This is a genomic window from Labilithrix sp., from assembly GCA_019637155.1.
Taxonomy (GTDB): Bacteria; Myxococcota_A; Polyangia; order Polyangiales; family Polyangiaceae; genus Labilithrix.
Window position 1 is genome coordinate 1 of the sequence record JAHBWE010000022.1, and the last position, 178,435, is coordinate 178,435.

145 protein-coding genes and 1 pseudogene are annotated in these 178,435 nt (G+C 71.0%); 97 read left to right on the top strand and 49 right to left on the bottom strand.

Annotated elements, in window-relative coordinates; all coding sequences use genetic code 11:
* From KF837_37010 to KF837_37020, 3 genes are all read right to left on the bottom strand, one after another.
* On the bottom strand, positions 1-1,055 hold a 1,055-nt coding region (locus KF837_37010; protein MBX3232983.1), incomplete at its 3' end, for a serine/threonine protein kinase.
* The gene (locus tag KF837_37015) at positions 1,052-2,770 is read right to left on the bottom strand and encodes a HAMP domain-containing protein (protein ID MBX3232984.1); all 1,719 of its coding nucleotides are present in this window, start codon (positions 2,768-2,770) and stop codon (positions 1,052-1,054) included. The genes KF837_37015 and KF837_37010, both read right to left, overlap by 4 nt.
* A gap of 6 nt (positions 2,771-2,776) precedes the next feature.
* Positions 2,777-4,066, bottom strand: coding sequence for a sigma 54-dependent Fis family transcriptional regulator (locus tag KF837_37020; GenBank protein ID MBX3232985.1), 1,290 nt, complete (start codon positions 4,064-4,066; stop codon positions 2,777-2,779).
* 275 nt (positions 4,067-4,341) lie between these two features.
* Between KF837_37020 and KF837_37025 the strand changes: the two genes are divergently transcribed.
* From KF837_37025 to KF837_37040, 4 genes are read left to right on the top strand one after another with little or no spacing between them, the layout of a single operon-like run.
* Entirely contained in the window at positions 4,342-6,162 is a 1,821-nt protein-coding gene (locus KF837_37025) for an OmpA family protein (protein ID MBX3232986.1), read from the top strand.
* The gene (locus KF837_37030) at positions 6,159-7,082 is read left to right on the top strand and encodes a DUF481 domain-containing protein (GenBank protein MBX3232987.1); all 924 of its coding nucleotides are present in this window, start codon (positions 6,159-6,161) and stop codon (positions 7,080-7,082) included. The genes KF837_37025 and KF837_37030 overlap by 4 nt, the downstream gene beginning before the upstream one ends.
* A 16-nt stretch (positions 7,083-7,098) precedes the next feature.
* On the top strand, positions 7,099-7,503 hold the full coding sequence (mscL, locus tag KF837_37035; protein ID MBX3232988.1) for a large-conductance mechanosensitive channel protein MscL: 405 nt from the start codon (positions 7,099-7,101) through the stop codon (positions 7,501-7,503).
* Between the two features lie 25 nt (positions 7,504-7,528).
* Positions 7,529-8,824, top strand: a complete 1,296-nt coding sequence (locus KF837_37040) for an ATP-binding cassette domain-containing protein (protein ID MBX3232989.1) — start codon at positions 7,529-7,531, stop codon at positions 8,822-8,824.
* Here KF837_37040 and KF837_37045 read toward each other — a convergent pair.
* Positions 8,806-10,080 carry a protein kinase gene (locus KF837_37045; protein MBX3232990.1) on the bottom strand — a complete coding sequence of 425 codons (1,275 nt, stop codon included), beginning with the start codon at positions 10,078-10,080 and terminating at the stop codon, positions 8,806-8,808. The two genes, KF837_37040 and KF837_37045, sit on opposite strands and share 19 nt — an antisense overlap.
* Before the next feature lie 286 nt (positions 10,081-10,366).
* Here KF837_37045 and KF837_37050 point away from each other — a divergent pair, with 286 nt between their 5' ends.
* Genes KF837_37050 through KF837_37065 form a run of 4 tightly spaced genes read left to right on the top strand, consistent with a single transcriptional unit; the run spans position 10,367 to position 12,838 of the window.
* Complete coding sequence (locus KF837_37050; GenBank protein ID MBX3232991.1) at positions 10,367-10,816, top strand: VOC family protein; 450 nt, start codon at positions 10,367-10,369, stop codon at positions 10,814-10,816.
* A gap of 3 nt (positions 10,817-10,819) precedes the next feature.
* On the top strand, positions 10,820-11,170 hold the full coding sequence (locus KF837_37055) for a winged helix-turn-helix transcriptional regulator (protein MBX3232992.1): 351 nt from the start codon (positions 10,820-10,822) through the stop codon (positions 11,168-11,170).
* A complete protein-coding gene (locus KF837_37060; GenBank protein ID MBX3232993.1) occupies positions 11,167-11,664 on the top strand; it encodes an SRPBCC domain-containing protein in 498 nt (165 codons plus the stop codon). The genes KF837_37055 and KF837_37060 overlap by 4 nt, the downstream gene beginning before the upstream one ends.
* Positions 11,665-11,692: 28 nt before the next feature.
* Positions 11,693-12,838, top strand: coding sequence for a PEGA domain-containing protein (locus KF837_37065; protein ID MBX3232994.1), 1,146 nt, complete (start codon positions 11,693-11,695; stop codon positions 12,836-12,838).
* An 88-nt stretch (positions 12,839-12,926) separates the two neighbouring features.
* Here the strand turns inward: KF837_37065 and KF837_37070 are convergent, their stop codons facing one another.
* From KF837_37070 to KF837_37085, 4 genes are all read right to left on the bottom strand, one after another.
* Positions 12,927-13,262 carry a BolA family transcriptional regulator gene (locus tag KF837_37070; GenBank protein ID MBX3232995.1) on the bottom strand — a complete coding sequence of 112 codons (336 nt, stop codon included), beginning with the start codon at positions 13,260-13,262 and terminating at the stop codon, positions 12,927-12,929.
* Between the two features lie 32 nt (positions 13,263-13,294).
* On the bottom strand, positions 13,295-14,569 hold the full coding sequence (rpoD, locus tag KF837_37075) for an RNA polymerase sigma factor RpoD (GenBank protein ID MBX3232996.1): 1,275 nt from the start codon (positions 14,567-14,569) through the stop codon (positions 13,295-13,297).
* Positions 14,570-15,231: 662 nt separating this feature from the next.
* Entirely contained in the window at positions 15,232-15,948 is a 717-nt protein-coding gene (aat, locus tag KF837_37080; GenBank protein ID MBX3232997.1) for a leucyl/phenylalanyl-tRNA--protein transferase, read from the bottom strand.
* 17 nt (positions 15,949-15,965) lie between these two features.
* On the bottom strand, positions 15,966-18,011 hold the full coding sequence (locus KF837_37085) for a hypothetical protein (protein MBX3232998.1): 2,046 nt from the start codon (positions 18,009-18,011) through the stop codon (positions 15,966-15,968).
* A gap of 179 nt (positions 18,012-18,190) precedes the next feature.
* On the opposite strand from KF837_37085, the gene KF837_37090 reads away from it, so the two are divergent.
* From KF837_37090 to KF837_37100, 3 genes are all read left to right on the top strand, one after another.
* Positions 18,191-18,907 carry a 1-acyl-sn-glycerol-3-phosphate acyltransferase gene (locus KF837_37090; protein MBX3232999.1) on the top strand — a complete coding sequence of 239 codons (717 nt, stop codon included), beginning with the start codon at positions 18,191-18,193 and terminating at the stop codon, positions 18,905-18,907.
* Positions 18,904-19,836, top strand: coding sequence for an NAD-dependent epimerase/dehydratase family protein (locus tag KF837_37095; protein ID MBX3233000.1), 933 nt, complete (start codon positions 18,904-18,906; stop codon positions 19,834-19,836). Before KF837_37090 ends, KF837_37095 begins: the two co-directional genes overlap by 4 nt.
* A 222-nt stretch (positions 19,837-20,058) precedes the next feature.
* Complete coding sequence (locus tag KF837_37100) at positions 20,059-20,895, top strand: hypothetical protein (GenBank protein MBX3233001.1); 837 nt, start codon at positions 20,059-20,061, stop codon at positions 20,893-20,895.
* An 86-nt stretch (positions 20,896-20,981) separates the two neighbouring features.
* Here the strand turns inward: KF837_37100 and KF837_37105 are convergent, their stop codons facing one another.
* The 4 genes from KF837_37105 to KF837_37120 all read right to left on the bottom strand — a co-directional run bounded on the left by KF837_37105 (position 20,982) and on the right by KF837_37120 (position 24,591).
* Positions 20,982-21,704: a hypothetical protein gene (locus KF837_37105; protein MBX3233002.1), complete on the bottom strand. Its 723-nt coding sequence runs from the start codon at positions 21,702-21,704 to the stop codon at positions 20,982-20,984.
* An 84-nt stretch (positions 21,705-21,788) separates the two neighbouring features.
* Positions 21,789-22,787: a hypothetical protein gene (locus KF837_37110; GenBank protein MBX3233003.1), complete on the bottom strand. Its 999-nt coding sequence runs from the start codon at positions 22,785-22,787 to the stop codon at positions 21,789-21,791.
* Positions 22,788-23,693 carry a hypothetical protein gene (locus KF837_37115; GenBank protein ID MBX3233004.1) on the bottom strand — a complete coding sequence of 302 codons (906 nt, stop codon included), beginning with the start codon at positions 23,691-23,693 and terminating at the stop codon, positions 22,788-22,790.
* A gap of 19 nt (positions 23,694-23,712) precedes the next feature.
* Positions 23,713-24,591 (bottom strand): LysR family transcriptional regulator, encoded by an 879-nt coding sequence (locus tag KF837_37120; protein MBX3233005.1) that lies wholly within the window; start codon positions 24,589-24,591, stop codon positions 23,713-23,715.
* Between the two features lie 103 nt (positions 24,592-24,694).
* Between KF837_37120 and KF837_37125 the strand changes: the two genes are divergently transcribed.
* Positions 24,695-25,441: a TSUP family transporter gene (locus KF837_37125; protein MBX3233006.1), complete on the top strand. Its 747-nt coding sequence runs from the start codon at positions 24,695-24,697 to the stop codon at positions 25,439-25,441.
* A gap of 12 nt (positions 25,442-25,453) precedes the next feature.
* A complete protein-coding gene (locus KF837_37130; protein ID MBX3233007.1) occupies positions 25,454-26,491 on the top strand; it encodes a serine/threonine protein kinase in 1,038 nt (345 codons plus the stop codon).
* On the opposite strand, the gene KF837_37135 is transcribed toward KF837_37130, so the two are convergent.
* On the bottom strand, positions 26,454-28,784 hold the full coding sequence (locus KF837_37135) for a hypothetical protein (protein MBX3233008.1): 2,331 nt from the start codon (positions 28,782-28,784) through the stop codon (positions 26,454-26,456). The genes KF837_37130 and KF837_37135 overlap by 38 nt on opposite strands.
* A 97-nt stretch (positions 28,785-28,881) precedes the next feature.
* On the opposite strand from KF837_37135, the gene KF837_37140 reads away from it, so the two are divergent.
* On the top strand, positions 28,882-30,879 hold the full coding sequence (locus tag KF837_37140) for an alpha-1,4-glucan--maltose-1-phosphate maltosyltransferase (GenBank protein ID MBX3233009.1): 1,998 nt from the start codon (positions 28,882-28,884) through the stop codon (positions 30,877-30,879).
* Positions 30,876-32,222 (top strand): phosphotransferase, encoded by a 1,347-nt coding sequence (locus KF837_37145; protein MBX3233010.1) that lies wholly within the window; start codon positions 30,876-30,878, stop codon positions 32,220-32,222. The genes KF837_37140 and KF837_37145 overlap by 4 nt, the downstream gene beginning before the upstream one ends.
* On the opposite strand, the gene KF837_37150 is transcribed toward KF837_37145, so the two are convergent.
* Positions 32,208-33,944 carry a 4-alpha-glucanotransferase gene (locus tag KF837_37150; GenBank protein ID MBX3233011.1) on the bottom strand — a complete coding sequence of 579 codons (1,737 nt, stop codon included), beginning with the start codon at positions 33,942-33,944 and terminating at the stop codon, positions 32,208-32,210. The two genes, KF837_37145 and KF837_37150, sit on opposite strands and share 15 nt — an antisense overlap.
* Before the next feature lie 250 nt (positions 33,945-34,194).
* Here KF837_37150 and KF837_37155 point away from each other — a divergent pair, with 250 nt between their 5' ends.
* The 3 genes from KF837_37155 (at position 34,195) to KF837_37165 (ending at position 36,676) form a co-directional block, all read left to right on the top strand.
* A complete protein-coding gene (locus tag KF837_37155; protein ID MBX3233012.1) occupies positions 34,195-34,977 on the top strand; it encodes a hypothetical protein in 783 nt (260 codons plus the stop codon).
* Positions 34,974-36,014, top strand: a complete 1,041-nt coding sequence (locus KF837_37160; protein ID MBX3233013.1) for an ATP-binding cassette domain-containing protein — start codon at positions 34,974-34,976, stop codon at positions 36,012-36,014. The genes KF837_37155 and KF837_37160 overlap by 4 nt, the downstream gene beginning before the upstream one ends.
* Positions 36,015-36,091: 77 nt before the next feature.
* A complete protein-coding gene (locus tag KF837_37165; GenBank protein ID MBX3233014.1) occupies positions 36,092-36,676 on the top strand; it encodes a hypothetical protein in 585 nt (194 codons plus the stop codon).
* 76 nt (positions 36,677-36,752) lie between these two features.
* Here the strand turns inward: KF837_37165 and KF837_37170 are convergent, their stop codons facing one another.
* Positions 36,753-39,035: a M4 family metallopeptidase gene (locus KF837_37170; protein MBX3233015.1), complete on the bottom strand. Its 2,283-nt coding sequence runs from the start codon at positions 39,033-39,035 to the stop codon at positions 36,753-36,755.
* A 196-nt stretch (positions 39,036-39,231) separates the two neighbouring features.
* Between KF837_37170 and KF837_37175 the strand changes: the two genes are divergently transcribed.
* Together KF837_37175 and KF837_37180 are read left to right on the top strand one after the other, a co-directional pair.
* Positions 39,232-43,590, top strand: a complete 4,359-nt coding sequence (locus tag KF837_37175; protein MBX3233016.1) for a hypothetical protein — start codon at positions 39,232-39,234, stop codon at positions 43,588-43,590.
* Positions 43,587-43,997 (top strand): hypothetical protein, encoded by a 411-nt coding sequence (locus KF837_37180; GenBank protein ID MBX3233017.1) that lies wholly within the window; start codon positions 43,587-43,589, stop codon positions 43,995-43,997. Before KF837_37175 ends, KF837_37180 begins: the two co-directional genes overlap by 4 nt.
* 3 nt (positions 43,998-44,000) lie before the next feature.
* Here the strand turns inward: KF837_37180 and KF837_37185 are convergent, their stop codons facing one another.
* The 3 genes from KF837_37185 to KF837_37195 all read right to left on the bottom strand — a co-directional run bounded on the left by KF837_37185 (position 44,001) and on the right by KF837_37195 (position 46,925).
* Entirely contained in the window at positions 44,001-44,681 is a 681-nt protein-coding gene (locus KF837_37185; GenBank protein MBX3233018.1) for a TetR/AcrR family transcriptional regulator, read from the bottom strand.
* A gap of 19 nt (positions 44,682-44,700) precedes the next feature.
* Positions 44,701-45,825 (bottom strand): SUMF1/EgtB/PvdO family nonheme iron enzyme, encoded by a 1,125-nt coding sequence (locus KF837_37190; GenBank protein MBX3233019.1) that lies wholly within the window; start codon positions 45,823-45,825, stop codon positions 44,701-44,703.
* Between the two features lie 86 nt (positions 45,826-45,911).
* Entirely contained in the window at positions 45,912-46,925 is a 1,014-nt protein-coding gene (locus tag KF837_37195; GenBank protein MBX3233020.1) for an ADP-ribosylglycohydrolase family protein, read from the bottom strand.
* Positions 46,926-47,098: 173 nt separating this feature from the next.
* Between KF837_37195 and KF837_37200 the strand changes: the two genes are divergently transcribed.
* The 5 genes from KF837_37200 to KF837_37220 all read left to right on the top strand — a co-directional run bounded on the left by KF837_37200 (position 47,099) and on the right by KF837_37220 (position 55,809).
* Positions 47,099-49,024: an outer membrane protein transport protein gene (locus KF837_37200; GenBank protein ID MBX3233021.1), complete on the top strand. Its 1,926-nt coding sequence runs from the start codon at positions 47,099-47,101 to the stop codon at positions 49,022-49,024.
* Between the two features lie 353 nt (positions 49,025-49,377).
* Positions 49,378-50,613 (top strand): hypothetical protein, encoded by a 1,236-nt coding sequence (locus KF837_37205; GenBank protein MBX3233022.1) that lies wholly within the window; start codon positions 49,378-49,380, stop codon positions 50,611-50,613.
* Positions 50,614-50,644: 31 nt separating this feature from the next.
* On the top strand, positions 50,645-52,240 hold the full coding sequence (locus tag KF837_37210) for a hypothetical protein (GenBank protein ID MBX3233023.1): 1,596 nt from the start codon (positions 50,645-50,647) through the stop codon (positions 52,238-52,240).
* Positions 52,241-52,267: 27 nt separating this feature from the next.
* Complete coding sequence (locus tag KF837_37215; protein ID MBX3233024.1) at positions 52,268-53,764, top strand: aldehyde dehydrogenase family protein; 1,497 nt, start codon at positions 52,268-52,270, stop codon at positions 53,762-53,764.
* A complete protein-coding gene (locus KF837_37220) occupies positions 53,761-55,809 on the top strand; it encodes a PQQ-dependent sugar dehydrogenase (protein ID MBX3233025.1) in 2,049 nt (682 codons plus the stop codon). Before KF837_37215 ends, KF837_37220 begins: the two co-directional genes overlap by 4 nt.
* On the opposite strand, the gene KF837_37225 is transcribed toward KF837_37220, so the two are convergent.
* Positions 55,806-56,930 carry a hypothetical protein gene (locus KF837_37225; GenBank protein ID MBX3233026.1) on the bottom strand — a complete coding sequence of 375 codons (1,125 nt, stop codon included), beginning with the start codon at positions 56,928-56,930 and terminating at the stop codon, positions 55,806-55,808. The two genes, KF837_37220 and KF837_37225, sit on opposite strands and share 4 nt — an antisense overlap.
* A 35-nt stretch (positions 56,931-56,965) precedes the next feature.
* On the opposite strand from KF837_37225, the gene KF837_37230 reads away from it, so the two are divergent.
* Entirely contained in the window at positions 56,966-57,781 is an 816-nt protein-coding gene (locus KF837_37230; protein ID MBX3233027.1) for a hypothetical protein, read from the top strand.
* A gap of 72 nt (positions 57,782-57,853) precedes the next feature.
* On the opposite strand, the gene KF837_37235 is transcribed toward KF837_37230, so the two are convergent.
* Positions 57,854-58,651, bottom strand: a complete 798-nt coding sequence (locus KF837_37235) for a prepilin peptidase (GenBank protein MBX3233028.1) — start codon at positions 58,649-58,651, stop codon at positions 57,854-57,856.
* Between the two features lie 15 nt (positions 58,652-58,666).
* Positions 58,667-59,113, bottom strand: a complete 447-nt coding sequence (locus KF837_37240; GenBank protein ID MBX3233029.1) for a hypothetical protein — start codon at positions 59,111-59,113, stop codon at positions 58,667-58,669.
* An 85-nt stretch (positions 59,114-59,198) separates the two neighbouring features.
* Between KF837_37240 and KF837_37245 the strand changes: the two genes are divergently transcribed.
* Positions 59,199-59,414: a hypothetical protein gene (locus KF837_37245; protein MBX3233030.1), complete on the top strand. Its 216-nt coding sequence runs from the start codon at positions 59,199-59,201 to the stop codon at positions 59,412-59,414.
* Here the strand turns inward: KF837_37245 and KF837_37250 are convergent.
* From KF837_37250 to KF837_37270, 5 genes are read right to left on the bottom strand one after another with little or no spacing between them, the layout of a single operon-like run.
* Positions 59,411-60,667 (bottom strand): PrsW family intramembrane metalloprotease, encoded by a 1,257-nt coding sequence (locus KF837_37250; GenBank protein MBX3233031.1) that lies wholly within the window; start codon positions 60,665-60,667, stop codon positions 59,411-59,413. The genes KF837_37245 and KF837_37250 overlap by 4 nt on opposite strands.
* Positions 60,668-60,695: 28 nt before the next feature.
* A complete protein-coding gene (gene manA / locus KF837_37255; protein ID MBX3233032.1) occupies positions 60,696-61,883 on the bottom strand; it encodes a mannose-6-phosphate isomerase, class I in 1,188 nt (395 codons plus the stop codon).
* The gene (locus tag KF837_37260) at positions 61,880-63,106 is read right to left on the bottom strand and encodes a TIGR04013 family B12-binding domain/radical SAM domain-containing protein (protein ID MBX3233033.1); all 1,227 of its coding nucleotides are present in this window, start codon (positions 63,104-63,106) and stop codon (positions 61,880-61,882) included. Before KF837_37260 ends, manA begins: the two co-directional genes overlap by 4 nt.
* Before the next feature lie 54 nt (positions 63,107-63,160).
* Positions 63,161-63,373: a hypothetical protein gene (locus tag KF837_37265; GenBank protein ID MBX3233034.1), complete on the bottom strand. Its 213-nt coding sequence runs from the start codon at positions 63,371-63,373 to the stop codon at positions 63,161-63,163.
* A 39-nt stretch (positions 63,374-63,412) separates the two neighbouring features.
* The gene (locus KF837_37270; protein ID MBX3233035.1) at positions 63,413-63,757 is read right to left on the bottom strand and encodes a hypothetical protein; all 345 of its coding nucleotides are present in this window, start codon (positions 63,755-63,757) and stop codon (positions 63,413-63,415) included.
* A gap of 619 nt (positions 63,758-64,376) precedes the next feature.
* Between KF837_37270 and KF837_37275 the strand changes: the two genes are divergently transcribed.
* Complete coding sequence (locus KF837_37275; GenBank protein MBX3233036.1) at positions 64,377-65,951, top strand: hypothetical protein; 1,575 nt, start codon at positions 64,377-64,379, stop codon at positions 65,949-65,951.
* Between the two features lie 45 nt (positions 65,952-65,996).
* On the opposite strand, the gene KF837_37280 is transcribed toward KF837_37275, so the two are convergent.
* On the bottom strand, positions 65,997-66,476 hold the full coding sequence (locus KF837_37280) for a hemerythrin domain-containing protein (protein ID MBX3233037.1): 480 nt from the start codon (positions 66,474-66,476) through the stop codon (positions 65,997-65,999).
* A 47-nt stretch (positions 66,477-66,523) separates the two neighbouring features.
* Between KF837_37280 and KF837_37285 the strand changes: the two genes are divergently transcribed.
* From KF837_37285 to KF837_37300, 4 genes are read left to right on the top strand one after another with little or no spacing between them, the layout of a single operon-like run.
* On the top strand, positions 66,524-69,211 hold the full coding sequence (locus tag KF837_37285; GenBank protein ID MBX3233038.1) for an MMPL family transporter: 2,688 nt from the start codon (positions 66,524-66,526) through the stop codon (positions 69,209-69,211).
* A complete protein-coding gene (locus tag KF837_37290; protein MBX3233039.1) occupies positions 69,208-70,653 on the top strand; it encodes a hypothetical protein in 1,446 nt (481 codons plus the stop codon). The genes KF837_37285 and KF837_37290 overlap by 4 nt, the downstream gene beginning before the upstream one ends.
* A gap of 23 nt (positions 70,654-70,676) precedes the next feature.
* Positions 70,677-71,201, top strand: coding sequence for a GAF domain-containing protein (locus KF837_37295; protein ID MBX3233040.1), 525 nt, complete (start codon positions 70,677-70,679; stop codon positions 71,199-71,201).
* A complete protein-coding gene (locus tag KF837_37300; protein MBX3233041.1) occupies positions 71,198-71,512 on the top strand; it encodes a hypothetical protein in 315 nt (104 codons plus the stop codon). The genes KF837_37295 and KF837_37300 overlap by 4 nt, the downstream gene beginning before the upstream one ends.
* Here KF837_37300 and KF837_37305 read toward each other — a convergent pair.
* On the bottom strand, positions 71,493-73,058 hold the full coding sequence (locus tag KF837_37305) for an FHA domain-containing protein (protein MBX3233042.1): 1,566 nt from the start codon (positions 73,056-73,058) through the stop codon (positions 71,493-71,495). The genes KF837_37300 and KF837_37305 overlap by 20 nt on opposite strands.
* A 368-nt stretch (positions 73,059-73,426) precedes the next feature.
* The gene (locus KF837_37310) at positions 73,427-74,188 is read right to left on the bottom strand and encodes a competence/damage-inducible protein A (GenBank protein MBX3233043.1); all 762 of its coding nucleotides are present in this window, start codon (positions 74,186-74,188) and stop codon (positions 73,427-73,429) included.
* A 194-nt stretch (positions 74,189-74,382) separates the two neighbouring features.
* Here KF837_37310 and KF837_37315 point away from each other — a divergent pair, with 194 nt between their 5' ends.
* From KF837_37315 to cheB, 8 genes and pseudogenes are all read left to right on the top strand, one after another.
* Positions 74,383-74,820 (top strand): response regulator, encoded by a 438-nt coding sequence (locus tag KF837_37315; protein ID MBX3233044.1) that lies wholly within the window; start codon positions 74,383-74,385, stop codon positions 74,818-74,820.
* Positions 74,820-75,596: pseudogene (locus KF837_37320) on the top strand (Hpt domain-containing protein). Before KF837_37315 ends, KF837_37320 begins: the two are co-directional and overlap by 1 nt.
* Positions 75,597-75,608: 12 nt before the next feature.
* On the top strand, positions 75,609-77,246 hold the full coding sequence (locus tag KF837_37325; protein MBX3233045.1) for a chemotaxis protein CheA: 1,638 nt from the start codon (positions 75,609-75,611) through the stop codon (positions 77,244-77,246).
* A complete protein-coding gene (locus KF837_37330) occupies positions 77,243-77,743 on the top strand; it encodes a purine-binding chemotaxis protein CheW (protein ID MBX3233046.1) in 501 nt (166 codons plus the stop codon). Before KF837_37325 ends, KF837_37330 begins: the two co-directional genes overlap by 4 nt.
* Before the next feature lie 3 nt (positions 77,744-77,746).
* Positions 77,747-78,274 carry a purine-binding chemotaxis protein CheW gene (locus KF837_37335; protein MBX3233047.1) on the top strand — a complete coding sequence of 176 codons (528 nt, stop codon included), beginning with the start codon at positions 77,747-77,749 and terminating at the stop codon, positions 78,272-78,274.
* Complete coding sequence (locus tag KF837_37340) at positions 78,271-80,397, top strand: HEAT repeat domain-containing protein (GenBank protein ID MBX3233048.1); 2,127 nt, start codon at positions 78,271-78,273, stop codon at positions 80,395-80,397. The genes KF837_37335 and KF837_37340 overlap by 4 nt, the downstream gene beginning before the upstream one ends.
* Positions 80,394-81,284 (top strand): protein-glutamate O-methyltransferase CheR, encoded by an 891-nt coding sequence (locus KF837_37345; protein MBX3233049.1) that lies wholly within the window; start codon positions 80,394-80,396, stop codon positions 81,282-81,284. Before KF837_37340 ends, KF837_37345 begins: the two co-directional genes overlap by 4 nt.
* A complete protein-coding gene (cheB, locus tag KF837_37350) occupies positions 81,281-82,372 on the top strand; it encodes a chemotaxis-specific protein-glutamate methyltransferase CheB (GenBank protein ID MBX3233050.1) in 1,092 nt (363 codons plus the stop codon). Before KF837_37345 ends, cheB begins: the two co-directional genes overlap by 4 nt.
* Positions 82,373-82,435: 63 nt before the next feature.
* Here cheB and KF837_37355 read toward each other — a convergent pair whose 3' ends face one another.
* Positions 82,436-82,642: a hypothetical protein gene (locus KF837_37355; GenBank protein ID MBX3233051.1), complete on the bottom strand. Its 207-nt coding sequence runs from the start codon at positions 82,640-82,642 to the stop codon at positions 82,436-82,438.
* A 43-nt stretch (positions 82,643-82,685) separates the two neighbouring features.
* Between KF837_37355 and KF837_37360 the strand changes: the two genes are divergently transcribed.
* From KF837_37360 to KF837_37370, 3 genes are read left to right on the top strand one after another with little or no spacing between them, the layout of a single operon-like run.
* Complete coding sequence (locus tag KF837_37360) at positions 82,686-83,927, top strand: FAD-dependent oxidoreductase (GenBank protein ID MBX3233052.1); 1,242 nt, start codon at positions 82,686-82,688, stop codon at positions 83,925-83,927.
* Positions 83,896-84,813 (top strand): sigma-70 family RNA polymerase sigma factor, encoded by a 918-nt coding sequence (locus KF837_37365; GenBank protein ID MBX3233053.1) that lies wholly within the window; start codon positions 83,896-83,898, stop codon positions 84,811-84,813. Before KF837_37360 ends, KF837_37365 begins: the two co-directional genes overlap by 32 nt.
* A 23-nt stretch (positions 84,814-84,836) precedes the next feature.
* A complete protein-coding gene (locus KF837_37370) occupies positions 84,837-86,216 on the top strand; it encodes a TldD/PmbA family protein (GenBank protein ID MBX3233054.1) in 1,380 nt (459 codons plus the stop codon).
* Here the strand turns inward: KF837_37370 and KF837_37375 are convergent.
* A complete protein-coding gene (locus KF837_37375) occupies positions 86,213-87,265 on the bottom strand; it encodes a DUF4397 domain-containing protein (GenBank protein ID MBX3233055.1) in 1,053 nt (350 codons plus the stop codon). The two genes, KF837_37370 and KF837_37375, sit on opposite strands and share 4 nt — an antisense overlap.
* Positions 87,266-87,354: 89 nt before the next feature.
* Between KF837_37375 and KF837_37380 the strand changes: the two genes are divergently transcribed.
* Complete coding sequence (locus KF837_37380) at positions 87,355-87,681, top strand: XRE family transcriptional regulator (protein MBX3233056.1); 327 nt, start codon at positions 87,355-87,357, stop codon at positions 87,679-87,681.
* Here KF837_37380 and scpB read toward each other — a convergent pair whose 3' ends face one another.
* Complete coding sequence (scpB, locus tag KF837_37385; protein MBX3233057.1) at positions 87,682-88,824, bottom strand: SMC-Scp complex subunit ScpB; 1,143 nt, start codon at positions 88,822-88,824, stop codon at positions 87,682-87,684.
* Between the two features lie 371 nt (positions 88,825-89,195).
* Positions 89,196-90,353, bottom strand: a complete 1,158-nt coding sequence (locus tag KF837_37390; protein MBX3233058.1) for a segregation/condensation protein A — start codon at positions 90,351-90,353, stop codon at positions 89,196-89,198.
* 212 nt (positions 90,354-90,565) lie between these two features.
* Here KF837_37390 and KF837_37395 point away from each other — a divergent pair, with 212 nt between their 5' ends.
* Both KF837_37395 and KF837_37400 read left to right on the top strand, forming a co-directional pair.
* On the top strand, positions 90,566-92,920 hold the full coding sequence (locus KF837_37395) for a protein kinase (protein ID MBX3233059.1): 2,355 nt from the start codon (positions 90,566-90,568) through the stop codon (positions 92,918-92,920).
* On the top strand, positions 92,911-93,735 hold the full coding sequence (locus KF837_37400; protein MBX3233060.1) for a hypothetical protein: 825 nt from the start codon (positions 92,911-92,913) through the stop codon (positions 93,733-93,735). Before KF837_37395 ends, KF837_37400 begins: the two co-directional genes overlap by 10 nt.
* Here KF837_37400 and KF837_37405 read toward each other — a convergent pair whose 3' ends face one another.
* Positions 93,736-94,212: a hypothetical protein gene (locus KF837_37405; GenBank protein MBX3233061.1), complete on the bottom strand. Its 477-nt coding sequence runs from the start codon at positions 94,210-94,212 to the stop codon at positions 93,736-93,738.
* Entirely contained in the window at positions 94,209-94,910 is a 702-nt protein-coding gene (locus KF837_37410) for a flagellar biosynthetic protein FliR (GenBank protein ID MBX3233062.1), read from the bottom strand. Before KF837_37410 ends, KF837_37405 begins: the two co-directional genes overlap by 4 nt.
* A 48-nt stretch (positions 94,911-94,958) precedes the next feature.
* Here KF837_37410 and KF837_37415 point away from each other — a divergent pair, with 48 nt between their 5' ends.
* Complete coding sequence (locus KF837_37415; protein MBX3233063.1) at positions 94,959-95,804, top strand: MaoC family dehydratase N-terminal domain-containing protein; 846 nt, start codon at positions 94,959-94,961, stop codon at positions 95,802-95,804.
* Here the strand turns inward: KF837_37415 and KF837_37420 are convergent.
* Positions 95,794-96,234 carry a hypothetical protein gene (locus KF837_37420; GenBank protein MBX3233064.1) on the bottom strand — a complete coding sequence of 147 codons (441 nt, stop codon included), beginning with the start codon at positions 96,232-96,234 and terminating at the stop codon, positions 95,794-95,796. The two genes, KF837_37415 and KF837_37420, sit on opposite strands and share 11 nt — an antisense overlap.
* A 65-nt stretch (positions 96,235-96,299) precedes the next feature.
* On the opposite strand from KF837_37420, the gene KF837_37425 reads away from it, so the two are divergent.
* Positions 96,300-97,493 (top strand): acetyl-CoA C-acetyltransferase, encoded by a 1,194-nt coding sequence (locus tag KF837_37425; GenBank protein ID MBX3233065.1) that lies wholly within the window; start codon positions 96,300-96,302, stop codon positions 97,491-97,493.
* Between the two features lie 193 nt (positions 97,494-97,686).
* On the opposite strand, the gene KF837_37430 is transcribed toward KF837_37425, so the two are convergent.
* A complete protein-coding gene (locus tag KF837_37430; protein MBX3233066.1) occupies positions 97,687-98,121 on the bottom strand; it encodes a hypothetical protein in 435 nt (144 codons plus the stop codon).
* A gap of 1,707 nt (positions 98,122-99,828) precedes the next feature.
* Here KF837_37430 and KF837_37435 point away from each other — a divergent pair.
* The 3 genes from KF837_37435 to KF837_37445 all read left to right on the top strand — a co-directional run bounded on the left by KF837_37435 (position 99,829) and on the right by KF837_37445 (position 103,903).
* Positions 99,829-101,469 carry a HAMP domain-containing histidine kinase gene (locus tag KF837_37435; GenBank protein ID MBX3233067.1) on the top strand — a complete coding sequence of 547 codons (1,641 nt, stop codon included), beginning with the start codon at positions 99,829-99,831 and terminating at the stop codon, positions 101,467-101,469.
* Positions 101,466-103,400: a hypothetical protein gene (locus KF837_37440; GenBank protein ID MBX3233068.1), complete on the top strand. Its 1,935-nt coding sequence runs from the start codon at positions 101,466-101,468 to the stop codon at positions 103,398-103,400. Before KF837_37435 ends, KF837_37440 begins: the two co-directional genes overlap by 4 nt.
* Positions 103,401-103,513: 113 nt before the next feature.
* A complete protein-coding gene (locus tag KF837_37445) occupies positions 103,514-103,903 on the top strand; it encodes a hypothetical protein (protein MBX3233069.1) in 390 nt (129 codons plus the stop codon).
* 15 nt (positions 103,904-103,918) lie between these two features.
* Here KF837_37445 and KF837_37450 read toward each other — a convergent pair whose 3' ends face one another.
* Positions 103,919-104,866 (bottom strand): LysR family transcriptional regulator, encoded by a 948-nt coding sequence (locus tag KF837_37450; protein ID MBX3233070.1) that lies wholly within the window; start codon positions 104,864-104,866, stop codon positions 103,919-103,921.
* Positions 104,867-104,924: 58 nt separating this feature from the next.
* Between KF837_37450 and KF837_37455 the strand changes: the two genes are divergently transcribed.
* Entirely contained in the window at positions 104,925-105,896 is a 972-nt protein-coding gene (locus KF837_37455) for an aldo/keto reductase (protein ID MBX3233071.1), read from the top strand.
* 16 nt (positions 105,897-105,912) lie between these two features.
* On the opposite strand, the gene KF837_37460 is transcribed toward KF837_37455, so the two are convergent.
* Positions 105,913-107,355 (bottom strand): anthranilate synthase component I family protein, encoded by a 1,443-nt coding sequence (locus tag KF837_37460; protein ID MBX3233072.1) that lies wholly within the window; start codon positions 107,353-107,355, stop codon positions 105,913-105,915.
* A gap of 47 nt (positions 107,356-107,402) precedes the next feature.
* On the opposite strand from KF837_37460, the gene KF837_37465 reads away from it, so the two are divergent.
* The 11 genes from KF837_37465 to KF837_37515 all read left to right on the top strand — a co-directional run bounded on the left by KF837_37465 (position 107,403) and on the right by KF837_37515 (position 119,940).
* Complete coding sequence (locus KF837_37465) at positions 107,403-108,005, top strand: Uma2 family endonuclease (GenBank protein ID MBX3233073.1); 603 nt, start codon at positions 107,403-107,405, stop codon at positions 108,003-108,005.
* Positions 108,006-108,112: 107 nt separating this feature from the next.
* Positions 108,113-108,883, top strand: a complete 771-nt coding sequence (gene uppS, locus KF837_37470) for a di-trans,poly-cis-decaprenylcistransferase (protein MBX3233074.1) — start codon at positions 108,113-108,115, stop codon at positions 108,881-108,883.
* Positions 108,884-109,741 (top strand): phosphatidate cytidylyltransferase, encoded by an 858-nt coding sequence (locus KF837_37475; GenBank protein ID MBX3233075.1) that lies wholly within the window; start codon positions 108,884-108,886, stop codon positions 109,739-109,741. It abuts the gene before it with no gap.
* A gap of 69 nt (positions 109,742-109,810) precedes the next feature.
* Entirely contained in the window at positions 109,811-111,151 is a 1,341-nt protein-coding gene (locus KF837_37480; protein ID MBX3233076.1) for a Glu/Leu/Phe/Val dehydrogenase, read from the top strand.
* 87 nt (positions 111,152-111,238) lie between these two features.
* Complete coding sequence (locus KF837_37485) at positions 111,239-112,651, top strand: serine/threonine-protein phosphatase (GenBank protein ID MBX3233077.1); 1,413 nt, start codon at positions 111,239-111,241, stop codon at positions 112,649-112,651.
* A 9-nt stretch (positions 112,652-112,660) separates the two neighbouring features.
* A complete protein-coding gene (locus KF837_37490; protein MBX3233078.1) occupies positions 112,661-114,001 on the top strand; it encodes a serine/threonine protein kinase in 1,341 nt (446 codons plus the stop codon).
* A 23-nt stretch (positions 114,002-114,024) separates the two neighbouring features.
* The gene (locus KF837_37495) at positions 114,025-114,843 is read left to right on the top strand and encodes an alpha/beta fold hydrolase (protein MBX3233079.1); all 819 of its coding nucleotides are present in this window, start codon (positions 114,025-114,027) and stop codon (positions 114,841-114,843) included.
* A 72-nt stretch (positions 114,844-114,915) separates the two neighbouring features.
* Complete coding sequence (locus KF837_37500; GenBank protein MBX3233080.1) at positions 114,916-116,307, top strand: sigma 54-interacting transcriptional regulator; 1,392 nt, start codon at positions 114,916-114,918, stop codon at positions 116,305-116,307.
* Positions 116,308-116,438: 131 nt separating this feature from the next.
* Complete coding sequence (locus tag KF837_37505) at positions 116,439-118,034, top strand: protein kinase (protein ID MBX3233081.1); 1,596 nt, start codon at positions 116,439-116,441, stop codon at positions 118,032-118,034.
* Positions 118,025-118,858 carry a hypothetical protein gene (locus KF837_37510; GenBank protein MBX3233082.1) on the top strand — a complete coding sequence of 278 codons (834 nt, stop codon included), beginning with the start codon at positions 118,025-118,027 and terminating at the stop codon, positions 118,856-118,858. The genes KF837_37505 and KF837_37510 overlap by 10 nt, the downstream gene beginning before the upstream one ends.
* A complete protein-coding gene (locus KF837_37515) occupies positions 118,855-119,940 on the top strand; it encodes a hypothetical protein (GenBank protein ID MBX3233083.1) in 1,086 nt (361 codons plus the stop codon). Before KF837_37510 ends, KF837_37515 begins: the two co-directional genes overlap by 4 nt.
* A gap of 100 nt (positions 119,941-120,040) precedes the next feature.
* Here the strand turns inward: KF837_37515 and KF837_37520 are convergent, their stop codons facing one another.
* Genes KF837_37520 through KF837_37530 form a run of 3 tightly spaced genes read right to left on the bottom strand, consistent with a single transcriptional unit; the run spans position 120,041 to position 124,298 of the window.
* A complete protein-coding gene (locus tag KF837_37520) occupies positions 120,041-121,495 on the bottom strand; it encodes a hypothetical protein (protein MBX3233084.1) in 1,455 nt (484 codons plus the stop codon).
* A 6-nt stretch (positions 121,496-121,501) separates the two neighbouring features.
* Positions 121,502-122,935 carry a hypothetical protein gene (locus tag KF837_37525; protein MBX3233085.1) on the bottom strand — a complete coding sequence of 478 codons (1,434 nt, stop codon included), beginning with the start codon at positions 122,933-122,935 and terminating at the stop codon, positions 121,502-121,504.
* A 34-nt stretch (positions 122,936-122,969) separates the two neighbouring features.
* Positions 122,970-124,298, bottom strand: a complete 1,329-nt coding sequence (locus KF837_37530) for a Stp1/IreP family PP2C-type Ser/Thr phosphatase (GenBank protein ID MBX3233086.1) — start codon at positions 124,296-124,298, stop codon at positions 122,970-122,972.
* Positions 124,299-124,750: 452 nt separating this feature from the next.
* On the opposite strand from KF837_37530, the gene KF837_37535 reads away from it, so the two are divergent.
* From KF837_37535 to KF837_37545, 3 genes are all read left to right on the top strand, one after another.
* Positions 124,751-126,151 carry a type IV pilus twitching motility protein PilT gene (locus KF837_37535; GenBank protein ID MBX3233087.1) on the top strand — a complete coding sequence of 467 codons (1,401 nt, stop codon included), beginning with the start codon at positions 124,751-124,753 and terminating at the stop codon, positions 126,149-126,151.
* 477 nt (positions 126,152-126,628) lie between these two features.
* Positions 126,629-127,309: a hypothetical protein gene (locus KF837_37540; protein ID MBX3233088.1), complete on the top strand. Its 681-nt coding sequence runs from the start codon at positions 126,629-126,631 to the stop codon at positions 127,307-127,309.
* Positions 127,310-127,825: 516 nt separating this feature from the next.
* Positions 127,826-128,497 (top strand): hypothetical protein, encoded by a 672-nt coding sequence (locus KF837_37545; protein ID MBX3233089.1) that lies wholly within the window; start codon positions 127,826-127,828, stop codon positions 128,495-128,497.
* Between the two features lie 29 nt (positions 128,498-128,526).
* Here KF837_37545 and KF837_37550 read toward each other — a convergent pair whose 3' ends face one another.
* Positions 128,527-129,909 (bottom strand): sigma-54-dependent Fis family transcriptional regulator, encoded by a 1,383-nt coding sequence (locus KF837_37550; protein ID MBX3233090.1) that lies wholly within the window; start codon positions 129,907-129,909, stop codon positions 128,527-128,529.
* Between the two features lie 99 nt (positions 129,910-130,008).
* Here KF837_37550 and KF837_37555 point away from each other — a divergent pair, with 99 nt between their 5' ends.
* Genes KF837_37555 through KF837_37575 form a run of 5 tightly spaced genes read left to right on the top strand, consistent with a single transcriptional unit; the run spans position 130,009 to position 136,834 of the window.
* The gene (locus KF837_37555) at positions 130,009-132,240 is read left to right on the top strand and encodes a hypothetical protein (GenBank protein MBX3233091.1); all 2,232 of its coding nucleotides are present in this window, start codon (positions 130,009-130,011) and stop codon (positions 132,238-132,240) included.
* A 4-nt stretch (positions 132,241-132,244) separates the two neighbouring features.
* Positions 132,245-133,156 (top strand): DUF58 domain-containing protein, encoded by a 912-nt coding sequence (locus KF837_37560; GenBank protein MBX3233092.1) that lies wholly within the window; start codon positions 132,245-132,247, stop codon positions 133,154-133,156.
* A complete protein-coding gene (locus KF837_37565) occupies positions 133,153-135,105 on the top strand; it encodes a BatA and WFA domain-containing protein (protein MBX3233093.1) in 1,953 nt (650 codons plus the stop codon). The genes KF837_37560 and KF837_37565 overlap by 4 nt, the downstream gene beginning before the upstream one ends.
* Before the next feature lie 29 nt (positions 135,106-135,134).
* A complete protein-coding gene (locus tag KF837_37570) occupies positions 135,135-135,683 on the top strand; it encodes a hypothetical protein (GenBank protein MBX3233094.1) in 549 nt (182 codons plus the stop codon).
* A gap of 5 nt (positions 135,684-135,688) precedes the next feature.
* Positions 135,689-136,834 (top strand): formimidoylglutamate deiminase, encoded by a 1,146-nt coding sequence (locus KF837_37575; GenBank protein MBX3233095.1) that lies wholly within the window; start codon positions 135,689-135,691, stop codon positions 136,832-136,834.
* On the opposite strand, the gene KF837_37580 is transcribed toward KF837_37575, so the two are convergent.
* The 3 genes from KF837_37580 to KF837_37590 all read right to left on the bottom strand — a co-directional run bounded on the left by KF837_37580 (position 136,818) and on the right by KF837_37590 (position 141,860).
* Positions 136,818-139,448, bottom strand: coding sequence for a hypothetical protein (locus KF837_37580; protein MBX3233096.1), 2,631 nt, complete (start codon positions 139,446-139,448; stop codon positions 136,818-136,820). The two genes, KF837_37575 and KF837_37580, sit on opposite strands and share 17 nt — an antisense overlap.
* Positions 139,449-139,463: 15 nt before the next feature.
* The gene (locus KF837_37585) at positions 139,464-140,678 is read right to left on the bottom strand and encodes a hypothetical protein (GenBank protein MBX3233097.1); all 1,215 of its coding nucleotides are present in this window, start codon (positions 140,676-140,678) and stop codon (positions 139,464-139,466) included.
* A 168-nt stretch (positions 140,679-140,846) separates the two neighbouring features.
* Positions 140,847-141,860: an NAD(P)-dependent oxidoreductase gene (locus KF837_37590; protein ID MBX3233098.1), complete on the bottom strand. Its 1,014-nt coding sequence runs from the start codon at positions 141,858-141,860 to the stop codon at positions 140,847-140,849.
* Between the two features lie 116 nt (positions 141,861-141,976).
* On the opposite strand from KF837_37590, the gene uvrB reads away from it, so the two are divergent.
* The 6 genes from uvrB (at position 141,977) to KF837_37620 (ending at position 151,514) form a co-directional block, all read left to right on the top strand.
* Positions 141,977-144,121 (top strand): excinuclease ABC subunit UvrB, encoded by a 2,145-nt coding sequence (gene uvrB / locus KF837_37595; protein ID MBX3233099.1) that lies wholly within the window; start codon positions 141,977-141,979, stop codon positions 144,119-144,121.
* Entirely contained in the window at positions 144,118-144,630 is a 513-nt protein-coding gene (locus KF837_37600; GenBank protein MBX3233100.1) for a hypothetical protein, read from the top strand. Before uvrB ends, KF837_37600 begins: the two co-directional genes overlap by 4 nt.
* A gap of 54 nt (positions 144,631-144,684) precedes the next feature.
* Entirely contained in the window at positions 144,685-146,238 is a 1,554-nt protein-coding gene (locus KF837_37605) for a hypothetical protein (GenBank protein ID MBX3233101.1), read from the top strand.
* Positions 146,239-146,523: 285 nt separating this feature from the next.
* A complete protein-coding gene (locus KF837_37610; GenBank protein ID MBX3233102.1) occupies positions 146,524-147,741 on the top strand; it encodes a hypothetical protein in 1,218 nt (405 codons plus the stop codon).
* A gap of 15 nt (positions 147,742-147,756) precedes the next feature.
* Positions 147,757-149,664 carry a hypothetical protein gene (locus KF837_37615; GenBank protein ID MBX3233103.1) on the top strand — a complete coding sequence of 636 codons (1,908 nt, stop codon included), beginning with the start codon at positions 147,757-147,759 and terminating at the stop codon, positions 149,662-149,664.
* A 167-nt stretch (positions 149,665-149,831) separates the two neighbouring features.
* A complete protein-coding gene (locus KF837_37620; GenBank protein MBX3233104.1) occupies positions 149,832-151,514 on the top strand; it encodes a hypothetical protein in 1,683 nt (560 codons plus the stop codon).
* A 9-nt stretch (positions 151,515-151,523) separates the two neighbouring features.
* Here the strand turns inward: KF837_37620 and KF837_37625 are convergent, their stop codons facing one another.
* Entirely contained in the window at positions 151,524-152,357 is an 834-nt protein-coding gene (locus KF837_37625) for a LamG domain-containing protein (GenBank protein MBX3233105.1), read from the bottom strand.
* Positions 152,358-152,710: 353 nt separating this feature from the next.
* Here KF837_37625 and mraZ point away from each other — a divergent pair, with 353 nt between their 5' ends.
* The 7 genes from mraZ (at position 152,711) to KF837_37660 (ending at position 160,628) form a co-directional block, all read left to right on the top strand.
* Positions 152,711-153,154: a division/cell wall cluster transcriptional repressor MraZ gene (mraZ, locus tag KF837_37630; GenBank protein ID MBX3233106.1), complete on the top strand. Its 444-nt coding sequence runs from the start codon at positions 152,711-152,713 to the stop codon at positions 153,152-153,154.
* 101 nt (positions 153,155-153,255) lie between these two features.
* Positions 153,256-154,248: a 16S rRNA (cytosine(1402)-N(4))-methyltransferase RsmH gene (gene rsmH, locus KF837_37635; GenBank protein MBX3233107.1), complete on the top strand. Its 993-nt coding sequence runs from the start codon at positions 153,256-153,258 to the stop codon at positions 154,246-154,248.
* On the top strand, positions 154,245-154,541 hold the full coding sequence (locus KF837_37640) for a cell division protein FtsL (GenBank protein ID MBX3233108.1): 297 nt from the start codon (positions 154,245-154,247) through the stop codon (positions 154,539-154,541). Before rsmH ends, KF837_37640 begins: the two co-directional genes overlap by 4 nt.
* A 4-nt stretch (positions 154,542-154,545) precedes the next feature.
* Positions 154,546-156,615, top strand: a complete 2,070-nt coding sequence (locus tag KF837_37645; protein ID MBX3233109.1) for a transpeptidase family protein — start codon at positions 154,546-154,548, stop codon at positions 156,613-156,615.
* A gap of 49 nt (positions 156,616-156,664) precedes the next feature.
* Entirely contained in the window at positions 156,665-158,203 is a 1,539-nt protein-coding gene (locus tag KF837_37650) for a UDP-N-acetylmuramoyl-L-alanyl-D-glutamate--2,6-diaminopimelate ligase (GenBank protein MBX3233110.1), read from the top strand.
* Positions 158,204-159,895, top strand: coding sequence for a hypothetical protein (locus KF837_37655; protein MBX3233111.1), 1,692 nt, complete (start codon positions 158,204-158,206; stop codon positions 159,893-159,895). It abuts the gene before it with no gap.
* A 16-nt stretch (positions 159,896-159,911) separates the two neighbouring features.
* A complete protein-coding gene (locus KF837_37660) occupies positions 159,912-160,628 on the top strand; it encodes a hypothetical protein (protein MBX3233112.1) in 717 nt (238 codons plus the stop codon).
* On the opposite strand, the gene KF837_37665 is transcribed toward KF837_37660, so the two are convergent.
* The gene (locus KF837_37665) at positions 160,557-160,988 is read right to left on the bottom strand and encodes a hypothetical protein (GenBank protein ID MBX3233113.1); all 432 of its coding nucleotides are present in this window, start codon (positions 160,986-160,988) and stop codon (positions 160,557-160,559) included. The two genes, KF837_37660 and KF837_37665, sit on opposite strands and share 72 nt — an antisense overlap.
* A gap of 318 nt (positions 160,989-161,306) precedes the next feature.
* Here KF837_37665 and KF837_37670 point away from each other — a divergent pair, with 318 nt between their 5' ends.
* The 12 genes from KF837_37670 to KF837_37725 all read left to right on the top strand — a co-directional run bounded on the left by KF837_37670 (position 161,307) and on the right by KF837_37725 (position 175,308).
* Positions 161,307-162,185 (top strand): matrixin family metalloprotease, encoded by an 879-nt coding sequence (locus KF837_37670; GenBank protein MBX3233114.1) that lies wholly within the window; start codon positions 161,307-161,309, stop codon positions 162,183-162,185.
* A gap of 65 nt (positions 162,186-162,250) precedes the next feature.
* Positions 162,251-163,405: a phospho-N-acetylmuramoyl-pentapeptide-transferase gene (gene mraY, locus KF837_37675; protein ID MBX3233115.1), complete on the top strand. Its 1,155-nt coding sequence runs from the start codon at positions 162,251-162,253 to the stop codon at positions 163,403-163,405.
* On the top strand, positions 163,402-164,700 hold the full coding sequence (gene murD / locus KF837_37680; GenBank protein ID MBX3233116.1) for a UDP-N-acetylmuramoyl-L-alanine--D-glutamate ligase: 1,299 nt from the start codon (positions 163,402-163,404) through the stop codon (positions 164,698-164,700). Before mraY ends, murD begins: the two co-directional genes overlap by 4 nt.
* Before the next feature lie 26 nt (positions 164,701-164,726).
* Positions 164,727-165,959: a putative lipid II flippase FtsW gene (gene ftsW / locus KF837_37685; protein MBX3233117.1), complete on the top strand. Its 1,233-nt coding sequence runs from the start codon at positions 164,727-164,729 to the stop codon at positions 165,957-165,959.
* On the top strand, positions 165,960-167,066 hold the full coding sequence (murG, locus tag KF837_37690) for an undecaprenyldiphospho-muramoylpentapeptide beta-N-acetylglucosaminyltransferase (protein ID MBX3233118.1): 1,107 nt from the start codon (positions 165,960-165,962) through the stop codon (positions 167,064-167,066).
* On the top strand, positions 167,067-168,461 hold the full coding sequence (locus tag KF837_37695) for a UDP-N-acetylmuramate--L-alanine ligase (protein ID MBX3233119.1): 1,395 nt from the start codon (positions 167,067-167,069) through the stop codon (positions 168,459-168,461).
* The gene (locus KF837_37700) at positions 168,458-169,501 is read left to right on the top strand and encodes an FtsQ-type POTRA domain-containing protein (GenBank protein ID MBX3233120.1); all 1,044 of its coding nucleotides are present in this window, start codon (positions 168,458-168,460) and stop codon (positions 169,499-169,501) included. Before KF837_37695 ends, KF837_37700 begins: the two co-directional genes overlap by 4 nt.
* Complete coding sequence (locus KF837_37705; GenBank protein ID MBX3233121.1) at positions 169,498-171,261, top strand: DUF2330 domain-containing protein; 1,764 nt, start codon at positions 169,498-169,500, stop codon at positions 171,259-171,261. The genes KF837_37700 and KF837_37705 overlap by 4 nt, the downstream gene beginning before the upstream one ends.
* Before the next feature lie 55 nt (positions 171,262-171,316).
* Positions 171,317-172,630, top strand: a complete 1,314-nt coding sequence (ftsA, locus tag KF837_37710; GenBank protein ID MBX3233122.1) for a cell division protein FtsA — start codon at positions 171,317-171,319, stop codon at positions 172,628-172,630.
* 306 nt (positions 172,631-172,936) lie between these two features.
* The gene (locus tag KF837_37715) at positions 172,937-173,428 is read left to right on the top strand and encodes a hypothetical protein (protein MBX3233123.1); all 492 of its coding nucleotides are present in this window, start codon (positions 172,937-172,939) and stop codon (positions 173,426-173,428) included.
* Between the two features lie 205 nt (positions 173,429-173,633).
* A complete protein-coding gene (gene ftsZ, locus KF837_37720) occupies positions 173,634-174,956 on the top strand; it encodes a cell division protein FtsZ (protein MBX3233124.1) in 1,323 nt (440 codons plus the stop codon).
* Positions 174,957-175,167: 211 nt separating this feature from the next.
* Entirely contained in the window at positions 175,168-175,308 is a 141-nt protein-coding gene (locus tag KF837_37725) for a hypothetical protein (GenBank protein MBX3233125.1), read from the top strand.
* Between the two features lie 22 nt (positions 175,309-175,330).
* On the opposite strand, the gene KF837_37730 is transcribed toward KF837_37725, so the two are convergent.
* Positions 175,331-175,867, bottom strand: coding sequence for a hypothetical protein (locus KF837_37730; protein MBX3233126.1), 537 nt, complete (start codon positions 175,865-175,867; stop codon positions 175,331-175,333).
* Between the two features lie 265 nt (positions 175,868-176,132).
* Here KF837_37730 and KF837_37735 point away from each other — a divergent pair, with 265 nt between their 5' ends.
* Positions 176,133-178,262 (top strand): S8 family serine peptidase, encoded by a 2,130-nt coding sequence (locus KF837_37735; protein ID MBX3233127.1) that lies wholly within the window; start codon positions 176,133-176,135, stop codon positions 178,260-178,262.
* Positions 178,263-178,435: the final 173 nt, after the last annotated feature.

Sequence of the window (178,435 nt, forward strand, 5' to 3'; positions counted from 1 at the left end):
GCGACCGCGAGCGCGGTCTGTAGCTCCGTGGCGCGTCCTGCGTCCGTGATGCGGATGTGGACGCGGGAGCTTGCGGGCGTCGTCGCTCCGTCGGCGCGGGGAGCTCCGTCCGCGGCGGTGACGCCCGTCACCGCGCGCTCGGAGCGGCTGAGCGCGGCGCCGCGGGCTCGCTCGCGCGCCGCGCCCTCCGCGAGCGAGCGCGGATCGGTCCCGCGGAAGATCGCGGCGAGCTCGCGCCGGAACGCGCCGGCGCGCGGTCGTGCGTCGGGCAGCTTCGACAGCGCGCGGTGGACGAGGTCCTCGAGCGCGCGTGGGAGCTCCGCCTGCGCGCCGCGCGACTCCATCGACGGAGGCTCGAGGAACAGGTGCGCCGCCATGAGCTGCGCCGCGCCCCTCCCGTCGAACGGCGTCTTCCCCGCGAGGCACTCGTAGAGCATCACCCCGACCGAGTAGATGTCGGTCGCCGGCGTCGTCTCCTTTCCTTCGCACTGCTCGGGGGCCATGTAATCGGGGGTTCCGTGGACGACGCCGACGTCGGTCAGCTTCTCCAGCGACGCGATCGGGAGTTGGACGAGCCCGAAGTCGAGGAGCTTCACGTGGTCGGCGCCGACGATCATCACGTTGCTGGGCTTGATGTCACGATGCACGATGTCCGCCTCGTGCGCGACCTCGAGCACCTCGAGGAGCTGATCGAACACCGCCGTCACGAACGGCAGCGACAAGGGCCCGTCACCGAGGACGTCCGAGAGCGGGCGCCCGCTCACGAGCTCGAGCACCATGTAGTGCTCGCCCGCGTCCTCGCCGTAGTCGAGGAGCGACACGATGCAGCGGTGGCGCAGGCGCGCGAGCGCGACGGCCTCGCGGCGGAAGCGCTCGCGGAGCTCCGCCGTCGACGCGAACATCGGGTGCAAGAACTTGATCGCCACCGGCTCGCCGAGCTCGCGGTGCGTCGCGCGGTACACCGCCCCCATCCCGCCGCGGCCGACGAGGCTCGTGATCTCGTATTTCCCGTGGACGGTCGAGCCGAGCCGCGGATCGTCGCGGTCCACGGTCATGGAACGAGCTCGAAGATCTCCATCGGCTCCTTCTTGCCGCGGATGGGGTGCTGGCCGAGCGAGCGCATCTCGAAGGGAGCGCCGGCCTTGGCGGCGACCTCCGCCGTCACGAGGGTCTGCCCCGGGCGCGCGAGGTTCTCGAGCCGCGCCGCCACGTTCACGGAGTCGCCGACCGCGGTGAACTCCACGCGCAGATCGCTGCCGAGGTTCCCGACGAGCGCCTCGCCCGTCCCGACCCCGATGCCGAGCTCGACGTCGACCGCGAAGCGCTCGCGCCACCGCGCCGCGCTCGCGGAGGCGAAGCGCTGCATGTCCTCCGCCGCCGAGAGCGCGCGCGTGACGTGGTCGCCGTCCTCGTCCGCGCGCGCTCCGAAAATCGCCATGATGGAGTCTCCCATGAATTTATCGACAATGCCGTTGTGACGGAAGACCACCGCCGAGAGGACGGTGAACAGCTCGTTGAGGAGAAGGACCACGTCCTCCGGGCTCGCGCGCTCCACGAACGGCGTGAACGCGGCCACGTCGGCGAAGAGCACGCTGACCTCGGCGCGGCGCCCGCCGAGCGAGAGCGCGCCGTCCTCGGCCGCCACCTTCGCCGCGACGCCGGCTGGGAGGTAGCGCGCCAGCCCCGCCTCGATCGCGGCGTGGCGCACGAGCGAGCGCTCGCTCTCGGCGAGCTCCTGCGCCATGTCCTCGAGCGAGGTCGCGAGCGTGCCGAGCTCGTCGTTCGACGTCACCCCGCTCTTCGCGTCGAACTGCCGCTTCGCGTAGCGGCCGGTGAGCGCGACGAGATCGCCGATCGGCCGCGTCGTCCGGCGCGCGACGACGCTGCCGACCGCGACGGCGAGGAGGGCGAGGAGCGCGGCGGAGACGGCGAACGCGCGGCGCGACGCGGCGAGGGTGCGGAACGCGTCGCTCTCCGGCCGCTGCACCACGACCGCCCACCTTTGCGCGGGGAGCGTGCGCACGGTGCCGATCATCTCCTCTCCGGCCGCGTTCCAGCTCCCGCGGAGCACGAGCGGGCGCGAGAAGGCCTCCGGCGTGAGGCCGAGCGCGCGGAAGACGCCGGAGTGCGCGAGCGACTGGCCGTGCGTCCACGGCGGCTCCGCCCCCGCGACGACGCGGAGCTCGTCGTCGACGACGGTGAGGAGGTCCTTCCGCCCGAAGCGCGCGACGCCGAGCTCCTCGACGATGCCGTCGAGCCGCCCCGGCCGCGCGCCGCCGAGGAGCGCGCCCGTCACCGCGCCGTCCGCGAGGAGCGGCTCGAAGAACCGGGACCCGATCCGCGCGTCGTGGATCCAGCGCGGCCTTTCGCCGGCGGCGAGCTTCAGCGGGAGCGTCGTCGCCCCCTCGATCGATCCCTTGACGATGCTCCCGATGAAGCCGCCCTCCTTGTCGAAGACGGAGACCCACTCGATGAGGTCGCACGTGGCGATCGCCTCGCGCGCGAGATCGAGGCGCAGGTCCTCGTCGACGACGCGCGGGCTCGCGAGGATCGTCGCGGCGCGGTGCATCGCGCGCTCTCCGTCGTCGAGCGCGGCGGCGACCTCGTGGCTCGACTGATCGGCGAGCGCGAGCTCGAGGTCACCCTCGACGTCGGCGAGGGCCTGCCGTTGTTGCCGCACGACGACGACGGCGACGATCGCGAGCGGGGCGAGCGCGACGAACAACATCGCCGCGGTCCACTTGATCCTGAGAGAGCTCCGTCCTGCCACGGTTCATCAGTCGTCGAACGTGCGGAGGCCGCTCCGCTGGAGGATGCGGTAGAGGTTCATCCGGTCCATGTTCGCGCGACGTGCGGCTCGTGAGACGTTGCCGCCCGCCCAATCCATCAACGCTTCGACGTATCGGCGCTCGAAGGTGAAGATCGCGCGCTCCTTCGCCTCGCGGAACGTCACGTCGAGATCGACCCGCGCCGGCGCGGGGCCCTCGTCGTCGCGCCCGCCCGCGGCCGTCGACACCGGATCGGGACGATCGTCGTTGGGGACGGTGGTGCGGAGGACGACGCAGCGCTCGACGTAGTTGCGGAGCTCGCGGACGTTGCCCGGCCACTCGTAGCGTTGCAGGCGATCCATCGTCGCGTCGTCGAAGAGCGCGGCCTCCTCGCGCGTCGCCCCGAGCGAGCGCAAGAAGGCGCGGATGAGGAGCGGCACGTCGTCGCGCCGCGCGCGGAGGGGAGGCACCGAGATCGTGACGACGGAGAGGCGATAGAAGAGGTCCTCGCGGAAGCGTCCCTGGTTCACCTCGCGGCTGAGCTGGCGGTTCGTCGCCGCGAGCACACGCACGTCGACCCGGCGCGGCGTGCTCTCGCCGACGCGGCGGACGGTCCGCGTCTCGAGCACGCGGAGCAGCTTCGGCTGCATCTCGAGCGGCAGCTCGCCGATCTCGTCGAGGAAGATCGTGCCGCCGTGCGCGGTCTCGAACGCGCCCGCGCGATCGCGATCGGCGCCGGTGAAGGAGCCCTTCACGTGCCCGAAGAGCTCCGACTCGATGAGGTTCGGGGCGATCGCCCCGCAGTCGAAGACGACGAAGGGCTTCCGCGCGCGCGGACCGCGCCCGACGATCTCGCCCGCGACGAGCTCCTTGCCGGTCCCGCTCTCCCCCTCGATGAGGACGTTCGCGTCGCTCGACGACACCTTCTCCATCAAGGCGAAGAGCCGCTGCATCGCCCTCGATTGGCCGAACATCTCGCCGAAGGAGGCCTGATCGAGGAGCTCGATCTCCTGCGCGGCGGGGAGCTCGCGGATCTGGAAGGACGAGTCGCCGAGCTCGATCTGCGCCTCCGCGGGCAGGTCCGCGTCGCGGACGGAGATGCCTCCTAGGCGCGTGCCGTTGAGGGAGCCGGAGTCGACGATCTTCCAGGCGGAGTCTCCGCGCTCGAGGACGCAGTGGAAGCGCGAGACCATCGGGTCGGCGAGGACGAGGTCGTTCTTCGGATGCGAGCCGACGCTCAGCCGCTCGCCGTCGAGGACGACCAGGCGCGAGGTGGACTGCCCCCCTTCGCGCAGCACCGTCAGCTCCACTCGCGGTGCAGCTACTCGGGTTCGCGCGCTGGGGACCGTCGCATCTTGGTTCCGCAGCGGGATCGTCATTGGCCGGATATTTGCTAAAAGAGTCTCGGCCAGCTTCGAGGCCGGCGCAAGGGCGGGTTGACGCGCCGAGACGACGTTACGGTGTAGCGGCGACGCAGCATATCGGCCGTAGCTACGCGGATCTACGGTCGATCGGCTTGGTACGGCGAATGCTGAGGGGCGCCCGACCCTGACTTGCTCAGCGAGAGGTGACCATGGCCCCCCGGCGTTTCTTCGCCTTGATGTTCGTCACGAGCGGCGTGCTCGCGGCGACTCCTGCCATCGCGCAGGAGCAACCCGGTTACGCGTCGAACCACTTCAACCCGTCGGAGCGCGGCAGCCGTTGGTTCGCCCTCGACTCGCTCGATCTCAAAGGTGACGGGCGGCTCGCGCTCGGCCTCGTGAACGACTACTCGTACCGCTCCGTCGCCGGCTACGAGCCCGACGGCGACGTCGCCGGGTCCGTCGTCCGCAACCAGTACTACGCGCACCTCGGCGCGGCGGTGAACCTCGCCGACCGCTTCCGCCTCGCGCTCAACGTGCCGCTCCAGGTCTTCGCCGACGGACACACCGCGACGATCGGCGGCCGCGTCCACCGCCCCGCGCGGGACGTCGCTGTCGGCGATATTCGCTTTAGTGGCGACGTTCGCATCTTTGGCGAGCACAACGACGCCGCGACGCTCGCCCTCGGCGCCGAGTTCTACTTCCCGTCCGGCTCGGAGAGCGCGTACACGGGCGACGGCAAGCCGCGCTTCTCCCCGCGCGTGCTCTTCGCCGGCAGGACGTCGGCGATCGCCTACGCCGCGCGCGCCGGCTTCCAGTTCCGCGGGCGCGACGAGGCGTGGGGCGACGGCTACATCGGCAACAACGTCTTCTACGGCGCGAGCGTGGGCGCCCTCCTCGCCGACGACAAGCTGGTCGTCGGCCCCGAGCTCTTCGGCTCCACCGTCGTCGTCAACGACCGCGCGTTCGAGAAGCGGACGACGCCGCTCGAGCTCCTCCTCGGCGTGCACTACGAGGTCGGCGAGAACATCCGGCTCGGCGCGGGCGTCGGCACCGCGCTCGTCCGCGGCTACGGCGCCCCCGTCGCGCGCGGCCTCCTCTCGCTCGAGTGGGTCCCCGGCAACGCGAAGCCCGACGCCCCGGCGAAGCCGACCGACGACCGCGACGGCGACGGGATCCCCGACTGCGAAGACGCATGCGGCTTCACGCCGGGCAACAAGACGGACGATCCGAACACGAACGGCTGCCCGCCCGCCGACGCCGATCGCGACGGCATCCCCGACGCCGCGGACGCGTGCCCGCTCGTGCCCGGACAGGCCAGCCCCGACGCGAAGGCCAACGGCTGCCCCGCCGACTCCGATCATGACGGCGTCCCCGACGCCGAGGACGCGTGCCCGACCGAGGCAGGCAAGCGCTCGAGCGATCCGAAGCGGAACGGCTGCCCCGATCGCGACAGCGACGGCGACGGCGTGCTCGACGCCGAGGACGCGTGTCCGACCGCCGCCGGCGTGAAGACGACCGATCCGAAGACGAACGGCTGCCCCGATCCCGATCGGGACAAGGACGGCATCCCGAACGACGCCGACGCGTGCCCCGATCAGCCGGGCAAGGCGGATCCGGACCCGAAGAAGAACGGCTGCCCGAAGGCGTTCCTCGACCACGGCGTCATCAAGATCACCGAGCAGGTCCGCTTCAAGACCGGCAGCGCGGAGATCCTCGGCAAGGAGAGCGACGAGGTGCTCGGCGCCGTGCTCGACGTGCTCAAGCAGAACACGAAGATCACGAAGGTCCGCGTCGAGGGTCACACCGACAACAAGGGCGACGCGCAGCAGAACAAGAACCTCAGCAAGGCGCGCGCGGGCTCGGTCGTGGCCTGGCTCGCGGCGCACGGGATCGACAAGGGCCGGCTCGCGGCCGACGGGTTCGGCGCCGAGAAGCCGATCGCGACGAACGACACCGACGAGGGCCGCACCGCGAACCGGCGCGTCGAGTTTCACGTGGAAGAGGAACAGGCTGGAGGAAGCGGACGATGAAGACGAACTTCATTCTTGGACTTCCCGTCGCGATCGCGGCGGTGCTCGTGCCGCAGGTCGCCGCTGCGCAGGATAAACCGACGATACCGGGAGAGACGGTGAAGGCGTCGACCGCCACGAGCGGCTCCACCGACGTCGCGACCGGCGGCTTCGTCACCGGCGGGACACCGAAGGAGGACGACCCGCGCGAGGCGACGGAGGCCGCGATCGCGGCGGGCGGCCTCTTCTCGTCCGGCAACGCGCGCACGGTGGCGCTCACCACCTCGGGCAAGTTCCGGCTCCGGCGCGACGAGCATCAGTTCACCGCGCAGGCGGCGGGCAACTTCGCCCGCGCCGGGAAGCGGGGCGAGAGCGTCGACACCACGGTCGAGAACTACCAAGGCCTCCTCCGGTACGACTACTTCTTCACGAACGAGATCTCGGCGTTCCTCCAGTCGACCGGCCGCCGCGACCGGTTCCAGGGCCTCGACCTCCGACTCAACATCGACCCCGGCGCCGCGTACTACTTCATCAACACGAAGAAGCAGCAGCTCCGCGGCGAGCTCGGCTACGACCTCCAGCACGACGTCCGCCGCGACGCGTCGCGCCGCGTCGACGCCGAGGCGCCCGCGGACGGGAGCCCGCCGCCGCCGCCCACGTTCGTGCCGAAGACGCAGACGCTCCACAACGTGCGCGCGTTCATCGGCTACGACAACAAGCTGTACAAGGAGGTCGGGTTCCTCGCGAGCTTCGAGTACCTCCAGAACGTCTCCGACCTCGGCACGTACCGTCTCATCTTCGACGTCGGCCTGAAGTCGAACATCTCGGACAACTTCGCCATCGCGACGACGTACACGATGCGCTTCGAGAACAAGCCGCTCCCCAACGTCGACAAAGCCGACTCGATCGCGTCGGTCAACCTCGTCTATACGCTCTTCTGAGAGGTTGATCATGGGGATTTTGCAAGAGTTCAAAGAGTTCGCAGTAAAGGGAAATTTCGTCGATCTCGCCATCGCCGTCGTCCTCGGCGGCGCGTCAGGGAAGGTCGTCTCCGCGATCGTCGAGAAGGTCATCACGCCGCCGCTAGGCATCTTGCTCGGCAAGGTGAACTTCTCGGAGCTGAAGATCGTGCTCCAGCCCGGCACGACCGGGCCCGACGGCAAGGAGCTCGTGAAGGAGGTCGCGATCGGCTACGGCGTGATGATCCAGTCGCTCATCGACTTCATCATCGTGGCGTTCATCGTCTTCCTCATCGTGAAGGCGATGAACCGGTTCAAGAAGGAGGCGCCGGCCGCTCCGGCCGAGCCGCCGGCGCAAGAGAAGCTCCTGACGGAGATCCGCGATCTCTTGAAGGCGAAGTGATCTCGGTGGTCGAGCGGTGAGGGCCTTGTCCTTGGTCGCCAAGACCGAAGCTACGCCGCTCGACCTCCGTGGCTTCGGCGTCGCGTTCCGCGAACGTGTCGTCCTCGCGGACGTGACGCTGGAGGTCTCGCGCACGGGCCTCACGACGATCGTAGGCCCGGCCGGGACCGGCAAGTCGACGCTGCTCCGCACGCTCGCGGGGCTCAACGACATGCACCCCTCCCTCGTGACGTGGGGCACCGCGCTCGTCGGCGGCGAGCCGCTCGACGCGTGGCGCCCGGTGCGCCCCGGCGAGCTCCGCCCCGCGGTCGGCATGGTCGTGCAGCATGCACGCTTCTTCGTCGACAGCGTGCGCGACAACCTCGTCTCGAGCCTCGCGGAGCAGAGCACCCGCGGCGGGCGCACGCAGACCGAGCTCGTGCGCTCGCTCCTCGCGCGGTACGGCCTCGCGGAGCTCCTCCCGCGCCTCGACGACGCGGTGACGAGCCTCTCGCCGTCGCTCCAGCGCCGGCTCGCGATCGCGTGCGCCCTCGTCGCCGATCCGCCGATCCTGCTCGTGGACGAGCCGACGATGGGCCTCGACGACGAGGACGCGATCGACGTCTTCGCGTTGCTCCGCGTGCAGTCGCGTGAGCGCGCGGTCGTGGTCGTCACGCGCGAGCAGCGGCTCGCGCGCGTCCTCGGCGGCACGATCCTCCTCCTCGAGGACGGGCGCGTCCGAGAGCTCTCGCCGGCGGAGGAGCTCTCCGAGTCGATGAACACGCTCCCGCCGCCGCCGCCGTTTCCCACCGCCGTGGTCCGGAGCCGCGCGAGCGGTCCGCGCGGCTTCTTCTGGGTCCGGCCCGGCCGGCTCGGCGCGCTCCCGCGTCCCGGCGTCGTCGATCCGCTCGAGCGCGACGTCGAGGGCCTGAAGCGCCTCGGCGTGACGACGCTCGTCTCGCTCGAGGAGACCTTCACCGTGGACGCGGCGCTCCTCGCGCAGCACGGGATCTCGTCGGTTCACTTCCCGATCGCGGACATGAGCGTGCCGAGCAAAGAGGCGGCGGTGATGATCGCGGGCGGGATCGGGCGCCTGCTCCGCGCGGGCGGCGTCGTCGCCGTTCACTGCCGCGCGGGGCTCGGGCGGACGGGGACCATCCTCGCGGCGCAGCTCATTCACGACGGCGAGCCCGCGCGCTCGGCGGTGGAGCGCATCCGGCGCATCCACCCGCACTGCATCCAGTCCTCCGCGCAGCTCGAGTTCCTGTCGTCCTTCGAGGCCTTCCTCTGGCGCAACGGCAAGCCCACCGTGACGCTGCCCGCTTATCGAAGGCGCTCCTGAGGGCGGCAGAGCTCGTCCAGCGTGTCCTCGAGCGCGCGCGGGTTGAGCGGCTTCGCGAGGCGGCGGACGCCGAGCGCTCGCCACGCGTCGCGGTCGGCGAACATGTCGCGGGTCACGACCGCGATCCGAGCGGCGTCGCCGTCGGGCATCGCGCGGAGGAGGCGCACGAGCTCCATCGCCACGCCGCCGGCGGCGTCGTCGTCCATTACGACGAGGTCGAACGGCGCGCGCTCGAACGCCGCGAGGAGCTCTTGCGGCTCCGTCGCTCGTGCCACGTGCCCGCGCGCGACCCGCCGCGCGACGGCGCGCTCGAGGCGGTCGTCGACGAGCACCAGCGCGCGGAACGGCGCCGTTCCTCCGCTCGTCACGGCGCTGGTCGGAGGCGCGGAGACGTGCTGTCCGGCGCGGACGAGCTCGGCGAGCTCGTTGAGCTCGGCGGCGAAGGCGTCGCACGACTCCTGGCGATCGCCTGGCCGCTTCGCGAGCGCGCGCGCGAACGGAGCGTCGAAGGCGGCGAGCTCGGGGCGCAGCGACGAGACCGACGGCGGGTCTTGCGAGACGTGCGCGTGCATCAGCCCGTAGGTGTCCTCGCTCAGGAAGACCGGGCTCCCGGTGAGGAGCTCGAACGCCATGCAGGCGAGGGCGTAGAGGTCGACCGCCTTGCCGATCTCCGCCCGATCGTTTCGGACCTGCTCCGGCGCCATGTACGAAGGCGTCCCCGCGACGAGGAACGAGTCGCGCGTCGACGGCGCCCCGCCGACCTCGCGCGCGATGCCGAAGTCGATGAGGACCGGCCGTCCGGTGGCGCGCTCGATGACGACGTTGCTCGGCTTCACGTCGCGGTGGATGAGGTTGATCGCGTGGGCGGCGGAGAGCCCGCTCGCGATCCGCGTCACGATGTCGAGCACGGTCTCGACCGGCAGCGTCTCGCCCGTCTCCTCCATTCGGACGAGCAGCTCTTCGACGCTCTCGCCTTCGACGTACTCCATCGCGAAGTACCGCTGCCCGTGGACGGAGCCGAACGAGTACACCTGAACGACGTTCTCGTGCCGGAGCCGAGCGACGGCGCGCGCTTCGCGGAGCAGCGTCCGCTCGGCGCGGGTCGTCGCCGCGGCGCCGATGACCTTGATCGCCGCGGGCCGCGCGAGGAGCACGTCCTCGGCGCGATAGACGACGCCCATGCCGCCCGCGCCGAGCCGCTCGAGGACCCGGTAGCGCCCCTCGATCAGGTCGTTCGGAGCGAATGCGTCGGACACGTCATCTCTCCACGGGGCCGTCCGTTCACCGGAGAGCTCGGTCTCGGCTCCGGCCGCCACGGCCTCGTACGTCGCCATGAGCTCGAGCACCCTCAATTCGCGCCGCCGCGCCACGCGCCCGCAACTGCACGCCGCGTACCGCGCGGATCGCGGGCATTTCGTGCGGTCCGGCGCGGGGTTGCTGCGCCGGCGCTACACCACCCTGCCGTCGCGACGCGACGCGTCTGCCGCGTCATGGCGTGCGGCGGGGCTTGCGAAATGATTAATCATATGATTAAATATTGCCATGAAACCGACGCCCAAAGGCTGGCCGCGCATCTCCGTCTCGCTCTACTACGACGACCCGAGAGCGGCGATCGACTGGCTGTGCAAGGCGTTCGGCTTCGAGGTGCGGCTCCTCGTGGAAGGGGAGGGCGGCGGCGTCGAGCACTCGGAGCTCACGATCGGAGGGGAGGGGACGGTGATGGTCAGCGGTGGGCCGAAGGCGGGGAAGTTCGCGTATCGGCGGACGCCGTCGCAGGTCGGCGGCGGCAACACGCAGAACATGATGGTGTACGTCGACGACGTCGACGCGCACTGCGAGCGGGCCGCGGCCGCGGGCGCGAAGGTGACGCTGCCGCTCGAGACGCACGACTACGGCGAGGACTACTGGTCCGATCGCGGCTACGAGTGCGCCGACGTCGGCGGCCATCACTGGTACTTCGCGGAGCGCCTGCAGAGCGGGAAGTCGGCATAGTCGATGGCGGCGCGCGACCTCGATCGAACGCTGAGCGCCCTCGCCGAGCCGACGCGGCGCGCGGTCGTCGACCTCCTTCGCCGCCGGCCGCGCCGCGCGGGCGAGCTCGCGGAGGCGCTCTCGATGAGCCCGCCGGCGATGAGCCGCCATCTCCGCGTGCTGCGGAAGACCGGCCTCGTCGAGGAGGAGCACGCCGGCGAGGACGCGCGCGTCCGCGTGTATCGCCTCCGCCCCGCGCCGTTCCGCCAGCTGCGCGCGTGGATCGAGGACGTCGAGCGCCTCTGGACGCTCGAGCTCGCCGCGTTCAAGGAGCACGTCGAGCGCACGCGAACCCCCGACGGCAAACGACGATGAGCGGCGACGGCGCGACGGTCACGACCTTCGTCCGCGTGACGCCCGAGGTCGCGTTCGCGGTCTTCACCGAGGAGATCGACGCGTGGTGGCGGACCGGCCCGCAGTACCGCGTCGCGGGCCGGCGGCGCGGGCGGCTCTTCTTCGAGCCGAAGCTCGGCGGACGGCTCTTCGAGACGTTCGAGGCGTCGAGCGGCGCGCGCACGGTGGAGCTCGGGACCGTGCTCGCGTGGGATCCGCCGCGCCGCTTCGAGCTCGAATGGCGCGGCGTGAATTTCGCGCCGGGCGAGAAGACGTTCGTCGAGGTCGCGTTCGAGCCGCTGAACGACGGCACGAAGGTCACCGTTCGTCATCGCGGCTTCTCCGCGCTGCGCGACGGCCACCCCGTCCGGCACGGCAAGACCGGCGCCGACTTCAGCCGCATGATCGGGCTCTGGTGGGGCGGCCTCGCGACCGCGTTCCGCGAGCACGCGGAGGCGGCCCGCGGCCCGAGCTGACGCTCGCCCATGGTAGTCTGCGCTCGCCTTGCGGCTGCTTCGCTCGCTCTTCGTCCTCGCCGCCGTCGTGCTCCTCGCGCGCGCCGCGCACGCGGGCGACGTCGAGAAGGCGCGGAGGCTCTTCGCCGACGGGGTGCGCCTCTACCAGACCGGCGACTACGAAGGAGCGAAGCGCCTCTTCAAGGAGGCGGACGCGGAGCATCACGCGCCGGCCATCATCTACAACGTCGGCCTCGCGGAGGAGAAGCTCGGTCATCGTCAGGCCGCGCTCGACGCGTACGAGGCCTACGTCGCCGAAGTGGGCGATCGCGGCGAGCTCTCCGCTGCCGCCGTCGCCGCCGTCGCGCAGATCCGTTCGACGTCGACGAAGCTGCGCATCGAGTCGAAGCCGCCCGGCGCGCGCGTCTTCCTCGACGGCATGCCGCTCCCGGAGGCGACGCCGACGACGTACCTCGTCGGCGCGGGCCATCACGTCATCGTCGCGCAGGGTGAGGGCTGGCGCGCCGAGCGCGATCTCGAGGCGAAGGGCGGCGGCGAGAGCCTCACCGTCGCGCTCGAGGAGCCGCCGCGCGTGACGGCGGCGCCGGCGACGGGCGAGCCTCCGCCCTCTCCGCCCGCGATCGCTCCGGCGCCGATCGACGACGTGTCGCCGCCGAAGCGCCCCGCGCCCGTCGAGATCGGCGCGCCCGACGCGCTCGTCTGGGGCGCCGCGTTCGCGATCGCGCCGGCGTTGATGCTCGGTGTCCCGCAGGACGCCGGGGGGACGAAGACCAACACGCGCGACATCGTGACGGTGCTCGCGGGCCCGCTCCTCGAGATCGGCTACGCGATCACGGAGGACATCGAGTTCCTCGGCCGCGGCCTCGCCGGCATCGGCCCGGACGCGAAGCCGTCGGCGATGTACATGGGCGGGCCCGGCCTCTCGTTCCGCCTCGCCGACCGCCTCTGGCTCGGCGCGACGTTCATCGGCGGCCGCATCGACAGCGCGCGCAAGGGCGTCCCCTACGGGACGAACCTCGTCTTCGGCGTCATCGCGGAGGCGAACCTCGCGGTCATCAAGAAGCCGCACGGCGAGTGGATCGTCGGCGTGCAGCCGTCCTTCCTCCTCACCGAGATGAGGAACGACAACACGACCCTCTTCGTCCCGCTGTCGTTCGGCTATCGCGGCTACTGATAGCCTGCTCTGACTTATCCGAAATTCTGAGCAAGCTCGCCGGCGCGTTGGGACCGAGCATCGGCGAGCAGCGGAGGATGCGCGCGTCCTACGGCTGCGAGCGGGGCGAAGCCCCCTGCGATGAAGCGCAGAGCGGCGACTGGTTCGCCTCCGGCGACGCCGCCCACTCCGCGGGGGTGCGCGACGTGATCGCGAGCGCGTGGACGCCGGGCTTCGACGTCATCTCCTCCGCCAGCGCGCCGTAGACGAGCTGGTGTCGCTTCACGGCGGAGAGGCCGTCGAAGCGATCGGTCACGATGACGACCTTGAAGTGCGTCTCGGCGCCCTTCGGCACCTTGTGCATGTGGCTCTCGTTGATGACCTCGAGGTGCGCGGGGGCGAGCGCGGCCTGGAGCTTCGACTCGATGCGCTGCTGGAGGACCATGCGCTCTTCTTACCTCACGAACGACGTGCGCGTCAGCCGCCGCCGCCGATGTACGTCTTGAGCTTGCGGTGCTGCGAGGGGAGCCGCAGCTTGCGGAGCGCCTTCGTCTCGATCTGGCGGATGCGCTCGCGCGTGAGGGAGAAGCTCTCGCCGACCTCCTCGAGGGTGTGGTCGCGCGGCTCGTCGATGCCGAAGCGCATGCGGAGGATCTTCTCCTCGCGCGGCGTGAGCGTCTTCAGGAGCTGGCGCGTCTGGTCGTTGAAGCGCATCTGCGCGTAAGCCTCGTCGGGCGGCATCGCCGCGTCGTCGGGGATGAACTCGCCGACGTGGGACTCGCCGTCGTTGCCGACCGGCGTCTCGAGGCTGATCGGCTCGCGCGCGATCTTCATCACCGCGCGGACCTTCTCGACCGGAATGCCGGTCGACTCCGAGAGCTCCTCGGGCGTCGGCTCGCGCCCGTACTCCTGGAGGAGCGAGCGGCTCATGCGCGTCAGCTTCTGGAGCGACTCGTACATGTGCACGGGCACGCGGATGGTCCGACCTTGATCGGCGATCGCGCGCGAGATCGACTGGCGGACCCACCACGTCGCGTAGGTGCTGAACTTGTAGCCGCGCTTGTAGTCGAACTTGTCGACCGCGCGCATGAGGCCGATGTTGCCTTCCTGGATCAGGTCGAGGAGCTGCAACCCGCGGTTGACGTGCTTCTTCGCGAGCGACACGACGAGACGGAGGTTCGCCTCGACGAGCTCCGCCTTCGCGCGGTCCGCGATCCGCCGGCCGCGCGCGATCGTCTCGAGCGACGCCGCCGCCTGCCGCTTCGCGGAGGGCATCTCGCGCGAGACGATGCGGAGCTTCTTCTCGACCCGTTCGATGACCTGGCGATCGAGGCGCAGCGCCTCGAGCTCCGCGATGATGCCGTCGCGCGCGATCTCGTACTTCGTCTTCTTGGCGTTCTTGCCCTTCGCCTTCGGCTCCGGCTTCTTCGCCTTGGGGCCGTGGAGCTCCTTGAGCGGACGCTCGAGCAGGCGCGCGATCTTCAGCATCGTCGCTTCGTCGAACGCGTCTTCGTCGTCGACGTTCCGGACGACGTCGCGGACCTTCAGCTTGCCTTTGTAGAGGTGCTGCGAGATGTGATCGAGCTCGGCGGCGGCGAAGGCGGAGTCGACGATCGCGCCGATGATGTTACGCTCCCCTTCCTCGATGCGTTGCGCGAGCTCCACCTCCCCTTCGCGGGTCAGCAGCGCGACCTGCGCCATCTTGCGGAAGTACATGTCGACCGCTTCTTCGGCCTCGGCCGGCGGCGTCATGTTCGCGATGGGCGCTTTGGAGAGGTTGGACTCGGGCTTCTTCAAGGCTAATGACTCCGCATGGCCGTTCGGTCTTTCACTTCGCATCCCGAGGGCCACGCTCCTCGAGACAGACCGGCACTGACTTCCATAAGCACGTTCGACGAGGTCACTCGATCTTCGATGCGTTGAAGGCCGTGATCATTAACGACCCAACGCAGGGCAGAATTCGGGCGCCCTATCAAGAGTCTGGCACGTAGATCGTGATCGGGCCAAAGTCGGAGCTTTCCGCACATCCATTCGGCCTCAATGTCGCGCCATTCCATGGTCGCGCTTGCCGCACCGAGCGAGGAATACACCTCGAATACGCGCGATATTCCCATCCGGTTCCGCAACGGCGCTCACGAAGGAGAGGACGCGATGGACCTACGAGGTCTGACAGACCTCCGCGAGCGCGACCGCGCAGATCGCTCCCACCTCTCGCACGTGACCGACGAAACGAGCACGCGCCTCGCGTCGTCGGCTTCCACGCGAATGGGGCTCTCGCGGGCGCGCGAGAGTTAATCGAAGAGCGTGTCGGTCGTCGTGATGGATGCGGCGCGCGAGAGCCAGCGATCGAGCTCCGGGTCGCGCTTCGCCGCCTCCTTGTCGCGGACGGCCTGCGGCGGCGGTGGTTGCGTCTTTCAGCGCAGCGGCTCTGGTTGCACCGTGAGCGCGGTGTCCAGCTGGGTGAGGTAGTCGCGGCGGGGGATCTCGATGCAGCCGAGGCTCTTCAGGTGGGGGTTCTGCACCTGGACGTCGAAGGTCGTGTAGCCGGCGGCGCGGAGCTTCGCGACGAGGGTCGCGAACGCGATCTTCGAGCAGTCCGTGCGTGTGTGGAACATCGACTCGCCTGCGAACACGCCGCCCACCGTCACGCCGTAGATGCCGCCGACAAGCTCGCGCGCGCCGTCCTCCTCGGACCACACCTCGACCGAGTGCGCCCAGCCGAGGCGATGCAGCTCGTTGTAACCCGCGATCAGCTCCGGGATGATCCACGTGCCCTCCGGACGCGTCAGGCCGCACATCCGCATCACGCCGTTGAAGTCCTCGTCGACGGTGACCTCGTAAGGATGGATCCGGAGCGTGCGGCGGAGCGAGCGGGACCAACGCGGCTCGGCCTCGAGCGGGAAGACGCAGCGCGGATCGGGCGAGAACCAGAGCACCAGCGGCGAGCCGGCCTCCTCTTCGTCCTCGCCGTGCGGCCACGGGAAGATGCCGCTGCGGTACGCCTTGAGGAGCGTGCCCGCGCTGAAGTCGACGCCGATCGCGACCACGCCGTGCTTCGGCGCCGTCCGCGCCGGCGGGAACACGACGCGCGACGGCGGCGGCGGGGCCGGCGGGAAAGGAGGCGGCGGCACGACGAAGCGAACGTCCGCTAATCGAGCTTCACCGAGTACACGAAGGTCTGCTTCGGCGCGCGGGTCATGCGCTCGGTGATGACCTCGTGCACCTTCTTGCGATCGCCGGTGACGTCGACCCACTCCTTGATGAGGACCTCCGCCCGCGCCTTGTCGCCCTTGCCCTTGATCTGCGCGACCTCCTTCATCAGCGAGGTGACCGCGGCCGGCACCTTCGGGAGATCGACCTCGAAGCAGCCCTTGTCCTTCTCGTTCGCGGCGGTAGCGTCGGCCTTCCAGCTCATCGCGCCGTTCTTCATCAGCCAGCCGACCTGGATCGCGGCGAGCTGGCTGTAGTTCTTCGGATGATGGTTGTCCTCGTACATGCCGCGCGAGACGTGGCCGAACGCCCAGAAGACGTCGCGCACGAACGTCTTGTCCGCCGCCTCCTTGTCGAGCTGCTTCTTCCCCACGAGCCAGTCCGTGTAATAGAGCGCCGCCGTCTGCGCCTTGAGCTCCTCGAGCGTGGAGGCGAGGGGACCGCCGAAGGCCTCGCGATCGATCTTGCCGTTCGCCTTGTACTGGTGCGCGGGGCCGAGGTTGTGCGCGGCCTCGTGAAGGACGGTCGACATCAGGAGCGCCTCCGGATCGTCCGTCCACTTCGTCATCGTGTCCTTGCAGAAGAGCGAGTCGGCCTGGCCCTTCGCCGCCGCGACGCTGTCGGGGTCGGAGTAGAAGTTCGTCATCGCGACGGTGCGGCCGCGGCCCTGGTTCGCGACCGGGCCGAAGTTCGGGAGCGACTGGCCGATCGTGGCGCCGGACGGCGGCCGCGAGTCGCCGGCGTTGAGGACGACGTCGATGAAGTCCGGGATCTTGAAGCTCACCTTGCGCGCGGTGTACGGCGGGCCCGCGAGCTTCGCGATCGCGTTCTCCATCTCCGTCTTGAGCGGGTCGAGCTTCGCTTGCCACTTCGCCGCGCCCTGGTTCACGAGCGCGAAGCTCACGTGGAAGAGCGCCTTCGTGCTGCAAGGCTCGTGGTAGACCTCGTCCGGGCCGATGCGGAGATAGAACTTCGAGCTCTTCGTATCCATATTCGCCCACGCCTCGTCGGCGGGCCACCAGTCGTCGTCGAGGAACGCCTTCGCCGCGGCGTCGAGGTACGCGCGCAGCGCGGGCTCGGTCCCGCCGAGCGCGGCGGACGCCTCCTTGATGTCGGCCGCGATCGCCGCGACGTCGGCCTTCCACGTCTCGTGGTACGGCCTCGACTTGAGCTCGCCCTTCTCGTCGGCGACGACGGTCGTGAACGGATCGGCGAGCGTCTTGTCCTTGCTCTTGCCGAGGCCCTCGCAGAATTTCGGATCGTCGGCGAGGAGCTTCGCCGGGTAGAGCCCCGAGATCTTCGTCTTCGGCATGTCCTCGGGGAGGAGCGCGCCGCAGTTGGGATCGGCCTCCGTCGCCGGCGCCTTGCACTTCGGCTCCTGGTTCCGGAAAAAGAGCGTCTTGCTCGCGGGATCGTTGGGCGGCAGCTTCGCCATCAGATCGAGCGTGCCCTCCTGCTTCGCGTAGAGGACCTCGATCTTCTCCGCCGCCTTGAGGATCGCGGCGACGAACTTCTTCTCCTCCGGCGTCGCCTTCGAGAAGTCGCTCGCGACGAGCGTGGTGCGGCCCTGCGCGAGCTCCTTCCGCACCGCCGCGTTGCGCGGGCTGGACGGCGGCGCCTCGCTCTGACGCACCATCGCCTCGTAGGCGGCGAGGAGCTTCGGCGTGAAGGTGCCGTCCGCGGCGACGTAGTCGGCGAGCTTCGCGCCGCGCTCGAGGCCCCAGTAGATCGCGAGCTCGTTCGGGTCGAGCGTCTTGTTGCCGTTGTCGTCGCTCGTCCAGAAGATCGGCAGCGCGAGCTCCGGCGCGACGCGGTTGAAGTCCGTCCGCGAGAGGCGGTCGAGCGTCTTCGGCGCGGGCGGCGGCGGCGGAGGAGGCGGCGGCGTCACGACCGGCGGCGGCGCGGTGGGCACCTGCGGCGGAGGCTCTTCCCCGCAGGCGAGGAGCAGCACCGGAGCGACGAGGCCGAGCAGACGTAGCTTCATGGGCCGCGTTTCTCTCGCCGTCGCGCCGCGCCGTCAACGTGTAGCCTACCGGCAACGTGCGAATCCCGACCGACAGCGAGGTCCGTAGGAGGGTCGATCGACTCGAGCTGCCGTGGAACGACTTCGGCATCGATCCGTTCGGGGTCTCGAAGGACGCGCTCGCGATCTGGTTCAGCGCGATGAAGTTCTTCTATCGCCACTACTTCTCGGTCGAGTCGCACGGCATCGAGCACGTGCCGCGGAGGGGCCGCGTCATGCTGATCGGCAATCACTCCGGCGGCTTCGCGCTCGACGGCATGATGACGATCTGCTCCCAGTTCTTCGATCGCGAGCCCCCGCGCCTCGCGCAGGCGATGGTCGAGAAGTTCGTGAACACGGTCCCCTTCGGCTCCCAGATCTCGAGCCGCCTCGGCCACCTCACCGGCCTCCCCGCGCACGCGGAGCGCCTCCTCGCCGACGAGCGCATGCTCATGGTCTTCCCCGAGGGCGTGAAGGGCACCGCGAAGCTCTTCAAGGAGCGCTACTCGCTCGTGCACTTCGGGACCGGCTTCATGCGCCTCGCGATGAAGATGAAGACCCCGATCGTGCCGTTCGCGTTCATGGGCGGCGGAGAGGCGGTGCCGACGATCTCGAACGCGCGCGCGCTCGGGAAGATCCTCGGCGTGCCGTACGTCCCGATCACGCCGTGGGGGCTCGCGATCCCGATCCCGGCGAAGCTCGAGGTCTACTACTCGGAGCCGATGACCTTCGAAGGCACCGGCACGGAGGAGGACGAGGTCGTGCTCGCGAACGTCGACGAGGTGAAGGACCGCATCGCGAGCCTCATCGACGTCGGACGGCGGCGGCGCAAGGGCGAGGTCCTCGCGCTCCCCGCCTACGCGCGGAGCAAGTCGTGAAGGTCCTCGTCCCCGGCATCTCCGGCCGCCTCGGGCGCATGCTCGCCGAGGAGCTCATCGAGAAGGGGCACGACGTCATCGGCATCGATCGGCGCCCGTTCCACGACGCGCCGCGAGGCGTCGAGATGCACGAGCTCGACATCCGCAAGCGCGCGGCGGAGGAGGTGTTCCGCCGCGTGCGCCCGAACGCCGTCATCCACATGGCGACGGTCACGCACCTCGTCCACCAGAGCGAAGACCGCTACCGCATCAACCTCGGCGGCACGCGCGCCGTGTTCGAGCACTCCTCCGCGTACGGCGCCGAGCACGTCGTCTTCGTCGGCCGCCACACGTACTACGGCGCGGCCGCGGACTCGCCGCTCTTCCACGTCGAGGACGAGCCGCCGATGGGCCTCGCGCACTTCCCTCAGCTCGCGGACCTCGTCGCGGCCGACCTCTACGCCGGCTCCGCGCTCTGGCGCTACCCGACCTTCACGACGAGCGTGCTCCGGATGGTCTACACGCTCGGCCCCACCGGTCACGGCACGCTCGCGACGTTCCTGCGCGGCGCGCGCGTCCCGACCATCATGGGCTACGACCCGCTGTTTCATTTCATGCACGAACGGGACGTGATCGGCGCGCTCGTCACCACGCTCGACTCGCGTCCGCGCGGCGTCTTCAACGTGTGTGGCCCCGCGCCGGTCCCGCTCTCCGTCATCATCAAGGAGACCGGGCGCACGAACATCCCCGTCCCGTCGCCGCTGCTCGTCGCGGCGCTCGGGCGTTTCGGTCTCCCCAAGCTCCCCCCAGGCGCGCTCGACCACATCCGCTACCCCATCACCGTCGACGCGAGCGCGTTCACCGCCGCGACGAAGTTCGCGCACACGATCGACGCGAAGACCGCGATGCGCGCCTACAAGGACGCGTTCCCGCGACCGAGCACCTCGTAGCGAAGTCGTCGGGGTGCAGGGGCGCAGCCCCTGCGTTGAGAATGAAACGTTCCGTCCTTCGTGCTCGTCCATGTCTGGATCGATGGACCCCCAGACGAGAGGGCACCAGGCCTCGAACCGAGGGAAAAATAGCCGGGGGTTCGGGGCTGGTGCCTGGCCCGGACTTCGCAATGAGCTGGTCGGTCCCCGATGCCCGTCTACCCGCACCGCCATACCGGAGAGTTGCCTGTCGGCTCCGGGAACTATGATGCGGTCGCGATCCCGCGCGCCCCGCGGACCCCGCAGTTCGCCCCGCAGATGGTGCCGGCGACCGGCCCGTACCACGCGGCGGCGGCCTCGAGCCGCGTGCCCGCCGCGGCGCACTCGCTCTCGCCGGTGGCGATGGCCTCCGCGCGCAACGCCGTCGCGACGGGCCCCTACGCCGTGCAAGACACGCAGGAAGTGAAGGCGCGTCCGTCCGCGAAGGCGGGCTTCTCGATCCTCCTCGCCGGCGCGATCATCGGCGGCCTCATCGGCGCGGTGACGCACGCGCGCGAGACCGCGGCCGACGCGTTCGCGAGCGCGCAGGTCGAGACGGTCGAGAAGGCCGACCTCCGCGATCAAGATCCGATCGGCGACGCTCCGCCGCCCGGCGCGATCCCTCCGCTCCCGAACGGCGTGCTGCCGAGCCTCGTCCCCGACGCGAACGACGCGGTGAAGGCGGACAGGGTCGAGGAGAAGAAGGAGAAGCCGGCGAAGAAGTTTGCGTTCGGCGGCGGCTTCGCGAAGGCGCGCAGCAACACGTCGAGCAGCGTCGACAAGGGCGCCGAGAACGCGATCGCGCAGGACGAGAAGCCCTCCAAGAAGAAGGGCAAGAAGGGCGGCGGCGACGACGACGGCTACACGGTCGCGTCGAACGGCGAGGACCGCGCGGAGAAGACCGAGACGCCGAAGAAGAAGGCCGCCGCCGCGTCCTCCGACGACGACGAGAAGCCCAAGAAGAAGGGCGGCAAGAAGGGCGGCACCGACGCGGAGAGCGTCCTCCGCGCCGCGATGGGCGCCACCGAGAACAGCCTCTAACGCAGGGGCTGCGCCCCTGCACCCCGCTCGCAGCCGTAGGACGCGCGAGTACGCGCATCCTCCGCTGCTCGCCGATGCACGCTAAGTCATTCGGGGTCGGTGTCGACGACGCGGAGGTCGATCTCCACCGTCCCGCCGAGGATCGCGACGTACTTGCGTGAGACCTCGATCGCCTCATCGACGCCCGAGAGCTCGAGGACCGCGAAGCCGCCGATCAGCTCCTTCGACTCGGTGAAGGGGCCGTCGACCATGCGCATGTCGTTGTTCACGAAGAAGAGGCGCTTCGCGCTCGACGCGGGCTGCAGGGCCACGCCGCGGAGGAGCACGCCCGCCTTCGTCATCTCCGTCTTCAGCCGCGTGACGTCGGCCTTCTGCTTCGAGGTGCGCTCGCCCTTCGCGTTCGCCTTCTCGATGAGCAGGAGCTGAAGCGGCGCGTCCTTCGGCTCCGGGACGAGCCCGAGGTCCCACGGCTCGGTGACCTTTCCGAGCTCGATCTCGCCGTCGCCGAGGATCTTGCCGTAGCGCTCCGCCCAGCCGATCGCCTCTTCGCGCGTCTTCACCTTGAGGAGGAGCGCCGCGGCCGGGAGCTCGTTCTCGCCGGTGTACGGGCCGTGCTTGATCGTGCTGCGACCGTCCTTGAACGTGAGGCGCGTGCGCGTCTTGCTCGCGCCGAGCCCCGCGCCGTCGATCAGCTTCCCGGCCTTCGCGAAGCCGCCGACGAACGCGCCCATCTCGTGAACGAGCTTCATGTCGGGCTTCTCGCCGGCCTCGGTCTTCGGATCGTGCTTGTGCATCATCATGAAACGCATGGGGACCTCCTTACGCGAGGACGTCAGGCACGCGGCCTTTGGATCGACACGCGCGGCGATCTTTTTGTAAGTAACGAGAACTGTTTAGCGATCGCCGAGCTCGATGCTGTAGCTGAGCAGCGACGCCATGTCGCCGACGCCGAGGATCGGCGCGGGGGCGGAGTTCTCGACCACGACGTAGTAGACGCCCTTCGGGACCGGGATCGCGAGGCGCGTGTCCTGCGCGAGCTGGCCGCCGCCGAGCACCACGCCCGGCGGCGGAGCGAGCGGCTGCGCGGTCTCGTACGCGCGACGCCAGGCCTCGCCGACGCTCCGCTCCACGACGACGTACGTGAGCTGCGGTCCCGTGACCGACGCGCGGAAGAAGAGCGAGACGCGATCGTCCTCGACGAAGAGCGGACCGAGGAACTCGCGCGACTGCGACGCGACGTTCGTGAGGTCGTTCGCGAGGAGGACGTGGCCCTTGCCCGGCTTGAACTGGCGCTTCGGCTTCGCCGGCGGCTCGAGGTGGCCGAGCGCGAAGTCGTCGCCGTCCTCCTGCCGCACGACGGTGAAGCCCTTGCCGATCTCGCTCTGCACGAGGCCGTTGCCGATCACGCTCGCGACGTTGCCGAACGGCGTCTGCGTCGCGAGGTTCACGATCGGGTTCTCGACGCCGAGCACGCGCATGTCCGGCTGCTGCGTGAAGTGGGAGAACTTGCCCCAGACGTACGTCGCGTCGTCCTCGAGGCGGAAGTCGGGGTGGTACTCGACCCCCATCGCGACGGAGAAGCCGACGCGCCGCGTGAACGGCATCACGACGTAGCCGGTGCCGGCCGCGTTCATGACGATCGCCTTCTTCGCGTCGTCGACCGTGACGTGACACTGCGAAGGGAAGAAGCGGCCGATGCTCGCCTCACCCGACTGCGCCATCTTCAGCGGCACGCCGCGCTTCAGCATCTCGGGGCAGATCTTCGACGCGCCGAAGTTCGAGAACAGCCACCACCGGAGCTCGGGGCTCGAGTTCACCACGCCGGAGCAGGGGCAGCCGACCCCGGCGACGGCGAGCACGAGGACGAGGAGCGCGAGCGCGGGACGCGTCATCTATTTCGGAGGCTCGACCGGCGCGCACGTCGAGACGCCCGCGCCCACGATGCGGAACCCCGCGTCGGGGACGACGACGCTGAGCGAGTCGTCGCTGCTCGTCTTCAGGCGCGTCACCGTCGACGTGCCGGTCGCGGCGGCGGTGTAGAACCAGAAGTCGCCGCCCCAGAACGAGAACGCCCACGAGTTCTGGGTCTGCACGCCGTTCAGGACGACGTCGTTCGAGGTGTCGCCGTTGCTCGGCTTCACCTCCGCGAACGTCGCGTTGGGAGACGTCGTGAAGAAGCCGAAGAGCTTGCCGTCGCCGGTGCCGGTGAGCTCGGCGCCGCGGCCGGAGAGCGCGCCGGAGAAGTCGCCGAGCATCGTGATCTTCATCGTGTCGAGGTTGATCTTGCCGAAGCCCTTGCCCACCGCCGCGAGGTCGCCGAGGCCGGAGATGAAGAGCGTCTCCGTCGTCGAGCCGGGGCCGCTCGTCGCGAACGCCATCCCGAACTTGAAGAAGCCGACCTGGTTCGGCTGAAACTCGGTCGGCTCGCAGTGTGCGTTCTCCGTGCTCGCCTTGAAGAGCCGGCCGTCGGTGTAGTTGATCCAGGCGGTGCCCTGGCGATCGATCGCCATCGAGTTCGGCGTCACGCCGGCGCCGATCGCGCAGTCGAGCTGGCCGACGTTGGTGAACTTCCCCGCGTTCGGCGCGAAGCTGTAGAGGGTCGTGTCCGACGAGAGCACGTAGACGAGGCGGGCGGCGTCGGAGCAGTTGTCGTCGCTCGGCGTCGTGCCGCTGCTGCTGCTGCTCTTGCCGCCGATCGAGCCGCCGCTCGACGACGAGGCGCCGGTCGATCCCGGCGGCTCGCTCGTCCCGCATCCCATCGCCGCGACGACGGCGATGCACCAAACCCGGGCGCGCATCGCCCCAAGGATACACGGCTCACGGCTTTCGCAAGAGACGATGGAGCGCGAGCGCCGCCGGCGGAAGTCGATCGCGTCCACGATGTACGAGATAGAAGGGGCGTGAGATCGGCGTCCGCTCGGCCGGCACGATCGCGAGCGCTTTCTGCGCGAGATCGCGCTCCACCGCGCGGCGGCTCAGGAGCGCGACCCCGACCCCGGCGCGGGTGTTGGCTTTTACCGCAGCGATGCTCCCGAGCTCCATCGCGACCGGGCGCTCGGGGAAGTAGCGATCGGTGAGGAGCCGCGTCGTCGTCCCGCGCGCGAGGGTCACGATCGGCGCGTTCGCCGCGCCCTCGCCCGGCGCGGCGACGAGCACGAGCTCGTCTTCGAGCCACTTCTCGCGCGCGAGGCCGGAGCGCGCCGCGCGGAGGAGGTCCGGGCTCGCGCGCGTTCGCCCCGCGCCGGGCGCGCTCACGCGCGCGAGGATCGCGAGGTCGAGGTCCCCCGCCTCGAGCGCGTCGAGCAGGTCGTCCTGGTTCGCCTCGCGGAGGAGGATCGAGACCGCGGCGTGTTTGGCGCGAAACCGCGCGAGCACGCCGGGCAGGTAATAGGTGCACGCCGTCGCGCCCGCGCCGAGGCGCACCGAGCCGGCGGTGAGCCCCATCACCTCCGCCACCGCGCGCCGTCCTTCCTCCACCGCCGCGAGCGCGGCGCGCGCGCGCGGCAACAGCGCGTCGCCCGCCGCCGTCAGCGTCGCGCCGCCCGGACCGCGATCGAAGAGCCGCGCCCCGAGCTGCGCCTCGAGGCGCTGGATCGACGCCGTCAGCGCCGGCTGCGTGACGTGGGCGTGGCGCGCGGCGGCGGTGAAGGTCCGGTACTGCGCGACGAGCGCGAAGTGGCGGAGCGGCTCGAGCACGGTCCCCGCAGCATAGGGCACGAGTCGTCGAGGGCGTAGCCGCACCCGCGCCGCTGACCATAAATAAAATCTATGGTGAACATCGTTTTATTCGATTGGATTGATGGCCGGCGCCGGGGCCACTCTATTCTGCATGACGCTCGCGTTCTTGCTCTTGGGTCTCGCGGCGGGGGTCCTCACCACCGTGGCGGGGCAGGGCGGCGGGCTCATGCTCCTGCTCGCCGTCTCCGCGCTCGTCGGCCCGCACGCCGCGCTCGCGATCACCGCGCCCGCGCTGCTCTTCGGGAACCTCCATCGCGCGGTGCTGCTCCGGCACGCGGTCCGCCGCGACGTCGCGGTTCGCCTCGCGGCCGGCGCGCTCCCCGGCGCGCTCGCGGGCGGCCTCGCGGCCGGCGTCCTCCCGGTCGGCGTCCTCCGCGGCATCATGGTCGTGCTCACGACGCTCGCGATCGCGAAGGCCCTCGGCTGGATCCGCTTCACGGTCGCGCCGCGCGCGCTCGGTCCGGCGGGCTTCGGCCTCGGGATCCTGACCGGCGCGTCGGGCGGGGCGGGGATCCTCCTCGCGCCGATCCTCCTCGCGCTCGGACTGGGCGGCCGGGCTTACGTCGCGACCTCGGCCGTGGTCGCCGTCGCGATGCACGTCGGCCGGGTGGCCGGATATGTGGGTCTCGGCTTTTTCTCACCGCAGCTCGTCGGATGGACCGTCGCCGTGACGGTCGCGATCTTCGCCGGCAACGCGCTCGGAGGCCGGGCGCAGGGCTTTCTCGAGGCGCGCGGCCGTCTCCAGGCCGTGTTCGAGTACGGAACGCTGATCGTGTGCGTCGCGCTGTCCGTCGCCGGCCTCGGCTGATATGCTGCCACCGTGATGACCCCCGCCGGCGATCCGCGGCAGCAAGCGCAGAAGCGCGTCGGGACGACGTTGAACAACAAGTACCACATCGATCGCTTGATCGACGTGGGCGGGATGGCCGCCGTCTACCAGTCGACGCACCGCAACGGAAAGCGCGTCGCGATCAAGATGCTGCATCCCTTCATCGCGACCAACGCGGACGTGCGCGAGCGCTTCCTCCGCGAGGGCTACGTCGCGAACCAGGTCGAGCACCCGGGCGCGGTGAGCATCCTCGACGACGACATGACGCAGGACGGCGCGCCGTTCCTCGTCATGGAGCTCCTCGAAGGCGAGTCGCTCGACCAGTGGATGCAGCGCACGAAGGAGCGCCTGCCGCTCGCGGACGTGCTCGCGATCGCGGACCAGACGCTCGACGTCCTCTCCGCCTTCCACGCCGTCAACGTCATCCACCGCGACATCAAGCCGGGCAACCTCTTCATCACGAAGAGCGGCCTCGTGAAGGTGCTCGACTTCGGGCTCGCGCGCCTGCGCGATCCGCGCGTCTCCGGGGCGCCGACCGCGTCGGGCATCGTCCTCGGCACCGCGTCGTACATGCCGCCCGAGCAGGCGCAGGGCAAGAGCGATCAGATCGACGCGCGCTCCGACCTCTTCGCGGTGGGCGCGGTCATGTTCCGCGCGATCACGGGGCGCCCGATCTTCGAGGGCCGCACGCCGACCGATCGTCTCTTCCAGGCGATGAAGGACCGCGCGCCGTCGCTCGCGTCGATCATCCCGGAGATGCCGCAGTTCGTGACCGCGGTCGTCGACAAGGCGCTCTCCTTCAAGAAGGAGGACCGCTTCGCGTCCGCGGCGGACATGCGGATCGCGGTCCGCTCGACGTTCGCGCAGCTGCGCGACGAGGCGGAGGTCCGGCAGACGGTCCCGACCACGTCGCAGGTCCCGGTCGACGACACCTCGCGCGAGGTCAGCGCGATCTTCGACGCGATCATGGAGCCGAGCGTCATCGTCGACCTCAGCTTCCAGACGAACGGCCCGCCGAAAAACTCGTAGCGCCAGCGTCGTTCGCGACCTCGGGGCCGATCCCGAGCGCGCGGACGTCGGCGGCGCGGACGACGTCGTCCGTCGCGCGCGCGACGAGCTTCGTCACGATCGCGGCGAGCTCCGCGTCCTCCGCCTCGAAGTCATGCTCCATCAGGAGCGCGAACGCGGCGATGTCGATGCCGGTCGGGCGGCCGTGCACGCGCAGGCCTTCGCGCGCGAGGCGATCGGCCACGATCGAGCGCAGGTCCTCCGCGCGATCGGAGAGCCCCGGCAGCTCGATCGGCTCGCTCGTCTCGAAGCGCGCCGCGAGCTCCGGCGTCAGGCGCCCCGCCTCGACGAGCGGCTCGAGCGGCGCGGTCGACGAGAGCGCGAGGACGACGTCGAGCGGCGTGGCGCGCTCCCACGGCGCGCGGCGCTCCGCGACCGCGCGCGCGACGATGAGCTGCACGTCGCGCGGGAGCGCCGCGCCGTCGACGAGGAGGAGGAGGCCGCGATCGGCGAGCGCGAGCGGGCTCGTGCGCTCGTCGTTCCAGCGCTCGACGTCGTGCTCGCGCGACGAGGTGCCGTCGACGACGACGAACGGCCCGTCCTTGCGCGGCCCGGAGAGGTGCGCGCGCGCGACGAAGGGGACCGGATCGGTCCCCGCGCGGCCGACGATCACGACCGGCGCGTCCTGCGCGACGCGGCGCTCGAGCGCCTCGTAGGCCATGCGCGAGGCGGCGGAGTAGATGCCCACCGTCGCCGGCCGCGCGAGGCGCGTCGCCGCGAGCGCGTTGCGGCCGACGTCGAGGTCGATCGTGTGGCGGAGGCGCTCCTTCTCGTCCTCCGCGCGCTCGAGCTCCCGCTTCAGGTCGAGCTCGCGCTGGAGGTGGCGGACCTTCGCGCTCTCGGCCTGCGCGACGGCGACGAACCCGTCGGCGAGGAGCTTCGCCGCGCGCGCCTCCTCGAGCGTGATCTCCTCGGTCCGCGTGCCGGCCGGCATCACGATCATCCCGTCGGGATCTTCCGTCTCCGCGATCACCGTCGCGAAGAGCGCGCCCCGCTGATCGAGCCACGCGAGGTACGGCCGCAGGTCCGCGCGCCGAACCTCGAGCGCGCGCAGCACCGACGTGCGCAGCGTCGCGTGCACCTCGCCCATCGCGACGTCGAAGATGCCGGGCGGCAGCTCCGCGCGGCGCTCCTGGAGGTAGCCCGCGGAGCTCACCGTGATCACGCGCGTCGGATGGAGGAGCCACAGCTCCGGCGACGGCGCCGCGTTCGCGCCGAGCCCGATCGCGGAGGCTTCGCGGAGGCGGAGGAGCGCGTGCGCCATCGCCGATCGCGCCTCGCGTTCGTGCGCGGCGTCGCGCGCCTCCGCGAGCGCCTCGAGGAGGATCCCCTTCTGCGGGAGGAACGGCTCCTCGAGCGAGGGCGACAGCGCGCCGACGCCGAGCGCGACGACGGCGAGCGCGAGCGCGTAAGCGGCGGCGTCGCGCATGCGCCCTTCGACCGCGATCGCGGCGAGGGCGGCGACGGGCCCGCCGAACGCGACGAGCGTGAGCGCGCGCCGCCCCTGCTGCGCGAGGACGAGCGGCGCCGGCGATCGGCACAGCCGCACGACGAGCGCGGCGGTGAGCGTGCCCGCGATCGCGAGCGCGCCGTCCGGCGTCATCCCGCGCGCGAAGGCGAGCGCGACGGCGGCGACGAGGCCGGAGAGGACGACGCCGGCGGACGTGAGCGCGCGCGGCCCGACCCCGAGCTCGAGCCGGCGCACGGCGAGCGTGAGGAGCGCGGTCGCGCCCATCGCGAAGAGCGCGAACGCGCCCGCCGCCGCGGCGACGACGCCGCCCGACGTATGGCGCGCCCACGAGAGCGCGTCGTCGAGCACGGCGACGGCCAGCGCGAGCGCGACGGCGGCTTGACCGAGGCGAACGACGGTCGTCTTCCCGAACCCCTTCGGCGCGGTCGCCTCGGCGGCGGAGGGCGCGAGCCCGACGTCGCCGTCGATCGCGCCGACGGCGCGCACGGCGGCGAGGAGGGAGAGCGCGAGCCCGATCGCGCGCGCGATAGCGGCCCAGCTCGGCCGCCCCGAGAGCGCCGCGGTCGCGAAGGCGAGCGAGGTGCCGAGGGCGCTCGCGATCCTGAGGCGCGCGGCGAGCGGCTCGGTCCCCTCCTCGACGCGACCGCCGATCCACGCGACGACGATCGCGAGCGGGAGCAGCACCCACGCCGCGGGACGCACGTCGCCGGCGCGCAGCACCGCGATGCCGACGTAGAACGCCGGAAACGCCACGAGGATCGGGAGGCGGCGCCGGGAGACCATCGATCGCGCTCGCTATAGCACAGCGCGTCTGCGGCTCGTCGGCGCGGGCCCGAGGCCGCGTTGACCCTCCTCTCGGCGGCGCTCTACGTCTGTGAGGATGCAGAGCGGGCGAAGCCGGGTCATCGTCGAAGGAGCAGCGCCGCAGGTCGACGGCGGCAGGTATCCGGCGAAGCGCGTCGTCGGCGAGCCGATCGATTGCGCCTGCGACCTCGTCTCCGACGGCCACGACGCGGTCGCGGGCCGCCTCCTCTACCGCCGCGCCGGGACGAAGGAGTGGGCGGAGGCGCCGCTCGCGCCGCGGGGCAACGATCGCTTCGGCGCGAGCTTCCTCGCGACGTCGACCGGGCGGTGGGAATTCACGTTCGAGGCGTGGATCGATCACTTTACGACGTGGGCGCGCGGCCTCGCGAAGAAGGCGGCCGCGCAGCAGGACGTGACGCTCGATCTGCTCACCGGCGCGAAGATGGTGGCCGCGGCGACGGCGCGGGCGAAGAGCCTCGTCGAGAACGAGGCGCTCTCGCGCGCGGCGGCGCTCCTCGGCGATCCGGCGATGGACCTCCACGCCCGCGTCGCGCAGGCCACGTCGCCCGAGCTCGCGCGCGTGATGGCGGACAACCCCGATCGCAGCCACGCGTCCCGCCTCGACGAGCCGCTCGCGCTCACGATCGATCCGAAGCTCGCGCGCTTCGGCGCCTGGTACGAATTCTTCCCGCGCTCCAGCGTGGGCCGCGCGTCGCTCGAGCCGCTCCGGCACCGGACGCTGCGCGAAGCGGAGGAGCGCCTGCCGTACGTCGCGGACATGGGGTTCGACGTCCTCTACCTGCCGCCGATCCACCCGATCGGCCGCGCCTACCGCAAGGGCCCGAACAACACGCTCACCGCGGGCCCCGACGACGTCGGGAGCCCGTGGGCGATCGGCGCGGCCGAGGGCGGCCACAAGGCGGTGCACCCCGAGCTCGGCACGCTCGACGATCTCCGCCGCTTCGTCGCGCGCGCGCGGTCGCTCGGGATCGAGGTCGCGCTCGACGTGGCGTTCCAGGTCTCGCCCGATCATCCCTACGTGAAGGAGCACCCGGAGTGGTTCCTGAAGCGGCCGGACGGCTCGATTCAATATGCCGAGAACCCGCCCAAGAAATACCAGGACGTTTATCCGTTCGACTTCGAGTGCGATGCGTGGGAGTCGCTCTGGACCGAGCTCACCTCGGTCGTCACGTTCTGGGCCGAGCAGGGCGTTCGCGTATTTCGCGTCGACAACCCGCATACGAAGAGCCTCCGCTTCTGGGAGCGCTGCATCGCAGAGGTCAAGGCGCAATACCCCGACACCGTCTTCCTCGCCGAGGCCTTCACGCGGCCCAAGCTGATGTACGCTCTGGCGAAGATGGGATTTTCGCAGTCCTATACCTATTTCACGTGGCGTCACACGAAGGAGGAATTCACGGAGTACCTCCGCGAGCTCACCCGGCCGCCGGTGAGCGACTTCTTCCGCCCCAACTTCTGGCCCAACACGCCGGACATCCTCCCCGAGCACCTCCAGTACGGCGGGCGTCCGGTCTTCGTGCAGCGGCTCATCCTCGCCGCGATGATGTCGGCGAGCTATGGCATCTACGGTCCGCCGTTCGAGCTGATGGAGCACGTCGCGCGCCCCGGCGCGGAGGAGTACATCGACAACGAGAAGTTCCAGCTCCGCTCCTGGGACGTCGAGCGCCCCGACTCGCTCGCCGGCCTGATCGGCAAGGTAAACCGCATTCGCCGCGAGAACCCCGCCCTCCACGACAACCGAATATCGTTCCACCACACCGACAATCCCCATCTCCTCTGCTTCGGAAAGCGGGACGCGAGCGGCGAGAACGTGGTCCTCTGCGTCGTGAACCTCGACACGAACCACACCCACGCGGGCTGGGTCGAGCTCGACCTCCCCGCCCTCGGCGTCCAGCCGCACGAGCGCTACCAGGTCCACGACCTCCTCGCCGACGCGCGCTACCAGTGGTCGGGCACTCGCAACTACGTCGAGCTGGACCCTCGGGTGACGCCGGCGCACGTCTTCCGTATTCGGAAGCACGTCCGCACCGAGCACGACTTCGAGTACTTCCTGTGAGCGCGTCGAAGATCACGCCGGAGCTCGAGGCGCGCCTCCTCGAGAGCGTCCCGCAGCGGCGCTGGTTCCGCGCGAAGTCGCGGCGGGTCACGCGCGTCCGCGTCGCCGACGCGCTGCCGCTCCCGCTCGCCCTCGACTACCGCGTCACGCTCCTTCTCCTCCGCGTCGAGCACGACGGCGGGGGCGACGACTACGTGATGGCGGTCGACGACGACGCGAACGACGTGCTCGCGCGGCCGGAGGTGTTGGCGCACCTCCTCGACCTCTTCGGCGGCCCCGTCCTCACCGGCGCGCACACCACCGTGCGCTTCGAGGCGACCCCGGGCTTCGCCGCGCGCAAGGCCGAGCCGGGCGCGGACCTGACGCCGAAGCCGGTCTCGACCGAGCAGACGAACACGAGCGTCGTCTACGGCGACAGCTTCGTCCTGAAGGTCCTGCGCCAGCTCGACGAAGGGGCGAGCCCGGACATGGAGATGAGCGAGATGCTCACGCTCGCGGGCTACGAGCACGCGCCGCCGCTCGTCGGCACGATCGTGTGCGAGCGCGCGGGGCGCGCGGCGTCGACGATGGGCCTCGTGCATCGCTTCACGCCGAACGAGGGGGAGGCGTGGACGTTCACGCTCGATGCGCTCCGCGCGCATCTCCGCGGCGAGGAGGCGGCCGACCGCTACGTCGCGCTCGCCGAGCTCCTCGGCCGCCGGGTGGGGCAGATGCACGCCGCGCTCGCGTCGCGCGCCGACGTCCCGGCCTTCGCGCCGGAGCCGCTCGACGAGGCGCGCCGCGCGGCGATGGTGGACGCCGCGAAGGCGTCGCTCGATCGCGCGGTGAAGGCGGCCTCTCTGCATCCCGAATACGCGACGAAGCTCGCGGAGGCGGCGCCGTCGATCGTGAGGCGGCTGGAGCGGTTCGTCGAGCTGCGCTCCGACCCGATCGCGACGCGGGTGCACGGCGATCTCCACCTCGGGCAGGTCCTCTTCACGGGGGACGACTTCGTCATCATCGACTTCGAGGGCGAGCCGGCGCGGCCGCTGATCGAACGAAAGATGAAGCGGTCGCCGTTCGTCGACGTCGCGGGGATGTTGCGCTCTTTCCACTACGCGGCGATGACGGGCATTCGCGAAATGCCCAATAGCGAGGAGGCCGCGCGGGCGTGGCACAAGGCGGTGCGCGGGGCGTTCCTGAAGGGCTGGGAGGCGGCGTCGCTCACGGGCGCCGACTTGCTCACCGGCGCGACGGTGCTCGATTTCGCGCTCCTCGAGAAATGCCTCTACGAAGTGAGCTACGAGGCCGACAATCGGCCCGATTGGATCGGGATCCCGCTCGAGGGGCTACTCGAGAGATGATCGGTTTTGGCGGAGGTGCGCCGCGAGGCCGGAGGTGGAGCCCCGCGCGTCGAGGGCGAGGGCGAGCGCAAATGGGATATCGAGGGCGGACTGGGTGGAGAGGCGGCGGGCGTAGAGCGACTCGAAATCGGCGGGGAGGCGCAGTGTCCAGTTGTCGGGGTGGACGAGGCCGGGGACGTTGAAGCTCTCCTCGTAGCCGAACAGGTCGCCGAAGAAGATCGAGACGTTCTCGGCGGGGCAGAGGAAGAGATCGGCGAGGAGGGCCTGCGCGAGGAAACGAGGCTCGAGGGCGAGGCGCGTTTCGTCGGCGGCGGAGAGGCGGAGGCGCGGGCCGAGGTAGGCGCGCCATTTCTCACGGCGCTCGATGGGCCAATCGCGCACGAGCGCGAAGACGGGCGGCGTGTCGTGATTGCCGATCATCGCCCAGTCCGGCGGCGCCGCGTTTTCGGTGCGGTAGCCGTCGGACGGATCGTCGAGGTTGGCCTTTTGTGTGATGCGGAATCGGCCGAGGCGGTGGCGCTCGAGCACGCAGCGGAGCGGGTGCGGGGCGGTGGAGAGCACCTCGCACGCGAGTCCCTTCGGATCGCGGCCGTTCCGGACCGCGGCGGCGACGAGGCGATCGAAGCGCGCGGCGTAGCGATCGATCTGGGATTGGTCGAGGCCGGTGACCCACTCGTCGGCGTAGCGCGGCACCGCGCGGTCGAGCTGGTCCGCGCGCGCGATCGCGAAGGGGGCGAGCGCGGGGTGGTCCGGGAGGTCGGGGGACTCGTGGAGGCGCGCGCCGGCGCGGACGGCGGCCTCGGGATCGGCGGTGCCGTGGCGGTAGACCCACGGGCAGACGAGCCCGTGGGGGTGATCGACGCGGAGGCCGTCGTACTCCGCGAACGTCTTCTCGATGCGCGCGTCGAAGAACGCGGCGCCCTCCGCGCGGGGATCGAGGACGCCGTACCCCCACGGCTGCCCCTCCGGGTTCGTGCGGCTCGGCGGCGCGCCCATCACGTAGTCGCGGAGGAAACACGACGCGCGCGCCCACGCGTCCGCGTCGGAGGTGCCGACCTGGAGGTCGGCGTAGAGCACGAGGCCGCGGCGCGCGCACGCGTCACGGAAGCGCGAATGGGCCTCGTGGGCGAGGAGCTGCGCGAACGCGTAGCGACGAACATGCGCCGCGTGCTGCGCGAGGAGCGCGCTCGGATCGCGGAGCCAGAAGCCCGCGTCGCCGTGCGCGGGCCAGTCGCGGAAGCCCTTGTCGCCGTAGCCGGCGCGGAGCGCGTCGTAGAGCGCGTCCTTCTCGAGCCACTCGCGGTGGCGCGCGAGGAAGCCGTCGACGTCCCCCGTCTCACGCGCGCGGGCGACGAGGTGGTGGAGCGCGCGGTGGGCGCGGGCGTGATCGGCGCGCGGCGACGGCGGGACGATCGCGGCGGCGAGGTCGGCGTCGTCGACGAGCCCGGCGAACGCGCGGAGCGGGAGCGAGTCGACGTTGCGCGAGAAGAAGGTGCCGTCGTAAGGGGAGGCGTTGTCGATCGAGGTCTGACCCTGCGGTCCGAGCTGGAGCCCGGTAAAGCCGAGGCCACGCGCGAAATCGAGGAAGCGCTCGGACGCACGCGAGTACGGGGTGCCGCGTCCCGCGTCCTCGTCCGGATCGGTCGGAAAGCTGACGTCGTGGATCGCGAGGAGGAAGCGACGTACACCGAGCTCGGCGAGCGCGCCATCGATCGCATGCATGACCAACATCGTGCGCCGCGATTGTAGTGCACCTCACGCGTCACGCGCTCGCACTGCGTGCGCGGGTCGCGGGCGTGACGGTGCATGCGCGGGTAGGCGGGTCGCGGGCGTGATGGCGCGTGCGCGGGTCGCGGGCGTGATGGCGCTCGCGGGTCGCGGGCGTGATGGTGCGCGTGCGCGGGGGCTGCGGGTGTGATGGCGCTTTCGCCGCCGCGGAAGGTGTGCTCCCTTCGAGGGGCGAATGGCGCGTATGCGGCGACACATCGGCTTTCCCGCGTTGCTCGCGCTCGGCGCCTCGCTCGCGCGACGGGGACCGCTCGCCGCGATCTCGCTCGGCATCTGCGCGCTCACGGTCTTCGTCGCCTGCATCGTCGCGGTCGCATACGCCACGCGCGGCGGGTCCGCGCCGGCGTATGCGGTGCCGATCGTGACGTCGAGCGCGGTCGCGTGGGGCGGGGGGATCCTCCTCGCGTTCTCCGCGTCGGCGAGCGCTCTGCGCCGCGATCGCGTCGAGGGCGTGCGCGAGCTCTTCGTCACACGGACGACCTCGCTCCGCGGCTACATCGTCGCGCGCGTCGGCGGGCTCGCGGCGCTCCTGGTCCTCGTCGTCGCCGGCGGCACCGCGCTCACCGGCACGCTCGCGGTGCTCGCGTCGCTGAAGGCCGAGGGGCTGCCGCGCACCATGCAGGCCTCCGCGGCCGCGATCGCCTACGCGGTCGGCTTCGCGGTGGTGGTTGCGCCGGTCGCGTTCGCGGCGCTCGGCGCGCGCACGCGGATGACGGGGTACCTCTTCCTCCTCGCGGTGCTGCTCTTGCCCGAGGCGATCACCTCCGCGCTCGAGGGCAGGCTCCCGACCGAGCTCCTCGAGGTCCTCACGATCCCGTCCGCGCTCGCTTCCCTGCGCGCGGCGATCGCGCCGGGCACCTCCGACGTGCTCCGCCTGCTCCGCGCGACGATCGCGCTCGTCGCCTTCGGCGCGGCGGCGCTCGTTTGGATCCGCCGCGACCTCGCGCGACTGGAGCACGAGGCATGAGCACGCCCTCGGCCTCGCCGTCCCGCGCGCCCACGCTCGCGCTCGCAGGGGTGAGCGCGAGCGGAAAGCTCGGGCTCAAGATCGATCGCGTGTCGCTCGAGGCCGAGAAGGGGAGCGTCCTCGCGATCGTCGGCGCGCCCCGCGACGGCACCGGGCTCCTTCTCGACGTCATCGACGGCACAGCGCGCCCAAAGACCGGGAGCGTGCACGCGCCCGCGCGCGTCCGCGTCGCGCGGGTCACGCTCGATGCGCCGCTACCCGATGCGCTCCGCGTCGACGAGGTATGCGCGCTGTCGTCGGCGCTCCGCGGAGGGGCGAGCGCGCCGGCTGGATCGCGCGCGTCGGCGGGAGGGGCGAACGCGTCGGCGGGAGGGGCGAGCGCGTCGGCGGGGTCGAGCGTGTCGGCGGGAGCTTCCGCCAGCGAGGTGTTGGGCGCGCTGCACCTCGAGTCGCTCGCGAAGCGCAGCGTGCGCTCGCTCTCTGTGGACGAGCGCCGCGCGGTCACGCTCGCGCTCGCGCTCGCCGCCCCGGTCGAGCTCCTGCTCGTCGAGGAGCCGCTCGCGCTCCTCGCTCCGCTCGCGACGCGGGTGGTGGTGGAGCGCCTCCGCGAGCGTGCGAAGACGGCATGCGTCGTCGTCGCCACCGCCTCTCCACGCGACGCGACGCGCGTGGGCGATCGCATCGCCGTCCTCGCCGACGGCGTGCTCACGCCGATCGAGGAGTCGAACACGGTGTCGCGCGACGCGGGCTCGCTCCGCGTCGTCGTCGCGGCCGCGCAGGGCAAGAGCGGCGCGGCCTCCCTCATCGGCGCGCTCGGCCGCGAAGACGCCGTCGTGCGCGTCGACTCCGCCGCCTTCGCCGCGGGCGAGGCGACGGTCCTCCACGTCCACGGCGACGACCTCGGCGCGCTCGCGAAGGCGGTCACGCGCGCCATCGCGGCGGCGAAGGTCGACGTCGACCTCGTCGAACCGAGCATCATGCCCCTCGACGCGATCCGCGCCCAGATCGCCGCCCACGCCGCGGAGTCACGCTCGTGATCGCGACGCTGGCGCGGGTGCATGGGGCGCGGGTGATGCGCTTTCGGAGGAGCTGGTGGACGCTCCTTGTGTGGGCGTTGCTCGCGGTTGCCGCGGCGATGGCGACGCGGAGCGGCGCTGACCAGGTGGTGCGCGGGACCTTCGGGTTCGTCGTCGTGCCGCTCCTCGCGTACGGTGCGGTCACCGCGACGCTCGGCGGCCATGGGCTCCGCGCGTCGGTGCGTCCGCTCGTCGTCCTCGGCGCCGACGCAGGCCGCGCGGCCCTCGCGGCGGTGCTCGCGTCCGCGGTGCTCGCCGCGCTCGCGTGCGCCGCCGTCGGCGCGGTGGTCTGCGTGCTCGCGCATCGCGCCGGCGACCCGCCGTTGTTGCAGGACGTCGTCGCCACCGCCGGCATCTCGCTGCTCGCCGGCGCCGCGTACGCCGCGTACTTCTGCGCAGGCTCCGCGATCGGCAAGGGCGCGATGCGCGGCGCCTTCCTCGCGATCGACTGGCTCGTAGGCTCGCAAGGCGGCTTCGGTTCGCTCTTCACACCGCGCGGCCATCTGACGAGCCTCCTCGGCGGCGCCCAGGCCTTCGAGCTCCCCGCCCGCACCAGCTCCATCGTCCTCGTCGGCCTCACCCTCCTCTATACGATCGCCGCCGTCCGCCTCGGCCGCCGCTGATTCTCCGGGCCCGACGATGCGCCTCGAACGAGTTGGATTCGACGAGGCGCATCGCTCGAGGCGATGAGAGGGACGGCTACTGATCGGCCGCGGCGTCGGTGGGGGCGCCGGCTTCCGGGCAGCCGGGGACGGTGCACTGGAGGACTCCTCCCGAGGGCGCCCACACCTGCTTGATGGCGATCTCCTGGCAAGAGACGAGCGTGCCGGTGCCCGACTTGATCGTCGTCATGCCGTCGGCGTCGAGGTCGAGGTACGTGCCGCTGCAGGGCCCCCCGTTCTTGCCGTCGTAGTCCGAGTCCGCGCAGGCCTGGGGCGAGATCGAGATGCCCGACTGGCAGAGGAAGGTGCCGTCGGCCGTTCGGCAGTCACAGCGGTTCTCCGTCTCCTCGACCTGCATGTAGCCGGTGCAGCTCGCGCTCTGGAGCCCCGTGAAGGTACCGAACTCGGTGCAGGGGCCGCCGTTCTCCGGCGAGGTCTTGCACAGCGTAATGTCCTTTAGACGGTTGACGCAGGTGCAGGTCGCGGCGGCGTCCGCATCCGCGCCACCGTCCGCGCACGTCGGCCCGCCGCAGACGACCCCCCAATCGGTGCGGGCCTTCTCGTCCGTGAGGTACTCGATCCCCACGAACGCGCACACGACCGCCGCGAGATCGGAGCTCCCCTCCCCGTAGCGCTCGAGCGCGAGCGACATCACGTTCACGGCCGCCGCCTCGATGTCGGCCCTCGGGACGAACTTCACCATCGCGTCCCACCACAGGTCCTCGGACTTCTCGATCCCGAGCGGCTGGCTCACGACGACCTGCGACCGATCGTGGGTGCCGCCGTAGGTCATCAGGTACCAGGCGTTCGAGAGGATCCCGGAGTTGATGTGCACGCCGCCGTTGTCGGCCGCGCCCGTGAACCTGTTCTGGTAGCTGTCGCGAGCGACGTAGTCCCCGCCTCCGATGACGTTGTGCTGCGCCTCCGGGTTGCTGGGGTGCGCCATGTTTCGTATCCCGCCTGGGTTGTAGGTCATGTCGGCGAACTTCTCGGGCGAGGCGCCGAAGGGATCCAGGTGGGCCTTTGCGAACATCCCGAAGATGTCGGCGAGCGCTTCGTTCACGGCACCCGACTCGCCCTGGTAGATGAGTCCGACGGACGGCGTCCGGTTCTCGATCACACCATGCATGAACTCGTGCGTGCAGAACTCGATGGAGGTGGAGAGCGGCTTCATCTTCCCGCCGCTGTGGGAGTCGCCGTCCGAAAAGTGGATCCCGACGCCGATGTCCGAGCTCGTCGTCCAGAAGCCCAACCCGCTCGTCGCACGCGTGTCGTGCACGAAGAGCTGGAACTGCGTCCCCTTGTTGTCGAAGGACTTCCAGTCGAACCGCGTGCGGAACCAATGCTCTATCTCGGCGACGTTCGCCTGCGCGCTCACGGCCGCCCCCATGCCCCCCTGCTCGATCGAACGCGGATCCCACTCATCGAGCTTCGTGGACGCGATGGCGGTCGAGCTCGGGTACGCGATCGTGATGATCCCGGCACGGTCCGCCGTTGGCGTCTGCCCGAGGCGGTAGTTGCCCGGACCTACCTCGGTGACGGTGAACTCTCGAGGCACGATGCCGATGACGTCGTAACCGCTGCCGGTCCTGTCGATGCTCGGCACCGCGTCGTAGGCCTCGAGCACGGCGCCGGTCTGCGCGTCGATGCGGTACGAGAGCTCGGTGGTGACGGTGGGCGACGAGATCCCGACGCGGAGCGCCCACGCCAGCTTGGCGCCCGCGCCCTCCGGGAAGAGCACCTGCTCGGGCGTCGGGGGCAGGGCGATCCACGAAGGGTTGAAGCCTGGGTAGCGCGTCGCGAGCTCCGCTTCGACCGCGGCGCGCGCGGCGTCGGGCGTCACGGCGGGGCTCGCCACGGCCTGCGCGGCGAGGGGATAGGTCACCCCCGTGATGGAGGTGAGCGATCGATCGGCCCGGAAGCTCACCGTCAGGACGTGACGATCCACGGGCAAGCCGCCGCCGCGCTGCTGGAAGGAGACGACGCTCCCTCCTTTGATCTCCACGGTCTCGAGGTACGCGAGGTTGGCGTTCGTGTCCTTGATCTTGAAGAGGTCCTCGTACTTCGCGAGGAACGCGCGCGCGGCCTCCTCGAGGCTCGCCTCGGGGGACGGGGCGATCGGCGTGACGGCGGTGGCGATGAGCGGTGTGTCGGTGGCCGGATCCATCGTCACGATCCACCTGGTGCCGGTCTCCCGCTCGAGCCGGCCCTTCGGATCGGCGTCCTTCGAATCGTTCACGCTTACAGTGCTGCAGCCTTCCACCACCGCCAGCGCGCCAGCGAGCGTTCCCCCCAAGAGCCACCAGAACGACTTCTTCATGTCACCTCCCTAAGCAGAACCAGGTAAGACGCCGGATCCGCCAGCGTATTCATGAACTTACTAGCGTCGCTGGGAGACGGTCGAATTTGCCGCATGATCGCGCAGTTAGCGCGGGGACTGGCACAAGGGCCAGGTGGTGCTACATCCACCTACCTAGGCTCCTCAATTTTTGATGGGCCGGGGGAGAAATCGCTCGATGCCGTCGTACCGCTCCTGGTTCGCTGCCCTTGCGCTCGCTGCTCTCGCCGCCGTCGGTCAAGGCTGCGCCGAGGAGCGCGCCCCCATCAATCGCGTCCAGCTCGGCGCGATGCCCAAGAAGTTCTTCGTCGGCGACAAGCTCGACGACTCGTCGGACGATCCGGAGTTCTACTTCCGCACCACGATCGCCGACGTGTCCGCGGGGGCCGGGTCGGACTCGCTCTTCACGTCGTCCGATGCGCAGCCGACGGTGCGGATCCGGTGGGAGATCACCGAGCACAAGATCATCGGGCGCCTCGCCTACGAGCTCATCACCAACACGGACCAGAAGGGCACCAACGGCGCGCCGCGTGGCGACGAGCCGCGGTCCGGCGGCGCCGGCGGGAAGGCCCCCGCGCGGCCGACGACGGACGGGCAGATCGTCGCCGCGTTCGCGATCGTGAAGCACTTCGACGTTCGCCGGACCTACAACGAGAGCACCGGCGAAGAGAACAACGTCATCGACGAGATCCAGTCCGATCGGCCGTGGAACCAGCGCGAGTACATCCGCATCGACTTCTCGCAGAACCTCGTCACCGACGCGTACGACCTCGACGCCGCGTCTCAGCTCGGGCTCTACGGCGGCGTGAAGTGGGACGCCACCGCGTACGAGCTCACCGATCCGAATTCGCCCGACGCGCCCGTCATCGACCTCTCCGGCGGGTACTTCGACGTCACGAACAAGAACTTCGCCGCGCCGCAGATGATCCACGACCCCGAGTGGGGCGACTTCCCGGCGTGCCTCCTCACCGGCGACTACCCGCGCATCTCGTGCAACCCGAGCGAAGTGAAGATGCGGCTCGCGTTCAAGCGCGTGACCGACACCGACTACGAGCCGGTCGACTTCGACGGCAACAAGATGGACATGTTCGGGTACTTCACGAACGACCGCTTCGGCTACGACCGCCACTACGGCGTCGTCGACGATCGCTGGCATCGCTTCGCGTCGCGCTGGAACCTGTACACGAAGTCCCACGCCGATCCCGCCGTCGCCTGCGCCACGCCCGAGACCACGCCGGAGGGGAAGAGCCCGCATCGCGACGAGGACAAAGACGGCACCGAGGACGAGTGCGCCTCGGTCGGCCGCGGCTCGCGCTGCGACGAGTTCAGCCAGGCCTGCACCATCCCGCTCCGCGATCGCGCCGTGCGCACGATCGCGTGGCACGTGAACCGCGAGTTCCCGGAGGACCTCTTCGAGGGCTCGCGCAAGGTCGTGAAGGAGTGGAGCGACGCGCTCCGCGTCGCCGTGCTCGCGGGTCGCCTCGCCGAGTGCCGGCGCACGAACGAAGACGGCTGCGAGGACACGCTCGGCTGGCCGTCGCGCTGGTCGGACGACTTCGTCCCCCCCGTCGGCGACGCGCACGAGGACGAGGTGCCCGAGGTCTTCGTCCTCTGCCACAACCCCGTCGACCCCGCGAAGGGCGACGATCCCGCGTGCGGCGAGAAGGACACGTCGCCCCGCCTCGGCGACCTCCGCTACAACCTCTACACCTTCATCACCGCGGCGCAGGCCCAGGCCCCGTGGGGCATCATGGTCGACGCGGAGGATCCGCTCACCGGCGAGAAGATCGCGGGCAGCGTGAACCAGTACGGCGTGACGCTCGACAAGGCCGCGGGCCAGCTCGCCGACCTCGTCGACCTCCTCAACGGCACCACCCCCGCGACCAAGTTCATCGAGGGGCGGGACGTCAGCGCCTGGGTCCAGATGCAGACGGCGAAGGAGCGCGCGCAGCACGGCGAGCTCACCTCCGCGGACCTCTACGGGCGCATGACCGCGTTCGACCCGAAGGTCCTCACGCCGTTCACCACCGGCAGGGCGGCGAAGTCGAAGGCCCCCGCGAAGGTGCGCCACAACGAGCGCATGAAGGCGCTCGCCGCGTCCGGCAAGCTCGGGATGGGCAACGGCGCGATCAGCCAGCGCATGACGAAGCTCCGCGGCGGCGACGTCGAGGCGAGGATGGTCACGCCCGAGGTCGCGCAGCTCTCCGGGCTCGACCCGAAGGCGGCGGTGACGAAGGCGACGATCGATCGCGCGACGCCGTTCGCCCGCACCGCGCCGCTCTTCCGCCGCGCGCTCGAGGCCCGCGCCAACGTCGGCCGCGCGCGCCGCCACGCGTGCCGGCGCGAAGGACCGGAGGCCGATCACCTCGTCGGCCTCGCGCGGAAGGCGCAGAAGCTCTTCGGCAAGCCGGATCCGAAGGACGCCGCCGCCGTCGCCGAGAACAAGGCGAAGGTCCAGCAGTGGGCGCGCGTCTCGTTCGCGAACGGCGTCTGGGCGCACGAGTTCGGGCACTCCGTCGGCCTCCGCCACAACTTCGCCGGCACCTTCGACTCCCTCAACTACGACGTCGAGTACTGGCAGCTCCGCACCAAGAACGGCACCGTCACGCGGGAGTGCCCGTCCGGCACGACCGACGGCAGCGACTGCATCGGGCCCCGCTACTCCGATCCGCTCACGGAGGAGGAGATCGACAAGGGCATCGGGCAGTACGCGACCTCGAGCGTCATGGACTACCCGGGCGACCAGCAGCTCGACATGCACCTCCTCGGCTCCTACGACCGCGCCGCCGCGCGCTTCGGCTACTCCGGCGTCGTCGACGTGTTCGCGGCGAAGGGCATGAGCGTGAAGGGCTCCGGCGCGGGCCAGGTGAAGGCCTACGAGGCGACCGACTTCATCGACGGCCCCGGCCTCTTCGGCGCGATCAGCTTCTCGCAGCCGAGCGGGGATCCGAAGTACATGCACTACTCGCGGTACGCGTCCGAGTTCGGGCTCGTGAACGACTGCAAGGCCGACCCCGACTCGCCGCTCGGCACGAAGTGCCGGGGCGCCGAGATGGATGTCGTCGATTATCGCGATCTCGAGGACTTCGCCTCGATCCCCGAATACGCGGCGTTCGCGACGGTGAAGGCGGCCGTCGACCCGAAGGGGCGCGTTCGCCGCGGCTACGTGTTCTCCTCCGACGAGTACGCCGACAGCGGCAACGTCCCGTCCTTCTCCTACGACGCCGGCGCCGATCCCTACGAGCAGGTGCGCTTCCTCGAGTCGGCGTACGAGAACCGCTACCTCCTCGACGCGTTCCGCCGCAACCGCACCCAGTTCAACTCGTGGGACGTCGTCGCGCGCACGCAGTCGCACTACCTCGACCCGATCCAGAACATCGCCAAGACGTTCGCGTTCGCGATGGTGCTCGACGTCGACGACCCCACCAAGCCGCCGCCGCAGCTCATGGCCGACGGCCACTACGGCCCGCTCGCGGCCGCCACGAGCGTCGCGTTCGACCTCTTCACGCGCATGATCACGCGCCCCGAGCCGGGCTCGTACTGCTCGACCGGCGCGGCGGACTGCTCCGGCGTCCAGCCGCCCGGGCTCTACGACTACATCTTCGTCGCCGATCCGTTCCCGCTGCCGAAGGAGACCGCCTACGCGTTCAACCTCCCGATCGGCACCGGCCGCTTCATCCACAACGACTTCGACTACGACAAGGGCTACTGGTGGTCCGACTACCAGAAGCAGGTCGGCTCGTTCTACGACAAGACCTGGGCCTTCTATTACCTGTCCGAGGCGTACGACTCCTTCATCTCGAACTCGAAGGAGGACTTCGTCGACGGCCGCTACAAGAACGTCAACTTCGCCACGATCTACCCGGAGCAGATGCGCCGCCTCTACGCGTCGCTCCTCACCGGTGACGTCGAGTCGTACGCGCCGGCCGCGCTCCCGGGCGCGGGCGACGCGCCGGGCGGTCCGATCGCGAACCTCGTCTACCCCGAGTGGCACCTCGCGAGCGGGCTCGGCAACCGCCCCGAGGCGAAGCCGAAGATCGTCGACCCCGCGTTCGGCTGGAACGAGCAGCTCTACGCGATGGTCTGGGGGACGATGCTCCTCCCCACCACCTGGGAGAACTCGTTCATCGAGGACGCGCGCATCACCGCCCTCGCGAACGAGCAGATGTCGTGGCCGGAGGACGAGACGATCGTGTTCGTCGATCCCGTCACGAGCATCACGTACCGCGCGCACTCCACCGGCACGGAGAAGATCTTCGGCGTCGACAAGGAGAAGTCGGTCGGCGCGCGCATGCTCGCGTGGGCGAACAACCTCGTCCTCGAGGCGTACGTCTGCCAGGTCGATGCCGACGGCTACTACGTCTACAACGACGACGGCACGCCGAAGCTCAAGCTGAAGAACGGCAAGGTCCAGCCGAACCCCGACTTTCCGGGCGGCGTGGCCGCGCTCCGCCGCTACGTCGCGAACATCGACGTCATGCGCCAGCTCACGTCGACGTTCCTCCGCCCGATCAACGAGGCGCTCCCCGCTCCGTGAGGACGGGCCTCGCCCTCGGCCTCGGCCTCGCGCTGATCGCGACGGCGTCACCGGCGCGCGCGGCCGATCGCGATCCGTGGCTCGCCGAGGACAAGGCGCTCCACGCGACCGTGTCGGGCGCGCTCGCGGGCGGGAGCTACGCGGTGGGCGCCGCCGTCTTCGACGCGCGCGGCCACGCGCTCCTCGCCGCCGCGGGCTTCACCCTCGCGATCGGCGCCGGCAAGGAGGCGCTCGACATGGCGGGGCTCGGGCATCCCTCGTGGAAGGACTTCGCGTGGAACGGCATCGGCACCGCGATCGGCCTCGCGCTCGCGTGGTCGATCGACCTCCTCGTCCGTGGCGTCGGTCCTCGCCGTCCCGCGCTCGTCGCGCCGCGGGCAGGGGACACCTTCGTGATCCGCTTCTGACGATCAGGCTCGGTTCGCGCCGAACGTGCGCTCGACCATGTCGATGAGCGCCGGCGCCGCCTCGAGCGCCTTCGACTCCTCGCCGCGGGCGACGAACCGCATCGCGACGGCTTCGAGCGCCGACACGACCGCGAAGATGCGGATCTCGTCCGGCGGGAGCTCGGTCCACCCGCGCGCGTGCGCGTCCACGAGGCCGTCGTGGAACAGCTTCGCGAAGCGCGCGATGACGTCGTCGTGCACGGGCTCGAACTCCGGGCCGGCGGAGCGAACGACGCGGAAGATGACGCGCGCGACGTGCGGGAACGCGGCGATGCCGCCGAGGAAGCCCATGACGCCGAGGCGCAGGCGTTCGCCCGGCTCGCCCGACGCGCCCTGCACCGCCATCTCCACCGCGCGAAACGCTCGGTTGGTCGCCTTCTGCTGGAAGACGAGGAGGCAGTCGCGGAGATCGTCGAAGTGCTCGTAGAACGTGCGGCGGCTCATGCCCGCGCGCGACACGATCGCCTCCACCGTCGCGTCCGCCCAGCCGACCTCGGCGAAGACGTGACCTGCGGCGTCGAGCAGCCGTGAGAGCTGCTCCCTCTCGCGCTCGTCCTGCGTGCGCGCGCGATCGTACTTGCCGCGCCCGGGCGCCTTCTGCGGCTCCGCCTTCGCGGGCTTCTTCTTCGCGGTGGGACGCGCCATCTCCGCGCGTCAGCTTACTTCAGAACGCGCAGCGTCCGCCGACCGCGTAGTACCCGCCGCGCTGCTGGGCGTTTCCGGCGTTGCCGAAGAGCTGGTTCGTGCCCCAGATCCAAGCGCCGCCGAGCGTCGTGTCCATCCAGAGGTAGCCGAAGTTCATGGTGCCGGCGTTCGCGGCGTGGTGCTCGAAGTCGCCCTTCCACACGAAGCGGCGCGGCTGATCGCCCGCCCACTCGAGGAGGTTGCCGGCGGAGTCGGCGATCCCGACCGCGTTGTTGCCCTTCGGGAAGCGGCCCGGCGGCGCGATCATGAACGAGGCCTCCGCGGGCTTGCCGTCGCTGCGCTTGCGGAACGTCGCGGGGAGCGGGCTCGTCTCGAAGCCGCCCTCGATGTTGAGGCGCTGCGCGGCGTCGGGCGCGTCGAGGCGCGCGAGCTCGTCGTTGCCCCACGGGTACCGCGTCTTGCCGCCGTTCGTGAAGGCGGCCTTGAGCTCCGCCGCCGTCGCGAGGTGCCCGCCGTCCCAGATGCAGAGCGCCTGGAGGAGGTGCCACGGGACGCAGTTCAGCGCTTTTTCGTCGAGGACGTCCTGCGAGAAGTCCGAGAAGTCGTCGCCGTTCTTCGGCGTCCAGAACGTGTGGCCGGTAAACGCGCCCTGCTCGCACGCCTTCTTGCCGGCGGGGCCGAGCGCGGCGTCGGCGCTCGCGCGATCGGTCGGGAGCGCGCCCTCGGCGTCCCACTTCGCGTTCCACTTCCCGGCCGGGAGGTCCTTCACGAAGCCCGCGATGTCGCCGTCGTGCGCGTCGATGAACGCGCGCATGCGGCCGGCGGTGACCATGTATTTTCCGATCTCGTGCGCGCCCTGCTTCGCGGTCGCGCAGCAGTCGTCCTTGCCGTCGGGCCCGCACGTGCTCCCGCCGTGGAGCCGCGCGCAGCTCGGCGCGCTCGCGTTCGGGTTGGGCTTCGCGTTCGTCCCGGTCTCGGTCGAGGCCTCCTTGTCGGTCGAGGCCGAGCTGGCGGTGTCGCCGGGCTCGCCGTCGGGGCTCGACCCGTTCGTGTCGACGAGGGGGATCTCGGCGCCGTCGCCGTCGCTCGGCGGGGCGCAGGCAACGAGCACGAAGGCGGCGAGGGCGGCGAGGAGGACGCGCATGCTGGAGTCCCCTGGAGCAAGCGCGGGGCCAGGCCGGCAGGCCCGGAAATGTCAGCTGATTTCGCGCCGACCGGACACGCCCGTGTTCAGCGCGTTGTATCACCGAGGATACAACGGACGAGGGCGCGGACGTCCCGGGGGTGGAGCTCGGACGGACGAGGATGGACGCCCGCGTCGGTGGGAGACCCCTCGACCGCCGCGAGCATCGGCGGGGGAACCGCGTCGATCCCCCACCGCGCGCCGAGGAGGCCGCCCACGATGCACGCGTTCGTGTCGGTGTCGCCGCCGCCGCGCAACGTCTCCGCGATCGCGTCCTCCCACGACGTCCCGGCGAGGAGGTGGCGGAACGCGTGCGTGAAGGCGATGCGCACGAAGCCGTCGAGCGGTGTGTAAGGTACATGCATTCCGGCGATCGCCTCGGCGAGCCACGCGCGCGGCTCCTCGAAGTGCGCGGGGGCGAGCGCGCGCTCGGCTTCGGCGACGGCGCCCGCGACGTCGTCCGGCGCGCGGAGGAGGTGACGGATCGCGAGGACGTACGCGACGGCGGCGCCGACGCAGGCGGGGTTGGGATGCGAGAGACGCGCGTCGGCCATCGTCGCTTCGGTCACGACGTGGACGTCGCGCGCGGCGCCCCACACCGCGAGCGGCGTCGCGCGCATCAGGCTCCCGTTCGCCTTCGACGCGGAGCAGCGCGCGTGCGCGACGACGGTCATCACGCGCGCGGCGCCGTGCTCCTCGGCTTGGGCGGCGTGCTCGTGGCGGCGGAGGCAGCCGAGCGACGCGGCGGTCGTCGCGCCGATGTCGAAGGGGTCGGAGTCGACCCAGCGCGCGTAGCGCGCGGCGGCGGCGGCGGTGGGGCGCGCGGGGGCTTCGGCGAGGGCGTGGAGGAGGCTCATCGTGAGCTCGCCGTCGTCGGTGACCTGGCCGGGCGCGACCTCCCAGGTGCCGCCGCCGGGCATCGCGAGCGCGTGCCGCACGTCGGCGTCGGTGATGTCGCGGCCGAAGAACTCGAGCACGGCGCCGGCGGCGTCGCCGGCGAGGGCGCCGAGGACGGCGCCGAGCGCGTGGGCTTCGAGCGTCGTGCTCGGATTGGCAGTCATTCGGAAATCTCTCCTCGGGGCTTTGGGGCTTCGGGCGCCGCGCGTCCTGAAATCGTAGAAAAGAGTATAATGTACTTTTATGATCGCGCAAGGCTGGTTCGTCTGACTGGCTCTCTCCGGTGGGACCGCCGGAAGGTCGGGAGATGTCCGGCACTTCGCGATACAGTCCATGCGTGCCCGCGCAAGCTGTCGTCCTGCGGCGGACCGTTTTTGGGCTCGTGCTCGCCTTTGCGTCCGGGCTCGTCGCGCGCGAGGCGCAGGCGGGAGGCTTCGACATCCCCGACAACGGGACGCAGGCGCTCGGGCGCGGCGCGGCGTTCGTCGCGAAGGCCGACGATCCGACGGCGATCTACTGGAACCCGGCCGGCCTCGCGCGGCAGCGCGGCACGCGGCTCCTCTTCGACGGCAACCTGTACCTGCACTCGTTCGAGTACCGGCGCATCGGGACCTACCCCGACGATCCGCAGAACCCCGAGACGCCTTGGGCGAACAAGGAGTTCCCGGCGACGACGAACTCGGCGGGGCCGTTCGCGCTCCCGTTCTTCGCCGCCGCGAGCGACTTCAACTACTTCGAGCGCGTCACGTTCGGCCTCGGCGTCTTCGCGCCGTCGATGATCGGCAACCGCACCTTCCCGCTCGGCGTGGAGGAGAAGCCGGCCCCGTCGCGCTACGACTACGTCCAGTCGCGGTCGTCTTTCTACATGCCGACGGGCTCGGTCGGCATCCGCGTGACGCCCTGGCTCGACCTCGGCATGTCGGCGCATCTGGTGCTCGGCCGCATCGATCAGACGAGCATCCTCTACGCCGACGTCGACAAGACGGCGTGCAAGAACGTCGAGTACTACCGCTGCGACTCGCGCACGACGTTGCAGGCGCAGGGCACGGGCTTCGGCGCGACGTTCGGCGCGATCATGCGCTGGAAGCCGAACTACGCGTTCGGCCTCTCGCTCCGCACGCCGGTCACGATCAACGCCACGGGCGTCATCATCCCCGAGGATCCGGAGGCGGGGAACAAGCTGCCCGATCAGTCGAACGCCACGTACGGCACGCAGCTCCCGCTCCTGTTGAAGGCGGGCGCGCGCTACATCGGGATGGATCAGGACTTCGAGCTCTACGACCTCGAGCTCAACCTGGTCTACGAGGGGTGGGGGAGCGCGCAGGGGGCGGGGCCGATCGTGCAGGCGGAGGAGCTCGGCGACTTCGGGCCGCTCGAGCAGACGATCTTTCACGGCTACAGGAGCACGTTCGGCTTGCGCGCGGGCGGCTCGTTCAACGTCGACACGGGCGAGGGCATCGTCTCGCTCCGCGGCGGCGCGTACTACGACGGGTCGGCGACGACGTTCGAGACCACGCGCATCGACGTCGACACGCTCACGAAGGTCGCGGGCACGTTGGGCATCGGCTACCGCTACAGCGGCTTCCAGGTCGACGTCGGCTACGCGGCGGTGGCGTCGGCGCCGCGCGTCGTCGGCGTCGGCGGCGCGATCTTCCCTTCGAACCCGTTCGAGAGGGGTGAGAGCACGGGGCCGGGCGGCGACTATGGCCCGGTCAACCAGGGCGCGTACCGCGGCTTCACGCACATCCTCTCGCTCGGCGTCACCGTCACGATCGACGCGTTCCTCGGCCGTCCGCGCCCCATCAGTTATGGCAACGCGTGGGAGCCCAACTTCGCCGGCGCCCAGACCGAGGCGGACACGAAGCGCCTCGACGACGAGCGCCGCAAGAAGAAGCAGATCGAAGAGGAGAAGATCCGAGACGACAAGAAGAAGCCGGACGACGACGACGACGACAAGAAGAAGCCGGACGACGACGACAAGAAGAAGCCGGACGAAGACACGAAGAAGAAGCCGGACGAGGACACGAAGAAGAAGCCGGACGACGACGACAAGAAGAAGCCGGACGACAAGAAGAAGCCGAAGCCTCCCCCGCCGGACGAGGAGGAGGAAGAGGAGGAAGAAGAGGAGGAGCCTCCGAAGAAGCCCCCGCCGAAGAAGCCGGACCCGCCGGAGGTCAAACCCCCGCCGCCTCCGCCTCCTCCGCCGCCGCCCCCCCCCAAACCGCCAACCAAGCGCAAGGAGTGGTGGGAGGAGCCCGGCTAAGTCCGAGCGCGACCTCGCGGTCGTGATCGCGCGCTGCGGCCGAGTTGCGGGGCGGATCGCGTCTCCAGTGCGCGCCTTGGGGGGTCCCGCCTTGCGCGGGCGTGGAAGTGCGATATGCCACTACATACTCCTCGGGGGGTGACGTTGGCCCGTTAGCAAGCTGACGTGATGGCGGGGGGAACGAAAAAGGTGACTTGTTTTAGTGGGTTGGCGGGTTGGCGGGTTGGGCTTGGTGCTTGCATGGGGCATGACGCCCTGATTTCTATCGGCTGTTCGTGTTCGTGGAGCTCCGAATGAAGCGTTCCTCTCTCCTGTCGGCGGTGTTGGTCGGTTTGTCGCTGACCTGTGCCGGCGTGGCCGCTGCCGCTCCGCCTGCCGGCGCGGACAAGACGGAAAAGGTCGCGGGCCAGCGCATGATGGCGCAGGCAGACCAGCCGCTGAACCAGCAGGCGACGGATCCCGCGTCCGGCGGCTCGAACGCGCCGTCGCCGAGCGGCGCGCCCGGCGGCCCCGCGCAGCCGGCGGTCACGGTCGGCACCCCCGCGCCAGACAGCAGCGGCGCGCCGACGTCCGACACTCCGCAGGCGGCCGCGGCCGCCGCGGCGCCGAAGCCCAAGCCGCGTCCGTTCGCCGGATCGTCGCTCTTCCTCCAGCAGAGCATGACGACGAACACGGTCTTCCGCGGGCAGACGCAGTACGCGAACCCCACCATCGAGACCGCCGCCATCATCGGCCCGCGCTTCGCGATCACCCCGGCGCTCCAGCTCCGCGCGCGTCTCGTCGCCAGCTACGAGTGGACGAACAACGACGGCAACACGTACGCGCACGAGCCCGTCCTCAGCGACACGACGCTGCAGCTCTTCTACCGGAAGATCCCCTCCTTCGCCGGCATCATGCCGAACCTCGCGCTGAGCGTCGGTCTGCCGACGTCGAAGGGATCGCGCGCGCGCACGCTCGTCGCGGCCCCCGGCGCGATGCTCCAGCTCGTTCGCGGCTTCGAGAACGTCCTCGGCGGCGACCTGATGCTGCTCTCGAACTTCACGTACACGCACCCGCTCTACACGTCGCGCCAGCCGGTGACGATCGACGATCGGCCGTACGCGCTCCAGTGCGTGGGCGGCAGCGGGTGCACCGATCTGCTGTCGGGGATGATGAACATCTCCGACACGCTCTCGTACTCGCTCATCGTCGTGCAGGAGTGGGGGCACTTCAGCCCGGGCCTCGCGTACATCGGCGGCTCGCAGTGGGCGTACCGCCCGCCGCAGACGGTGAACCCGGTCGACGGCACGCTCCTCGCGCAGAACTCCGACGCGACGAACGTCCGCCAGTCGCACTATTTCGCGGCGTGGCTCGACTACAACTTCGCGTCCTGGATCACGGGCGAGATCGGCTACTACGCCGCGACCGCCGGCATCGGCTTGAGCGGCACGCGCTCGAACCCGATCTTCGAGCGCTACCAGGACACCCGCGTCTACCTCGGCGCGTCCATCCAGCTCGACAACCTCGTCAAGGCGCTCCAGGGCTCCGACAACGGCGAGGCCGGCGTCATCCGCGCGAAGAACAACAAGGCGCCGATCATGACGTTCTGATCGACCGCGCGAATCGGCGTATAACCGGCGCGTGCGCGTGCGCCTGAGCCTGAGCCAGCGTCGGTGGGACGTCGTCTGTCTCGTCCTCGCGCTCGGGCTCGCGGCGTACATCTGCTGGAAGAACGCGATCCTCGCGAGCCGCATCGTCGACGGCCAGCACTGGTTCTACCTCGACGACGACATGATGATCTCGATGCGCTACGGCCGGAACCTGGCCGAGGGGCACGGGCTCGTCTGGAACCCCGGCGAGCGCGTCGAGGGATACACGAACTTCCTGTGGACGATGGTCATGGCCGGCGTCCACAAGCTCGGCGCGCAGGACCGCACCGCGTCGCTCTGGATGCGCGTCGTCGGCTTCGTGCTCCTCGGCGGATCGCTCGCGCAGATGCTCCGCGTCTTGCGGGCGCTCTCGCCGCGGAGCCTCCTCGCGCCGCCGGTGATGTTCCTCGCGACGCTGTTCTGCGCCGACGTGATGTGGTGGTCGGCGTGGGGGTTCGAGACGTCGCTCCTCACGTTCCTCTTCCTCACCTTCGTCGCGTCCGTCCTCCACGATCCGAAGAGCATCGTCGCGTGGGTCGCGCTCTCGCTCGTGCCGCTCACGCGCGCCGACGGGCTCCACCTCTTCCTCTCGTGCGCCGTCGTCGGTCTCGTGCTCGTGCCCGAACGCAAGGACGCCCTCGTGCGCGCCGCGCTCGCCGCCGTCCCGGTCGTCCTGCACCTCGCGTTTCGCCGCGTCTATTACGGCGAGTGGTTCCCCAACACGTATTTCCTCAAGGTCTACCTCCTCGAGGACCCGGGCGAGCGCGGCTTCGTCTACGCGCGGAGCTTCGTCTTCACGTACCCGATCCCGCTCGCGCTCGCGGCGGCCGGCGCGGTCGCGATCGCGCGGCGCGATCGGCGCGCGCTCCTCTTCTTCCTGCTCGTCGGCGGGACCCTCGCCTACGTGTCGCGGACCGGCGGCGACATGATGGGCAACTTCCGCTTCTGCGCGCACTTGATGCCGCTCGTGTTCGTGTTCGCCGCCGCCGGCATCGCGCACGTCGTGCAGCATCGCGCCGGACGGTGGGCGTGGGCGACCGCGCTCCTCGTCGCGACGGTCCCGCTCCAGAAGCCGCTCGAGCGCGTCATCGCCTTCGACGGCAACGGCGACCCGCGCGAGCAGATCGTCGTCGCGAGCCTCGTGAACAAGAACGCGCTCCCCGACGCGTCGATCGGCGTCATCGCCGCGGGCATCGTCCCGTATTTCACGCGTCGCTACGCGGTCGACGTCCTCGGCAAGAGCGACAAGCACGTCGCGCGGCTCAAGCCGTGGCCCGGCGCGATGGTCGGGCACGGCAAGCTCGACCCCGCCTACAGCCTCGGCGCGCGGCGGCCCGACCTCGTCGTCTCGTGCCGCAACCTCCACTACGCGAGCCAGCTCAAGGCCGGGAACCGGAACCACGATCCCGTCTACAGCTTCCTCTCGTCGTACGCGTTCATCGATCTCTACCGGCCGTTCCCGATCCACGAGGACTTCACGACCGGCACGACCGCCCTCTACACCCACGCCGGATCGCGCGAGGCGCAGCGCCGGCACTGGAAGAGCGTCGGCGTCGGCTCGTGGCCGCCTCCGGCCCCCTGGCCGTAGGTCCGCCGCCGCGGTAAGACGGCCGGCATGGACATCTCGAAAGAGCTCGCCGCCCTCGACCTCGACCCGAAGACCTTCGAAGGCGGGAGCCTCGTCGCTCGTTCGCCGATCGACGGCTCGGTCACCGCGAAGGTCGCGGAGCACGACGCCGCCGGCGTGGACGCCGCGATCGGCCGCGCGCACGCCGCGTTCCGGGAGTGGCGCACCGTGCCTGCCCCGCGGCGCGGCGAGCTGATCCGCCTCTTCGGCGAGGAGCTGCGGAAGGAGAAGGAGAGCCTCGCGAGCCTCGTCACGATCGAGGCCGGCAAGATCGTCGCCGAGGCGCGCGGCGAGGTGCAGGAGATGATCGACATCTGCGACTTCGCCTGCGGGCTCTCGCGCCAGCTGTACGGCCTCACGATCGCCTCGGAGCGGCCGGGCCATCGGATGGCGGAGACGTGGCATCCCCTCGGCGTCGTCGGCGTCATCAGCGCGTTCAACTTCCCCGTCGCGGTGTGGGCCTGGAACTTCGCGCTCGCGATCGTGTGCGGCAACTCCGTGGTGTGGAAGCCGTCGGAGAAGACGCCGCTCACCGCCGCCGCGTGTCAGGCGCTCTTCCTGCGCGCGGTGCACCGCTTCGGACCGACGCCGCTCGGGCTCTCGGAGGTGGTGCAGGGCAAGGCCGCGGTCGGCGAGCGCCTCGTCGACGACAAGCGCGTCGCCCTCGTCAGCGCGACCGGCTCGACGCGGATGGGCCGCGCGGTCGGTCCGCGCGTCGCGGCGCGCTTCGGCCGCACGCTCCTCGAGCTCGGCGGCAACAACGCGATGATCGTCGCGCCGAGCGCGGACCTCGAGCTCGCCACCCGCGCGGTCCTCTTCAGCGCGGCCGGCACCGCAGGGCAGCGCTGCACCTCGCTCCGTCGCCTCATCGCGCACGAGAGCGTGAAGGCAGCGCTCACCGAGCGCGTGGCGAAGGCGTACGCGCAGATCCGGATCGGCGATCCGCGGGAGGCCTCCACCCTCGTCGGCCCGCTCATCGACGCGGGATCGTTCGAGGCGATGCAGTCGGCGCTCGCGCGCGCGAAGGCGGAGGGCGGCGAGGTGATCGGCGGCGAGCGCGTGGCGGTCGCGGGGTGCGACGGCGGCTTCTACGTGAAGCCCGCGATCGCGAAGATGCCGGGCCAGACCGCGGTCGTGAAGGAGGAGACGTTCGCGCCGATCCTCTACGTGATGAGCTACAAGGAGCTCGACGAGGCGATCGCGATGCAGAACGACGTGCCGCAGGGCCTCTCGTCGTGCATCTTCACGAACGACCTCCGCGAGGCGGAGCGCTTCGTCGCCCCCGACGGGAGCGACTGCGGGATCGCGAACGTCAACATCGGCCCGTCCGGCGCCGAGATCGGCGGCGCGTTCGGCGGCGAGAAGGAGACCGGCGGCGGCCGCGAGTCCGGCTCCGACAGCTGGCGCAGCTACATGCGCCGCGCGACCAACACGATCAACTACTCGAAGGACCTCCCGCTCGCGCAGGGGATCGTCTTCGCGTGAGGAAGCTCGCCGGCGCCGCGGTCGCGCTGATCGTCGCCGTCGCCGCGGCGTGCGGCGACGATCCCGAGCCGGCGCCGGTGCGCCACCCGAACCCGTGCAAGCCGCCGCCGCTGCCCGGCGCGGCGAGCATCGATCTCGTCCCCGCCTTCGGCGGCGCCACGCTCGCGCGGCCGGTCGAGCTCGTCGCGGGGCCGGGCGGCCGCTTCTACGCGCTCGAGCAGTCGGGCCGCGTCCGCGTGCTCGACGACGGCGGCGCCGCGGCCACGCCGGCGTACGACGTGACCGCGCGCGTGACGGGGACGGGCGAGGCGGGCCTCCTCGGGATCGCGTTCGATCCGAAGTTCGCCGACAACGGCTTCGTGTATTTGTATTTTACATTGAACTACACGACGCCGAAGCCGGGCTTCGTCTTCCAGGACGTCCTCGTCCGCGTACAGAGCAAGGACGGCGGGCTCACCTTCGATCCGGCGACGGAGAAGGTGCTCCTCGCGCTCGACGATCCGTTCGACAACGGCAACGGCGGGCGCATCGTCTTCGGGCCCGACGGCTTCCTCTACGTCGGCGTCGGCGACGGCGGGAGCCGCGGCCCGACCGAAGCGGCGAACAACAAGAACGCGCAAGACACGAGCTCCCTCTTCGGGAAGATCCTCCGCATCGATCCGTCGAAGGGCGAGCCGTACGCGATCCCGCCCGGCAACCCGTTCGCGAACGGCGGCGGCCGGCCCGAGATCTGGGCCTACGGCCTCCGCAACCCGTGGAAGTTCAGCTTCGATCGCGAGACGGGCGAGCTCTGGGCCGGCGACGTCGGCGAGCGCCGCGCGGAGGAGATCGACCTCATCGTCCCCGGCGGCAACTACGGCTGGAACGTGCGCGAGGGGAGGAGCTGCTTCTCCGATCCGAGCTGCCCCGACGCCGGGTTCCTCGATCCCGTCGTCGAGTACGCGCGGAGCGAGGGCATCAGCATCGTGGCGGGCTTCGTGTACCGCGGCGCGAAGGTCCCCTCGCTCGCGGGCAAGCTCCTCTACGGCGACTTCGGCAACGGCAACATCTGGAGCGCCGACGCGGGCTCCGCGCAGGGCACGCTCGTGAAGGCGAGCGGTCTCCAGATCTCCTCCTTCGCGGAGGGCCCCGACGGCGAGCTCTTCGTGCTCGATTATGGGAGCGGCGCCGTCTCCGCCATCGTCCCCGCCGCCGCTGCGCCCGCGCCGGTCGCTCCCGCGTCGACCTCGCTCGCCGCCACCGGCTGCCTCGATCAGGCGGCGGCGATCTCGTACGACGTCGCGAGCCCGCTCTGGTCCGACGACGCGGACAAGCAGCGCTGGCTCTTCGTCGCCGACGGCGAGAGCATCACCGTGGGCGACGACGGCGACTTCGACGTGCCGCCCGGCAGCACCGCGGTGAAGACGTTCAGCTTCGGCGGGAAGAAGGTCGAGACCCGCCTCTTCGCGCGTTACGAAGACGGGACCTGGGCGGGGTGGTCGTACGAGTGGAGCGACGATCAGAAGGACGCGGTGCTGCTCGAGGGCGCGAAGACGAAGCCGCTCGCCGACGGCAAGACGTGGACGTTCCCGTCTCCGAGCGACTGCTTGCGCTGCCACACGCAGGCGGCGGGCTTCACGCTCGGCCTCGAGGCGCGGCAGGTCGAGCCGCGTCCGTTCACGCCCTACCTCGCCGCGCCGATCGACAAGGCCCGGTTCCCCACCTTCGCGCGCGACGACGGACGCGCGTACCTGCACGCGAACTGCTCCGGCTGCCATCGCCCCGGCGCGAGCGCGGGCGCGGCGACGATGGACCTTCGCTTCGATCGCTCGGTCGCGGAGATGAACGTGTGCAACCAGGACGCGCGCGCCGGCTTCGGCGGGTCCGCCGACCCGAACCTGAAGCTCGTCACGCCGGGCGCGCCCGAGCGCTCGATCCTCTTCGCGCGGATGGTCGGCTCCGAAGAGGAGACGCGCATGCCGCCGATCGGGCGGACGATCCCGGACCCCTCCGGCACCCTCGCGGTGAGCAACTGGATCCAGTCGCTCGGCGGCGGCTGTCCTTAACGACGCGGCGTCGGGCCGACCGGCTTCTTCGGAACCGGCGGCGGCGCGGGCGGCTTCGAGCCGGACTCGGCGCCGATCGCGGGCGCCTCGCCCCAGTCGAGGCCGGAGGGCTTCGGCGCCGGCGGCTCGGACGCGCCCCAGCCCTCGCCCGACGCGGGCGCCGACTCGTTGCCGAGCATCTCCATCATCTTCGCGCGCGCCTCGACGAGGTTCGGGCTCTCCGTCGTGCCGCCCCAGAGCGCTTGCTCCTGCGTGCTCGTGAGGCTCGGCGTGCTCGGCGGATCGTCGTCCGCCGCGTCCACCGCGGGGACGTCCGGGATCGCGATCGGGAAGCCGGAGTCGCTCTTGAGCTGGCTGCCGGCCTCGGGCTTCGGCGCGGCGCTGCGCGCGGCGGGCGCGGGCTCCGGCTTGGGCGCGGCGGCCTCCGGCGCTTCGGGGACGAGCTCTGCCTTCCTCGCGAAGGCGTCGAGCGCGAAGAGGAGCGCGTCTTGCGCCGTCTTCGCGAGGATCGTCTCCCAGCCGATCGCGCCGACGAGGCCGGCGGGGCTGCCGTCGCCCGTCTCGTGCAGCTTCCGCATCCACGCGACGACCTGGTCCTTGCTCAGCGTGTCGCAGACGACGTCGGTGCCCTTCAGCTTCCCGCCGCGGCCCTGCACGTTGGCGAAAAACCAGCGATCGTCGATGATCTCGAGCTCGCGCGCGGTGTGGAGCGCCTTCTGGATCGCGACGCCGGTGAGCTTGCCGTGGCGCCAGAACGACCACCAGTCCGCGAGGCCGACCCAATCGACGAGGATCTGCGCGGTCACACCTTCTTCGAAGATGGCCTCGTCGATGTCGCCTGCGACGAGCGCGTCGTGCACGACGTGCTGGACCTTCGCGTCGTCGTCCTTGAGCGCGGCCTTGCCGCCGCGGATCCCCCACTGTGAAAGGATCGGACCGCGGACCTCGTTGGGCATCAGGTGGAACAGCTTGTCGTTGGCCTGGCTGTCGTCGTACGGGAAGAAGGTCGCGACGAGCTCGCGCGCCGTTCGGACGCGGCCGGCCTCCGTGCGGCGATGCTCTTCCATCGCCAGACAGAACTTGGTCACGGCCTGGGTGCGATCGTTCTTCGTCTTGGCCACTCGACAAGGGTACACCTCGAAATGAGCGCCGGCCGATGAGAAAATCCGTGGTGCTCGCGCTGGTCGCCCTCGCCGGGTGCGCGTCGGAGCCGAAAAAGCCGGCCGAAGCCGCGCTCGAGGTCCCGAAGCTGGGCGGCGATGCCGCAGCCGCCCCGCGCGAGGAGCGCGGCGGTGTCAGGTTCGGGCGAGAGAACGCGCGCGTCGGCCAGCGTCTCCGGACGCGCGTGGTGGCGAAGAGCAGCTGGCGGAACCCGCAGCAGGAGCTCGAGACGACGGTCTACGAGTCGGAGTACACGATCGAGGTGCTCGCCGTGCTCGGTCCGGCGCCGTCGCGCGTCCGCATCGACTTCACGAAGAACCTCACCTTCGAGATGGGGCAGCCCTCCGCGACCGTCATCGACGGGAAGGCGTACGTCGTGAGCGTCGAGTCGCCCGCGGTCGTCGACGCGACGACGGGGTTCGTCCCGTCGCCGGACGAGATCGCGCGCGTGACCGACGTGCTGCCGGACCTCGGGACGCGCGCGCAGGTCGATCAGGTGCTCCCCGACGACGCGATGCGCATCGGCGAGAGCCGCGACGCGCTCGCGGCCGCGATCACGCGCATCCTCCACCCGCGTCACTGGTCGCACGAGCGCGGGACCGCGGTGCTGACGCGCGCCGACGCGACGCACGCGTTCTTCGAGGTCACGCTCGAGGCGCGGAGCACGAGCTCGGGGATGACGATGGCGGTCCACGGGCAGGCCCGCGTCCGCCTCTCCGACGCGCGGCTCGACGGCTTCCAGCTCCGCGGCAAGTTCGCCCGCCCGAACGGCGAAGAGGGCGACCTCGAGCTCTCACGCGAGGTGTTCTGAGTCCCGGTGGGCTCCCTCTGCGGGGGGTCCGGGGGCGTCGGAGCGCGCCCCCGGCGCGCGGAGAAACCCCTCTCAAGCAAAAAGCCAGCGGCGCAGGAAGAGGACCTCGAGGCACGAGAGCACGAGGAACGGGCCGAGCGGGACGCGCATGCCGAGCGCTCCGTCGATCTCCTCCGCCGCCATCGGATCGTCGGCGAGGACCGCCTTCGCCTCCTCGTCGCCCGCCTCCGCCGCCGCCCGCAGCTTCGCGATGTCGGCGCGCACGCTCTCCGGCACCGCGTACGTGACGCCGAGCGCGCGCATCACGAGCGCGACGAGCACCGACTGGAGCGCCGCCGCGACGAGCACGAACATCGCGCCCTCCGGCCCGTGCCACGCGCCCGCCGCGATCACGAGCTTGGTGTCGCCGGTGCCCGCGCCGCTGATCCCGCGGAGGCGGTTGTAGATCGCCTTCGGGACGTGCGCGATGACGAGCCCGAGGACCGCGCCCGCGATCGCGCCGGCGATCCCGACGTGGCGGAGCGGCGACGAGAGGAGCGCGACGATCGCGACGCCGAAGGTCAGCTCGTTCGGGAGGATCATGTGCTCGTGGTCGATCGCCGCCGCGACGAGCACGGCGACCGCGAGCAGCACGTTGACGCCGAAGAGCACGCCGCGGTGCCACGCCGCGACCGCGGTCGCTTCCGCGAGGAGATGCGCGATCCCGGCCGCGACGAGGGCGGAGAGCACGACGAGCACGGCGTTCCGCCGCTGGCGCGCCGCCGCCGGCGCGTGGATCGTGATCTCGTAGCGGGTCGGGAGGTAGTCGGCGAGCTTCCCGCCGAGGGCGCCGAGGACGGCTCCGATCAGCGCGGCGACGAGCAGGAGCACGCGCCCATGCTACCGCTACCCGCGTCGAGCGCGCGCGAGGATGGCGGAGCGCGCGAGGCCGACGAGGCGGGCGGGGGTGTAGAGCGGCTCCGGCTCCCAGCGCTTTCCGTAGACGAGGTAGGCGCCGGTCGCGCGCTCCATCGGGAGGTTCGCCTCGATCGGGTAGTACTTGTTGTGCTTGTCGACGAGCGCGTTCAGCTTGTCGAGGTCGAGCGCGGTGGCGGCGGAGATCAGCCCGAGCTCGATCTGCTGGAGCGTCTTCTTCTTCGCGACGAGCGTGTCGTAGAGCTCGACGAGCTCCTTCACGTGGCGCGCCTCGTCGTCCTCGATCTTGCGCTTCCGCGCCGCCCAGGAGGGGACGCCGATCGTGAGGGCGCGGATGCGCTCGTCGGTCGTGAGGGTGAAGTTCTTGATCGGGTCTGCGCTGTTCAACGCCGTCGGCCGATCGCTGTCGCGCTTCACTCTCTCAACGTAGGGTGCGACGCGCCGAGAGCAAGCCCGGCCGGAAAACTTGGCCGTTCGCGCGCGAGCGGCGCACCTTCGGCGCATGCGTAACGCCAGCTCGGATCGTCGCTCTCCCGCCTCCACCTCGTGCGCCGTCTGCGGAGAGGTCGACGCGCGCGTCCTCTCCTTCACGCGCCTCCAGGACGGCGAGCGCGTCACCGTCTGCGGCTCGCACAAGACCGCCCATCACCGCTCGGGCGTGATCGCCTCCTCGGTCGACGAGCTGAAGAAGCTGACCGCCGATCGCCGCGCGTCTTAGCGCGGGCCCCACTGCTGCGGCTGCTGCTGCCACTGCTGCGGTTGCGGCTGCGGCTGCCACGGGTTGGGTTGGCCGGGTTGCCAGGGTTGGGGCTGGGGGACGGGGCGGCCCAGCTTGCGGGAGACCTCGGCGCGGAGCTTCGCGAGCTCCTGCCGGAGCGGGTAGATCATGTCGGAGCTCACGGTGAGCTTCCGGCCCTGCGTCGCGCGGCCGGTGTGCCACTTGCTGAGCGCGAGGCGGGCGCCGGTGTCGATGAACTTGCGGCCGGCCGCGCCGCCCCAGCCGAAGGTCGCGCGCCAGCGGCCGACCGGCGAGGTGATGAGCTCTACCTCCCACATCGTGAGGTTGCCCATCAGGACCTCGTCCTTCAGGTGGTCGCGGATGATGCGGCCCTTGCGGATGACGAGGTAGATGACGAGGCCGAAGAAGGCGAGGACGAAGAGGAACCAGAGCGGCAGCATCAGCGCGACGAGGTTGCCGGAGAGCGTCGCGGCGGTGTTCCAGACCGAGTGGAGGAACATCGCGAAGCAGTAGCCGCCGATCGGCGCGAGCCACTTGAGCCACGTCTTGTTCGTCTCGCGCGCGACGCCGAAGCCGATGCCGGTCATCGACGTGTAGAGCGGGTGCCCCCACGGCGCGAGGATGCCGCGGACGAAGAAGGTGCCGAGGAACGCGCCCTCCTTGCCGGCGAGCATCTCCGCCTTCGCCGCGTTGCCGTAGTAGAGGATGTTCTCGCAGGCGGCGAAGCCGAGCGCGGCGAACGTGGCGTAGATGACGCCGTCGACGACGCCGTCGAACTCGCGGCGCATGAAATAGAACATGAAGAAGATCGCGAACGCCTTCGTGAACTCTTCGATGACGGGGGCGCTGATGCAGGCGGAGAGCACGTCGCCCGCGCCTTTGCCGAACATCGCGGTGCCGATCGCGTCGACCATCGTGTTCACGAGCGCGGAGAAGCCGCACGCGGCGATGAAGCCCCACGCCAGCGTCATCGCGAGCGCCCACGCCGGCTCGGGGTCGTAGCGGTCGACGATCCACGGGATCCAGAGGTAGATCGCGAGCATCGGCACCGCGAAGAGCGCGCCGAGGAAGAGCGACATGAGCTCGACGTCCGCGTGCTTCGAGAAGAGCGCGGGGACGAAGAGCATCAGGACGAGGAGGCCGCCTCCGAGCAACATCCCGATGACGTAGATGGCGATGCCGATCGTGCGGCGGGTCTTCTCCTGATCTCTCGCGTGCGGAACGGCGGCCATCGGGGGGGAGCCTAACGCGAGACGCGTTTCAAGGCGCGAGGTTCGTCGTCGCGCGGAACACCACGCCGTCGCCGCCGAGCGTGTAGCGACCCGTCGCGGCGGGCACGAACACCGCCGCGCCGCGCGGCGCCGCGACGTGGCCGGCGCTGACGGAGCCCTCGGTCGTGAGGAGGATCTCCGGCCCGAACGTGGTCCGCACCACCGGCGCGGAGACCACGATACGGGAGAGGCGGAACTCCTTCGCGGGCGTGTCGTAGACGTGCTCGCACGCGTCGACCTCGCGCGGGCGCAGCACCTTCGCCGGGCCGGCCTCGAAGTCGAGGCATCGGAGCAGCGCGGGGACGTCGACGTGCTTCTTCGTGAGCCCGCCGCGCAGCACGTTGTCGGAGCTCGCCATGATCTCGACGCCGGTGCCTTCGACGTATGCGTGCAGATTCCCCGCATCGAGGTAGATCGCGTCGCCGGCCTCGAGGTGCACGAGCTCGAGGAGGAGCGCGCTCACGACGCCGACGTCGCCGGGGTAGAGCTTCGCGAGGCGCTCCGCGAGCGCGCGCTCGCGCGGGAACTTCGGCGACGGCAGGCTGCACGCCGCGACGACGCTCTCGACGATCGGTGCGCGCTTCTCGGCGGGCATCGTCATCAGGAGGCGGAACGTCTCGGCGAGGCCCTTCGCGTCGCGCGCCGCGCGGAGGGGCGCGAGCGCGCCGTCGAGCGCGCGCACGGCGAGGTGATCGAACAGCGCGATCGTCGCGTCGATCGCGCGGAACCCCGAGAGCGCGTCGAACGGACCGAGCGCGCAGAGGAGCTCCGGCTTGTGGGACGGGTCCTTGTAGTTGCGGTGCGCCGCCTCGCGGGGGACGCCGCGCGCCTCTTCGTCGGCGAAGCCGGCCTTCGCTTGCTCCATCGTCGGGTGCGCCTGGAGCGAGAGCGGCTCGCTCGCGGCGAGCACCTTCAAGAGGAAGGGGAGGCGCGGTCCGAACGCGCGGATGGCGGCGGCGCCGAGCTCGCGCTCGGGCTCGCGCGCGATGATCGCGTCGAGCGTGTGCTTCACGCCGTCGCGCGAAGCCTTCGACGGGGCGACGGGATGGGCGCCCATCCACAGCTCCGCCTCGGGACCGTCGCTCGGCGAGGCGCGCCCGGAGAGGGAGGCGATCGCGGTGCGCGATCCCCACGCGTACGGCATCACGGTGCAGTCGAGGAGGTCCACGGCGGTCATCGGGCGCGGGCGCGGACTAGGTGGTTGGCGGTGATGAGTTGCTTGCGCCACTGGCCGTAGGCTTTGCCCTTCGATTCGAGTCGCTGCATCGCGTGCTCGATGCTGGGCTCGATCGGCTCGGGGACGGCGTCGCGGAGCGGCGTGCCCGGGAGCGGCATGAAGGCGTGCGAATGGATGCGCGCGCCCATACCGACGAGGCGATCGGCGAGCTTCATCGACAGGACGCGGTCGGGCTCGGTCTCGCCGGGGAGGCCGAGCAGGAAGTCGACGTCGGGCTGGAACCCCGCCGCGACCGTGAGCTCCACCGCGCGGATCACGTCGTCGACGGTGTGGCCGCGTCGCGTCGCCTCGAGCACGCGATCGGAGCCGGACTGGCCGCCGATGACGAGCGTCTTGTTGTCGACCCAGCGCGCGAGGACGGCGAGCGACTCGACGGTGACGTGCTCGGGGCGGATCTCGGAGGGGAAGGTGCCGAAGAAGATCTTCGCCTCCGCGCCCGCGCCTTCGCGCACGGTGCGGAGGAGCGCGTCGACCGCGGCGAGGTTCGGCTCCGTGCCCTCCGATCCGTACGAGAGCGACGTCGGCGTGAGGAAGCGCACGAAGCGTGAGCCGGAGAGCGCCATCTGGTCGATGTTCGCGCGCACGTTCTCGATGCTGCGATGGCGGAACCGCGCCTTGAACATGTACGGCGTCTGGCAGAACGAGCACGCGTAGACGCAACCGCGCGTGATTTCGAGCGCGTTCCACTTCTTGTATCTTGCATTGAATGCGGGGTACGCGTCGAGCGGATGCCGCTCGCCGGGGCCGTGCGAGACGAGGCGTCCTTTGTCGAGGTACGCGGTGCCGGTGAAGCCGCGGAGCTCGACGCCGCGGTTCAGCGCGTCGACGAGGGTGACGATCGTGTGCTCGCCCTCGCCGATCGCGACGAGGTCCCACCCCGCGTGGAGCGTGGCGAGCGGCTCCGCCGTCGCGTGCACACCGCCGGCGACGTGCAGCGCGGCGTCTCCCGTCGCCGCCCGCACCGCGGCGAGCTCCTTCGCCGCTTCGTCGAAGTCGGGCGAGTAAAACGACCACAACACGAGCGGCCGCCCGGCGCGACCCGCGGCGCCGGGCGCTTGCGTCGCGGCTGCGCGGATTGCGGTGATGAGCTCGCTCGTGCTCTTTGCGAAGGTGATCGGGCTGCCGGCGGTGTGGGGGTCTGCGTCGAGCGCGGCCGTGACCACGTTCAACGCGACGGTCCCCGACCGCACGTGATGCGCGAGGATCGGCGTCACGCCTCAGCCTGTCTTCTTGCGCTCGGCTTCGGCGGTCGCGGACGTGGCGGCTTTCACGATGCCGGGGCGTTCGACGCCGACCTCGATCATGCCCTGGCCTTCGCAGCGCGGGCACACGTACTCCTCGTCGTCCCACGCGCTGCCGGCGCGGCCGAACGGACCGCCGCCGGCGCCACCGCAGGAAGGACAGGGGACACGCTCGGAGCCCGGGACCATCGCCGATCAACCTACCACGCGGGCCCGCGGGGAGCCCAATCAGCTGCCGAGCGCCTTCAAAAGCGCGTTGCGGGCGGCCGTTCGCACCAGCGCGGCCGTGGCGCGGTCGCTCGTGTCCGGATCGATGCGGAGCACCTCCGCGCCGACCGCGACGCAGCGATCGTTCAGCGTGTCGAACTCGTGCGCCGGCATCAGCGTGCTCACGACGATGAGCTGCGGCATCGTCACGGGGATCCGCTCCGCCGCCGCGGCGACATGCCCGACGCGAAGGACCCGAATCGCGCCATCGGCAAGCACCTGTTGGCACATCTCGGCAAGATCATCCGAGAGACCGACGAGGATCGCAGTCGGCGTCGCGATCCTCTGCATGGTCGAGCGCAGCACCCCACGGTTCATAGTCCGAAAGCTCAGAATCCTCAACGTCGTGGCCCGCGCGTGCGTCTCTGAGGTGGAGCCTCGGGTCCAAAGTCGCATGTGCAACTGGACCCAAGAAGCCGCGCCAACGGTCCCGTCCCGAGCGCGCAGCGCGAGTGCGACATCTGGATGTGCAACCCGGCGCCCCTCGTCGCGGCCACGCCACGGGCCGCGAACGCCCGAGCGCCGCGTCTGGGTGGGAATCGATGTCGAGCCGCGTGCACGCCCAAACCCGCAGAAGCGCGGCAACGAGCGACCCGAGCGCATGCGGTGCCTTGTTGGGCAACCGACAGCGAAGCCGCGCGTGCCCGGGGCCCTATGCGCGTGGCTGCGTGCGCGCGAAAGCGGCCGCGCCGACGGTCATGAAGCGCCCCGAGCGCACGATCGCGGAGCATGGGTCGGGTACCGACAGCGAAGCCGCGCGTGCCCGGGGCCCCAGAAGCGGCCGCGAATGCGGGCGCGAAGCGCCCCGAGCGCTCCGCGCGAGGGCCGTGTCTGGGGTGGGGGTGTCGGGGGCGAAGCCCCCGACGTTGAGTGTGAGTCCGCCATTGCGTGGGGTGCGGCGTTGCGAGTAGCCTCGGGCGACTCCATGGCGAGCCCTTCCCTGGCCCTTCCCGGCGTGTTGTTCGTGGGAGAGGACGAGCGCGCGCGGCTCGTAGCCCACCTCGGCCCCGCCGCGGGGTGGATGATCCCGCGTGGCGTCCTCGGGTGGTCGACCGAGGTGTCGGTCGTCGCCCGCGATGCGATCACCGACTCGGTCAAGCGCGACGCCAAAATCGTGATGCCGGTCGAGCAGATCCCGACCGGCAAGTACCCGCTCGCCCACCAGGCGGCGCAGAAGAGCCCCCTCGTCGCGGTGTCGAGCCGCCTCACGCAGAAGCTCGTCGACTCCGGCATCCGCGTGCACACGGTCGGCGCCGATCGCGTGACGAGCAGCTTCTACTACCTGGCCGAGGGCGGCGGCGAAGAGCCCATCCGCATCGAGGGCGACCTCGTCGCGGCGGTCGGCGCCATGCTCGGCGACCGCGCGGACAACGCCGCGATCGAGCGCGTCCTCGACGGCCTCGTCGACCGGCTCGTGCGATCGCTCTCGAAGGACCGCGTCTCCGAGCTCTCGCTCGAGCTCGGGCACGCCCTCCCGCGCGCGGCGGCGGACGGCAGCGGCCTCCAGGACATCGATCTCGACGCCTTCGAGAAGGAGCTGAAGGGCCTCCTCGCCGCGTCCGAGAAATACACGCCGTTCCTCCAGGAAATCGCGACCAAGATCGGCGACACGAACGACCGCAAGGTCGACATCCCGCTCTACGGCGACGCGAAGAAGGTCTCGCAGGGCCCCTTCGAGCTCGAGGTCGGCAACAAGAAAGTCGCGCTCGTCACGCACGAGCGCTGGCTCGCGACCGGCCCGCTGACCGAGCCTCCGCCGAGGGCGAAGGCGGCCCCCGCGCCGGCGGAGTCGAAGCCGAAGACGCCGGAGCCGAAGCCCGTCGCCGCGAAGCCCGCGCCCGAGCCGAAGACCGTGCCGCAGCCGGCGGCGCGCACGCCGGAGCCGAAGCCGGCGGCCGCGAAGGCGGAGCCCGCGAAGGTCGAGGCGAAGCCGGCCGCACAGGCCGCGACCCCGAAGCCCGCGGCGGCGGAGATCCCGAAGCCGGCGCCCACGCCCTCTCCGAAGCCCGCGGCGGCGGAGATCCCGAAGCCGGCGCCCACGCCGGTCCCCACGCCGGAGCCGAAGCCTGAGCCCGCCGCGGCGAAGGCCGAGCCCCCGAAGGAAGAGCCGGCGCCGAAGCCCGAGCCCGCGAAGGCGGAGCCGGCGAAGGCGGAGCCCGCGAAGGCGGAGCCCGCGAAGGCCGAGCCCGCGGCCGCGGACGCGCCGAAGACCAAGACGATCCCGATCGAGAAGTCGCCCGCGACGGCGACGTCGGAGCCGGTGATTCCGAAGGCCGCGGCGACGCCGTCGACGGATTTCGCGAAAAACCCGTCTCAGCCGCAGCTGATGACCAAGGCCAAGGCCGCGGCCGAGGCGCAGCAGGTCAACCCGCGCGACGCGCGCATGGCGACGACGGCGCGGACGCCGCGAAAAGAGAAGGGGATCCCCTGGCTCTACATCATCGTCGGCCTCGCGCTCATCTTCGCCGCCGTCGGCATCTACAGCGTCCGGAAGAAGTAGGCGGCACGCGTCGGCGAGCAGCGCCGCCGCCCGCGAGCAGCGCGATCACGTGCGGCCGCGGCGGGCGTCCATTTCCGTGCGGATGGCGGCGAGGTCGGTCGGGCCCAGGGTCGCGCGTGCGGCGGGGAAGATGCGCGTCTCCTCGACGTCGATGTGCGCGCGGTAGGCGCGGATGAGCGCGTCGGCGACGGCGCCGAGCTCCTTCCAGAGGTCCGCGCTCGGGTCGAGGCGGCCCGCGACCGCGTCGTCGAGGCGGACCTGGAGCTTCCCATGCTCGACGTGCTCGTCGGTGAGGCGCGCGAGGTCGGCGGCGAGCTCGGGGCGGCCCTGCAGACGCGGAAAGAGCGAGCGATCCTCGTCGTCTTCGTGGCGCTTGATCTGGCGCGCGAAGAAGGCCGCGACGTCGGCGACCGTCTCGAGGTCGTGGGCGTCGACCGCTTCACCGAGCGCGGCGCAGGCCTCCTCGAGGCGCCGGTGACAGCGTTCGAGCTGAGCAAAGGGATCGATCGCTTCGTCACGGGGCATGAGCTTCGCGTAGCCGAATTCGTGGTAAGGAAAAAGTCTCACACCCGGTGTCCGCTTCCTTGTACGCCATGTTCCGCCGCATCGTCGGAGGGTTGGTCGACGCCGCCGGACGCCGCCCCGCCCTCGTCCTCGCCCTCGCGCTGATCTTCATGGTCGGCTCGTGGAGCTACGCGCGGAAGCTGGAGCTGCGATCGGACTTCCTCGAGCTCCTCCCGCGCGACTCCCCCGGCTTCAAGGCCTTCGAGCATCAGCTCGGGCGCGTCGGCGGCGGCGCCACCTTCCTCGTCGTCGTCGAGTCGCCCGATCGCGCCGCGAACGAGAAGTTCGTCGACGAGATCTCCGGCGACCTCGAGAAGCAGGCCACGAAGCGGAAAGAGTGCGTCGCCGCGTGCGGCCCCGACGACGGCGCGTGCAAGGCCGCGTGCGGTCCCGACTTCATCTCCTACGTCGAGAAAGGGACCAAGGACCTCCATAAGTTCTTCGACGAGCGGAAGTGGCTCTACGCGAAGATCAGCGACCTCGAAGAGGCCGACGAGACGCTCGACCACGAGATCGCCTACCGGAGCGGCGCGGTCGAGCGGCTCGACGTCGACGACGCGCCGTCCGCGCGCGGCCCCCCCGGAGGCGCCGGCGCCGCCGCCCCCCCACCTCCGCCGCCGCCCGCACCCGCCGCCGACGCCGGCGCGCCCGCCGAGCCCGCCGCGAACCCCCATCTCACGCTCGGGATGGACAAGTACTACTCGCGCTGGAAGAACGCGGGGCAGAAGTTCGACGACTTCCCGACCGGCTACTTCGCGAACGACGCCGGCACGATCATGGTCGTCCGCATCGTGTCCAACGCCTCCGGCACCGGCGGCTACACGGGGGACCTGTTCCTCCAGGACATGACGAAGCGCATCGCGGACATGAAGATCACCGAACGCTTCCACCCCGAGATGAAGGTGGGCTTCGCCGGCGACATCCCGAACGCGGTCGCGGAGAAGGAGTCGACGCTGAGCGAGGCGGCGTGGGCGTCGGGCATCGCCTTCCTCCTCATCCTCGCCGGCATCGTCGTCTACTACCGCTCGCCGTGGTCGCTCGTCGTCATCTCGATCCCCGCGCTGATGGGCGTCGGCGCGGCGTACGCGTTCGCGACCGCGACGTTCGGCTACGTGAACACGCCGGGCGCGTTCCTCGGCGCGATCATCCTCGGCAACGGCATCAACTACCCGATCGTCCTCTTGTCGCGCTATCGCGAGTTCCGCGCGCGGGGGATGGAGCGGGAAGAGGCGCGCCGCGAGGCGGTCCTCAACGCGTTCCGCGCCGAGCTCGTCGGCGCGTCGGTCGCGAGCATCGCGTACGGCTCGCTCACGATCACGCAGTTCCGCGGCTTCAGCCAGTTCGGCACGATCGGGTTCGTCGGCATGATCCTCGTGTGGGCCGCGATCGTGCCGGTCGTGCCGGCGCTCATCGTCGTCATCGAGTGGCTCCAGGAGCGCCTCCCGCCGTTCCTCCGCGATCCGACGTCGTCCGTCGCGCACGACGGATCGAGCGGGCCGATCATGCGCGGCATCGCGCGCGTGACCGAGCGGTGGCCGAAGCTCTTCGTCATCGTCCCGCTCGCCTTCACGCTGTGGTGCGCGGCGAAGGTCCCCACCTTCCTGAAGGACCCATGGGAGTACAACTTCTCGAAGCTCGGCTCACGCTCGTCGAAGCAGGCGGCCGGCCCCGGCGCGTGGAGCGTCAAGGCCGACAACGAGGTCTTCAAGGGCAAGCAGAACATCTCCGGCGTCCTCATCCTCGCCGACAGCGAAGAGCAGGTCCCCGAGCTCGAACAGAAGATCCTCGCCGCCGATCGCGCCGACCCGGAGGGCGCGCTCATCGAGGAGATCATCTCCGTCTATCACTTCCTCCCCGGCACGAAGAAGGAGCAAGAAGAGAAGCTCGCGGTGCTGGACCGCATCCGCGATCGCCTCACGCCGCGCGTCCTCTACGACGTCTCGCCGGAGGAGCGGATGCGCCTCACCGAGATGAAGCCGCCCGACGACCTCGCGGTCGTGGAGCCGAAGGACCTGCCGCCGCTCATCCGCCGCCGGTTCGAGGAGAACAACGGCAAGATCGGGACGCTCATGTACATCAAGTACAAGTGGGGCGTCTCGTTCTCGAACGGCAAGAACCTCCTCCGGATGGCGAAGACGACCGACAACGTCCGCCTCGACAACGGCACCGTGGTGCAGACCGCGAGCCGCTCCACCATCTTCGCGGAGATGATCCGCTCGATGGAGCGCGACGGCCCGCTCGCGACCGGCGCGTCGTTCCTCGCGGTGACGATCGTCGTCATCCTCGCGACGCGATCGCGGGTCGGCTCCTTCGCGACGCTGCTCGCGCTCTTCATGGGCGTGACGTGCCTCGTCGGCCTCGCCGCGCACTACGACATGCGTCTCAACTTCTTCAACTTCATCGCGCTGCCGATCACGTTCGGCATCGGCTGCGAATACCCGTTCAACGTGTTCGATCGCACGCGCCTCTTGAAGGGCGACGTCACCTCTGCGGTCTCGCGCAGCGGCGGCGCGGTCGCGCTGTGCAGCTACACGACGACGATCGGCTATAGCTCGATGTTGTTCTCGGACAACCAGGCCCTCCAGTCGTTCGGCCGGCTCGCGATGTGGGGCGAGATCGCGTGCGTCGTGATGGCGCTCTTCTTCCTGCCGTCGCTCTTGCATCTGTTCGGGCTGAGCAAGCACGCCTCCAAGTGAACCGAGCCCGGCCGTACCTCGCCGTCACGCTCGGGGTCACCTGCGTCACCGCGTACTTCAGCGCCGCGTACTTCCACGTCGACGAGTACTTCCAGGTCCTCGAGCTGGTGCGCTTCAAGCTCGGCGAGATCGGCGAGCCGCTCCCGTGGGAGCACGTCGAGCGGCTGCGGCCGTGGCTCCAGCCCTTCCTCTACTACTGCGTCGCGACCGCGCTCGGCGTCCGTGACACCTTCCGCCTCGCGTTCGTCGCGCGCCTGGTCACCGGCCTCGCGAACGTCGGGGCGCTCGCGTTGCTCTTGCGCACCACGCTCCCGTGGCTCGGCAGCGAGCGCGAGCAGCGGTTCCACGTCCGCGTGCTGACGTTGCTCGGGTTCTTCCCGTACCTGTTCGTGCGCACGTCGTCGGAGAGCGCGTCGATGGCGGCGCTCACGGCGGGGTTCGCGGTGCTCCTCGCGGGGGCGACGCGCGACGGCGCGCGCTGGACGGCGCCGCTCCCGCCGCGGAGCGCCGTCCTCGGCGGGTTCTTGCTCGGCCTCGCGTTCGAGCTGCGCTTCCAGACGGCGTTCGCGTCGCTCGGGATCGCGGCGTGGCTCGGCGTCGTCGCGCGGCGTCGCGCGCTCTTGCTCTTGCCGGGCGGGCTCGGCGCGGTGGTCCTCGGCGCGCTCGCCGATCGCTGGGGCTACGGCGCGTGGGAGCTCCCCGCCTGGACCTACTTCCGCGCGAACCTCCTCGAAGGCGCGGCGGGCATGTTCGGGACCGATCCGCCATTTTCTTATCTCTGGCTCACGCCTGCGAACGTGTTCCTGCCCGTCGTCGTCGCGGTGATGATCGCGGTCGCCGTCGCGTGGCGCCGGAACCTGCGCCATCCGCTCACCGCCGCGACGCTGCCGTTCGTCGTGGTCCACAACCTGATCGCGCACAAGGAAGAGCGCTTCCTCTTCCCGGTCGCGGTGCTCGTCGTCGCGCTCGTGTCGCTCACGACGAAGCCGGGGCGCTGGCTGAAGCCGCTCGCGGTCTACAGCACCGCGATGATGGCGCTCCTCGCCTTCGTGCCGCTCGGCTGGCACACCCACGTGCGGTTCACGCGCTGGGTCCACGAGCACCTGGGCGACGACTTCCACGCCGTCGCGCTCCCCGAGATCGACCTGAACCTCCCGCCGTTCCGGCCGCGCGTCTACGACGTGGAGAAGGCGGACGCGGCCGAGATCGTGCGCCGGCTCGACGCGCGCGAGGCGCGCACGTGGCTGATCGCCGATCGCCCGATCCTCACCACCGGCACCTCGCTCGACGAACGCGCGGTCCTCGTCTACTCGGAGCTCCCCGGCTACGCCGACCCCGCGTGGCGCGCCCGTGCGATGCGCTGGGTCGACGCGTACAACGCCGCCGCGCGCCCGCCGCTGCGCAAGGTCCACTACCGCAGCCTCTACCGCCTCGATCGCTGACGCGAGTGCTAACCTCGGCGGCGATGTCGGAAGGGATCTTGCTGCCGCCGGTCGCTCGCGGAACGCTCCTCGCGAAGGAGGCGCGCGTCGCGAGGCTCGGCGAGGCGCTCCCGCAGATCCGGGCCGCGCTCGCGGGCGAGGACGACGCGGTCGCGATCGAGGCCACGCTCGCGTGTTTGCTCTGGGAGACGCTCGTGCAGACCAACTGGTGCGGGTTCTATCGCCGCGTCGGCGCGTCGACCCTCGCGGTCGGTCCGTACCAGGGGACGATGGGGTGCCTCCGCATCGAGCTCGCGCGCGGCGTCTGCGGCGCCGCTGCGCGCACGCGGGAGGTGCAGCTCGTCCCCGACGTCCACGCGTTCCCGGGCCACATCGCGTGCGACGATCGCACGCGCTCCGAGCTCGTCGTGCCGGTCCTCGACGCGCAGGGCGAGCTCCGCGCGGTCCTCGATCTCGACTCGCCGCACCTCGACGCGTTCAGCCGCGAAGAGGCGGATCTCCTGTGCGGCCTCGTCCGCGACGCGCTCGCGAGCGCCCGCTTCGAATGAAGCGCCTGCTCCTCGCGCTCCTCCTCGGCGCGTGCGCGAAGAGCGCGGAGCCGGGGAGCTGCTATCGCGGGCAGGACAACGCGTGCGTCGAGTACGACGGCGCGCGCGGCGCGGCGGGCAAGCACCTCTGCGCGGGACAGACGTGGCGCGCCGGCGCGGGGACGTGCCCGCGCGAAGGGCGCGTCGGCACGTGCACGAAGAAGGACGTCACCGAGATCGTCTACGCGGGGCCGCCGAACAACTTCGGCGCCGCGAGCGCGCAGGCCGCCTGCGAGCACGGCGGCGGGGCGTTCACGGGTACTTCGCCTTGATCTCTTCGATGCAGGCCTTGTCCTTCTGGTCCTTGCAGGTCTGCTTGAGCAGGTTCACTTCGTCTGGCGACGCATGCCCTGACTTCACGACGGGGTCGAGCAGGCGCCGGACGCCCTGATGATCGCCGCGGAGCGCCGCGGCGCGCGCGAGGTCGATCGTCGACTCTTTCGGCTTCGGGGCGGGCGCGGGCGCGGGCGGCGCGGCCGGCTGCGGGTTCGGCGCGGGGGGCGCAGGGTTCATCGTGCCGCTCGTCACGTTCGTGTGCCCCGTCGGCTGCTTCGTCGATCCCGACGGCGGCGCGGAGTCGACCGGCACCGGCGCGGGCGTCGCTTCGCCCGACTTGAGGAGGTCCTCGGCCTCCTTGCGCTTCGCGGGATCGACCTTCGGATCGGCGATGACGCGGTTCAGCTGGTTGCGCCGCGCGTCGGGATCGGGCTCGACCTTCGCCTTGCGGATGATCGAGTCGGCCCACGTCGTCACGATCCAGCGGAAGTCGGGCTGCTCGCGCCAGGGCGAGGACTCGGGGATGGCGGCGATCGCGACGTGCGACTGCTCGCAGTCCTCGAGCGTGCACTTCTGCTTCGCCTCGGCGAGGATCTGCTGGTCCGTGTCGTTCACGGGAGCCGCGCCCGCGTCGAGCGCGTCCGCGTTGCTGTTGCGGTGCGAGATGATGAGCGCGGCCGCGAGCACGCCGCCGCCGATGATGAGCGCGCCGACGACGGGCAGCGCGTAGGCGCCGAGGCCCTTCCGCGGGCCGACGTTCAGGTCGACGTCGCGATCGCTGATCGCCGTGAGCTGCTGGCTCTCGTTCGGCCCCGGCACGAACACCTGGCCCGCGCCGACGAACTTGAAGCGGACGTCGCCGAGCTCGATGACGTCGCCCGCCTCGATGATGCTGCGGCGGAGCTCGACCGCGTTCACGCGGACGCCGTTCGACGATCCCTTGTCGACGATCTCGAAGCGCCCGTCGCCCAGCGCGTGCACCTCACAGTGGAGGCGCGACACCGAGTTGTGGTTGACCGAGATGGACGCGTCCTCGGCGCGGCCGATCGTCATGCGCTCGCGATCGAGCGGGTACTCGACGCCGGGGGTGGGGCCGACGAGCATGACGAGGCGGTTGGGGCGCTCGGTGAGGGTCTGCCCGCGGTACGCGGTGGCGATCGGGATCGTCGCCTTCGCGTCGCTCGGGTCGATGCTCGTGATCGGGATCGTCGCGTTCTCGAGCGTCGCCTGCGCGGCGTCGTCCTGGAGGACGATGCGGTAGTCGCCGATCTGGATGAGGTCGCCGTTCTGGAGGTCCTGCGTGTGCGCGACCCGGAGGCCGTTCACGAAGAGGCCGTTGTAGCTCCGGAGGTCTTCCAGGACGAAGACGCTGCCGCTGCCGTTCGCGGCGCGGTTCCGCCGAACGCGACCGTGCGTACGCGACACGTTCCGCTCGGTCAGCCGGATGGTGTTCCCCTCCTGACGACCGATCGAGTAGTCATCGCGCGTGAGCGGGACGACCGTGCGCTTTCCTTCGTCGTCCTCGATGACCAGCTTCCACATGGGAGCACGCAGCGCCTAAGCGCCCGGAAAGTTTAGCGAGCTGAAGCGACGAAACGCAACTGGCAACCTTCCGCCACGAACGCGATCCCGAGAGCGCCTCCTTGCAGCGGTTACGAGCGAAATCGTTGACCTTTTTGCTTCTGACCCTCGTCGCGTGCGGGAGCGCGGCGCCCGGAACCGTCGGCGCGGCCCTCGGCCAGCGGACCGATCGGCGGGTTTTCCTGCGGGCGGGTTTCTAGTTTCGAGAGGGCTCTGCCCTCTCGAGCTCTCCCGCCGGGGGTTCTCCGCGCGCGCTGCGCGCGCGCTCCGACGCCCCCGGACCCCCCGAGAGGGGGAGGCCCAACCCCGGGGATGGTGGGCGGGGTTTTTTAGTCGAGGTGTTGGGGTTCGCCTGGGGGGAGCATGGCTAGGAAGGCGTCGCGGGCGGCGTCGACGCGGAGGGGGTCGCGGCCGTCGAAGGTGAGCTTCGTCTTGTAGCTGGGGTCCTGCCACTTCGGGTACGAGCCGACGCCGACGTCGGGGAAGCGGTCGACGACGGCGTCGAGGAGCGGCTTGAGGTCGCCTTCGTCCATCTTCGTGTAGACTGCACGCGATAAGAAGCCGGCGCAGCCCTCGCCGATGCGGTTCGTCACCACCGCGAGCTTCATCCTGAAGATCTCCGGCACGCCGGGGAGGAGCCACGTGTTCTCGATGCGGATGGTGGGCCAGCGGATGTTCTCGTGCGTCTCGAGGCTCGCGCCTTCGGGCACGAGCGCCATCTGGAGGTGGCCGTCCGTGATGCGCTCCTTGTAGTGGTCGCGCAGCATCGAGGCGAGGGTGGGGTCCTGGACGACCTTGCGCCCGAAGGCCTGCGCGACGGCTTGCACCGTGACGTCGTCGTGCGTGGGTCCGACGCCGCCGGAGGTGACGAGCCAGTCGTGCGCCGCCGCGAGCTCCTTCACCTCTCGCGCGATGACCTCGACGTCGTCGAGGACCATCACGACCCGACGCAGCTCGATGCCGAGCCCGCGAAGCGCGCGAGCCAGGACGACGACGTTGGCCTCCTCGATCTTCCCGCTCAGGAGCTCGTTCCCGATGACGAGCACAGCCGCGGTCTTCGGCGGGGTGAGGACGCTCACGCCCGCGAGCATAGCTTTTCTTGTTCGAGAGGGGCGCTGCCCCTCTCGAGCTCTCCCCGCCGGGGGCCGTCGCGCGAAGACGCGCTCCGCGCCCCCGGGCCCCCGCAGAGCGAGGCCCAAGCGGGCAAGCGGGCGGTCGGGAGAGGGGCGGAGCGGGGCGGGGCGTAACTTGCGCTGTAGTTGCGGGGGGTGAGGAATAGGCTGGTATGCTCGATCGGGTGGGAGAAGCTGCGGCCAAGCGCGTTCTCGTCGTCGAAGACTCCGTTTCGACGCGGTCGCTCGTGCGCGCGGTGCTCGAGGCGTCGGACTGGGTGTCGGCGGTGGGGCCGATCGAGGTGACCGAGGCGCAGAGCGGCTTCGATGCCATGCGGCTCCTCCCGCGGACGCGCTACGACCTCATCATCACCGACATCAACATGCCGGACGTGAACGGGCTCGAGCTCATTCACTTCATCCGTCGCTCCGAGCAGTATCGGTCGACGCCGCTCATCATCATCTCCACGCAGGCGACCGAGCGCGACGTCGAGCGCGGCAAGAAGCTCGGCGCCGACGCGTACGTGCCGAAGCCCTTCACGCCGGAGCTGCTCCGCGGCGCGTGCGAGCGCCTGCTCGCGGCCTCGGCCGAGAGGGCCGAGAGGGCGTAGTGGCCGAGCAAGGCGGCGGCGGGCGCGGCGGCGGCGACGGGAGCGACAAGGCGCGCGAGGAGTTCTTCTCCGAGGCGCAGGAGATCGTCGAAGGGCTCTCGCGCGATCTCCTCGCCCTCGACGAGGTCTGCCGCCGCGGCGGCAGCGACGCCGAGCTCGTCAACGACGTGTTCCGCGCCGTCCACACGCTGAAGGGGCTCTCCGGCCTCTTCGGCGCGACGATGATGTCGGGCCTCTCCCACGAGCTCGAGGAGATCCTCGACGACCTCCGTCTCGGTCGCATCGAGCTCGCGCCGCAGGTGCTCGACCTCCTCTTCCAGGCGGTCGACCTCTACGGCGTCATCCTCTCCGCCGCGAAGGGCGACTCGCCCGAGCCCGCCGCGGAGGTGAAGGCGTTCCTCGCCGCCCTCGGTCACGTCATCCCGCAGAAGGGCGGCGCCGGCGCGCGCCCGATGCAGGACTACGACCTCGATCCGAACCTGCTCGGCGTCCTCACCGAATACGAGGAGCACCGCCTCCGCTCCAACATCCAGGCCGGGCTCTCGCTTTACCGGATGCGCGTCCAGTTCCAGCTCGCCACGATCGACTCCGCGCTCGACGGGCTCAAGTCGAAGACGCGGCCGCACGGCGAGATCATCACCTACCTCCCCACCGGCGAGGGCGGCGACGCCGAGAGCGTCGAGCTCGAGATCCTCGTCGCGAGCCGCGAGCCGCTCTCCACCCTGAACGACGCCGTCGCCGGCCCCAACATCTCCGTCGAGGAGGTCAGCCGCCGCGGCGGCGGAGGCATGACCGCGGCGCCGCCGCTCCGGGGCGACTCGCTCCGCCCGCCGGTGCAGCAGCCGTCGCCGAACCACGGCTCCGACCCGAGCCTCCCGAGCGAGCTCCCGCCGCCCGACAACGTCGGCGCGCGCGAGACCGACCAACAGCTCGATCAGCGCTACGACGAGGGGATCCGCACCTCGCGCCCGCCGCCCGGGATGTACGCCGGCGCGGCGACCGGCTCGTTCCCGCCGCCGCCGCTGCCGCCGTCGATCCCACCTCCCGGCGCGCCGCGGGCACCCCCGCAGCCGGCGGGCGCCACCGCCGCCGCGCAGCAGAACGAGCGCGAGCTCACGCTCCGCAGCGTCACGCAGACGGTGCGCGTCGACATCCGCAAGCTCGATCACCTGATGAACATCGTCGGCGAGCTCGCGATCGTGCGCTCCGCGGTGTCGCGGCTCGCGGAGCGGGTGCGGGTCGACACCGAGATGCGGGAGCTCGCGACGCAGCTCACGCGCCTCCACCGCTCCTTCGATCGCCACCTCGCCCAGATGCAGAACGGCATCCTCGAGGTGCGCATGGTCCCGCTCGGGCAGGTCTTCGACAAGCTCGCGCGCATCGTGCGCCAGATTTCGCGCGAACACGACAAACAAGTGAATTTGGTTGTTACCGGTGGAGAGACGGAAATCGATAAATTGATCGTCGAGGAGCTCTCCGATCCGCTCATGCACATGATCCGCAACGCGATCGACCACGGGATCGAGGACCGCGAGGAGCGCATGCGCGTGCAGAAGCCCGCGGTGGGCACGATCGCGCTCAACGCGTTCCAGAAGGGCAACCACGTCGTCATCGAGGTCGAGGACGACGGGCGCGGGATGGACCCGCAGCAGATCCTCGGCGTGGCGATGAAGCGCGGGCTCGTCACCGAGCACGAGGCGAAGGACCTCGGGACGAAGGACATCCTCTCCTTCGTGTTCCAGCCGGGGTTCACGACGAGGGACGAGGCGACGAGCCTCTCCGGCCGCGGCGTCGGGATGGACATCGTCCGCACGAACATCGCGAAGCTCGGCGGCGTCGTCGACATCACGAGCGACGTCGGCATCGGCACGAAGATGACGATCACGCTGCCGATCACGCTCGCGATCATCAGCGTGCTCATCGTCGAGGTCGCGGGGCGCACCTTCTGCATGCCGCTCGCGAGCGTGGAGGAGGCGATCGTCTTCGACGAGGGGGTCGTGAAGACCTTCGAGGGGCGCGAGGTGATGACGCAGCGCGGGGTCACGCTCCCGGTCGCGCGGCTCGCGAAGGTGTTCCACCTCGAGGGCCATCGCGCCGGGATCTGGTTCAACGAGGACGCGAAGACGCCGAAGCCGCCCGCGGTGCGCTCGAACCGCAACAAGAGCTACTGCGTGATCGCCGCCGTCGCCGATCGCCGCGTCGGCTTCGTCGTCGATCGCCTCATCGGCCAGCAGGACATCGTCATCAAGGCGCTCGGCAAGTCGCTGAAGAAGGTGCGCGGCCTCGCGGGGGCGACCGAGCTCGGCGATCAGCGCGTCGGCCTCGTCCTCGACGCCGCCGCCCTCATCTCCGAGGTGCTCGCGACGCCGGGGCAAGAGGTGCGCGCGCTCGAGCCCCCCAAGCGCCGGGCGGTGGCGGAGGCATGAGGGCGCAGCTCGCGAAGCGGATCGAGGGGCGATCCGCGATGCAACGCGCCGACGAGATCGGCAAGCGCGCCGAGTACCTCGCGTTTTCGCTCGGCGGCGAGGCGTACGCGATCGAGATCGGCAACATCGTCGAGATCCTGAAGCCGCTCCCGATCACCGAGGTGCCGCGCGCGGATCCGGACGTCGTCGGCGTGATGAGCGTGCGCGGCCGGCTCGTCGTCGTGCTCGACCTCAAGCGCCGCTTCAAGCTCTCGCGCACCTTCACGATGGACAAGCGGAGCCGCATCCTCCTCGTCGACGCGGTCGACGAGGAGATCGGGCTCCTCGTCGACGAGGTGCTGCAGGTGTACCGCCTCTCCGAGACCGAGATCGAGCCCCCGACCGTGCTCGGCTCCGAGCAGGCGCCGCACGTGGTGGGGATCGGCCGCCCCGCGAACAGCGGCGGCGTGGTCCTCATGCTGATCGACCTCTCGCCGCTCTTCGATCAGGAGAGGTAGCCGATGGCGCGCTACCGGCACGATCCCTCGAAAGACCTCGTCGGCTTCCTCGTCGGCGACGTCATGTACGCGGTCCGCATCGACGTCGTCCGCGAGATCGTGAACCCGCTCGCGGTCGTGGACCTCCCCCGCGCGCCGGAGACGGTGAAGGGCGTCGCCGACTACCGCGGCGAGGTCGTGCCCGTCATCGATCTCCGCGAGCGCTTCGGGTTGCCTCCCGCGGCGCTCTCGCGGAAGACGAAGTGGATCGTCGTCGACGCGGCGGCGAAGCGCACCGGCCCCGCGATCGGTCAGGGCCCCGTCGCCGGCGCGCGCTACGCCGCGCTCGTCGTCGACTCCGTCACCGAGGTCTTCGGCCTCGCCGGCGGTGAGCTCCGGCCCGCGCCGCCGCTCGGTCCCGGCGACAGAGAGCGCGGGATCGAAGGCGTGACCACGCTCGGGCAGCGCCTCGTCTTCGTGCTCGACGCGCGCACGTTCGGCGCGGCGGCGGAGGTCGTGCACCTCGACGACAGCCTCCCGGTGGGCGGATGATCGCGAGCCGCGTCCGCGCGTTGCTCGAAGACCAGGAGCCCGAGGTCCGCCGTCGCGCGACGCAGGAGATCCCGTCGCTCCCCGCGCCCGAGTCGTGCGATCTCCTCCTCCTCGCGCTCGCGGACGAAGACTGGCGCGTGCGAAAGGAAGCGACCGCCGTAGCGCCGCGGATCGAGCCGCGGACCGCGGTCGTGTTCGCGGTCGCGCGCGCGCTCGGTGAGCGCGACAACGTCGGCCTCCGCAACGCCGCGGTCGAGGCGCTCGTGCAGATCGGACCCGACGCGGTGCCGGGCGCGGTCGACGCGTTGACCCGCCTCGACGCCGACGGCCGCAAGCTCGCGGTCGAGGTGCTCGCCGGCGCGCCCACCCTCGCCGGGATGAAGACGACCGCGAAGGCGGCGAAGGACGAGGACCCCAACGTCGTCGTCGCGTGCGCGGAGGCGCTCGGCAAGGCCGACCTCGCCGGCGACGAGGCGCGCGCGCTCGCGATCCAGACGCTCGAGACCCTGCTCGCGCGCGACGACGTCGCGGTCCGCGTCGCCGCCCTCGCGTCGCTCGGCGCGCTCGAAGCGGCGGTGCCGTGGAGCCGGCTCGAGCCGCTCCTCGGCGAGCCGCTCCTCCGCCGCAGCGCGCTCGCGGCGGCGGCCGGCGACGTGACGCCGCGCGCGCTCTTGGCGCTCGCCGGCGCGGTCGCGGACCCGCACACCACCGTCGCGCGCGACGCGCTCGTCTCGCTCGGGCGCTCGCTCGAAGAGGCGTGGGACGACGAGGCCGTCCTCGACGTCGCGGTGAAGACGCTCCGCGCGTCGCGGTCGGCGCACGAGCGCCTGCGCGCCGCGGCGCGCGAGACGGGCGACGCGGAGGCGCGCGGCGCGGCGATCCTCGCGCTCGGCCTCGTGCGCGATCCGGACGACGTCGCCGTCATCGCCGACGCGCTCGCGGACGACGAGATCGCCGACCGCGCGGAGGCGGCGCTCCAGCTCTTCGGGCAAGACGCGGCGCTCCCGCTCATCGCCGCGGGCAAGACCGCGGCGCCGTCGCTGCGCGGCGCGACGATCTCGATGCTGCCCGTCCTCGGATCGCAGGCGTCGGAGCCGCTCGCGGCGGTGCGAGAGGCGCTCGAAGATCCGTCGGCCGAGGTCGTCGCCCCCGCGCTGAAGAGCATCGCGATCGTCGGCGTCGCGGCGGACCTCCTCGCCGTCGCGCGGCACGTGCGGAGCGCGGACGCGCGCGTGGCCTCCGCCGCGCAAGGCGCGCTCCTCGCGATCGCGGGGCGCGAGCCCGACGCCGCGCGCGCGATGGTGCCGGAGGTGGACCCCCACGGCGACGACGCGCTCGCGGGCGCGATCGTGCTCGAGGCGCTCGGTCGCGTGCGCCTCACGGTCGGGAGCGATCTCGACTTCCTCGAGAGCGCGCTGACGCATCGCGAGGCCGCGACGCGGCGCGCGGCGATCGACGCGCTCGCCGCGATCGGCGCCGCGGTCGACGCGCCGGCGTCGCGCACCACCGCGTCGGGATCGCCGCTCTCGTCCGCGTCGCAGCTCCCCGACGCGCGCGGCCCGAAGACGGTCGCGGAGCAGTGGCGCGACGACGCCGCGCGCGCGGTGACGGTGGCGCTCGCGGACGAGGAGGCCGTCGTCGCGCTCGCGGCGATCCGCGCGCTGGGGCGGCTCGGTCGCTCCGAGCAGCTCGCCTCGCTCGCGGCGACGACGAAAGACCCGACCCGCCTCGCGATGGTGCTGCGCGCGCTGCGCGACGCCGATCCGGAGCGCGCCCTCGCCGCGGCGCGCCCGCTCCTGCGCTCGCCGGAGCCGTCGATCGCGGCCGGCGCGATCGCGGCGCTCGAGGGGCGAGTGGAGGCCCTGCTCGGCGCGACCGATCACCCCGACCACGAGGTCGTGAAGCTCGCGCTCGGCGCGATCGCGAAGATCGGCGACGAGCGCGCGCTCGCCGCGCTCGCGACCGCGATCGACCACCCCTCCGAGTCGGTCCGCAAGCACGCGGCGGAGCTCCTCGGCCAGACCGGCGCCGACGGCGAGGCGGTCCTCCGCGTCCGCCTCGATCGCGAGCGCAGCGCCGAGGTCCGCCGCGCGATCATGGAGGCGCTCGCGGTGCGTTCATGAGACCGCGTCGGTTCGGCGCGCGCACGGGCGAGACGCAGCTTCGGTCGGAGGAGTATCGGCTCCTGCGCGATCTGATCAGCGAGCGGCTCGGGCTGTTCTTCGGGCCGGAGCTGCGGTCGTCGCTCGAGCGGCGCCTGCGCGAGCGGCTCGGCGTGCGCGGCCTCGACTCGTTCGCGGACTACTACCAGCTCCTCGCGTACGGGGCGGCGGGGCACGAGGAGTGGGACGAGGCGGCGGAGCTGCTCACCACCCACGAGACCTACTTCTTCCGCGAGGACTACCAGCTCCGCGCGTTCCAGCAGGAGATCTTGCCGCTCCTCGCGAAGAAGGAGCGGAAGCGGATGCAGATCTGGAGCGCGGGCTGCTCGACCGGCGAGGAGGCCTACACGATCGCGATGCTGATCCTCGACTCCGGCCTCTTCGAGCCGCTCGCGGACTGGGAGATCCGGGTCCACGGCTCCGACCTGTCGAAGCGCTGCATCGCCGCCGCGCGGCGCGGGATCTACGGCGGCGCGTCGTTCCGCGCGACGGCGGACGTGGCGCGCGGGCGCTGGTTCGTCCCGTCGCTCGTGGAAGAGGGGAAAAGTGGCGTTTCCGCGTCGGTGCGCTCGCTCTGCCACTTCGCGCAGATGAACCTCCTCGACGACGAGCGCACGAACCTGGTCGGCAAGTGCGACGTCATCTTCTGCCGGAACGTCGTGCTCTACTTCGACGCCGCGGCGCGCAAACGCGTCATCGACATGTTCTACGAGCGGCTCGTCCCCGGCGGCGTGCTCTTGCTTGGACACGCGGAGTCACTGTTGAATGTCTCGACCGCGTTCGAGCTGCTACATCTGAAAGAAGACCTCGTGTACCGAAAGCCTCTCGCCTCGACCGCCAAGCCATGACGGCCCCCATCCGCCTCATGGTCGTGGACGACTCGGCCTACAACCGTCGCACGATCCAGGAGGTCTTCCAGAACCACCCCGAGGTCGAGATCGTCGGCAAGGCCGCCGACGGCGAAGAGGCGCTCCGCATGGCGACCATGCTGCGGCCCGACGTCATCACGCTCGACCTCGAGATGCCGCGCATGGACGGCTTCACGTTCCTGCGCATCCTGATGGCGAAGCAGGCGACGCCCGTGATCGTGGTCTCGTCGTACGCGCAGAAGGAGAACGTCTTCAAGGCACTCGAGCTCGGGGCGCTCGACTTCGTCGCGAAGCCCACCGCCCAGATCGCGCCCGACGCGGCCGACCTCAAGCAGCAGATCCTCGAGAAGGTCCTCGTCGTGCGGCAGCTCCGCGCGTCCTTCGCCGCGGGCGCCGCCGGCGCGAGCCCGATCTCGCGGCGGCCGCCGAGCATGGGCTTCGAGCGCGCGCATTCGCCCGACTCGATCGCGGCCCTCCGCGCGGCCGCGCCGTACGTCGCGCCGAAGTCGGTCGTCGCGATCGCGTCGTCGACCGGCGGTCCCTCCGCGCTCCTCGAGATCTTCGGGAAGATCCCGCGCAACACCACCGCCGGCTTCGTCGTCGCGCAGCACATGCCCGACAAGTTCACGCGCACCTTCGCCGAGCGCCTCGATCGCAAGGGCACCGTGCGCACGAGCGAGGGTCAGGACGGCGATCGCCTCGGCAAGAGCACCGGCTTCGTCTGCCCCGGCCGCCAGTGCATGGAAGTGCACCCGAACGGCGTCGAGCTGAAGATCACGATCGGCGCGCCGAAGCCGGAGGACAAGTACGTCCCGAGCGCGGACCGCCTCCTCAAGAGCGTCGCGGCCGCGGTCGGGCAGCGCGCGGTCGGCGTCATCTTGACGGGCATGGGCGACGACGGGGTCGAGGGCGCGCGCGCGATCCGCGACGCGGGCGGCATCGTGGTCGCGGAGGCGCAGGAGACCGCGGTCGTCTACGGGATGCCGGGCGCGGCGGTGCGCGCGGGCCTCCCGCAGAAGGTCCTCCCGCTGCCGCAGATCGCCGAGTACCTGGCGTCGTTGACGTGAGCCCGCGCGCGCCCTCTGCGCCCGCGGCAAGACGACGGTGTGGTGCTGGGGCGGCTGACGCGCTCAGCGGCCGCAGACCTCGGCGGCGTTGCACGCGCAGCCGCGGCCCTTGTGGCAGGTCTTCTTGCGGCTGATGCAGCTGTTGCCGCAGGCCTGCCCCGCGTCGCATATGGAGCAGCACTTCTCGGCCGGGATGCACGCGGGCTCCGCTTCACGCGGACCCGCGACGGCGAGAACGAGGGCTCCGATCGCGAGCGCGGCTTTGATCATCTCGCCAGCGTAACCTTTTTCGTCCCTCGTTCGTGACAGGGTCATGAGCAAAAAAATCACGGTGGTGGGCGGCGGGCCGGCGGGGCTCGCGGCGGCGACGTATTGCGCGCGGGCCGGGCACCGCGTCACGGTGCTGGAGCGGGCGCAGGAGGTGGGCGGGCGCGCGGCGTCGCGGACGCACGCCGGGTTCTCCTTCAACCAAGGGCTCCGCGCGCTGTACCGCGGCGGACCGGCGGAGTCGGTGCTGCGCGAGCTCGACGCGATGCCGGCCGGGACGCTCGCGCCGACGAACGACTCGTTCCTCTGGTCGAAGGGCGAGCTCACCGCGCTGCCGGTCGGGTTCGTCACCCTCGCGACGACGGGCGCGCTGCCGGCGCGCTCGAAGCTCACCGCCGCGCGCGTCTTGCTCGCGCTCGATCGCGCGCCGCTCGAGTCCTTCCCCGACGCGCCGCTCCGCTCCTGCATCGAGTCCCTCACCGACGACGTCGCGGTGCGGAGGCTCTTGCACGTCGTCTTCAGCATCGCGACGTACACGAAGAACCACGAGCTCGTGTCGGCGCGCCGCGCGATAGCGCAGCTCCGGCGCGCGGCACGGCGAGGGGTCCTCTACCTCGACGGCGGGTGGGGTCCGATGTGCACGGCGCTCCGTGAACGCGCCCTCGCGGCGGGGGTCACGGTCCGCACCGGCGCGACGGCGGCCGCCGTCCTCGGCGATCACGTCCGCCTCGAGGCGGGCGAGGCGATCCCGCACGACGCGTGCATCCTCGCGATCCCGCCGCGCGCCGCCGCCGCGCTCGGGATCGGCGGCGTGCGCGAGACGGAGCCGATCCTCGCGAGCTGCCTCGACGTCGCGGTGTCGAAGCTGCCGGAGCCGCGGCGGCGCTTCGTGGTCGGGCTCGACGTGCCGTTCTTCTTCAACGTGCAGTCGCTCGTCGCGAAGATGGCGCCGCCCGGCGGCGCGCTCCTCGGCATCATCGAGTACCTCGGCCCGGGCGAGCGCGGCGAGCGCGCGACGCTCGAGGCCATCCTCGACTCGCTGCAGTACGGCTGGCGCGATCACGTCGTGCACGCGCAGTTCCTGCCGCGAATGACGGTCGCGGCGGACCATCCGCGCGGCGGGGCGTCGGTGCGGACCGCGCTCGCGAACGTCTTCGGCGCCGGCGACGGATGGGGCGACGAGATGCTCTTCGACGGCGCGCTCGAAAGCGCGCGCGAGGCCGCTATGCTGGCGGCGACGGTGCGGAGCGCGACGAATGCTGGACGAGTCGAAGCTCGCGTCGCTTAGGTCGCACGTCCGCGGCGTGTGCTACCGGATGACCGGCAGCGTCGCCGACGCCGACGACCTCGCGCAGGAGACGCTCCTCCGCCTCGTCGAGAAGCCGCCGCCGCGCGAGGACGACCTGCGTCCGTGGGTCACGCGGGTGGCGGTGAACCTCGCGCGCGACGCCTACCGCCGCCGCCGCCACGCCGCGTACACGGGATCGTGGCTGCCCGAGCCGTGCCCGGACGAGGACGACGCGATCTCGTTCGCGTTCGAGCCCGCGAGCACGCACGCGCGCTACGACCTGATGGAGAGCGCGTCGATCGCGTTCCTCGTCGCGCTCGAGGCGCTGTCGGCGCGGCAGCGCGCGGTGCTCATCCTCCGCGACGTGCTCGACTACTCGGTCGAGGAGACCGCGCAGGCGCTCGGCACCAGCGCCGGCGCGGTGAAGGTGACGCATCACCGCGCGCGGCACGCGATGCGCGACTACGACGCGGCGCACGCGCGCGAGAACGCGCCGAGCGCCGCGCCGCGCGTCCGCGAGGTGATGGGCCGCTTCTTCACCGCCGTCGCGGCCGGCGACACGGCCGCGCTCGAGACGATGCTCGCCGCCGACGTGACGCTCGCGACCGACGCCGCCGGCGAGTTCACTGCCAACCTGAGAGAGCTCAGCGGCGCCGATCGCGTCGTCCGCTTCCTCTTCGGCGTGCTGCGCTTCCACCCCGCGATGAAGAGCTCGACCTTGATGCTGAACGGTCGCCCTGCGATCGTGTGGTCCTCGGCCGAGAGCAAGGGGCGCGTGCCTCCGCGCGGCACGTTCCACTTCGACGTCGGCGACGACGGCCGCATCCGCGCGATCCACGGCGTGGTCGCGACGGCGAAGCTCGCGGCGGTCCCATTGTCGCCATAGGGAGTGTGCTAGGCTCCATTCGTATGACGGAACGCGTGGACGCCGAGCTGAACGAGCTCCTCGAGCTGGGAGATCGCATCGTCGGCATGGCGAAGAAGGGCGGGGCGACGGTCGCCGAGTGCCTCTTGCGCTCGGGGGCGGAGCTCTCCGCGCGCGTGCGTCTCGGCAAGCCGGAGCTGGTGGAGGAGGCGGCGCATCGCTCCGCCGGCCTCCGCGTGATGAAGGGCAAGCAGGTCGCGACGACGTCGACGAGCGACCTCACCGAAGGCGGCATCCAGCGCTTCGTCAGCGACGCGCTCGAGCTCGTGGAGCTCGCGCAGGAGGACCCGTTCGCGGGCCCGGCCGACGAGCCGCCGATGGACCCGAAGGACGCGGTCGAGCTCGACCTCTTCGATCCGAAGGGCGGCGGCGTCGACGCCGCGCAGGCGATCGCGACCGCGAAGATCGGCGAGGCCGCCGCGCAGGCGTACGACAAGCGGATCTCGAACAGCGAGGGCGCCACCTTCAGCCGCACCGCCGGCGGCGCCGCGGTCGTGCTCTCGAGCGGCTTCCGCGCGGCGTACAAGGGCTCGTACCAGTCGCTCAGCGTCGTGCCGGTCGCGGAGGACGAGGGCGGCAAGAAGCGCCGCGGCTACCACTGGACCGCGAAGCGCTTCCTCGACGAGCTCGACGATCCGAAGTCGGTCGGCGAGGAGGCGGCCCGGCGCACGCTGCGCAAGCTCGGCGCGAAGTCGGTCGCGACCTGCGAGGTCCCGGTCGTGTTCGACCCCGACACCGCGCGCTCGATCCTCGGCATGCTCGCGGGCTGCATCATGGGCAGCTCGATCTGGCGGAAGTCGAGCTACCTCCTCGGCCGCGAGGGCACCCAGGTCGCGAGCGACCTCGTCACGATCGTCGACGATCCGCTCATCAAGCGCGCGCCGGGCTCGCGCCCCTACGACGGCGAGGGCCTCGCGAGCCGCAAGAACGTCGTCGTCGAAAAAGGTGTATTGCGCACCTATCTCTGCGACAGCTACTCCGCGCGCAAGCTCGGGCGGAAGAGCACCGGCAACGCGGCGCGCGGCGGCTCCGCGGGGGTGTCGTGCAGCACCACGAACTTCATCCTCCAGCCCGGCACCGACTCCAACGAGGCGATCGTGAAGGGCACGAAGAGCGGGCTCTACGTCACCGAGATGATGGGCTTCGGCTTCAACGCGGTGACGGGCGACTTCTCGCGCGGCGCGGCCGGCTTCTGGATCGAGAACGGCGAGCTCGCGTACCCCGTGAGCGAGGTCACGATCTCGCTCAACATCGACGAGCTCTACAAGCGCATCGACGCGCTCGGCTCCGACCTCGACCTCCGCACCGCCACCGCCGCGCCGACGATCCGCGTCGGCAAGATGACCGTCGCCGGCGCCGGCTAGCGAACCCAGGTGCAGGTCGTGCGTTCGCCTTCGGTCGTGGTGTCGGCGCACCAGAGGACGGAGAAGCGGGCGCCGTCCGTTCCGGGGAGCACGAAGGCGGTGTGGAGCGAGCCGCCGGTGAGATCGAGGTCGTAGGGTCTGCTGAGCCACGGCTCGAAGCCGGCGTCGGCGCCGCCGTCGGTCGTCGCGGGGCCGATCGCGAGCGTCGTCGGCGGCGGGATCGGCGGCGCGGTCACGTAGCCGAGCCCGTCGACGGAGACGGCCTCCGAGAGCGTGGCCGCGCGGCGCGGCTCGACGCGGTCGGCGAGCACGGTCGTCTTCGATGCGTTCGCGCGCACCGCGAGGAACCCGGCCGGCGCCTCGGTGCTGGTCCCGAGCGCGCCGTGGATGACGCGCACCCGGATCTTGTCGCTCTCGGTCGTGCGATCGTCGGTGAAGCCCGCGACCTCGAGCGCCGCGCCGCCGTCCCCCGGGCGCGAGAACAGCGCGACGGTGGAGAGCTTCCCCGGATCGAGCGTGATGCCGCCGCGCGCGATCGGGTTCGCGCACGAGGTGGAGCCGGCGGGGAGGATCGCGAGCGTGATCGGTCCCGCGGCCTGGAGCACGAGGTACTTGGTGACGGTGCCGTACGACACCGCGGGGACCACGCCGGCGCCCGCCTCCGCGTCGGCATCTGCGTCTGCGTCTGCGTCTGCATCTGCTTCTGCATCGGCGTCGGTGGGGGGGGCCGCGGCGGCATCGGCGGTGGGCTCGGCGTCGGGATCGGCCTCGGCGTCGGAGGCGTCGGCGGCGGCGGGCGGGGGGAGCCCGGGGCCGCCGAGGACGGGGCCGACGAAGGTGCCGGAGCTCGCGACCTGGTAGCAGAAGTCGATCGGGCCCGTCTCCGCCGCGAGGTGGGCGAAGCGCATCGTCGACGGCGTCGACGTGCTGCCGTCGTTGCTCGTCTGCGCGCCCGCGCGGATCGGCGGGAGCGGTCCCGCGTCGGGCTCGATCTCGATTTCGGTGCCTGGTGCGTCGTCGCTGCACGCAACGACGACGAGCGCACCCATCAAGAAGGCGGCGAATCCGAGCCGTACTGCCGAACGCAAGGGAAGTCCTGCCAGTCTAGCACCGGGGCAACGATGCTATAGATGCGCGCGTGAGCCCCGAAGACATCAAGGCGCTGCGGAAGGAGCTCTCGTGCACGGCGAAGGAGCTCGCGCACGTGCTCGAGATCGAGCAAGCCACCGTTTTGGCGTGGGAAAAGGGCGATCTTTTCCCGACGAAGGCGTTCGTCGACCGCATGGCGGCGCTCCGCAAGGCCGGTCCCTCCGCCATCCCGAAGAAGGCCAAGGGCGACGCGCCGATGAAGGTCCTCGCCGACCCCGCGCTGTGGGAGCTCATGCGAAAGCTCCTCGCCCACAAGAAGCTGCGCGACGACGTGATGAAGCTCGCGGCGAGCTACGACGATCCGAAGGACGAGTAGTCACTCGTCGTCATCGTCGTCGTCGTCGTCGTCGTCATCGTCGTCATCGTCGTCGTCGTCGTCGTCGTCGTCGTCATCGTCGTCGTCATCGTCATCGTCATCGTCATCGTCATCATCGTCCTCGTCGTCGCCGTCCTCGTCGACGTCGTCGCCATCCTCGTCGATGTCGGCGTCGCTCTCCTCCTCCGGCATGTCGGGGCGGCGCGATACGGCGGTCGGATCCTCGTCGGTCTTGAGGTCCTCGTCGCCTTCGTACTCGCCGCCGCCTTCTTCGGGATCGACGAGCGTGCGGTACTGCGGGCGGTTCGGGTCCTGGGCGATCGGCCGCTCGGCGGGGGCCTCGCCCAGCTCCTCTTCGTACTTCTCGCGCGACTCCTCGGTGAGCTCGGTGAACTCGCGCAGGGTAGGGAGGTCCTTCAGCGAGTTGAGGCCGAAGAACTCGAGGAACGCCTGCGTCGTGCCGTAGAGGATCGGGCGGCCGACCTCGTCGCGCTTGCCGAGGATGCGGACGAGGTCGCGCTCGAGCAGCAGCTTGAGCACGGGGCCGCTGTCGACGCCGCGGACGTCGTCGATCTCGGGCCGCGTGATCGGCTGCCGGTACGCGATGATCGCGAGCGTCTCGACCTGCGCGCGGGTGAGGCGCACCGGGCGCTGCTTCGTGAGGTCGCGGATGAACGGCGCGTAGTCCGCGTTGGTGCGGAACACCCATCCGCCGCCGACCTCTTCGAGGCGAATGCCGCGCGGCGCGTATTCCTTCTGGAGCTCCGCGAGCACGTCCTCGATGTTCTTCGGCGACGCCGACGCGAGCTTCGCGAGCTCCTTCGACTTGATCGGCGTGTCGCTCGCGAACACGAGCGCCTCGATGAGCCCGCGGAGGTGCTTGCGCTGATCGCCGATGACGCGATCGACGTCCGCGAGCTCCACCGCGTCGACGTTGATCGTCGGCGCGTCGAGGTCGTCGCGCCCGGGAAAATCGAGGAGATCGCCGGCGACGTTCACCGTCGTCTCCACGTCGAGCTCCTCGAGCGACGCGCCCGCCTCTCCCGGTCCGCCCGCCTCTCCCGGTCCGCCCGCCTCGCCCAGCCCGCCCAGCTCGGGCTGCTTCGCCCTCACGTTCGCGACGAGGTCCTCGAGCGTGCGCATCGAGCCGCGCTTCTCCTGCGCGCCCGTCGAGCCGCGCTTCTCCTGCGCGCCCGTCGCGGGCTCCTCGGCGGGGAACGAAGGCGGCTCCTCGGCGGGGAACGAAGGCGGCTCCTCGGCGCGGAACACCGGCGGCTCCTCGATGGGCTCCTCGGCGGGGAACGAAGGCGGCTCCTCGGCGGGCATGGGCGCGGGGGGCGGCGCGGGCTTCTTGCGCGAGCGCGTCTTCGCGGTCACTGCGGCGGTCACCGTCGCGGCGATGGCAGAGAGGTCCTCGTGCGTCTGGTCGTGCTCGAGGCTCGGCGCCGGCTCCGGCGCCGCGACGACCTCCGTCTCGCCGTTGGCAGGGGCGCGCGCGGGCTTCTTCCGCTTGCTCACGGGTCACCCTCGTCGTCGAGCGACGGCACGTCCTGCGAAGGCGGCGGCTCGTCGTCGGTCGTCATGTCGCGATCGTCGAACGGCGAATCCTCGTCGTCGAGCGCGCTCACGTCGGTGGACGACAGGAGCTCGTCGAGCTGCCCCGATCGGTCGGACGGCGGCGGCTCGTCCGGCGACGTGAGCGGGCCCGTCTCCGCCGGACGCGAGGGCGTGTCGCGCGGGAGGCCCTCGAGCGCCGGCTCCGGCTCTGGCTCGGCCCGCGCCTCGACGCCGTTGAGCGCCGCGAGCCCCGCGTCGATGTCGGGCGGCGGATCGGCGTCGACCGGCGGCGCGACGAGCGGCGTGTCGGGCGCGCTCTCCTCCTCCGCGTTCTCCTCGTTCTCCTCCAGCGTCTCGTCGGCGGCGACCTGCGCGCTGAACTCGACCCAGATCTGCGCGTCGAAGCTCTCCTGGAAGAGGCGCGTCATCCGGAGGCGCGTCATCTCGAGGAGCGCGAGGAACGTGATGACGAGATCGAACTTCGTCGTCTGCCCCTCGAAGAGATCCTCGAAGGCGACCCGCTTCTTCACGCGCAGGATGTCGACGAGCTCGTTGATCCGATCCGCGAGCGTGACGCGCTCGTGCACGATGTCGTGCGTGAGGTGGACCTTGCTCTTCTCGAGGACGTTCTGGAACGCCTCCACGAGCGAGAACAGCGGCACCTGCGCGAGCGGCGGCAGGCCGGTGTGGATCGCCTCTTCGATCGGCGTGCCGCGGAGGAACACGTCGCGACCCGCGACGCCGCGCGACTGCAGCTCTTCGCCCGCCTGCTTGTACTTCTGGTACTCGAGGAGGCGGCGGATGAGCGCCTCGCGCGGGTCCTCTTCCTCCCCCGCGACGTCGTCCTCCTGGCCCGGCGGCGGCGCGGGCAGCAGCATCTTCGACTTGATGTGCGCGAGCGTCGCCGCCATCACGAGGTACTCGCTCGCGACGTCGAGCTCGATGAGCTGCATGACGGCGAGGTACTCGAGGTACTTCTCCGTCACGAACGCGATCGGGATGTCGAGGACGTCGAGCTCGTGCTTCTGGCAGAGGTGCAAGAGGAGGTCGAGCGGCCCCTCGAAGGTCGGCAGGGTCACGGTGTACCCGCCGGCCGGACGCTCGCCTATCTGCACCGCCGACACGATAAACGACCTCTATGCGTCCAACGCCGCGACTTCAATAGGCAGACGTCCCGGACGTCCCTCGTCCCGTCGTGCATCATCGCGGCCTACGTCGTCGCGCCGTTGAAGAGCTTGGCGTCCGCGCCGCGGACGTAGAAGCCGCAGAACGCGAACGTCCGAACCGGAGGCGCATTTGGGCGATCCTCGGCGTAGTATGTCTGTCGGTGCAAGAGGCAACGGCCGAGGCGATGAAGGTCTGCGCTTCGTGCGGGGGGCGCTTCCCCGCCGACGCGCTCTTCTGCCCGACCGACGGGACCCCGCTCCAGAGCGCGGCGGCGGCCGAGCGCGAGGCGGCCGATCCGTACCTCGGGCAGGAGATCTCCGGCCACATCGAGATCCGTCAGCTCGTCGGCGTCGGCGCGATGGGCCGGGTGTACCGCGCCTTCCAGCGCGGCATCGACCGTGACGTCGCGGTGAAGATCCTCCACCGCGAGCTGTCGGCCAACGCCCAGCTCGTCTCGCGGTTCACGCGCGAGGCCAAGGTCGCGTCGCGCCTCACGCACCCGAACGTCGTCTCCGTCCTCCTCGCGGGTCAGCTCCCCGACCGCGCGCTCTACATGGTGATGGAGTACCTCGACGGGCTCTCCCTCCAGAGCGCCCTCGCCGCGGCGGGCGGCGCGCTCCCGCTCCCGCGCGCGCTCCACATCGCGCTCCAGCTCTGCGAGGCGGCGGGAGAGGCGCACGCGCAGGGCATCGTCCATCGCGACCTCAAGCCCGAGAACGTGATGCTCGTGCGTCGCGGCGCCGACCACGACTTCGTGAAGGTGCTCGACTTCGGCATCGCGCGCATCAACTGGGGCGAGCAGTCGGTCGCGACCGCGGCGGGCCTCATCTTCGGGACCGCCCGCTACATCTCGCCGGAGGGCGCGCAGGGCCTCGCGGTGACGCCGGCGAGCGACGTCTACTCGATCGCGACGCTCCTCTACCAGATGCTCTCCGGCCGCACGCCCTTCGACGGCGATCAGGCGGTCGGCCTCCTCGTGCAGCAGATCCACGATCCCGCGCCGTCGCTCCGCTCGCTCGCGCGCGCGACCTACGTCCCGCAGCCGATCGCCGACGTCGTGATGGCCGCGCTCGCGAAGGACCCCGCGAAGCGCGAGCCCGACGCGCGATCGCTCGGGCAAGCGATCTTCGACGCCGCGAAGCTCGCGGGCCTCTCCCCCGACGAGCTCGCGCGCCCGCACCTCAAGCGCTCCCCCTCCGCGATCAAGATGGCGCCGCTCGAGCGCACGCAGGCGGAGGCCGCGCCCAACCCCGAGATCGTGAAGCCGGCCGCGAACGGCAAGCCCACCGCTGCGACGGTGAAGTGGGAGCCGCCCTCGGAGTTCCAGGCGCGCTTGCAGGAGGCCACCTCCGCGCGCAGCGGCTCCGTCCCCGACGCGAGCGGCTCGCACCCGCGCCTCGCCCCGACCGCGTCGGTCGACGACACCCTCGACGACGACGACAAGAGCCCGTCCGTCCCTTCGTTTCCGAAGACGATGCCGGGCGACACGCCGATCCGCACGCAATACGAGACGCCGGCCCCGGACCCGACCGGACCGCAGGCGCGCGCGCCGTCGAGCCCGGAGATCCCGACGCCGCCGCCCAGCGCGCCACGTCTCGCCGTGGCCGCGGCCGAGGCGGTGAAGGAGGTACCGCGATCGCGGTGGCTCGTCGTGCTCGCGTGCTTCGCGCTCGGGGCGGCGATCGCGCTCGGCTACGCCTACAAGACGGGTCGCCTCGGCGGGGACGCGGAGGAGGAGACGTACGTCGCGCGCGCGACGGAGGCGATGTTCAAGAACCACTTCACCGAGCCGGCGGGCGAGAACGTGAAGGAGATCACCGACGAGGGGCTCCGCCGCTGGCCGAACGACAAGCGGTTCCTCGACATCCGCCAGCGCGCGGCGGGCGCGCTCACGACGCAGGCGGTCACGCAGCGCTCCGCCGGCGACGTCCTCGAAGGCCTGCGCCTCGCGCGCCTCGCGCACGAGCTCGATCCGACCGACGCGTCGGCGAAGCGCCTCGTCGAGCAGTACGAGTCCGAGCTCGCCACGTTCAGCCCGAGCGCGGCGCCCACCCTCACGCCGCCGCCGTCGGCGCACCCCGGGACCCTGCCGCCGGCGCCGGGTGGATCCGTGCAAGCTGCACGTATCGACTACAAGGCCCTCGTCGACGTGTCGGTCGCGTCGCCGAAGGTCGGGCAGACCGTCGACCTCACCGCCCGGATCGCGCCGAACAAAGGCGAATTCGTCGATCCCGGGTTTACCGTCAGCGGCCCCGGCGTCCCCGGCGGCGTCCGCCTCCCCGCCGCGCCGACCGCGCCCGGCGTCTTCAAGACGAGCTACGTGTTCACGGAGGGAGGGAAGTTCGACGTCGCGTTCTCGACCGCGGTCGACGGCAAGCCGGTCCACGCGAAGCGCATCGTCTCGACCGCCGGCGCCGCGCCGCCGAGCCCCGCCCCCGGACCTGCGCCCGCGCCCGGTCCCGCGCCGGCGCCTGCGCCTGCGCCTGCCCCGGCCGGGAGCGTGAAATGGATGTGATGCGCCGCGCCGGGTTGGTGCTCGCGTGCTGCCTCTCCTCGGGGATCGCGTCCGCGGCCCCCGCGACCGGGGACATGCCGCAGCCGGGGCCGGGCGACGGGACGCCGACCCCGAACCGCCCGTTCTCGGGCACGCCCTCGACCGTGCCGCCGCCGACGTCGCCGCGCGCGCTCGATCACATCATCGATCGCCCGCACACGATCGCCGAGCTCGAGGCCGGCGTCATCGCGCTCCCGAACGCGCCGATCTCGCCGGGCCAGCGCGGCGGCGACACGCCGATCGTCGGCCGCATCGGCCGCGGCGACGCCACGCTCCAGACGGGCATCCACATCCTCTACCGCTTCCATCGCGACTTCATCCTCGGCGCCGGCGCCATCTTCGCGCCGAGCCCGACGTCGGATCAGCAATACGGCGGCCTCTCGTCGCTCTCGCGGACGCACTCGCGATCGTACCTCTTCCTCGGGGTCGAGGGCCGCTACGTCCCGCTCCACTACAAGTCGTTCGAGGCGTGGGTCGGCCTCTCCGGCGGCGGCGTCATCGTCGCGGACACGTTCTCGACGAAGGCGCCGAAGGTGCCGCCGATCCTCGGCACGCCCGACGTCACGATCCGCACCGAGGGCTTCGCGCTCGGCGTGCAGGCCGGCGGCACGTACTACCTGAGCGAGAACTGGCTCGCGGGCGCGAACGTGCGCGGCTACCACTGGATCTTGCCCGAGGAGCCGCAGTGCTCGCCGATCGGCGACTGCGCGACGCTGGGCGGCTCGGTGCAGGTCTTCGAGATCGGCCTCACGATCGGGTATCGCCTGCCGCTCTGATCAGGGGGGCAGCAGCGTGTAGAGGTGCTCCGCCTTCGCGCCGTCACACACGATCTCGAGCTTCATCATGAGCGGCTCCTTCGCTTCGAAGGGCGGAAACTCCGAGGCCCACGTCCACGCGACGTCGCCCTGGAAGTTGGCTCGCTTCGGGCCGAGGCCCGGCGCGTCGTCGATCGTCCCCTCGATCGAGGAAAGCCCTACGTCGCACTCGGCGCCGGGCTTCGTCTTGATCGTGAGCCGCTGCTCCGTTCCGCTGTGCGCCGGATCGTTCGCGACGGCGACGTCCCAGATCGCCGGTCTCGGTGCGGGCGCCGACGCGACGGGCGCCGTCGGCGGTGGCGGCGGCGGTGGTGGTGTCTTCCGCCAGACCTCGCGCGCGGCGGCGGTCGCGATCAAGAGCGCGACGAGCGCGTAGACGACGTGCTGCGGCGACACCTTCGCGCGGGCGGGCTTCTTTTTCCTGGGGCGAGAGGTCACGTCGGGCTCGCGTGGACGGCGAGGGCGAGGACGGAGGTGATGCGATCGAGCACGAGCGCGATCACGGCGAGGAGCCCGAGCGCGCGGAGCGGCGCGAGCAGCGCGTGCACCTGCGAGGGCGAGGCGGCGCGGGCGACGAGCGCGAACGCGATCTCGAGGACGACCGCGGCGGCGAGGAGGGGCGCGCCGACCGCGATCGCGATCCCGATCCCGGCCACGATCGCCTGCGCGGCGTCGAGGAGAGGATGCGCGCCGAAGCTCGCGGTCGTGAGCGCGGTCGCGACGCGCGCGGGCCCGCCGGTCGAGAGGAACACGATGCTCGCGAGGAGCGAGAGCAGGATCGCGATCGGCGTCGTCTTGCCGCCCTCCACCACCGCGAGGCCGGCGCCATCCTGCGCGCCGCGGAGCGAATCGACGAGCCCGCCCGCCATCGTCGCCGCCCACAGCGGGATCGCGGCCGCGAGCGCGACGGGGAGACCGAGGAGGATCTGCTCGAGCGCGAGGACGACCCACGGCTCGGACCGCAGCTCCGCGATCGGCGCGATCGCAGGGTAGATCCCGGCCGCGAGGGCGACGCCGAGGATCCCGCGCGCGGGCACCGGCAGCGCCTTGAGGCCGAACGCGGGCACGATCGCCAGCGTCGGCGCGAAGCGTGCCCACGCGAGCCCCAGCGCCTCGAGGTCGACGAGAAGAGCCACCGTGGGGCGCAGATTGACACGGCCCGTTCGTCATGGGAATCGGCGCGGATGCCGCTCGATCTCTCGCTCGTCGGACACAACGGATCGCCCCACGTCCTCGACTACACGTGGAAGGACACCGCGCTCTACGCCCTCGGCATCGGCGCGAAGAAGGACGAGCTCGACTACCTCTACGAGGGCCGCGGCCCGAAGGTGATCCCGAGCTTCGCGGTGGTGCCGATGTTCGCGGCGATGCTCGAGCGCGTCGTGAAGACGGGCGGCGACCTCGCGATGGTCGTGCACGGCAGCGAGCGCGCGCGCGTTCATGCGCCGTTCCCGCCTTCGGGGAGAGCGCTCGCGACGTCGAAGATCGACGGCATCTACGACATGCGAAAGTTCGCGATCGTGATGATCGACACGACGATCCAGGTGAACGACGAGCTCGTCGCCGAGACGCGCACGCAGATCATCATCCGCAACGCGGGCGGCTTCGGCGGCACGACCCCGCCGAAGGAGGAGAAGGCGGCGGAGATCCCGAAGGACCGCGCGGAGCCCGACTTCCGGGTCGAAGAGAAGACGACGCCCGAGCAGGCGCTCCTCTATCGCCTCTCCGGCGATCTCAACCCGCTCCACGCCGATCCCGAGTTCGCGGCGAAGGTCGGCTTCGAGCAGGGCCCGATCCTCCACGGCCTCTGCACCTACGGGCACATGGTCCGTCACGTCACGAAGGGCGCGCTCGGCGGCGACGCCTCGAAGCTCACGGGCTTCGGCTGCACGTTCCGCAAGCCGGTGTGGCCGGGCGACACGCTCGTGACCGAGGGCTGGAAGCTCGACGGCGGCCGCATCGCGCTGCAGGTGAAGGTGAAGGAGCGCGACGAAGCGGTGTGCACCGCGGCCTACGCGCTCAGTGCGTGATCGCGTTGACGCACGCGCCGAGGAGCGAGATGCCGATCACGATCGCGGCGATGCCGAGGCGGATCCAGAAGAAGGTGCTCCAGCCGCCGCCCCACCCGCGGTTGACGTACGCGTTGCCGGCGCCGAAGGGCTGCGCGCCCCCGAAGCCCTGCACGGGGTAGGGCTGGCCATACGGGTTCGGCCCTCCGTACGGGTTGGGCGGCTGTCCGTACGGGTTCGGCGCGCCGTAGGGTTGACCGTACGCCTGCGGCTGCGGCGCGCCGTAAGCGCCGGGCGGCGGGGCTCCGTAGCCGGTCGGTGCGCCGTAGGCTTGGGCTTGCATCGGCGGTGCTTGCGGGGCGAGGGCTTGCCCGCAGAAGCGGCACTGCATCGCCTGCGGGTTGGTGTTGAGGCCGCCACAGGTCCCGCAGGTCGGAGCGCCGCCGTTCATCGTTCGAGAGCGTATCGCTCGCGTGGGTCTATCGCCAGGCGCACAAAACGCCTAAGTAGACCCCCATGGCCAAGCTCCCCAAGTCGCTCGTGATCGTCGGCGCAAAGCGCACTGCCTTCGGAACCATGTCGGGCACGCTGAAGGGCGTGAGCGCGACCGACCTCGCCGTCCACGCGGCCAAGGCTGCGATCGCGCAGTCGGGGATCGCGGCGGAGGCGATCGGCCACGTCATCATCGGCAACGTCATGCAGACGAGCCCGGACGCGATCTACTGCGCGCGCCACGTCGGCCTGAAGGCGGGGCTCCCGATCACGACGCCGGCGCTCACGGTGAACCGCCTCTGCGGCTCGGGTTTCCAGGCGGTCATCAACGGCGCGGAGCAGCTCCTCCTCGGCGAGGCGGAGGCGGTGCTCGTCGGCGGCACGGAGAACATGACGCAGGCGCCGCACATCCTCCGCGGCGGCCGCGAGGGCTGGCCGTTCGGGAAGGCGCCGCAGGTCGAGGACTCGCTCTGGAGCGCGCTCACCGACAGCTACAACAACACGCCGATGGCGGTGACGGCGGAGAACCTCGCGACGAAGTACGGGCTCTCGCGCCAGGACTGCGACGCGTACGCGCTCACGAGCCAGCAGCGCTGGGCGGCGGCGAACGAGAAGGGCGTCTTCAAGGACGAGATCGCGCCGATCTCGATCCAGTCGAAGAAGGCGACGGTGGAGTTCGCCGTCGACGAGCACGCGCGCCCGCAGACGACGATGGAGGCGCTCGCGAAGCTGGCGCCGGTCTTCAAGAAGGACGGCGTGGTGACGGCGGGCAACGCGTCGGGCATCTGCGACGGCGCGGCGGTCCTCGTCCTCACGACGGAGGACTTCGCGAAGTCGAAGGGCTTGAAGCCGCTCGCGCGCCTGGTGCAGTGGGGCGTGGCGGGCGTCGACCCGAGCATCATGGGCATCGGCCCGGCGCCGGCGATCAAGAACGCGCTCGCGCGGGCGGAGCTGAGCCAGGCGGACGTCGATCTCTTCGAGGTGAACGAGGCGTTCGCGCCCCAGTACCTCGCGGTCGAGAAGGAGCTCGGTCTCCCGCGAGAGAAGACGAACGTGAACGGCGGCGCGATCGCGCTCGGCCACCCGCTCGGCGCGAGCGGCGCCCGCATCACGACGCACCTGGTCTACGAGCTCGCGCGCAAGAACGCCCGCTACGCCGTCGGCAGCGCCTGCATCGGCGGCGGCCAGGGCCTCGCGGTGGTTCTCGAGCGCGTCTGATCGGCGGCGGCCCAGCGCGGCTCGTGCATCTGCGCGGGCGCCGTGTGCGGAGCGGAGTGTGGCGACTCCTTCTGCGCGGGCGTGAACCCGACGCAGGCCTGCGCCGAGTGCGCGAACCAGCGCTTCAGCAGGCGGACTGCGCGACGAAGCCGACGTACTGAAGCGCGGGCCGCGCGGCTGCGTGCTCGGTCGATCAGGCGAGCTGTTCGACGAGGACCTTGCCGCTCGTTCGGGCGGCGGCGAGGTCGTCCCAGCCGGTGCCCTGCACGATGCACCAGGCGATCGCGTTCTTCATGCGCTGGACGGCGTCGAGCGCGGAGCGGAGGTCCTGGAACGTCCACGACAGGAGGCCGGGCTCGACCTGCGACCAGCCGTAGACGAAGAGCGTGACCTCGCGGACGGCCGGGACCGCCGAGGGCCGGCTCTCTTCCTTGCAGAGGAAGACGTCGGAATCCTCGAAACCGTCGTAAACCGTCTCGGGCTCGACATCGACGGCCTGGACGGCGCCAGCGACGGCGACGGCCTGGACGGCGTCCGTGTTGCCGTGCGGCGTCTCCGGCGCCTCTTCGGCGGCTTCGGCGGCGCGAACGACGGCGGGGCGAGAGACGGGCGCGGCGGGGACGGGCATGGACGCAGCATCGCTCGACGCCGAAACGCCTTCGCGTCGGAGAACCGACGTCTTGGTGTCGCTGGTCGAGCGCCGGAACAATCGCATCCGCTCCCTCTCTATTGCGCTGTCAATCCGTTCGCGACAAGCGTGAAAATACGAAAACGTACGGCGCGTTGCGTCGTGACGACGAAAGCGCTGCGTCCATCTGCCGCTCGATGCATTTCCCTGCGCTCCAACCCCGCGAACGTTGGAGCTCCAAGCATCCCCTGGGGCAGAAGGGTCCCACCCTGTGGACAGTCGCTCGAACGACGTGCGGCTCGCGCTACATTTGCCTACGAGCGGACTCAGGCGGGCGATGAAGCGCGGGCGATGAAGAACGAGGGCGACAGCGGACGCGACACGCGGCTCGACCCGCTGGATCTCGTGCCCGACCCGACCGTGCCGGGCGAGGTCCTCATGCCGCCGGACCCGACCGAGGTCGTCCCCCGCGACGCGCACTTCGCGCCCGCCGCGCCCGACCCCACGCCGTCACGACCGCCCCAGCCTCCCCGACCGCGCCGCGCCGCGCCCCCGCCTCTGCCCTCGGCCCACCGCGCATCACCGGGCCAAGGCGCACCGGGCCCGGGTCGCAGCGCACCGCCGGGATACAACGCGCTACCGGGACACGGCGCGCCAGCAGGACATGGCGGGCCGCCCCGCGGGGCGACGGGATACGGCGCGGCGGGCGCACCAGCAGGACAGCGTGAGCTGCCGCAGGGCGCGGTGGGATACGGCGCGTCAGCAGGACAGCGTGAGCCGCCGCAGGTGGCGGCGGGATACGGCGCGCCAGCAGGTGAGCGGCCAGGGGCGGCGGGATACGGCGCGCCAGCAGGACATGGCGGGCCGCCCCGCGGGGCGACGGGATACGGCGCGGCGGGCGCACCAGCAGGTGAGCGGTCACACGGAGCGGCGGGATACGGCGCGTCAGCAGGACATGGCGGGCCGCCGCAGGGAGCGGCGGGATACGGCGCGCCAGCAGGACAGCATGAGCCGCCGCAGGGCGCGGCGGGATACGGCGCGTCAGCAGGACATGGCGGGCCGCTCGAAGGCGCGGCGGGATACGGCGCGCCAGCAGGACATGGCGCGCCCCCGGGACACGGCGCGCTCCCGGGACACGGCGCGCCGCCCAGACCCGACGCACCGCCGGGATACGGCGCGCCTTCGGGACACGGCGCGCCACCAGGACACGCACCGCCGGGATACGGCGCGCTCCCGGGACACGGCGCGCCGCCCAGACCCGACGCACCGCCGGGATACGGCGCGCCACCGAGATACGGCGCGGCAGGACACGGCGGGCCGTCGGGATACAGCGAGCCGCACGGAGACGACGCACCGACGGGACACGGCGGGCTGCACGGAGACGACGCGCCTACGGGACATGGCGGACCACCCGGGCACGGCGTGCCGCTGGGATATGGCGAGCCGCACGGAGACGACGCACCGACGGGACACGGCGGGCTGCTGCACGGAGACGATGCGCCTACGGGACACGGCGGGCCTCCTGGACATGGTGCGTTGCACGAGTACGTCGTATCGCATGGATACGGCGATTCGCTCGAATACAGTATAACTCCCGGATTCGCGGCGGCAGGTGGACGGGCTCCGTCCGATGCGCCGCCCTCGTACGAGGCGCCGCCGCCGCTTGGGGCGCCGTTGCTGCGGCCGCGGTTGCCTACGCAGCCGTTGATGGGGAGCGGGGCCGGTGACGTCGTGTTCCTTCCGACCGAGGCGCCGACGGATGCGCCCTCGCCGGCCGAGCTCGGGATGCTCCGCGCCTCGGACATGCCGCCCGCCGACGCCGTGCGCGCGCGTGCGCCGCGGCTCACGTCGGGGTGGCCGTTCCTTCCGCTCGCGCCCGTGCTCGTCGTCATCATCGGGCTCGCGGTCGCGTTCGCGATCGGGCTCGTCGGCCTCGACCAGCTCGCGCGCGCGGGGGAGGAGCACGCCGGCGCGCGCGCGGAGCTCCTCGCCGTCACCGTCGCGGCGCGGCTCGGAGGGATCCCGCCGTCGCGGCGGCTCGACGCGACCCAGTTCGCGCAGCGCCGCGGGCACGCCGAGATGGTCGTCGTCTCGCCGAGCGGCGACGTGCTCTACGACGCCACGGTGGGGGCGCCCGACGGCAACGCGCTCCGCCACATGCTCGCGCACAAAAAGGGCGCGTTCGTGATGCAGCGCATGGGCCGCGCGCGCTACTTCGTGCAGCCCGTCGATCCGAGCCAGTTCCTGATCGTCCTCGTGCCCGAGCCGCCGGCCGAAGGCGGGAGCGCGCTCCTCAGCGCCCTCGTCGCGCTCACGGTGCTCCTCCTCGGCTCCGCCGCCGGCGTCGCGTACGCCGTGTCGCGCGACATCACGCGCGACGTCGACTTCGTGACCGATCGCGTCCGCACGATGGCGCAGATCCGCACCGAGCCCACCGGCGAGCTCATCCCCGCGCGCGCGCTCGACGAGATCGGCATCCTCACCGCCACGTTCAACAAGCTCGTCGCGCGCTTCGGTCGCGCGTCGGCGGCGTACCGCGGGGACCTCGCGCGCGCGTCGGTCGCCGATCGCGAGCGCGCCGCGTTCCTCGCCGCGGTGAGCCACGAGCTCAGGTCGCCGCTCAACGCGATCCTCGGCTTCGCCGACATCCTGATGGAAGAGGTCGACGGTCCGCTCTCGCCGTCGGCGAAGGAAGAGGTGGAGCAGATCCGCGGGTCGGGGCAGCACCTCCTCGGCCTCATCAACGACATCCTCGAGTTCTCCGCGCTCGAGGCGGGGCAGCTCCGCCTCGCGCGGAGCCGCGTCGACGTGTTCGCCCTCGCCAACGAGGTCGTCAAGGAGGCGCGCGGCCTCGTCGGCAACCGGCCCCTCGTCGTCCGCGTCCTCGGCGAGTCGCTCGTCGCGCGCGTCGACGGCCGCCGCGTCCGCCAGATCGTCGGCAACCTCGTGAACAACGCGATCAAGTTCACCCAGCAGGGTGAGGTCGTCGTGAGCGTCCGGCGCGTCGGCGCGCAGGCGGTGCTGAGCGTCACCGACACCGGCCCCGGCATCTCGGAGGCCGATCGCGCGCTCATCTTCGAGGAGTTCCAGCAGGCGAAGACCGAGCGCACGCGGCGCCGCGGCACCGGCCTCGGCCTCGCCATCACGCGCCGCCTCGTCACGCTCCACCACGGCACGATCACCGTGCAGAGCGAGCTCGGGCGCGGCTCCACCTTCGAGGTGAGCCTCCCGATCGGCAACATCGACGCCCCGCCCTCGCGGAAGCTCAACGGACCCGGCCTCTCGTCGCTTCCTCCGCAGGGCCCCTCGATCCCGCCGTCGATGCCGCCGTGGGGAGGCGGGCCATGATCTCCGCGCGCCTCCTCCTCCGCCTGGTCGCGATCGAGATCGCGACCCACGTCGTCGCGTTCCTCCTCTCCGCCGTCTTCGCGCCGCGCGTGCTCCTCCTCGAGGACCGGTCGTCGAGCGCGTCGCTGCTCGTCATCCTCGCGATGGGCTTCGTCTGCGCCGCGCTCTCGGCGGGGCTCGCCGTCGTCGCGCATTTCCGCATCCGCCCGCTCCTCAAGGCGCTCGACGCAGGGCGCGCCCCGACCGACGCGCGCCACGTCCTCGCGCTCTACGGGACCCCCGCGCTCCTCGCGATCGCGAACGTCGGGTTCGCCTTCGTCGTCTCGCTCTTCCCGCTCCTCCAGCCGCTGCGCCCGCACGCGCTCGACATGGTCACGCAGCTCGGCATCAACGTGCTCGTCCTCACGCTCGCGAGCACGACCACGCTCCCCGCCTACGTCCTCATGCGCGCGCAGGTGGCGCGCACGCTGGAGCTCGTCTCGCCGAAGCTCGCGGAGGAGGGGCTGCGCCAGGTCGGGCGCGGCGTCCTCGGCCGCGTGCGGAAGCGCTACGTCGCCGCCGTCACGCTCCCGGTCGCCTTCGTCGCGCTCGGCGCGTCGCTCCTCGCCGATTCGCACGCGCGCGCCTCCGACAAGGCCGCGCGGGCGGTGGACGCGGTCGACCTCGCCCACGCCGCGTTCGAGGACCTCGACAACGCCACGCCGGAGGAGCTCTCCGCGCGCAACGCGGCGATCGAGGCGGCCGCGTCGCTCGGCTTCCACGTCGAGCCGATGGCGAGCAACGACGGGCTCGGCAACGAGCCGATCCGCGAGGGCGACGAGGTCTCGACCCAGCTCACGATCCGGCTCGAGGGACAGCGTGGGGCGCGCGTGCGCTTCGGGACCGCGCGCGTCTCACCGGCGTTCTTCGCCTACGCGATCCTCGCGCTCGCCGCGGTCGGGCTCGCCGGCTTGCTCGGCACGCGCGTGGCCGCGTTCTTCGACGCCGACCTCGCGCTCGCGACGCGCGAGATCCGTCGCGCCGGCGTCGCCGAGGTCATGCGCGGCACGATCATGCTCCACGAGGCGCGCTTCTCGAACGTCGACGGGCTCCTCCGCGCGATCGACGCGCTCGGCGGCATCTTCCGCCAGTTCGCGTCCGCGCAGCGCCGCGCGATCGACGCGCGCGAGGCGACCGAGCGCATGCGCGGGCTCCTCCTCGCGTCGATGAGCCACGACCTCAAGGCGCCGCTCAACGCCGTGCTCGGCTTCACCGAGCTCGTGCGCCGCAACCCGATGACGAAGGAGCAGCTCGAGAGCCTCGCGATCATCGAGCAGCGCGGGCGCGAGCTCCTCGTCCTCATCGACACGATCCTCGACAGCGCGCGCGTCGAGGCGGGCGAGCTCGAGGTCTCGCCGTCGCCGTCGGCGGTGAGCGACGTCGTCATGTCCGCCGTCCTCGAGGCGCGCGATCTCACCGTCGGCACGGAGGTGAAGATCATGGGCGAGATCCAGCCGGGCATCCCGATGCTGACGATCGACAGCACGCGCATCGCGCAGGCGCTCACCGCGGTCGTGATGACCGCCGCGCGCTTCAGCGACAAGGGCATCGTCCCGGTGCGCGCGACGCTCCCCGCCGACGCCGGCGAGCGCCTCCGGATCGAGGTCGAGACGAGCGGCGAGGGCCTCCCCGTCGCCGAGCGCGAGAAGATCTTCGACGCCTTCAAGAGCGCCGAGAGTGCGCGGAGGCAGGGAGGTCTCGGTCTCGGTCTCCAGCTCGCGCGCTCCATCGTCGAGATCCACATGGGCACGATCGAGGTCGACAACACCGACCACGGCGGAATGATTTTCCGCATTTGGCTGCCTGTGAACAACGACGTCGGTGTGATCCGCGCGCGCGCCAGCCAGCCCACCATGGCGAGCGATCCCCTCGTGCCGGCGACGGCACGCTGATTGCTCGAGATCATTTGTGCGCCGGGCGCGTAGAAATCTCTGCACGCTTGGGGTGGAATGATCATGGTGGGTCGGCCGTCGAAGGACGGTCGAGTTGAAGCTGGAGGAAGGCGATGGGCGGTAAGGCGAAGATCGAGAACCTGACGAACACCTGGTACGGCTTCGCCGTCTTCTCCGCGATCGTCACGCTGCTCCAGCGTGGCATCGGCGTCTTCACGCTGGTCTGGGGCGCGCTCGGGCTCGTCGTCAGCTGGATCTTCGTCTACCTCTGGGGTCGCGCGCTCGTCCGCAAGTCGTCGACCGCGCGCTTCATCCTCATCGCCGTCTCGGCGCTCTCCACCCTCGGCGGCGCCTACAGCGCGGCGCAGGCCTCGTGGGCCTTCGTCCACGCCTGGGAGCTCAGCCTGATCATCACCGCGGCCTACAGCGCGGTCAGCGCATGGATCATGGCGAAGTCCTTCCGCACCCTCACCGATTCCTCGGTCAAGGCGTATTTCGCCTGACCTGACCTGACGGCCTCAGCGTCTCCCGCGCGCGACTCCCTTCGTGGAGGCCGCGCGCGTTGTTTTTGTCAGGTGGATGATCGCGTCGCGGACGAAGCGGCACGTGTCGTCGGCGTCGAGGGCGGTTGGCCATAGGAGGTCCATGCTGCCCGGTGGGATGTGGAACGGCACGGGGGCGGTCTGGAGCTTCGGGTGGAGGCGGACGATCGCGCGCGCGACGGTCGCCGGCACCGTCGCGACGAGCGCGCTCCCTTCGACGATCGCGCCGATGTTGTGGAAGGCCGCGACGGAGCAGCGCACGCGACGCTGCCGCCCAAGGTAGTCCTCGACCAGGCCGCGGAGGTCGCCGTTGTACGAGACGATGACGTGCTCGTGCGCGAAGTACGCGCGCTCCGACGGGCGCTTCCCGAGCTTGACGTGGCGCGGATCGAAGAGGCAGACGAACCCGCCCGTGAAGAGCGGGTGCCGGCGGATCGCGCGCGGCAGCTCGTCCGCGACCGTGACCGCCATGTCGATGCGGCGCAGCGCGAGCGCGTCGCCGACGGTGCGGAACTGCACCGGCAGCACCACGACGCGCATCCGTGGCGCCTCGCGCGCGAGGAGGCGGAGCAGCGGCGGCAAGAGCCACTGCTCCGCCGAGTCCGCGAGGCCGAGGCGGATCGTGCGCTCGCTCGTCCGCGGGTCGAAGCGCGGCGGCGCGAGCGACGCCGCGATCACCGCGTCGAGGTGCGGCCGCACGTCGGCGACGAGCTGCGCGCCGCGCTCGGTGAGGACGACGCCGCGCCCGTGCCGCGCGACGAGCGGCGCGCCGATCGCGACGGTGAGGCGGCGGAGCGCCGCGCTGATGGCGGGCTGGGTGAGGTAGAGCCGCGCCGCCGCGAGCGTGACCGAGCCGGTGTCGGCGACCGCGACGAGGACGCGGAGCAGGTTCAGGTCGAGGTCGCGTCCATAAGCCACGTTCATGAATCGTATGTATCCTATTCACTAATCTTCATCGACGGCGCGCCGTAGGGTGAACGCCATGAAGACGACCAAGCTCGGAGAGACGGGTCCGCAGGTATCGGCGATCGCGCTCGGCTGCATGGGCATGTCGGGCATGTACGGCGCGTCGAGCGACGACGAGAGCATCGCGACGATCCACGAGGCGATCGATCGCGGCGTCACGCTGCTCGACACCGGCGACTTCTACGGCATGGGCCACAACGAGATGCTGCTCGGCCGCGCGCTCGCGGGCGGGCGGCGCGACAAGGTGCAGCTGTCGGTGAAGTTCGGCGCCCTGCGCGCGCCCGACGGCGCGTTCGTCGGCTTCGACGCGCGGCCCGCCGCGATCAAGAGCTTCGTCGCGTACAGCCTGACGCGCCTCGGGGTCGACGTCATCGACGTGTACCGTCCCGCCCGCCTCGATCCCGCGGTGCCGATCGAGGAGACGATCGGCGCGATCGCGGACCTGATCAAGGCCGGTTGGGTGAAGCACATCGGCCTCTCGGAGGTAGGGGCGGAGACGATCCGCCGCGCGCACGCGGTGCACCCCATCGTCGACCTCCAGATCGAGTACGCGATCGCGACGCGCGGCCCGGAGGAGAAGATCTTCCCCGTCCTCCATGAGCTCGGGATCGGCGCGACGCTCTACGGCGTGCTCTCGCGCGGCCTCCTCAGCGGGAGCAAGCCGGCGGGGAAGGCGGACTTCCGCGCGCACCTCCCGCGGTTCGCGACGAGCGCGAACGAGGAGCCGGTCGCGAAGCTCCGCGCGTTCGCGGAGAAGATCGGCCGCACGCCGGCGCAGGTCTGCGTCGCGTGGGCGCTCGCGAAGGAGCCGCGGTTCGTGCCGGTGATCGGCGCCCGCACCCGCGCGCAGCTCGACGTGCTCGACGTCGCCGACCGGCCGCTCGGCGCCGGCGAGCTGGCCGAGCTCGAGCGCATCTTTCCGCCCGGCGCGATCCAGGGTCCGCGCTACCAGGAGGCGCAGATGAAGATGCTCGACAGCGAGCGGTGACAGCGAGCGGCGAGCGTCAGCGCTTCGGCGCTGCTTCGATCGCGCAGAGGACGCCGCGCGCCTTGTTGCGCGTCTCGTCGGCCTCGCTCTGGGGGTCGCTCGCCTCGACGACGCCCGCGCCGGCGGTGACCTCGAACGTGTCGCCCTTGCACACGAGGGTCCGGATCGCGATCGCGAGGTCGAGGTCGCCGCCGCCGCCGATCCAGCCGATCGCGCCGCCGTAGATGCCGCGCGGGCGCGCCTCGAGCTCGCGGATGATCTGCATCGCGCGGACCTTCGGCGCGCCGCTCAGCGTCCCGGCCGGGAACGCCGCGCGCGCGACCTCGAGCGGCGGCGTCGAGGCGGGGACCTTGCCGCGCACCTCGCTCACGATGTGCATGACGTGCGAGTAGCGCTCGATCTCGAACCTCCGCACGAGCTCCACCGATCCGATCGTCGACACCCGACCGACGTCGTTGCGCCCGAGATCGATGAGCATGACGTGCTCCGCGCGCTCCTTCGGATCCGCGAGCAGCTCCTCCTCGAGCGCGGCGTCCTCCTCCGGCGTCTTGCCGCGCGGCCGCGTCCCCGCGAGCGGCCGCACCGTCATCGTCCCGTCCGCGTCGAGGCGGACCATCGTCTCCGGCGACGCGCCCGCGATGCAGAGCCGCTCCGTCGCTCCCTCGGCCGGCGGCAGATCGAGGAAGTACATGTACGGCGAGGGGTTGACGAGCCGCATCGCGCGGTAGACGTCGAACGGATCGCGCCCCTCGCGCGGGACGGAGAACGTGCGCGCGAGGACGATCTGGAACGCGTCGCCGGCCGCGATGTACTCCTTCGCGGCGAGGACGCGTTCCTTGTATTCTGCATCGGTCAGATCGGTGGTCACGTCGGCGGGGATGCGCGTCCGATCGGGGACCGCGATGTCGCCGAGGACGGCGGAGCGGTGAAGATCGGCGTAGGCGCGCTCGACGTCGTCCGCCGACTCCGCCGCGATCGTGACCGTCTGCGCGAGCGCGTCGAACACGATGACGACGGCGCCGCCGAGGAAGCGCGCGAGCGGGACGAAGTGTCTGGTCCACGTCGCGTCGTTGCCGGCGGGCACCTTCTCGATGCGATGAACGATGTCCCACGCGAGGTAGCCGACGTGCGCCGCCGCGAACTTCGCCGCCGTCGACGCGTCGCCGTCCACCGCGCGTCCCTGGAAGAGCCCGCCCGCCGAGGCGATCGGATCGCCTCCTTCTCCGAGCGTCACCGCCGGCGGCGCGCCGCGACGGAGCACCATCTTCCAGCCGATCCGATCGAGGATCGCCTCCCACCGCGGCCGGTAGCCGAGGATCGAGAAGCGCCCCCAGCGCTCGCCGCCGACGACGCTCTCGAGGAGGAACGACGCGCCGTCGGGATCGCTCGCGCGGAGCGAGGCATAAGCCCGAACGGGCGTGAGCGCGTCGGAGACGAGCGTGCGTGTGACGACCTTCACCGCCCCACGATACTCGAGCGCGTCTCGAGTCGCGCTACGATGAGGACATGAGCGCCGCGACGAGCCAGAAGTCCTTCGAGGATCTCTATCGCGAGATCCAGGCGCTGCCGGAGGGCTCGCAAGGCGAGATCCTCACGCCGGGCGAGATCCACATCACGATGGGACGCCCCGGCGGGCCGCACCGCCGCGCGGCGCAGCAACTGTTTCGCGATCTCGACGGCGCGGACGAGGTCTCGCGCAAGGGGGGCTGGTGGCTCGAGGTCGAGCCGGAGGTGCGCTTCGGCGCGCGCCTGTTCGATCCGGACATGGCCGGATGGCGGGTGGCGAACGTGCCCGTGCTGCCGGAGGACAATCCGATCACCATCCTCCCCGACTGGGCGTGTGAAGTGCTGTCGCCGCGAACGGTGCGTACGGACCTCACGATCAAGCTCCCGCACTACGCCGCGTCGGGCGTGCCCTTCATCTGGATCGTCGATCCCGGCGCGCGTCTCGTGCAGGTCTATGCGTCCCAGGCGAGCCGCGCCGTCCTCGTCGCCACCGCGACCGACGAGGACGCCGTCCGCTTGCCGCCCTTCGATCTCGACGTCCATCCCGCTCGCTGGTGGCTCCCCGAAGAGCCGGCGAGCCCCGGAGAGACCGCTCAGCCCTGAGCTGCGACCGTTCGCCGAGGCTGGACGGGGCCAAGGCCGCGCTCCGCCGTAGATTGCAGGTCAGGACCATGCTACCGAACGCCCCCACCCCGGTTTTCGCCCGGCCCATGACCTTCGTCGAAGCCAAGAACCTCCCGTCGCACATCGGGATCATCATGGACGGCAACGGCCGCTGGGCGCAGCTCCGCGGGCGCGAGCGCGTCGAAGGGCACCGCGAGGGGTCCAAGGCCGTGCGCCGCATCGTCCGCGCCGCGCGGCGGCTCGGGATCCGCGCCCTCACGCTCTACGCGTTCAGCGAGCAGAACTGGGCGCGCCCCGACCTCGAGGTCGACGCGCTCATGCAGCTCCTCCGCGAGTTCCTGCTCTCCGAGCGCGACGAGATCCTCGAGAACGGGATCCGCCTCAACGCGATCGGCAACCTCGGACGCCTCCCCGCCGTCGTGCGCGGCGTCCTCGATCCGCTGCGGAGCGAGAGCTCCGGCAAGGACGAGATGACGCTCACCCTCGCCCTGAGCTACGGCGGCCGCGAGGAGATCGCGACCGCGGCGCGCGAGCTCGCGCGCGAGGTGGCGGCCGGGCGCGCGTCGCCCGACGACGTGACGGAGGAGGCGCTCCACAAGCGCATGCCCAGCCTCACGGTCGGAGACCCGGACCTCGTCATCCGCACCGGTGGAGAGCGACGCATCTCGAACTTCCTCCTCTACGGGCTCGCCTACGCCGAGCTCCATTTCGCCGACGTGCTGTGGCCCGACTTCAGCGAGGTCGACCTCTACGACGCCATCGCGAGCTACCAGGCTCGCGAGCGGCGCTTCGGGCTCGTGGGCAAAGCGCCCGAGCCCGTCCTCGCGCCGCCGCCACCGCTACGCCTCGTGGGATAGATGGCCCGAGAGACGAAGGAGCAGGCGAAGTCGGCCAACAAGAACCTCGCCGTTCGCGTCGCGACCGCCGCCGTCGGCGCGCCGCTCATCCTGCTCCTCCTCTACAAGGGCGCGCCCTGGGGCTTCTACCTGCTCGTGCTCCCCGCGACGTTGATCGCGGCGTGGGAGCTCTTCAACATGACGCACCCGGGGGACAAGGGCTCCCAGGTGCTCGGCGTCGCGCTCACGGCGGCGACCTCGGCGGCGACGTTCTTCGCCTATCTCGATCCGCGCATTTTCGTCACCACCCTCGCGATCGTCCCCCTCGCGGGGCCGCTCCTCACGCTGTTTCGCCTCGGCGACATGAAGACCGCCGGCCTCCGCGCGATGGCGCTCGGGTTCGGGGCGCTCTTCGTCGGCGTGCCGCTCACGCTCCTCGCCATGCTCCGCCGCGATCTCGGCGATCAGGGTCCGGGCTACGTCGTGATGACGATCATGTTCGCGTGGTTCGCGGACACCGGCGGCTACTTCGCGGGGCGCTTCCTCGGCAAGCACAAGCTCTACGAGGCGGTGTCGCCCAAGAAGACGATCGAGGGCGCGATCGGCGGCCTCGCCGGCGCCGCCCTTGGCGCGCTCCTCGCGCATTTCTGGTTCTTGCCGTCGCTCCCGCTCGGCGCCGGGGTCGTCCTCGCCCTCGTCGCGGGGGCGCTCGGGCAGGCGGGGGACCTCGGCGAGTCGCTGCTCAAGCGCTCGTTCGGGGTGAAGGACTCGGGCGCGATCGTCCCCGGGCACGGCGGCATCCTCGACCGCGTCGACGCCTTGATGCTCACGAGCGCCGTCACATTCCTCTACACCCTGTGGTTCGTGACTCATGCGTGAGTGAACGCGATCAAATTTCGCGCACTAGGCCCTTTCCGCCCCGCAAGGATGGACTAAGAGAGAGCCTCGATGTCACCCAACGACTCTTCTACCGAGACGAAGACCGCGAACCCCGTGCCGCCCCCGCCGGGCTCTTCGCGCACGATCATCGTGAAGGAGTACGACTTCTTCAAGGTCGTCCAGGACTACCTCGAGCGCGCCTCGCGGACGCTCGACCTCGCCGACTTCGTGCGCACCATCCTCTCGCAGCCGAAGAACGAGCTCATCATCAACTTCCCCGTGAAGATGGACAACGGCGAGGTCCGCCTCTTCAAGGGATACCGCGTCCAGCACAACAACCTGCTCGGGCCGTTCAAGGGCGGCATGCGCTTCCACCCGTCCGTCACCCTCGACGACGTGAAGGCGCTCGCGGCGATGATGACCTGGAAGTGCGCGCTCATGCGCGTCCCGTTCGGCGGCGGCAAGGGCGGCATCAAGTTCGATCCGCACGCCGTCACGAAGAACGAGCTCCAGAAGATCACGCGCCGCTTCACGCACGCGCTCGGCGAGAACATCGGCCCCGAGTACGACATCCCCGCGCCCGACGTCGGCACGAGCAGCCAGACGATGGCGTGGATGATGGACACGTACTCGAACATGGTCGGCGCCGCGAACAAGCAATCCGTGAAGGGCGTCGTTACCGGCAAACCCGTCGCTTCCGGCGGAACCCTCGGCCGCGCGAAGGCGACCGGTCAGGGCGCGGTGTTCTGCGTCATCGAGTGGGCGAAGGAGAAGGGCTTCGACCTCGAAGGCTCGACGATGACGGTGCAGGGCTTCGGCAACGTCGGCTCCCACCTCGCCGTCATCCTCTCGCGCCTCGGCGTCTCCACGATCGCGGTCGGCGATCACTCCGGCTACCTCCTGAACCCCGAGGGCTTCAACGCGCACAAGCTCCAGGACTGGGTCGAGACCCACGGCTCGATCGCGGGCTACCCCGGCGGCAAGGCGATCACGCGCGAGGAGTTCTTCAAGACGAAGGCGGACATCTTCGCCCCCTGCGCGCTCGAGAACCAGATCGGCGAGAACGAGGCGAAGAGCCTCGAGTGCAAGGTCATCGTCGAGGGCGCGAACGGCCCGACCAACCCGATCGGCGAGCGCATCCTCCTCGAGAAGGGGATCGACATCCTCCCCGACGTCCTCGCCAACTCCGGCGGCGTCACCGTGAGCTACTACGAGTGGGTCCAGAACAAGCGCAGCGAGTCCTGGACGGAGGAGGAGGTCGACGCGAAGCTCGAGAAGGCGATGACCCGCGCTTACCGCGAGGTCGCGGACTTCTCGCGCCAGCACAAGGTCGACCGCCGCATCGCGGCATACGGCCTCGCTCTCCAGCGCATCGAGGCGGTCTACAAGGAGCGCGAGATCTTCCCCTGATCCGCTGACGCGAGCCTGAAACACGAAGCGCCGTTCCCGCCTTTTTGGGGGGAGCGGCGTTCGGCATTGTAGACTCGCCGATCGCGGATGGCCGACACGGACGTCATCGGTATCGTCTCGCTCCTGCTCGCGGCAGGCGGCGCGGCCTACCTTTTTCGTGCGCGCCTGATCGGGCGGGCCGCCGCCCCCGAACAGCCGCCCCCGGCCCCCGAGAAGCCGTCCGCCGCGCGCGAGGCGAAGACGCTGCCGCCGACGCTCCGGCCGGCCTCCGATCGCCCGCCGGCGAAGACGGCGGCGAAGACCGCCGCGAAGGCCTCCGCGAAGACGAAGACGACGACGCCCGAGAGCCCCGCCGCGAAGGCGGTCGAGGCGCCGGTCGTCGAGAAGCTCGTCGACGAGGCCGCTCCGTCGACGAAGCCCGAGGAGGCCGACGAGCCGCCGACCGTGCCGCCGCCGAAGGACCTCCCGCCGCCGAAGGAGCGCATCGTCGTCGACAGCGACGTCCCGGCGCCGGCGCCGGTCCCGAAGAAGGCCGGCTTCAAGAAGCAGACGATCGTCGGGCTGCCGGAGCCCGCCCTGCTCGACGTCGTGCCCAAGCTCGACTTCGAAGAGGACGAAGACGTCGAGCCGACCCGGGTCGGACGCTACGAGCGCCAGTCGATCCGGCCGCCGGTCGAGAAGCACGTCTTCGACGAAGGGGCGGACCTCGAGAAGCGGCAGGAGGGCGCGCCGCTCGCCCTCGCGGTGTACGCGCTCGCGCAGACCGATCCGGGCAAGCGGCGGAAGCAGAACGAGGACAGCTACCTCGTGCGCGATCCCGACAGCCTCTACGTCGTCGCGGACGGCATGGGCGGGCACCGCGGCGGGCAACACGCGAGCAAGCTCGCGGTCGAGACGATCAACGACGCGTTCGAGAAGCGGTCGTTCGAGGCGGAGGCGCACGCCGACCTGCCGCCGCCGGCGTCCGAGCTCGCGCGCGCGATCCAGATGGCGAACTCGCAGATCCTCGTGGAGGCGGAGCTCAAGCCCGAGCTGAAGGGGATGGGCACGACGCTGTGCGCGGCGCGGTTCTGCGACGACAACCGCCGGCTCTTCATCGGGCACGTCGGCGACAGCCGCTGCTACCGCCTCCGCGGCGGCGTGATGAAGCAGATGACCGCCGACCACACGATGGCCGACTACGGCGTGACGGGGCCCGAGGGCGCGCACCTGAGCCGCGCGCTCGGCGTGTGGCCGACGGTGCCGATCGACGTGATCATGGCGACGCCGCAGCTCGATGACGTGTACCTGCTCTGCTCCGACGGCCTCACGAAGATGCTGACGAACGAGACGATCCAGACGCAGCTCCTCCACGAAGAGGACCCGAAGGCGGCGGTGGAGCGGCTCGTCTTCTTCGCGAACGCGCACGGCGGGAAGGACAACATCACGGTCATCCTCCTTCGGGTCGTGGAGCCGGGGTGGCTGCCACCTTCCGAGCGCGAGGCGGCCGCTTCGACGTAACATGGGGTGATGGGCGTCGCTGCCGTGCCCGCGATCGGAGACGTCGTGATGGATCGCTACCGCGTCGAGCGCTTCGTCGGCAGCGGGGGCATGGCGCACGTCCTCGCCGCGCGGCACCTCACGCTCGGGAACGAGGTCGCGATCAAGGTGCTCGAGCCGCAGCTCGCGAACGACCTCGAGGCGCGGGAGCGCTTCGCGCGCGAGTCGCGGGCGATGGCGACGCTCACGAGCAAACACACCGTGCGGGTGTTCGACGTCGGCGCGCTCCCGTCGGGGCTGCCCTTCATGGTGATGGAGCTCCTCGAGGGACGCGACCTCAACCGCGAGCTCGCCGAGCGCGGCCCGCTCCCGTTCCTCGAGGCGTGCGAGTACATCGATCAGGCGTGCGAGGCCGTCGCGGAGGCCCACGCGCAAGGGATCATCCATCGCGACCTCAAGCCTCACAACCTGTTCCTCACGCAGCTGAAGGGGAAGCCCCTCATCCGCGTCCTCGATTTCGGGATCGCGCGCACGATCAAGGGCGGCGCGGTCCCGAAGCTCGAGACGATCACGCGCCTCGGCGACGTCGTCGGGACGCTGCACTACATGGCGCCGGAGCAGATCCGGAACTCGGCCGCGGTCGAGCCGCGGAGCGACGTGTGGGCCCTCGGCGCGTGCCTCTACAAGCTGATCACCGGCTTCCCGCCGTTCCCGCAGCAAGGGGAGGCGCCGCTCATGAGCGCGATCCTCACCGCGCCGCCGAAGCCGATCGGCGAGCACAGGAAGGACGTCCCCGCCGTGCTCGCGAGCGTCATCATGCGCTGCTTGCGGAAGCCGGTCGAGGAGCGCTTCCCGAACGCGAACGAGCTGCGGAAGGCGCTCGCGGAGGCCATCGCGCTGATGGCGACGAGCGACCTCGCCGACAGGACCGACGTCATGGCCCATCCCCCGGACGTGCTGCGTCGCACGGCGGGGCTCCACAAGGAGACGATGCGGTCGGGGACGCTGGATCCCGAGCCGCCGAGGAAGAAGTTCGACAAGACGATGCCGCTCGACGCGCGGATGGCGCGCGAGCTCGTGGAGCGCCGGTCGTCGTCGTCGCCGATGCTCGCGGCGTCCGCGTCGTCGTCGTCGATGCTCGCGGCTCCGTCGGCGGCGCCCGCGCCGCGCGCGTCGTCGCCGATGATCGCGACCGGACGTCCCTCCTATCCGATGGCGCCGCCCGCGCCCATGCCGCCCGCTTCGCACATGCCCGCGACGCCGCCGGCTCCTCGTTCGTCGTCGCTCACCTTCCTCGCGATCGTCGCCGCCGTCGCGATCGGCGTCTTCCTCGCGGGGCTCGGTCTCATCGTCGTGTCTCGCTATCGCTGAGCCGCGCGCGGTATAAGCGTCGCATGGCGTACGTACGCACGCGGCTCGGGCGGCTCTTTTACGAGGAGCGCGGCGCGGCACGAAGGAAGGGCGATCCGGCGATCGTCCTCCTCCACGGTCTCCTCTTCGACGGAGGCATGTGGCGCGGGCAGATCGAGGCGCTCGCGTCGCGCGGGCGCGTGCTCGTCTTCGACGGACCGGGACACGGAAAGAGCGAGCCCGCGCCGCGCTTCATGCTCGAGGACCACGCCGACGCGCTCTTCGATGCGTTCGGTGAGCTCGGCGTCGATCGCGCCGTCGTCGTCGGCCTCTCGTGGGGCGGCATGGTCGGGATGCGCCTCGCGCTCCAGCACCCCGAGAAGGTGAAGGCGCTCGCGCTGCTCGACACGAGCGCGTCGGCGGAGCCGCTGCCGGAGAAGATCAAGAACCGCGCGTTCATCGCGCTGCACCGGCGGCTCGGGTTCCCGTACGGCCTCTACCTGCGCGAGGTCGCGCCGAAGATGTTCGCCTCCCGCACGATCGCGGAGCGTCCCGATCTGGTCCTCGCCTCGTACAAGCGCGTGATGGGGTTCCATCGCGGCGGCATGAGCCGCGCGGCGATCGCCGTGATGATCCACCGCAAGGACATCAAGGATCGGCTCGGGCGGATCAACGTGCCCACGCTCGTGCTCTGCGGCGCGGAGGACCGCGCGACGGTGCCGGCCGAGAGCGAGGCCATCGCGGAGCGTGTTCCGGGCGCCGAGCTCGTCCTCCTCGACGGGCTCGGGCACATGTCCGCGCTCGAAGATCCGGAAGCGGTCAACGCGCGGCTCGTGCCATTCGTCGCCAAGTGCTTTGAGTAAGACCTCGCCCTACATGCGCAGCAACTGTTACAGGGTAGCGTCGGCTCGTTTTTCGCAGTACTTACGTTGACAATGTCTTCGAGAGACTCGGAGGGAACGGATCGGGGCGCTCTCACGGAGCTGACGTCGGAGAACAAGGCGGCGACCGGCACCGCCGCTCCGCGTCTCACCGCGTTCTGGGACGGGGGCTCTCTCGCGCGCGTCCTGCCGGTGACCGGCACGCTCACGATCGGCCGCTCGTCGGGCTGCGACGTGCGGATCGATCACACGTCCGTGTCGCGCAAGCACGCCGTCCTGCACGTCGGGGCGGTCACGAAGATCGAGGACGCCGGCAGCGCGAACGGCACGAAGGTCGCGGGCCGCATGGTGGGCTCGGGGCAGCAGGTGACCGTTCAGCCGGGCGAGATCATCGAGATCGGCAACGTCGTCGTCGTCCTCCAGGGCGGCGACAAGGACGCCGCCGCCGCGAGCGCGCCCGCGTTCCGGCCGACGCCGTCGCGTCCGAGCAAGCTCCCGCCCGCCGCGCACTCGACCACGATCGCGCCGCCGGGCGCGCGCGCGAACGAGACGCCGATGCAGCGCCTCGAGCGCCTCGTGAAGCTCGTCGCGGCCGGCAACATCCACGTCCTCATCACGGGCGAGACCGGCGTCGGCAAGGAGGTCGTCGCCGAGCGCATCCATCGCGCGTCGCGCCGCGCGGCCGGCCCGTTCCATCGCGTCGAAGCGGCCGCGCTCGCGGAGAACCTCCTCGACATCGAGCTCTTCGGGCAGGCCGACAAGCCCGGCCTCTTCGAGACCTCGAACGGCGGCACCGTCCTCGTCGACGAGGTCTCGGAGCTCCCGCTCGGCACGCAGGCGAAGCTCCTCCGCGTGCTCGAGCGCAGCGAGGTCATCCGCGTCGACACCGCGGAGCCGCGCAAGGTCGACGTGCGCTTCATCGCGGCGACGAACCGCGATCTCCGCGCGATGGTGAGCGAAGGCACGTTCCGCGAGGACCTCTACTTCCGCCTCAACGGCATCACGATCGAGGTGCCCCCGCTCCGCGAGCGCCGCGAGCAGATCGCGACGATCGCGAACGAGCTCCTCGCGAAGGCGTGCGCCGACGCGAAGCGCGCTGGGCTGGCGCTGACGAAGGAGGCGACCCAGCGCCTCGAGAGCTACGACTGGCCCGGCAACGTGCGCGAGCTCAAGAACGCGCTCGAGCGCGCGGTGCTCCTCTCGCAGGGCGACGAGCTCGACGTGAACGCGCTCCCCGCCGGCGACGCGGGCGACGAGGCCGCGGGCGCGCGCCTCCGCAACGACCTCGCCGCCTTCGAGCGCCAGCGCATCGTCGAGGCGCTCGAGAAGTGCGCCGGCAACCAGACGAAGGCAGCGCAGCTCCTCGGCATCTCCCGCCGCACCCTCGTCTCACGCCTGGGTGAATACAACCTCCCACGCCCGCGCGGCGGCGGCGGCCAGCGGTAGGAAATACGCTGGGCTCCGATCTCGGGTGATAGGATCACCCTGGAGCCTTGGTCGATCCGCTCGCAGTACGCGAGACGGGAAGTCGTCTCGTCGGTCGTTATCTCGTCCATCGGCGTATCGCCGCCGGCGGAATGGCCACGGTCCATCTCGGGCGGCTGCTCGGCGCGGCGGGCTTCTCGCGCACCGTCGCGATCAAGCGGCTCCACGACGGGTACGCCCGCGATCCCGAGTTCGTCGCGATGCTCCTCGACGAGGCGCGGCTCGCCTCGCAGATCCGCCACCCCAACGTCGTGCCCACCCTCGACGTCGTCGCGGAGCACGACGAGCTCCTCGTCGTCATGGAGTACATCGAGGGCGACTCGCTCGCGCACCTCGCGAAGCTCGTGCACCTCGCCGGCGATCGCGTGCCCGTCGCGCTCACGTGCTCGATCGTGGCGCAGGCGCTGCATGGTCTCCATGCCGCTCACGAGGCGCGCGACAAGAACGGCGTGCCGCTCGGCATCGTGCATCGTGACGTCTCTCCCCAGAACGTCCTCGTCGGCACCGACGGCGTCGCGCGTGTGCTCGACTTCGGCATCGCGAAGGCGGCCTCGCGCGCGACCGCGACCGAGGACGGGCAGATCAAGGGCAAGACCGCGTACATGGCGCCGGAGCAGCTGAACCACGGCGCCGTCGATCGCCGCACGGACGTGTGGGCGGCGGCGGTCATGTTCTGGGAGCTCCTCACGACGAAGCGGCTCTTCTTCGGCGATACGCCGGCGCAGACGATCGGCCGCGTCCTCCACGACGTCATCGACCCCCCGACGCGCTGGATGCCCGACCTGCCGCCCGAGCTCGCGATGATCTGCATGCGCGGGCTCGAGCGCGACATCGAGGGCCGCTGGGAGTCGGCGGAGGAGATGGCGCTCGCGATCGAGGATGCGGTCCAGATGCCGCGGCCGAAGGAGATCGGCGCGTGGGTCGCGAACGTGTCCGCGTCCGTCCTCGAGTCGCGCGCCGCGCTCGTGCGTGAGGTCGAGCGCGAAGACGCGCCCGTGCCCGCGCACTCGAGCACCGACCCCGCGCTCCGCGCCGCGCTCGAAGAGGCGGAGCGCCGGCGCCAGATGGCCGACCTGCCGACCAACATGTGGAAGTCCGACGGCGGCTCGGGTCCCGCCGGCGGCACCGGACCGTTCCCGATCGCGAGCGGGTCGGGGCCCTACGGCTTCGCGGCGCCGTCGTCGTCGCGGCGCACGGTGCCGGAGGGGCCGCCGACGCCGCGCAGCTCGCCGATGCTGCTCGGGCCGGAGGTCACCGATCTCGCGACGGTGCGGAGCTCCGTGCACGAGATCGCGGCGCCGCCGCACGCCACGTCGTCGCGCGCGACCATGATCGTCGGCGTCCTCGGCGGGCTCGCGCTCGCGGGCGCGATCGCCGCCGGCGTCCTCGTCGTGCGCGGCCGCGTGATGCCGGCGAAGGCGGACGAGGTCGAGGTCGCGGATCCGCCGCCCACCACGACGAGCCTCGCGAGCGCGAGCGCGACCGAGCTCGAGCTCGAGCTCCCTCCCGAGCCGGCCGCGCCGTCGGCGCCGATCGCGCCGTCGGCGACGGTCTCGCACGCGCCCATCGTGAAGAAGACGCCGCCGCATCCGCCCGTGCGCCCGCCCGCGCAGAAGCAACCCAACTGCAAGATGCCGTACGTCATCGACGCGAAGGGCGAGAAGCACTTCAAGCCGGAGTGCCTTTGAAGCGGGCCGCCGCCGTCTTCGCGCTCACGTTCAGCGTCGTCCCGAGCGCTTACGGCGCGCCGCCGAGCGCGAAGCAGGCGTGCATCGCCGCGCACGAGGAGGCGCTGACGCTGAAGAGCGAGAAGAAGCCGCACGCGGCGAAGGAGAAGTTCGTCGCGTGCGCGCGCGCCGAGTGCCCCGTCGTCGTGCGGAAGGAGTGCGGCGAGCAGATCGATCAGATGTCGGCCGCCGCGCCGACCGTCGCGCTCGAGGCCCTCGACGACAAAGGCAACAGCGACACCCAGGTGAAGGTCACCCTCGACGGCATCGTCGTCGCGGACAAGCTCACCGGCTCGGCGATCGACGTCGAGCCGGGCGAGCACCTCTTCGTGTTCGAGCGCGGCGACGGCAAGAAGATCGAGCAGAAGCTCCTCGTCGTCGAGGGCGAGAAGAACCGCAAGGTCGTCGCCGACTACCAGACGCTCTTGCCGAAGCCGCCGCCGGTGACGCCGCCGCCGCCTCCGCCGCCGAAGAAGATGCCGATCCTCGCCTACGTCGCCGGCGGCGTCGCGCTCGCCGCGGTCGGCTCGTTCGCGTTCTTCTCCATCAGCGGCAAGAGCAAGGAAGACGACCTCGCGACGAGCTGCTCCCCCAACTGCGGCGACGGCGACGTCGCGTCCGTGCGGCGCAGCTACGTGATCGCGGACGTCTCGCTCGGCGTCGGCATCTTCGCCACCGCGGCCGCGCTCGTCCTCGCGCTGCCGGCGCTGACGTCGGGCGGCGGCAAGACCGCGGCCGCGGTCGGGCCCGCGCCGTGGATGCCGCGCGTGAAGGTGCTCCGATGAGCCTGCGCAGCTTCGTCCTCGTCGCGAGCGCGGCGGTCCTCGCCGCGTGCACGCTCACGAGGTCGCTCGACTACTTGCAAGCCGGCGACGGCGGAGCGGGCACCGGGGCGAGCTCGAGCACGTCGACGAGCACGAGCAGCACGAGCTCGAGCGGCGACCTCGATCCCGACGCGCAGGCGGCGGGGGAGGTGATCGCGCCGCAGCAGTCCGACCCGTCGATGCTGCGTCAGGACGGGGACAGCGTGTATTGGGTCACGCTCGACAACAAGCTTCGCCGCGTCGCGAAGAGCGGCGGCGCGGTCCAGGAGCTCGGCGCGTACGCCGACGTCATCGACGTCGCGGTCGACCCCGCCGGCGGCAACAACGTCTACGTGCTCACGCCGACCGCGGTCCGCACGCTCCCGAAGGCGGGCGGCGACGCGGTGGACCTCGTGACGCTCCCGGCGACGCACGAGCCGCTCGGCGTCGTCGTCGACGCGACGTACCTCTTCGTCCTCCTCGCCGACACGACCGACTACAGGACGCAGCTCCTCCGCTATTCGAAGGCGAACGTGGGCGCGCCTGCGAACCTCGCGACCGCGAACGAGAGCGATCCCTACGCCATCGCGCTCGCAGGCGGGAAGGTGTTCTGGAACGCGCTCAACCAGGCCGGCTCCTACGTCGTGCACGAGCTCGCCGTCGACGCGCCGCCGGGGACCGCGCCCACCGCGTACAAGGGCACGGGGGAAGGGATCTCCGTCTTCCAGCAAGGCGACCTCGTCGCCGACGAGCGCGCGCTCTACTGGCTCGACGACCTGAAGGAGGCGCCGTTCGTGCTGATCCGCGAGCCCCTCGGCGCCCCGGAGAAGCTACTGAATTCGGCTGAAATATCGATTTTGACGGTCAATTCCAAGTTCATCTACATGGCGAAGGGCGACGTCCGCGCGGACCGCATCATCGTGCGCCCGAAGGAGGGCGGCGATCTCGAGGAGCTCGCGTCCCAGCCAGGGCCGGCGTCGCTGGTCGCCGACGACGCCGCGCTCTACGTCGCCTTCGCCGGCGTCGGCTCGGGCGGCATCCAAAAGATCCCCCTCACGAAGTAGCCCTCTCTCTCTCCGCGGGGGTCCGGGGGCGTCGGAGCGCGCGCCCCGCGCGCGGAGAAACCCCCGGCGGGAGAGCTCGAGAGGGCAGAGCCCTCTCGAACTAGAAAACCCCGTTTACGCCGAGGCCGTAGGCGGGGACGGCGCCGTCCTTGGTCGGTGTCGCGCCGATCGTGCCGCCGTACGGCACGACGCGGACTCCGGAGCGCGGGGCCGTCGCCGGCTTCTTGTCGCGGGTGAGCCACCACGCGGTGATGCCGCCGGCGAGGGTGCCGCCGAAGGTCGCGCCGACGAAGCCGCGCGTCTTCGCCGCCGTCACCTTCTCGAAGACGAGCGGGCTCCCGATCGCGGCGCCGGCGGCGGCGCCGAGGCCGGCGCCGAGATCGATGAGCATCATGCGCGAAGGAGGCACCTTCGCGAACGTCGCGATCGTCCCGCCTCCCACGAGGCCGATCGCCGCACCGTAGCCCGCTCCGGTGTAGGGCCGCTGCACGAGATCGCCGCGGTAGAAGAAGTCCGCGAGCGCGCCGAGGCCGAGGCCGAGCCCGGCGCCGGAGTGCACGAGCACCGCGTCGCCTTCGTCGGCCTTGTGGCGCGTGAGCGAGAACGTCGCGAGGCCGAGGCCGATGATGCCGCCGCCGACGCCCCACGCGTAGCGATCGGTGAGCGCCACGCGGCGTCCGTTCGCGATGAGGATGCCGGCGGCGGTGCCCCACCACGCGCCGCCGGCGATCGTCCACGCGTCGCCGGTGGTGACGTTGAACTCCTCCGCGACGAGCAGCGCGCTGCCGAGGCCGACGCCGGTGCCGAGCGTGAGGAGCGGGTAGAGCAGGCGCGGATCGGTCGAGCCGCTCGCGCGCTGCACGCTGAACGCCATGAACGCGCCGAAGAGCGCGGCGTTCGCGGCGAGGACCGCGCGCCCCGGCGAGCGCGACGGCGCCATGATCCCGCTCCCGGCGGACTCCTGCGGGCGCGGGCCCGGATCGGTCGCCGCGACGGGGGAGGTCGTGAGCAGATCGCGGAGGAGGACGAGCCCGCGCACGGCGACGTCCGCCGCCGCGACGCGCTCGACCCGCATCCGGATCTGCTTGCTCCGCGGCGCCACCGCGAGGATGCGGAGGATCAGCGAGTCGGTGCCGGCCGGCTCGAGGCGCGCGCTCACGACCCAGGTGCCGTCGTCCTCGGTCGTGGTCCCCTCCGTCTTGTGGGCGGAGTGCTGCGCGCGCTCGACCATGTCGAGATCGCGGGCGCGGTTCGGGGCCGGGCCGGCGTCGGCGACGTCGAGCGCGAAGCCGAGGTCCTGGACCGCGTCGCGGATCGTCGCGTCGAGCTCCGTCGCGCGCTCGTAGATCGAGCCCTCCGCCGGCGCGGCGCGGTGCAGCGTGCCGCCGCTCGTGTCCTCCGGCGCGGGCGTGAGCGTGGGCCACACGACGATCGGCTTGTCCGCGCTCGCCTCGGCCGGCGGCGGTGGCGGAGGTGGCGGCGGCTCGTCGGCGAAGGCGAGGCGCGGCAGCGCGACGAGGGCACACGCGAGTACGGCGGCGCGCGTGGCTCGCATGACGTCTCAGAACATGTAGACGCCGGAGAGCCACAGATCCACGATCGTGGTGTCGTCGACGGAGAAGCGGCGGCCGGGGAGGTCGATCACCTGCCGGTGGTTGGGGTTCGGGATGCCGGTCGTCGTGCCGCCGCCGCCGGTCGCGGCGCCGACGCGGCAGGGCCCCGACGCGCCCGCGCCGGCGCTCGTCTTGAAGTCCGGGTTGCACGCGTCGGCCGAGGTGATGAGGTGGCTCTGCAGGTGGGTGAGGCCGAGCCCGGCGGTGAACTTCGCGCGCTCGTTGATCTGCCAGGTCACCCCCGCGGAGCCGCCGATCTCGCCGAACGCCTGCTGGTCGGTGATACCTGTAAAGTACACCTTTCCCGCGGCCGGGTCGGCGACGCTCGAGAAGCCCTCGCCCGCCTTGTACGCGCCCGGGTTCGCGTTGCGCAGCGTGCGCGCCTGCGAGGAGCCGAGCGCGTCGAAGAGCTCGGAGTAGTCGCGGCCGGGCGAGTGGTAGCCGGCGCGGACCTTGAAATCGAGGACGACGCGCTTGAACTCCTCGCGCACCTCCCACGGGTAGACCTCGAGGCCGATCGTGAACTTTCCGACGAGCGGCGGCCGGTTGAGGAGCGCGCCGCGGAGGTCGTTCGTCGCGCCGAAGTCGCTGTTGGACTGCGGGAGGTCGATGAGGAGGTTGAAGCCGGTGTACGGCTCGATGTAGCCGATGCGGCGCGAGAAGATCGTGTTCACGACGATCGTGTTCATCGCGCGCGAGACGCCGGGGTCGCGGTTCGCGGTCGGGTTCGACGGGCTCGGGCACTTGACCGGCGCGTTGTCGTTGCACGCGTGGAGGCGCTCGCCGAGCGCGAACCGCGCCTCCGCGCCGATGACCCAGGTCGGCTTCGCCTCGTCACGCTGCTGGTTGAAGATGGCGTAGTTGAGCCCGAAGTGGATCTGGTCGACGCCGCTGCGGGTGGGCGACTTGAAGGGGACGCTGAAGAGCTGCTCGCCGTTCGGGTCCTGGAGGCGCTGCGGGTTGCGCGACGAGCCGTCGAGGTCCGACAGCTGGCGCGCGTCGGCGAGGACGAGCGGGAGGCGGATCGACGCCGCGAGGTCGTGGAAGATGCCGATGTCGCCCCCGATCTCGAGGACGGTGAGCGACTGGCTGTACGACGCGACGTTCTCGTTGCCGGCGGTGAAGGCGCCGCCGGCGAGGCCGGGCTGGGCGATCGTCGTCTCGCGCCGGATGTTCGCGCTCTTCCACGACTGACGGAGCGTCAGGAGGAGGTTCGCGTCGAACATGTCGTCCTTGTCGAACGCGTCGATGACGGTGGTGTTCTCCCCCGTCTCCTTGAGCAGGCGCGGCTCGCGCGCCGCGATCGGCTCGTCCGCGCTCGCGGGCGCGGCGAGGAGCGTCGCGGCGACGCCGGCGATGCACGCGAAAGAGAGGCCGCGCATGGGCACGGCGAAGCTACCACAGTTTCGGAGTCGGCTAGCGCCTGCCGTAGGGTGACGTCCCCGGCTCGAGGCCGGGGAAAATCTCGATCGAGACGTCGTCGCTGTCGCCGGTGGAGCCGTGGAGCTCCTTCTTGGCGTGACGGAGCTCGCTCGACGTCGCGTCGAGGCGATCGGCGAGGACGCCGAGGAACTGCCAGAGCATCTTCACCGCGATCTCGTGCTCGGAGCGGAGGATCTCGAAGAAGTCGACGCGCCGGATCGCGATCAGCTCCGCTTTGCCGTCCGCGCTCACCGTCGCGGAGCGCGGCACTGCGCGGATGAGGGCCATCTCGCCGAAGTGCTCGCCCGCGCCGAGCCGCGTGAGCGTCTCGCCGCCGCGCGACACCTTCACCTTGCCTTGCAGCACGATGAAGAGCTCGTCGCCCTTGTCGCCTTCGCGGAGCACGAGCTGCTCGGGCTCGTAGTGGCGGACCTCGACCGACTGCATCACGCGGAGCAGCTCGCGATCGGAGAGGCGCGCGAAGAGCGGCATCCGCGCGAGCGTCTCGCGCTTGAGGGCGAGGCGCTTCGCCCGCTCGTCGCTGTCGCCGGTGCCCAAGAGGCGGACGATGACGACGGTGATGTTGTCCTTGCCGCCGCGGTCCTTCGCGAGCTCGACGAGCCCCTTCACCGCGTGGTCGCCCTCCTCCTGGAACCACGGCGCGAGCTCGCTGACGTCCTCGATGTAGCCGGTGAGGCCGTCGCTCGCGAGGAGGAAGTCGTCGCCGGGGAGGACCTCCAGCATCAGCGTGTCGACGTCGACGCGCTCGTAGACGCCGACCGCGCGCGTGATCGCGTTCTTGTGGCCGACCTTCTCGATCTGCTCCTTCGTCAGCTTGCCGCGCTTGAGCAGCTCGTTGAAGACGGTGTGGTCCTCCGTGATCTGCTGCACGCGCCCGCCGCGCTGGAGGTAGATGCGGCTGTCGCCGACGTGGGCGACGAACGCGCGCGTGCCGAGGACGAGGAGCGCGGAGAGGGTGGTGCCCATGCCGCGCTTCGACGTGTCGGCCTGGGCCTCTTCGTGGATGCGCGCGCACGCGCGGTGGACCGCGTGCTCCATCAGCGCGAGGATGTCCTTGTTCGTGACGCGCGAGGCGCCGCGGGACCCGGCGATGAAGTCGTTGATGAGGTCGCGCTCTCGCTTGATCTCCTCATGAATGGTGCGCACCGCGATCGCGCTCGCGACCTCGCCGGCGGCATGACCACCCATGCCGTCCGCCACCATGAAGAGGGACAGCTTCTTGTCGACGAGGAAGTTGTCCTCGTTGTGCTCGCGGACCTTTCCGACGTCGGTCGCGGCGAAGAACTTGATGGCGTCCGTCATGGACCAAGGCAATTGTGGCATGCCGCGGCGCGCGCGGTCGAGTTCAGCGTCATGTATGCTCCTCCGCCGTGTCTCAGCTCGCGTCGCTGCTCGAACGGCTCAAGGAATCCGGTGCGGAGCGCGTGGTCTTCACGCCGAACGAGGTCCCCCAGGCGGGGGACCGGCCGCTCGCGGGCGGTCCCGTGCGCGCCGGCATCATCAGCGAGGCGGTGAGCGAGCTGCTCTCGGCCGACGACATCGCGGGGCTCTCCGCGAACCGGCCGCGGATCCTCCGCCACGAGCACGACGGGGAGGAGCTCGTGCTCGAGCTCACGAAGCACCCGGTCGGCGTGGTCCTCGCCGTCCGCGCGGCGTCCGCGCCGAAGCCGCGCGCGCAGGCCGCGACGCCGCGGCGGACGAGCAAGCGCGCGCCGGCGGTGAAGCTCGACACGCTCGATACGCCGATCGAGCCGATGCGTCCGGTCCCGCTCCGCCCGCCGTCGATCGAGCTCGATCTCGGGCCGGCGGCGGCTCCGGCTCCCGCGGCTCCGTCTGGCTTGAGCCGGGAGGAGATCGAGCGGATCGCGCGGGACGCCGCGGCCGCGGCGGTGGCGGCGGCGCCGGCGCCGCCGGCGGGTCCGAGCCGGGAGGAGATCGCGCGCATCGCGGCGCGGGAGGCGGCGGAGGTGGCGGAGCGGATCGTGCTCGAGGCGATGCCGCGCGGCGGGGCGGCTCAGGCGGCGGCGGCGGCGCCGAAGGGCTCGTTGCAGGCGGCGGCGACGCGGTCGGGGCCGGCGAAGATCGACGGGCTCCTTCGCGAGATGATCCAGCGGAAGGCCTCCGACCTGCATCTCTCGGCGGGCGTGGCGCCGGTGTTCCGCGTCGACGGCGAGATCCATTTCGCGGGCGGCAGCGCGCCGGGCGGTCTGTCGTCGGACGACATCGAGGCGATGGTCACCGAGGTGATGACGCCGAAGGCGCGCGAGGACTTCGCGAGCCTGCGCGACGCCGACTACGCGTACGAGCTGCGGGGGCTGGCGCGCTTCCGCGTGAACGTGTTCCAGGACCGCAACGGCGTCGGCGCGGTGCTCCGGCAGATCCCGATCGAGGTGCTGACCGCGGAGAAGCTGGGGCTGCCGAAGGCGTGCCTCGACATGTGCTGGCTCTCGAAGGGCCTCGTGCTGGTGACGGGCCCGACCGGCTCGGGCAAGTCGACGACGCTCGCGGCGATGATCGACTTCATCAACAAGAACCGGTCCGATCACATCATCACGATCGAGGACCCGGTCGAGTTCGTTCACCAGAACCAGAAGTGCCTCGTGAACCAGCGCGAGGTGGGCCTCCACACGAAGTCGTTCAAGAACGCGCTGCGCGCCGCGCTGCGCGAGGACCCCGACATCGTGCTCGTCGGCGAGATGCGCGACCTCGAGACGATCTCGATCGCGATCGAGACGGCGGAGACGGGCCACCTCGTCTTCGGGACGCTCCACACGACGACGGCCGTCAGCACGGTCGACCGCATCATCGACCAGTTCCCGTCCGACCGTCAGTCGCAGATCCGGGTGATGCTGAGCGAGTCGCTGAAGGGCGTGGTCGCGCAGAACCTGATCCCGAAGATCGGCGGCGGCCGCGTCGCGGCGCAGGAGATCCTGGTCGGCAACCACGCGGTGGCCGCGCTCATCCGCGACGGCAAGACGTTCCAGCTCCCGAGCGTGATGCAGACCGGCAAGAACATCGGGATGGTCACGATGAACGACGCGCTGATGAAGCTCGTCATGAGCCGCCAGGTCGATCCGCAGCAGGCTTACATCAAGGCCGTCGACAAGACCGGCTTCGCCGCCATGCTCAAGTCCGCCGGCATCAACTCCGTCTGACTCAACATCGGGGGCTTCGCCCCCGATACCCCCACCCCAGACACGGCCCTCGCGCTGCGCGCTCGGGGCGCTTCGCGCCCGCTGTCGCGGCCGCTTCTGGGGCCCCGGGGTTCGCCCGACACGCCGTCCCAGACACGGTCGCGTGGGGGCTGCTCGGGGCGCTTCGCGCCGTTGTCGCGGCCGCTTCTGGGGCCTGGGGTCGCTTTGCTCCGCTTCTTGGGGGCTCTTCGCATGGTGTGGCGCCAACACCTCAATACGGGGCCGGCGGGTTCGGCTGTGGCGCTGCTTTCCGGGCGGCGCGCGTGGACGGGTGGAGCGGGGAGGGTCCTGGTCGAGCTGGGGCGTCTGGTTCCATCAGGGCGGGGTCTGCTTTGGGTCGGGTGAGGCCTTTAGGCTGCGCTCGTCGCGCGAGGATTTGCGCAACTCGCGCGATGGTGGGCGGTGCCGGAATTTTCGGCGGATTGGCATGAGGTGTGGATGTGGGACAACATCATGTCCGGCACCGTCAACGGCGTCCTTCCCATCCCGCTCTCGTCGCCCGCCAGCGTCCGCGATCCGCTTCCGACCGGACCGCAGCCGCGCGAGATCGTGGAGGCGATGCGTCTGGCGCGCCTGGCGTTGTCCGACGAGCTCGCGCTGCGAGTGGATGCGTCGAAGCCGGAGGTGCGCGAGGCGCATCAGTCGGCGATGCGCCTCGCGCGTCCGGCGCCCGCGAAGCCCGGCCCGCTCGCGATCATCAAGAACGTCAAGAAGCTCACGGACAGCATCCCGTTCCCGGTCGTCTTCGTGATCGGCGCCCTCTTCGGCGTCATCTTCGCGAGCTCGCTCGTCACGATGACGCGCCCAGAAAAACTCCAGCCGCTCGCGGTCGCGCCGCTCGCCGAGCCCGCGCTCATCGACGCGCCCGCGGCATCGCCGGCTGTCGTGACGCCCGCGGCGCCCGCGTCGATCGAGATGGAGAAGCAGGCTCGCGAGGCGCAGGCTGCGTCGTTCGTCGCGTGGGCCGCGCCGCCCGCGCTTCCCGCGGCGGAGCCGCAGCTCCCCGCCACGCGCCCCACCGCTCCCGCGCACGCGCAGACGAACACGAAGCGCTCCCTCGTCCGCGCGCCCCACAAGAAAGGCTCCACCAAGCCCAACACCCGCACCGCCGCGCGCTGACACGGCCGCCGCCACCCGCGCCGATCGAGAGCGTCGCGGGCGGGCCCGCGCGCCGAGCATCGCGGAGCGGCTCGGGCCGAGTGAAGCGTAGCGGAGCGGACCCGCGCGCCAAGAGAGAGCATCGCGGAGCGGGCTCGGGCCGAGAGAGCATCGCGGAGCGAGCTTGGGCGGAGTGAAGCGCAGCGGAGCGGGTCTGCGCGCCGAGCGAGCGAGCGCGTTCGTGGAGCGGGCTGCGCGCCGAGTGAGAACGTCGCGGAGTGGGGCTGCGCGCCGAGTGAGAGCATCGTGGAGTGGGCGCGTGCGAGACCATCGCGGACCCGCGCGCGAGAGCGACGCGGAGCGGGGGCGCGCGGGCGATTGAGAGCGTCGCGGAGCGGGCAGGCGCGGCGAGCTCGGGGCTGGCGGCGTTGCGGAGCGCATCGCGTGGGGGCGTTGGGGCGACAGGACGTCAATCCGACGAGTCGTCTGAATAGTGGGGCGGGCGCGTTGTTGCCATCGCAACCGAAAGGACGGTGGATGAAGATATTGATGTATTTTGCATGTTGTGCGGGCGTGCTCCTCGTTGGCTCCGAGGCGGGCGCGCAGGACCAAGAGCCGGGGGAGGGGGCGCGCGGGAGCGTCGCGGCGTCGCCGCCGCGTGTGATCGGTGGCCGGGGGCGCGTCGTGATCGACCTCGTCGGTGGTGAGGGCGGGGCGGTCACGGTCGGGACGCTCGGTGGGCTCGGGGCGTTCGTCGGGCCGCTGACGTTCACGACGACGAGCGACGACTACGCGCCCGCGGGCGGATCGTCCCTCATCTCTCTCATGCCGTCGGCCGACGTCTTCGTGACGGACCGCCTCTCGCTCGGGGGGCGCGCCGGCGTCACGTGGTCCACCCAGCCGTCGGCGGACGCGCTCTCCTTCGCCGTCGCGCCGCGCGTCGGCTACGCGTTCCCCCTCGGCGGCGGGTTCGCGCTGTGGCCGCGGCTCTCGCTCGGCGCCGACATCGGCCGCGCCAACGTGGCCGGCGGCGGGATCGCGAACCGCATCTACTCCGCGAGCACGAACGTCGGCCTCGTCGCGCGCGTCACACCGCACCTCTTCTTCGACATCGGCCCCGTCATCACGTACCGCACGACGGACATCGACGCGTTCCCGCGCTCGTCGCTCCACGGCGGCGGTCGCGTTGCCCTCCAGCTCGATTTCTGAGCGAACGGAGAGAGCGCGCGCCCGTCCGCTCACGCGTCGTCGTCGTCGGTCTTGTCGCCGCGGAGGCCGAGGGCGCGGGCCTTCTTGTAGAGGTGGCTCCGCTCGAGATCGAGCGCGCGCGCGGTCGCCGCCATCTGACCGCCGTGATGCGCGAGCGCGTCCTGGATGACCTGCCGCTCCGCCTCCTCGACGAGGACGCGGAACGGGACCCCCGGACGATAGAGCCCGTGCGCCTTCGGGGCGGTGCCGCCGGGGAGGCAGGTCTTCACGTCCTCCGCGCTGATGACGTCGTCGGGCGTGAGGATGACGAGGCGCTCGATGAGGTTCCGGAGCTCGCGGACGTTGCCGGGAAAGCTGTAACTTGCAAGTACCTTCACGGCCTCTTCGTCGAACTTCATGCCGGGGCGGTCGTTCGACTTCGCCGCGAGGACGAGGAAGTGACGCGCGAGGAGCGGCACGTCCTCGCGGCGGGAGCGCAGCGGCGGGATGTGGAGCGGCACGACGTTGAGCCGATCGTAGAGGTCGGCGCGGAACGCGTCGGTCTCGGAGGCCTTCACGAGGTCGCGGTTCGTCGCGGCGACTACGCGCGTGTCGACCTTGATCGTCTCGCTCCCGCCGACGCGCTCGATCTCGCGCTCCTGCAAGACGCGCAGGAGCTTCGCCTGCGCCGCGAGCGGCATGTCGCCGATCTCGTCGAGGAACAGCGTGCCGCTGTTCGCGCGCTCGAACTTGCCGCGGCGCTGCTTCGTCGCCCCCGTGAACGCCCCCGCCTCGTGGCCGAAGAGCTCGCTCTCGATCAGCTCGCTCGGGAGCGCGGCGCAGTTGAGCTTCTCGAGCGGGCCCTTCGCGCGCGGCGAGAGCATGTGGATCGCGCGCGCGACGAGCTCCTTGCCGGTCCCGCGCTCGCCGGTGACGAGCACGCTCGCGGAGCTCTTCGCCGCGCGCTGGATCTGCTCGACGAGCTTCTTGATCGGGCCCGACTCGCCGACGAGCTCGCCGGTCGCGCCGGTCTGCGCGCGGAGCTCGCGCGCCTCGCTCTCCGCGCGCTGGAGGCGGAGCGCCGTCTCGACCGCGATGAGGAGCGCGTCGGTGTTGATCGGCTTCTCGAGGAAGTTGAGCGCGCCGAGCCGCGTCGCCTTCACCGCGGTGTCGATCGTCGCGTGCCCACTCATCATGATGACCGGCACCTCGTTCTTCGCCGCGCGGATGCCGGCGAGGAGCGAGAGGCCGTCGCCGTCCGGCAGCTGCACGTCGAAGAGGCAGAGGTCGTAGCTCCTCTTCTTGAGCTTCTCGTCGGCGACCTTCACGCCGCCGGCGACGTCGACGGAGTAACCCTCGAGCGTGAGCGCCTTCTGGAGGGTCGTGAGGATCGAGGGCTCGTCGTCGACGACGAGCAGGTGCGCGTGCGGCATGCGGAGGGGAGGGTAGCGCGGGCCGGCACCCAAGCTGTAAGGCTTTTCCGGGTCGATCGTTGGGGAATGGTGCTCCTTTCCGGGGTACACTGACGCCCGATGCGGCTTGCTCTTCCCATAGCGCTGGCGCTGTCGATCGCCGCCGCGGCGTGCGGTGGGACGCGGCCGCGCTACGGGCAGCCCGTCCATCACGCCGAGCGCGTCACGCGCGCCGACGTCGCGGTGAGCGAAGAGCAGTTCCCGCTCGCGCTGCGCGACCTCCTCGCGAGCGAGCCGCAGAGCCGCGAGCGCCAGCAGCGGCTCGCGGGCGTCGTCGCGCGCCAGATGACGCGCGTGTCCGAGCGCTTCCTCGCCAAGAACCGCGACAACGCCCTCGCCTCGCTCGCAGGCGCGATGTACCTCGTCCGCGCCGGCGAGCTCACGAACGAGATGCTCGGCCCCAACGCGCACACCGCGTTGAAGGCGGCCTCGGAGGAGCTCGCGAAGCGCGGTGACGACGGTCGCGCGCGCGCCGCGTACGAGCTTTTGCTGCGCGTGGCGCCGCCGCAAGAGAAGGCGGACATCAAGGGCCACCTCGACGCGATCGCGGCGTGGACGCGCGACACCGGCGGCACGGGCCCGGTGCAGACCGCGGGCGCGCTCGAGTCGGCGGCGGTCATGCGTTACCTCCTCGAGCCGAGCGTCGAGGCGCGCGACGAGGCGATCGCGCGCACGCTCGACTTCATCGACAAGGCCGTGCTCGTGAAGCAGCAGCGGCGCAACCGCCAGGCGCCGCCGATCTCGCGCGAGGAGGGCATGGAGGCCGTCCGCGCGCTCGAGACGGGGACGACCGTGCTCGTCGCGATCCACCTCCGGAGCGGAGATCCGCACGGCGCGCTCGCGGCGCTCGAGAAGGCGAACGGCAAGGACCCGCAGATGACGCGCCCCGAGCTGATGGGCGCGCTGAAGGCGGTCGTCGATCGGCCCGACACCGATCGCTGGCTCGACCTCGCGCGGATGGTGCGTCCGCCGCGCGATCAGCGAGGCCCGCGCGATCCGGAAGAGGAGGACTTCGGCAAGGACGTCGACCTCCTCCGCGTCGCGTCGTTCGTCTCCGCGTGCGAGGCCTACCGCCTCGACGCGACCTCGGCGGACGCGTCCGGGTTCGTCGCGGCGATGCTCGTCGACCTCGGGATGGGCGAGGCCGCGCCCGCCGTCCTCGTCGACGCGGTAAAGGAGACGAAGGACCCGCGCTTCCTCGGCTACGGGCTCGCGGTGACGCGCGCGGGGATCGAGCGCGCGCTCGAGACCGACGAGGCCGGCGCCGCGCGCCGCACGTTCAAGAGCGCGGAGCCGATCCTCGCCGCGGCCGACGCACAAAAAGCGCGCGTCCAGCCGTCGCCGGCGCGGCTCTACGCGTTGATGGGCGAGATCGAGATCCGCGAGGGCCGCCTCGACGACGCGCGCAAGCTGCTCGACGCGTCGATGGAGCGCGAGCGCTCCGGCGCGGTCGCGCTGAACCTCGCGCGCCTCGACTGGCACGGCGGCAAGACGAAGGAGGCGCTCGATCGCCTCGCCGGCGCGCTCCAGACCGACGACGTCGCGAAGGACCCCGCCCTCCGCGCCGAGGTGCACCTCGTCACGAGCGACATCCAGCGCGCGCAGGGCGACGCGAACGCGGCGCGGAAGCCGCTCGAAGGCGCGCTCCGCGATCTCGCGAAGGCGCGCGGCACGGCGGAGGCGGAGGACCGCGCGCGGATCGAGATCCTGATCGCGCGCGTGCTCGATCGCTTCGGCGCGAACAAAAGCGCGGACAAGGCGCTCGCGCGCGCGCTCGAGGCCGCGACGCGCGACAAGCGCACCGCCGCGGTGACGATCGGCCAGATCGTCGGACGCGCGTTCGTCCGCGGCGACCTCGAGGCCGCGCGCGACGGCCTCGCGCGCGCGCAGGCGCAGGAGCTCGGCCGCGACGACATCGTCTACGACGCGCTCTGGGTACGCCTCCTCGAGCGGCAGCAGCGCAAGGCCGACGATCCGACCGCGGAGAAGATCCTCCTCGGCGCGAGCGACGACCCGCGCTGGATCGGGAAGATCGCCGCGTTCGGCGCGGGCAAGATCAAGGCCGCCGATCTCGTCGCCGCGGCGCAGACGCCGACGCAGAAGACGGAGGCGCTCTTCTACGCCGCGATGGAGCGCAAGGTGTCCGGCGACGCGAAGGGCGCCGACGACGGCTTGAAGCAGGTCGTGAGCTCCCCCGGCCTCGACCTCGTCGAGTTCAGCTTCGCGCGCGACATGCTCGACGGCGCGCGCGCGCACGTCGGCGGCCCCGTCCCCGAAGTCGGATTGCCCTGACGTCGTGAGCGCCGCGGCTCGGCAGAACATCCGGCGCACGATCGACTGGGGCAGCCTCGCGCCCTTGCGGATCCGCGCGCGGCTCGTCGCGGAGGGGGTCTACGCCGGCGCGCATCGCAGCGCACGCAAAGGCGCTGGCGTCGAGTTCGGCGGGCATCGCGCGTACACGCCGGGTGACGATCTCCGCCACCTCGACATGCGCTCGCTCCTCCGGCACGACCACCTCCTCGTGCGGCAGTTCGAGACGGAGACGGACCGCGCGCTCCGCCTCGTCGTCGACGCCTCCGCGTCGATGGGCTACCGCGGATCGCGCGCGCCCGGCGCGAAGCTCGCGTGGGCCGGCCTCGTCGCGGCGGCGCTCGCGCGCGTCGCGGTCAAGAGCGGCGATCCAATCGGCATGAGCTTCATCGGCGGCTCGAAGGACGCGCGCAACGTCCCCGTCCGCGGCGGGCGCGAGGTCTTCGAGCGTGTCGTCGACGCGCTCGAGGGCCAGGTCGCGGAGGGCGAGGCGATGCACGACCTCACCGTCCTCGACAACGCGATCGGCGCGCTCGCCCGGAACGCGCGGCGCGGCTCCGTCGTCGTCGTGTTGAGCGACCTCCTCGATCTCCCCGCCCCCGCGCCGGAGCGCATCGGCGCGATCGCGACGCGCGGTTGCGTCGTCGTCGTCGTGCAGGTGCTCGACCCCGACGAGGCGGACTTCCCCTTCAACGAGACCGTGCGCCTCAAGTCGCTCGAGGGAGGGATGGTGGTCGAGACCGACGAGGCCGCGCGCGAGCGCTACCTCGCCGCGCTCGCGGCCGAGCAGGCGACCTGGCGCGAGAAGCTCCTCGCTCGCGGCGCGAAGTTCCTCACGATGAGGACCGATCGCGATCCCGTCTCCGCCGTGCGCGCGATCGTGGAGGCGTCGCTGTGACGTTCGTCGCCGTCCTCGCGCTCGGGATCGGGCTCTTCGTCGTCGCGCCGTACCTCGCGCATCGGCTTCGGCGGCAGCGCGCGGACGAGGTGCCGTTCGCGCCGGTGCGGCTCGTCCCGCCGACGCCGCCGCGCGCGCGTCGCCGCTCGCGGCTCGAGGACCGCTCCCTCTTCGCGCTGCGCGCGGCGTCGATCGTCGCGCTCGCGCTCCTCGGCGCGTCGCCGCTCGTGCGCTGCTCGCGCCTCGCGCTCTCCCGCGGAGGAGCGTCGGTCGCGGTCGCGATCGTGCTCGACGACTCGATGAGCATGCGCGCGCGGACGAACGGCGGCGCGTCGCGCTTCGCGCGCGCGAAGAAGGGCGCGGAGGAGATCCTCGCCGCGCTGCGCGACGGCGACGCGGCCGCGATCGTGCTCGCGGGCGCGCCGGCGCGCGTCGGCCTCGCCGCGACGACGGACATCTCCACGCTCCGCGCCGCGCTCGACGGGATGACGGAGAGCGATCGCGCGACCGACCTCGACGGCGCGATCGCGATGGCGCGCACGCTCGTCGGGGAGCTGCCGCAGATCGACCGGCGCGTGATCCTCCTCTCCGATCTCGCGGACGGGAAGCCGGACGCGCCTCCGCTCGGCGAGTCGGCGGACAAGGCGGTCCCGGTCTGGGTCGCGATGCCCGAGCTCGGGAAGGAGGCGGCGACCGACTGCGGGATCCTCTCCGCCGATCGCGCGGGCGGGCGCGTCCGCGTGCGTTTCGCGTGCTCGACCGCGGAGGCGGCGCGGGAGCGCGAGGTCCGCGTCATGGACGGCGAGAAGTCGATCGCGAGCGCGAAGCTCGCGGAGACGGCGCTCGGCGAGGTGATGATCCCGGTCTCCGGGGACGATACGCGCGAGCTCGTCGTAGAGCTCGGCGGCGGCGACGCGATCGCGGCGGACGACCGCGCGGTCGTCGTGTTCGAGTCAGGGCCCGCCGCGCTCGCGGTGGTGGGCGATCGCGCCGACGACGCGGTCACGACCGGCGGCGCGCCGGTGGTGGAGCAAGCGCTCGCCGCGCTCCATTCCGACATGGCGATCCGTCCGATCCCGCAGGCGCCGGATCGAAAGGAGGACACGCAGGCGTTCGCCGCGATCATCGTCGACGATCCGCCGGGCTTCACGCCGGAGCAGCGCAAGTCGCTCGCCGCGTTCGTCGAGCGCGGCGGCGTCCTCGTCCTCGCGCTCGGCCGGCGCGCCGCGTCGGCGCAGCTCGGCGCGACGTTCGAGCCGTTCCTCGCGCGCGCGGTCGGCTTCGCGGAGTCCCCGTCGAAAGGCGCGGACCCCGCGAGCGCGTCGCTCCTCGGCGAGGCCGCGTCGAGCCTCGAGGACCTCGGCGCGAAGGGCCGCGCGACCCTCGCGACGGAGGACCTTCAGTCGTTCGAGGCGGTCGTGCGCTGGACCGACGGCGTGCCGCTCATCGCGCGAAAGCAGCGCGGCCGCGGGGACGTGTGGCTCTCGACGTTGCCGTTCGCGGTCGACGCGAGCGATCTCCCGCTCCGCCCCGGCTTCCTCGCGCTCCTCGACGCGGTGGTCGCGGACGCGCGCGAGCGCTCGGTGCCGCTCCGCGGTGACGTCGGCGCGCCGTGGGCGTTCGGCGGCGCCTCGCGCGTCGAGGCGGACGGGCCGAGCGGGCGCCTCGTCGCGGCGCGCGACGACGGCGCGCTGCGCCTCGTGCCGGCGCTCATCGGACCGTACCGCCTCACCGTCGACGGGACGAAGGAGCTCCGCGTCGCGGCCCCGGCGCCGCGCGAGATCGACCTCCGCCCGCGCGCGGTGGCGCCCGCCGCGACGTCGTCGTCGCTCGGCGGCGGCGTCGCGACGGTGGACGTCTCGTGGACGATCGCGCTCGTCCTCCTCGGCCTCGTCCTCCTCGAGCTCGTCGTCCGCGCGTGGACGCGAGCGCCCGGCGCGCTTGCATAGAGCGCGGGCGGAGCTTAGAACGCGGCGTCATGATGACTCGTGCCGTCCTCGCGCTCGCCCTCCTCGGTCTCTCCGTCGTCGGGTGCGGCGGCGGCGGGAAGTACGGCTACTCGCCGAAGTACATCCCGACCGACTCGGAAGAGGCGGCGCTGAAGGGCGCGCGCGACTACGACCCGGTCATGTACAACCGCGAGCCCGAGGTCTGGCGCAAGGGGACGGTGACGCTCTTCGGCGTCGTCACCGCGCGCGCGCCGGGCAACGGCGGGATGGCGACGGTGGGCCTCAGCGTGCGCCGGCTCGAGCCGCGCAACCTCTGCGAGAACGGCAACGACGACGACACCTGTCGCGTCACCGTGTCGGACAAGGACTTCGGGACCGTGCGCGCGCTCGTGCCGCTGAAGGGCGAGGACGACGTCGGCGAGCACTCGGTCGCGGTCGGCTCGCTCCTCCGCGTCGTCGGCAAGATCGGCGAGGACGTCGACGAGTCGGGGATGCCGGTCCTCCGCGCGAGCTTCTACCGGCACTGGCCGCGCTACTTCTACGTCACGCGCGCCAACGCCGAGACGATGCGCCAGTAGTCGTGCTGCGGCTCACGGAAGAGGGACGCACGATCGTCCTCCCTGCGTTGACGACGGCGCACTCGCACGCGTTCCAGCGCGCGATGCGCGGGCGCGCGCAGCGGCCTTCCGCGACGCCGGGCGACTTCTGGTCCTGGCGCGGCACGATGTACGAGATCGCGAACGCGCTGACGCCGGAGTCGATCGAGGCGATCAGCCGCGTCGCGTACCGCGAGCTGTACCGCGCCGGCGTCCGCACGGTGGGGGAGTTCCACTACGTGCATCACCAGCCGGACGGCACGCCGTACGAGGACCGCACCATCCTCGCCGAGGCGGTGATCCGCGCGGCGAAGGCGGAGGGCCTCCGCATCGCGCTCCTCCGCGTCGCGTACCACCGCGCCGGCCCCGGTCGCGAGCCGGAGCCGGGGCAGCGCCGCTTCTGCGACGCGGACGTGGGCGACGTGATGAAGGACGTCGACGCACTTCGTGTAAAATACAAGTACGACAAGGACGTCCGCATCGGCGTCGCGCCGCACTCGGTGCGGGCGTGCCCCGCCGACTGGATCCGCGAGCTCGCGCGCTTCTCGCTCGATCGCGCGCTCCCGTTCCACATGCACGTCGCGGAGCAGCCGCGCGAGATCGAGGAGTGCCTCGCGGAGACGGGGCGGCGGCCGATCGACTTCCTCGCCAACATCGACGCGCTCTCGACCCGCTTCGTCGCCGTGCACGCGACGCACCTGATGCCGCACGAGGCGATGATCCTCGGCGAGGCGCGCGCGTTCGTGTGCCTCTGCGCGACGACGGAGGCGGACCTCGGCGACGGGCTGCCGGACCTCGCCGCGCTGCGCGAAGCCGGCACGCGCTTCTGCACCGGCGTCGACAGCCACGTCATCACCGATCCGCTCGCGGACCTGCGCGCGCTCGAGACGCTCGGCCGCCTCCGGACGCAGACCCGGGTCACGTTCACGCCGGAGGACGGCACGCCGGCGGCGGAGCTCTGGCGCGCGGGCTCGATCGAGGGCGCGATCGCGTGCGGCTTCGAGGACGACGGCGGCACGCTCCGGATCCCGCGCGATCACCCGTCGCTCGCGCTCGTCGACGACGAGCACCTCCTCGACGCGATCGTCTTCGGCGGCCCGGCGGCGCTGCTGGAAGCTAATAGTTCGCGTTGATTCCCAGCTTGATGGTGTGGAGGATGTCGGTGCCGCCGAACTCGATGATGTGGGCTTTGCCGTCTTCGCTCTTTCCGAGGTCCGTCGTCGCGTAGATGAGGTCGCCCCGATAGCTCGCATCGCCGTAGAGCGTGAAGCGCTCGCCCGCGAAGAAGCGGAGGCGCGCGCCGAGGCCGAGGGAGCCGACGATGGCGCCGGAGTTCGTGTTCACCTTGTTGCTGTCGGCCGGATCGAGGAAGCTCACGCAGCCGGGGGTGGTCGCGCCGAACGGGCAGTCGACGGCCTTGGAGCGCCGCATGATGAACGAGACGGGGCCGCCGCCGAAGTACGCCGCGAGCAGGGCATAAGGGACGATCGTCCCGTGCTTGTTCACCGTGAATTCGCCCTCGAGGCCGCCGAGGTAATAACGCGACGTCGTGAGCTGCGGCGCGGCCTCGTTGAAGTAGGTGAAGCGCTGCTCGTCCGAGCCCGGCGGCGCCTGGTCCTCGAGCTCGTAGAGGAGGCGCGGGAGTCGATAATCGAGATAGCGGAATCCCACGTACGCGACGTTGACGTTCGGATTCCGGAGGAGCCACCCGACGTCGTAGCCGACGTCGACTTGCGTATAGCGGACGCGGAACGGGGATGACGCGAGCTCGGCGCCGGTGTTGGCGTCGAGGTAGCGGAAGTTCCCGGCGTCGAACGACGCGATCCGGACGTTCGAGCGCGCGCCCGTGATCTGGAGACCGAGGTCGAGGAGATCGCTCGTCCGCCGATCGAGGCCGAGCTGGCCGCCGAGCGATCCGGTCTCGATCGAGCCGCCGCTCTTCCATTGCCGATCGGTCTTGTAGCCGGCGGTGATCTTCCCGACCTCCGGGAGCCGGAAGGAGTCGAAGCCGATCGCGAGGTTGGCGTTGGCGAGGAAGATCGGGTCGATCTGGTACTCGCCGCGGCGGAGCCGTCCGGTGTAGTCGTAGCTCTTCTTCTCCTCGCTCGTCTGTTCCTTGATCGACGCGGGCGAGAATATGAGCACGTCGAGGCCGGCGTGCGCGCGGACGTGGAGCCAGCCGAGGGTGATCCCGGCGATGTCGTCGACGAGGCTCTCCTTCAAGAGGTATCCGGCCATCTCGTCCTTCGACTGGTTCACCTGCTTGCCGAGCTTCTCGACCATCTCCTCGAGCACGCGGACGTCCTGCGTGAGCGCGTCCTTCGCCGCCGGGAGCTGCGGGGCGAGCTGGATGAGGGCGCCGGCGGCCGTGACGACGTCCTGACCCGAGCGGATCACCTCCGTCGACTGGTAGATGACGGTCGGGATCATCGCGATCGCCTCGAGGTCGGCGCGCAGCGCCATCGAGAGGATCGTCACGGCGTCACGCGCGGTGGTCGTGCTCGCCGCGACGCTGAGGCGGCCCACGTCTCCGTCGACGATCTTGCTCGCCTGCGCCTGCCGCTCCTTCGCGGCGTCGAGCGCGGCCTCCGCTTGCGTGAGCTCGTACGGCCGCCGCTTCTGCTGCGCTGCGATGTTCTCCCAGTGCTCGACACGTGCGCGCGCCTTCGCCACCTCGTCGGCGCTTCTCATGAACGTGAGCCAGTGCTGCTTCAGCTCGGACGAGCCGAGGGCGTCGAGGATGGAGGGGAGCACGTTCGGCGGCGGCGCCGGCGGCGGTGCGGGAGGCGGCGGCGGAGGAGGTGGAGGCGGTGGTGGAGGCGCGACGGGCGTGGGGGCGTCGGGCGTCTCGGTCGGTGTCGGCGCGCTGTCGGGCGCGCCGGCGTCCGCGTCGTTGCTCGGCGTCGCATCCGCAGGACGCGGCGGCGGTGGCGCGGGAGGCGGCGGCGCGGGAGGCGGCGGCGCGTTCGAGCCGGGCGGTGCAGCAAGCGGCGATGAGCTCGAGCCAGCCGGCGCAGCGAGCGGGAGTGCGCTCGAGCCGGGCGGCGCGGCGAGCGGCGGTGCGCTCGAGCCGGGCGGCGCGGCGAGCGGCGGCGGCGATGCCGGGATCGCGAAGCTCCATGCAGGATGACTGGGCGGGGGGGCGTTCAGCGAATGTGGGCGTTGGTAGCGCTGGCGCGGGGGCGGTTGCCACGTCGGGGCCGTGCGCGGGGGCGGATACGGCTGCTGCCACGTCGGGCGCGGGCGCGTCGGGTACGTCGGACGCGGCGGGTACGTTGGGTACGTTGGGCGCGGCGGCTGGGGAGGTGGAGGCGGCGGCGCGGGCGTGGGCAGCGCTTGGACGGAGCGTGGCGCTTGGTGCTCGAGGACCTTCTCGAGGTGGCGCCGGTAGATCTTCACCGTCGGGATCGCGAAGCGTTCGTTGGCGTATGGGCTGCCGGGCTCACGTCGGATCTCGGCGCGGTATGCCGCGGCCTTGGCCTCGTCGAGCGGCAGGTCCTGCACCCACGGCGTCCCCTCCGCGTACTCCTTCTGCGTGAGCATCTCGTGGACGAGGGCGATCGTCGCGAGGATGTCGTCGGCGCGGTCGGCCACGAGCGCGACGGTGGGGTCTTCGTTCTTGTACTTGTTGAGCGCGGTCACGCTCTGGAACACGTTGCTGCAACCCGTGCTCGCGAGCAGCGACGCGAGCATGAGGGTGACCACGACCGTGCGCGCCGCGGCGCGCAGTCTCTTGCGGAGGCTCATGGGTGGTCCTGGGCTTCAGAGCGCGCCGCAGGCCGGCGTCACGGTCTTCTCGAGGTTGTCGAGCGGGTGATAGCTGCCGTCGTCCGTCACTACCGCGTGGCTCGAGAGGGCGACGACGTTCGGCAGGCCGATGTTCGTCGCGTGGGGTTCGTAGCGCGAGCCCCAGCACCACGCGGCGCCGGAGCGAAGCGCGCAGAGGAGGAAGTCGCCGCCGACGATCTTCGTCGCGTCGGCCAGCGGTGCGCCGCCGGGACCGAGGACGACGATCGGGTTCGGGCAGTGCGACGTCGTACCATCGTTCCCGCACATGCCGTTGACGTTCGAGCCCCAGCACTTCACCTGCCCCCCGTCGATCGCGCACGTCGTGCCGTGGGTGAGCGCGACCATCGTCGGGTTCGTGAGGCCGACGACCTTCGCCGGGTACTGCCTCTTCGCCGTGTCGCCCTGCCCGAGGTTGTAGTCTCCGTTTTGTCCCCAGCACCACACCTCGTTCGCCGCGGCGCCTTGGACGACGGCGCATGCGTAGTTGGTCGAATAGGCGATCTGCTTCACGCCGGTGAGCGGCGACGCGCCGTCGGTCGTGATCTCCTGCGCGTACGACGACGTGAGCGTGCTGCCGTTGGCGGTGAGCCACGTCACGTCGCCCCAGCAGTAGGCCTTCGCGTCGGCGCCGACGACGCACGTGGCCTCGTTGCCGTAGTAGGAGCCCGCCGCGTTCCCGGCCGCGGCGACGCCGGTGAGCGGCGTCCCCGCCGCGCGGAGCACGCGCGACGCGCGGAGGATGGGACCGGTGTCTCCCTTCGTCCCGTTCCCGAGCTGCCCGTTGGCGTTCGAGCCGCTCTCTCGCGTCCGCCAGCAGCGGAGGCTCCCGTCGGAGGTCACCGCGCAGCCGTGGTTCCTGTCGTCCGAGATCGACGTGACGTTCGCCAGCGTCGCCCCGCTCTCCGCGTCGACGATGCTCGTCGTGCCGTCGGCGAGGAGGACCTTGCTGTCGCTCCGCAAGGCATAACCGCCGTAGACGTCCTTGATGCAACCGGCGCCGCCGGGGGTCGTGCCGTCCGGGCCCGGGACGCCGCCCTCGCTCGGGTCGGTGACGAGCGGGCTGCCGTCCGGCGACTCCCCCGCGTCGCTCGGATTGAGCTGCAGCGGCGTCGACGACTCGGCCTGACACCCCCACGCGCAAGCGCCGATCACCCCGATCGCCGCCGCCCCAAGCCAACGCACATCCATCCCCATCTGCATCTCCCCGATCGCGCGATCGATAAATAGGTAAAATAGGACCTAGTTATCTCACGCATAGACATCGGCACGACGGCGCGTCAACGACAAATTCGCGCGAGATGACGAAGAACGGCCCGGCGCGCGCGAGCCGTCTCGCGCCGGGCGCGGGCCGATCTCTCAGCGGTAGTGCTTTTCGATCGCGAAGAGGTCGAGGTCGCCGAGGCCCTCGCTCACGGCGCTCTCGAGGTCGGCGATGATCGCGCGGACGACCGGCAGCTTGAGGCTGCACTCGTGCTGGAGCTGCACGTTGAGCGCGGCGTCCTTCAGCGCGAGGGCGAGCGAGAACTCGGAGGTGAAGTCGCGCGCGAGCAGCTTGTCACGCTTGCCGACGTAGCTCGGCGTCGCGAAGGCGCCGGTCGTGAACGCGTCGAGGAGGATGTCGCGCGCGAGCCCCGCCTTCTCGCCGAGCGCGAGCATGCTCGCGAAGGCGACGAAGTGATGCGCGCCGACGCCGTTGAGGACGACCTTCAGCGCCTGGCCCTGGCCGATCGGGCCGGCGTGGATCACCTTCTTGCAGAGCGCGTCGAGCACTGGCCGCGCGCGCTCGACCGATCGCACCGCGCCGCCGACGAGCGCGACGAGCTCGCCGCGCGCGGCGGGACGCACCGAGCCGCTCACCGGCGCGTCGACGAACCGCGCGCCGCTCGCCTCGATCCGCTTGCCGAGCGCGATCGCGGCCCGGCGCCCGATCGTCGCCATGTCGACGATGACCGGGCGCAACGCGCGCTTCTCCTTCGCGATCGCGGCGAGGATGCCGTCGGGCCCGTCGAGGACCGCCGCGAGCGCGTCGGCGTCCGCGAGCATCGTGACGATCACGGCCGCGCCCTGCACGCAGTCGCCCGGCGACGCGCCGACCGACGCGCCGGTGAGCGTCTTCGCCGTCGTCGCGGTGCGGTTCCACACGCGGAGAGGGAACCCGAGATCGAGGAGCCGCCCCGCCATCGGGCGTCCCATCGCGCCGAGCCCGAGGAACGCGACCGCCGGCTTCGGCATCGGCGGCGGAAGGAGATCGGTGTGGCCGCGGCTGCGCGGCGGGATCGTCGTCTTCTTCGGCGCGACGCTCGGCTTCTTCGGCGCCTGCGGCGTCATGGAGCGGCCCGTCCGCTGCGTGTTCCCCTTCTTCGCGCTCACGATTGGCGCCCAGCATAAACGGTAAGCTGACACCACGTCGTCACCTTGAACCTCTGCCGGAGTCGGGTCGCGCCTTGCGGCCGGTGTTGGGCCGGGACTATCGTTTTCGATCCCGCATGCCGACCGCGAGCCCCTTCAAGCTGTCTTCGAATTTCGAGCCGCGGGGCGATCAACCGCAGGCGATCAAAGAGCTGATGGCGGGGCTCGGCAAGGGCGAGCAGCACCAGGTGCTCCTCGGCATCACCGGCTCCGGCAAGACGTTCACGATGGCGAACGTCATCCAGCAGTATGGCCGCCCCACCCTCATCCTCGCGCCGAACAAGACGCTCGCGGCGCAGCTCTACGGCGAGATGAAGGAGCTCTTCCCCGAGAACGCGGTCGAGTACTTCGTCAGCTACTACGACTACTACCAGCCCGAGGCGTACGTCCCCTCGAGCGACACGTACATCGACAAGGACGCGATCATCAACGACCAGATCGATCGCATGCGCCACTCCGCGACGCGCGCGCTCCTCTCGCGGCAGGACGTCATCATCGTCGCCTCGGTGAGCTGCATCTACGGCATCGGCTCGGCGGAGAGCTACCACGGCCTCCTCATCGACCTGAAGGTCGGCGAGGAGTTCCGCCGCGACAACTTCCTCCGCATGCTCGTCGACATCCAGTACGAGCGAAACGACGTCGACTTCCACCGCGGCACCTTCCGCGTGCGCGGCGACGTGGTCGAGGTCTTCCCCGCCTACGAGCACGAGACCGCGGTGCGGGTCGAGTTCTTCGGCGACACGGTGGAGGCGATCCGCGAGGTCGACCCCTTGCGCGGCAAGGTGAAGGGCTCGCTCGAGCGCTACGCGATCTTCCCCGGCTCGCACTACGTCACGCCGCAGGAGCAGATGCGCCGCGCGATCTCGCAGATCCGCGACGAGCTCCTCGAGCGCCTCGACTTCTTCGACAAGGAAGGCCGCTTCCTCGAGAAGCAGCGCCTCGAGCAGCGGACCCTCTACGACATCGAGATGATGGAGCAGATGGGGTTCTGCAACGGCATCGAGAACTACTCGCGCCACCTCTCGAACCGGAAGGCCGGCGATCCGCCGCCCACGCTCATCGACTACTTCCCGAAGGACTTCCTCCTCGTCCTCGACGAGTCGCACCAGACCGTGCCGCAGGTCGGCGCGATGTACCGCGGCGATCGCGCGCGGAAGGAGACGCTCGTCGAGTACGGCTTCCGCCTCCCGAGCGCGCTCGACAACCGGCCGCTCAAGTTCGAGGAGTTCGAGACCCACGTGCACCGCTGCGTCTACGTCTCGGCGACGCCGGGCGAATACGAGCTCCAGAAGGCGCAAGGATCGTTCATCGAGCAGGTCATCCGCCCCACCGGCCTGATGGACCCCGTCGTCGAGGTGCGCCCCGTCTCCGGGCAGGTCGACGACCTCCTCACCGAGATCCGCGACCGCGCGACGAAGAACGAGCGCGTCCTCTGCACCACCCTCACGAAGCGCATGGCGGAGGACCTCACCGACTACTACCGCGAGCTCGGCGTCCGCATCCGCTACCTCCACTCCGACGTCGACACGCTCGAGCGCATCGACATCCTGCGCGACCTCCGTCTCGGCGAGTTCGACGTCCTCGTCGGTATCAACCTCTTGCGCGAGGGCCTCGACCTCCCCGAGGTCTCGCTCGTCGCGATCTTCGACTCCGACAAGGAGGGCTTCCTCCGCTCGCCGCGCTCGCTCATCCAGACGATCGGGCGCGCCGCGCGCAACGTGAACGGCCGCGTCATCATGTACGCCGACTCGATCACCTCCGCGATGAAGGGCGCGATCGAGGAGACGAACCGCCGCCGCGCGCTGCAGGAGGCGTTCAACAAGGAGCACGGCATCGTCCCGCAGACGGTCATCCGCGCGGTCATGAACATCAACCCGGCCGCGGGGACGATGGACTACATCGACATCCCGAAGACGCCGAAGGCCGGCGCGAAGGGGAAGGGGAAGGGCGCCGACCTCGACATCGGCGAGCAGATCCGCGCGCTCCGCTCCGAGATGTTCGCCGCCGCGGAGGCGCTCGACTTCGAGCGCGCCGCGCGCCTCCGCGACGAGCTCAAGAAGCTCGAAGCCCTCGCGGCGAAGGACGGCAACGGCGCGGCGGAGGCCGCGCTCGCGAGCGGCATGTACGATCCGTACGCGGGCGCCGCGCCCAAGAAGAAGCGCGCCTCCGGCGGCGCCGCCGCGAAGAAGGCCGCGGGCGCGCGCGGCCGGTACAAGCGATGAGCGGTGAGTACCGCGACGATCTCTCTGCCGCGCACGCGCGCATCGCGGAGCTCGAAGAGAAGGTGCGTGCCCTCCAGGAGGAGGCCGCGCCGAAGCCGCTCACGCCGGACGGTCGCTTCCCCGAGCTCGAGGAGAAAGTCGCCCTCCTTCGCCGCCGCGCGCACGAGGGGAACCACGCGCGCCGCCGCACGATCCTCTCCCTCGTCGGCGCGATCTTCCCGCTCCTGGGCATGATGTTCTCTTTTTTGCATCTTCCCCTCGTCGCGGCCGTTTGCAGCGTCGTGTTCATCACGTTCATCGTCCTCAACTTGAGCCTCGCGCACACGTTCAAGACCGCGAAGAAGGAGCTCGCCGAGGCCGAGGCGAAGCTCGCGAACGCTCTCCGCATCGCCGATCTCGAGTCGAGGCTGGCGGCGAAGAACGTCCGCGTCGCCGCGGCGGACGAGCCGCTCGCGACGGCCGACATCGACACCGACACCGCCGCCGAGCCGATGCGCGCCGCACGTTGAACGGCGTGCATCCTGCACGAGCACGCCGCGATGGGGCGGCGAACGATAATTCCTATGCGGATAGCGCGTCTGCGCGTGCGCGTCTTCGCGTTCAGCGGCGTAGCCGTGTTCGCGGCGCTCGCGACGACCATGGCCTGCAGCGACGACACCGAAGCCGACGTGCCCACCCCGGCCGCCGACGCGGCGCCGATCGAGGGCGTGCCGGGTCCGTGCGTCGTGACCCCGACGGCGGAGCCCGCGTGCGAGGCCGGCGCTGTGTTCCTCCCCGACGCGAGCGCTCCCGACGACGCGTCGCTCCTCGACGGCGACACGCCGCCGAGCGAAAACCGCTGCCTCGTCGTGAGCGATCGGACCGTGACGTGTCCGTCGACGCTGGGCAACGCGTGGATCGGCGAAGGCGCAAAAGACGCGATCGAGCTCGTCGTCTCGCAGCGGCGCATCGCGTCGGAGGGCGACGACCAGCGCGCGGACGAGCATCGCACCGTCTTCTTCGAAGACCGATCGTACCTCCAGCACCTCCACGTCCCGGCGTCGGGCGACGCCACGATCACGGTCGATCCGATCCCGCCGTCGCCGCCGTCGACGCGCGGCCTCGCGCTCCATCGCGGTCCGCGCGGTCCGTATGCGGTCCTCCTCACCTCCGACGGCGACGCGGGGTCGTCGTCGACGCTCACCACCGCGCCGCTCGTTCCCGGCGCGTGGACGCTCGGGCCCGGCTTCCCCGTGAGCGCGCCCGCGTGGTCGTTCCCGCTCACCGGGATCGCCGGCGGAGAGGGCTTCCTCGTCGCGAGGCGCGTCGTCGTCGGCGGCCTGCCCGAGTCACCGCGTCGCGCGGAGGTCCTCCCCGGCGAGTCGCTCGTCCGGATGCGCGCCGGTCCCGGCGGCGTCCCCGCCGCGCTCGTGCGGAGCGACCACCAGATCCGCCTCGTCGAGGGCGCGAGCCTCGAGGCGGAGCGGTGGGCGGATCAGATCGACGTGGACGAGAGCGGCGCGGGGAGCGACTTCGCTTACGTCGCGACGACGACGTTCACGACCGGAGAGCCCCTCGTCGCGCCGATCGTGCGCCATCGCGCCAGCATCACGGTCGCGCGCGATCGATCGAATCGGATCGTGCTCGGGACGGGCTACTCGACGTGCCCGCCTTCGGGGTGGCTCGACTGCGATAGCTGCCCGGTGGGGATCACGTGCGAGCGGAGCGCGGAGACGTACCGCGAGACCGCGTTCGTCGAGAACGCGGGGCGCCTCTTCATCGTCGGGGTCGGCAACGAGTCACGGAGCGCCTACCGCTACGAGACGAACCAGGTCGTCGGTCCGCTCTGCACCTGCACGTCGCGGAGCATCGGGAAGGTGAGCTCGACCGCGGACACGCTCGTCGTCGTCGAGGTCGTGACGCCTCCCGGCAAGCTGAAGTCGCTCGAGGTCGTCGAGCGGATGCGCGTCACGATCGGTCCCCCCGACTCCGTGAAGCTCGTGCGGGTCTTGCCGCGCGGAGACGGGATCGCCGATGTCCTCCTCGGCCCCGCGCTCGAAGAGAGCTCCCTCGCGTCCGTCCGCTCGCGCACCGGCCCCGAGCCGCTGCGGCTCCTCCGGATCGACACGACGTTCTAGCGCGGGCGGCGCGGAGGTGGGGCGGCGAGCACCTCGGCCATGATCCGCTCCGCCATCCGCTGCTCGCGCGCCCGGAGCTCGGCCACCACCTCGAGCGCGACCGTCATCGCGATCGGGACTCGGTGGGCACGGCAGACGCGGTGGACACGGCGGCGAGCTGGCATGCACTCTACTTAAAGCCGTGATTTTCGCGTGCGAGCGCGAGCGCGCAGATTTATTCAAAAGACTTCGAGCGCGGCCGTTGAGGGATGACTTTCGGGCGGACGGGCGTCGATATTCGAGCTGATGCCGCTGTCGTCTCGCACCGTCCTCGTCCTCGTCGCCCTCACCGCCGGATGCGGAGCGTCCGCGAACGCGCCGCCGCCCGCCACCGCCGCCGCGAAGCCCGCCGAGCCCGAGGCGCTGCCCCCCGCGCCCGATCTCTCGCCGAACAAGCTCAACGATCGCCGCGCCGAGGCCGGCGTGCGCGCGCCGGCGAAGCCCCTCGTCGTCGGCGGGAACGCGTCGGTGAAGTGCGGCAAGATCGGGAAGCCGGAGAAGGAGGCCTCGGAGCTCCTCTCCGGACGCCTCAAGCTCCAGGCGCCTGCCGGCGCGAAGGCCCCGCCGGTCCAGCCGGAGCAGCCGCCGATCGAAGAGGAGTCGCGTCTCGTCGTCGACGCGCCCGAGAAGGCGAAGGAGCGCGAAAAGATCGCGCTCGCGATCGTCGCGAAGGAGACGTTCCAGCTCGATCCGGACATGTACGAGCCCGAGGAAGGCGCGCCCGCGAAGCCGGGCACGCTCGACGTCGAGGCCCCGAAGTTCCTGAAGGCGACGATGCCGAGCGAGCAGCCGCTCGAGGTCAGCCCCGTCGAGATCGGGACCGACACGAAGCTCCGCGGCTACGTCGCGCGCCCGAAGGATCCGAACGCGGCGCCGGGCAAGGACACCGCGCTCGTGCTCGGGCTGCTCCTCGCGCAGGAGGACGGGACGCTCCAGTCGGTCGGGTTCTACGTGCGCGGTGAGTCGGTGCGGAACGCGACCGGCTCCGAGCTCGTCGGCTGCACGCGGCTCGCGGAGCGCATCGCGTCGACGATCGTGCCGGGCCCGCGGAAGCTCGAGCGCGCCGCGGGGCGCCGTCACGTCGCGGACGTGCCGCCCGATCGCGAGCTCGTCGTGAGCGTGCCCGCCGACTACGTCGTCGTCCCGACCGCGGCCGGCGCGAAGGTCACGAAGCTGCGTCCGCTCTCGCTCTACGCCGGGAGCATCGCGGTGTCGCTCGCGGATCAGAAGAAGGCGGACGCGGGCGAAGGCGCGGACACGGCGCAGGGCAAGATGTTCGGGCGGCCGACGGAGTGGCGCGGACAGTCGACGCCGAAGGGCGGATTTTTCTTCACCGCGGAGCCGGTCGACGAGTCGAAGTCGAAGATCGCGGAGGTGCTCGTGAAGGCGACGCGCCAGGCGAAGGCGCTCGACGAGATGCGCGGCGTCGCGGAGACCCTTGCGGTGGTGAAGCGCGCGCCCTGATAGGCTCGAAACCGCGTGCGGCTCGCGAGCGTCCTCCCTCTCCTCCTCCTCTGCGTGGCGTGCGGCGCGTCGCCCGCGGCCGCGCCGGCGAACGCGCCCGGCGGCACGCTCGTCGTCGTGATCCGGACCGGGCCCGATCGGGTCCCGTTCCAGCCCAAGGTCGATCGCATCCGCCGCGCGAACGAGCAGCTCGCGGAGATCCTCGGGCGCTCGATCCAGATCGAGCTCGACGGCTCGCTCTTGCCGCAGGAACACGACGGCGCACAGGACGTGATCGCGCGGCTCGTCGAGTCGGTCGCGAAGGACCTCGACGCGCTGAAGAAACAGGACCCGCGCGCGCTGGCGTTCGCGCGCGCGAGCTTCGAGCGGCTCGTCGTGCGGTACGCGCCGGCGGAGGCCGCAAAGCGCACGACGCCTCACGTCTACGAGCGCGTGCACTCGTACGCGGTGTTCGACCCCGCGAACAAGGCGATCGACGTCGTCGTCGACGAGGCGCGGTGGCTCACGCTCGCGCGGGGAGACGTGTCGGCGCCGCTGATGAGCGCGTTCCAGCGCGGTCAGGACGGCCGCTACGCCGTGCTCCCCAACGCGCTCCCGGCGTCGGAGCACGCGGCGTGGATCGCGTGGCAGTCGCGCTCCCACCATCGCGATCTCGGTTCGATCAACGCGCAGCGCGTCCGCGGCCTCGTGATGATCGCGCAGCTGCCGGCGGCGAGGAAGGAGCTCGTCGGCAGCGAGCTCTCGCACTTCGCCGACACGTATCGCCACCACGCGGCCGAGGTGGAGGCCGCGCCGCCGGCGTCGCCGTTCCGGACCGCCGAGCGCGACTTCACGACCTGGCTCGCGGTGGAGCTGCCGCGCATGTCGCTCGAGGAGCGGGGCAAGGTCGCCTCCGCCCTATGGATCATCGACTTTCGCAAGCCGCAGGGCGATCGCGATCGCTACGCGACGTTCGCGTTTCCACGCGTCGACGCGATGGCGTTCGGGCTCTCCACGATCGACGCGTGGATCAAGGACGGGCATCCGAAGGAGGCGTCCGTCTACGACGCCGTCGTCGCGCCGGCGCGGTTCGAGGTGCACGACGGCGAGCTCCGCCTCCAGCACGAGGGCCGCTCGGACGGGGACTTCTATCGCTGGGCCTTCGCCGCGCCGGAGCGTGAGGACGCGCTCGCGAACGCGATGATGAAGTGGAGCGACGCGCCCGCGTTCACGGCCGTCTTCTACAACGCGCACCGATCGCTGCGCGACGAGGCCGACTACCTCCGCTTCCTGCGTCGCTTCGAGTCGAAGCCGAGCGCGTGGAAGATCGGCGCCGACGTGCTCCGCGCCGTCGTCTATCGCCCGAGCGGAGAGCTCCTCGCCGAGTCGCGGCGGCAGTGGCGCGACGTGCCCACCGCGCACGGCCACGCGCTCTTCTATTTCGCGCGCGCCGCCGACGCGTCCTACCACCCGGAGCAAGACTGGGAGGACATGCTGCAGGACAAGAAGGCCGACGACGTCGCGCTCGCCGGCGCGCTCGAGCTCGGCTGGCCCGCGTTCGAGCTGCTCCCGGTGATGTGGCCTGCGCTCGCGAAGTCGCCGCGGCGCGTGAGCGTCATGACGGAGGCGGCGCGGCGGCTGCTCGATCAGAACGTCCGCCCGTTCCCGGGTCACAAGGACGTCGCGGGCAACCTCGCCGCCGTCGCGAAGCTCCTCTGCGACGAGCGATCGATGGGCGAGCTCGCCGAGCTCCGCGCGTTCGCGCAGAAGGAGCTCCCGCTGCGTCCGGGCGCGGGCCTCTCCGAGCTCGTCGCCGCGACCGATCCGGCGGCGTGTCATCCGAAGCCGCCTTCGAGGCGGCCGCCGCCGATCAAGAAGCCGGTGAAGCCGAAGTGGAAGGAGGGCGACCCGCTCCCGCCAAAGGATCCGAACAACCCACTATGAATTCTGGCTCAACGTCGGGGGCGTTGCCCCCGACACCCCCACCCCAGACACGGCCCTCGCGCGGAGCGCTCGGGGCGCTTCGCGCCCGCTTTCGCGGCCGCTTCTGGGGCCCCTTCGTGCTGCTCTTGCCCTTCGTGCTTTTGGCGTGTGGGGAGCCGAAGTTGGCGGTGGCGCCGCGTGGGGCGATCACGGACGTCGTCGTCGTGCTCAAGGGATCGTCGGAGCCGCTGCCGTTCGATCCGCGCGGTGGTCGGTTGACGAAGGTGACGAGCGACGTCGCGCAGCTCGTCGGGCATCCGATCGTGCTCGAGCTCGACACCGCGCTCTCGCCCGAGCTCTCGGCGTCGCTCGAGGAGAGCGTGCTCGCGAGCTTCGAGACGATCGTGCGCGAGCTCGTCCTCTTGCAGAAGGAGGACCCGGCGATGTTCGCGAAGGCGCGCGGCATCGAGCGCGTGGCCTGCCGCTACGACGCGGTCGCGCGCGACACCGAGGGCGAGCTGACGTCGGGCGGCAAGGTGCTCTCGGTGCGCTCGCCGCCCGATCGCTTCCCGCTCCTCGCGCGGCACGTGCTGGTCGATGCCGTGTATACTGCATACATCGGCGATCTCGACGCGCGCTTCGGCGACGCGGACCCGACCCGGCTCCCCGCGCGCGAGCGCGGCGCGTACTTCGATTACATGACGAGCTCGCGTCCGGGGCGCGGCTACCTCTGGATCGCCGCGCGGAGGAGGGGCGAAAACGACGCCCAGCTGCGGGAGGAGCACCTCGCGCGTCTGCTCCGCTTCGCCGGCGCGGTCGACGCGAAGAGCGATCTCGGAGTGAAGGCGCGGCGCTGGCTCCTCTCCGAGCTGCAGTACGTCGGCGTCGGGACGCGCGCGTACGTCGCGTGGCTCGACCAGAACGCGGCGACGTTCTCGGACGAGGAGAAGCTGACGCTGGCGAAGAAGGTCTTCGATCGACGCGACGCGGCCGCGCTGCCGGGCTTCGACGCGACCTCGTTCGGCTTCGCGGTCTACGATCAGTGGGCGGCGGGGAAGGTCCACGGCGACCTCGAGAAGGTCGTGGTGTGCCCGCAGAAGCGGCGCGGCGAAGCGGAGACGGAGATCCACTACGGCTGCAGCGGCTTCTTCGAGTCGCTCTTCAAGACGGACGCGGGCCGCGACGCCCTCGCGCGCCGCGCCGCGAGCGACGCGCGCCTCCTCGAGGTCGCGCTCCTCAACCTCGGTCACGGGCAAGGCAAGGAGGCGGTCGCTTTCATGAACCTCCTCGCGCGGACGGAGCAATCGTTCCACGAGGCGGGGCGTATCCTCTTTCACGACTACGCGCGCCGCGACGACGTCCGCGACGCGCTCGAGGCCGCGGCGCCGGCGTGGTGGCGCGACCTGCCGAAGCAGCGCGGCTTCGCGCTCCTCGTGATGGCGCGACGGAACGAGCAGCTCCATCCGCACTACGCCGACGGCCAGTGGACGCGCTGGACGGCGGAGTTCGGCGGCGCGGTGAAGGGCGACGTGCTCGCGTCCTTCCTCGCCGAGGGCCCGCGCGCGGTCGAGATGGTCCCGAACATGTGGCTCGCGTTCGCGAAGGGCGCCGAGCGCGACGAGCTCGTGGCGCGGAGCCTCCCGCTCTTGCTCGACCGCGACCGCGCCGCGCGCACGTCCCGCGCGACGGCGCCGCTCGCGCTCCTCCGCACGCGCCTCTGCGCAGAGAAGAGCGCAGCGTCCCTCGCGACGATGCGCACCGCGCTCGACCGCTGGACGAAGGACCACCCCGACGCCCCTTCGGCGGTCTCGAACGCGGTCGCCGACTACCAGCTCCCACGCTGCACGAAGGAGCAGGCTCGCGATCGCTGAGCGGGCTCCTCACTCGGGACGGCCAGCCGCGTAGTGGGCTCGAATGCGCTCGACGGAGAGGGCCTTGTCGTAGATCGCGACCTCGTCGATCTCGCCGTCGAGGCTCTCGAGGCCCGATCCATCTCCGCCGATGAAGAAGGGGCCCGATTTCTTCGCCGCGAGCCGGGCGTCGGCCGTCTCTGCTTCCATGCGGCCGTCGACGAAGAGCGACATCGTCGCGCCGTCGTAGCGCGCGACGACGTGGACGGCGCGTCCCATCGGCACGGAGCCAGAGTGCTGAGCCTTGACGCCGCCGCCGTCGACGTATCGCTCGAAGACGATTCGTCCCGACTCGGCGTAGAGGTTGTGCGCCTCGATCTGGCCCGACGACTGCTTCATCACGAGCATCCGGTATTGGCCAGAGAGCGTGTGAGCGTTGAACCATAGCTCGATGGAGAATGGCGCCCTCTCGTCGAAGTCGAAGCTCTGTCCGAGATCGACGCGTGCGTCGTGGCCGTCGAGGGTGAGCGCGGTGCTGGGCTCGTCGCGGAGGAGGCCCGGGGCGCCGAGCACGGCACCTCCCATGAGCTTGCCCGAGTGCCTCCCGTTCTCCGACGTCGTCTCCGTGCCAGCGTCCTCTCCCAGCCTGAAGTAGGCGATCGGTCCGTCCTGGAGCACCGCCCGTGCGTAAGCGCTTCGCTCTCCGTCGAGCACGTCTGCGGTGCCTCCCTCCGGCGGGTCGCTGACGCTCCCGTCGTTCAGGTCTCCCGGTGGTGGGGCGCTCCCGAAGGAGGTGCAGGCGATCACAGGCACGCCGGCGGCCGAACCGACCGCGAGCGCGAGCTTCCACGCCGCCCAGCGCATCCTCGCACTCTAGCCCGGGCCGGCCCCGGAGGTTCACGCTCCATGGATGTGGATAGGCTGTGGAAGGCTCGCCAGCGAGGCTGTGGATAACTTGTGGAGACGAACGAGGTGCTCGAGTCCTGAAAGAACCGGCTGCGGCGCATGGTGCCGCGGTGTCGAGGTCGCGATGTTGGCCACGGGTGTGGACAACGTGTGGAGTGGGGTGACGGAAGCTGCGAGAGAGTTGACCATTTTATTGACGCCGTCACAGCGAACCAACTACCTTGCCGGCGTAGCGTGGGAAGAAGTGGCGGGAAGTGCCAAACAACGGCACGCCGGCCCGAGCCCTCCCTCGCTGCGAGGACGCGGCGTCGATGTTTCGCGGTCGGTACGAGCACACGATGGACGCCAAGGGGAGGACCAGCCTCCCGGCGCGCTATCGCGACGTGCTGTCGTCGATCGGCGAGCGACGCATCATCCTCACGAGCGCCCTCGACCCGTGCCTCGTCGCGTACACCTCGCCCGAGTGGAGCGCGTTCGAAGAGAAGCTCGCGAAGCTGCCTCAGTTCGACAAGGCGGTGCAGAAGCTGAAGCGCCTCTACGTGTCCGGCGCGGTCGAGTGCGAGGTCGACGACTCCGGCCGCATCCTCGTCCCCCCCACGCTCCGCGAGCACGCCGGCCTCGAGAAGGCCGTCCTCTGGGCCGGGAGCGGGAAGTACGCCGAGCTCTGGGACGTGAAGCAGTGGAAGCGGCACTTCGAGGCCACCGACGAAGAGCGCGAGCAGATCGGCGCGCGCCTGGCGGAGCTCGGCCTGTGAACCCCGTCAGCCGCCCGCAACTGATGCTGCCCGGCGTCCCCGACGACGACTCGTCGGGCGAGTGGGTATGGATCGACGGAGAAGAGCACGAGGAGCTCGACATGCCGGACTTCGTGCATGAGACCGTGATGCTCCGCGAGGTCGTGCACGCGCTCGGTCTCCCGAGCGCGGGGAGCGCGGCGGACGTGGCGGACGTGGCGGACCCGTCCCTCGCGCCCGCGTCGGGGGCGAGCGGCGTGTTCGTCGACTGCACCCTCGGCGGCGGCGGGCACAGCGAGGGGATCCTCGAGGCGAGCCCCACCGCGCGCGTCATCGCGCTCGATCGCGACGACGTCGCGCTCGCGGCGGCGCGCGCCCGGCTCGCGCGGTTCGGCGAGCGCGTCACGTTCGTGAAGACCCCGTTCGGCGACGTCGTCGCGGCGCTCGCGGAGCTGGGGATGACCGAGGTGGACGGGCTCTGCGCCGACCTCGGCGTGAGCTCGCCGCAGCTCGACGACGCTGCGCGCGGCATGAGCTTCCGGCGCGAAGGGCCGCTCGACATGCGGATGGACGCGACCTCGGGCGAGACCGCGCTCGAGCTCATCGCGCGGCTGTCGGACGACGAGCTCGCCGACGTCATCTTCGACTACGGCGACGAGCGCCGGTCGCGCCGCATCGCGCGGAGCGTGAAGCGCGCGCTCTCGGACAACCAGCTCACGACCACGCTCGACCTCCGGAAGGCGATCGTGCGCGCGGTCGGTCCGGTGCGCGTCGGCGGCGTCGACCCCGCGACGCGCACGTTCCAGGCCCTCCGCATCGCGGTGAACAACGAGCTCGATCAGCTCGACGAGCTCCTCTCCGCGCTCCCCCGCATCGTGCGCCCCGGCGGCCGCGTCGCGATCCTGAGCTTCCACTCGCTCGAGGACCGCCTCGTGAAGCGCGCCTTCCAGGACCGCGAGAGCTGGGACGTGATCACGAAGAAGCCCGTCGTCGCGACGGAAGAAGAGAGCACCGCGAACCCCCGCGCCCGCAGCGCCAAGCTCCGCGCCGCCGTGCGCTCCGACGGCGGCGGCTCGCACGTGTCGGGGATGCGCTCCCGCGTGAGGTCGCGATGACCCGCGAGCGCGCGCGCATGTTCCTCATCCACTGGACGCTCGCCGTCGTCGCCGCCGCGTGCGCGTTCATCGTGCACCTCGCGATGCGTGGGCGCACCGTCGCGCTCGGCTACGAGCTCGGCAAGGCGCGGCAGGAGCAGGCCCGCCTCCGCGACGTGAAGCGCGTCCACGAGCTCGAGGCCGCGAGCTACAAGACGCCGGAGCGCGTCGAGATCGTCGCGCGCTCGCTCCTCGGCATGGAGCCGCCGGGCCCGGATCGCATCGTCCCGATCCACACGAAGGTCCCGCAGTAGCGCGATGAAGAACCTCGATCCCGCGCGCGCGAAGTGGATCCGAGCTCGGATGGGGATCCTGTGCGGCGCGATGGCGATCGGTCTCGGCGGCTTCGTCAACAGCGCGTACCGCGTCCAGGTCGAGGACCAACAGTCGTGGAAGGAGACGGCCGAGAACCAGCGTCAGCGCCGCCTCCACATCGAGCCGAAGCGCGGCGGCATCTACGATCGCAACGGCGCCGCGCTCGCCGCGAGCGTCGAAGTGCCGAGCATCAGCGGCGACGTCGTCGAGATGATCCGCGGCGTCGAAGGCCAGAACGCGCAGCAGCAGGCGCTCATCACGATCGCGCAGACGCTCGGCAAGACGCTCTCGATCGATCCGAGCGAGATCCACCAGAAGATCGTGACCCGCCGCCGCTTCGTGTGGCTCAAGCGCCGCGTCACGGCGGAGGAGGCGCAGGCGATCCGCGACCTCGGCGATCCGAGGAAGACGCCGAAGCCGATCAAGGGCCTCGCGGTGGAAGGGGAGGGCCGCCGCTACTACCCGGGGCGTGAGCTCGCCGGTCCGGTGCTCGGCTTCGTCGCGCCCGACGGCTTCGGCAAGGACGGCCTCGAGCTCTCCCTCGACGAGGAGCTCCGCGGCCGCGCCGAAGAGGTGCGCGGCCTCCGCGATCGCTCGGGCCGCCTCATCTTCTCGGAGGGCACGAACGACGTCGCGGCGATGGCGGGCCACGACATCACCCTCGCGCTCGACCAGGCGATCCAGCGCGTCGCCGAGCGCGAGCTCGACACCGCGTACCGCACCTACGAGACGAAGGGCGCGTCGCTCGTCGTCATGGATCCGACGAGCGGCGACATCCTCGCGCTCGCGTCGGTGCCCGGCTTCAACCCGAACGACTACGGCGAGGCGGACCCGGATTGGCGCCGCGACCGCGCGGTGACCGATCGCTTCGAGCCCGGCTCCGTCATGAAGGTCTTCACCGTCGCCGCCGCGCTCACGGCGGGAACGCTGAAGCCGACCGAGACGATCTACTGCGAGCGCGGCAACTACCAGCTCGGCAACGTCACGATCCACGACACGCACAACAACGAGAACCTCAGCGTGACGCAGGTCCTCGCGAAGAGCTCGAACATCGGCGCGCTCAAGATCGGCCTCGGCCTCGGCGAGCCCGGCCTCTACGGCGCGCTCCGCCGCTTCGGCTTCGGCGAGCCGACCGGGCTCCCGATCCCGGGCGAGGCCTCGGGCGTGCTCCGCCCCCGCGGCCGCCCGTGGTTCGAGGTCGAGACCGCGAACGCGAGCTTCGGTCAAGGCATCAGCGTCACCACGATCCAGCTCGCGACCGCGATGAGCGCGATCGCGAACGGCGGCAAGGTGATGGAGCCGATCCTCGTCCGCAAGATCACCGACGCGAAGGGCAACGTCGTGAAGGAGTGGGCCCCGCGCGTGCGCCGCGAGGCGGTGCCGGCCGGGATCGCGAAGACGGTGGCCGAGATGCTCACCGCCGTCGTCGAAGACGGAGGCACCGGGACGGAGGCCGCGATGCAGGGGTTCCGCGTCGCGGGCAAGACCGCCACCGCGCAGAAGGTCGACCCCGCGACCGGGAAGTACTCCGAGGATCACTACACCGCCTCGTTCGTCGGCTTCGTCCCCGCCGACAAACCGCGCCTCGTCGTCGCCGTCGTCCTCGACGATCCGACGATCGGCCGCTACGGCGGCGATCTCGCCGGCCCCGTCTTCCGCCGCGTCGCCGAGGCGAGCCTCCGCTACCTCGGCGTGCCGCCTTCGAACGCGAAGCCGGCGGTGAAACAAGTGAAGGGCAGCGACGCGGAGCCCGCGCTCATCGCGGCGAAGGCGGAGCCGCCGAAGCCCGAGCCGCCCGCGCCGCCGACGCCGGTCGGGCCCCCGCTCCCGAACAGCATCAAGGTCCCCGACGCCGCCGGGATGGGCGCGCGCGACGCGGTGCGCACGGTCGGCGCGCTCGGGCTCGTCCCGGTCGTGGAAGGGAGCGGCAAGCTCGTGAAGCAGGTGCCGTCCGCGGGCACGGCCGTTCCGAAGGGGACGAGCGTGCGGTTGGTGTTCGAGCCCTCGACGTGATTTCCTCCGTCGGGGTCGGGAATTGAGCTCGCACCGAGAGCACGAAGGGATGACGCTGGCGGAGCTCGCGCGGGAGATCCGCGGCGAGACCGAGGTCGTGGGCGACCGGGCGATCCGCGTCACCGGCGTGCAGCACGACTCGCGCCACGTGGAGCCGGGCGACATGTTCGTCGTCCGCAGAGGCGCGAAGCACGACGGTCGCTCGTTCATCGACGCCGCGATCGAGCGCGGCGCGGTCGCGCTGCTCGCCGAGCGCGGCCTCGAGCTTCCAGCCGTGAAGCTCCCCGTCCTCCGCGTCGCGAACGTCGCCGATGGCATGGCGTTCGCGGCCGCCGCGGCGTACGGGCACCCCGCCTTCTCGCTCGACATCGTCGGCGTCACCGGCACGAACGGGAAGACGACGACGACGCACCTCGTCCGCGCCGCGATCGACGGCGCGAACGGCGCGCCGGTCACCGGCGTCGTCGGCACGGTCGGCCACACGTTCGCCGGCCGCACCGTCGCCGCGGCGCACACGACGCCGGAGTCCGACGAGCTCGCGCGCGTCCTCGCCGCGATGCGCCGCGAGGGCGCGACCGCGGTCGCGATGGAGGTCTCCTCGATCGCGCTCGTGCTCCGCCGCGTCGCCGCGGTTCGCTTCCGCGTCGCCGCCTTCACGAACCTCACCCAGGACCACCTCGACTTCCACGCCTCGATGGAGGAGTACGCCGCGGCGAAGATGGAGCTCTTCACGACGATGGCGCCCGGCCTCGCGGTCGTGAACGTCGACGATCCGTTCGGCGCGAAGATCGCGGCGGCGTGCAAGTGCAAGGTGCTGCGCGTCCGCACGCGGCCCGGCGCCTCGACCGATGCAGACGTGTACCCCGAGTCCGTCACGATGAGCGGCGACGGCATGCGGATCGCGCTTCGCGTCCCGGGCCCGATGTCCGGCCGCGTCGAGCTCGACACGCGGCTCGTCGGCGCGCACAACGTCGAGAACCTGCTCGTCGCGCTCGGCGTCGTCTCCGCGCTCGACCTCGACGTCGCGCAGGCGGCCGCCGCGCTCGCGTTCGAGACCGGCGCGCCGGGGCGCCTCGAGCGCTGCGACGGACCCGGCGACGACGTGATCGCCCTCGTCGACTACGCGCACACGCCCGACGCGCTCGCCCGCGCGATCGAGGCGGTGCGCCCCTCCGCGAAGCGCGTCGTCTGCGTCTTCGGCTGCGGCGGCGATCGCGATCCGACGAAGCGCGGTCCGATGGGCGTCGCCGCCGCGGCGGCGGACCTCGCGATCGTCACGAGCGACAACCCCCGCACCGAGGACCCCGCCGCGATCGCGGCTCCGGTCGAGGCCGGTGTCATGAGCGCGGGACGGAAGAAGCTCACGATCGCCGCTGCCGCCGCGGGCGAGGCCGGCTACCTCGTCGAGCTCGATCGGAAGAGCGCGATCGAGCTCGCGATCGGCCTCGCGCAGCCGGGCGACGTCGTGCTCGTCGCGGGCAAGGGGCACGAGGACTACCAGATCGTCGGCGCCGAGAAGCGGCCGTTCGACGATCGGACCGAAGCACGCCGTGCGCTCGAGCGGCGCCGGTCGAGGAAGGAAGCCTGAATGGCGACGCCGATCCCCACGAACCGCGCGAGCTTCGAGCTGCCCGACGTCGCGCTCGCGACGAACGGCAACATCCGCATCCACGGGCCGCGCCCGAAGGAGCCCGCGGTCGGCGTCGTGAGCGACACGCGCGCGGTCACGCCGAACAGCATCTTCTTCGCGCTCCGCGGCGAGACGCACGACGGCCACGACTTCCTCGCGAAGGCGGTCGACGGCGGCGCGTCGATCGTCGTCGTCGAGAGGGGCCGCGCCGGCGCGGTGCCGAACACGGTGAGCGTCGTCGAGGTCGAGGACACGCTCGTGGCGTGGGGCGCGCTCGCGGGCGCGTACTTGCAGCGCTGGCGCGCGGAGTCGATGGTCGGCCGTGTCGTCGCGATCACCGGCAGCGCCGGCAAGACGACGACGAAGGAGCTCACCGCCGCGCTCCTCGCCGAGATCGCGCCGACCCACTTCACCGCCGGGAACCTCAACAACCGCGTCGGCGTGCCGGCCGTCATCTTCGCGCTCGAGCCGCAGCATCGCTACTGCGTCCTCGAGATGGGGATGAGCCTCAAGGGCGAGCTCGACGCGATCTGCGCGTTCGCGCGCCCCGACGTCGCCGTCGTCGTGAACGTCGGCGTCGCGCACGCCGAGGGCGTGGGTGGGCGTGAAGGCGTGATGCGTGAGAAGGGCGCCGTGTACCGCGCGCTCGACAAGTACGGCGTCGCGATAGTCAACGCCGACGACGCGTTCGTGCGCCGCGCGGCCCGCTCCGCGCGCGTCCGCAAGGTCGAGACCTTCGGCCGCGGCGATCTCGGCGCGCCCGAACGTCCGCGCGGCTCGTTCGCGCCGCCGCCGATCTTCACGCACGAGCCATCGATGGCGCCGACGTCTCTTGTTCGAGAGGGCTCTGCCCTCTCGAGCTCTCCCGCCGGGGGCCGTCGCGCGAAGACGCGCTCCGCGCCCCCGGGCCCCCCGAGAGGGAGCGCCCGAGAGGAGGTCCGAGAGGAGGTCCGAGAGGAGGCGCCGATGTCGCTTCCGCCGATGTCGGTGCCGCCGGCGGAGATCCTCGCGAGCGCGCCGCCGCACTACCGCCTCGTCAAGCGCGTGCCGGAGGGCACCGGCTCGCGCGTCGTCATCACGTGCGCGGGCCGCGAGGTCGCGGTGCACCTCCCGGTCCCGGGCGAGGCGGCCGCGATCGATCTCACCGCCGCCCTCGCGGCGCAGGAGGCGGCGAGCCGCCAGCTACTCGACGCCGACGCGATCGAGCGCGCGCTCGGGCGGGTGTCGCTGAGCGGCCGCGGCGACGTGCGCACGATCCGTGACGACGTGCTCGTCATCGACGACACCTACAACGCGAACCCGTCGAGCATGCGCGCGGGGCTCGCCACCCTCGCGGAGATCGCGGGCGAGACGCGGCGCAAGGTGGCGGTCCTCGGCGAGATGAAGGAGCTCGGCGCGCTCGCGGAGGCGGAGCACGAGGCGCTGGGCGACGACATCGTGAACGCCGGCGTCGCGCTCGCGATCGGCTGCGGCGGCCTCATCGACCTCGCGCTCGAGCGCGCGGAGGCGCAGGGCGTCGAGGTCGTCCGCGCGAGCACGACGGAGGAGGCGGCGCGTGAGGCGGCGGCGCGCGTGAAGCCGGGCGACGCCGTCCTCGTGAAGGGCTCGCGGAGCGTGGGGGCGGAGAAGGTCGTCGCGGCGCTCGCATAAGGGCTATCGTCCGAGCATGCGCGGCGATCGCCTTCGTGACGTCCTCTCCTTCGCCGTCCTCGCCGGTTTCACGTCGATGCTCGCAGGCACGAGCAAATCGAAGAGCACGTCGCCGGAGCCCGCTCCGTCGGCCGCGGCCCTTCCGGCAGAGACGTCGATGACGGTCGAGAAGATGGCGACGCAACCCGACGTGTCGCTCGCCGCGGTGTCGGTCCTGGCGCGCTGCGCGACGGAGAAGACCCATCCCGCGTGCCGCCTGCTCAAGGACTTCGAGGCGGCGCCGACGTACACCGAGACGGCGGCGACGGTGCTGTGGTTCGGGGAGTCGATCGGCATCGGCGGCGCGGGCGACACGACGAAGGAGCCGCTCTTCGTGACGCTCGAGCTGAGCCCCTCCGGCCTCGCCGGCGCGGCGCGCGTGCTCCTCTACGACGACGCGGCGGAGCGGAAGGACGGCGACGCTCTGCTCGCGGCGGTGAAGCAGGGAAAGACGATCCCGACGAGCAAGGCGGCGAAGCTCATGCGCACGGCGCCGCCGGCGAACGGCCCGCTCAAGCTCGCGAAGACGAAGGGCCGCTCGCTCGCGTTCGTCGAGACGCCGCCGAAGGTCTACGTCAGGAAGAGCGGCGATCGCCTGCTCGTCCTCGAATACGATCCCGACTCATCGCTCGCGCACGACAGCAGGAGCCTCTCCGCCAAGGCCTGGATCGCGGAGGCGTGGCTGGTGCGCTGAGATCGAGGCGCCGAGCGCGTAGCCGCCGGCGATCGCGACGAGGTCGACGACGTCGAAGGTGCCGGGCGGCAGCTGCCAGAGCTGCCCGATCTCGGCGTACGCCGCGATCGTCGCGCCGGCCGCGAGCCAGAGCCGCGCGCGCCGCTCCGCGAGGCGACCGCGCCAGATCGATCCGATCGCCGCCCCGAACGCGAAGCCCCAACACGCATCCGAGCCGCTCGCGACGACGATCCGAGGCAGCGGCACCGCGCCGAGCGACGAGCGCAGCGCGCGCACGAGCGCGGCCGGCAACCACGTCACGAGCCGCACCTCCTCCGCGCGCCACACGACGTAGAGGATCGCCCCGACGACGAGCGGCATCACGACCAAGAGCGCGACGCGGCGCCGGATCAGAGCCCGCGCCCGCGGAGGACGGTACCGCCGATGAGATCCTGAGTGCCCAGGTCCGGGATCGTGCCCTCGGCGGCCGAGCAGCCAGCGAGGAGGTGGGTGAGAGCGACGGCGCGCATGCCCACCGAGTTGCAGCGTGCGTACCTGTGCCTACACTCAAAAAGTCCCGAAAAATGAGGATACCGGAGGCGAACGTGGTCTCTCGACGCCTCTCCCCGTGATCCAGGTGATCGCGATCGGCGGCGGCGCGGGACCACGGTACGACCCCTGCAGTCGAAGGGCGCGGGCATGCTTCGCTTCCTCGTCGTCCTCGCGCTGCTCCTCGTCGCGCCCGACGCGCTCGCGTTCTGTCGCACCACGAACGCGAGGTGCAAGGAGCCCGACTGCCCGACCGACGAGAACGGGTGCGTGACCGAGGGCAAGCCCGTCGCGTACCGCACGAGCCCGATCTCCTTCGCGTTCGCCGAGCGCGGCACGACGAAGCTGAACGAAGCGAAGGCGCGCGCGGCGGTGCGGGCCGCGTTCCAGAAATGGCAGAGCGTCTCGTGCGCGGGCGGCCAGACCTCGCTCTGGTTCAAGGAGCAGCCCGACATCCCGCCCGACGGGGACCTCGGCCTCGCCGCGTCCGACGACGACGACGGCCCCGAGTCCGGCACGCCGCCGTTCGGCATCTATTTTCGCGACACGTCGTGGGGCGACAACGATCCGAAGGCGCTCGCGCTGACGACGCTCGGCTACAAGGGCACGACGGTCGTGGCCGCGCGGATCGAGATCAACACGGCGGGGACGAGGTTCCGCTTCGACTCCGATCAAGAGTCGGAGGACAACGATTTCCAGGCCGTCATCACGCACGAGGTCGGGCACTACATCGGCATCGCGCACAGCCTCGAGCAGGACTCGCTGATGCACGCCGAGTACTGCCACTGGAAGGACCGCTGCGACCAGGGCGTTCGCTTGAAGCGCGCGCTCTCCGCCGACGATCGCCTCGCGGTATGCACCCTCTATCCGCCCATCACGCCGCGGCTCCCGCCGACCGACGAGCCCTACGCCGAGACGGCCGGGTGCTCCGCCGCGCCCGGCGCGAGGACGAGCTCGGCTGCGGCGCTCTTGCTCGTGGTCGCGGCCGGCGCCGCCCGCAAAAGGCGCACAAATCGCGCGGCGCGCTGAGGGACGAGCGCGGCCAAGTGCCGGAAACTTGGCAAAATCTCTCCGAGTCTGCAACGTGAGGGTCGATGCTTTACGAGCTCCTCTACCCCTTGCGCCATAGCGCGAGCTGGCTGGGGTGGCTCAACGTCCTCCGCTACGTCCCGTTCCGCGCGATCGCCGCGACGATGACGGCGATGTTCCTCTGCTTCTTCCTCTCGCCGTGGTTCATCCGCGAGCTGCAGCGGAAGCAGATCGGTCAGGTCGTCCGCGACGAGGGGCTCATCCCCGAGGCGCACCTCAAGAAACGGGGGACGCCGACGATGGGCGGCGCGCTCCTCCTGATGGCGGTGCTCGGGTCGACCGTGATGTGGTGCGACCTCCGGAACACGTTCGTCCTCGCCGCGACGACCGTGACGGCGGGGTACGGCGTCATCGGCTACCTCGACGACTACCTCAAGATCCGCATGAAGCACTCGAAGGGTCTGCCCGCGCGCGCGAAGCTCGTCGGGCAGTTCCTCGTCGCGGCCGCGGTCATGATCTACATCTTCAACGCGAAGGACCACGTCCCGTCGGACTGGTGGGAGATCCGGACGCGCCTCAGCATCCCGTTCGTCGCGTTCGCGAAGCACCCGATCTCGCTCCCGCTCTGGGCCTACATCGCGTTCGCGGTCCTCTGCGTCGTCGCGACGTCGAACGCGGTGAACTTCACCGACGGCCTCGACGGCCTCGCGATCGGTCCGGTCATCTTCAACGCCGGCACGTACCTCATCTGGGCTTATCTCTCCGGCGCCACGCTCGGCATCGCGGGCGTCGCGCAGCGCTTCGTCGTCGCGCGTTACCTCGATATTCCGGAGATCTCCTCCGCCGGCGAAATATCGATTTTCTGCGGCGCCCTGCTCGGCGCCGGCATCGGCTTCCTCTGGTACAACACGTATCCCGCGCAGGTCTTCATGGGCGACGTCGGCGCGCTCGCGCTCGGCGGCGGCCTCGGCACCTGCGCCGTATTCCTGAAGACCGAGCTCCTCTCGATCATCCTCGGCGGCGTCTTCTTCCTCGAGGGCCTCAGCGTCGTCACGCAGATCGTGAGCTTTCGGCTCACGGGCAAGCGCGTATTTTTGATGGCGCCGATTCACCATCATTACGAGAAGAAGGGCTGGCCCGAACCCAAGATCATCGTCCGATTCTGGATTATCTCCATCCTCCTCGCGCTCGTGAGCCTCGCGAGCTTGAAGCTCCGCTGATGAAGGGCAAACGCGTCGTCGTCGTCGGATTGGGGATCAGCGGCGTCGCCGCGTGCGAGATGCTCGTCGCGCGCGGCGCGCGGGTCGTCGGCACCGACGCGCGGACGGACATCGCCCCGATCGAAGGCGTCGAGCTGGTCCTCGGCGGTCACGACGGCGCGCGCCTCGAGGAGGCCGACCTCGTCGTCGTGTCCCCCGGCGTGCCGATGTTCCCCGCGCTCTCCGCGGCCGAGGCGAAGGGCGTGCGCATCTGGGGCGAGGTCGAGCTCGCGGTCCAGGCGCTCGCCGATCCGAAGCCGCCCGTCGTCGCGATCGGCGGAACGAACGGCAAGAGCACCACCACCTCCCTCGTCGGCGCGCTCCTCCGCCGCGCCGGCAAGCGCGTGTTCGTCGGCGGCAACCTCGGCGAGCCGCTCGCCGCGCACGCGGACGAGGCGTTCGACGTCGTCGTGCTGGAGGTCTCGAGCTTCCAGATGGAGCGCGTCGAGTCCTTCCGCCCGAAGGTGAGCGTGCTCCTCAACGTCACGCCCGATCACCTCGATCGCTACCCGAGCGAAGAGGCGTACGCCGGCGCGAAGGGCAACGCGTTCGTGCGGCAAACCGCGGACGATCTCGCGGTCGTCCCCGCCGGCGACGACGTCTGCCGCGCGCAGGCGAAGCGCGGCCGAGGCACGATCGTGACGTTTGGCCCCGGCGGCGACGTCGACGTGCGAAACGACGTGATCGTCGACGGCGAACATGCCTATCCACGATCGGCGATTGTCCTTCAGGGCGGTCATAATGCCTTGAACGTCGCGGCGGCGCTCGCGGCGATTCGGCCTTTCGGCGTGGACCCGCGCGTCGTCCGCGAGGTGCTCGCCGAGCACGCGGGCCTCGAGCACCGCATGGCCTTCGTGCGCTCGCGGCGCGGCGTGCGCTTCTACGACGACTCGAAGGGCACGAACGTCGGCGCCTCGGTGACGGCGATCCGCGGGGTGATGGAGGAGAAGGTCGTCCTCGTCGCCGGCGGCAAGGACAAGGGCGGCAGCTACGGGCCGCTCGCGGACGCGATGCGCGAGCGGGGCCGCGCCGCGGTCGTGATCGGCGAGGCGAAGGCGCTCCTCCGCGCGGCGCTGGCGGACGTCGTGCCGGTGCGCGAGGCGGCGACGATGGAGGAGGCGGTGAAGCTCGCCGCCGAGCTCGCGCAGGGCGGCGACGCGGTCCTCCTCTCGCCCGCGTGCTCCAGCTTCGACATGTTCCGCGACTACAAGGACCGCGGCGACGCCTTCGTCCGCGCGGTGATGGGGCTCCCGTGATCACGCTGATCAAGAACCGGCGCATCATGGCGCCCGTCGTGCAGCAGCTGTCGCTCGCGCTCGACGCGAAGCCGAACCAGGGCTCGCGCGACAAACCGGTCGACGTCGTGCTCGCCGCGATCGTCGTCGGGCTCATCGCCTTCGGCGTCGTCATGGTCTACAGCGCGTCGGCGGTGCAGGCGACGCTGCACATGCACGACCCGCAGTACTTCCTGAAGAAGCAGGCGGCGTACGCGGGGATGAGCCTCGTCATCCTCTTCGGCGTCGCGTCGATCGACTACCACCGCCTCTACAAGCTGACGTACCCGGTCCTCGGCGCGGTCGGCGTCCTCCTCTTGATGTGCGTCGTCGGCCTCGGTCACTCCGGCGGCGGCGCGACGCGCTGGCTCGCGCTCGGTCCGATCCACATCCAGCCCGCCGAGATGTCGAAGCTCGCGCTCGTGTGCTGGCTCTCGTACTCGCTCGCGAAGAAGGCCGACAAGGTGAAGTCCTTCACCGTCGGCTTCCTCCCGCACCTCCTCGTCGCCGGGCTCTACATGCTCCTCTGCATGAAGCAGCCCGACTTCGGATCGAGCGTCGTGCTCCTGCTCCTCACGTTCACGATGCTCTTCGTCGCCGGCGCGAAGGTCGGCTACCTGATGGGCGCCGGCATCCTCGGCGGCGTCTTCGCCGTCCTCTCCGTCATGTCGAAGCAGTACCGCCTCGCGCGGTACCTCGCGTGGCAGAACATGGACCAGCACCGCGCCGACCTCGCCTACCAGCCGTTCCAGTCCGTCATGGCCTTCGGCTCCGGCGGCACGTGGGGCGCCGGCGTCGGCAAAGGGCTCCAGACTCTCTATTTGCCCGAGGCGCACAACGACTTCATCGCCGCGATCATCGGAGAGGAGCTCGGGTTCGTCGGCATCCTCGGCCTCTGCATCGTCTTCCTCGCCCTCGTCGCGCGCGGCGTGCGCGCGGCCTATCGCGCGCCCGACGACTACGGCTCCTATTTGGCATTCGGCATCTCGACGATGTTCGGAGTCCAGGCGCTCGTGAACCTCTGCGTCGCGCTCGCGATCGTCCCGACGAAGGGCCTCGCGCTCCCGTTCCTCAGCTACGGCGGCTCCTCACTACTGGTCAATGCCGCCGCCGCCGGAATCCTCCTCAACGTGTCGCGCCAGGGCATGGCTCCGCCGAAGGACGAAGAGATCTACGAGCCCGCGCCGGAGGAAGAAGACGAGAGCGTCGCCGCCGCGCTCGCGGACGAGGGGAGCGCGTAGATGCCGCGCGCGATCCTGATCGCCGGCGGCGGGACGGGGGGCCACGTGTTCCCCGGGCTCGCGATCGCGCGGGCGCTCGGGAGGCTCGCCGACGTCGAGGTCGTGTTCGCGGGGACGCCGCGCGGGCTCGAGGCGAAGGTGATCCCGGAGGCGGGGTATCCGCTCGAGCTCCTCGACGTCCAGCCGATGAAGGGCGGCGGCCCCGAGCGCGCGATCCGCGGCGCGCTGATCGCGGCGCAGGCGACGCGGAAGGCGCGCGCCGTCGTCCGGCGGATCGATCCCGCCGCGGTGCTGAGCGTCGGCGGCTACGCCGCGGGCCCTGCCGCGCTCGCGTGCGTCGCGCAGCGGGTGCCGCTCGCGGTGCTGGAGCCGAACAGCACGCTCGGCCTCGCGAACCGGATCCTCGCGCCGTTCGCGAAGCGCGCGTACCTCGCGTGGGCGGAGACGGGCCGGCATTTCCGCGGCGACAAGGCGCGCGTCTACGGCGTCCCGCTCCGCCCCGGCTTCGAGCCGCGCGCGTACGCGCCCGCGTCGGGGCCGAAGCGCGTGCTCGTCCTCGGCGGCAGCCAGGGCGCGCTCGCGCTCAACGAGGTCGTGCCGAAGGCGCTCCTCGAGGTGGGCCGGACGATGCCGCTCGCGATCGTCCACCAGGCCGGGCGGGACCGCGAGGTCTCCGCGCGCGCGGCCTACGCCGGCGCGGACGGCGTCGAGATCGTCCCCTTCCTCGACGACGTCGCGCGGCGCATGGCGGACGCCGACCTCGTCATCGGACGCTCGGGCGCGAGCACGGTGGCGGAGCTCTCCGCGATCGGCCGCGCGTCGCTCCTCATCCCTTTCCCGTACGCGGCGGACGATCATCAGGCGAAGAACGCGCGGTCGCTCGCCGACGTCGGCGGCGCGCTCTCTCTCCGGCAGGAGGACGCGGACGCGGGGCGCCTCGCGCAGGAGATCGCGGAGCTCCTCGGCGACGACGCGCGGCGGACGCGGATGGCGGACGCCGCGCGGGGCCACGGGCGGCCGCGCGCGGCGGACGACATCGCCAGGGATTTGCTCTCTCTCGCCGGGATCGGATTGAAGGAGAGCGTGGCCGAGAAAGAGAGCTCCTGAATGTTCCGCGGTCGCATGCGTCATGCCCATTTCGTCGGGGTCGGCGGCATCGGAATGAGCGGCCTCGCCGAGATCCTCCGGACGATGGAGTTCGACGTCTCGGGCTCGGACATGAAGCCGAACGACATCACGCGGCGGCTCGAGTCGCTCGGCGTGCGCATCGACGTCGGCCACCGCGCGGAGAACGTCGAAGGCGCGGACGTCCTCGTCTATTCGAGCGCGATCAGGAACGACAACCCGGAGATCGTGCGCGCGCGGGAGCTCGAGATCCCGATCATCCCGCGCGCGGAGATGCTCGCCGAGCTGATGCGCGTGAAATACAACGTGCTCATCGCCGGCTCGCACGGAAAGACGACGACGACCTCGCTCGTCGCGACGGTGCTGCGTCACGCGGGGCTCGATCCCACCGTCGTCGTCGGCGGAAAGGTCAACGCGCTCGGCTCGAACGCGCGCCTCGGCGAGGGCGACCTCTTCGTCGCGGAGGCGGACGAGAGCGACGGCTCGTTCTTGAAGCTCACGCCCACGATCGGCGTCATCACGAACATCGACGCCGAGCACCTCGACCATTACGGATCGCACGAGAAGGTCAAAGAGGCATTCGTCGAGTTCGCGAACAAGATTCCCTTTTATGGATTGGCGGTCCTCTGCGTCGATCACCCGCACGTCCAGGCGATCCTGCCGCGCATCGCGCGCCGGCACGTGACCTACGGCGTCTCGCGCCAAGCCGATTATCGCGCCAGCAATCCCGTTTACGACGGCCTCCAGACGCACTTCGAAGTATCGCGCCGCGGCGAGACGCTCGGCTCGTTCACGGTGAAGATGCCGGGGGCGCACAACATCTTGAACGCGCTCTCCGTCGTCGCGGTCGCGGACGAGCTCGAGGTGCCGCTCGACGCGGTGCGGGAGGCGATCTCGAGCTTCCATGGCGTGCAGCGCCGCTTCACGATCGTGGCGCAGCCGAAGCTCGGCGACGGCGACGTCATGATCGTCGACGACTACGGCCACCACCCCGCCGAGATCGAGGCGACGCTCGACGCCGCGCAGCGCGGGTTCGATCGCCGCGTCGTCGTCGCGTTCCAGCCTCATCGCTACACGCGAACGCGCGACCTCTTCGAGGACTTCACGCGCTCCTTCAACAAGGCCGACCTCGTCCTCGTCACCGAGGTCTACCCCGCGGGCGAGAAGCCGATCCCGGGCGCGACGGGGCGCGAGCTCGCGGAGGCGATCCGCGCGCACGGGCACCACGCGGTGCGCTACGTCGCCGACAAGAACGACGTCGCGGGGGAGCTCGAGCGCGAGGTGAAGCCGGGCGACCTCGTCATCGCGCTCGGCGCCGGCGACATCAACGCGAGCGCGAAGAAGCTCGCCGCGAAGCTCGCAGGAGACGCGAAATGAGCACGCTCCGACCTCCCGGCGGCCCCGTCCGCAACGTGCGCCGCTCGTCGCCGCCGCCCCCGCCGTCGGAGGCCGCAGAGCCGTCAGACACGTTCGACCCGGCGCCCGGCGGCGTAGAGGCTCGCTCCGCCACGAGCGAGCCGGGAGCGCCCCGTCGCAGCGAGGCTCCAGGCGCCACGGTGTCGTCACGTCCGCCGAGCGCGGCGGTGTCGTCGCGTCCGCCTCGTCGCAGCGTCGCGCCGCCGAGCGCGGCGGTGTCGTCGCGTCCGCCCGCGCCGCGCCGGGCGTCGCGCGTCTTCGCGGCCCTGCGCGCGGTCCTCGGGGTGCTCATGGTCGTCGCGATCGGCTCCGGCGCGGTGTGGGGGGCGCGGAAGTACGTGCGGACGAGCCCGCGCTTCGCGGTGAACGAGATCGTCACCGCCGGCGGCAAGCGCCGCAGCGCCGAGGAGATCGCGCTCATCGCGGGGGTAGGGAAGGGGCAGAACGTCTTCACGATCGATCTCGAGCGCTCCCGCGCGCGACTGACGGCCGATCCGTGGATCGAGAGCGCCGAGGTCGGCCGCCAGCTCCCGGGCACGCTCACGATCCGCGTCGTCGAGCGCGAGGCGGCGGGGCTCGTCGCGATGCCGGAGGGGACGTACCTCGTCACGCGCGACGGCGCCGTCATCAAGCGGGTCGAGGCCGGCGATCCGCTCGACTTCCACGTCGTCACCGGCGTCGCGTTGAAGTCGCTCGTCGAGGATCGCGAAGGCGCCGTCCGCACCATCCGCCGCGCGCTCGATCTCGCGCTCGACTACGATCGCTCCCCCCTCGCGCAGCGCTCGCCGCTCGAGGAGGTCCACGTCGAAGCGACCGGCGACATGACGCTCATCGCCGGCAAGAGCGGCGTCGTCCTCAGGATGGGGAGCGGACCGTACAAGCGAAAGCTCGATCAAGCCGCCCGCATCGTCGGGGAGCTCGATCGCCGCGGCGCGAAGCCGGATACGATCATGCTCGACGACGAAGCGCGCCCCGACCGCGTCGTCGTCCGCATGAGATGAAGCGCGCGCTCTTCACCCTCCTCGTCTTCGTCGCGGTCGTCCTCGCGGACCGCGCCGCCGCGGCGTGCGTCGGGATCGGGAGGGCGGAGACCGCGGAGACGTGGCCGTTCCTCGCGACGGAGCAGGTGCTCGTCGTCTGGGACGCGGAGACCCAGACCGAGGACTTCATCCGCGAGGCCCGGTTCGAGCGCGCGAACCAGCGCTTCGGGTTCATCGTCCCCGTGCCGACGACGCCCGAGATCGCGCCGGTGCCGAAGCCGCCGTTCGCCGGCCTCACCTCTTCGTATCCCTGGCAAGATCCGAAGGCGATCCGGCGCGCACCTGGCGCGATGCGCGGGATCGGCGCGGAGCCGGCGCCGGCGCCGGCGCCGGTGGTCGTCCTCGCCGAGCAGCGGATCGGCGACTTCACCGCCTTCACGATCGCGACGACGGACGCGGGCGCGTTCGACAAGTGGCTCACCGAGAACGGCCTCGGCATGACGCCCGACGTCCGCGAGTGGCTCGACGTCTACGTGAAGCTGCGGTTCACGTTCGCCGCCTTCCGCTACGAAGCGCCCGCGACGGCCGCGCCCGGCATGACGAGCCAGACCGTGCGGATCCGGTTCAAGACACCGCACCCGTATTACCCGTACCGCGAGCCGCCCCTCGCGGCGGCGTCATCGAAGCGGCTGCTCTCCGGCTGGATCGTGACGCGCGACGCGATGAGGAACGTCGCGCCCGTCACGCGCGGCGAGACGCCGTTCACGCGCCCCTGGCGCTACGGCAACCCGTCGACGGTGACGCCCGCCGCGCTCGCGCGTGTGCTCGGCGACGATCTGGGGGCGCTCCTCCCGAAGGCCGACTCCCTCGTCGTGCAGCCGTTCCGCGACACGCGCGTGCAGCGCACCGGCATCGGCGACGTGCTGCTCGTTCCGCAGAAGGTCACCACGTTCGCCGCCGCCGACGTCGCGGCGCGCGAGTCGCTGCTCCCGGTCCTCGAGCCGCGGCTCCTCGCCGGACATGGTCCCTGGAGCGAGGTCGCTCCGCCACCGGCGCCCCCACCCGCCGCGCCACCGGCGGCCCCACCCGCCGCGCCGGCGGCGGCCGCGCCGCCGGCGAAGAGTGGATGCTCCACCGCCCCGGCGCGCTCCGTCGACGGCCTCGCGCTCCTCGCGCTCGCCGTCGCCGCCGTGCTCCGTCGACGTCGACGCCGCTTCGCGCTCGCCTTCCTCGGATTGCTCGCGTGCGATCGCTCCGCGCCGTCGCCGGCGGTGGACGCCGCGCCGATCGTCGCGCTCGAAACGAAGCCGCCCTCGCCCTCACCCGCGCCTTCTCCCTCTCCCTCTCCCTCTCCCGAGCGGGACGAGGCCCGAAAGCGCGCGCTCGCGATCCTCGCGGGAGAGACGCCGGAGGGCGCGATCTCGGAGCCGGCCCTCGGCGCGCCGGTCACGCCCGCCGCGGAGTCCGTCACGATTCACGCGTTCACGGTGACCAGCGGCGCCGCGCCACCCGCCGCCGAGCGCACGCTCGCCGGCCTGCGGCCGCGCATGCGCGAGTGCTATCGCAAGACGCTCGAGACGGAGACGGCCGCGAGAGGCGAGCTGAAGGTCGCGCTCGCGATCGGCCCCGACGGCGAGGTGCGATCGGCGGAGGTCGCGTCGAGCAGCGCGCCGGCCGAGCTGTCCTCGTGCATCGCGAAGCTGCTGCGGCGCGCGACCTTCGACGTGCCGAGCGGCGAGGCCTCGCTCGTCGTGCCGATCTCGTTTTCGCCGGGACCTTGACGAAGAAGCGCACGTTTCTTGGCCCGGTTCTGTAAGGCATGAGAACCGTTGAATCGTGAGCAACATCGGTTCGCAGGGTGAGATCGTCGTCGGTCTCGACATCGGCACCACGAAGGTGTGCGCCGTGGTCGGCGAGATCGCGGAGGACGGCATCACGATCCTCGGCGTCGGCGCCGTTCCGTGTCGCGGCCTCCGCAAGGGGATCGTCAGCAACATCGACTGGACGGTTCGATCGATCAAGGACGCGATCGAAGCCGCGCAGACGATGGCGGGGGTCGAGATCCGCACCGTCTACGCGGGGGTCGCCGGCAGCCACATCCGCTCGCAGTCCTCTGACGGCGTCGCCGCGATCGCGGGCGGCGAGGTCACCCGCGCCGACGTCGAGCGCGTGCTCGAAGGGGCGCGCGCGATCCCGGTCGACGCGGACCGCCAGATCCTCCACGTGTTGCCGCGCGAGTACATCGTCGACATCCAGGACGGCATCCGCGACCCGATCGGCATGAGCGGCGTGCGCCTCGGCGCGAAGGTGAACCTCGTCACCGCGGCGACCTCCTGCGTCCAGAACGTGATCCGCTGTGCCGAGCGCTGCGGCCTCGTCGTCGCGGACGTCGTGCTGGAGCCGCTCGCGAGCGCGGAGGCGGTGCTCTCCGACGACGAGCGCGAGATCGGCGCCGCGGTCGTCGACGTCGGCGGCGGAACGACCGACATCCTCTGCTACGTCGACGGCGGCATCGCCCACGCGAGCGTGGTGCCGGTCGGCGGCAACAACATCACGAACGACATCGCCGCGGGCCTCCGCACGCCGATGGCGGAGGCCGATCGCCTGAAGCGCCTCTACGGCTGCTCGCTCGGCCGGATGGTCTCGGACGACGAGGAGATCGAGGTGCCGGGCGTCGGCGGGCAGAAGCCGCGCCGCACCCCGCGCCGCGTGCTCTCGGACATCATCGAGCCGCGCGTCGAGGAGATCTTCGCGGTGGTGCGGAAGCGCATCGAAGACACGGGCCTGATCGAGCAGCTCTCGGCGGGCGTGGTCCTCACCGGCGGCGCGGTCCTCCTCGAGGGCACGCAGGAGCTGGCGGAGGAGGTCCTCGGGATGCCGGTCCGCATCGGCTTCCCGACCGGCGTGCGCGGCATCACGCAGCTCGTGCACGGCCCGCAGTACGCGACCGGCGTAGGCCTCGTCCGCTACGGCGCGCAAGCGATCACCGACGCGCACGCGCGCACGGTCGCGGCGCCGGCCCACTCCATGATGCGCATGGCCGCGGCTCAGCAGGCGAAGCGCGAAGCGAGCGTGGCCGCGACGGGAACGGAAGATGCGGCTCCGCCGAAGAGCTCGAAGCTCTGGGAGTGGCTGAAGGCCGCGTTCTGAGGGCTTGTCTTGTTCGAGAGGGCTCTGCCCTCTCGAGCTCTCCCGCCGGGGGTTCTTCGCGCGCGCTGCGCGCGCGCTGCGACGCCCCCGGACCCCCCGAGAGGGGGCTTTCTTGTTCGAGAGGGCTCTGCCCTCTCGAGCTCTCCCGCCGGGGGGTTCTTCGCGCGCGCTGCGCGCGCGCTGCGACGCCCCCGGACCCCCCGAGAGGGGGCTCGCGGGTGACATGGCGATCAGGGGCGGCGGGCGAGGGGGCCTGAAATTCGCGTGAATGATTGGGTGGCGCACGGCGTGCAGACGCGGGCGGTCATGATCCGCTCTGCGCTTGTTGTTGCTGTCTTTGCATCCATCACTGTCCTCTCCGCCGCTTGCGACGGCGATGACGTCATCGGCGGCACGAGCTGCACCGAAGCGGCGTGCAACGACGGCGTCCTGATCGACTTCGAGTACCGTGAGCCCGGCGCGTACGCGTTCGACGTCACCGTCGACGGCGTGACGACCACGTGCACCGCGACGCTCCCGCTGCCGCCTTCGGAGACGGACGATCCGTGCGCCGCGCAGGGCATCTACCTCACGCGGACGGGCGCGGCCCTCTCCGCGGACATGCACTCGCTCGGCGGCATCCGCCTCGCCTCGACCAGCGCGCAGAACGTCACGCTCGAGGTCAGGCGCGACGATCAGCCGATCGCCGACCGCACGTTCGCCGTGCAGTACAGCGTGACCCCGGGCCCCAACGGCCCCGACTGCGAGCCGAAGGAGTGCCGCCTCGCGCAGGTTTCGCTCGCGCCCGCGACGCAATGACGTGCGCCACGAAGTTGGCCACATCCTCCTACTTCGAGAAAAGTGCGCGTGAGGGTCAAAAGCGTCGATCACTTATTTGGCCCAGCTCCTCCGACTATGTGAAAGGTCAGTGCACGAGCGACGCGGCGGCCAAGAGGACGCCCGGCTCGCAAGCTTTGCGTGAGCGCCGGCCCATCGGCGCGTCACGCGACGGGAGGCACTGTCCATGTCGTTTTCCATCGAGTTCGCGGACGAGCAGACGGAGTACCAGGCGCGCATCAAGGTGATCGGCTGCGGCGGCTCCGGCGGCAATGCGGTCAACACGATGATCAACTTCGGCCTCGAAGGCGTGGAGTTCATCGTCGTCAACACCGACGCGCAGGCGCTCAACAACAACGCCGCTCCGACGCGCCTCAACATCGGCAACGCCGTGACGCGCGGCCTCGGCGCGGGCGCCGATCCGGAGCGCGGCCGCAAGGCGGCGATGGAAGATCACCAGCGCATCAAGGAGCTCATCGCCGGCGCCGACATGGTCTTCATCACCGCGGGCATGGGCGGCGGCACCGGCACCGGCGCGGCGCCCGTCATCGCGCAGCTCGCGCGGGAAGAGGGCGCGCTCACGGTCGGCGTCGTCACGAAGCCGTTCCTCTTCGAAGGACGCCAGCGCTCGCGGCGCGCGGAGCTCGGCCTCGCGCAGCTCGCGGAGACGGTCGACACGCTCATCACGATCCCGAACCAGAAGCTCCTCATGCTCGGCGAGGACGACCTCTCGTTCGTCGACGCGTTCCGCAAGGCGGACGAGGTGCTCTTCCAAGCGGTGAAGGGCATCAGCGACCTCATCACCCAGAACGGCATCGTCAACGTCGACTTCGCCGACGTGAAGACGGTGATGAGCAGCATGGGCCGCGCGCTCATGGGCACCGGCATCGCGAAGGGCCAGAACCGCGCCCGCCTCGCGGCGGAGATGGCGGTGTCGTCGCCGCTCCTCGACGACATCTCGGTCGACGGCGCGACGGGCGTGCTCATCAACATCGTCGGCGGCCCCGACCTCAAGATGCGCGAGATCCAGGAGGCCGCGTCGCTCGTGCAGGAGCAGGCGCACGAAGAAGCGAACATCATCTTCGGCGCGAGCATCGACGAGCAGCTCGGCGAGAACGTGAAGGTCACCGTCATCGCGACCGGCTTCGAGGAGCTCCAGAAGATGGCGTCGCTCGACTCGCACGCGCGCATCCAGATGCCGTCGCAGCAGCCGCAGATGCAGATGTCGTCCGCGCCGCAGCAGATGTCGGCTCCGCCCGCGCGCCACGCGCAGCACCTCTTCTCGAGCGCGCCGCCGTCGCGTCAGCCCGCCTCGGCGCCCGCGTACGCGCAGCGCCGCGCGATGAGCGCCGCGCCGGCGATGCAGCACCACCACGAGGCGCCGCAGCACCAGGAGGTGCAGCGCGTGCAGCCCACGAGCCAGCGCCTCCCCTCGCGCGATCGCTCCTCGAGCTTCCCCGCGTTCGACACCGACTGGGACGTCCCCGCCTTCCAGCGCAAAGGCCAGTAAAAAATAATTGGCCGCCCCGTTGACGGGCCCGAATACGGATTTAGAAAACCAGGCAGTCGAACAACAACATCGTTTTCGTCGACCCGCGCTCGTGCGAGCGCGGGCTTGGCGGGACAACCGCCGATCTTGCCCGTTTTTCGGGAAATAGCTCGGTCAAACCGGGGTCGGCTCTCTGAGCCGGCCCCTTTTTTTATCGCGAAAGGAGGTAATCATGCTGGCCAAGCTCGAGCGCTACATCAACCGTGCGGCCGACGTGCTCATCGATGCCTTCGAAGGCGTCGCGCGCGATCTCGACGATCTCGCGAAGCAGGCGAAGAAGCGACTCTCGCGAAAGCACCTCTCGTCTCCGTAGCTCCGTCTCCGTAGCTCCGGCGTCACGGCAGGACGAACGACTTACCGACGCGGACGGGGGCGCCGCCGAACGGTGGCACCTTCGCCTGCGTTCGAAATGCTTGCACGATGCACGCTCCCACCGTCGTGCCCGGATACGGGCCGGCGTCGACGACGGCGGAGCTCAGCGTTCCGGTCGCCGGCGCGAACGTGAGCGTCACGTGGCCGGGACCGGTCGGACCGTTCGCGCGCTTGCACTTCGCGACGTTGACCTTGCCGAGCGAGGCCGCGGCCGCGCCCTTGTCGAACGGCGGCCCGTTGAGGGTCGGCGCCGGCGCCGGTATGGCCGTCGGCATCGGTATGGCCGTCGGTGTCGGGGAGGCGAGCGGCGGCGGCTCGTCGTCGTCGTCGGCAGGCTCGGGCTCCAACGCCGGCTCCGGCTCGTGCCCGACCGGCGGTGGCGGCGGCGCTGTGCTCGCCGGCATCTTCGGGATCTCGAGCGCGGCGGTCGGCGGCGCCGGCGGTGGTGACGGCGTGCACGCGAACGCGATCGCCATGCCGGGGATGAGCACGCGTCGCACGGCGCCACGATATCAGCTCCGTGGAGGGAAGACCCCCAGTCGTGCGCTCGTACCAGTCGGCGCCCGCGGCGTGTGAGGTGCGAACGGAGGCCGCTCGCGCCGGAATTCGACGGTCGCGGCGGACGCGCGTCGACCCTTCGTGCGCGCGGATAGCGCAGGGCCGGAACGTCGCGTCGCGTCACTCACGAACGGAGACGCACGCGAGAGGTTTTCAGGGCAAAACCGCGTTGACGCTGATCGAGAGCGCAAGTACCGCGTCGCTTCAATGAAGCGCGCATCCCTCTCCCGGATCGGTCTTGCTCTCCTCTGCCTCGGCGTCGTCTACGGCTGCAACGCCGGTGACGCGCCGGAAGACGTCGCCGGCGACGGCGCGCCGATCACGGCGGGCGCGACCGACGTGCGGATCGTCGACGTGCCCGGCACGTCGATCCGCGTCGCGACGTGGAACGACGCCGGTCGTCCGTTCTTCTCGATCGACCTCGGGGCCGGCTTCCTCCCCGCGAAGGAGACCTCGTACGAGGTGCCGTTCCGCCAGCGGAGGGTGAACCCCGCCGCGGAGTCGAAGTCGACGCGCCCGCAGGGCACCGCGCTCCACCTCGTGCAGTTCATCTCGCAGCCGCTCGAGGCGTTCATCGCTCAGGTCCAGGCGGCGGGCGGTGAGGTCCACCAGTACGTGCACGGCAACGCGTACGTCGTCCGCGGCGACGCGGCGGCGATGGCGCGCATCGAGGCGCTCCCGTTCGTCCGCGCGGTGTCGACCCTCGACGAGAACGAGAAGATCGATCCGATGCTCCGCGCGGTCGAGTCGAAGGAGACGCCGATCGTCGTCCTCCTCGTCGACGGCAAGCGCGATCGCAAGGCGGTCGAGAGCCACATCACCGCGCTCGGCGGGACGATCGACGTGAGCGATCCGCTCGGCATCCTCATCGAGGCGCACGTGCCGCGCAAATCGGTCGAGATCCTCTCCGCGCTGCCGGAGGTCCTCTGGCTCGAGCAGGGCACGCAGATCGAGAACGACTACGACATCGCGAACCAGCAGGGCGGGCAGCAGTACCTCGAGTCGCTCGAGGACACGCGCCCGAACCTCCCCGGCTACACCGGCGTCGGCATCCGCGGTCACATCCTCGAGGGCATCACGCCGACGCACGGCGACTTCGTCGCGAACGGCTTCCGCCAGGCGCCGATCGCGGTCGACAACGGCAACTCCGACTCGCACGGCATGCAGACGTTCGGCATCGTGTTCGGCTCCGGCGCCGGCAACGCGCGCGCGCGCGGTCTCCTCCCGAACGGGCAGGGCTACTACACGCACAACAGCGCGGTGATGTCGGCGCCGCTCGGCGGCCGCTCCACGCTCGTCGGCAAGCTCGTCAACGAGCACAAGGTGATGTTCCAGACCGCCTCGTGGGGTCAGCCGACGAAGAAGGACTACGACGCGAAGTCCGCGGAGATGGACGCGCTCATCTTCCTCCACGACATCCCGATCACGCAGAGCCAGAGCAACACCGGCTCGCAGACGTCGCGCCCGCAGGCGTGGGCGAAGAACATCATCTCCGTCGGCGCGCTGAACCACTACGGCACGCTCACGATGGACGACGACAAGTGGAGCCGCAGCGGCAGCATCGGCCCCGCCACCGACGGCCGCATCAAGCCGGACGTCTGCTTCTATTACGACCGGACGATCACGACGACGACGAACGGCCAGTACTCGCAGAGCTTCGGCGGCACGTCGGGCGCGACGCCCACCGTCGCCGGTCACGTCGGCCTCGCGATCGAGCTCTGGACCAACGGCGTCTTCGGCAACCCGATCTCTCCGCGCGTCGACGGCGAGGACGTCGCGTCGTGGCGCTTCAGGAACCGCCCGCACGCGTCGACGACGAAGGCGCTCCTCGTCCACACCGCGACGCAGCACCAGTTCGAGGGCGAGAACCACGACCGCACGCGGACGCACCAGGGCTGGGGCATCCCGAACGTCGAGGAGATGTACAAGCGCCGCAACAACATGCTCGTCGTCAACGAGACCGACGTGCTCGCGCCGCTCCAGAAGAGCACGTACACCGTCGACGTCGCGGCAGGCGCGCCCGACCTCCGCGCCACGATGGTCTACAAGGACAAGGAGGCCACGGTCTTCACCGGCGTGCACCGCATCAACAACCTCGACCTCAAGGTCATCGCCCCGAACGGCACCGTGTACTGGGGCAACAACGGCCTCAAGGCCTCGATGTACTCGACGCCGGGCGGCGACCACAACGTCGTCGACACGGTCGAGAACATCATCATCAAGGATCCCGCCGCCGGCCGCTGGACCATCGAGGTCATCGCCGACGAGGTCAACGCCGACTCCCACCCGCAGACCCCCGCGCTCGACGCCGACTACGCGCTCGTCGTCTCTTACTGAGGTCGGGGCTCTGCCCCCGACGCCCCCGCCTCGGGGCCCGTGCTCGAGCTTGCTGCTTGAGAACGTCGGGCTTTGGGGCTTTGGGGTGGCCCCTGGCCTGGCCCTGGCCTGGCCCTGCCAGGGGTCGTCGCGCATATGTGCTGGAGATCGTGAGGTGTGGACGCGGGCACGGA

Bases quoted from the DNA above. Each gene is read 5' to 3' on its own strand.
- KF837_37430 (MBX3233066.1), bottom strand. From the start codon at position 98,121: ATGCCCGTCCCCGCCGCGCCCGTCTCTCGCCCCGCCGTCGTTCGCGCC.
- KF837_37360 (MBX3233052.1), top strand. From the start codon at position 82,686: ATGAGCAAAAAAATCACGGTGGTGGGCGGCGGGCCGGCGGGGCTCGCG.
- uvrB (MBX3233099.1), top strand. From the start codon at position 141,977: ATGCCGACCGCGAGCCCCTTCAAGCTGTCTTCGAATTTCGAGCCGCGG.
- KF837_37455 (MBX3233071.1), top strand. From the start codon at position 104,925: ATGAAGACGACCAAGCTCGGAGAGACGGGTCCGCAGGTATCGGCGATC.
- KF837_37330 (MBX3233046.1), top strand. From the start codon at position 77,243: ATGAGGGCGCAGCTCGCGAAGCGGATCGAGGGGCGATCCGCGATGCAA.
- KF837_37525 (MBX3233085.1), bottom strand. From the start codon at position 122,935: ATGCGCGGCCTCTCTTTCGCGTGCATCGCCGGCGTCGCCGCGACGCTC.
- KF837_37605 (MBX3233101.1), top strand. From the start codon at position 144,685: ATGCGGATAGCGCGTCTGCGCGTGCGCGTCTTCGCGTTCAGCGGCGTA.
- KF837_37495 (MBX3233079.1), top strand. From the start codon at position 114,025: ATGGCGTACGTACGCACGCGGCTCGGGCGGCTCTTTTACGAGGAGCGC.
- KF837_37445 (MBX3233069.1), top strand. From the start codon at position 103,514: ATGGGCGGTAAGGCGAAGATCGAGAACCTGACGAACACCTGGTACGGC.
- KF837_37555 (MBX3233091.1), top strand. From the start codon at position 130,009: ATGCGGCTTGCTCTTCCCATAGCGCTGGCGCTGTCGATCGCCGCCGCG.
- KF837_37325 (MBX3233045.1), top strand. From the start codon at position 75,609: ATGACCGCGGCGCCGCCGCTCCGGGGCGACTCGCTCCGCCCGCCGGTG.
- KF837_37085 (MBX3232998.1), bottom strand. From the start codon at position 18,011: ATGAAGCTACGTCTGCTCGGCCTCGTCGCTCCGGTGCTGCTCCTCGCC.
- KF837_37355 (MBX3233051.1), bottom strand. From the start codon at position 82,642: ATGATCAAAGCCGCGCTCGCGATCGGAGCCCTCGTTCTCGCCGTCGCG.
- ftsZ (MBX3233124.1), top strand. From the start codon at position 173,634: ATGTCGTTTTCCATCGAGTTCGCGGACGAGCAGACGGAGTACCAGGCG.
- KF837_37195 (MBX3233020.1), bottom strand. From the start codon at position 46,925: ATGACTGCCAATCCGAGCACGACGCTCGAAGCCCACGCGCTCGGCGCC.
- KF837_37335 (MBX3233047.1), top strand. From the start codon at position 77,747: ATGGCGCGCTACCGGCACGATCCCTCGAAAGACCTCGTCGGCTTCCTC.
- KF837_37400 (MBX3233060.1), top strand. From the start codon at position 92,911: ATGGATGTGATGCGCCGCGCCGGGTTGGTGCTCGCGTGCTGCCTCTCC.
- KF837_37570 (MBX3233094.1), top strand. From the start codon at position 135,135: ATGATGACTCGTGCCGTCCTCGCGCTCGCCCTCCTCGGTCTCTCCGTC.
- KF837_37030 (MBX3232987.1), top strand. From the start codon at position 6,159: ATGAAGACGAACTTCATTCTTGGACTTCCCGTCGCGATCGCGGCGGTG.
- KF837_37060 (MBX3232993.1), top strand. From the start codon at position 11,167: ATGAGCGGCGACGGCGCGACGGTCACGACCTTCGTCCGCGTGACGCCC.
- KF837_37340 (MBX3233048.1), top strand. From the start codon at position 78,271: ATGATCGCGAGCCGCGTCCGCGCGTTGCTCGAAGACCAGGAGCCCGAG.
- KF837_37695 (MBX3233119.1), top strand. From the start codon at position 167,067: ATGTTCCGCGGTCGCATGCGTCATGCCCATTTCGTCGGGGTCGGCGGC.
- KF837_37545 (MBX3233089.1), top strand. From the start codon at position 127,826: ATGAAGATATTGATGTATTTTGCATGTTGTGCGGGCGTGCTCCTCGTT.
- KF837_37135 (MBX3233008.1), bottom strand. From the start codon at position 28,784: ATGGTCTCCCGGCGCCGCCTCCCGATCCTCGTGGCGTTTCCGGCGTTC.
- KF837_37645 (MBX3233109.1), top strand. From the start codon at position 154,546: ATGAAGAACCTCGATCCCGCGCGCGCGAAGTGGATCCGAGCTCGGATG.
- KF837_37450 (MBX3233070.1), bottom strand. From the start codon at position 104,866: ATGAACGTGGCTTATGGACGCGACCTCGACCTGAACCTGCTCCGCGTC.
- KF837_37425 (MBX3233065.1), top strand. From the start codon at position 96,300: ATGGCCAAGCTCCCCAAGTCGCTCGTGATCGTCGGCGCAAAGCGCACT.
- KF837_37415 (MBX3233063.1), top strand. From the start codon at position 94,959: ATGCCGCTCGATCTCTCGCTCGTCGGACACAACGGATCGCCCCACGTC.
- KF837_37705 (MBX3233121.1), top strand. From the start codon at position 169,498: ATGAAGCGCGCGCTCTTCACCCTCCTCGTCTTCGTCGCGGTCGTCCTC.
- KF837_37640 (MBX3233108.1), top strand. From the start codon at position 154,245: ATGACCCGCGAGCGCGCGCGCATGTTCCTCATCCACTGGACGCTCGCC.
- KF837_37665 (MBX3233113.1), bottom strand. From the start codon at position 160,988: ATGCCGCTCGTCGTCGGGGCGATCCTCTACGTCGTGTGGCGCGCGGAG.
- KF837_37670 (MBX3233114.1), top strand. From the start codon at position 161,307: ATGCTTCGCTTCCTCGTCGTCCTCGCGCTGCTCCTCGTCGCGCCCGAC.
- KF837_37090 (MBX3232999.1), top strand. From the start codon at position 18,191: ATGAAGTTCTTCTATCGCCACTACTTCTCGGTCGAGTCGCACGGCATC.
- scpB (MBX3233057.1), bottom strand. From the start codon at position 88,824: ATGCGCACGCTCGAGGACCTCGTCGCGAACGTGAGGGCGAAGCAGCCC.
- cheB (MBX3233050.1), top strand. From the start codon at position 81,281: ATGACGGCCCCCATCCGCCTCATGGTCGTGGACGACTCGGCCTACAAC.
- KF837_37610 (MBX3233102.1), top strand. From the start codon at position 146,524: ATGCCGCTGTCGTCTCGCACCGTCCTCGTCCTCGTCGCCCTCACCGCC.
- KF837_37140 (MBX3233009.1), top strand. From the start codon at position 28,882: ATGCAGAGCGGGCGAAGCCGGGTCATCGTCGAAGGAGCAGCGCCGCAG.
- KF837_37175 (MBX3233016.1), top strand. From the start codon at position 39,232: ATGCCGTCGTACCGCTCCTGGTTCGCTGCCCTTGCGCTCGCTGCTCTC.
- KF837_37530 (MBX3233086.1), bottom strand. From the start codon at position 124,298: ATGACGGACGCCATCAAGTTCTTCGCCGCGACCGACGTCGGAAAGGTC.
- KF837_37315 (MBX3233044.1), top strand. From the start codon at position 74,383: ATGCTCGATCGGGTGGGAGAAGCTGCGGCCAAGCGCGTTCTCGTCGTC.
- KF837_37660 (MBX3233112.1), top strand. From the start codon at position 159,912: ATGCGCGGCGATCGCCTTCGTGACGTCCTCTCCTTCGCCGTCCTCGCC.
- mraY (MBX3233115.1), top strand. From the start codon at position 162,251: ATGCTTTACGAGCTCCTCTACCCCTTGCGCCATAGCGCGAGCTGGCTG.
- KF837_37480 (MBX3233076.1), top strand. From the start codon at position 109,811: ATGTCACCCAACGACTCTTCTACCGAGACGAAGACCGCGAACCCCGTG.
- KF837_37105 (MBX3233002.1), bottom strand. From the start codon at position 21,704: ATGCGTTTCATGATGATGCACAAGCACGATCCGAAGACCGAGGCCGGC.
- KF837_37265 (MBX3233034.1), bottom strand. From the start codon at position 63,373: ATGGTCCCGGGCTCCGAGCGTGTCCCCTGTCCTTCCTGCGGTGGCGCC.
- KF837_37275 (MBX3233036.1), top strand. From the start codon at position 64,377: ATGGCGAGCCCTTCCCTGGCCCTTCCCGGCGTGTTGTTCGTGGGAGAG.
- ftsW (MBX3233117.1), top strand. From the start codon at position 164,727: ATGGCGCCCGTCGTGCAGCAGCTGTCGCTCGCGCTCGACGCGAAGCCG.
- mraZ (MBX3233106.1), top strand. From the start codon at position 152,711: ATGTTTCGCGGTCGGTACGAGCACACGATGGACGCCAAGGGGAGGACC.
- KF837_37305 (MBX3233042.1), bottom strand. From the start codon at position 73,058: ATGTGGAAGCTGGTCATCGAGGACGACGAAGGAAAGCGCACGGTCGTC.
- KF837_37540 (MBX3233088.1), top strand. From the start codon at position 126,629: ATGTGGGACAACATCATGTCCGGCACCGTCAACGGCGTCCTTCCCATC.
- KF837_37170 (MBX3233015.1), bottom strand. From the start codon at position 39,035: ATGAAGAAGTCGTTCTGGTGGCTCTTGGGGGGAACGCTCGCTGGCGCG.
- rpoD (MBX3232996.1), bottom strand. From the start codon at position 14,569: ATGACGCCGCCGGCCGAGGCCGAAGAAGCGGTCGACATGTACTTCCGC.
- KF837_37600 (MBX3233100.1), top strand. From the start codon at position 144,118: ATGAGCGGTGAGTACCGCGACGATCTCTCTGCCGCGCACGCGCGCATC.
- KF837_37050 (MBX3232991.1), top strand. From the start codon at position 10,367: ATGAAACCGACGCCCAAAGGCTGGCCGCGCATCTCCGTCTCGCTCTAC.
- KF837_37440 (MBX3233068.1), top strand. From the start codon at position 101,466: ATGATCTCCGCGCGCCTCCTCCTCCGCCTGGTCGCGATCGAGATCGCG.
- KF837_37725 (MBX3233125.1), top strand. From the start codon at position 175,168: ATGCTGGCCAAGCTCGAGCGCTACATCAACCGTGCGGCCGACGTGCTC.
- uppS (MBX3233074.1), top strand. From the start codon at position 108,113: ATGACCTTCGTCGAAGCCAAGAACCTCCCGTCGCACATCGGGATCATC.
- KF837_37485 (MBX3233077.1), top strand. From the start codon at position 111,239: ATGGCCGACACGGACGTCATCGGTATCGTCTCGCTCCTGCTCGCGGCA.
- KF837_37520 (MBX3233084.1), bottom strand. From the start codon at position 121,495: ATGCGAGCCACGCGCGCCGCCGTACTCGCGTGTGCCCTCGTCGCGCTG.
- KF837_37375 (MBX3233055.1), bottom strand. From the start codon at position 87,265: ATGGGTGCGCTCGTCGTCGTTGCGTGCAGCGACGACGCACCAGGCACC.
- KF837_37185 (MBX3233018.1), bottom strand. From the start codon at position 44,681: ATGGCGCGTCCCACCGCGAAGAAGAAGCCCGCGAAGGCGGAGCCGCAG.
- manA (MBX3233032.1), bottom strand. From the start codon at position 61,883: ATGACCGCCGTGGACCTCCTCGACTGCACCGTGATGCCGTACGCGTGG.
- KF837_37625 (MBX3233105.1), bottom strand. From the start codon at position 152,357: ATGCGCTGGGCGGCGTGGAAGCTCGCGCTCGCGGTCGGTTCGGCCGCC.
- KF837_37700 (MBX3233120.1), top strand. From the start codon at position 168,458: ATGAGCACGCTCCGACCTCCCGGCGGCCCCGTCCGCAACGTGCGCCGC.
- KF837_37650 (MBX3233110.1), top strand. From the start codon at position 156,665: ATGACGCTGGCGGAGCTCGCGCGGGAGATCCGCGGCGAGACCGAGGTC.
- KF837_37515 (MBX3233083.1), top strand. From the start codon at position 118,855: ATGAGCCTGCGCAGCTTCGTCCTCGTCGCGAGCGCGGCGGTCCTCGCC.
- KF837_37295 (MBX3233040.1), top strand. From the start codon at position 70,677: ATGTCGGAAGGGATCTTGCTGCCGCCGGTCGCTCGCGGAACGCTCCTC.
- KF837_37535 (MBX3233087.1), top strand. From the start codon at position 124,751: ATGCGTCCGGTCCCGCTCCGCCCGCCGTCGATCGAGCTCGATCTCGGG.
- KF837_37250 (MBX3233031.1), bottom strand. From the start codon at position 60,667: ATGGCCGCCGTTCCGCACGCGAGAGATCAGGAGAAGACCCGCCGCACG.
- rsmH (MBX3233107.1), top strand. From the start codon at position 153,256: ATGCCGGACTTCGTGCATGAGACCGTGATGCTCCGCGAGGTCGTGCAC.
- KF837_37110 (MBX3233003.1), bottom strand. From the start codon at position 22,787: ATGACGCGTCCCGCGCTCGCGCTCCTCGTCCTCGTGCTCGCCGTCGCC.
- KF837_37505 (MBX3233081.1), top strand. From the start codon at position 116,439: ATGGCCACGGTCCATCTCGGGCGGCTGCTCGGCGCGGCGGGCTTCTCG.
- KF837_37190 (MBX3233019.1), bottom strand. From the start codon at position 45,825: ATGCGCGTCCTCCTCGCCGCCCTCGCCGCCTTCGTGCTCGTTGCCTGC.
- KF837_37435 (MBX3233067.1), top strand. From the start codon at position 99,829: ATGGGGAGCGGGGCCGGTGACGTCGTGTTCCTTCCGACCGAGGCGCCG.
- KF837_37160 (MBX3233013.1), top strand. From the start codon at position 34,974: ATGAGCACGCCCTCGGCCTCGCCGTCCCGCGCGCCCACGCTCGCGCTC.
- KF837_37245 (MBX3233030.1), top strand. From the start codon at position 59,199: ATGCGTAACGCCAGCTCGGATCGTCGCTCTCCCGCCTCCACCTCGTGC.
- KF837_37365 (MBX3233053.1), top strand. From the start codon at position 83,896: ATGCTGGACGAGTCGAAGCTCGCGTCGCTTAGGTCGCACGTCCGCGGC.
- KF837_37420 (MBX3233064.1), bottom strand. From the start codon at position 96,234: ATGAACGGCGGCGCTCCGACCTGCGGGACCTGTGGCGGCCTCAACACC.
- KF837_37070 (MBX3232995.1), bottom strand. From the start codon at position 13,262: ATGGTCCTCCAGCAGCGCATCGAGTCGAAGCTCCAGGCCGCGCTCGCC.
- KF837_37115 (MBX3233004.1), bottom strand. From the start codon at position 23,693: ATGCGCGCCCGGGTTTGGTGCATCGCCGTCGTCGCGGCGATGGGATGC.
- KF837_37280 (MBX3233037.1), bottom strand. From the start codon at position 66,476: ATGCCCCGTGACGAAGCGATCGATCCCTTTGCTCAGCTCGAACGCTGT.
- KF837_37735 (MBX3233127.1), top strand. From the start codon at position 176,133: ATGAAGCGCGCATCCCTCTCCCGGATCGGTCTTGCTCTCCTCTGCCTC.
- KF837_37475 (MBX3233075.1), top strand. From the start codon at position 108,884: ATGGCCCGAGAGACGAAGGAGCAGGCGAAGTCGGCCAACAAGAACCTC.
- KF837_37490 (MBX3233078.1), top strand. From the start codon at position 112,661: ATGGGCGTCGCTGCCGTGCCCGCGATCGGAGACGTCGTGATGGATCGC.
- KF837_37500 (MBX3233080.1), top strand. From the start codon at position 114,916: ATGTCTTCGAGAGACTCGGAGGGAACGGATCGGGGCGCTCTCACGGAG.
- KF837_37300 (MBX3233041.1), top strand. From the start codon at position 71,198: ATGAAGCGCCTGCTCCTCGCGCTCCTCCTCGGCGCGTGCGCGAAGAGC.
- KF837_37025 (MBX3232986.1), top strand. From the start codon at position 4,342: ATGGCCCCCCGGCGTTTCTTCGCCTTGATGTTCGTCACGAGCGGCGTG.
- KF837_37215 (MBX3233024.1), top strand. From the start codon at position 52,268: ATGGACATCTCGAAAGAGCTCGCCGCCCTCGACCTCGACCCGAAGACC.
- KF837_37310 (MBX3233043.1), bottom strand. From the start codon at position 74,188: ATGCTCGCGGGCGTGAGCGTCCTCACCCCGCCGAAGACCGCGGCTGTG.
- KF837_37345 (MBX3233049.1), top strand. From the start codon at position 80,394: ATGAGACCGCGTCGGTTCGGCGCGCGCACGGGCGAGACGCAGCTTCGG.
- KF837_37465 (MBX3233073.1), top strand. From the start codon at position 107,403: ATGAGCGCCGCGACGAGCCAGAAGTCCTTCGAGGATCTCTATCGCGAG.
- KF837_37230 (MBX3233027.1), top strand. From the start codon at position 56,966: ATGAGAAAATCCGTGGTGCTCGCGCTGGTCGCCCTCGCCGGGTGCGCG.
- KF837_37155 (MBX3233012.1), top strand. From the start codon at position 34,195: ATGCGGCGACACATCGGCTTTCCCGCGTTGCTCGCGCTCGGCGCCTCG.
- KF837_37550 (MBX3233090.1), bottom strand. From the start codon at position 129,909: ATGCCGCACGCGCACCTGCTCGTCGTCGACGACGAGCCCTCGATCCTC.
- KF837_37715 (MBX3233123.1), top strand. From the start codon at position 172,937: ATGATCCGCTCTGCGCTTGTTGTTGCTGTCTTTGCATCCATCACTGTC.
- KF837_37370 (MBX3233054.1), top strand. From the start codon at position 84,837: ATGACGGAACGCGTGGACGCCGAGCTGAACGAGCTCCTCGAGCTGGGA.
- KF837_37150 (MBX3233011.1), bottom strand. From the start codon at position 33,944: ATGCATGCGATCGATGGCGCGCTCGCCGAGCTCGGTGTACGTCGCTTC.
- KF837_37580 (MBX3233096.1), bottom strand. From the start codon at position 139,448: ATGAGCCTCCGCAAGAGACTGCGCGCCGCGGCGCGCACGGTCGTGGTC.
- KF837_37585 (MBX3233097.1), bottom strand. From the start codon at position 140,678: ATGGATGTGCGTTGGCTTGGGGCGGCGGCGATCGGGGTGATCGGCGCT.
- KF837_37055 (MBX3232992.1), top strand. From the start codon at position 10,820: ATGGCGGCGCGCGACCTCGATCGAACGCTGAGCGCCCTCGCCGAGCCG.
- KF837_37655 (MBX3233111.1), top strand. From the start codon at position 158,204: ATGGCGACGCCGATCCCCACGAACCGCGCGAGCTTCGAGCTGCCCGAC.
- murG (MBX3233118.1), top strand. From the start codon at position 165,960: ATGCCGCGCGCGATCCTGATCGCCGGCGGCGGGACGGGGGGCCACGTG.
- KF837_37125 (MBX3233006.1), top strand. From the start codon at position 24,695: ATGGCCGGCGCCGGGGCCACTCTATTCTGCATGACGCTCGCGTTCTTG.